The following is a 226659-nucleotide window of genomic DNA, read 5'->3' on the forward strand; positions in this document are numbered from 1 at the left end:
CCCGCCGAAACTCGCGTCCCGACCAATCAGCATCCGCCAATCAAGGAAACCTTAAAACGAAGGACATCGTCGCCAGCAGCGCCGCCGCCCTCGTTCAGTGATCGGGCTTATAGACCCCACACATCGAACACGTCAACACTCAATCGCAAAAAATCGACAAGATCGAACAACACATTGAAAATACAAACGAATTGGAAGCGAGAGTTATCAACAGCCCGCTCCGCATCACCAGACCAGCAAAACCAAAACCAGAATCATTGGCCAATCGGTCAAAAAGCGTTGCCAAGAGCCAGGGAACCGCGGAAGGGATCTGGCCGGCAGCCGATTATGGCCGCAGCGCCAGACCACCTGGCACCACCGCCAACACTCGCTCGCGGCTGAAACACCCCCGGTTCTCCCGCACGATCTGCGTCAGAAACTCGCGCACCGCCCTCACCCGCGGCACGGCAATCAAGTCGCGGTGGCAGATCATCCAATAGGTCCGCTTCAACTCGATCTCGTCGGGCAGCACGATCTCAATGTCCTTTTCGTCGCGCGCCATAAAATGCGGCAGCACACAGAGGCCAAGCCCTTGGCGTACGGCCTTCAGCTGCGTGAGGATGCTGGAACTCTGAAAATGCGCCCTGAGGCCCGGCTGGATCTCGCCGAGATAATCGAGCCCGGGCGCGAAGATCATGTCTTCGATGTAACCCACGAAACGATGGGCAGCGAGATCGTTGCGGCTCCTGATCGGCGGATGACTGGCGAGATAGCTGCGGGAACCATAGACATGCAGCGTATAGGGTGTCAGCACCTCTGAATGGTAAGGGCCGGCCTTTGGCGCCGTCAGCGCCACCGACAGATCCGCCTCCTTGCGCGACAGCGACATGATCTGCTGGATCGCCACCAGCTCCAGCGAAATGTTGGGGTAGGTCGCGGCGAAGCTCGAAAGCCTGTCCGACAGGAAGAAGTTACCGAAACCTTCGAGTGTGCTCAGCCTGACGACGCCGCGCTGCGCCGTCAGGCCGTCGCTGATATCGAGCTGCAGCTGCTCGGTCTCGCGCTCGATGCGCTCGGCGGTCTCGACGAACCGCTGGCCGATCGCCGTCAGCACGTAGCCGCGCGGATTGCGCTCGAACAGCTTGACCTTGAGCGCAAATTCCAGCCGGTCGATCCGACGGGAAACCGTCGCGTGGCTGGTGCGCAACCGCCTTGCCGCGGTCGACAATTGCCCGGTGCGGGCGACCGCCAGAAAGAACTGCAGGTCGTCCCAGGTGAAGTTCGGATTCATCTCGCTGCCCCCATCTGTTCGAAAATGAACAGACCCTGTTTGCAATTTACGGGCAGCAGCGCTTGCGTCCAAGCGAATTTTTCCGGATTGTATCGTCGGAGCCGACATCTGAGGAGCATGTCTGGCCAAATTTGAACAGAACGGGACCGATGGTCCGGCAACGCCATGCGCTTGCCGGAGCCGAGCGGGATTTCGCATGGTTTGTGCCGGACTGATGACCCTTGGAGGAGGACACGATGACGAAGAAACTGCTTACCGCATTTGCCATGATGCTTGCCAGCAGCACCGCGGCGCTCGCCGATGCATCCGACGGCAAGGTCAAGATCGGCATCTTGAACGACCAGTCCGGCGTCTATGCCGATTTCGGCGGCAAATCCTCCTACGAGGCAGCGCTGATGGCGGTCGAGGATTTCGGCGGCAAGGTTCTGGGTGTGCCGGTGGAAGTGATTACCGCCGACCACCAGAACAAGGCCGACATCGCCTCCAACATCGCCCGGCAATGGTACGACACCGAGCAGGTCGACAGCATCATGGAGCTGACGAGTTCTTCGGTCGGCCTCGCCGTCCAGGCACTGTCGAAGGAAAAGAAGAAGATCACCATCAATACCGGCGCTGCCACCACAGAGCTTACCGGCAAGCAATGCTCGCCCTATGGTTTCCACTGGGCCTATGACACCCATGCGCTTGCGGTCGGCACCGGTGGCGCGCTGGTCAAGCAGGGCGGCGACAGCTGGTTCTTCCTGACCGCCGACTACGCCTTCGGTTACTCGCTCGAGGAAAACACCGGCAACTACGTCAAGGAAAACGGCGGCACCGTCGTCGGCTCGGTTCGCCATCCGCTGGCGACCACCGACTTCTCATCCTTCCTGTTGCAGGCGCAGTCTTCCGGCGCCAAGGTCATCGGCCTCGCCAATGCCGGCCTCGATACCTCCAACGCCATCAAGCAGGCCGCCGAATTCGGCATCGTCCAGGGCGGCCAGCGCCTGGCGGCCTTGCTCTTCACGCTCGCGGAAGTCCATGGCCTCGGCCTTGAAGCGGCACAGGGGTTGACGCTGACCGAAGGCTTCTACTGGAACCGCAACGAGGAAACGGCAAAATTCGGCAAGCGCTTCATGGAGCGCACCGGCAAGATGCCGAACATGGTCCATGCCGGCACCTATTCCGCCGTGCTTTCCTATCTGAAGGCGATCGAAAAGGCCGGCAGCGATGACGGCGATGCCGTTTCGAAGGAACTGCGTGCGCTGCCCGTCAACGACGTCTTTGCCGAAAACGGCAAGGTCGCCGAGAACGGCCGCATGATCCACGACATGTATCTCTTGGAAGTGAAAAAGCCGGACGAAAGCAAGGAGCCCTGGGACTATTTCAAAGTGCTCGCCACCATCCCCGGTTCCGACGCCTTCATCGATCCGGCCAAGAGCGGCTGCGACCTCGTGAAGTCGTGAGCGGTCGGATCGCGATGACCGCTGTCTTGCCAGAACAGAATGGAGCGCCGCGGGTGGTTTTGTCCGCCCGCGGTCTCCGTCGCGATTTCGGCGGTTTCACCGCCGTCAACAACGTCAACCTCGACGTCCACGATGCACGGGTCCACGCACTGATCGGTCCGAACGGCGCCGGCAAGACGACCGTCTTCAACCTTCTGACCAAGTTCCTGCAGCCGACCGACGGCACGATCACGCTGCTCGGCGAAGACATCACCCGCATGGCGCCGGACAAGGTGGCGCGCATGGGGCTGGTGCGCTCGTTCCAGATCTCGGCGGTGTTTCCGCATATGAGCGTGCTCGAAAATGTGCGGGTGGCGCTGCAGCGGCCGAACGGACTTGCCACCCAGTTCTGGAAGCCGATGTCGGCGCTCGACGGGCTGACGGCAAAGGCCGATCAGCTCATCCGCTCCGTTGGTCTCGATAAGGAAAGAAACGCGGTTGCCGCCGATCTTTCCTATGGCCGCAAGCGGGTGCTGGAGATCGCCACCACGCTGGCGCTCGACCCGAAGGTTCTCTTGCTCGACGAGCCGATGGCCGGCATGGGCCACGAGGATGTCGGCATGGTGGCCGAGATCATCCGCGAGGTGGCGCGCGAACGCGCCGTGCTGATGGTCGAGCACAATCTTTCCGTCGTCTCGACCCTTTGCCACCACGTCACCGTGCTGCAGCGGGGAGAAATCCTCGCCGAGGGCGACTATGCAGAAGTGTCGGCCGACCCGCGGGTGCGCACCGCCTACATGGGCACCGAGGAGGCTTGAGATGAAACCGCTGCTGAAAGTCTCCGGCCTCAACGCCTGGTACGGCGAAAGCCACATCCTGCACGGCGTCGACATGACGGTCGGCGAAGGCGAGATGGTCACCCTGCTCGGGCGCAACGGCGTCGGCAAGACCACCACCCTGCGCTCGATCATGGGAATCGTGCGCAATCGCAAGGGCGCGATCGATTTTTCTGGCGAGGACCTGATCAAGGTTCCGCTGCACCGGGTCGCCCATCGCGGCCTCGGCTTCATCCCCGAGGAGCGCGGCATCTTCTCGACGCTCTCGGTCTATGAAAACCTGCTGCTGCCGCCGGCCGTGGCCAAGGGCGGCATGACGGTCGACGAAATCTTCGAGCTTTTTCCCAATCTGCACGAGCGCCGCAACAGCCCGGGCACCAAGCTTTCCGGCGGCGAACAGCAGATGCTGGCGATTGCCCGGATCTTGAGAACCGGCGTGCGCATGATGCTGCTCGACGAACCGACCGAGGGACTCGCCCCGGTCATCGTCCAGCGCATCGGCGACGTGCTCAAGACATTGAAGGAGCGCGGCATGACCGTTCTTCTGGTCGAACAGAACTTCCGCTTCGCCAGCAAGGTTGCCGACCGTTTCTACCTGATGGATCATGGCCGCATGGTCGGCGAGTTTCCGGTCTCGGAGCTCTCCGATCGCATGGGCATGCTGCATGACGTGCTGGGGGTCTGAGCCATGACCATGATCTTTGGAATTCCACTGCAAGCCTTCCTCGGCCAACTGCTGATCGGCCTGATCAACGGCTCGTTCTATGCACTCCTGAGCCTCGGCCTTGCGATCATCTTCGGCCTCTTGCGCGTCATCAACTTCGCTCACGGCGCGCAATACATGCTCGGCGCCTTCTTCGCCTGGATGCTGCTTTCCTATTTCGGCATCGGCTACTGGCCGGCGCTGATCGTGGCACCGCTTGCCGTCGGGCTTGTCGGCGCCGTCATCGAGCGCACGATGCTGAGAAGGCTCTACACGCTCGATCCGCTTTATGGCCTGCTCTTCACCTTCGGCCTGGCGCTGACGATCGAAGGCACCTTTCGCTATCTCTATGGCGCTTCGGGCCAGCCCTATGCCACGCCGGCAGCCCTTGCCGGCGGCACCAATCTCGGCTTCATGTTCCTGCCCGTCTATCGCGGCTGGGTGATCGCCTTCTCGCTCGTCGTCTGCATCGGCACCTGGCTGGTGATCGAAAAGACCAAGCTCGGCTCCTATCTGCGGGCGGCGACAGAAAACCCTATTCTCGTCCAGTCCTTCGGCATCAACGTGCCGTTCCTGTTGACGCTCACCTACGCGCTGGGGGCTGCACTTGCCGCCCTTGCCGGGGTGCTTGCGGCGCCGATCTACCAGGTCTCGCCGTTGATGGGATCGAACATCATTATCGTCGTCTTCGCCGTGGTGGTGGTCGGCGGTATGGGCTCGATCATGGGAGCAATCATCACCGGCTATCTGCTTGGCGTTGCCGAGGGGTTGACCAAGGTGTTCTACCCCGAAGCCTCCAACATCGTGATCTTCGTGATCATGGCCATCGTTCTCCTGATACGGCCGGCAGGCCTCTTCGGCCGGGATGTTTGATATGACACTGACACTCGATATCGATAAGCCCAGGGAAAAGAAGCCGGTCGTCGCACAAACGATCTTCCTGGCGGCGGGTCTTGCGCTGCTGGTGCTCGCCCCTCTGTTCTTCTATCCCGTATTCCTGATGAAGCTGCTGTGCTTCGCGCTCTTTGCCTGCGCCTTCAACCTGCTGCTCGGTTACACCGGCCTCTTGTCCTTCGGACACGCGGCCTTCTTCGGCGGCGCCGCCTATTTCACCGCCCATGCGGTGAAGGAATGGGGGCTGCCGCCGGAACTCGGCATTCTCGTCGGTGTCGCAGGAGCCGCGTTTCTTGGCGCGATCATCGGTTTCCTCGCTATCCGCAGGCAGGGCATCTACTTCGCCATGATCACGCTGGCGCTGGCGCAGATGTTCTATTTCTTCTGCCTGCAGGCCGAGTTTACCAAGGGCGAGGACGGCATCCAGTCCGTGCCGCGCGGCCATCTCTTCGGCTTCATCGATCTCAGCCAGTCGGCGAACATGTATTACTTCGTGCTCGGAGTCTTCATCATCGGCGTGGCGATCATCTGGCGGATCATTCACTCGCCCTTCGGCATGATCCTGAAATCGATCAGGGAGAACGAGACGCGCGCCGTGTCGCTCGGCTACTCCGTGCGCAACTACAAGCTTGCGGCCTTCGTCATGTCGGCGGCACTCACCGGCCTTGCCGGCGGCGTGAAGGCGCTGGTCTTCCAGTTCGCGACGCTGACCGACGTCAGCTGGCAGATGTCCGGTGAGGTCATCCTCATGACGCTGCTCGGCGGTATCGGCACGCTGATCGGACCGCTGTTCGGCGCCGGCCTGGTCGTGACCTTGCAGAACTATCTCGCGACCTCCGAATTCCCGGTCACCATCATTACCGGCCTGGTCTTCATGGTCTGCGTGCTGCTCTTCCGGCGCGGTATCGTCGGCGAGTTCTATAATTCGAGGCTCGGCCGCAAGCTCGGCTTTGAACATCGACACTGAGCATTTCCAGGAAAAGTGCGAAGCGGTTTTCCGTCAGGAAATGCGTAAAAACAGAGAGCTAGAGCGTTTCCGCGACGCCGTTTAACCGGAAACGCTCTCTAGACAGGTCGGAGACATTGGCTCACGGCCGGACCGGGCATCGACAAGAGAGTGATGAGCCCATGGACACGTTCGACTATATCGTCGTCGGAGCGGGTAGCGCCGGTTGCGTTCTGGCCAACCGCCTTTCCGAAAACCCGGATCGCCGCGTCCTGCTGCTCGAGGCCGGCGGCAGCGACAACTATCACTGGATCCACATTCCGGTCGGCTATCTCTATTGCATCAACAACCCCCGCACCGACTGGTGTTTCACCACAGCTGCAGAGGAAGGGTTGAACGGTCGTGCTCTCGGCTACCCGCGTGGCAAGGTGCTCGGCGGCTGCTCGTCGATCAACGGCATGATCTACATGCGTGGCCAGGCGCGCGACTACGATCACTGGCGCCAGCTCCGGTGCACCGGTTGGGGCTGGGATGACGTCCTTCCGCACTTCCGCAAATCGGAAGACCACTATCGCGGCGCCGACGAAATGCATGGCGCCGGCGGCGAGTGGCGGGTAGAGAAGGCGCGCGTTCGCTGGGCCGTGCTTGACGCTTTCCAGAAGGCAGCGACCGAGGCCGGCATCCCGGAAACGCCCGATTTCAACCGCGGCAATAATGAAGGCTCCGGCTATTTCGACGTCAACCAGCGTTCCGGCATCCGCTGGAACACGGCAAAGGCGTTTCTGCGGCCCGCACGCGGCCGGAGCAATCTCACCATTCTGACCAAGGCGCATGTCCGGCGGCTGGTGATCGAGGAAGGTCGCATCGCCGGCGTCGAATTCCAGCACGATGGTTTGGTCAAGCGTGTTCGTTGTCGCCGCGAAACCGTTCTTTCGGCGGGCGCCATCGGCTCGCCGCAGATCTTGGAGCTTTCCGGTGTTGGCCGGGGCAATGTCCTGAGGGATAATGGGATCGAGGTCCGGCACGAGTTGGCCGGCGTCGGCGAAAACCTGCAGGATCATCTGCAACTGCGCCTCGCCTACAAGGTGACCGGGGTGCCGACCCTGAACGAGAAGGCAAGCACGTTTCTCGGCAAGGCGGCGATCGGCCTCGAATATCTCGCCAGGCGCTCAGGCCCGATGGCCATGGCACCGAGCCAGCTCGGCATCTTCACCCGTTCCGGCCCCGAGAAGGAAACGCCGGACCTGCAATATCACGTCCAGCCGGTGACGCTCGAAAAGTTCGGCGAGCCGGTTCATCCCTTTCCGGCGATTACCGCCAGCGTCTGCAATCTTCGCCCCGAAAGCCGGGGGTCGGTGCATCTCAAAGGGCCCGATTTCGCCGCAGCACCCGACATTCGCCCGCGCTATCTGACGGCAGAGGCCGACCGCGATGTCGCGGTCCGTTCCATTCGCCTGACGCGTCGCATCGTCAGCCAGCCATCCTTCGCCCGTTTCAACCCGACCGAGTTCAAGCCGGGACCTTCCTATGAGAGCGACGAGGATCTGCGGCGTGCTGCCGGCGATATCGGCACGACGATCTTCCACCCGGTCGGCACCTGCCGGATGGGCGCGGATCCGGAAAGCGTCGTCGACCCGGAATTGCGGCTGCGTGGCCTGCAAGGCCTGCGGATTGCCGATGCCTCGATCATGCCGACAATCACCTCGGGCAACACCAATTCGCCGACGATCATGATCGCCGAAAAAGCGGCGACGATGATCCTGGAAGCCAACCGCTGAGGGCTTTTCCGGGCCGATTTCACCGTCGGGATTACGGTAAACCAGGCCAAAAGCGACTCGAAAACCTTAAATTCCGGGACCGGAACCTCTATATGAGCCCGTGAAGGCCTCATGGGCCCAAGCACAATACAAGGGGTTTGAATGGCAATGCAGCGTTTTGGACGAGCTCTGGCGATGATGGCGATCGGTCTCACTGTCGCGCTCACGGTTGTGGATGTCGCCGAGGCCCGGCGCTCGGGCGGCGGCTTCGGCAGCCGTGGCACGCGCACCTTTTCGCAGCCGCCAGCCACCCGCACCGCGCCGACAAACGCGGCACCGATCGACCGCACGATGACGCCGCGCCAGGACGCCGGCCCAACGACGACCAATCCCGGGGCAGCTCAGACGCGCCCCGCCGGCGCCAACACGCCCAACGCACGGCCCGGCTTCTTCAGCGGCTTCGGTGGTTCGCTCCTCGGTGGCCTCATGGTCGGCGGCCTGATCGGCATGCTGATGGGCGGCGGCTTCGGCGGTGCTGCCGGCTTCCTCGGCCTGATCGTGCAGATGCTGTTGATCGGTGGCGTGATCATGCTCGCTATGCGCTTCTTCGGCCGCAACCGCCAGCCGGCCTATGCCGGTCCGTCCGAGCGTTCGTCGGCCCACTCGCCTTCGACTGGCGTACCGTCGTTCAAGATCCCGAGCATCGGCGGTGGCCAGGCAGGCGGCCAATCGAATGCACGCCCGACCGTCGTACCGACACCAGCCCCCGTCACCGACGGCCCGGCCGATGAAATCGGTGTCGGCCAGTCCGATCTCGAACAGTTCGAGAAGATGCTGAAGGACGTTCAATCAGCCTATGCGGCAGAGGACTACGGCACCCTGCGTCGTTTGACGACGCCGGAAGCCATGTCCTACCTGGCCGAAGAACTCAGCGACAACGCCACCAGCGGCGTCAAGAACGACGTCACCGAAGTCCATCTCGTCCAGGGCGATGTCGCCGAGGCCTGGTCGGAAAACGGCACCGACTTCGCGACCGTCGCCATGCGCTACGAGAGCATCGACGTCATGCGCGACCGTACGACCGGCAAGGTGATCAGCGGCGATCCGGACAACCTGACCGAAGCCGTCGAGCTTTGGACCTTCGTACGCAAGCCCGAAGGCGAATGGCAGGTGTCGGCGATCCAGGGCGTCGGGCACGCCTGATAGCGCCAACAATCCAAAACCTTTGAGACCCGGCCGGCCCATCCGACCGGGTCTTTTTTTGCGCTTGCGACACCGCCCGACTCTAGCGCGCGACGGGGTGAAGCGCAGGCCCACCTGGTTCGTGCAAGGACGCAGACGAGTGATAACTCCGCATCAGCCCGCAACCGGCTCCTCATCGCCGAGAAGGCGCTCGATCAGCGTCCGCAACCAGCGATGCCCCAGATCGCCGTCGCGACGACGATGCCAGATCTGCTCGAAGTCGAACAGCGGAATGGCAAAGGGCGGCTCGAAGACGACCAGCCCGTGACCGTCCCCCTGTGGAAGGATGCGGCGCGCCACGGTCAGGACAAGATCCGTGCCGCGCACCAAGCCCGGTGCGACGCTCCAATGCGGAACCGCAAGACAGATGCGGCGCGTCTTGCCGGTCGCCGCGAGCGCAAGATCGATCTCGTTGCCGGCGTCGCCACGCAATGACACCAGCACATGCGGTCGGGCGAGATAGTCACCAAGATCGATGGCCAGCGATCCGCCAAGCTGTGACGCGTCGGCAAGGCAGGCAAAGCTTTCCCGAAAGAGCAACGATGATCGGATGCCTCCGCCGTGCGTCGGGAACACGCCCAGCGCCAGATCGATCTCGCCGTCCACCACCTGCGACGCCATGACCTCGCGGCTCGCCTGGCTGACGATCAGATCGATATATGGTGCCTCGGCCCGCAGGGTCGCCATCAGCTTCGGCAGCAGAACGGCAGCCCCGTAATCCGACATTGCCAATCGGAACACATGCCGCTCCGTTGCGGGATCAAAACCTGCGGGCGCAAGCAACGACCGCACGCGACCCATGGCCTCCACGAGCCGTGGCGCGAGCTCAAGCGCCCGTATGGTCGGCTCCAGCCGCCCGCCGTGGCGCACCAGCAGGGGATCATCGAAGAGTTCGCGCAAGCGCGCCAGCGCATGGCTGACCGCAGGCTGGCTCTTGTTCAGACGGACTGCCGCACGCGAGACATGGCGCTCAGTCAGCAACGCATCGAGCACGACCAGCAGGTTCAGATCGATTCCAGTCAGATTATTCATTCAACGAATATAGATCGTGCGAACTGCGAATTTCCATTCTTCATTTGGATGATGAACCATCGGGCGGTCAAACAGATCGGAATATTGTCATGCCAAATGCCGGATCACTCCTCCTCATCCTCGCCGCTGTCTTCGCCGGAGCCGTCGTGCCGTTCCAGCCCGGCGCCAACGCCATGCTTGGCCGGTTAATCGGTCATCCCCTCTGGGCGACGGTCGTTTCGCTCGGCGCCAGCCTCGCCCTCATCATTCCCATCATGATCGCCGTTCGCGTACCGATGCCAACGCTCGGTGAGACACTGAAGGGTCCCTGGTGGATCTGGATCGGCGGCCGTCATCTACATCACTGCCGCACTGCTGCTCGCCCCAAAACTCGGCGCCGCCAGTTTCATTGTCGCGGTGATCGCCGGACAGATGGCGGTCTCTGTCGTCATCGATCATTTCGGCCTGATGGGCTTTCCGGAAAAGCCGGTCAGCCTCGCCCGCCTCGTCGGCGTTGCGCTGATCATCGGCGGTATGGTCATCACGCAAATTGCAAGCACCATGCCCGCGCTGGCAAGCCAGGCCCGGTGAGCATGCACGCCTCCAACCACAATTCTTGTCGCTGACCCCGCAAGCATGTTAACACACGGTCATGTCGACCGAACCACACCTGATGGCGTGACGAGCCCCGCAAGGCGGGGCTTGCAGCAGCGAGCCCAAAGTCGCCCGTGTCTCACGGGCTGGTCTTCGTTGATTCGATTGATCTCCTTCTCCTAGATCGACGGCACGGCCCAACGACAGGTCGCCACGATGATCGGGAGCGCGAGGCAATCGACTGCCATTCGGGCTCGTTATGACATCGCCATCCCCCTGGAAATCGGCCGACTTCCGGCGCGTCGGGTTCGCTCTCGCCTTTTATTCCTTCTGCTCGTGGATGCTGGTCGCAGCACTGCCACTTCTCGTCGCCCAACGGTTCGGCACCGGCACAGGCCTTGTCGGCAGCCTTGCGCTGCGGCTCGCACCGCGCATCCTGTTTGCCCCGGCTGCCGCCAGCCTGATCCGCCGCGCGGGCTCTCGGCTGCCCGTTGGTGCGGGGCTGATCGTCACTGCATTGTGCCTCTTCGCCCTTGCCGGCGTCGAACACGCAGGCACGCTTCAGATGGTGGTTCTGACAATCGGCCTTGCAGACACGATTGTCGTTCCAGGCCTGCTGGCGTCGCGCGCCGCCGCCGTGCCTTCCGGCCGCAATATGGAAGCCAACACGACGTTTCAGACGATCGATCGTCTCGCCAAAATCTTTGGCCCGCCGACGGCAGGTCTCATGCTGACGGTTATATCCCCTGCCCTCACCTTCCTTGCGCTTGCAGCCGGCCACCTCGTGGCCGCGTTCGCCCTTTGCCGGGGCGTTGCAACACCGGAGCAGATGCGGGTCAAACGGGAGCCAGCCGCTCGATCCGGTCTTTTCCGAGAGGCCGCGGCGACCATGCGCGAGAACCCGGTTCTTTGGGTACTCGTCCTGCCTGCTCTCGGCTACATGATTTCTCTCGGCGCGCTGCAGCCCTTCCTGTTCTGGCTCAATCACGACCAGTTCGGGCTTGGCGCCGCCACGTGGACCGTGCTGCTTGCAGCGCAAGGGACGGGTGCCGTCATCGGCGCGCTGGTCTCAAACCGCCTGGCGCGAACGCTGATCGATACACACTCGCTGCTGATGGCCTATCTCGTCGCAAGCCTTCTCGAAGGCGTGACGACGCTTGCGCTGGTCTTCGCCCCGACCCATGCGTTGGCGACGGTGGTGCTGATCATCGGCGGCATACCGGAGATGGTGGCTTTTGCCGCCTATTTCACGCTGCTCCAGCAGCGGCTGAACCTTGAGCGCCAGGCCGTCTTCTATGCGCTGAGCCTGCCGTTGATGGATCTGTTCATGGTGGCGGGCGTCCTCGCCGGCACCTTGCACAGCGGCGGCTGGATGACGCTTCGGCAGTTCTGGTTCGTCGCCAGTGCCGGCGCTATCCTTCCCGTTCTTCCGTTTCTTGCCTTCAGACCTTGCCGAAGATCGTAAGGGCCTGAACCGAAAGCGACATGGCCCAGAAAAAGTATGGCCGGCGGCTGGCGCGATCGCCACCGTGCGGGTCATACTCTCCCGGGCTGAAATGAGGGCACGGGCATGCGAGACAAACTATTCATTGACGGAAAATGGGAGAAACCCCGCCGCGGCGGTATGCTCGACGTGATCGATCCGGCAACGGAGGAGGTCATCCACCGCGTGCCGGCCGCCACCTACGACGATATCGACCGCGCCGTCAAAGCTGCCCGCATCGCCTTCGACAGCGGCCCATGGCCGAAGCTTACCGGCACGGAGCGGGCCGTCTATCTCCGCGCGATTGCCGAGAAGATCGAGGAAAGACGCCATGCGCTGGCGCATCTCGAAGTCACCGATAACGGCAAGCCGCTGCCGGAAGCACTGTGGGATATCGACGATGCCGCCGGGTGCTTCCGCTACTATGCCGGGCTTGCCGAGGAACTCGACGCCAACCCGGAGGAAACGATCGCCGTCGGCGACACCAGGTTCAGAGCCCGTGCCATCCGCGAACCCCTCGGCATCGTCGGCGCGATCACGCCCTGGAACTATCCGTTGCTGATGGTTTCCTGGAAGGTGGCGCCGGCGCTTGCCGCCGGCTGCACCATGGTGCTGAAACCGTCCGAGCTGACGCCGCTGACGGCTCTGGAACTGGGCGCAATCGCCGAGGAGGTCGAGCTTCCGCCCGGCGTGCTCAACATCGTCACCGGCACCGGCCAGGATGCCGGCCAGCCGCTGACCGAGCACCCGCTGGTCGACAAACTCGCCTTTACCGGCTCGGTACCGACAGGGCGAAAGGTGATGATGGCCGGCGCCCAGGACATCAAGAACATCAGCCTCGAGCTTGGCGGCAAGTCGCCCTTCGTGGTCTTTGCCGACAGCGATATCGAAAAGGCCGTCGAATGGATCATGTTCGGCATCTTTTGGAACCAGGGGCAGGTCTGCTCGGCAACCTCGCGCGTGCTCATCGAGGAACCGATCTACGATACCGTCGTCAAAAGGCTCTGCGAAGAGGCGGGCAAGATCACCATCGGCAACGGCCTCGACGAGGGCACATTGCTCGGGCCAATCGTTTCCAAGGGACAATATGACAAGATCCTGACCGCGATCGACCGCGCCCGCCAGGACGGCGCCACCATCGCGGCGGGCGGCGGCAGGCCCGCCGGTTTCAACAGCGGTTACTTCATCGAGCCGACCGTTTTGACCGACATGAGCGAAGACAGCTATGTCTGGCGCGAGGAGATCTTCGGGCCTGTCGTCTGCGTCAAGCCGTTCGCGGACGAGGCCGATGCGGTGCGCATGGCCAACGACAGCCGCTTCGGCCTTGCCGCGGCGGTCATGTCCGAGGACAAGGAGCGCTGCGAACGCGTCGCCCGGGCGCTACGCGCTGGCATCATCTGGATCAACTGCTCGCAACCGACCTTCCCCGAGGCGCCCTGGGGCGGCTACAAGCAATCGGGTATCGGTCGCGAACTCGGTCGCTGGGGCCTTTCCAACTATCTGGAGACCAAGCAGATCACCAGCTTCGATACCGACGAGCCGTGGGGCTGGTACATCAAGGCGTAGAGCGCCCCGCAGCACGGCGTCGGCCGCCAAGGACAGCGTCAAATTCCCTTCATGCGGCTATGGAATAAGCCAGATGACGGCAGCATCATGCCGCGGGGCTGCCGCATTGCGCGATTTGCGCGCTGGAGGGATGCGATGAACAGATCAACTGGCGACTTCGAAGGACAGGATTGGCTCGAGGCGGAACTCGCCGATACGCTCGATGAAGACTATGAACTCGAGCTTTCCGAGCCGGCGCTTTCGGAAGAGATCCGCAAGATCTACCGCAAGAGCCACCCGCCGTCGCTGCCACGCATCGACTATTTCCGCGCTCTGATCGCGCTGCAGTCCGAGCTGATCAAGCTGCAGGACTGGGTCGTGCACCACAAGGAAAAGGTCGTGGTGATCTTCGAGGGGCGCGATTCCGCCGGCAAGGGCGGCGTGATCAAGCGCATCACCCAGCGGCTCAATCCGCGTGTCGTCAGGGTCGCGGCCTTGCCCGCCCCATCGGACCGCGAAAAGACCCAGTGGTATTTCCAGCGCTACGTGCCGCATCTACCGGCCGGCGGCGAGATCGTGCTGTTCGACCGCTCCTGGTACAATCGCTCCGGCGTCGAGCGCGTCATGGGCTTTGCCAGCGAAGACCAGGTCGAGCAGTTCTTCAACGACGTGCCGGAGTTCGAGCGCATGCTGGTGCGCTCCGGCATCCGGCTGGTCAAATACTGGTTCTCGATCACCGACGAGGAGCAGCAGATGCGCTTCCTGGTGCGCATCCACGACCCGCTGAAGCAGTGGAAGCTGTCACCGATGGATCTGCAATCGCGCGTGCGCTGGGAGGCCTATACCAAGGCCAAGGAAGAGACCTTCGCCAGAACGAACATCCCCGAGGCGCCGTGGCACATCGTCGAAGGCAACGACAAGAAGCGGGCGCGGCTGAACTGTATGGACCACCTGCTGCAGCAGATCCCCTATGAGGATGTGCCGCACGAGGAGATCACCCTGCCGGAGCGGGTGTTCAACCCGGACTACGAACGCAAGGTGCTGCCGCCTGAACTCTACGTGCCGTCAAAATACTAAGGCGACGTCAACGCGAAATGGCGCAGGCCTGGCTTTCCGGGCCTGCGCACTTGCAAACACCCCGTGGAAATCGGACAGTCCGTGAAACGACAGTTTCATGGAATTGGCAATGAGTCCCAAAGAGCGATCCTTCCTCACTCGCGTTCGTCAGGTCCTGCCGGAACTCCATCCGGCAGAGCGACGCCTTGGAGACTTTCTCTGCGACTTTCCCGGCGAGGTCGCCAGCTATTCCGCCCAGGAGCTGGCGGCACTGGCGCATGTGTCGAAGGCCACCGTATCGCGTTTCATCCAGCGGCTCGGCTATGAAAACTACGAAGAGGCGCGCCGCCATGCGCGCGCCGACAAGCAGACGGGATCACGGCTCTTCCTGGCGACAAGCGCCGATACGGCCGGCGAGCAATCCGTTACCGCCCATGTGGCCCAAGGGGTCGCCAATATCGAGGCGACCTTCCTTGCGATATCGGAAACACAGATCAACGCTGCGTCGGCAGCGCTGTTGAAGGCACGCAAGGTCTGGGTCATCGGCTTTCGTGCCAGCCACTCCTTCGCCACCTATCTGCAATGGCAGCTGACGCAGGTGATCGAGAACATCTCGGCCATTCCCGGAGGCGGCCAGACGCTGGGCGAACATCTCGTCAGCTTCACGCCCGACGACGTCGTCATCGTCTTCGGCCTGCGCCGCCGCATCGCCCTGATGGATGCGCTCATCAACCAGGTGGAAAAATCCGGTGCCCGCCTGCTTTATATCACCGACGAGGGCGTGCCCTTCCTCAGCCAGGCCGAGTGGCATTTCCGCTGCCAGACGCTGGCACCCGGGCCGCTCTTCAACCACGTCTCGGTCATGGCGCTCTGCCATCTGCTGACGACGCGTTGCATCGAAACGGCAGGCATCAGCGGCCGCAACCGTCTGCGCGGCATCGAAGCGTTAAACGACGCGCTCGAAGAGCTGTGATCGTTGTTTGGGCATCTGCCTGAAACAGCAGTGCATTATTCGATCACAAGAAACCACAGTTTCAAGTCGTAGATACCGACCAACGGCGCTCCATATCTTTGATTGAAAAGGAGAAACTGTAGTTTCTAACCTTTTGGCATGAAACCTGCATTCCTCAATGGCGTTGTTTCGAAGGTGAATTGTGCTGTCCGGCAAGAGCGCCCGTCAGGCGCGAAACGTCCGGCTCATCCGTTTCGGAGCAAGATTCTTGTATGAAACTGTGATTTCTTGATATAGCATCATGAAACTAAGTTTTCACGCCAGTTAAGCCATAAAGGGGAACAAACCATGGCAGCGGAAAATATGGTGCCGTCCGGCAAGTCTTCGCCGGTCATTCGACAATTGGAATCAGCCTTCACCAAGATCGGCGTCACCGGCGCCCACAAACAGATCATCGCCCTGGTTCTGATCGGCTGCCTGTTCGACAGTTTCGAGCAGAACACCATCGGCGTCGCCGGCCCGATCCTCAAGGAACATTGGGGCCTGACCGGCACGGATATCGGCTTCCTCAACACCATCACCTTCGGCAGCGCCGCTCTCGGCCGGTTGCTGTCGGGCATTCTCGGCGATCGCTACGGCCGCCGCGTGATGCTGACGATCAACCTTCTGCTCTTCACCATCGGCTCGGCCGCCTGCGCACTCGCGCCGAATTTCGCAGCGCTGTGCTTTGCCCGCGCCATTGTCGGCTTCGGCGTCGGCGGCGAAATCTCGACCGCGGTGACGATGCTGTCGGAATTCTGCTCGCCGAAATTCCGCGGGACGGCGGCCGGCCTCGTCAATGTTGGCGCCGGCGGCTTCGGCAACTTCCTTGCCCCCGCCTTCGGCCTGTTGATCTTCACGCTCTTTCCCGGTGAAAACAGCTGGCGCTGGCTTTTCGCCTCGCTGGCATTGCCCGCGCTGCTCGTGGTCTTCTATCGCCGGTTTGTGCCGGAGACACCGCGCTTCCTTGCTTCGCAGGGAAAGATCGACGAGGCCAACAAGGTGCTGTCGATTCTGGCCTCCGGATCACTGCGGCCCCGCAATCTGAAGGTTCAGGAATACCTGACCAAGGATCATCTCCAGGACGAAGCACCTGCCAAGAGCGACTGGAAGGAGCTTTTCCGGGCACCGTTCATCGGCAGAACCATTCCCGTCGCAATCGCCATCCTGATGAGCTACGGCGCCCAGCTATCGGTGCTCACATTGATGCCGATCATCTTCGTGTCGATGGGCTACACCCTGCAGGGCAGCCTGCTCTACAGCATGATCATCCAGAGCGGCAGCGTGCTCGGCGCCATCGCCGCCTCGATGTTCGGCTATTATTTCCCGCGCAAGAAAGTGCTGACGTTCGGTGCGGTCTTCGCGTGCCTGGCGGCCATTTCGATCGCCTATCTCGGAACCAACATCTACCTCGTCCTGATGTTTGGAGCGATCTTCCAGTTCTTCGTGCTTTTGCTCAACACCTCGATCTGGATCTACGCGCCGGAGCTCTTCCCGACACGCATTCGCGCCTTCGGCGTAGCACTTATCCTGGCGACAGGGTCGGCCGCGGGCTCCTTCGTGCCAACGATCTCCGGCATGCTGTTCGACACCTATGGCATGGTCGGGGTGTTCGGGCTGGCAGCCGGCATGTACGCAGTCTTCGCATTCTGCATCCAGCTCGGTCCCGAGACCTATGGCATGTCGATGGAAGATCTGGACCAGCCGGCGGACGCCGACCTCGCCAAGGCTGAGCCCAAACAGGTCAATGTCGGCATGGAAGTCAGAACGTGACCGCACATATCCTGTTGATCAACCCGAACAGCTCGCAGGCAACAAGCAGCATGATGCTCGCCATCGCTGAGCGGGCTGTAACCGGACGCACGGCCGTGGCAGTCGCCACGGCCGTGCGGAACCCGCAGATGATCGTCACGCCGCAGCAGCTGACCGCTGCGGCCGGCGAGGTCATCGAGATCGGCGCGGCCCATGGCGCCGGTTGCCTCGGCATCATCGTCAGTGCCTTCGGCGATCCCGGCCTTGCTACCCTCAGGGACCGTGTCGACATCCCCGTCGTCGGCATCTGCGAGGCATCGATGATCGAAGCCGCGCTGAGCGGCCGCAAGTTCGGCGTCGCAACCACGACGCCGGACCTGATCGAGGCCATCGACGACCGCGCCCGCGACCTCGGCCTTGCCGGCCAATATACCGGCATCCGCTGTACGCCCGGCGATCCGCTCGCGCTTGCCGGCGACGAAAAGCTGCTGCGGGAAGCACTCGACGAGGCGGTGCGGCAATGCATCGAGCTTGATGGCGCCGAGGCCGTCATCATCGGCGGCGGCCCGCTCGGCCAGGCGGCCGAACAGTTGCAGCCGCATTTCACCACGCCGATCATCGCCCCCATCCCTTGTGCGGTGGAGCGCGTGCTCGATCTGATGCGGGTCAACGCCTGACCCGCATCAGATCGATATATCGACCGTCAGAACTGGAAAACCGCTTCGCGCTTTTCCTGGTAGTGCTCTAAGCAAACGCCTCGCCCCCCGCTCCTTGCCGGGCGATTGACCTTGTTGACGGCAAGGACTCTGTGATATTTTCGAACATTCTTACATGCAAAACCGAAGCTGGGGCGGAGGTGGCGCTATGAACTATGTTTGTGCTTCGGTCGCCGGGCTAGCGTTTTTCACCTCGGCGGCTTTTGCGGGTCCCTTGCATGACGCGGCAAGAGACGGCGACGTCAAGCGCGTCACGCTGTTGCTGGATCAGGGTACCGACATCACCGAGCCGGATACGGCCGGCGAGCCGGCATTGCTGGTCGCGTCCCTTGCCGGACGGCCGGATGTCGTCGCCCTGCTGCTCGATCGCGGCTGCGACATCGAGATCCGCAACAAGGGCGGGCTGACCGCCCTGCACGCCGCGGCCTATGGCGGCAATCTCGACACCGTCAAGCTGCTGCTCGCCAAGGGCGCCGACGTCAACGACACCAAGAACTTCTACAAGATGTCGCCGCTTCATGCCGCAGCCGAGGAGGGTCACGCCGATGTCGTGGCTGTGCTGCTTACCCAAAAGGCCGAGGTCGAGGCGAAGGAACGCAACGGCTACACGCCACTGACACAGGCCGGCTGGCGCTCGCACTGGGACGCCGCCGAGCTTCTGCTGAAAGCGGGCGCCACCTGCCAGAAGGCCGACCTCGTCGGCGACTGGCTTTATACCGAATGCACGAAGCGGAAGTGACGCCAGAGCGTGCGCCAGCCGCATCCGGAATCGGAGAAGAGGAATGTTTTACAATCGATACGCATGCGCCGTCGGCCTCGCTGCGACGGCGTTTCTGGCACTGTCCGGGCCGATAATGGCGGAAGACCTCGTCAACACCGGCTACTTCGGCGATGTCGCCATCAAGGGCTACGACCCGGTCGCCTATTTCACCGAGAGCAAGGCGCTCGAAGGCTCGCCGCAATTTTCCTACCGCTGGCTCGGAGCGAACTGGCAGTTTGCCAGCGCCGAGAACCGTGAGCTTTTCATCCGCGAACCCACCCGCTACGCCCCGCAATATGGCGGCTACTGCGCCGACGGTGTGTCGTTTGGCACGGTGACCACCAATATCGATCCGAAGGCCTGGCGCATCATCGAGGGCAAGCTGTTCCTGAGCTACGATCCGGGTGCGGCAGAAGGCTTCGAGAAGAACCCGAACAAGCTGGTCGATTCGAAGAAGCACTGGTCTGAAGTGGAGAACACGCTCATTTCGGAAAAGCTCGGCACGACCTGGCAGGCGGCGCGCTGACCGGATAGCGATCACTGCTCGATCGAGAAGAATTTTAGCGCCTGCGGCGTCACGTGGATGAAGTCTGCGCCGCGCTCGCCCTTGGCCGTGTTGCGATAGACATAGCCGCAGACCATGCGGTCGAGGAAATATCCGTCGAATTTCTCGCAGAGCTGGTTGCCCTTCACCTCGGCGCGCCCGGTGATGTTTGTGTTGGCGCTGCGATAGGCGGTGTTGCCGGCCTTATCGAAGAATTGCACGAAGCTCGTGCCATTCTTGTGCTGCCCGGCCCAGGTCTTGTCTTGGGTCAGCGTGCCAAGTTCCGCCGGCCCGAGCCTGTCCGCCGCCGCCCCGACGAAGCCGAAGGGCCACTCCGGAATGCCGGCAGTGCGCAGTCCGTAGAGGTGGCGATTGAGGTCCTCTTCGCGCCAGTAATCATAGAGGTAGCTGTAATAGGTGAGGTTGGTGTCGGGAAAGAGCTGAAGCAGCTTTGCGCCCTCTGCCACCGCGCGCGCCCGATCGCCGCGCTGGGCATAGGCCGAGGCCAGATACTCCCGTGCAGCCTCCGCATTCGGTAGGGCCTCGCCGGCTGCTTCGATCAGCGGGATCGCCCGGTCGGTGTCGCGTGCGGTGTAGTAGACGATGCCCGCCAGCAGCCGGAAACTCGGAGACGGTGACGGATCGAGCCTCAATGCCCGTTCCAGATCGGCGATTGCCTGTTCGTGTTCGCCGGTTTGCGCCAGGATCAGCGCCAGGTTGGCAAAGGCCTCTGGATCGCTCGGCTGCGCCGTGACCGCCCTGGCGGCAGATTCCCGCGCCTCCGTTTCGCGACCGTCGACGAGCTGCAGCAATGCCAGCACTGTGTGCGCGCGCGCATTGTTGGCGTCGAGCTTCAGGGCCTGGCCGGCAGCGTCATAAGCGATCTTGCGGGCAACGGCCGCCGACCAGAGATAATTGTAGTCATTGCGCCAGACGTCGACGGCGACCCGCGCGATCCCCGCATGGGCATCGGCGAAAAGCGGATCGAGATCGATCGCCTTCTGATAGAAGGCCAGCGTCTGGCGATAGGTATCGACATCGCTATAGATGAGCCCCTGCTGCTCGGCCCGCATGTAGTAGTCGTAGGCTTCGAGATTGTCGGTCGGGATGCGCGCCAGCTGGTCGCGTTCGCCTTCGCTGAGTTTGACCTCCAGCGCCGCGATGATCTTGCCGATGACGTCGTCCTGGACCGCGAAGAGATCGGCATATTGCCGGTCATAGCGCTCCGCCCAGAGCGATAGACCGCTCATCGCATCGATCAGCTTGACGTTGATGCGCAGCCGCTGGTCGGCCCGTTGCAACGTGCCCTCCAGAATGTAGTGAACGCCAAGCTCCGCTGCCACGTCCTGGATCTTCGAAGCGTTGTCCTTCATCGCGAACACCGAATGGCGAGCGATTACGAACAGGCCGGACACCTTCGAAAGCTCGGTGATCAGGTCGTCGGTCAACCCTTCGGCCAGATGGTCATGATCCCGGTCGCCGCTGACATTGATGAACGGCAGGACTGCGACGGATGGCTGGTCCGGCAGGGGATAGGCAAAGCGCTCGGTCGGCGTCTCCGGCAGGATGAGCGTCCACGGCTGCCACCAGGCGGCGACAAATGCGAGGAGCAACATGAGGGCGCCGGCAATGAGCATGCTCCTTCGCGCAAAATGCTGCTGCGTATCCTTGACGATGGTCTTGCCAGCGTCATCAGGGTCGAGAAGCACGTGATAGACGCGGATCGGTTCGGCCATCCCCCGGACCGTCTGCTCGCCGAGCGAGGCGTAGCCGACACTAAGCTTCAATCGAACCTGGTCGTAGGCCGTACCCGATATCGCGATGCCACCGGGCTCGGCCAGCCCCTGCACCCGATCGGCGGTGTTGACGCCATCGCCGTGAATGTCGTCGCCTTCAACGATGATGTCGCCGAGATTGATGCCGATGCGGAAATCGAGCCGCCGGTCAGTTGTGACCTTGTCGGCCTGTTCGGCCTTGCGCTGTTGGATCTCCACCGCGCAGCGGAGTGCATCGACGACGCTGCGGAATTCCACCAGCAGCCCGTCACCCATGGTCTTGACCAGCCGGCCGTGATGTTCGGCAAACTGCGGCTCCAGAATGTCATGCAGGTCGCTCTGGAAATTGGCGCGCGTTCCCTCCTCGTCGAGCCGGCTCAGGCGACTGTATCCGGCGACGTCGGCGATCAGGACGGCTGCGAGGCGGCGCTCCATCGACGGTCTCTTCACGTGCGATGTATTCCAGCGACGATGTTACCGCAGGTCGTCAGGCGCCGCCATCGCGTCGGCAGCGAACGGCACCAGCACCGTAGTAACTGTTACGTACTTGCGGTTTTCCGCCCATCGCGCACCATCGAAGCATTGCTGGCCCCGCACGGCTTTGCGCATGCCGTCGGATTGTCCTTCGGTTATCTGCTTTGCGCGCTCATCCGGAGGATTTTGCCATGATTAAACGACGGACCATTCTGATGTACGGCGCGCTTGCTACCGCGCTTCCCCATGTGACAGCCTTGCCGTCCTTCGCCGCAGATGCGGCCCTCACGCCTGATGACGCGCGGGCGATCGCCAAGGAGGCAACGATCTACGGATTTCCGCTGGTCGACAATTACCGCGTGCAACATTCCTATTTCGTCGACGCCGGCGGGCCGGAGTTCAAGGCGCCGTGGAACACGCTGTTCAACAATGCCCGGGTCTATACGCCGGACGACAAGGCGATCCAGACGCCGAATTCAGACACGCCCTACTCCTATGTCGGCGCGGATCTCAGGGCCGAACCGTTGGTGTTCACCGTGCCGGCAATCGAGAAGGAACGGTACTACTCGCTTCAGTTCATCGAACAGTACACCTTCAACTTCGCCTATGTCGGCAGCCGCGCGACAGGCAACGATGCCGGCAGCTACCTGCTTGCCGGGCCGAACTGGAAGGGCGAAACCCCTCCCGGCATCAAGGACGTCATCCGCTCGGAAACGGAGTTTGCCTTCGTGCTCTACCGCACGCAGCTCTTCAATCCTGGCGATATCGAGAACGTCAAGAAGATCCAGGCCGGCTACAAGGTCGAGCCCTTGTCGGCATTTCTCGGAAAGCCGGCGCCTGCGCCCGCCCCCGCCGTCGACTTCTTCACGCCGCTCAGTGCGGAGGAGGAAAAGACGTCGCCCGAGGTCTTCAGCGAACTCAACTTCATTCTGCAGTTCTGCCCGACCGATCCTTCGGAAAAGGAGCTGATGGCACGCTTTTCCGAGCTCAACATCGGTGCTGGCAAGACATTCGACTTCACGGCCTTCCCGCCGGATATCCAGAAGGCGATCACCGACGGCATGGCCGACGGCTGGGCGGCCTTTAAGGAACACAAGGAAACCATGATCGATACCGGCAAGCTCTCGAGCGCCGACTGCTTCGGAACCCGAGCCTTCCTGAAGAACGACTACATGCAGCGCATGTCCGGTGCTGTGCTCGGCATCTACGGCAACTCCAAGGAAGAGGCGATCTATCCTGCCTATTTCATCGACGATCAGAAGCAACCGCTCTCCGGCGCGAGCAAATATGCGTTGCGCTTCGAACACGGCCAACTGCCCCCCGTCAATGCCTTCTGGTCGCTGACGCTCTACGAACTGCCGGCAAGCCTGCTCTACGCCAATCCGCTCAACCGTTATCTCATCAATTCGCCGATGCTCCCGAGCCTGAAGCAGGATGCCGACGGCGGCCTGACGCTTCATGTCCAGAACGAGAGCCCAGGCGCAGATCGGGAGAGCAATTGGCTACCGGCTCCCAAGGGCCCGTTCTTCGTGGTGATGCGCCTCTACTGGCCAAAACCCGATGCCCTCGACGGCAAATGGAAAGCCCCGCCACTGAAATCTGCGACATGAGCAGAGAGGATGACCAGCATGAATACATTTCGAACCACTGTTGCTCTCGCGGCGACCCTTGCCTTGATCGGCATCCTGCCGGCCACCGCCGCAGATCCTGTAATCGTCGGAGTCGACAATTTCATCCGCGCCGAGAGCGACATGTATGCCGCGGCCATGGTCAAGGACGGGGCGCTGGGCAAGTTCCTGCACCGCCGCGAGCCCGCCTCGATCGACAACCAGACGGTCATACGCCTCAACCGCGACACGCTCTATTCCTCGGCGGTGTTCGACCTTGATGCCGGTCCTGTCACCATCACGCTGCCCGATGCAGGAAAGCGCTTCATGTCGATGCAGGTGATCAACGAGGATCACTACGTGCCCGAGGTCGTCTACGATGCCGGAGAGCACACGCTGACGAAGGAGGGTGTCGGCACGCGCTATGTCGTCGTGGCAATTCGCACGCTCGTCGACCCGGCCGACGCCAAGGATATCGAAGCGGTCCATGCCTTGCAGGACGCGATCAAGGCCAGTCAGGCGAAGAGCGGCAGCTTCGAGGTCCCCGCCTGGGATCCGGCGAGCCAGAAGACGGTGCGCGAGGCATTGCTCGTGCTCGGCGCGACGATGCCCGACTTCAAGAAAGCCTTCGGGACCAAGGAGCAAGTCGATCCCGTTCGCCATCTGATCGGCACGGCGTCGGGCTGGGGCGGGAATCCGGATAAGGATGCGGTTTATCTCAACATCACGCCGACCAAAAATGACGGCGCGACTGTGTACAAGCTCGATGTGAAAGACGTGCCCGTCGACGCATTCTGGTCGGTGAGCGTCTACAATGCTGCCGGGTATTTCGAGAAGAACAAGTATGATGCCTACACGGTCAACGATATCACCGCGAAGAAGGGCGATGATGGCACGGTGGCGATCCAGTTCGGCGGTTGCGACGGCAAGATCGCCAACTGCCTGCCGACAACCAAGGGCTGGAACTACGCGGTGCGTCTCTATCGGCCGCGGCAGGAAATACTGGATGGAAAGTGGCAGTTTCCTGAGCCGAGCGCGGTCAACTAGCCCGGCGTTGGAACCAACTGCACAAACATTGCCTAGCCGCGCGTCGAGTGGGATGCGCGGCGGGCGGACGATCTATCAAGGAGGTTATGTCGGGCTTGGTTGGCAGAACATTGCCGGGCAATGGCTGCGCCCGGCCGATGAGCGCAATCAGGCGCTCGTGCGCTTGCGTGCCGGCTGGCGCTTGGGCGCCGGGGCCACGGGTTCGGCGTCAGCCTCCTGCAACAACCGCTGAGCCTTGAGCTTTTCGGTCTTCTTCTCGCGCGCCAGCTTTTCCGCCGCAACGATACCGCGGGCCGTATGGTCGGTCGCCGCAGCCTTGTCGGCTGCCGACAAACGCTCAGGCTTGAAAAGATCTTTCTTCGTCGACGTCATGCGTACCTCCTCGCTCGGGCGTGGACCGATGCCGAAATCGGCATCGGTACCTCAGATTTAGCGGGTGCGGACAGCCTTCTTCGGTGCCGGCAGCAGGCCTTCGCGCTGAAGCTTCTTGCGCGCGAGCTTGCGCTGGCGACGAACGGCTTCGGCCTTTTCGCGAACGCGCTTTTCCGACGGCTTTTCATAGGCGCTGCGCGCCTTGAATTCGCGGAACAGTCCCTCGCGCTGCATTTTCTTCTTCAGAATGCGGAGTGCCTGGTCGACGTTGTTGTCTCTGACGAGTACCTGCAAGATGTATCCTTCCCTTTGGTTGGGGCCGCACATCGGCGGACCGAGATTGCTGTAGCTATCTTCCGATCCGGATGCGCGACGGTTTCAGCCAGGGTTCACCCTTGGCAATGATGCGCGACGGTCCCTCTTCGATGGGAGAGGCCGCCTCAGTGGTCTCGACGTCGCTTGCAACGATGCGACGTTCGAAGTTCTCGCCGTCGAAACGGACGCGATATTGGGTCTCGCCGTGGTCGGCGGGCAGAACACCGATGATCCGGCACGTCCTGACGGCGGGTGCCAGCTTGGTGAAATCGGCCCTTACGGTCACCGTGTCGCCAACGGCACAAATTCTGCGGGTCATGATAGTTTCCTTCCCCGGAATGTGCAGGGTCCGGACGCAAAAAGGCCGGGCTTCACCCGACCTCTTCCCGTCAATCAAACGTCCCCAGCCAGTACATCCGTGGTCGGGGGAGGCAGATGACGATTCATTCCGCCCGGAGATTGTCGGCAGAGTTCTTGCCGGTCTTGCGGTCGCGGACGATGTCGTAGGTGACCTTCTGGCCTTCCGCCAGCGAGCCCATGCCTGCACGCTCTACAGCGGAAACATGAACAAACACGTCGGTCGTACCGTCATCCGGCTGGATGAAGCCAAAACCCTTGGTGCCATTGAACCACTTTACAGTGCCTGAATTCATAACGATCTCCTTTCAATCGTTGATTTCGCTCGACGGGTATTCGCCGAGCCGTGTCGATGTTGAGAGGAAATCTGACAACGCTTTTCAGCGCTTTGACAAAGGTCGCAAGCAATATTCGATTGCACCCATATAATTCTTTTTTCGGGATTTTCAATGTTTCATTTGGAATACGGCCCGAAATGCAGCGGCACTGCCGAAAAACAACGTTGAATCACGTTCGTTTCGATTGGAATCCTTTCGGAATTTCCATCCCATTATTTTTGGGCGCCTCAAGAAATATATTGGCGCTACCGACCATAAACGACGAATACAGAGCAATAGCCCAGTTCAGGAAAGCATAGAGGCTTCAAGAAATCGGCAAGTGCCGGCATCGCCAAGCGCTCGGCGCAGTTTCATCTTGGATTGAGGCAAGTGGGAAAGACGGTTTCGCCGCATGGCCGGCCTTGCAGACCGCCTCGCTTCAAGCGCGAGACTGACGGGCATGATTGCCCGCCAGCACTATTGTTGGATTCCCGAGATTACTCGGCTGCCTCTGCTTCGGGCATCGGCACGTAGTTGAGGATCGGGGACAGCCAGCGTTCGACCTCGCGCACCGGCATACGCTTGCGCCCCGCATAATCCTCCACCTGATCCCGCTCGACCTTGGCGACACCGAAATAATAGGCCTCGGGATGGCCGACATAGAGACCGGAGACGGACGAACCGGGCCACATCGCAAAGCTCTCGGTCAAGGTCACGCCGATCGCCTTTTCGGCGTCGAGCAACCGGAACAGCGTTTCCTTTTCCGTATGGTCGGGCTGAGCCGGATAGCCAGGTGCCGGGCGAATACCGGCATAGGGCTCACCGACCAGGTCCTGCGGCGAGAATGTCTCGTCCGCAGCATAACCCCAGAGTTCCTTGCGCACGTATTCATGCATGCGCTCGGCAAAGGCTTCGGCGAACCGGTCGGCCAGTGCTTTGACCATGATCGACGAATAGTCGTCGTTGGCGCGCTCGAAGCGCTCGGCGATCGCCACTTCCTCGATACCGGCCGTGACGACGAAGCCGCCGAGATAATCTCTGCTGCCGCTGTCGACAGGTGCGACGAAATCCGACAGCGCCACGTTCGGTCGCCCGTCGCGCTTGCTCAGCTGCTGACGCAGCGTGAAGAAGGTGCCGAGCGTCTCGCCGCGCGTTTCCTCGGTAAACAGCCGGATGTCGTCGCCGACGGTTCCGGCCGGCCAGAAGCCGACGACCGCCTTCGGGGCAAACCATTTCTCGGCGATGATCTTGGCAAGCATGGCCTGCGCATCCTCGAACAGCTGACGTGCGGCCTGCCCTTGCTTCTCGTCATCGAGGATTTTGGGATAGACGCCCTTCAGTTCCCAGGTCTGGAAGAACGGCGTCCAGTCGATGTAGCGCGCCAGCTCGTCCAGCTCCCACCCCTGAAACACCCGCGTACCGAGAAACGAGGGAGCCTTGGCCTGATAGCCGCTCCAGTCGATCTTGTGAGCATTGGCGCGCGCCTGCGATAGCGGCAGGCGGCGCTTTTCCGCCTCGTTGCGAGCATGGGCGTCGGCAACCTTGCGATATTCAGCGCGGATCGTCTCGACGTAAGAGCCCTTGGCTTCCGACGACAACAGGCTGGAGACGACCCCGACCGCACGGCTCGCATCGGTGACGTAGACCGTCTGGCCGCGGTCGTAGCGCGGATTGATCTTGACCGCCGTATGCACCCGGCTCGTCGTCGCGCCGCCGATCAACAGCGGGATATCAAAACCTTCGCGCTCGAGCTCCGAGGCAACATGCACCATCTCGTCGAGCGATGGCGTGATCAGGCCGGAAAGGCCGATGATGTCGACCTTCTGCGCCTTGGCCACCTCGAGGATCTTGGCGGATGGCACCATGACGCCGAGATCGATGATCTCGTAATTGTTGCAGGCAAGCACGACGCCGACGATGTTCTTGCCGATGTCGTGCACGTCGCCCTTGACCGTCGCCATCAGGATCTTGCCGGCGCTCTGGCGCTCGCCTTCGCCACCGGCGGCCAGCCGCTCGGCTTCCATGTGCGGAAGCAGAACGGCAACCGCCTGCTTCATCACGCGCGCCGATTTCACCACCTGCGGCAGGAACATCTTGCCCGAGCCGAAAAGATCGCCGACGACATTCATGCCGGCCATCAACGGACCTTCGATGACATGCAGCGGCCGGGCGCTCGAAAGCCGCGCCTCGTCGGTATCGGCCTCGATATATTCGGTGATGCCGTTGACCAGCGCGTGCTCGAGTCGCTTTTCGACCGGCCATTCACGCCAGGAAAGATCTTTCTCCTTGGCCTGGGCGCCGCCCTGTCCGCGATAGCGCTCGGCAATCTCCAGCATGCGTTCGGTCGAATCGGCGCGGCGGTTCAGGACCACGTCTTCGCAGGCCTCGCGCAGCTCGGCATCGATGCCGTCATAGACGGCAAGCTGGCCGGCATTGACGATGCCCATGTCCATGCCCGCCTGGATGGCATGGTAGAGGAACACGGCGTGCATCGCCTCGCGCACCGGTTCGTTGCCGCGGAAGGAGAACGACAGGTTGGAGACCCCGCCGGAGATGTGCACATGCGGCAGCGTCGCAATGATTTCGCGCGTTGCTTCGATGAAGTCGACGCCGTAGTTGTTGTGTTCCTCGATGCCGGTCGCGACGGCAAAGATGTTCGGGTCGAAGATGATGTCTTCGGGCGGGAAGCCGGCTTCTTCGGTCAGCAGTTTGTAGGCGCGGGTGCAGATCTCGACCTTGCGCGCCTTGGTATCTGCCTGCCCAACCTCGTCGAAGGCCATGATGACGACGGCAGCGCCATAGGCGCGGCAAAGCCTGGCGTGATGCAGAAACGCCTCTTCGCCTTCCTTCATCGAGATCGAGTTGACCAGCGGCTTGCCCTGGACACATTTCAATCCGGCCTCGATCACCTCCCACTTCGACGAATCGATCATGACGGGCACGCGGGCGATATCAGGTTCGGAAGCGATAAGGTTGAGGAACTCGACCATCGCCTGCTTCGAATCGATCAGGCCCTCGTCCATGTTGATGTCGATGATCTGCGCGCCGTTGGCGACCTGATCGCGGGCGACATCGAGCGCTGCGGAATAGTCGCCGGCGGTGATCAGCTTGCGGAACTTGGCCGAGCCGGTGACGTTGGTGCGCTCGCCGACATTGACGAAGGGAATGTCTGAGGTGAGCGTGAAGGGCTCGAGGCCCGAGAGCCGCATCAGCGGCGCGACATCGGGGATCAGGCGTGGCGGGTGTTTGGCAACCGCCTTGGCGATCGCGCTGATATGGGCGGGCGTCGAGCCGCAGCAGCCGCCGACGATGTTGAGGAGACCGTCGCGGGCAAAGGCTTCGACCTGGGCTGCCATCTGGTCCGGGGTCTCGTCATATCGCCCGAATTCGTTTGGCAGGCCGGCGTTCGGATAGGCGCAGACGAAGGTGTCGGCGACACTCGAAAGTTCGTCGATGTGCGCGCGCATGGCATTGGCGCCGAGCGCACAGTTGAGCCCGATGGTGAAAGGCTCGGCATGGCGCACGGAATGCCAGAACGCCGTCGGCGTCTGGCCCGACAGCGTACGGCCGGAAAGATCGGTGATCGTGCCGGAGATCATCACCGGCAGTTCGATACCCTTCTCTGCGAACACTTCCTTTGTGGCGAAGATCGCCGCCTTGGCGTTGAGCGTATCGAAGATCGTCTCGATCAGGATGATATCGGCGCCGCCGTCGATCAGGCCGCGGATCTGTTCGGCATAGGCGATCCTGAGATCGTCGAAGGTCACCGCCCGGTAGCCCGGATTGTTGACGTCAGGCGAAATCGACGCGGTCCTATTCGTCGGGCCGAGCGCTCCGGCGACGAACCGGCGACGGCCGTCATGCGCTTCGGCGCGCCTTGCCGCCCGGCGCGCCAGGCGGGCGCCGTCACGATTGAGGTCGTAGACCATGTCTTCCATGCCGTAGTCGGCCTGGGCAATGCGGGTCGAGGAGAACGTGTTCGTTTCCAGGATGTCGGCGCCGGCGATGGCGTAGGAATAGTGGATGTCCTCGATCGCCTTCGGCTGCGTCAGGGTCAACAGGTCGTTGTTGCCCTGCTGATGGCAGGCACAACCGCCGAAGCGATCGCCACGGAAGTGATCCTCGACGAATCCCAGCTGCTGGATTTCCGTGCCCATTGCACCATCCATGATCAGGATGCGCTCGCTGGCCGCCTGCTTCAGCGCCCGCATGACTTCGGAGCCATCCGGCTTGGAGGAAAGGTCGCCGAAAAGGGCGTCGATGGCGGACATGGGAAATCTCCCGTTCTGAAAACGACAAGCAATAGTCAAGTCAATCACATAAAGACATCTTTATGTCAACATATGAACGGATTTTATTTGCCGCAATGACGTTGGCTTGGTAGCCTTGGCGCATGCGGTTTCAGTCTGCGCACAGGAGCGACAGAAAGGCGATTCCGCCTTTTGGGTGAACGCCACGGCAAAGAAAATGGCCCGCCGCGACCGCAGCGAGCCATGCGAATGCCATCAGAAGACAAACTCAGAGCGTTTCTGGCTTAAATTGAGCCGCGGAAACGCTCTGTCGCTTCGTTTTTCCGCATTTCCTGACGGAAAACCGCTTCGCACTTTTCCTGGAAATGCTCTAAAGACGGCCGAGGCAATCCTGCGTTTCATAGATGGCGCAGAGAATATGGTAGAAACTGCTCGCCGGCACCGGTTCGTCGACGAAACTGCCATCTGGTTTCTGCTTGTCGCGCCACAGCCCGGCCACCGGTGTCTCCAGGAACAGGTTGAGTGCCGAAGCCGCCCGCGCCGCCGAGGCGAGATAGCGCTCACGCTCCGCGCCTTCTGTGAGGGCTGCAAAACGAACCGAAGCCTTCAGCCATTCCGTCTGCGGCCAAAGCCGTGCGATCGGGTCGGCGACCGAGAAATCGTCGAAGAGCGTCATGACCGCGACATTGCGGGTCGGGCAGATGCCGTGCGCCTCGCCGATCGCAAACAGCCGCCGCGCCTTCACGATCGCCTCGGCATTGCCGCGCCGCTCGGCCCAGCGCAGCAACAGCCACGCCCATTCGAACAGATGGCCGGGCTCGACGATACGCCCCTTGTCACCCGGGAACGGCGCCCAGTCGTGGTCGAAGAACTCCCGCAACGCGCCGGTACCGCCGTCGATGAAATGATCCATCGCCAGATGCGCGATCTCGTCTGCAAGGTTGAACCAGGCGACGCGATCAAAGCCGACGACCTCCTCGCTCGCCAGGCACGCTTCGAACAGATGCATGTGCGGATTGGAGCAGAGCGGCAGCCGCGACGGATCGTCCTCTTCAAAGCCGATGAGCGGGTGCTTGCAGTGGGCCTCGATGCGTTGGCGCAAACCGTTGCTGCGCTCGATCATTTCCGGCCTGCGCTCGGGGAAGACCTCGGCCAGATAGGCAAAGGCCAGCAACGCGAAAGCCTGATTGTAGAGGTCGAAGGCGGCATCGATGAGGTTGCCGTCGGCATCCGCAAGCGCGCCGTAAAAGCCCGTCGGCTGCAGATAGACCCGATCGAAATAGGCAAGCCCGCCCTCGGCGGCACTCTTCCAGTCGCCCGCCCAGCCGCGCCTGCCGGCCTCGGCGAAACAGTAGACCTGACGCGGCTGCACCCGCGCCCGGCGATTGGCCCGCGTTGGCTCGCCGGCCATGTCGATGGTTTCGGCGAAACCGCCGCCCGTGGCATCGACGCCCTTTTCGCGCCAGAGCGGCAGGGCCCTTTCGGCCAGCCACGCCGACAAGATAGCGGATTGCGAGAAAATATCCTGCGGCAACGGTTCAGCCCTCGAGCTTCAGTTCATCATGGTTCTTGCCGAGCAGCTCGGCCAGCGCCTCGACCACCATGTTGTGGTCCTCGCGCTGCGGCAGGCCGGACACGGTCACCGCACCGATGCAGCCCGTGCCCTTGACGACGATCGGGAAACTGCCGCCATGGGCCGCATATTCGGCATCCGGAAGCCCGAGCTTCGCCTGCAGATTGGTCTGCTGCTTCAACAGCCCGAGGCCGGTCGAGTAGCTGCTCTTGAACAGGCGAAAAACGGTGTTGCGCTTGCGGCGCACCCAGTTCGGATTGTCAGGCGTCGCGCCCTCAAGCGCGGTATAAAACACCTGCATCGAAAACAGCGTGACATCGATGACGACGCCGAGCTTGCGTTCGGCGGCCATGCGGCGCAACGTCGTGCCCAGTTGCCATGCCATTTCCAGGTCGAAACTGTCGAATTGCAGCTCGCGCTCCTGTTGGCCGATGCGCTTGAGATCATTGTCGATATTCATGAAGCCTCCGCTCAATCCTTCCAGAGCCAAGCCGCGCCGCGCACGCCGGAACTGTCCCCGTGCATCGCCTTGCGAACAGGCGTTTCGAAACTGTCGCCAAAGAGGTAGTTGACCACCCGCGGCGGCACATCCTCATAGATCTCGTCGACATTCGACATGCCCCCGCCGAGCACGAAGACATCCGGGTCGACGATGTTGGTCAAAAGCGCAAGGCTGCGCGCCAGCCGGTCGACGAAACGATTGTAGACGCCTGTTGACGCCGGATCGCCGGCCCGCTTCGCCTCGATGATATCGCGACCACGCTTTTCGACGCCGGTGGTCAGGCGATAGTCGAGCTCGACCCCGGTGCCGCAGGCGTACATGTCGAGGCAGCCGTGTTTGCCGCACCAGCATTTGTGGCCGGGATACTCGTCCTTGGTCATCCATGGCAGCGGATAGTGGCCGATTTCGGCGGCGACGCCCTGGTAGCCGGCATGCACCTTCTTGCCGATCGCCAGCCCGCCGCCATGGCCGGTGCCGACAATCACGCCGAACACTGTCTGCGCGTCCTTGCCGGCACCGTCGACTGCCTCCGACACCGCCAGGCAATTGGCGTCGTTGGCGAGCCGCACCTTGCGGCCGAGCGCCTGTTCGAGGTCGCGCCCGAGCGGCTTGCCGTTGATCAGCACAGCGTTGGAGTTGCGCACGATACCGGTGCGCGGATTGGGACTGCCGGGAATGCCGATGCCGATCGATCCTTGTTCGCCCGCCGTCTTTTCGGCGGCGGCAACAAGGCCGTGAACGGCCAGAATGCAGTCGTCATAGCCGCTGGTCGGGGTCGCGACGCGGTGGCGGGCGCGCGTTTCACCATCGCGATCAAGCGCGATGACTTCCATTTTCGTGCCGCCCCAATCAATTCCGATGAACATGTCTGGATCAGGTCTCTGGGTGAAGGTCGCATGAAGGAGCGCCAGCCTCCTCAAGCCGGCGCTGATCACTGCTTAGCATCCGAAAGACGGGAAACACCAGCCCCCGATTTCGGCACGCCTCGGTAGAGGAGGAAACCGGATTGGACAGGCGCCTTCCGCAATCCCCTGCATTCCCGGCACCGCACGCCATGCCCTATTTCGCGAAGGCACCGCGCAAAAACACTTGGCGAAGAGGCCTTGCTTTTGTATGGGTGCTATCCGAGTGGTCCCGTAGCTCAGCAGGATAGAGCACCAGATTCCTAATCTGGGGGTCGCGCGTTCGAATCGCGCCGGGATCACCATCCTTCTCGTCAGCAGGACAAATCACAGGCGCGACGCTCCGCCGAGCCGGCTCTTGCGATGCCGATGCACCCGATGCCGATGTAAGCGATCATGGTTCAGCTGCTTGTGACCTACATGGAAATGCGCACTCGGCCGACTGGCGAGCCTTTGCTGCCGCCTGTCGAGGGCACGGCGTTTGCGCCTGAGCGCTTGGCAGCAGAGGAATTCCTCTCGCTCTACCGCGCAGTCGCCGAACCTTTGCGCTGGGATCAGCGACTGCGCATGCCTGCCGATGAGCTCGATGCCTTTTTGCGCAGCCCGTCGACCGCGCTCTATATCCTGCGGGTGGAAGGCAGTGCCGTCGGGCTCTGCGAATTCGAGCGCGCTGACACTTGCGATGTCGAACTCACCCATTTCGGCCTGATCCCGCAAGCGCAGGGAAGAAGGCTGGGGCCGTTTCTTCTCGATGGCTCACTGCGTGCCATCTGGGATCGGGCACCGGATCGCGTCTGGCTGCACACGGATACCTGGGATCACGCCAAGGCACAGGACACCTATCGCCGCGCCGGCTTCGGCATTTTCATGCAGAGGCTCGAAGAGTTCAGCGTCTAGCCAACCGATTGCCGCGCATTCACGAAGCCGTGAGTTTCTGCCCGTTCTCCGGCACAAAACATGCCCTCATCCATTTCCCCAATGAAAGGAAATGGTGAAGCCAATGAAAAAGCTGGCAATTGTTGCGCTTTCGCTGGCAACGGCCTTCTCCAGCGCAGCCCCGGTACAGGCATTCCCGTCGGTAACACCCATGAAGGCAGGCATCTCCGACGTCGAGACCGTGCAGTACTATCACCGCCGCTGGTATCGCGGATACGATGGCTACCGATGGCGGGGCGATCGGCGCTATTACCGTCACCGCCACTGGGATGACGACGACGACGATGACAATGTAGGCGCGATCATCGGCGGCCTTGCCGCCGGCGCCATCATCGGCGGGCTGATGGCCCAGCCGAGACGGTACTATGGCGGCAACGCCCATACGAGCTGGTGCTACAGTCGATACAGCTCCTACCGGGCATGGGACAATACCTTCCAGCCCTATTATGGCGCCCGCCGCGCCTGCTACTCGCCTTATCGGTAAACCTGCGATGAAGGCCCTGCCGCCCGTCTGGGCGGCGGGTGAAAGCATAACCTGATGTAAGGCAAGCACTTTCCTGAGCGCAGGACAGCCGATTTCGTCGTGTTCAAGCGTCGCGCAGCGCGCTCCGCTTGATCAATGCGTGCCCGCCCAAAGCGAAAAGTGCTCCCTCATCGATCCCTCCCCTGACTGATCAGCGTCGCCGGCCCCGCTGCCATGATGACCGTCGGTTTTGGCTGCGGCTTGACATTTCCGTAAGGCTGACCTTATCATTCCAATATAAAGTATCTTAGTACATAACTATGATATAACTATAAGAGAGGAACATAAGATGAAATCAGCAAGGATTGCACTGCTTCTGGGAACGGCACTCATCGCCTCCTCGTCCTTCGCCTTCGCGCAGGAAAAGGGCGGCGTCATCAACGTCGCCACGGTCGGCGAGCCGCCGACGCTCGACCCTATGGCTTCGACGGCCGACCTGGTCGGCATCGTCTCGCAGCATATGTTCGAGACGCTCTACACCTTCGACAAGGATTGGAAGCCGACGCCGCTTCTGGCTGTGGCCATGCCGGAAATCAGCGCCGACGGCAAAACCTACACGATCAAGCTGCGCTCCGGCGTCAAGTTCCATGACGGCACCGACATGGATGCGACCGACGTCGTCGCCTCGCTCGAGCGCTGGACGAAGACCGCCTCGCGCGGCAAGCAGACGGCAACGACGATCGCCGGCATCGAGGCCGTCGACCCGACCACGGTCAAGATCTCGCTCAACACCCCCTATGCGCCGCTGGTCTCGCTGCTCGCCTTCAACAATTCCGCGGCAATCGTACTGCCTTCGGAAAAGCAGGCTGAGCCGATGGTCGATTTCGTCGGCACCGGCCCCTACAAGCTCAAGGAGCGCAAGGCCGACCAGTACATCCAGCTTGAGCGTTACGACGGCTATGTCTCGCCCGAGGGCGAAAGCAACGGTTATGGCGGCGCGCGTCACCAGTATGCCGACGAGATCCGCTTCGTGCCGGTTCCCGACCCGAACACCCGTGTCGAGGCCGCCGTCTCCGGTCAGTACGACTACGTCGATTCGCTGCCGGTCGAATCCTTCGAACGGGTGAAAGGCTCGAGCGCTTCCGAACCTGTGATGCTGCAGCCTTTCGGCTGGCCTGTCTTTGTCCTCAACTCAGGCAACGGCATGACCAAGAATCTGGAACTGCGCAAGGCGATCCGCGCCGCACTCAGCATGGAAGACATGATGGCGGCCGCCTTCGGCAGCACCGACTTCTACGCGCTCGATGCCGCCCTCTACCCGGCGCAGTATGTCTGGCGCACCGAAGCCGGCACGGAAGGCGGCTACAATGTCGCCGATCCGGAAAAGGCAGGCGAACTCTTGAAGGCTACCGGCTACAAGGGTGAGCCGCTGCGCATCCTGACCAGCCGCCAGTACGAGTTCCACTACAAAATGGCACAGGTCGCCGCCGAGTATCTGAAGCTCGCGGGCTTCACCGTCGATCTGCAGGTGGTCGACTGGGCAACGCTCACCCAGCGCCGCGCCGACCCGACACTCTGGGATATCTATATCACCCACAGCCCGTTCCTGCCGGAACCGGCGCTGATCGGCATGATGTCGACCAAGGCGCCCGGAAACTGGGATACGCCGGCCCGCGCCAAGGCCGTCGATGCCTTCAACGCCGAATCGGATGCTGGCAAGCGCGTCACACTCTGGGCCGACGTCCAGAAGGTGATCTACGAGGAAGTGCCGTTCATCAAGATCGGCGACTTCAACGCCCTGTCGGTAAAGACCAAGACGCTTGACGGCGTCTCCCCCGCGCCGTGGCCCTACTTCTGGAACGCTTCGATCAAGAAGTAAGCTTTCATCCACTTGAAGCCTTCGGCGGGCGGTCTTTCCCTTCACGGATTGCTGCCCGCCGGATAGCCCGGCGCTGCCTTGCCAGTGCCCGTGCGGAAGAAGTTCGAGGCACCCATGATACGCTATATTCTCCAGCGCCTGTTCGGCATGATCGTGGTCATGGCGCTCGTCGTCACCATTGTCTTCGTCATCGTCCGCGTGACACCCGGCGATCCCGCCGCCGTCATGCTCGGACCGGAAGCGACGCAGCAAGACATCGCCGAATTGCGCACCAAGCTTGGTCTCGACCAGTCGCTCGGCCTGCAATATGTCTACTATATCGGGCAGCTGCTGCAGGGCGATCTCGGCCAGTCGATCTTCCTCAACCAGCCGGTCACTTCGGCGCTTGCCGAGCGTGCCGAGCCGACCTTCTTCCTGACCCTGTTCTCGATTCTGATCGCCAGCGGCATTGCGCTGCCGATCGGCATCTACGCCGCCTACCGCCGCGGCTCCTTCGTCGACCAGGCGGCCACCACGCTGGCGATGCTTGCCGCCAGCATTCCGAGCTTCTGGCTCGGCCTGATCCTCATCCAGTTCCTCGCGGTCCGCCTCGGCTGGTTCCCGGTTTCGGGTTACGGCGGGCCGGGTTCATCCTTCGCAGAGCGCATGTACCATCTGACCTTGCCGGCCATTGCGCTCGGGGTCGTCTCCTCGGCGCTGATCCTGCGCTTTACCCGCGCCTCGATGCTCGATGTGCTCGGCGACGACTTCATCCGCACCGCCCGCGCCAAGGGTCTCGGCGAACGCAAGGTGGTAATGAAACACGCGCTGAAGAATGCCCTCATCCCGATCCTGACCATCATCGGTCTCACCGCCGCGGTTCTGATCTCCGGCGCCGTCGTCACAGAAACCGTCTTCGGCCTTCCGGGCGTCGGCAATCTCGTCGTCTCCGCCGTGCTCAGGCGCGACTACCCTGTGATCCAGGGCGCGCTGCTCGTCATCGCCGCTCTTTACGTGCTGATCAATTTCGCGATCGACATGCTCTATCTCCTCGTTGATCCAAGGGTTCGCTACTGATGACCGCCACCGTATCAACCCCTGTCGCAAGCGAGCGTGCCAAGTTCCTGCGCCGCCTGCTCAAGCGCAAGACCGTTGCCTTCGGTCTCTTCGTTCTCGTCGTCTTCGTGCTCCTGGCCGTCTTCGCGCCGCTGATCGCGCCCTATGCGCCCGGCAAGCTGTCGATCGTCAACCGCCTGTCGCCGCCGAGCCTGCAATGGTTCTTCGGCACTGACGAATTCGGGCGCGACGTGTTTTCGCGCACGCTCTATGCCGGCCGGCTTTCGCTGCTCGTCGGCGCCGCCGTCGTCACGCTCGCAACGATCGTCGGTGTCGTCATGGGCCTCGTCGCCGGCTTCTTTCCGAAGCTCGACGCGCCGATCGCCCGCCTGATCGACGCGATGATGGCCTTTCCCGATATCCTGCTGGCGATCGCGCTCGTCGCCGCCCTCGGCCCGTCGCTGACGACGGTGATCGTCGCGCTCAGCGTCGTCTACGCGCCGCGGCTGGCGCGGGTGGTGCGCGCCTCGACGCTGGTGATCCGCGAGCTGCCCTATGTCGAGGCGGCTCGCGCGCTCGGCATCTCGACGCCGCACATCATGACGCGGCATGTGCTGCGCAACCTGCTCTCGCCGATCCTGGTGCAGGGCACGTTCCTGTTTGCCCATGCCATGCTGGCCGAAGCCGGGCTTTCCTTCCTCGGCGTCGGCGTCAGTCCTGAGATCCCGACCTGGGGCACGATGATCGCCTCGGGCCGGCAATATATCGGACAGGCCGATTGGGTGACGCTGTTTCCCGGCATCGCCATCGTGCTTTCGGTTCTGTCCCTGCAGATGGTTGGCGATGGTTTGCGCGACATGCTCGACCCCCGCCTCAGAAAGGACCTGTGATCCATGCCCACCGCAACCCGTAGCACCAGCCCCGTGCTGATCAGCAACGTGAAGCCCGTCGCCTTCGGCATGGCGGCACCGAGCGAAACCGTCGACATCCTGATCGGTGGCGACGGCACCATTGCCCGCATCGGCAGCCAGTTGTCGGCGCCTGAAGGCACCCAGCGCATCGACGGCAAGGGTGCCTGGATTTCGCCCGGCTGGATCGATCTGCACGCCCATGTCTGGCATGGCGGCACCGACATTTCGGTCCGGCCGCAACTCTGCGGCATGGAGCGCGGCGTCACCACCATCGTCGACGCCGGTTCGGCCGGCGAAGCCAACTTCCATGGTTTTCGCGAATACATCATCGAGCCGGCGCGCGAGCGCATCAAGGCCTTCCTCAATCTCGGCTCGATCGGCCTCGTCGCCTGCAACCGCGTCAGCGAGCTCAGCGACATCCGCTCGATTGACATCGACCGCATCATCGCCTGCTACCAGGAAAACCGCGAGCATATCGTCGGCCTGAAAGTGCGCGCCAGCCACGTGATCACCGGCTCCTGGGGCGTAACCCCGGTCAAGCTCGGCAAGAAGATCGCCAAGATCCTCAAGATCCCGATGATGGTGCATGTTGGCGAACCGCCGGCGCTCTATGACGAAGTGCTTGAAATCCTCGGCCCCGGCGACATCGTCACCCATTGCTTCAACGGCAAGGCCGGCAGTAGCATCATCGAGGACGAAGACCTGTTCGAGCTTGCCGAGCGCTGCGCCGGCGAAGGCATCCGGCTCGACATCGGCCATGGCGGCGCGTCGTTTTCGTTCCGCGTCGCGGAAGTCGCCATTGCCCGCGGCCTGCTGCCCTTCTCGATCTCCACCGATGTGCACCTGCGCAGCATGAACCAGTCAGTCTGGGACCTCGGCACCACCATGTCGAAGCTCTTGAGCGTCGGCATGCAGTTCGAAAAGGTCGTCGAGGCCGTGACGCAGGCTCCGGCCTCGGTCATTCGCCTGCCGATGGACGGGCTTCTGACCGTCGGCGCGCGCGCCGAGTTCACCCTCTTCGATCTCGTCGATTCCGAACTGCGCGTCTTCGATTCACTTGGAGCCGAAGCGCATCTCAACCGCCTCTTCGAGCCGCGATATGCGCTCATGGGCACGGACGTCGTGGCGGCAAACAGATACCAGCCGCAGCATGTCGAATGCCCCGACCACAGCCACGGCTTCAGCTACCGTTGAACCATCACAGAACACAGAAACTGGCAGGATATCGCGTGAACAGTTTGGACCATAAGACCAAGGGCCGTGTGCCGGCTTCGCCCTACCAGAGGCTTGCAGCCCTCGGCATCGACCTGCCCCCGGCACCGCCGCCGATCGCCAACTTCGTCACCCATGTTCAGGAGGGCAACATTCTCTACCTCTCCGGACAGGGCCCGCGCGAGGTCGACGGCCACCTGCATGCCGGCAAGGTCGGCGCCGACGTCGACGTTGAAAGCGCCTATGAGCACGCGCGGCTGACGGGCATCAATCTGCTGGCGGTGATGCATGATGCGCTCGGCGATCTCGGCCGCGTCAAGCGCATCGTCAAGCTCCTCGGCATGGTCAACGCCGTACCGGACTTCGCCGATCATCCGCAGGTGATCAATGGTTGCTCCGACCTGCTGATCGACATCTTCGGCGAAGCGGGGCAGCATGCCCGCTCGGCCGTCGGTTTCGGATCGCTTCCCGGCAACATCACCGTCGAGATCGAAGCGATCGTCTCGCTTCACGAGTGACGGTTTAAGGGAGGTCGGATCAATGGCTGCGCCAGCCCATCATCTTCTCGATCCGCTCGGCGGAAACCCTGACGTGATCGGCGTAGAAGTTGCGATCGTCGACGATCTTCTGTTCGGGCAGAACGATGGAGATGGTCGCGACGCAGCTGCCCTTGTCGTCGAGGATCGGGGCGGCGACGCAGGCGACCGCATAGTCGGATTCACCGGCCTGGATCGAAAGCTTGGCGGCAAGCGCCGTCTCGGCCTGGCTCGACAGTGCGGCCGGATCTACATCGGCCCGGCCCGTCGGCGATGTGCGGGCGCAACGGCGGAACAGCTCCAACCTCTCGTCGGAGGGCAGATGGCCGACCAGCAATCGTCCGGAGGCCGTCCAGTTAAGCGGCACCCGGGTGCCGACCCTGGATGTCACCTGGAAATGGCCGGGGCCGTCCGCCATGGCGAGCACCTGCATGTAGTCGCCGTCGCGACCGCAGAGCTGGATGGTTTCGGCAACCTCGCGACCGAGATCATGCATCTCCCGCGTCGCCACGCCGAGGAAATCGAGCGAGCGCGCATAGGCGAGACCGTAATGGTAGAGCCTGTCACCGAGCCAGACCTGGCCGTCGGCATCGCGGCTGAGCAGGTTCTTTTCCACCATGTCGTCGACGATGACATAGGCCGTCGACAGCGGCGCGCCGACCGCTTTGGCAATCGCGTAGACGCCGCTCGGAGAACCGGTCTCGTAGAGGAAGTCGAGCACCTGCAATGCCCGATCCATGCCGCTTACGCGCGAACGGCGGGTCTTGCCGGTCGGCTCCATGTCGTCGCCGGCTTCGGCGGCAATCGTCGTCTTGTCCAAGGGTCTACTCCCATGCAATTCGAAATTCGCATCAGATGGGCGGTCAGCAACGGCTTTCCGTCTCACCCGCGACAACGGCCGGTTCGGCGATCCGAAACGGCCCGTTCATATCTCATTACTATGGTAGATATTCCGCGAAAACGGAATAGCTTAACCTGTTCCGACTGCCAGAAAATCATATGGAGACCACCATGCCTGACCGCGACATCCGCGAAGCTCTCGGACTTCGGCCCGTTATCAACGTATCCGGCACGATGACCAGCCTCGGCGCATCGATCGTGGTTCCGGAAGCGATCGCCGCGATGACAGGCATACTGCCGCAATTCGTCGAGATCAACGACCTGCAGCGCAAGATCAGCCCGGTGATTGCCCGGCTGACGGGCGCCGAGGCCGGCTTCATCACCGCCTCCTGCTCCGCCGGCATCAGCCTTGCAGTCGCCGGCACCATGACCGGCAACGACCTCGCCGCGATCGAGCGCCTGCCCGATGCCACGGGCTTGAAGAACGAAGTCATCATCCAGATGGGCCATGTCGTCAGCTATGGTGCGCCGGTCGACCAGGCGATCCGCATTGCCGGCGGCAAGCCGGTGCTCGTCGGCCAGGCGACGTCGGCCTATCGCTATCACATCGAAGGCGCCATCAACGAGCGCACGGCGGCTGCCATCTATGTCGTCTCCCACCATGTGGTTCAGTACGGCCTTATCGGGCTCAAGGAATTCGCCGAGGCCTGCCATGCCAAGGGCGTGCCGGTCATCGTCGATGCCGCATCCGAATATGATCTGAAGATCTTCCTCGAACAGGGCGCGGACATCGTCCTCTATTCCGGTCACAAATTCCTGGGCGGCCCGACCTCCGGCATCGTCGCCGGCGAAAAGACGCTGGTGCGCAACGCCTTCCTGCAGAACCTCGGCATCGGCCGCGGCATGAAGGTCGGCAAGGAAAGCATGCTCGGCGTGATGGCAGCCCTCATCGCCTGGGAAACGCGCGACCACCAGGGGATCCGCGACCGCGAGGCCGGCTATCTCCATCTCTGGCGCGACACGCTCGACGGCCGCCCGGGCGTCAAGCACGTGATCGAAGCTGACCCGACCGGCAATCCGCTCGACCGCCTGCGCGTCACCATCGATCCGCAGGAAGCCCACATCACCGCCTGGGATCTCGCCGATGCGCTGGCGCGCGGTCAGCCGCCGATCATCGTGCGCGACCACGAGGTCGAGCACAATTACTTCTATCTCGACCCCTGCAACCTGCACCCCGGCCAGGAAACCATCGTGGCAGACCGCCTTTCCGAGGAGCTGACAAAGGCGCGCAGCTCCAACGAGATCATCGCCACGCCGCTTCATGAGCGCAATGCCCGCCGCTTCGCCGGCCTGTTGCGCTGGCCCGACTGAGACCGATCCGCCCACCCCGTGCAGAACGACAAGGAATGTGAGACATGACCCGCACCGACGCTGCCACCGATCCGTCGAAAGCTGTGCTTTCGGTCGAGAACCTGACAACCTCGTTTCTGGTCGACGGCGCCTGGAAGCCTGTGGTGCGGGACATCTCGTTCTCGGTCATGCCGGGAGAGACGGTGGCGATCGTCGGTGAATCCGGCTCGGGCAAGAGCGTGACGTCCCTTTCGATCATGCGCCTGCTGCAGAAGGACATGAGCCGAACCGAAGGGCGAGTCATGCTCGGCGGCTGCAACATCCTCGATCTGCCGGAAAGCGACATGCGCCGCGTGCGCGGCAACGAAGTGGCGATGATCTTCCAGGAGCCGATGACCAGCCTGAACCCGCTGTTCACCATCGGCGACCAGATTTCCGAAGCGCTGCTCTGCCATCGACCGATGAGCAAGGCGGAAGCGAAGGCCGAGACCATTCGCCTGCTCGACAAGGTCAGGATCCCGTCGGCCGCTTCCCGTTTCGACGAATACCCGCACCGCTTCTCCGGCGGCATGCGCCAGCGCGTCATGATCGCCATGGCGCTTGCCAGCCGTCCGAAGCTCCTGATCGCCGACGAGCCGACGACCGCCCTCGACGTGACGATCCAGGGACAGATCCTCGACCTCATCAAGGTGCTGCAGGAGGAGGAAGGAACGTCCGTCCTGTTCATCACCCACGACATGGGCGTGGTTGCGGAGATCGCCGACCGCACCGTGGTGATGTTCCGCGGCGAAGCGGTGGAAACCGGCCGGACGGACGACATCTTCCTGCGCGCCAAACATCCCTATACCCGCGCACTTCTCTCGGCCGTACCGATGCTCGGCTCGATGAAGGGCAAGCCGCAGCCGCTGCGTTTTCCTGTTATCGACAGCGTCACTGGCCTGCCGGATACGCCGGCCGAGGGAACGAGCACGGTCGCTCAGACCCGCCCGATCCTTGAGGTGAAAAACCTCGTCAAGCGCTTCGACATTCATGCCGGGCTGCTCGGCAAGCTGCAGGGCCGCGTGCACGCCATCGAAAACGTCTCCTTCAGCCTGCAGCCGGGCGAAACGCTGTCGCTCGTCGGCGAATCCGGCTGCGGCAAGTCGACCACCGGTCGCGCCATCATGCGGCTGATCGAACCGCAGAGCGGGTCGGTCGTTCTCAACGGCCAGGACGTGCTGGCCATGGATCGCAAACGCTTGCGCGAAATGCGCCGGACCATGCAGATGATCTTCCAGGATCCCTTCGCCAGCCTCAATCCTCGCATGACCGTGGGGGCTGCGATCGCCGAACCCTATCTCGAGCACAAGCTCGGCACCGCGAGCCAGGCCCGCGACAAGGTCGCCGACCTGCTGGAGCGCGTCGGCCTGCAGGCCGACATGGCCGCGCGCTACCCGCATGAATTCTCCGGCGGACAGCGCCAGCGTGTCTGCATTGCGCGGGCGCTGGCGCTCGATCCGAAGGTCATCGTTGCCGACGAATCGGTCTCGGCCCTCGACGTCTCGATCAAGGCGCAGGTCATCAACCTTCTGCTCGACCTGCAGGCGAGCCTCGGCCTTGCCTATCTCTTCATCTCGCACGACATGGCCGTCGTCGAACGCGTCAGCCACCGTGTCGCGGTAATGTATCTCGGCGAGATCGTCGAGATCGGCCCGCGCACCGATATCTTCGAAAACCCGCAGCACCCCTACACCCGCAAGCTGATGGCAGCCGTGCCGATCGCCGATCCGACCCGGCGGCACACCAGGCGCAATGTCGCCAGCGACGAGATCAAGAGCCCGATGCGCGCGCCCGACTATGTCGTGGGCGAGCGGCAGTACCGCCAGATTTCGGCGGAGCACTTCGTGCAAGTGTAGAAAGCGGGCGCTTAAAACCGCGCCGTCACTTGTCTGGCGTGCAGACGCGCAGGCGATGGCCATCGGGATCGAGCGCGACAAAGGTGCGGCCGAAGACGGCGGTCATCAGGTCCTGCTCGATCGGGATCCCAGCCTTGCGCCATTCCGCGTAAAGCCGCTCGACCTCGGCGTCGTCCTTGACCATGAAGGCGATCTCCATCCGGTGGCCCGAACCGGAGGAGACGAAGTTCGCGGCCTTGGTGGACCAGAGGCTGAAGTTCAGGCCGTTATCGAGGGCATAGGCGACGTAGGCCGGAAAGGCCGCAACCGGCCCACGGCCAAGCAGCCGTGTGTAGAAGGCGGCGCTCTGTTCAGGATCTTCCACGTAAAGCAGGATGAGGTTCGGGGTCAGCATCGTCGATCATCTCCGTTGTTCGATGGTCGCAAGCTAGCGCGTGCCACTGTCAGCTTTTGTCAGCATCGAAATCATGCCCGGCGCAAAAAAGCCGCCGCTCCGAGGATGGAGCCGGCGGCCTTGTCGGACCATGCTAACCACTGAGGTCGGCGTCTGCGTCAGAAGACGGCCAGATATTTCAACAGCGAGATGATACCGATAACGAGCACGATAGCCTGCACGATCTGTTTCGCCCGGCCGTCCAGCGGCAGGCGCTGAACCAGATAAAGCACGAGCACGATGACGAGGAACGTGATCAGAATGCTGATAAGAAGCCCCATAGACAAACTCCCTTTTCAAGGCGACGCGAAGTCGTCTGAGTTGTAACTATGAGGCGAGCCGAAAAGTTCCAATACTGGCAAATACTTATTTAGATAAGGCTGGGTTCCGGCCTCCGTCCCTGCCGACTGGCAGCAGTTCCGCGCACACGAAATCAGAGCTCGCGGCGATCATGCCGCGCACGACTGGCTCATCAGCGTTGATTGCATGGAAGATCGGGAGAAGGGTGTCAGCCGGCCGCCTTGCAGGCGATCCCGGCATCATTCTCGCCCTTCGTCGCATCGTAGAGCGTTGCCTCGTCACCTTTCGTCCACCAGATATACTGGCCGCCGGCATACTTGGCACCCGATGCGGAAATCACGTTAGAGGCGACGGTGAAGTTGCCGTCGAGGGTGAAGGTCACCAATGAGGCCGGGCCGGCATTGATGTATTCGGCTTCGACCGTCTTGCCGCCGCAGTCATAGCGCGCCGACTGGCGATCGACGGTCTCTGCCCCCGGAACCGAAATCGTGACATCGACACTGCCCGATCCGCCCGCTGCCATCGACGCCAGCGTCAGCGCCGGCGCGCCGGCCGACTTGCCGAGGATCAGTTTCGACCCTTCGACATCCCAGGAAAGCTCGGTGCGCAGTGCCGCCAGGAATTTCTGTTCCTGATCCATCACCGCCGGCACGCACATCTTGCGGGTCGAGGCCGCCGGGCCGAAGGTGATCTTCGCACCGGAAAGGCTGAAAGTACCGGTAAAGTGGTTGCAGCCGGCCATGCCGCCATAGGTTCCATCGTCGCGGATCTCCAGCGTCGACTGAAGATTGTCGATCACCCCGCGGCCGGCGATATCTTCGGCAAGCCAGATGCCGACAAGCTGTTGCGGCACGTTTTCGGCAGCGACCGTCTGCATTGAGGCCATTTCGATCAGCACGCAGGCGCAGGAAAGGGCGGTGGCGACTTTCAGCATCGGGAACTCCTTCGCGCTTCGACTCGTCGTCCGATTCTTAGCCCGATCACACGCCGGATTGAAGACCGCGCCCTTGTTGCACGTCGATTTCGCCTGTAGAGCCTAGCGCATACAATGAAGATCGGCATCGGTTTTCGGCAAAACCAAAACGCGGCTTCCCTCTGTCGGAGCGAGCGTTAGGCGCTCGGCCGGGCGCTTGCGCCCCCGCCCCGCTGTAAGGCTGGAAGAACGAACAAGAACATGGGAATTGGCATGGCATCCCGCGAAAACGCGAAGCGCCGACTGACGATCCTGGGCTCGACCGGCTCCATCGGCACCAATACGCTCGATGTCGTCGAGCGGCTGGGCGGTCGCGACAGTTTCGAGATCGTCGCTCTGACCGGAAACGGCAACATTCCGCTGCTGGCGCAGCAGGCGATTGTCCACGGCGCAGAGCTTGCCGTTACCGCCGACGACAGCCATTACGCCAGCCTGAAGACAGCGCTCTCCGGCACCGGCATTGAGGTTGCGTCAGGCAGGAGCGGCCTGATCGAGGCGGCGGAGCGCGACGCCGGCTGGGTGATGGCGGCAATCGTCGGCAATGCCGGACTTGCCCCGACGCTGGCCGCCGCAAGCCGCGGCGCCGACATCGCGCTTGCCAACAAGGAATGCCTGGTTTCCGCCGGCAGCCTGTTCATCGAAGCGGTCAGGAAGGGCGGCGGCCGCCTCTTGCCGGTCGATAGCGAACACAACGCCATCTTCCAGGTGCTGGAAGAGCACCAGCGCCATGCCGTCGAGCGCATCATCCTCACAGCCTCCGGCGGCCCCTTCCGCACCAAGACACTCGAAGAGATGCGCCACGTGACGGCCGACGTCGCCCGCGCCCATCCGAACTGGTCGATGGGTCTGAAGATCTCGATCGACAGCGCCTCGATGTTCAACAAGGCGCTGGAGATGATCGAAGCCAAGCACCTGTTCGGCCTCAGGCCGGAGCAGATCGAGGTGATCGTGCATCCGCAGTCGGTCATCCACTCGATGGTCGGCTACACCGATGGCTCGGTGCTGGCGCAGCTCGGCTGCCCCGACATGCGCACCGCCATCGGCTATGCGCTCTCCTATCCCAGCCGCTGCGACCTGCCGATCGAACGGCTCGACTTCGCCAAGCTGTCGCGCCTCGATTTCGAAGCGCCCGATGAAATCAGGTTTCCGGCAATCCGCCTGGCGCGCCGCGCCATGGAACAGGGCGGCGTGCAGGGGGCCGTGCTGAACGGCGCCAAGGAGACGGCGCTGGAAGCCTTCATCGCCGGTCGGGCCGGGTTCCTGGACATGGCCGAAATTGTCGAGCAGGTAATGGACAAGCTCTCGGACCTGCCTGCGGCCGTCACCATGGACGATGTCTTTGCCGCCGACGAAAAAGCCCGACAACTGGCTGCCGGGCTGATCCGATAGTTTGCTGATCGGGCGTTCCCGCCCCTCATCCGGCTGCCGCCACTTTCTCCCCGCACGCGGAGAGAAGGTTAGGGGCAGATTTCTCGAAAGATAAGTGAAGCCTTACGCGACGGCCCGTGCCAGCGCGCAGCGCGACCACAGCGAATGCAGCGCGCCGACCAGATGGTCGATATCGGCATCCGAATGCAGCGGCGTCGGAGTGATGCGCAGGCGCTCGGTCTTCGTCGGCACCGTCGGGTAGTTGATCGGCTGCACATAGACGCCAAAATGGTCGAGCAGCAGGTCGGAGATCCACTTGCACTTGGCGGCGTCGCCGACTATGACCGGCACGATATGGCTCGGGTTCGGCATATGCGGAATGCCGCGCTGGTCGAGCAGCGAGCGCAGCCGGCGCACGCGCTCCTGATGGGCGAAGCGTTCGATCTGGCTTTCCTTCAGATGACGGATGGAGGCAAGCGCACCGGCCGCAAGCGTCGGTGGCAGCGCCGTCGTGAAGATGAAGCCCGAAGCAAAGGAGCGGATGAAATCGCAAAGCGCCGTCGAGCCGGTGATGTAGCCGCCCATGACGCCGAAGGCCTTGCCGAGCGTGCCTTCGATGACGGTGAGGCGATGCATCAGGCCTTCGCGCTCGGCGATACCGCCGCCACGCGGGCCGTATATGCCGACGGCGTGCACTTCGTCGAGATAGGTCATCGCGCCGTATTTGTCGGCGAGATCGCAGAGCTCCTTGATCGGGGCAATGTCGCCATCCATCGAATAGACGGATTCAAAGGCAATGATCTTCGGCGCGCGCGGATCGGCTGCGGCAAGCTTGGCTTCGAGGTCGGCCACCGAGTTGTGCTTGAAGATGACGCGTTCGCACTTGGAATGACGAATCCCCTCGATCATCGAAGCGTGGTTCCCGGCGTCTGAGAAGACGATGACACCGGGAATCTTCGAACAGAGCGTTCCAAGGGCGGCCCAGTTGGACACGTAACCCGAGGTGAACAGAAGCGCCGATTCCTTGCCATGCAGATCTGCGAGCTCGCGCTCGAGCAGCACATGGTAGTGGTTGGTTCCGGAAATGTTGCGGGTGCCGCCGGCACCGGCGCCGCATTCGTCGATGGCGCGTTTCATCGCCTCGGTGACGATGGTGTGCTGGCCCATGCCGAGATAGTCGTTGGAACACCAGACGGTGACTTCCTGAATGCCTTCAGCCGTGTGGCGCGCGGCCTTCGGAAAGTTGCCGCGATGGCGAGCGATATCGGCGAAAACCCGGTAGCGACCTTCCTGATGCAGCCCGTCCAGCTCGGTTTTAAAGAAATTCTCGAAATCCATCATCTTCTCCAGTGCCCTGCCGCTTTTTTTGATTCAAAGCGACCGGGGGTCAACCCCGCAATGCGACGCGGCCGCCGCCTGCGGCAAAAGGCCTCTAGTTTTGAACCGTTCCAAAGAAAGCCTTAGCGCATGTAAATCCCTCCAAGCTTGATCGAAGTCAAGCTTGGACGAAAAAAGGGCGGCCGAAACCGCCCTTTTTGACGCATCAAGACAGGCCCGCATTGCTCATGCTGCAGCCACCGCGCGTTTTGCCATCACCTTGACCAGATTGGCGCGATAGGCGGCATCCGCGTGGATGTCGGAGAGCAGGTCGGAAGCGTCGACCGGCACATTGGCAAGCGCATCCGGCGACCACTGCGACGAAAGCGCCGCCTCCATGTCCTTGTGCCGGAAGACGCCACTCGATCCGGCCCCCGTCACCGCGACGCGAACATCGCCATTGTCCCGGCGCACGACGAAGACGCCGGTCATGGCGTAGCGCGAGGCCGGGTTGGCGAACTTCTGGTAGGCTGCCTTTGCCGGAGCCTCGAAGGCGATCGCGGTCACCAGTTCGCCGTCTTCGAGCGCGGTCTCGAAAAGACCGGTGAAGAAATCGCCGGCGGCAATTTCCCGCCTATCGGTGACAATGGTCGCATCGAGCGCCAGCATCGCCGAAGGGTAGTCGGCAGCCGGATCGTTGTTGGCGATGGAGCCGCCGATCGTGCCCATGTGGCGCACATGCGGGTCGCCGATATGGCTGGCAAGCCCTGAGATCGCCGGGCACACGGCCGCCAGCTCGGCGGAGGACGCCACGTCGAAATGGGTGGCCGCAGCACCGATCCTCACGGTTCGCCCCGTCACCTTGATGCCCTTCATTTCCGCGACATGCCTGAGATCGATGAGGTCGGTCGGTGCGGCAAGCCGCTGCTTCATCGTCGGGATCAGCGTCATCCCGCCGGAGAGATATTTGCCCTCGCCTGCGGCCTGCTTGAGTTTGACGGCATCCTGGATAGAGGACGCCCGGTGATAATGGGTCTCGTACATGACACGTCCTCCCGCTCAGTTTGCGGCATGGGCGGCAGCCCACACCTTTTGCGGCGTCGCCGGCATCGTCAGCCGGTTGTTGCCGATGGCGTCGGTGATGGCGTTGATCAGCGCCGGCGGCGAGCCGATGGCGCCGGCCTCGCCGCAGCCCTTGATCCCGAGCGGATTGTTCGGGCAGGGCGTGTTCGAGGTCGAGACCGTGAATGACGGCAGGTCGTCGGCCCGCGGCATGGCATAATCCATGTAGCTTGCCGTCAAGAGCTGGCCGTTTGCCGGATCGTAGTGAACGCCCTCGAGCAGCGCCTGGCCGATGCCCTGCGCCAGGCCGCCATGCACCTGCCCCTCGACGATCATCGGGTTGATGATGTTGCCGAAATCGTCGGCGGCGACGAACTGGATGATCTTGGTCTGCCCCGTATCGGGATCGACCTCCACTTCGCAGATGTAGCAGCCGGCGGGGAAGGTGAAGTTGGCCGGATCGTAGAACGCGCCCTCTTTCAGCCCCGGCTCCATGCCCGGCGGCAGGTTGTGGGCGGTATAGGCGGCAAGCGCCATCTGGAACCACGGTACCGTCTTGTCGGTGCCGGCGACCTTGAGTTCGCCGTTCTCGATGACGATGTCGCTTTCATCCGCCTCCATCAGGTGGGCGGCGATCTTCTTCGCCTTGGCTTCAACCTTGTCGAGCGCCTTGACGACGGCCGACATGCCGACCGCCCCCGAGCGCGAGCCGTAGGTGCCCATGCCCATCTGCACCTTGTCGGTGTCGCCGTGGACGATGTTGACGCTGTCGATCGGCACGCCGAAGCGATCGGCGACCAGTTGGGCGAAGGTGGTTTCATGCCCCTGCCCGTGGCTGTGCGACCCGGTCAGAACCTCGATGGTGCCGACGGCATTGACTCGGACCTCGGCCGATTCCCAGAGACCGACGCCGGCACCGAGCGAGCCGACCGCCGCCGACGGCGCGATGCCGCAGGCCTCGATATAGCAGCTCATGCCAATGCCGCGCTTCATCCCGCGTTTAGCGGCTTCCGCCTTGCGGGCAGCAAACCCGTTCCAGTCGGAGGCCTGCATCGCGGCATTGAGCGAGGTTTCGTAATCGCCGGCATCGTAATTCATGATGACGGGCGTCTGGTGCGGGAAGGTGCGGATGAAGTTGATCCGCCGGAGTTCCGCCGGCGAAACTCCAAGCTCTCGCGCCGCCGTCTCCATGGTGCGCTCCAGGAGATAGGTCGCTTCCGGGCGGCCAGCGCCGCGATAGGCATCGACCGGGGCAGTGTTGGTGTAGACGGTGCGCACATTGGCGTGGATCGCCGGTATGTCGTACTGGCCCGACAGGAGCGTCGCATAGAGATAGGTCGGCACCGACGAGGAGAACAACGACATGTAGGCGCCGAGATTGGCAACCGTATCGACCTTCAGCCCGATGATCCGGTTGTTGGCATCGAACGCCATCTTCACCTTCGAGTGGTGGTCGCGGCCATGCGCATCGGTCAGGAAGGCTTCCGTGCGGTCGGAGGTCCATTTCACCGGCACGCCGGTACGCTTGGAGGCCCAGAGACAGACGACCTCTTCCGGATAGATAAAGATCTTCGAGCCGAAGCCGCCGCCGACATCCGGCGCGATGACACGCAGCTTGTTTTCGGGCGCGACATTATAGAACGCGCTCATCACCAGCCGCGCCACATGCGGGTTCTGGCTGGTGGTGTAGCAGGTGTAGTGATCGTCGCCGCCATCATAGATCCCGAGCGTGGCGCGCGGCTCCATCGCGTTCGGCGACAGGCGGTTGTTGTGGATAGTGATCTCGGTCACATGCGCAGCCGAGGCGATCGCCTTGTCGGTGGCGGCGGCATCGCCGATCTGCCAGTCGAAGATCAAGTTGTTGGGTGCTTCCGGGTGAAGCTGCGGCTGCCCCTGCTCCAGCGCCTTGGTCGCATCGGTGACGACGGGCAGTTCCTGGTAATCGACGACGACGGCTTCGGCGGCATCCTTCGCTTCCGCAATGCTGTCGGCAACGACGATGGCGACGGCGTCACCGACGTAACGCACCGTCTCGTGCGCGAGCGGCCGCCAGGCGCCCATCTTCATCGGCGATCCGTCCTTGGAATGGATCATCCAGCCGCAGATGAGATTGCCGATACCGTCGGCGAGCAGTTGCTCGCCGTCGAGCACGCCGATCACGCCGGGCATGGCCTTGGCCGCCGCCGCGTCGATCGACTTGATCTTCGCATGCGCATAGGGACTGCGCACGAAGATCGCATATTTCATGCCCGGCACCGACATGTCGTCCGTATAGCGCCCCTTGCCGGTCAGGAACCGTTTGTCTTCCTTGCGCGCCACCCGCGCGCCAATACCTTCAACGCCCATTGCCGATCTCCTCCCGAGATATCCAGCGAAAGTCCTGCGGTGAAATGTGATCGCGGCGAAACGTCATCGCCGCGGGCCGGACTTCATTCGGCAGCGACGCGGGCGCCGCCCATCTCGGCTGCCGCCGCAAGGATCGCCTTGACGATGTTGTGGTAGCCGGTGCAACGACAGATATTGCCGTCGAGTTCGGCGCGCACGGTCGCCTCATCGAGCTGCCCGCCATGCCGGCGGATCATGTCGACCGCTGTCATCACCATGCCGGGTGTGCAGAAACCGCATTGCAGGCCATGATTGGCCTTGAAGGCGGCCTGCACCGGGTGCAGCTCGCCATTGGCGGCCAGTCCTTCGATGGTGGTGACCTGTGAGCCCGCCGCCTGCGCAGCGAGGGTGGAACAGCTCTTGACCGACATTCCGTCCATATGAACGACGCACGCGCCGCATTGCGACGTGTCGCAGCCGACATGGGTGCCGGTCAGCCCAAGGTTCTCACGAATGAAATGCACCAGCAACGTCCGGTCATCACATTGACCGCTCACCTGACGGCCGTTGACCGTCATTGTAATTTTCGCCATTTCGCTCCTCCGGGTGGGTCAATGCCAACACGAGCGCGAACGGTAAGCCGGGTGATGATCTGTTCACGCGACCAGGTACGCGCCAACTGCTATCGATGCCCTTCGCCTCGATATCCCTCCTCCGGGTTCCCGCGGCTTGTTTGTATCATTGTCTTTTTTTGGAATGTCGCAACCGCCCAAGGGTCAGGCGCGATAAAAATTTTGCGTGATGGTTGTGTTAGCTGAAATCGGGCCTTCATGTCCCGTTCAGGAACGATATCATTATGTTGGCGGCGAAGAGAATCCGCCGGACCTCCTGTAGACTTTCACAGCGGCCGGTTTATTTTCTGAATTTGCAAGTTCAAGTGGAGAAAGACATCTCGTCTTTGCGCCAATCACTCAGGGACGGACGAGGCGACAGGCTGAGATCCGTAGAGATCGGAGAGAACAATAATGAAGAAAGCCATCGCACTTGTGCTGGTTGCGTTGTCGGTTGCGAGCTGCACCCAGACTGAAAAGGGTGCCGGCATCGGCGCCGTCTCGGGCGCGATCATCGGCGGCGCGATCACCGGTGACGTTCGTGGCGCAGCTGTGGGCGCTGCGATCGGCGGCGTTTCGGGCGCGGTCATCGGCCATGTCACCGAACAGCCGGGCCAGTGCTACTACCGCGACCGCTACGGCCGCCGCTACATCGACTCCTGCCCGCGCTAAGCCGCAAGGACGGTCGACAACATCGACACGACGTCCACCTGTCAAATGACGGACCGGACGAAACATCGCCCCTCATGGCCACCTGCCGTGAGGGGTTTTCGTTTTCCTGACTGTCTCGGCAATCTGCCGATCAGCCATCAGATCCCGGCAGCCGTATCGAGCGCGCAGGAATCGGGTGGCCCGCGACAACACAATCCTGTCAGCTGCCTCGAAATAGCTTGATCGAGGCCCACTCCATGCTGAAACCGCCTGCAACTACCTTGCCGCCAGCTTTCAAACACATCGCCTGGTCCAACCTGTTTGCGCAATTCTCCGAGCAAATCGCCTTGGCCGCAGCACCGCTTGCGGCAGTCCTTCTGCTTTCGGCTGGCCCCGCGGAATCGGGCTGGCTGCAGATGGCCCAGACGCTGCCGTTTCTGCTGCTCTCCATTCCGGCCGGCCTGCTCGTCGACCGCGCCTCGCGGCGAATGCTAATGGTCTTCTCGGAAATGCTGCGTGCCCTCTCCCTGGTCGCCACTCTGCTTTTGATTGCGAGCGGTATGCTCACCCTGCCGCTTCTGGCGATCATGGGTTTTGTCGGCGCAATCGGAACGGTCTGCTACAGTGTCGCCGCCCCGGCATTGATCCCGGCCATCGTTCCGCGCACGCAGCTCGCCGACGCCAATCGCTGGCTGGAGCTTGCCCGCAGCCTCGCCTATTCCGGTGGTCCGGCAATCGGCGGAGCAATCATCGCCTGGACCGGTGCCTCGCTCGCCTATGTTGCGGCCACCACGCTCTCCCTTCTCGCCGTCGTGCTGCTCGCCGGCCTTCGCGAACAGGAGCAAGCGGCCGGGCCGCAACGCAATCTGCTTGATGACCTGATCGAAGGCGCACGCTTCCTTGCCGGCCATGCACTCCTGCGGCCGATACTTGTCACCGCGGTCGTGTTCAACACATCCTGGTTCGTGCTGCAGGCGGTCTATGTCGCCTATGCTGTCCGCACACTCGGACTGACGGCAACGGGCGTCGGTGTCACGCTCGGCATCTATGGAGCCGGAATGATGATCGGAGCCTATGCCGCCCCGACACTTGCGCGCCGTATCCCCTTCGGCGTCATGATCGCGCTCGGTCCGCTCGGTGGTCTGCTCGCCGCCGTCGTCATGCTGCTGACGGTCTGGTTCCCCCTCGGCGCGCTTGCGGGAGTGAGCTTCTTTCTCTTCGGTGCGGGGCCGATTCTCTGGTCGATCGCCACCCTCACGCTCAGGCAGGCCATCACCCCAAACGCGATGCTGGGGCGGGTTTCAGCCTTCATTACCACGGCGACATTCGGCGCAAGGCCGATCGGCGCGGCGCTCGGCGCTCTCGTCGCCACCCACTTCGGCGTCAAGGCTTGCCTCGTGGTCGCGGCGACCGGGTTCCTCATCCAGTTCCTGGTGATCATCGCCTCCCAGGTTCCCCGTTTGCAGGGCCTGCCCGAACCGGCTTGACCCCATTCAACCGCATCAGCGCGACCATCTGACACCCCGCAAACGGCAATCCCGAGCACGGAGCCACCGCCGACGTTGTGGCGGCGGCGCCCGGTTTTTGTGCTGCGTTGACAACATTCCGGCTCTTTTTCAGGGAAATCGACCCGGAATCTGGGCCTCAGGGGTGGATGCGGCCGGCCGTCATCGTTAACAGATGGAAAACCTTAGGCATGCAATAGTGACCCCGCCGCATGAAGGCAGTTTGTATTGGGTCGCCTTAAGACGGGATGCGGAAGCGAATGTCCCCACCACGGTCGAGTATTGCGTACTGGAAGGCAGCGACTGCGCTCGCCGTTGCCGCCTCGTGCGCGCTCGGCCCGATGTCCGTCACCAAGGCCTATGCGTTCAAGATCTTCGGCATGAAGTTTTTCGAGGGTGACGAGGACGCGGCCCAGGTCATCGACCCCGTCAACTACACCCTCACCTTCGACGCCGGTACCGACGACAAGGAATTGAAAGAGGCGCTTGAGAACAGCTCGCAGCTGGTCCAGGGCCAGGAAAAACCGGTTTCAGGCAACCTTGGCCTTGCGATCCGCGCCCGCGACGACCGCGACCGCCTGCTGGCGGCACTCTATGAGAAGGCCCGATACGGCGGCACCGTCGCAATCCAGATCAATGGTCAGGACATCGACAGCCTGCCACCCGATCCATCTTTCCCTGACGGCAAGGCCATACCCGTCACCGTCAGGGTGACGCCGGGCCCGGTGTTTTCGCTAGGCTCGGTCAAGTTCGAAGGCGACGCCGCCGGCCTCAATCCCGCCGACTACGATCTCGCGCTCGGAACCCGGGCGGATTCGACGCGGATCATCAAGGCCGGCGAAAAGGTCGTCAACGATCTGCGCGAGCAGGGACGGCCGCTTGCCAAGCTGACCGAGCGCAGCGTCGTTGCCGATCATGCAGATTCGACCGTCGACGTGGTGATATCAGCCGAAAGCGGGCCGGTGGCGCCCGTTGGCGAAGTCAGCGTTTCCGGAACCAAGACCGTCGATCCGGGGTTTGTTCGCGATTATTCGCGGCTCAACGAGGGCCGCCCCTATTCGCCCGAGGACATCCGCAAGGCGTCCGAGCGGCTGCGTCAACTCGGCGTGTTCTCGAGCGTGACCATCAAGGAAGCCAACACGCTTTCGCCCGACGGCTCGATCCCGATGAAGATCGAGGTGTCCGAGGGCAAGCACAAGTATTTCGGCTTCGGCGCCCAGGTCTCGACCACGGACGGTCTCGGGCTTTCCGGCTACTGGGGACACCGCAATCTGTTCGGCCGTGCGGAATCGCTGCGTGTCGAGGGCTCGATCGACCGTATCGGCGAGACCCAGGAACTCGATAAGCTCGACTATTCCGCGGGCATCCTCTTTGCCAAGCCCGGCGCCTTCGGTCCGGCCTCGACCTTCACCGCAAGCCTCAAGGCCAACATCCAGGATCCCGATGCCTATCGCGCCAAGATCCTGACCGGTGCGGCCGGCGCCACATTCGAACTGTCGCCGACCGACACCTTTTCCGGTGGCGGCGAGCTGAGCTGGGCGAATATCGACGACGCCTTCGGCTCCAATTCCTACCTGACAGCTGCCATTCCGCTCGAATATGTGCGCGACACCCGCGATGACAAGCTGAACGCGACCGAGGGCTACCGGGCGTTGGTCAACGCCAAACCAAGCTACGAGATCAAGGGCCAGACCTTCTTCTCGTCCTTCGAAGCAGCGGCATCGGGTTACCAAGCGCTCGGCGACGAGAAGCGTTTCGTTCTTGCCGGCAGGATCGGTGCGGGCGTTCTGGTCGGCGGCGACGGCCTTGCCGACATACCGGCAAACCGCCGCTTCTATCTTGGCGGAGGCGGCTCGGTGCGCGGTTATTCCTACCAGGAGATCAGCCCGCGCAACAGCAACAACGACGAGACCGGCGGACGCTCCTATGTCAACACTTCGGTCGAGGCGCGCATCGCCATCACCGACACGATCGGCATCGTGCCCTTCATCGACGCCGGCACCGTGTCTGCCAGCACCACGCCCGATTTCTCCGACATTCGCGCCGGCGCCGGCATCGGCCTTCGCTATCAGACGCCGTTCGGACCGATCCGTCTCGATGTGGCGATGCCGCTCAACAAATATCCCGGCGGCACCAGCTACGGCATCTATGCCGGTATCGGCCAATCCTTCTGATCCGCGCCGGTTCCAGCCGATTTCTGCGCCGCAGCCGGCAAATTTCGCACGAGCGCCCGGAGTTTCTGCCTGCAAAGATTCCGCAGCGACACAAGTTGCGTTATGGGTAGATCATGAATCACGTCGTCCGCTTCCTTCGCGCGACGCTGCGCTATTGCCTTTATGTGCTTGGCGCGCTTGCGGTCGCAGCTCTTCTCCTCGTCGCCTTCGTCGGCTTCACGACTCCCGGCGCCCGCCTTGTCGCCTGGGCGATCGAGAAATATGCGGCGACCCCGGACCAGATCGTGCGGATTGCCGACCCGAGCCCGCTTCTGACCGGCCAGTTCACCGCCGGCAGCGTGACGCTGTTCGATGGCGAGGGCATCTATGCGGAGGTTCGCGATCTCTCGCTCAACTGGTCGCCCGCGGCCCTCTTGTCCTTCCGCTTCGACGCCGCGGCGATTTCGGCAGGCTCCATCCGCGTCGAGCGCCTGCCGGTGCCTTCGACCGAAACCAAGGAAGTGCGCTCGACCTTCGCGCTTCCGGTCGACGTCAAGATCGATGCGATCGACCTCAAGGAAATCGTCATCGGCAAGGCAATCGCCGGCGAGGACCAGTTCCTGACGGCGAGCGGCAAGGTAAACGCCACCAACGAGAGCATCGCGCTCGCCATAACGGCGGCCCAGCGCGACCGGCCCGAGGCCCGTGCCGTTGCCGACATCGTCTTCAATCCGGCCGGCAACGAACTGAAACTTGAAGCGACCGTCAATGAGCCCGCCAACGGCGTTCTGGCGAAGCTCCTGCGCCTGCCGAACGAACCCGCCGTCAACATCAAGGTAACCGGCGAAGGACCGCTTTCGGACTGGGCCGGCGCCGGGACGGCTGCGCTTGACGGCACCGAGATCCTCAAGCTAGACGGCCGTCACGTCCAGTCTACCGATGGCATGCATCGGCTGACGCTTTCCGGCGGCGGCGGCTTCGGCTCGCTGATGCCGCCGGCCTTGCGCCCGATGTTCGAGGGCCAGACCAGCATCGATCTTGCTGCTGCCTTCGACGGCAAGGGCATGGTGCGCGTCGACAAGGGGCACGTGGCGACCGGCGCGCTTGCCTTCGCCGCCTTCGGCACCTTCGACAGCAAGGGCGAGAACAATCTGCAGGCAAGGCTCGCCGGTACCAATGGCGCCATCGATTTCCGCTGGCCACTGGAAAAGGGCGAGGCCCGCGTCCTGATCAATACCGTTAATCTGTCGCTGATCGGCGATGCCCAATCGGCAATCCTTGACGCGGCCGCCGACGTCGCCTCTGTCGCACTGCCGGACGTGGCCCTCGGCGCCATCAAGCTGTCGGCTGCGAGCGATGGCTTCAACCTGGCGACACAGTCGGGTCCGATCAAGACGACGGTCGAGGTCGGCCAGGTCGGCTTCGACAATGCCGATCTCGTCCGGCTGGTCCAGGCGCCGATGAAGATCGTCGGCGACATCACTGTTGCCAAGGACAGCATCACCTTTGCGCCGGTGACGCTGGAAAGCCCCGGCGTTGGCGGCACCGTCGAAGGCGCCTTCTCGCGCGAAACCAATACGGTTGCCGCGACCTTCAAGCTCTTCACGGTCCCAGGCGCCCTGCCGCCCGCTGCCGCTGCAAAATTCGACGGCACGATTGCGCTTGCCGGGAGCATCAAGACCGGCGCCAACGGCAGCGTCACCGTCGAAAACATCGATCTCAAATCCGGGACGATCGAGGCTGCCGGCTCCGTGGCGCTCGCTGAAGGCAATCTGACGGCGGATCTTAAAGGTGTCCTGCCGGATCTCGGCAAGCTGCTCGCCGACGCCAAGGGCAAGGCCGACTTCACCGCCGCTGTGACCGGACCGCTCGCCGAACTCGGCATCAAGGCGGAACTGTCCTCGAGCGGCGCGACGCTCGCCGGTCGCACGCTCAGCGACCTGACCATCAAGGCCGACGCCACCGCAAACCAGAGCAGCCCGCAGGCCAAGCTGACGGCAACCGGTGCGCTCGACGGTCAACCGATCGACGTGCGTGCCGACGTCGTCTCGAAGGACGGTCGCACATCGATCCCGGTGCTCGAAGCCAAGATCGGCGAGAACACGCTCAACGGCGCCATCAACTTCACCCCCGACTTCAAACCCGACGGCACTGTCGATTTCAATCTTCCGGACCTTGGGCTGCTTGCCGCCATGGCCGGCCAGAAGGCGTCCGGAGATCTCTCTGGATCGGCGGCGATCCGGACGGCCAACGGCATCACCTCCATCGTGCTCAAGGCCGGCGGCAGCGGCATCAAGCGCGATGACCTGACGATCGCCAAGCCGACGGCCGACATCACCATTGCCGACCTTTCGGCACTGGCGATCAAGGGCAGCGTCCGGGCAGAGACAATTGCCCAGGGGGCCAACCGGGTTTCCGGATTGAGCCTCGACTTCACCCAGCAGGCCGGCAAGACAGGCTTTGCCATCGACGGCAAGTATGACGGCGGGCCTTTGACGGCGAGGGGCGACCTGACGAGTTCGAACGGGCGCACGGAAATCCGTCTTTCCTCCTTCGGCGCGACGCCGAAACAGATTGCACTAAAGCTCGCGGCGCCGACCGTGATCGCGATCGAGAAGGGCACCGTGCGCCTGAATGCGCTCACGATCCAGGCATCGAAAGGCACGATCGCGGTCAGCGGCACCGCCGGCCAAAAGCTCGATATTACCGCAAAGCTGAACGCCCTGCCGGCAGCCCTGGTCAATGCCTTCGCACCGGGCCTCGGCGCGGAAGGGGCAATCGGCGGCACCGTCGATGTCGGCGGAACGGCGGCAGCGCCGGTCGTCGCCTATAACCTCAAATGGTCCGGCGCCTCGCTGGCAGCCGCGCGCACCGCCGGCGTCGGTGCCTTCGACATCTCGGCCAATGGCAAGTTTGCCAACAACCGCGTGACGCTCGACACCACGCTCTCCGGCGCCGGCGGCCTCGCATTCAAGGGCGGCGGCAATGTCGATATCGGCGGCAACATGCCGATCGCCATGAAGTTCAACGGCAATGTGCCCTTCGCGCTCGTTGCCAACCTGATGGCCCAGCAGGGCTTCACGCTCACGGGCCAGGCCTCCGTCGACCTTTCGATTTCCGGCTCGGCCAAGGCACCGCAGATTGCCGGCACGATCACCACCTCAGGCGGACGCCTTGTCGACGTCCGGCGCAACCTCGCGCTCAACAACCTGACGGCCAACGTGGCGCTCGACGGCAAGCAGGCGACGATCTCCAAGCTTTCCGCCAACCTCGCGACCGGCGGCTCGGTCGAGGTCACCGGCACGGTCGGCACCGTACCCAGCTCCGGCTTTCCGGCCAACCTGATCATCAGGCTCAACAACGCCACCTATGTCGACGGCACGCTGTTCACTGCGCAGCTTGCCGGCGAGATGACCTTGACAGGTCCGCTGGTCGCCACCCCGACACTCGGCGGCAAGGTGACGATCCGCAAGGCAGCAATTACCATTCCCGAGAAACTGCCGACCTCGCTCTCGGCTATCGACATCAAGCACAAGAATGCGCCGGCCAAGGTCAAGCGGATGGCCAGGGACATCCGCAAGGACGAGAAGCCGGCAGGCGCCAATGCCAGCGGCGTCATCGCCTTCAACCTTGGCGTCACGGCCAATCAGGTCTTCGTGCGCGGCCGCGGCATCGATGCCGAACTCGGCGGCGACCTGACGATCCGCGGCACGGCCGTGCAGCCGACCATTTCGGGCGGTTTCGAGATGCGCCGCGGCCGTTTGGAAATCCTCGGCAAACGCCTGACCTTTACCGATGGCACCATCGGCTTCGGTGGCGACCTGATCCCGACACTCAATCTCAAGGCGACATCGACCGCCGGCGCGACGACCATCACCGTCAGCGTCACAGGCCTTGCCAACAATCCGCAGATCACCTTCTCGTCGTCGCCAGCCCTGCCCCAGGACGAAATTTTGGCGCAGCTGATCTTCAACCGCTCGCTGTCCAACCTCTCGGCCTTCCAGATTGCTCAGCTTGCCTCTGCCGTCAGCCAGCTGGCGGGCGGTGGCTCGACCTCGCTGCTCGACGGTCTGCGCAACAAGCTCGGCGTCGACGATCTCGACGTCACCACCGACGAGAACGGCGGCGCCTCGGTGCGCGCCGGCAAGTATCTTAACGACCGCACCTATATCGAGCTGCAGCAAGGCTCGGATTCAGGCTCCAGCAAGGCCGTGATCAATCTCGATGTCGGCAAGGGCGTCAAGCTGAAGGGTGCGGCCGGCGGTGACGGCTCCGCATCGGGCGGCATCTTCTTCGAAAAGGAATATTGAGGCGGCGCGTCATCAATACCGTTTTGACTGACGGCGTGCCTACCTTCGCCACAAAGAATACGCCCGCGGGTCGCTAACGATCCGCGGGCGTATTCTTTGTCGTCTTCCGTCTTCGGACGGCCGGGACGGATCAGTCGTCCGTCACAGCCCCGGGCGAAAATAGATGCCACTGAGCTTGCCGCCGGGGGCAAGCATCAGCCCGCATTCCAGCGTTCCCTTTTCGAAGCGCACGTCATAGACATCCCAACCTTCTTGCAGCACGCCCTTGAACGCCACGCTCTGCAGTGACCCCAGGCGGTCGAGTTCGGCTTTGGCGAGGGGCGCCTGCTCGCGCGCCACCGCTGCGAGCGGCGGCGTCATGCCTTCGTAGTCGGGCTCGCCGCGCTGGTGCTCGGCGATGACGCGGCGAAGCAATGCCTCACTGTCGGGAAACGGGATCTTATCCTTCACGCGCTTCTCCAGGTCGTCGGCAACGGCACGCGCCTTCGTCTCGTCGATGCGTTTCGCCGCCTGTTCGTAGCCGCCCTGATGCAGCACTACGCCTTCCACCTCACCTTGCTCGTTGCGGGTGAAAGAGAGTTGCGCCTGGACGATGCGATAGAAGAACAGGTCATCCGCTTCGGGATAGATTTCGAGCGCATTCTGCCCGGTCAACTGCGCCATCAGTCCGCCCTCGCGGCGGGTGACGCTGAGCACATCGCCGGCCTCGAACTGGAAGTCGCCCACAACAGAGCCGTGTTTTTCGGGATCGAAACGAACCTCGGTTCGAGGCCGTGCCTGCTCATAACGTCGCCACGCGACGGTATCCGGCGATAGGTCGGTCATCCTGGTCTCCTTGGCAAGAGTGATGAGTTCGCTGATAGAGACGGCCCGACCGCTCGATATTTTCTGCAGCGCCGCGCCGATCAGCGACAGGCTGTGCTCGACCCGATCACGCAGATCGACGAGCGCGGATTGCTGGATCGTCAGTGTCTGGCCGAGATCCGGCGCGGCGCCCGCCAGCAACACGGTGATCCGGGTCAGGCTCAGGCCGAGACGCTTCAATGCGAGGATCTCGGTCAGCCGGGCGATTTCCGCAGCGCCATAGAGCCGCCAGTTCTTTTCCGTCCGGCGCGGTGCGATCAGCCCACGATCCTCGTAGACACGCAGCGCCCGCACGGTTAGGCCGAGACGATCGGCACATTCGGCGGCGGACAAAAGGGGATCATGGTTTCGCTTGTCGCTCATGGGAGCCTCCTGGAACTATCTTCTAAGGTATGACCTTAGGTTCGGCTCAAGCGATATTTGGTGTGGGTAGAATCAAGATTTCGCGGAGGATGCTCGCGCTTGGGTCGGGTCGCCATGGATTTTGCACAATTCCGTCCCTACCTGCCCTCTCGCGCAAATTGCATGTTTCCCTAAATCGTATCCGATTTAAGGCTAAAAACATGCAACGGTTCATAGTGCCACAGCGACCTTTGTACGTCGAAAAAGACGCGCGGCGCTGTAGGCCGCAATTTCGGAACAACCCGTATTTTCAGGTGGTTTTTTGTCTCTCCAGCTTCTCGATATCGATCTTCCGCCCACCCTGGCACCGCTGCTCGCAGGTTATGACTGCCGAAAGGATAGCCTCGGCCAGTCAGACTCCAGCGTCTTCCTGTTCGACGCAAAAGACCGCCCGCCCCTCGTTCTCAAGGTCGAAGAGGCCGGTCCCTTTGACGAGCTTGTCGATGAGGCCGAGCGGCTCGAATGGCTGGGCAAGCAGGGAATGCCCTGTCCGCGCGTCGTCGCCCGCGACGTGTACGCGCAAAAGAACTGGCTGCTGATGGAGGCGGTCGAAGGCATCGACCTCGCCTCAAGCACCCTTGCCGCCTCGGAGCAGGTTGTTCTGCTCGCCGAAGCGCTACGCCGCATGCATGCGCTCGATGTCGATGCCTGCCCGTTCGATCACCGGATTGGTGCGCGTGTCGCGATCGCCAGGCTGCGTGCAGAAGCGGACCTGGTCGATGAGACCGACTTCGACGACGAGCGCCTCGGCAAGACCGCCGACGAACTCTTCGTCGAGCTTCAGGCGCGCATCCCTCAGGAGGGAGAGCCGGTCGTCACCCATGGCGACGCCTGCCTTCCAAACATCATCGTCAGGGATGGCCGCTTCGCCGGTTTCATCGATTGCAGCCGTCTGGGCGTCGCCGACCCCTATCAGGATCTGGCGCTGACCTGCCGCAGCATTGCCTACAATCTCGGGGAGGAATGGGTTCAGCCGTTTCTCGATCTCTACGGCATCCGTCGTGCCGATCCCGAAAAACTCGGCTTCTATTGCCTTCTCGACGAGTTCTTCTGACCTCGGGGAAAGCAAGCGCAGGATGGCCCGCGCCGCCTTATGCGGCGTCGCGGGCCTCGATATTGAGATCGACGATATCGGCATCGCCGAGGTCGATGTCTTCCAGGGCGTTGAACAACGCCCAGATATGGCCGAACGGGTCGATGAAGGCACCGACGCGGTCTCCGGTCGACAGCGTCTCCGCCGGGTTTCTGAGGGCGGCACCCGCCCCGATCGCCCGGCCGATGACCCGGTCGACATCCTTCACATGCAGTTCGAGAATGACCGCCGTCGTGCCGAGCGCATGCGGCGATCTCGGCCCGCCTAGTTTCGGCTCCGCGTCCCGCCGCGGATTGGCACCGGCGATCCGGAAGACGGATTCGCCGATCCTGAGATCGGCGCTGGTTAAAATCCCGCTCGGCCATTCATGCCGTTGCACCAGTTCGGCACCCAGCACATCACGATAAAAGGCAATGGCGCGATCCTCGTCGCCATGCCGGACAAATAGCTTCACACAGATCTGCCGATCGGCCAGCCTGCCGCCATTGATGACCATGACATCCTCCAATCTCGGGTGAGGCGCACATCATATACAAAAACGAGAACAAATCAAGAACGACTGGCGCAAAAACGCAACTTTCGACCCTCGCCCTCCACGCGGAAAGAAGGCACTAAAATGCGCCCGTCAGCTTGCTGGTCTTCAACAGGATGTTCGTCTCCGTCACGGTAATGCCGTCGATCAGCCGGATCCGCCTCAGCGTCTCGTCGAACGACACCAGGTCCCTGTCCTCAAGCTCGGCGATGAAGTCCCAGCGGCCGTTGGTGCTGTGCAGCGCCCTCACCTGTGGCAGACCGCGCAACTGCCCGGCGACCCGGTCGGCCATCTTGCCGTGGACCTCGATCATCACCACGGCCCGCACGCCGGAGGCCGGGATTTCCTGTCCCGTGCGAATGGTAAAGGCGGCGATCGTCCCGTTGGCGACCAGCCGGTCGATGCGTGCTGCAACGGTTGCGCGCGATACGCCGGTCCGCGCCGAAAGGGTCGAAACAGGCAGACGGGCATTTTGGCGCAGGGCACTGATCAGCGCCTGATCAAGGTCGTCCATATCTCTCACTTTGCAAAATCGGACTTAGCAATCTGTCGATCTTACCTTTCCAATCGACAGTTTTCCATCTTTTTGCTGTCACGCGTTTTGAGGATAATCCGCGCCATCCACGGGAATCATGACAGAAGGAACAGGGCGGATATGACGACCATCACGCTGATCGGCGCACCCATCGAGGAAGGTTCTGGACGACGCGGCGCGGCCATGGGCCCCACGGCACTTCGTATCGCCGGTATCGACACCGTTCTGCGCGAACTCGGCCACACGGTTTACGATGAAGGCGACGTCAAGCCGCTGCCGGCACGCGACCTCGCCAACCACCCCGGCGCCAACAACCTGCAGATCGTCGCCGCCTTCGCCCGCGCGCTGCACGATTCGGTCCATGACACCGTTCGCAAGGGCCATTTCCCGATCATTCTGGGCGGCGACCACGCGCTTTCGATGGGCAGCGTTTCCGGCATGGCGCGTTACGCCGCCGAAGTCGGCCGACCGCTGTTCGTGCTCTGGCTCGACGCCCATGCCGACTTCAACTCCCCGGCAACCTCGCCGTCGGGCAACATGCATGGCATGCCGGTCGCCTTCTACTGCGGCAAGGCCGAGTTTGCCCCGATCCTGCCTGCGGACCGGCCTATGGTCGATCCGACCAAGGTCTTCCAGGTCGGCATCCGCTCGGTCGACGACCGCGAACGCGAAGAGATCGCCGAACATGGCGTGCGTGTCTACGACATGCGTGCGGTCGACGAGCTCGGCATGGCGCACATCATGCGTCATATCCTCGATGAAGTGCGCTCGGCCAACGGCCTCCTGCATGTCAGCCTCGACGTCGACTTCATGGATCCCGAGCTGGCACCGGGCGTCGGCACCACCGTTCCGGGCGGCGCCACCTTCCGCGAAGCCCACCTGATCATGGAAATGCTCTGGGAGAGCGATCTCGTGTCCTCGCTCGACGTCGTAGAACTTAATCCGTTCCTCGACGATCGCGGCAAGAGCGCGCGTGTCCTGGTCGAGCTGACCGCGAGCCTTTTCGGCCGCCGTGTCCTTGACCGCCCGACCCGCAGCGCCTGAAATAGAAACAACGGAGGACGACGGATGAACACCACGGCAGACCTGATCGAAACCGAATACCGGCTCGGCGCACACAACTATAAACCGCTCGACGTTGTGCTTTCACGCGGCGAAGGCGTCTATGTCTGGGACATGGAAGGCAACCGCTACCTCGACTGCCTGTCGGCCTATTCCGCCGTCAACCAGGGCCACTGCCACCCGAAGATCTTCCAGGCGATGATGGAGCAGGCGCAGAAGCTGACGCTCACCTCCCGCGCCTTCCGCAACGACCAGCTGGCGCATTTCTATGAAGAGATCGCAGCACTCACCGGTTCGCACAAGGTGCTGCCGATGAACTCGGGCGCAGAAGCCGTCGAGACCGCCGTCAAGGCGGTGCGCAAGTGGGGCTACGAGGTCAAGGGTGTCGCGGAAAACAAAGCGGAGATCATCGTCTGCTCCAACAATTTCCATGGCCGCACGATGGGCATCGTCGGCTTCTCGACCGATCCGGACGCCCGCACCGGCTTCGGCCCGTTTGCGCCGGGCTTCAAGGTCGTCCCCTTCGGCGACATCGACGCCTTCCGCGCCGCGATCAACGAGAACACCGTCGCCTTCCTGGTCGAACCGATCCAGGGCGAAGCAGGTGTTCTGGTTCCCACCTCCGGCTATTTCCCGGCAGTGCGCGAGCTTTGCACCAAACACGGCATCACGCTGATCCTGGACGAGATTCAGACCGGCCTCGGCCGCACCGGCAAGCTGCTGGCTGAAGAACACGAGGGCATCGAAGCCGATGTGACGCTGATCGGCAAGGCGCTTTCGGGTGGTTTCTACCCGGTCTCGGCCGTGCTTTCGAACTCGGAAGTGCTCGGCGTGCTTAAGCCCGGCCAGCACGGCTCGACCTTCGGCGGCAATCCGCTTGCCTGTGCCATCGCCCGCGCGGCGCTGAGGGCCCTGACCGAGGAAGGCATGATCGAGAACTCGGCGCGCATGGGCGACCGCTTCCAGAAGGGCCTGACCGACATCCGTTCGAACATCATCAAGGAAGTTCGCGGCCGCGGACTGATGCTGGCGGTCGAGCTGGTGCCGGAAGCCGGTGGCGCCCGCAAATATTGCGAAGCGCTGAAGCAGCTCGGGATCCTTGCCAAGGACACCCATGGCGACACGATCCGCATCGCGCCGCCGCTGGTGATCACCGCCGAACAGGTCGATTGGGCGGTGGAACAGTTCGCCAAGGTTCTCGCTTCCGCTTGATCCCCTGACATTCTTTGTGTTCCATTGCGCCCCGGCTTCGACCGGGGCGCAATGTCTTACTACCAACCTGCGCCGATACTGGCCTATTGCGCCGGAGCGATTTTGGTTTCCGGCAAGGAGAAAACCGGAACCGGACCCAGCGTCCGGTGAGGATCGACGCAGGCTGGAGGCCAATATCGGCACAGGTTGGTATTAGCACTTGCAAAAGCAAGTCTTAACGAATCCCGGCCTATAGTCCCTTCCCAAAGCGCAAAGCGGTTCCTCCGCGCATGATGCAGCTGCGCCCCGCCGGATGTCGTCGGCGGACTTTTGAAAACTCTCCCCATCGGCTCAATGGCCGCGCCAGCCGCGACCGCACCGCACGGAGATGTAACGAGTTTGGCGGTGTCGCGCGCCTTAAGGCGTCGACCGGAAAGCTGGAAGGACCTTCGATGACAAGCACACTCAGGACGGCTGGTTTCGACGGCGAGACGCTGGAAATCATCGCGTTCCGCCTCCACGATCAGGAATTCTGCGTCAAGACCACCACGATCCGCGAGATCCGCGGCTGGGCCCCCTCGACCCCCATTCCGCATTCGCCACCCGAGGTCATCGGCGTGATGAACCTGCGCGGCACCGTGATCCCGATCATCGACCTTGCCCACAAGCTCGGCATGAAATCGACCACGGCCAATGAGCGCAGCGCCATCGTCGTCGCCGAAGTGCACAACATGGTGATCGGTCTCGTCGTCGACCGTGTCTCCGACATCCTCACGGTCCAGGGCAACCAGGTGCAACCGGTTCCCGAAGTCACCGCATCCTTCGACAAGAGCTTTGCCGAAGGCATCATCGCCAACGAGAACGGCATGATCTGCTTCCTCAACCTCGCTCGCATGTTCAAGGAACGCGAAGTCGAGGAAATGGCCGCCTAAACAACAGATTCTGCGTCGCATCAAGGCCCGCTTTGCCCTGGGCAAGGCGGCCTTTTTGCGTTCGGGCGGCGTGGCCCCGTGGCGCCACCCATGATTCGTAAACGATGAGTTGCTAATTCAACCTAGAAACAGCATACGAGTTTTCACAACTAAAATTTGATGTTTGCTATTTTAACAGCTGCTTAATAAGCCTGCCACTAATCTAGATTGTATAAGCAAGACGTCATGGGCATGAACGCCCACGAGTTCGAACTCCCCCCTCGAAGCACGAAAACGCTGACCCCGTTTGGGCCGGCGACGACGGACCAGACAATTTTCGGCAAGCCGGCATTTGTCCTTGTCCCCGGAGTCTGCGCCGCTCTTGGCCCCGCACGCCCTGTCGACAGCACAAGCAACAATGATCCGGCTTTCCGGTTTGAAACAACAAGAACCAAACCAGAGGGTAATCATGTTCTCTTTCGGGCAGAGTCTGGATTCACGCCAGATCGTCGCCGCGCTTTCAAAGTCGCAGGCCATGATCCAGTTCGATCTCACGGGAAAAATTTTGACGGCCAACGAAAACTTCTGCCAGGCACTTGGCTACAACCTGCAGGAGATCGTCGGCCAGCACCACCGCATGTTCTGCGCGCCGGATTATGTCCAGACCCAGGAATATCGCGACTTCTGGGCGCGGCTCGGACGCGGCGAGTTTGACGCCAATGCCTACAAGCGCGTTGCCAAGGGCGGCCGCGAAATCTGGATCCAGGCGACCTACAATCCGGTGTTTCACAACGGCAAGCCCTACAAGGTCGTAAAATTCGCAAGCGACATCACAGCGGCCAAGATCAAGGCCAACGAGGATGGCGGCAAACTCGATGCCATATCGAGATCGCAGGCGGTGATCGAATTCACCCCCGGGGGCGAAATCCTCATGGCCAACGAGAACTTCTGCAACGCACTCGGTTACAGCCTTCAGGAAATTCAGGGCAGGCATCACAGCATGTTCTGCGAACCCAGCTATGTGCGCGGCACTGAGTATGCCGAATTCTGGAAGAAGCTGGCCGCCGGCGAGTTCATCTCCAACGAGTTTGTCCGTTACGGCAAGGCCGGCAAGGAGATCTGGATCCAGGCGGCCTATAATCCGATCCGCGATCCGAGCGGCAAGGTCTACAAGGTCGTCAAGTTCGCGACCGACGTCAGCGAGCGCATGGGCGCAATCAAGGCGCTCGGCCTCGGCCTGCAGGCGCTTGCCGAGGGCGACCTCACTCACAGCCTGCCGACACCCTTCGTTCCCAGCATGGAAACGGTGCGTACCGATTTCAATGGCGCGATCGATCGGCTTTGTCGGGCGATGCAGACTGTTGGCGACAATGCCAACGCCATCGCTTCCGGCGCCCGCGAGATCCGCTCGGCCGCCGACGATCTTTCCAAACGCACGGAGCAGCAGGCGGCCTCTGTGGAGGAAACCGCAGCCGCCCTCGACGAGATCACCACGACAGTCGTCGATTCCAGCCGTCGCGCCGAAGAAGCGGGCGGACTGGTCGCCAAGACCAAGGCGGGCGCCGAACGCTCCGGCAACGTCGTCAAGAACGCGATCGGAGCGATGGATCAGATCGAGCAATCGTCACGCGAGATCTCCAACATCATCGGCGTCATCGACGACATCGCCTTCCAGACCAACCTCCTGGCGCTCAATGCCGGCGTCGAGGCGGCACGTGCCGGTGAAGCCGGCAAGGGCTTTGCTGTCGTCGCCCAGGAAGTGCGCGAACTCGCCCAGCGCTCGGCCCAGGCCGCCAAGGAGATCAAGGCGCTGATCACCGCCTCCAGCGACCACGTCAAGAACGGCGTATCGCTTGTCGGACAGACGGGGGCGGCGCTCGAGGAAATTCTGGTCCAGGTCCAGGAGATCAATCTCAACGTTTCGGCCATTGTCGAGGCCGCACGCGAGCAGTCGACGGGGTTGAAGGAGATCAACCAGGCGGTCAATTCGATGGATCAGGCAACCCAGCAGAATGCAGCGATGGTCGAGGAAAGCACGGCCGCAAGCCACAACATGTCGCGGGAAGCCGAAGCCCTCCACGCCCTGCTACGCCAGTTCCGCATCGGCCAGGACACGGCGCCGTTCGAGATGCAGCGTCACGCCGAGGAACGACAGCAGGCAACACGACTGAACGCCACCGCCCGCGCCATGCGCGGCGGACAAAGACAAGCGCTCGCCGGCGCACCATTGAACGACGGATGGCAGAATTTCTGAGCGCAATCCCTGCACCCCGCGCTCAGGAATGAGGGAAGGTGGCGACCGGTCGCCGCCTTCCCTAAAAACTCTATGGGATCGCGCCATCGCCGCATGGCGAGTACCGATCGACAGCCGCTCTCCAGTGTTCGACATCGTCAGGCGGTTCCGCAAACAAGCTGACAATCAAGATCCTCAGGCCGCTTCCGGGCGCTTGATCTTCGACGCCGCTTCAAGCACCAACGGGCTCAGACCCTCGCCGCCGCCATCGATATGCCGGAACAGCTGTCGCCGCATGCGCGGCTCCCAGAACTTGTTGATATGCGTCGCAACGCCCTCAGCGGCTTCGTCCTGCGGCTGGCTCTTGAAGAAGGTGGCGATCTGGTTCGCCATGTAGATCAGCTTGGCATTGGTGTCATGCGACATCGGCGACGGCTCCGGACTTGATGCGTTCGGCATGGGTGAAGATTTCGAATTCGTCGCCGCGCACCAGCGCGATCAACGTCATGCCCGCCGCTTGCGCCGTGCGGATCGCCAGCGCCGTCGGCGCCGAGATCGCGATGATGACTGGGCTGCCGACGACAGCGGTCTTCTGCACCATCTCGACAGAAACGCGGCTGGTAACGATGACGGCGCCGTCGCAGCCGCGGAAGCCGGCACGCGCTGCCGCGCCGACGAGCTTGTCCAGCGCATTGTGACGGCCGACGTCCTCGCGCACCGCGATCAATCCCTTGCCCGGCACATAGAATGCGGCGCCGTGCACGGCGCGCGTTTCGAAATGCAGCGGCTGCTGACCGTTGAGCAGCGCGACCGCCTTGACCACGTCTTCCTGCGACAGACGAAGCGTCGATGCCGAAACGTCGGGCGTCGGCCGCACCGCCTGCTCGATCGATTCGATGCCGCAGAGACCGCAGCCGACAGGGCCGGCCATATGGCGGCGGCGCAGGCGCAGCATGTCGTTCTGCTTGTCCTTGAGCGTGATCTGCAGGTCGATGCCGAGGTTGCCGGCAACCTCGTCGGCCATCGCCTCGACCGCTTCGATCTGGCCGGGCTCGGTGATGATACCCTCGGTCAGGCTGAAGCCGACGGCGAAGTCCTCGAGGTTCCCGGGGGTGGCCATCATCACCGCATGGGTCGAACCGCCAAAGGTGAAGGCCACCGGCGTCTCCTCCGGGACCACACGGGACCCGTCCCGCAAGGCCCCATTGCGACGGGCGGCTTCCGGCACGGTCTTCGACATCTGGAATTTCGGCATTGATGGCCCGGACATGGAGGCTACTCCGCAGCCTCCAGCTTGCCGGCGATCCGGCGTGACTGCCGCGCCTGCTCGTCATAATCCTGCTGCCAGTCCGACGGCCCGTTGGACGGCATCACCTGAACCGCCGTCACCTTGTATTCCGGGCAATTGGTCGCCCAGTCGGAGAAGTCGGTGGTGATGACGTTTGCCTGCGTCGTCGGGTGGTGGAAGGTGGTGTAGACGACACCGGGTGCCACCCGATCGGTGATCTGCGAGCGCAAGGTCGTCTCGCCGGCGCGGCTGGCAAGCCTGATCCAGTCGCCATCGCGGATGCCCCGTTGCTCGGCGTCGTGCGGGTGGATTTCCAGCCGGTCCTCCGCATGCCAGACGACATTGTCGGTGCGCCGCGTCTGGGCGCCGACATTATACTGGCTGAGAATGCGGCCGGTGGTCAGAAGCAGCGGGAAGCGCGGACCGGTGCGCTCGTCCGTCGCGACATATTCGGTGCGGATGAATTTGCCCTTGCCGCGTACGAAGCCGTCGACATGCATGATCGGCGAGCCCTCCGGGTGTTTCTCATTGCAGGGCCACTGCACGGAACCCATCTTGTCCAGATAGTCGTAGGAGACGAGCGCAAAGCTCGGCGTCGTCGCGGCGATCTCGTCCATGATTTCGGAGGGGTGGCGATAGCTCCAGTTGAGACCCATGGCCTGCGCCAGCTTCTGCGTCACTTCCCAGTCGGCATAGCCGTTCTTCGGCGTCATCACCTTGCGCACGCGGTTGATGCGGCGCTCGGCATTGGTGAAGGTGCCGTCCTTCTCGAGGAAGGTCGAGCCCGGCAGGAACACATGAGCGTAGTTGGCCGTCTCGTTGAGGAAGAGGTCGTGCACGACGACGCACTCCATCGCCGCAAGGCCGGCGGCCACATGCTTGGTATCCGGGTCGGACTGCAGGATGTCCTCGCCCTGGATGTAGATGCCCTTGAAGGTGCCGTCGACCGCGGCGTCGAGCATGTTCGGGATGCGCAGACCCGGCTCGTTGGAAATCTCGACACCCCAGAGCTTCTCGAAGGTCTCGCGCGTTGCATCGTCGGAGACGTGGCGGTAACCCGGCAGCTCGTGCGGGAACGAGCCCATGTCGCAGGAGCCCTGTACATTGTTCTGGCCGCGCAGCGGGTTAACGCCGACGCCCGGCCGGCCGATATTGCCGGTGACCATCGCGAGGTTGGCGATCGCCATGACGGTGGTCGAGCCCTGGCTGTGTTCGGTGACGCCGAGGCCGTAATAGATCGCGCCGTTGCCGCCGGTGGCATAGAGCCGTGCCGCCCCACGCACCAGTTCGGCAGGGACGCCGGTATAGGCCTCGGTCGCTTCCGGGCTGTGATAGGGCTCAGCGACGAAGGCTGCCCAGTCCTCATATTCCGACCAGTCGCAGCGTTCGCGGATGAAGGCCTCGTTGGCGAGGCCCTCCGTAACGATGACATGCGCCAGCGACGTCAGAATGGCAACGTTGGTGCCGGGCTGCAGAGGCAGGTGATAGGATGCTTCGATATGCGGCGAGCGCACGATATCGGTGCGGCGCGGATCGATGACGATCAGCTTTGCGCCCTCACGCAAACGCTTCTTCAGCCGCGAAGCAAAGACTGGATGGCCGTCCGTCGGGTTGGCGCCGATGATCACCGCAACGTCGGTGAACTCGACCGAATCGAAGTTCTGCGTGCCGGCCGAGGTGCCGAAGGCCTGGCCGAGGCCGTAGCCGGTCGGCGAGTGGCAGACGCGGGCGCAGGTGTCGACATTGTTGTTGCCGAAACCGGCGCGCACCAGCTTCTGCACCAGATAGGTCTCTTCGTTGGTGCAGCGCGACGAGGTGATGCCGCCGACCGAATCGCGGCCATACTGATACTGGATGCGCCGGAACTCCGCGGCCACATGCGCATAGGCCTGCTCCCAGGTCACTTCGCGCCAGGGATCGGAGATCTTTTCGCGGATCATCGGGTTGAGGATGCGATCCCCATGGTTCGAGTAGCCATAGGCAAACCGGCCCTTGACGCAGGAATGGCCGCGGTTCGCCTGGCCGTCCTTCCACGGCACCATGCGCACCAGTTCCTCGCCGCGCATCTCCGCCTTGAACGAGCAGCCGACGCCGCAATAGGCGCAGGTGGTGACGACGGAATGCTCCGGCTGGCCGATCTCAATCACCGACTTTTCCGTCAGCGTCGCCGTCGGGCAGGCCTGGACGCAGGCGCCGCAGGAGACGCATTCCGACGACATGAAGTCTTCGGCCATGCCTGCGGAAACGCGGCTGTCGAAACCACGGCCGCCGATCGTCAGCGCGAACGTGCCCTGCACTTCCTCGCAGGCGCGCACGCAGCGCGAGCAGACGATGCATTTCGCCGGATCAAAGGTGAAGTAGGGGTTGGATTCGTCCTTCGGCTGCCATTTGGCGTTGATGCCGCCGTTGTTGCGCGCCTTGACGTGATTGTCACCCTCATAGCCGTAGCGAACATCGCGAAGGCCGACTGCGCCGGCCATGTCCTGCAGCTCGCAGTCGCCATTGGCGGCACAGGTCAGACAGTCGAGCGGATGGTCGGAAATATAGAGTTCCATCACCCCGCGGCGAACGTCCTTCAGCCGCGGCGTCTGGGTCGACACTTCGAGCCCCGGCGCCACTGGCGTGGTGCAGGAGGCGGGCATGCCGGCCCGGCCCTTGATCTCGACGAGACAGAGCCGGCACGACCCGAAGGCGTCCATCATGTCGGAGGCGCAGAGCTTCGGCACCTCGATGCCGGCATCCATCGCCGCCCGCATGATCGACGTGCCCTCGGGCACCGTCACCTCACGGCCGTCGATAGTCAGCGTCACCATGGTTTCGGAGCGGGAGGCCGGCGTTCCATAGTCGATTTCATGAATGAGAGACATGGTCTTCCTCCTCACTCCGCCGCTTCGACAAGCGGAGCCGGTTTAAAATCATCCGGAAAATGCGTCATGGCGCTGACGACGGGATAGGGCGTGAACCCGCCGAGCGCGCAGAGCGAGCCGAACTTCATGGTGTTGCAGAGATCGGAGAGCAATTCGCGGTTCTTCTCCGGCTCGATGCCGGCGGCGATCTTGTCGGCCACCTCGACGCCGCGGGTCGAGCCGATGCGACAGGGCGTGCACTTCCCGCAGCTCTCGATGGCGCAGAATTCCATGGCGAAACGCGCCTGTTTCAGCATGTCGGCGGTATCGTCGAAGACGACGATGCCGGCATGGCCGATCAAACCGTCCCTTGCGGCAAAGGCTTCATAGTCGAACGGCGTGTCGAACAGCGCGCGCGGGAAATAGGCGCCGAGCGGGCCGCCCACCTGCACCGCCTTGACCCGACGGCCGCTCGCCGTGCCGCCGCCGATATGATCGATGATCTCGCCGAGCGCCAGGCCGAAGGCGGTTTCGAATAGGCCGGGATGCTTGACGTTGCCAGCGATCTGGATCGGGATCGTGCCGCGCGAACGGCCCATGCCGAAGTCGCGGTAGAAGACAGCACCCTTGTCCATGATGACAGGAACGGAGGCGAGCGAGATGACGTTGTTGATGACGGTCGGACAGTCGAACAGGCCCTTGTGTGCCGGCAACGGCGGCTTGGCGCGCACGATGCCGCGCTTGCCCTCGAGGCTGTTCAGGAGCGCCGTTTCCTCGCCGCAGACATAGGCGCCGGCGCCGGTGCGCACCTCCATGTCGAACGCCCGGCCGGAGCCGAGCACCGATGGCCCGAGCACGCCAGCGGCACGCGCGATCTCGATCGCCTTAGCCATCGTCGCGATCGCATGCGGATATTCGGACCTCGTGTAGATGAAGCCCTTGGTCGCACCGGCCGCGAGCCCTGATATCGCCATGCCTTCGATCAGCACGAAGGGATCGCCCTCCATGATCATCCGGTCGGCAAAGGTGCCGCTGTCGCCCTCGTCGGCGTTGCAGACGATGTATTTGCGTGCGCCAGCGGCTTCGAGCACGGTCTTCCACTTGATCCCGGTCGGAAAGCCGGCGCCGCCGCGACCGCGAAGACCACTGTCGGTCACCTGGGCAACGATTGCCATCGGCTCCATGGCGATGGCGTTCTCAAGTCCGCGAAGACCGCCATGCGAGCGGTAATCGTCGAGCGACAGCGGATCGATGACGCCACAGCGCGCAAACGTCAGCCGTGTCTGCTGCTTCAGGAACGGAATATCCTCGGTCTTCCCGAGACAGAGCGCGTGATCGCCGCCGGCAACAAGCCCGGCATCAAGCAGAGAGACAACATCACGGGCCTTCACCGGCCCATAGGCGACGCGCCCCTCCGAGGTTTCCACCTCGACCAGCGGCTCCAGCCAGTGCAGTCCGCGCGAACCGTTGCGCACAATGGCAACGTCGAGGCCGCGCGCGGCGACCGCGTCCTCCATCGCCTTTGCAACCTTGTCGGCGCCCAGCGCCAATGCTGCGGCATCACGGGGAATGTAGATCTTTGTTGTCATCGGCGCGCCTCCGCGACGAGAGCTTCGAGATCGTCGGCATCGACCCGGGCATGCACCTCTCCGTCGAGCATCGCGGAGGGTGCGCAGGAACAGAGCCCGAGACAGTAGACCGGCTCGAGCGTCACCGCGCCGTCGGGTGTCGTCTCGTGGAAGTCGATGCCGAGCAGGTGCTTGGCGCGTTCCGCAAGCGCATCGCCGCCCATCGACTGGCAGGCTTCGGCGCGACAGAGCTTCAACACATGACGACCGGCCGGGTGCTCGCGAAAATCGTGATAGAAGGAAAAGACGCCGTAGACTTCGGCGCGCGACAGGTTGAGCTCCCGCGCGATGACAGGCAGACAGTCCTGCGGCACATATCCGAACTCGTGCTGGATCTCATGCAGGATCGGCAGCAGCGGCCCTTCGAGCCCCTTCAGTTCCTCGACGATCGCAAGCGTGCGTCCGGGCACATCGCCACGCGGCTGGTGAATATTCACTCAGGAGCCCTCCCGGCTCGCGGCTGCAGCGCCCCTTGTACGGACCTCGCCCAGCTCGAATTGGCATCTTCTGGGAAGGCCGTTTCCTCCACGCCCTTGCCCAAGAGTGAAAAGCTTCGCCCTTCTGGCCGGAAGGGTCAATAAGGCTGTTTCGTTGATTGATAGAAAAAATCTATTGAACCTGATTTCGTTCGCCGAGAATGCGCGCTTCGTGCAAAAGCGCCGATACCAGCGGCGTGAATGGTTCACGATGGGTCGCAACCAGGCCAACGGTGTGGCGGGCATCCGGTTCGACGATCGGAATCATCTTGATATCATCGTGAAAGCCGAATGATTTCGCGACGTTAAACGGCATGATGCTCGCCCAGCGACCGGTGCGCACATGGGAGAAAAGCACGATCATCGAGTTTGATTCGAGCGTCGGCTCAGCGACGACGCCGGCCTCGGAAAGATGCTGGTTGACGATGCGGCGGTTCTGCATATCGGCGGTCAATAGACAAAGCCGAACGTTGCTAACCTCCTTCCACGTCACGGTTTCGCGATCGGAAAGCGGCGTTCCGGTGGCCGTCACGAGGTGATATCGCTCGATCTGCAGCGGAACGCTGGTCACGCGCCCGAGCGGCTCGTTCTCCAGATAGGTCAGTCCGGCATCGATCTCGAGGTTTTCGAGCAGCGCCAGGATCTGCAACGAGGTGGTCGACAGCACCGAGAACGTCACATCCGGATGCTTCTCCTGAAACGGCGCGGTGATCATCGGCACCATGGCAAGCGTCGTCGGGATCGCCGCCAGCCTGATATGCCCGGAGAGCCCCTTGCGCGCCGCGCGCATTTCCTCGCGCATCGTGCGGGCATCGCCGACGATGCGCCGCGCCCATTCCAGCACCCGCTGCCCCTCCGGGGTCAGCCCCTGAAAACGCGAACCGCGGCTGACGAGCATGACGCCGAGCTGTTCTTCCAGCTGGCGGATTGCCGCCGACAACGTCGGTTGCGTCACGCCGCATTCAAGCGCCGCCCGGCCGAAGTGCCTTTCGCGAGCGAGCACCAGGAACATTTCCAGCTTGTCGATCATCACACGTGTCTCAAGCGATCAACTGGCCGCCGTTGACCTCCAGCACTTGGCCCGTGATGTAGCCGGCAAGCGCATGGGAGGCGAGGAAGAGATAGGCCGGCGCGCAGTCTTCGGCGGTTCCGAGCCTGCCGATCGGGATTGTCTTGCGCGTTGCCTCCAGTTTCTCCGGCGACGAGTAACGCTCGTGAAACTCTGTCGTGATGGTGCCGGGCGAAACGCAATTGACCCTTATGCCTTCCGGGGCCAGTTCGCGCGCCAGCGCCTTGGAATAGGTGGAGACGAACGCCTTGGTTGCCGAATAGATCGAGGAGCCGGCGCTGCCGCCGGTCAGCGCCGAAATCGACACGGTGTTGACGATCGCCGGATGCGTGCCTTTGCGAAGAAGCGGCAACATGGCGCGTGTCATCTCGACCACCGAGGTCTGGTTGAGCTGAACGACGGTGCGATACTGTTCGTCCGTCAGTTCCGCCGCCGGAAAGCGGCCAACCATCGTGCCGGCATTGTTGACAAGGATATCGACGCTGTCGAATCGGCTGCGGATCGCCTCCGCCAAAGCCTCGACGCCGCCATCCGCCAGGAAGTCGGCTGCAGCCACATGCGCCCGGCCCTCGGTCGCTGCCGTCTCCAGAAAATCCGGCAGTTCCCCGACCGATCGCCCGGCATGCACGAAGACACGCGCGCCGCAATCGAGGAACTGGCGCGCCACCTCAAGGCCGATGCCGCGTCCGCCACCGGTCACCACCACATTCATGCCCTTGAACAAGGCCGGATGAAACATGTCTTTTCCCTCTTCCCGTCATTGCCAAAGTCGCCTATCGCCGAGGCGATTGCAACGCGCGCAATCGACATAGCCGACGACGAAAGCAGATTCGCGACAAACGCCGATTTCTGAAATTGCACAGCTTTCGTTTTTGCATATTATGAAAAAAAACGAAAACGGGAGGTTTCGGAATGTATCTGACGGGGCGGCAGGCGGAAATCCTGGAACTGGCGAAGAACGAAGGACGCGTGCTCGTCGAGGAGCTGGCGCAGCGCTTTTCGGTGACGCCGCAAACCATCCGCAAGGACCTGAACGACCTCTGCGACGCCAAGATCCTGAACCGGATTCACGGCGGCGCGATCTTCCCGAGCGGCAAGGAAAACGTCAAATACGATGCCCGCCGCCAGATCGCCGCACCGGAGAAGCAGGCGATCGGCAGGGCGGCCGCCGCCCTCATCCCCGACAACGCCTCGCTGTTCATCAACATCGGCACGACGACGGAAGCGGTCGGCGAAGCACTTCTCGACCACAAGGAATTGATGGTCATCACCAACAATATCAACGTCGCCAACCACTTGCGCGTCTTTCCCTCGATCGAGGTGGTTATCACCGGCGGCGTCGTTCGCGGCTCCGACGGCGGTATCGTCGGCGAGGCTGCGGTCGATTTCATCAAGCAGTTCAAGGTCGACTTCGCCGTCATCGGCGCCTCGGCCATCGACCATGACGGCGCGCTGCTCGATTTCGATTTTCGCGAAGTGAAAGTCGCCCAGGCGATCATCGCCAATGCCCGCCATGTCATCCTCGTTTCCGACTCGACAAAATTCGAAAGAACGGCCCCGGTCCGCATCGGCCATATCTCCCAGGTTCAGACCTTCATCACCGATCGCTGTCTCATTGATAACGTGCGGAAAATCTGCGCAGAGCAGGACGTTCGCCTGATCGAAACCGAGGCTTGAAGATCGTTTTTTAGACTGTCCTGAGATTCGAACAACATTCGTTTGACATTCGATATCTTTTCGCTTTAACTGATTTCGCTTTCGCGACTGCATCAATTTGTGCATTGCGAAACGTGGGAGGGGAAAAGCAGTGGCAGAGCAGGCAATCTTCGACGTCTTCATTATCGGCGGCGGCATCAACGGATGCGGCATTGCGCGTGATGCGGTCGGTCGGGGATACTCCGTCGCGCTCGCTGAAATGAACGACTTTGCCTCCGGCACGTCGTCCGGCTCGACCAAGCTCATCCACGGCGGCCTGCGCTATCTCGAACATTATGAGTTCCGCCTGGTGCGCGAGGCGCTGATGGAGCGCGAAGTGCTCTGGGCAATGGCACCGCACGTCATCTGGCCGATGCGCTTCGTCCTTCCCTATCATAAGGGCGGCCCGCGCCCGGCCTGGCTCATCCGCCTCGGCCTGTTTCTTTACGACCATATTGGCGGCCGCAAGCTGCTGCCGGCAACGGCCACGCTCGACATGACGCGCGATCCGGCCGGAAAGCCGCTGAAGCGGCTCTTTACCAAGGCTTTCGAATATTCCGACGGTTGGGTCAACGATGCCCGACTGGTCGTGCTCAATGCCCGCGATGCCGCCGACCGCGGCGCCCGGATCATGGCGCGCACCCGGGTGATCTCGGCAAAGCGCGACAACGGCAACTGGGTGGTCGACACGGAAAATGCCGCGACCGGCGAACGTCGGCAGATCCGAGCGCGCATGCTGGTCAATGCCGCAGGCCCTTGGGTCGATGCGGTACTATCAGGCGCGCTCGGCAAGAACGACGTTCACAATGTGCGCCTGGTCCAGGGCAGCCACATCGTCGTCCGCAAGAAGTTCAACGACCCCCGCGCCTATTTCTTCCAGAATCCGGATGGCCGGATCATGTTCGCCATCCCCTATGAGGACGATTTCACGCTGATCGGCACCACCGATCGCGACTATACCGGCAACCCGGCCGACGTCCGCATCAGCGACGCCGAGGTCGACTACCTCTGCAAGGCCGCGAGCGAGTATTTCCTCGAGCCGATAGAAAAGGACGACATCGTCTGGACCTATTCCGCCGTTCGCCCGCTGTTCGACGACGGCGCCAGCAAGGCGCAGGAAGCAACCCGCGACTACGTTCTTCGCGTCGAAGGCGACAGGGCCGCGGCCCCGCTCCTCAACGTTTTCGGCGGCAAGCTGACGACCTATCGCCGCCTGAGCGAATCCGCGCTCGAGAAGATCGGCGATGCCATCGGCGTCAAGGGTGCCAAGTGGACCGCCGGCTCAAGCCTGCCGGGCGGGGACTTCCCGGCCAAGGGCTACGCCGACGAAGTCGCAAAACTTCACAAGAAGTATCCCTTCCTTGCCGCCGGCCATGTGCGTCGGCTGGTACGCCTCTACGGCACGCGCGCGTCCGCGCTCATTGGAGCGGCAGCGAATGAAGCAGCCCTTGGCCATCATTTCGGCGCCGACCTCTATGAGGCGGAAGTGAAGTGGCTGATCGAGCAGGAATGGGCCCGGCACGCCGAGGACGTGCTGTGGCGGCGCACCAAACTGGGATTGAAGCTGACGTCCGGCGAGGCGACGGCGCTGGAGGAATACATGCGGGGCGCGGCGCACGCCGCCGCCTGAGGGCCCCGCATTCAAGACTGCCGATGGCTGGGTGGAACACCGGAGAATTCAATGCTTGAAATGAAGAAGATATCCAAGGTCGTGGGTGGGGAGACGCATATCCTCCCGACCGATCTTGTGCTGGAAAGGGGGTCGCTCAATGTGCTGCTCGGCCCGACCCTTTCCGGCAAGACGTCGCTGATGCGGCTGATGGCCGGCCTCGACAAGCCTGCCTCCGGCTCGCTGATCTTCGACGGCACCGACGTCACCGGCCTGCCGGTGCAGAAGCGCTCCGTAGCGATGGTCTACCAGCAGTTCATCAACTACCCGTCGATGACCGTCTATGACAACATCGCCTCGCCGATGCGCATCAAGGGTTCGGACGCAGCCACGATCGACCGCGAAGTGCGCAAGGCCGCCGAACTGCTCAAGCTCACGCCCTATCTCGACCGGACGCCGCTCAGCCTTTCCGGCGGCCAGCAGCAGCGGACGGCGCTGGCGCGCGCCATCGTCAAGAATGCCGATCTCGTGCTGCTCGACGAACCGCTCGCCAACCTCGACTACAAGCTGCGCGAAGAACTGCGCGAGGAACTGCCGAAGCTCTTCGCAGCCTCCGGCGCGATCTTCGTCTATGCGACCACCGAACCTTCCGAAGCTCTGCTTCTCGGCGGCAACACCGCTACGCTTAGCCAGGGCCGGATCACCCAGTTCGGCAAGACCATCAACGTCTTCCGTCGCCCGGTGGACCTGGTGACGGCACGCACCTTCGCCGATCCGCCGCTGAACACGATCGAGCTCATCAAATCAGGCTCGATCTTCACCTTTGACGGCAAACACGTGCTGTCGGTTCCCGCCCATCTGTCGGCGTTGCCGGACGGCCCCTGCACGGTCGCCTTCCAGCCGCACCATCTGTCGTTCGACCGTCCCTTCGACGGCGCGACGCCGCTGACGGTAAAGACGGCAATCTCGGAAATCGCAGGTTCCGAAAGCTTCATCCACGTCGGATTTTCCGGCGCGCGCTGGGTCATGCTGGCGCCGGGCATTCACGACATCGAACCGGACGCAACCCTCGAGGTTTTCGTCGATATCCGCCACCTGATGGTCTTCGGGCCGGATGGGCGCGCGATCGGCGGAACCGCCTGAGGAGGCGCTGGGAGGAAACGAAAATGGCACGCATCGATCTCGAACATATCCGCCACGCCTATGGCGCCAAGCCGAAGTCGGAAAACGACTACGCGCTCAAGGAAGTGCACCACAAATGGAACGATGGCGGCGCCTACGCGCTGCTCGGTCCGTCCGGTTGCGGCAAGACCACACTGCTCAACATCATCTCGGGCCTGATCAATCCGTCCGAGGGACGCATCCTCTTCGACGGCAAGGACGTGACGCACCTGTCCACGCAGGACCGCAACATCGCCCAGGTGTTCCAGTTCCCGGTCATCTACGACACGATGACCGTCTACGACAATCTCGCCTTTCCCCTGCGCAACCGGCATGTGCCGGAGACCGAGGTCGATCGCCGCGTCAAGGAGATCATCGAGATGATCGGCCTTGGCGGCTGGGCGGGCAAAAAGGCGCAAGGGCTGACGGCCGACCAGAAGCAGAAGATCTCGCTTGGCCGCGGCCTGGTGCGCTCCGACGTCAGCGCCATCCTGTTCGACGAGCCGCTGACCGTCATCGACCCGGAAATGAAATGGGTGCTGCGCTCGCAGATCAAGCGCCTGCACAAGCAGTTCGGCTTCACCATGGTCTATGTCACCCACGACCAGACCGAGGCGCTCACCTTCGCCGACAAGGTCGTCGTCATGTATGACGGCCAGATCGTGCAGATCGGCACGCCGGCCGAGCTTTTCGAGCGGCCGCGCCATACCTTCGTCGGCTACTTCATCGGTTCGCCGGGCATGAACGTGCTGCCGGCCAGGATCGACGGCAGCACCGCGACGATCGGCAGCGAGACCATCGCTCTCAACTTCCGGCCCGAGATCAAGGCCGGCGCCAAGACCGAACTCGGCATTCGCCCGGAATTCGTGTCGATCGGTCGCGAGGGCATGCCGGTTGCGATCACCAAGGTCGAGGATATCGGCCGCCACAAGATCGTGCGCGCCCGCTTCGCCGACCAGCCGATCTCGATCATCCTCGACGAGGACGGCGCCATTCCGGCCGAGCCGCGCATCGCCTTCGACCAGAAGGCCATCAACATCTACGCCGATTCCTGGCGCGTCGGCGGGGAGGCCTGATCATGGAAAAGACCTGGAACAACAAAGCCTGGTTCATGGTTCTGCCGGTGCTGGTGCTCGTCGCCTTCTCGGCGGTGATCCCGCTGATGACCGTGGTCAACTACTCGGTTCAGGACACCTTCGGCAACAACGAGTTCTTCTGGGCCGGCACCGACTGGTATGTCGACGTGCTGACCTCAGACCGGTTCTGGGACGCGCTCACCCGCAACCTGATCTTCTCGGCGATCATCCTCGCCATCGAAATTCCGCTCGGCATCATCATTGCGCTCAACATGCCCAAGAAGGGCCTCGGCGTTCCGGTCTGCCTCGTCCTGATGGCACTGCCGCTTTTGATCCCGTGGAACGTCGTCGGCACCATCTGGCAGGTCTTCGGCCGCGTCGACATCGGCCTGCTCGGCCACACGCTGGAAGCGTTGGGCATCAACTACAACTATGTACAAAACCCCATGGACGCCTGGGTGACGCTGATCGTCATGGACGTCTGGCACTGGACGAGCCTCGTCGTACTTCTGTGCTATGCCGGTCTCGTCTCGATCCCCGACGCCTACTACCAGGCCGCCAAGATCGACGGCGCATCGCGCTGGTCCGTCTTCCGCTACATCCAGTTGCCGAAGATGAAGCGCGTGCTCCTGATCGCCTTCCTGCTGCGTTTCATGGACTCATTCATGATCTATACCGAGCCCTTCGTCGTCACCGGCGGCGGCCCCGGCAACTCGACCACCTTCCTGTCGATCGACCTCGTCAAGATGGCCATCGGCCAGTTCGACCTCGGTCCGGCGGCAGCCCTGTCGATCATCTACTTCCTCATCGTCCTGCTGCTCTCGTGGATCTTCTACACCGTGATGACCACAAGCGACGCGCAGAGCTGAGCCGGAAGGGAGGAAAAACCATGACCGCTACAACACAACCCCTGTCGCAACGCCTCTCCTGGCTGATCCCGACGGTCTATATCCTGTTTCTGCTGCTGCCGATCTACTGGCTCGTCAACATGAGCTTCAAGGAGACGAGCGAGATCCTCAGCACGTTTTCGCTGTGGCCGCAGAACCCGACCCTGCGGAACTATACGGTGATCTTCACCGATCCGTCCTGGTACAAGGGCTATATCAACTCGATCATCTATGTCGTCATGAACACGGTGATCTCGGTGGCAGCCGCCCTGCCTGCAGCCTACGCCTTCTCTCGTTATCGCTTCCTTGGCGACAAGCACCTGTTCTTCTGGCTCTTGACCAACCGCATGGCGCCGCCGGCCGTTTTCGCCCTGCCGTTCTTCCAGCTCTATTCGGCCTTCGGCCTGATCGATACGCACATTGCCGTGGCGCTTGCCCACTGCCTGTTCAACGTGCCGCTGGCGGTCTGGATCCTGGAAGGCTTCATGTCGGGCGTGCCGAAGGAGATCGACGAAACCGCCTATATCGACGGCTATTCGTTCCCGCGCTTCTTCGTGAAGATCTTCACGCCGCTGATTGCCTCCGGCATCGGTGTCGCGGCCTTCTTCTGCTTCATGTTCTCCTGGGTCGAGCTGCTGCTGGCCCGCACGCTGACGACAACCGCGGCAAAGCCGATCGCCGCCATCATGACCCGGACCGTGTCCGCCTCCGGCCTCGACTGGGGCGTTCTGGCCGCGGCCGGCGTGCTGACCATCATCCCCGGCGCGCTCGTCATCTATTTCGTGCGCAACTACATCGCCAAGGGCTTTGCCCTGGGCCGCGTCTAAAGGAGCTTCGTGATGAATTTCTCATGGATGGCATGGACGCTGCCGACGGCGTTGTTCTTCATCACCATCGCGCTGCTGCTCATCGGCATGGGCGTGTGGGAATATGTCTCGCCGGGCGGCAACCCGCGCGTCGGCATCCTGCGCTTCGAAACGACCCGAGGTGACCGGCTCTTCGTCTCGCTGCTCGGCAGCGCCTTCATTCACCTCGCATGGCTCGGCTTCGGCGGCGGACAGGACCTCTGGTGGGCGCTGGCGCTCTCCGTCGTCTATGCCGTCGGCGTCTTTCGCTACGTCTGAGGCGATCGAAATGGCAGGTCCGGGAGGGCCTTCCGACACTGCAATGAACGCAATCGCAAAACCCAAAGGGAGGAAATTATGCGACGGCACCTTTTCACGACGACAGCGGCAGTGCTGCTGGCTCTTACCGGCACGGCATTCGCCGGCATGGACGAGGCAAAACAGTTCCTCGACAAGGAAGTCGGCGATCTCTCCACGCTCGACCGCGCCGGCCAGGAAGCGGAAATGCAATGGTTCATCGATGCCGCCAAGCCGTTTGCCGGCATGGACATCAAGGTCGTTTCCGAAACGCTGACCACGCATGAATACGAATCCAAGGTGCTGGCTTCCGCCTTCACCGCGATCACCGGCATCAAGATCACCCACGACCTGATCGGTGAAGGCGACGTCGTCGAAAAGCTGCAGACGCAGATGCAGTCCGGCGAGAACATCTACGACGCCTATGTCAACGACAGCGACCTGATCGGCACCCATTGGCGCTACCAGCAGGTGCGCAACCTCACCGACTGGATGGCCAACGAAGGCAAGGACGTCACCAATCCCGGCCTCGACATCGCCGACTTCATCGGCACGTCGTTCACCACCGCTCCGGACAAGAAGCTCTACCAGCTTCCCGACCAGCAGTTCGCCAACCTCTACTGGTTCCGCTACGACTGGTTCAACGACGAGAAGAACAAGGCGGACTTCAAGGCGAAGTACGGCTACGACCTCGGCGTTCCCGTCAACTGGTCTGCCTATGAGGACATCGCCGAATTCTTCACCGGCCGTGAGATCGACGGCAAGAAAGTCTATGGCCACATGGACTACGGCAAGAAGGACCCGTCGCTCGGCTGGCGCTTCACCGACGCGTGGCTGTCAATGGCCGGCAACGGCGACAAGGGCATCCCGAACGGCCTGCCGGTCGACGAATGGGGCATCAAAGTCAACGAGAAATCCCAGCCGGTCGGCTCGTGCGTCGCCCGTGGCGGCGACACCAACGGCCCGGCCGCGGTCTACTCGATCGCCAAATACCTCGATTGGCTGAAGGCCTATGCGCCGCCGGAAGCCCAGGGCATGACCTTCTCCGAATCGGGCCCGGTCCCCGCCCAGGGTGCCGTCGCTCAGCAGATCTTCTGGTACACGGCGTTCACCGCCGATGCCGTCAAGAAGGGCCTGCCTGTTGTCAACGAGGATGGCACGCCGAAGTGGCGCATGGCCCCCTCGCCGCATGGCGTCTACTGGAAGGACGGCATGAAGCTCGGCTACCAGGACGTGGGTTCCTGGACGCTGATGAAGTCGACCCCGGAAGACCGCGCCAAGGCCGCATGGCTCTATGCGCAGTTCGTGACGTCGAAGACCGTGGACGTGAAGAAGAGCCATGTCGGCCTGACGCTCACCCGCGAATCCTCGATCCAGCACGAGAGCTTCACCAAACGTGCGCCGGAACTCGGCGGTCTGATCGAGTTCTATCGTTCGCCGGCCCGCGTGCAGTGGTCGCCGACGGGCACCAACGTTCCTGATTATCCGAAGCTGGCTCAGCTCTGGTGGCAGGCCATCGGTGACGCCTCCTCTGGCGCCAAGACACCGCAGGAAGCGATGGACTCGCTGTGCGCCGAGCAGGAGAAGGTGCTTCAGCGCCTCGAACGCGCCGGTATCCAGGGCGAGATCGGTCCGAAGCTCGCCGAGGAACACGACCTCGAATACTGGAACGCTGAAGCCGTCAAGGCCGGCAACCTCGCTCCGCAGCTGAAGATCGAGAACGAAAAAGAAAAGCCGATGACCGTCAATTACGACGAACTGGTCAAAAGCTGGCAGCAGTAACAAGCCCAAGACGACGGCCGCCCGTGCAAACGGGCGGCCGAAGATCAGGAGATGCGGCACCGGGGTCGGCAACGGCCCCGGTTTTTTCATGCCTGTCAGCCGGAGCGGGACGGAAATCCATGCCGGCTAGCCCATGCCACGGCCGGGGCCTGCAGCAGGATCGCCAGCAGGACCGCTGGAAAGATCGCTGCGCCGACACTGTCGAGCAGCACGCCGCCGGCCAAGCCGCCGCCGGCCATCGCCGCGTTCCAGGCCGTGACGATCATCGACTGCGCCGCATCCGCTTCCGTCCCGGCCGCCATTGCGGAGGCGGTCTGAAACAGCGTCGCTGCACCGCCGAAGGCGAGACCCCAGGCGACAACGCCGATATAGATCGCGGCCGACTGCTCGCCCCAGACGGCAAGCAGCAGTGACGCTGCCGCAAAGAGCATCATGCTCGCCAGCACCAGCAAACGCAGATGCCTATCGACAAGGGCGCCGATGATCGGAATGACAACGAGCGAGGCGATGCCAAAGACAAGAAGTACCGTGTCAGCCCGCGCATCAAGCCCTGACGGTTCCAGGAACGGCACGATGTAGGTGTAGAGGATGTTATGGGCGAAAACGACGGCAAACATCACGAACAGAATGGGTCGGATCCCGGGCAGCCGGAACACCGACGAAAGCGCCAGGCGTCGTTCGGCGCGCTGCCCCGGAGAGTTGGGAAGCGACCATAAAACCCAGCCGACGAGCAGGGCCGCCATGATGCTCAGGAGGCCGAAGGTCAGGCGCCAGCCGGCCATAGCGCCAAGCAGGGTGCCGGCGGGAATGCCTATCGAAAGCGCCACCGGAGCACCGAGCATGGCAACGGTGATCGCCCGCCCCTGCTGCTGCGGCGGTACCATGCGGCTGGCGTAGCCGGCGGCCAGTGCCCACAACAGCCCGGCAAAGACGCCGGCAAGGAAACGCGCCGCCATCGTCACGACATAGTCGGTCGAGAGCGCTGTGACCGTGTTGACGACGGCAAATCCCGAGATCGCCGTGATCAGCAGCGGCCGCCGACGCCAGGTCTTCGTCAGCGCCACGAGCGGGATGGCCGCGACCAGCGAGCCGATCGCATAGATCGTCACCATCTGCCCGGCCAGGGACTGAGAGACGTCGAGATCGGCGCTGATCTGCAGCAACAGGCCGGCCGGCGACGCCTCCGTGAGGATGGTGATGAAGCCGGCGGTCGCAAGCGCAAGCAGCGCCGCAAGCGGCAGCCCGGCCCCGGCGACAACGACGGGCGTGGATGCTGCTTCCTGCGGAGCCGGAAGCGCGCAGTCGGTGGATTGCATGGATAGTGTCTTTCAGGATGATCGCCAGTGACGTCTCTCTTGACGGCAATAGCGGAATGGAAGCGCGTGCCAGGTGTTCGCCGCCGGCCGAAGCGGGCGGCGATCTCGTTTGTGCCTAAGCTGCGGTTACGGCGCGCTTGGGCAGCACGATGTCATCGACGCGATAGGTGTGAAACTCGCAGGTTGAGACCGAATTCAGCGCCCTGAACTTTTCCAGGAAGACCGCGTCGGTGAAGAACTCCTCGACGTTTCCTTCGCCGGCTATCGCTTCGATATTGACCACCGTCTGGCCGTCGGTGCTCTTGGAGAGGTTGCTCCAGAGAAAGCCCTCCTTGCGCTCGGCCACATAGTTCACGACGTCCTGGATCAGCCGGAACGCTTCCTCCTGCTTGCCCGGGTGGGCGTGGATGACATTGACGATGAAGACGGTCGGTTCCGGATCCCTATGGAAACCCGCCACAAGTGCCTGCTGCATGTTTTCTCCTTCTGTCGCCGACGATGTTTTCGCACGTCACGAACGCGCGTTTGTCGGACGGGCGGACTATGACGAGCTTCCAATCAGAGAAAAATACGCTACAGCTCCGAAGATATCGGACAAAAATATCCACAATTCCCGAAACGGATGAGGACGGCGGATGGACAGCCTTGGTGCACTCAATGCTTTCGTGCAGGCGGCGGACTTCCGCAGCTTTACGGAGGCCGCAACCCAGCTCGGCGTTTCACCCTCCGCCGTCGGCAAGGCGATTGCCCGGCTGGAGGAGCGGTTGAGCGTTCGCCTCTTTCATCGCAGCACCCGCAGCGTCACGTTGACCCCGGAAGGCACGCTGTTTCTCGAACGCTGCCGGCGGATTTTTTGCGAAATCGAAGCGGCCGAGGCCGAACTGGTTCAGAGCCAGGAGGCTCCGCGCGGCAAGCTGCGCGTCAGCCTGCCCATGGCCGGCATGCTGCTGATGCCGACGCTGACGGCCTTCATGCGCGCCTATCCGGAGGTCGAGATCGATCTCGATTTCTCCGACCGCATGGTCGACGTTATCGAGGAGGGGTTCGACGCGGTCGTGCGCAGCGGGGAAATCGGCGACTCCAGGCTGATGACGCGTCAGCTTGGCACGTTTCACCCCTATCTCGTCGCATCACCCGACTACTTCGAAAGACATGGGAAGCCGGAGGCGCCTGCGGATCTCGAACAACACCACTGCCTGCACCATCGCTTTCCCTCGACGGGCAAGCTCGAGCCCTGGCCGCTGGTGCAGGACGGCGCCGAAGCCAACGTCGATGTGCCGGTAACGGCCGTCTCCAATGCCCTGGAGCCGCTGATCCATATGGCCGAGGAAGGGCTCGGTATCGCCTGCCTTCCCAACTTCACGATCAGACGGCAGATGCGCGAGGGAACACTCGTATCGGTTCTCGATAACCAGCTGCGCCGCTACGGCACCTACCGGATCCTGTGGCCGTCCAGCCGGCATCTCGCGCCGAAACTGCGCGTCTTCGTCGACTTCATGGCTGCCAATCTCTTCCCGACCAGTGGTGCGTCATCGGGCTCGGCTTGACCGATAGCGGCCGCACTACGATTTCGCCATCACGCGGCGCGCGGTTTTGCCCGGCCGATCCTTGTCGAAAATCGCTCTGATTGCCTGTTTCGTGCCATCGTCCATCAGCACGATCATGTCGAGGTAGAGCTGCTTGTCGACGATGACGAAGCGGACATCGAACGGCTTGCCACCATAGTGGCCGCTGACGTTCTCGCTCCATCGGCCGATGCCGGCCGCAGTCGTGGAGCCCGTCTTCAGGTCCGCATGGGCAAAGGCAAACCAGCCGTTGTTGGAAGACACCTTCAGGATAGGCCCGTGCTGCTTGATCGCCAGCCAGCAGGTTCCGCAGGTGCCGGCGTTCGACACCATCTGTCGCCACTGCCCCGGAAAATCTTCGGTTTCGGCGTTGGCGGCAAACGGCCACAGAACAATGGCGACGGCAATCAATGCGCCGACCAAACGGCGAAACGTGCCAGCAGGCGACGAAAATCTCATATGCTGCAATCCCATGGACACCGGCGGAGGCGAGCCTTCGCCTCGACGCCAGTGCACACTGCCTGCGCTGCATTGCGGCAACGTTGCATCCGTTGGCGTCTTTTTCCGCGGTGCCTTCGGTGCAGCATTCCCTTTGCCCACTCCCCCCGGATTCCCGAAAGTGTTTACTCCACGGTTGCACTTGCGGCACTCTGTCTCGGCACCAAAGATACCCTTTACCCTGTTGGAGGATGGGGCCCCCTGTTGGAGGACGGGGGAAGCGGACTGGTCGACGTGATGGGAGGAGTAACCATGAGCGACGCATCCAGCATACACCCGGTGGACGAGAGCCAATCGGCAAGCTCGCGACCCTCGGGATTCAGCATGTCCTTGTCATGTACGGTGGCGCCGTCGCGGTTCCGCTGATTGTTGGCCGGGCCCTGCAGCTCAGCCCTCAGGACGTCGCTTTCCTGATTTCCGCCGATCTTTTCGTCTGTGGCCTCGTCACCATCATCCAGTCTCTCGGCATTACCCGGAGCGTCGGCATCCGTCTTCCCGTGATGATGGGCGTGACCTTCGCTTCCGTCGGCCCGATGGTGTCGATGGCAACGATGACGCCCGGACAGGAGGGCGCCCGACTGATCTTCGGCGCCATTATCGGCGCCGGGTTGGTCGCGCTGCTGCTCGCCCCGATCATGGGGCGGCTGTTGCGTTTCTTCCCGCCGATCGTCACCGGCACCATCATTCTGGTGATCGGCGTGACCTTGATGCGCGTCGGCGTCAACTGGATCTTCGGCAATCCCTTCGGACCGACGGCACCGAAGCTGGTCGATCCGACCCACGCCGAATGGCTGGCCGAGCTGAAGAAGCTCGCCACGACAGGCGGCCCGGCCGTTCCCGACGGCGTCGTGCTTGGCGCAACGGTGCCGAACCCTGCTTATGCCGAACTGAGCCATGTGGTACTTGCCGCCTTCGTGCTCATCTCCATCCTCGTGGTCGCGCGCTACGGCCGCGGGCTGATCAGCAACATTGCGGTTCTGACCGGCATCGTCATCGGCTGCGTCTTTGCAGCGAGCCTTGGCATGATGCATTTCGACCGGGTTGCGGATGCCGGCTGGTTCGCGGTCGTCACGCCGTTGCGTTTCGGCATGCCGATTTTCGATCCGGTGCTGATCGCCACCATGTCGCTGGTGATGATCGTCGTCATGATCGAATCGACAGGCATGTTCCTGGCGCTGGGCGAAATAACCAACAAGGAAGTCTCGCAGCAGCAGCTGACGGCCGGCCTTCGCGTCGACGGCATCGGCACGATGATCGGCGGCCTGTTCAATACCTTCCCCTACACCAGCTTCTCGCAGAATGTCGGTCTCGTCGGCGTCACCGGCGTGAAGAGCCGTTATGTCTGCGTCATGGGCGGCGTGATCATGATCGTGCTCGGCCTGATCCCGAAGATGGGCGCGCTGGTCGAGGCGGTTCCAACCTTCGTGCTCGGCGGCGCCGGCCTGGTGATGTTCGGCATGGTGGCAGCCACCGGCGTGCGCATCCTGTCGACCGTCGACTTCAAGTCATCGCGCAACAACCTGTTCGTCGTTGCCGTCTCGGTCGGTTTCGGCCTGATCCCGCTGATCGCGCCGAACTTCCTGATGTGGATGCCGCATGCGATCCACCCGATCATCGAATCGGGCATCGTGCTCGCCTCGATCTCGGCAGTGGTGCTCAACGCCTTCTTCAACGGATTGAGCGTCGAACGCTCTGCCCGGCCCCCGCGAGGAGGCCGGGGCTTTGTCATCAGGCCGTTCCAAAAAGCCCCGACACTTCGATCGCCAACGAAGCATCGACAGGTGTCGGCACGGTAGAAAGAGGACAACGAAAACGCCCCGAAGGATTCGACGACGATGGCCAAGACCAACCTCACCCTCGAGCTTCTGCTGCTCGCTCTTCTCGCAACGCTTTGGGGCGCATCCTATACCTTCATCAAGATCGGCGTCGAAACCATTCCCCCGGTGACGCTGATTGCCGCCCGCACGCTGATCGCCGGCACCATCCTGCTCGCCGTCCTCCGCTTTCGCGGCATCAAGCTGCCGCGCGACGCAGCCACATGGAAGCGCTTCCTGTTCCAGGCCTGCCTCAACAGCGTCTTCCCGTTTACCCTGATCGCCTGGGCAGAGCAGACGATCGACGCCGGCGTCGCCTCGATCCTCAACGCCGCCACCCCCATCTTCGCCTTCCTGCTGACGGCGCTGATCACCCGCCACGAGCCGGCATCGACAAGAAAGCTGATCGGCGTCGTGGCCGGCATGGCCGGCATCAGCCTGATCATCGGCGTTGAAGCCTTCGGCGGCCTGGGTGACCAGCTGCTGGCCCAGCTTGCCGTGGTCTTCGCAACCGTCTGCTACGCCGGCGCCGCCATCTTCGGAAAGAGCTTCAGGGGCCTCGACCCGATGGTTCCGGCCGCAGGCTCGCTCCTTGCAGGTGCCGTGCTTCTCATCCCCGCAAGCCTTGTCATCGACCAGCCATGGACGCTTGCCCCTTCCGCTCAGTCGGTGATCGCGCTCGTCTGCTTGGCGGTGTTCTCGACGGCGCTGGCCTTCGCCATCTATTTCCGGCTGATCCAGACGCTCGGTTCGGTCGGCGCTACCGCGCAAGCCTACCTGCGCGTTCCCGTCGGGGTCACCATCGGCGTTCTCTTTCTCGGAGAAAGATTGTCGGACACGATCTGGATCGGCCTTGCCTGCGTCGTCATCGGCGTCGCAGCCATGACCATCCCGGCGCGCCGGGCCGGGCCGGCCCTTGCCGATCGCGGCTAGTCTCAAGGCCAAAACGGAAAAGGCGCAGCGATTGCCCCGCTGCGCCTTTCGTCAGTCACGGCGCTATGTCGATCAGTCCTTGCGCTTGCGGCAATAGAGCTCGAGCCGGTGACGAACCAGGTCGTAACCGAGTTCGGCGGCGATCTCCGCCTGCAGCTGCTCGATCTTGTCGGAGCGAAACTCGATCACAGCGCCGGTGTCGATGTCGATCAGGTGGTCATGGTGCGGAGCGTCGGCCGTCTCGAAACGGGCGGTGGCACTTTCAAAGGCGTGGCGATGGACGACGCCCTGGTGCTCCAGCGCCGACAGTGTCCTGTAGACCGTCGACAGCGAAACGGTGGCATCGATTTCCTTGGCGCGGCGGTGCAATTCGCTCGCATCCGGGTGGTCTTCGGCGGTCGCGAGAATCTTCAGGATTGCCGCACGCTGCCGCGTCACGCGCACACCACCATCTCTCAGGACGCCTTCCAGCTCTTCGATGCGATTTTTGTTCTGTTTCATGGTCGTACACTAGCCAAGGCCGATAAGTTTGAAAATAGCTAGTTGCGAATGCTTCTCATGTGCATTGACTTATGCAAATCATTCGCCTAGTCCTGTGAACGACAACATCGGGGAGTATGGAATGATCGATCACACGAGACGCGCGATCCTGGTTGCCGCCACGGCATTGGCAGGTTTCGCGCTCGTTCCGGGTGCCGCTTGCGCGCAGGAAAAGTTCAAGGCCGTCACCACCTTCACGGTGATCGCCGACATGGCCAAGAACGTCGCCGGCGACGCGGCAATCGTCGAATCGATCACCAAGCCCGGCGCCGAGATCCACAACTATCAGCCGACGCCGCGCGACATCCTGAAGGCGCACGATGCAAAGCTGATCCTCTGGAACGGCCTCAATCTCGAACTCTGGTTCGAAAAGTTCTTCCAGAACTTCGACGAGGTGCCCGGCGTCGTGGTTTCTCAAGGGATCGAGCCAATGGGCATCGCGGAAGGCCCCTATAGCGGCAAGCCGAACCCACATGCCTGGATGTCGCCTTCGGCGGCGCTGATCTATGTCGACAACATCCGCGACGCTTTCGTCAAATACGATCCCGGCAACGCCGAGACCTACAAGGCCAATGCCGAAGCCTACAAGCAGAAGATCGAGGCGGCGATCGCCCCTATCCGCGCCGAGATCGGCAAGATCCCGGAAGACAAGCGCTGGCTGGTGTCGAGCGAGGGCGCCTTCAGCTACCTCACCCGCGACTTCGGCATGAAGGAACTCTATCTCTGGCCGATCAATGCCGATCAGCAGGGCACGCCGCAGCAGGTTCGCAAAGTCATCGACGCGGTGCGCGCCAACAATATACCGGTCGTCTTCTCCGAAAGCACGATTTCGCCCGACCCGGCACAGCAGGTGGCGCGGGAAACCGGCGCAAAATACGGCGGCGTGCTCTATGTTGATTCCCTGAGCGAAGCGGACGGTCCGGTACCGACCTATATCGACCTCTTGCGCGTCACGTCCGAAACCATCGCGAAAGGCCTTTCGCAATGAACCTTCAGGTAAAACCTCGCTCCGGCCCGGAAGCCGCCTCCGGGGATGCAGGCGGTGGCATCCGCGTCTCCGGCGCGACCGTGACCTATCGCAACGGCCACCGCGCGCTTCTCGATGCCTCCTTCGAGATCCCGACCGGCACGATCACAGCACTGGTCGGCGTCAACGGCAGCGGCAAGTCGACCCTCTTCAAGGCGATCATGGGCTTTGCCCGGCTGGCGCGCGGAGAAATCTCCATTCTCGGCCTTTCGGTCCAGGAGGCGCTGAAGAAGAACCTTGTCGCCTATGTTCCGCAAGCCGAAGAGGTCGACTGGAATTTTCCGGTTCTGGTCGAGGACGTGGTGATGATGGGCCGCTACGGCCATATGAACATGCTGCGCATCCCGAAGAAGGCCGACCATGAGGCGGTGGGGGCCGCGCTTGCCCGTGTCGGCATGAGCGACTTCCGCAAGCGCCAGATCGGTGAGCTCTCCGGCGGCCAGAAGAAGCGCGTGTTCCTGGCGCGCGCCCTTGCCCAGGACGGCCGCGTGATCCTGCTCGACGAGCCCTTCACCGGGGTCGACGTCAAGACCGAAGATGCCATCATCCGCCTGTTGATCGGCCTGCGCGACGAGGGCCGCGTCATGCTGGTCTCGACCCACAACCTCGGCAGCGTGCCGGAATTCTGCGACCGGACCGTTCTCCTGAAGAACACGGTGCTGGCCTATGGCCCGACGGAAACCACCTTCACCCGCGAAAACCTCGAACTCGCCTTCGGCGGCGTCCTCAGGCATTTCGTGCTCGGTGGCGACAGCCTGCATGACGACGCGGATCCGCGGCAACTGTCCGTCATCACCGACGACGAGCGTCCGCTGGTGATGTATGGCGCCAAGGGGCAGATGGTGTCGCAACCGGCCAAGCCTGAGAGCGACCCGGAGGCAGCAGGCAAATGATCGCCACGCTCTTCGAGCCCTTCACCTACAACTACATGGTCAACGCCATGTGGGTCAGCGCGCTGGTTGGCGCCGTCTGCGCCTTCCTGTCGTCCTATCTGATGCTGAAAGGCTGGTCGCTGATCGGCGACGCGCTCTCGCACTCGATCGTTCCGGGCGTTGCCGGCGCCTATATGCTCGGCCTGCCCTTCTCGCTCGGCGCCTTCTTCTCCGGCGGGCTTGCGGCCGGCGCGATGCTGTTTCTCAACCAGCGCACCCGGTTGAAGGAAGACACCATCATCGGGCTGATCTTCACCTCGTTCTTCGGCCTCGGCCTGTTCATGGTGTCGCTGTCGCCAACCTCAGTAAACATCCAGACGATCGTTCTCGGCAACATCCTCGCCATCACGCCTGCCGACACGTTGCAGCTTGCGCTGATCGGCGTCATCTCGCTGATCATCCTGACGGCCAAGTGGAAGGATCTGATGGTCACCTTCTTCGATGAGAGCCACGCACGCTCGATCGGTATCCCGACGACCTTCCTGAAGGTGCTGTTCTTCACGCTGCTGTCCGCCTGTACGGTCGCCGCGCTGCAGACGGTCGGCGCCTTTCTCGTCATCGCCATGGTGGTGACACCGGGCGCCACCGCCTATCTGCTCACCGACCGCTTTCCGCGGCTGATCGTCATCAGCGTCGCGATCGGCGCGCTCACCAGCTTCTTCGGCGCCTATTTCAGCTACTTCCTCGATGGCGCTACCGGCGGCATCATCATTGTGCTGCAGACGCTGATCTTCCTCTTTGCCTTCGTCTTCGCGCCCAAGCACGGATTGCTGGCTGCCCGCAGGCGCAGCGCCGAAGCCCTGGAGGTCACGCAATGATCTCGCTCGACCTTTTGCTTGCCGTCTTCGAATTCGAGTTCATGCGCAATGCGCTGCTGATCTCGGTCCTGGTGGCGATCCCGACGGCCCTGCTCTCCTGCTTCCTCGTGCTCAAGGGCTGGTCGCTGATGGGCGACGCCATCTCGCATGCGGTCTTTCCCGGCGTCGTCATCTCCTACATCGTCGGCCTGCCGCTCGCCGTCGGCGCCTTTGCCGCCGGCATGTCCTGCGCGCTTTTGACCGGCTACCTCAAGGAAAACAGCCGCATCAAGCAGGACACTGTCATGGGCGTGGTGTTCTCCGGCATGTTCGGCTTCGGCCTGGTGCTCTACACCAAGATCCAGAGCGACGTGCATCTCGACCATATCCTCTTCGGCGACATGCTCGGCATCGGCTGGCCCGACATCATCGAAACCGGTCTGATCGCCCTGGTGGCAACCGGGATCCTGGCGGTAAAATGGCGCGACTTTCTGCTGCACGCCTTCGACCCCGCACAGGCCAAGGCCGTCGGCCTGCGCGTCAACTGGCTGCATTACGGGCTCTTGGCGATCCTGTCGCTCACGATCGTCGGCGCGCTGAAGGCCGTCGGCCTGATCCTTGCCATCGCCATGCTGATCGCGCCCGGCGCCATCGCGTTTCTGATCACCCGCACCATGGGCAGCATGCTCATCGTTGCGGTGCTGGTGGCAACCGTCGCCTCGTTCTCAGGCGTCTATCTCTCGTTCTTCATCGACAGCGCCCCGGCACCGACCATCGTGTTGTTGATGACCGTGATCTTCCTCGCAGCTTTCCTCTGGTCGTCCTGGCGGACGGCCCGCATCGAGGCCCAGCGAACGACGGTCGAATGAGGGCGGGGCTCCCCTCCCCCCGGGAAGGGAGCCTCTCCACTGCAACCTCAATGGCTCGGATGCAGCGCGTCGTTCAGATACATGCAGGTCAGCATGGTGAAGATATAGGCCTGGATGACCGACATCAGCAGTTCCAGACCCGTCAGCGCCACGGTCATCATCAGCGGCATGACCGCGCCGAGCGTACCGAGCGCGCCGAAGCCACTGAGGCTGACGACGAAGCCGGCGAACACCTTGAGCGTGATGTGACCGGCGAGCATGACGGCGAAAAGACGAACCGAATGGCTGACCGGGCGCGACAGGAAACGACCTCGATCGGGATGATGATCGGCGCCAGCACCAAAGGCACGCCCGACGGCATGAACAGCCTGAGAAAGCCGAAACCGTGTTTAATCAAGCCGTAGAGCGTCACGGTCAGGAACACGAGCAGCGCCAGCGCAAAGGTCACCGCAATGTGGCTCGTCACGGTGAAGGCATAGGGAAACATGCCGATTAGGTTGGCGACCAGGATGAACATGAACAGCGAGAACACCAGCGGGAAGAAACGCATGCCGTGCTCTCCGGCATTCTCGCGCAACGTCTTCGATACGAACTCGTAGAGGATCTCGGCCGCCGACTGGGCAAGGTTCGGCACCAGGCCGCGCCTGCGCGTCGAAAGGATCAGGAAAAGGCTGGCGATCGCCACGGTCACGGCCATGTAGACGGCCGAATTGATAAAGCTGATGTCGTGTCCGCCGACCTCGGCGATGTGGAAGAGCGACTTGATCTCGAATTGTTCGATGGGTCCGGCCATCATGAACCTCGTGCGTTGGCAACGGAGCAACCACGGCGCGGCGGCCGCGGGCGCATCAATGTGTGTGGGAAGCGGGTGAAAGCCGATCGCGAGACGGGGCGCGATGGCGCCCGAAGCAAACGTTCAGCTCTGTCAGGAAGGAAAAGCTCACGCGGGCGTGCCGCAGGCCAGGATGCTGCATGATGCGATCGACTCCATTATCTCAAGCGGTCGAGATAGTGGGGCCGTCCCCAGGCGAAGCATCGACGCGGGTCGTCCCGCGTGCGCCTGACCTAGAGACAATTTTTGATGAGGTCAAGCCGAGACGATACCTGCCGATAGGCCTGCGGCATCGGGGCCGGCATCAATCTGCCCGCCGAGGCTCAGCCAAATTGCCGATGGTCGGCAAGCACCTGCTCGATCACCGCCAAGCTCTTTTCCGCTTCGGCGGAGTTGGTACCGGGAAGACCAGCATAGACGATCAGCGCCTTCCACAGGGTCCAGCCGCGACCGCGCGCCCAGGTGCCGGCGTCGAGCGCCACGCCGGTGCGAAACGCCTCCCGGCTTTGCCCGTGGAACAGCGTCCAGGCAATGGCAAGGTCGCAGGCGGGATCACCGATACCCGAGGTGCCGAAATCGATGACTGCGCTCAGGCGACCGTCTTCGACCAGCAGATTGCCCCAACTGATATCGCCGTGGAACCAGACCGGCGCGCTCTGCCAGCTTGCCGCCAATGCGGCCTCCCAGACATCGCGCGCCGCTTCCGTGTCGATGCGTCCCTCGAGCGCGACGAGCGCGCGGCGGGTTTCCTCGTCATAATGGGCAGGTGGCCCGCCGCGAAGGAAATTGTGCGGGCCAGGCAACGGCCCGCCGCGCGCATCGACCTGCCGCAAGGCGACAAGAAAGCGCGCCAGATCCTGCGCAAAGACCTTGAGGTCGCCGATCCGATCATCCGTCGCCGTCTCACCCGGCCGCCAGCGATAGACCGACCACGGCCATGGATAGCCCTCGCCTGGCACGCCCCTTGCCAAGGGCACCGGGATAGGCAGCGGCAGGTGCGGCGCCAGCTTCGGCAGCCAGAACTGCTCCTTTTCCACCTGCAGCGCATAGGACTCAGCACTCGGCAGACGCACGGTCATGTCTCGCCCGAGATGGAAGGTCCTGTTGTCCCACCCGCCGGGCAGCACCGGCCTGATGTCGAGTGCGGCCCACTGCGGAAACTGTGCAGCGATCAGGCGCCGGACGAGCAGCGCGTCGATGGTGGGAGTGATCGTCGATTGATCGGACATAACGGGACAAATGCCTCACGCCAGAAACTCGGACGCCTGTTTTAGCCGATCGTCGCCTGTTCGCAACTTTTCCGCTCGGGGATGGCGAACGGACAACCCGATCCAGCCGAAACGCGTCGCCTTCAACCTGCCTTCGTCGAGCACCACACCGGGCCGGACGCGTCACCGTCCCGATGGTCGCATGGATATTGTCTGCCAGGCGGATTCCGGGAATGATGGAAGTGGAAAAGGACAGGCCGTCTTCCGGTCGCCGTGGGATGATCGCTTTACCCCGCATCACAATCTGATATTTTCAACTCCACCGAATTTTCGGCCTTTTTGATAACCTGAGATCATGGAACACCGGCTGCTCGACCGCATATCGCTGGAGGCTTTTCGCGTTTTCGACGCGGCCAGCCGGCATATGAATTTTTCCGGCGCCGGTCGCGAGATCAACATCACTCATGCCGCCGTCAGCTGCCGCGGCAAGGACCTGGAATTGACGCTGCTGGGCGAGCGGCTGTTTCAGCACGTACGGGCGATCATCCCCGCTGGCACCTGTCGCCGCTGATGGCAGAGGAGCTCTCGTCGGTCACATCATCAGACTATCTCGCTTCGCGCGCCCTCGACGCGGAAAGGCTGGCCTCTCTCGGCCTGCCCCGCAACCGGCCATCGAGGGACGAGGCGCTGCGCCTGCACGCCGCACTCGGAAGATCGACATGAGCGGCGGACGCGGAAAGGCGACGACACCGCCAAAACAGCCGAGCCGCACCGGCATCGCCTTCTTTCTCGTTGCCTTTGCATTGATCGCAACAGTGATCCTGGCGACCGCTCTGCTCGCCAACGGACAGAGGAACCTGAGACAGTTGCTGAAGGCACTCGATCTTCCGACGACGTTTCTCGATCCGGAGAAGCCGGTGGCGCAGGCCCCGGAGGTCCACGTCAAGCGACAGCCGCCGCGCATCGCCCTGCCGGTCTGGACGTTTCAGGATCTGCAGACGCCGGAACAGCAGTTCCTGCGGGTGCTCCGCAGCGATCCCCGCGCTCTCTGCGATGAGCTGCGCGAGGCCGGATTCCGCGAACTCGAATGGAAATCGAGCGCCGGCGAGCGTGGCCAGTGGGAATGCTCCTCACTCGTATCCTTTCCGCGCCCTGGGGTCGACAAGATCTCGTCGATCTTCATTTTCATCAAGGGCAACGGCGAAGAAGAGATCACCTCGTTTCGCGTCAAGCTCAACATCGAGCGCCCGGAGGACGCGCAGGTGGTGACAACAAGCGCCGCGCGCGCCGCGTCGGTCTTCCTCGACCATGTCCGCTGGGCCGATGGCGGCAGCATTGCGCTGCAGATCCAGGCGTTGAAGGAATTTGACGTAAAGCGCTTCGGCAGCCGCGTGCAGTTCAAGCGCGAAACGGACGAGACCACGGCACGCTACAATTTCCTCGCCAACCAACCGGCCCGCGCCCGCCCGAAGAGCATTGCCGAACTCTATTTCGACCGTGAAAAATGGCTCGCCTATGGCAACGCCGATGCGCGTAGCTTCGTTCTCGGCCCGACGGCGTGGAATGGCCCGGCGAAGATACCCGAAGGCGGCGACGCCGTAGCAGACCCGGCATCACCAGAGGGTGCCGGCACTGCGAAGGCAAACACTGACGCAAGACCCTGACTTGAAGCGCGTCGCGGTCTCTACAGCGGCGCGCGTCTTATTGGACGCTGCGCTTTAAGCTCGTGTTTCGCGCATGTCGTTATCGCAAAGCCGCTACGCACTTTTGCGCGACATGCTTGAGGTCAGCGATCGATCCGGGTCGAAAGGATGATCGACGACAGCGTGCGGTCGACACCGTCGATTTCACCGATACGATCGATCAGCAGGTCGAGTTCGCTGATCGATGCTGCCGCAACGACGGCGATAAGGTCGAAGCTACCGCTGACGGAATGAAGGGTGCGGATCTCGCGGATGGCAGCAAGTTCCGGGGTGACGCGGCTGAGTGCCCTTGGCGCGATGGTGATCAGCACATGCGCCTTGACCAGACCCTTCTCATAGCTCTCCGACAAGCGGACGCCATAACCGGCGATCACGCCCTCGCGCTCCAGCCGCTCGATCCGGGCCTGCACGGTCGTCCGCGACAGGCCGAGCCTGCGGGCAATCGTTGCTGTCGGCATGCGGGCGTTTTCGCTGAGCACGGCGAGGAGCTCGCGATCCTTGTCGGTAATCTGCATTTCGTCGGTCCATATAGGCATTCTGCCGAATATCTATAGGCGATTTAGTCATATTACAGCTTCAAATCAACAGCTCTCGGTCGGACAATAGGGTCTGAAACGCATTTCATACCCTGGGGGAAAGTCATGAAGGACATCGTCGTCATCGGAGCAGGCAAGATCGGCTCCACCATTGCTCGCATGCTCGCGCACACCGGCGATTACAGCGTCTGCGTTGCCGACCGTAGCGCCGAGCAGCTGGGCCAGATCGAGAAGCATGCCGCCATCACGACGGCAGCCGTCGATATCGGCGACAAGAAGGCGCTCGTTGCCCTTCTCTCCGGCAAGTTCGCCGTTCTCAGCGCCGCCCCGTTCCACCTGACGGTTGCCATTGCGGAAGCCGCTGCCGAAGCCGGCATCCACTACCTCGACCTGACCGAAGACGTCGAATCCACCCGCCAGGTCAAGGCGATCGCCGCCAAGGCCAGCACCGCCTTCATTCCGCAGTGCGGCCTCGCACCGGGCTTCATCTCCATCGTCGCCAATGACCTTGCCAGCCGCTTCGAGACGCTCGAAAGCGTGCGCATGCGCGTCGGCGCGCTGCCGCAGTACCCGTCGAATGCGCTCAACTACAACCTGACCTGGAGCACCGACGGCGTCATCAACGAGTATATCGAGCCCTGCGAAGCGATCGTCGAAGGCAGCCTGATCGAAGTTCCCGCCATGGAAGAGCGCGAAGAATTCTCGCTCGACGGCGTGACCTACGAAGCCTTCAACACCTCGGGCGGCCTCGGCACGCTCTGCGAATCGCTGAAGGGCAAGGTCCGCACCCTGAACTACAAGACGATCCGCTATCCCGGCCATGCCGCCATCATGAAGGCGCTGCTGAACGACCTTGGTCTGCGTCATCGCCGCGAAGTCCTCAAGGACATCTTCGAAAACGCGCTGCCGACCACCACCCAGGACGTCGTCGTGATCTTCGTGACGGTTTCGGGCTTCCGCGAAGGTCGCCTGATCCAGGAAACCTACGCCAACAAGGTCTATAGCGGCGTCGTCGCCGGCCGCATGCAGAGCGGCATCCAGATCACCACCGCCGGCAGCATCTGCGCCGTGCTCGATCTGCTCGCCAACGGCAAGATCGCATCCAAGGGCTTCGTTCGCCAGGAAGACATCGCTCTCGATACCTTCCTCGCAAACCGCTTCGGTCACTACTACGCCCAGAAGGGCGAGACAGAACGCGTCGCCGGCTGAGGCCACTCGGCTCGTCTGCGCTGACTATAATGCCCGGGTCCTGCCCGGGCATTTTTTATGTGTCGAACTGAACGTCGCCGCTTCGATTACCGCGGTTTCGACCCGAAACGTGTTGGATGGCCGTATTATGTCCGGCCGAACTCATCCTCGATGCGGATGATGTCGTCCTCGCCGAGATAGGACCCGGTCTGAACCTCGATCAGCTCCAGCGGGATCTTGCCTGGATTGTGCAGTCGGTGGACGGTCCCCTGCGGGATATAGACGGACTCGTTTTCATGCAGCAGACGGGTTTCGCCGGCCATGGTGATCTCCGCCGTGCCACGCACGACAATCCAGTGCTCGGCCCGATGATGATGCTTCTGCAGCGAGATCTTCTTGCCGGGGCTGACCTTCAGTCGCTTGACCTCGTAGCGCTCGCCGCTGGAGACCGAAGAGACCGCGCCCCAGGGCCTGTAGGACGTCGGGTGCTCCTGTGTAAGCCCTAAGGTTGCCTGCGACCGTGCGAGCACCTTGACGATGTTTCCAACGCTCTGGCTGTCTTCCAGGCGCCCGACATAGACGGCGTCTTCGCTGGCGATCACGGCGATATCGTCAAGCCCCTGCACAGCAAGGTGGATGTCGCGGGAGAGCACCAATGAGTTGCGCGTGTTCGCTACCGTCGCCTTGTCGGTAACGACATTGCCGTCACCGTCCTTGCGACCGATCTTCCACACGGCATCCCAGCTGCCCAGATCCGACCAGGCGAATGAGGATGGAACGACGGCAGCGCGAACGGTCTTTTCGAAGACCGCGTAGTCGACGGAAATATCCGGCGCCTTGGAGAAGGCCTTCGCTTCCAGCCGGCTGAAATCGAGATCCTTGCTGGCGCCCTCGACGGCCGCCTTTGTCGAGGCATAGACGTCAGGCGCATAGAGCTGCATCTCGTCGAGGAACACCTTAACCGGCAGCATGAACATGCCGGAGTTCCAGAGATAGCGCTCGGTCGCCAGCATCGCCTCTGCCTTGGCGCGATCCGGCTTCTCGACGAAACGGGCAACCCTGTTGGCGCCGGCCGGCAACGCTTCCCCAAGTTCGATATAGCCGTAGCCGGTCGCGGGCTCCGTCGGAGTGATGCCGAACGTCACCAGTTCACCGGCCTCGGCTGCCAGCTGCGCCCGCAGCATGCAATCGATGTAGACCGCTCCGGCATCGATCTCGTGATCGGAGGCGAGCACCTGCATGATCGCCGCCTCCCCGAACTTGGCGAGCACGACGAAGGCGGCCGCCGCCAGTGCCGGCGCCGTGTTGCGTGCCACCGGCTCGAGCAGAATATCGCTGAGCGGCGCATCGACGGCGCGCGCCTGTTCGGCGACGATGAAGCGGAAATCGCTGTTGGTGACGATGATCGCCGGCTCATACAGCCTGCTATCGCTCACCCGTTCCAGCGTCTGCTGGAACAGCGATCGATCGGACAGGATCTGCAGAAACTGTTTCGGCGCGCCCGAGCGCGACAGCGGCCACAGGCGCGTACCTTTTCCACCCGCCATGATCACGGGAACGATCTTAGACGTCATGCCAAGCCTCTGCGCGCATCGAACGAGAGTCCATCCATACAGGACCGATGCTAAAGAATGCCTGAAGCCGGCCGTGCAAACAAACCGCACCAAAGGTGAGGCATGCCCCTCACTTCGGATAGGACGCCAGCTTGCCCATCGTCTTACGCCGTACCAATTCGCATCGGCACAACGATGAGGCGGCTCTGTCGCGGCCATCGCGGGCAACAAAAAACCCCGCTCGAAGGCGGGGCTTTTTCATTGGTTTATCCCGTCGGGATGTCCCTTTCAGGCCGGGATCACGATTTCCCCGAGCTTCGTCAGTTCGGCGATGAACTGCTCGGCGCGCGTCTTCTTCTCGTCGCCGGCACCGTCCAGCTCGGCACGGACCGCCTCGATGCGCTTTTCAAGCGCGGTGCGGTCGAGTTCGTCGACGTGCACGGCGGATTCGGCAAGCAGAGTGCAGCCGGTCGGCAGGATATCGGCAAAGCCGCCGAAGACGGCGAACCGCTCGGTCTTGCCGTCAGCCGTTTTCACGGTAACGACGCCGGGCTTCACCGTCGTCATTGTCGGGGCATGATTGGCCATCACGGTCATCTCGCCCTCGGTCGCCGGAATGACGACTTCCGTCACCTTCTCGGAGAGGAGCAGGCGCTCGGGGGAAACAAGCTCAAAATTGAAACTGTCGGCCATGACCATTCACTTCTCGTGGGCGCGCCACCTGAGGTGGCAGGCTGTGCATGTCTTCCCTGCTCCGCAATATGGCGGAACGCAGGATGAAAGCCTCGGCGCATCGCTGCGCCGAGGCTCACGATGCTATCAAGCGGCTTCTGCAGCCAGCTTCTTGGCCTTTTCGACCGCTTCTTCGATCGAGCCGACCATGTAGAACGCGGCTTCCGGAAGATGGTCGTAGTCGCCGTTGACGAGGCCCTTGAAGCCCTTGATCGTGTCTTCGAGAGCGACGAGCTTGCCCGGAGAACCGGTGAAGACTTCGGCCACGAAGAACGGCTGCGACAGGAAGCGTTCGATCTTACGAGCGCGGGCGACGGCCAGCTTGTCCTCTTCCGACAGTTCGTCCATGCCCAGGATGGCGATGATGTCCTGGAGAGACTTGTAACGCTGCAGGGTCGTCTGGACCTTACGCGAAATCTCGTAGTGCTCTTCGCCGACGATCATCGGGTCCAGCATGCGCGACGTGGAGTCGAGCGGGTCAACGGCCGGGTAGATGCCCTTTTCAGCGATCGAGCGCGACAGAACCGTCGTTGCGTCCAGGTGGGCGAACGAGGTTGCCGGCGCCGGGTCGGTCAAGTCGTCGGCCGGAACGTAAATGGCCTGAACCGAGGTGATCGAACCCTTGGTCGTCGTGGTGATGCGTTCCTGCATCTGACCCATGTCGGTCGCCAGCGTCGGCTGGTAACCCACGGCCGATGGAATACGGCCGAGCAGAGCCGAAACTTCGGAGCCTGCCTGGGTGAAGCGGAAGATGTTGTCGACGAAGAACAGAACGTCCTGGCCCTTGTCGCGGAAGTCTTCAGCGATCGTCAGACCGGTCAGAGCGACGCGAGCGCGGGCGCCCGGCGGTTCGTTCATCTGGCCGTAAACGAGGGCTGCCTTCGAGCCTTCGCCGCCGCCGAGCTTGTTAACGCCGGACTCGATCATTTCGTGGTAGAGGTCGTTGCCTTCGCGGGTACGTTCACCCACGCCAGCAAATACCGAGTAACCACCGTGCGCCTTGGCGACGTTGTTGATCAGTTCCATGATGAGAACGGTCTTGCCGACGCCTGCGCCACCGAAGAGGCCGATCTTGCCGCCCTTTGCGTAAGGAGCGAGAAGGTCGACGACCTTGATGCCGGTGACGAGGATCTGCGCTTCCGTCGACTGCTCGACGTAGGACGGCGCGTCCTGGTGGATGGCGCGCTTGCCCGACGTGATCAGCGGACCAGCTTCGTCGACCGGCTCGCCGATGACGTTCATGATGCGGCCGAGCGTTTCATCGCCAACCGGAACCGTGATCGGTGCCCCGGTGTCGGTGACCGGCTGACCGCGGACGAGACCTTCGGTCGAGTCCATGGCGATCGTGCGGACGGCGTTTTCGCCGAGGTGCTGCGCGACTTCGAGAACGAGGCGGTTACCGTGGTTCTCGGTTTCCAGTGCGTTCAGGATCTGCGGAAGCTGGCCTTCGTCGAACACAACGTCGACGACGGCGCCGATGACCTGCGTTACGCGACCGACAGCGCCGGCTGCCGCAACTGCGGTCTTGGCGGAAGCTGCCTTCCTCGGTGCAGCCGGCTTCTTCGCCGCTGCGGTTTCTTTCGGGGTAGCTGCCTTAGCCATAATCCTTACCCTCTTCTCGTAACCTTAGAGCGCTTCCGCGCCCGAGATGATTTCAATGAGTTCCTTGGTGATCTGAGCCTGGCGCTGACGGTTGTAGTTCAGCGTCAGCTTATTGATCATGTCACCAGCATTGCGCGTCGCATTGTCCATCGCGCTCATCTTTGCGCCCATTTCGCCGGCGACGTTCTCGAGCAGGGCCCGGAAGATCTGCACCGAAATGTTGCGCGGAATGAGGTCGCTCAGGATCGCGCCCGCGTCCGGCTCATATTCGTAGACGGCCGAAGCATCCGATGCTTCCACTGCGACCGGGCCGGCCGAAGCGGGGATCAGTTGCTGTGCCGTCGGAATCTGGGCGATAACGGACTTGAACTCAGAATAGAACAGCGTGCAGACATCGAACTCGCCCTTTTCAAAGAGCGCGATGACCTTGTGGCCGATCTGGTCGGCATTCTGGAAGCCGATCTTCTTGACCTCACGCAGGTCGATACGATCGATGATCAGCGACGCGTATTCGCGACGCAGAATATCGAAGCCCTTCTTGCCGACGCAGATGATCTTCACCGTCTTGCCGGCGGCAAGCAGCTTGCGAAGGTGGTCGCGAGCGTGGCGGGCGATCTGCGAGTTGAAGCCGCCGCAAAGACCGCGTTCCGCCGTGCAGACGACCAGAAGATGCGTATCGTCCTTGCCGGTGCCGGTCATCAGCTGCGGCGCATCGTCGTCCGCGCCAACCGCCTGGGCGATGTTGGCGAGAACGGCAGCCATGCGCTGCGAGTAAGGCCGGGCGGCCTCGGCCGCCTCCTGCGCACGCCGAAGCTTCGCCGCGGCGACCATTTTCATCGCCTTGGTGATCTTCTGCGTCGCCTTGACGGAGGCGATCCGGTTCTTCAGATCCTTAAGTGAAGGCATCCGTTATCCGTCCTAAATGAAATCCGCTCAGGCGAAAGACTTGGCGAAGCTGTCGATTGCAGCCTTCAGCTTGCCCTTGACGTCGTCGGAGATCGCCTTGTCCTTGCGGATGGTTTCCAGGATGTCCTTACCTTCCGAACGCATGTACGAAAGCAGGCCCTGCTCGAACTTGCCGACCTGATTGACCGGCAGCTTGTCGAGGTAACCGTTGACGCCTGCGAAGATGACAGCAACCTGCTCTTCCGTCTTCAGCGGCGAGAACTGCGGCTGCTTCAGGAGTTCGGTCAGGCGTGCACCGCGGTTCAACAGACGCTGCGTAGCAGCATCGAGGTCCGAACCGAACTGCGCAAAGGCCGCCATTTCGCGGTACTGAGCGAGTTCGCCCTTGATCGAGCCGGCAACCTGCTTCATCGCCTTGATCTGCGCGGCGGAACCGACGCGCGAAACCGACAGACCGACGTTAACGGCCGGACGGATGCCCTGGTAGAACAGGTCGGTTTCAAGGAAGATCTGGCCGTCGGTGATCGAGATCACGTTGGTCGGAATGAACGCGGAAACGTCGTTGCCCTGCGTTTCAATGACCGGCAGAGCCGTCAGCGAACCGCCACCATTGTCGTCCGAGAGCTTTGCAGCGCGCTCGAGCAGGCGGGAGTGCAGGTAGAAAACGTCGCCCGGGTAAGCTTCGCGGCCCGGCGGGCGGCGCAGCAGGAGCGACATCTGACGGTAGGAAACGGCCTGCTTCGACAGGTCGTCGTAGCCGATCAGGGCATGCTTGCCGTTGTCGCGGAAGTATTCGCCCATCGCGCAACCTGCAAACGGTGCGAGGTACTGCATCGGAGCCGGGTCGGATGCGGTCGCAGCAACGATGATCGAGTACTGAAGAGCGCCACGCTCTTCCAGAACCTTCACGAACTGGGCAACCGTCGAACGCTTCTGGCCGATTGCGACGTAGACGCAATACAGCTTGTCGCCTTCCGGACCATTGTCGTGAATGGCCTTCTGGTTGAGGATCGTGTCGAGGATGATCGCGGTCTTGCCGGTCTGGCGGTCGCCGATGACGAGCTCGCGCTGGCCACGGCCAACCGGGATGAGGGCGTCAATGGCCTTGAGGCCGGTCGACATCGGCTCATGCACCGACTTGCGCGGAATGATACCAGGAGCCTTGACGTCAACGCGCGAGCGCTGCTTGGCGTTGATCGGGCCCTTGCCGTCGATCGGGTTGCCGAGCGCGTCGACGACGCGGCCGAGCAGTTCCGGACCAACCGGAACGTCCACGATGGCGCCGGTCCGCTTAACGGTGTCGCCTTCCTTGATGTCACGGTCCGAACCGAAAATAACGACGCCGACGTTGTCGGCTTCGAGGTTCAGCGCCATGCCGCGAATTCCACCCGGGAATTCGACCATCTCGCCTGCCTGAACATTGTCGAGGCCGTAGACGCGGGCGATACCGTCACCGACGGAAAGCACCTGGCCGACTTCGGAGACTTCTGCTTCCTGGCCGAAATTTTTGATCTGATCTTTAAGAATTGCGGAAATTTCCGCGGCGCGGATATCCATCAGCCGACCTCTTTCAGTGCAAGCTTAAGGGTAGAGAGTTTGGTGCGAAGGGAGGTGTCAATCTGGCGGGACCCGACCTTGACGATCAGACCTCCAAGAATAGACGGGTCGACGGTGACGTTAACAGTCACGTCTTTGCCGGTGACGCTCTTGAGCGTCGCCTTCAATTCAGTTTCCTGCGCTGCAGTGAGCGCATGGGCCGACATTACGTCGGCGGAGATTTCACCCCGGTGGCGCGCGGCGATCAGGCGAAACGCCTTGATCATGCCCGGCAGCGTGAAGAGGCGGCGATTGCGTGCAACAACCTTGAGGAAGTTACCGACGAGACCAGAAATACCGGCCTTGGCGGAGATCGCCGAAATGGCCTTGAACTGGTCGTCGGCAGAAAAGACGGGGCTTACGATCAGCCGCTTCAGGTCATCGCTGCCGTCGATCAGGGCCTGGACGCGGGTAAGATCCGCACCGACCGCCTCGACGGAACCCGCTTCGAGAGCGAGGTCAAAAAGCGAGGACGCATACCTTTCTGCAACACCGGAAATAAGCTGGGATGTGTCTGCCACGGGCACAAGCTTCTCTCAATTTCATCCAAGAACGGTGGTGGCGGCGAGCCGTCAACTTAACGTTTTGAATTTGCTGCAATAATTTGCAGGATATCGAGGCCTGGCGACCCACTTCCCCCGCAATTCGCGGTTCGTCTAGCATAGGATGTTTGGACTCGCAACACGCGAACGGCAGGAATGCGGCATAAGTCGACCCGGATTGGCCGAATTTTGCCGTAAATTGGTTTCTGAGGATGTGAATCGCGAAAACGCGAGGGCGGCGGTCAGATCATTCCGAAGACATAAGCGAGCGGAAGTATGGCAAGTGCGGCCTGCACCAGGAGCGCCACCCAGTTGTAGAGCGTGCCGCCGTTGTCGCTCATCATGGAGAGAATGCGGCCGAAGGCGGCGAGCGCAAAAGCGGCGCCGACAGCGAGGTAGACCATCGGCTGCGCCAGCAGGATGGCGGCAAGGCCAAGGCCGGCATGCATGCCGCCCATGGTCGAGCGCGCCTCGGCCAGACCGCCGCGACGGCCTTCGGCAATGCCGATGCCGGCGGCGCGAAAGGTAAGCCGCGGCGCAAACAGCATGACGACACCGATCAGCGCCGCCACCGCCGCCGCACAGAAGGCGAGGAACTCGCCGGTTTCCGTCGGAATATAGAACTCCATGCCCCGTTCCCGCAGATGAGCGCCGATCTTGATCACGTCGCCACGGGACCAGTCCCCGTGAGCGAAGCGTCCCAGACCTCTAGCGCATGTTGCAGCCATTGTGAATCGCCCACGGGCCATTCACGGCCGCGATCACAGGAAACTCTGGGGATCGATGTCGAGCTGAACGCTGATCGAGCCGCGCTCCTTCGGGCCGGCGGCAATCATTGCCTTGACGAAGGCCTGCATGTCGCTGTTGCGGCGCCCGTGCACCAAAAGCCGGAACCGATGGCGGCCGCGGATCAGCGCCAGCGGCGCCTCGGCCGGACCGAGGATCGAAATGCCATCGGTGCGCGGCGCTGCACTTCGAAGTCCGCGGGCGTGGGTCTCGGCATCCTGGCGCGTATCGGCCGATACGATCAGCGACGCCAGCCGGCCGAACGGCGGCAGCAGCGCCTTTTCGCGCTCGGCGATCTCGCGGTCGTAAAAGGCATCCGCATCGCCCGAGACGATCGCCTGCATCACCGGGTGCTGCGGCTGGTAGGTCTGCAGCAGGCCGAGGCTCTTCAAACCCGTTCGGCCGGCGCGCCCGGTCACCTGCGACAAGAGCTGGAACGTGCGCTCCGCCGCTCGCGGATCGCCATTGGCAAGCCCGAGATCGGCATCGATGATGCCGACCAGCGTCATCAGCGGAAAATTGTGGCCCTTAGCGACAAGCTGCGTGCCGATGACGATATCCGCTTCGCCACGCGCAATCGCCTCCAGCTCCAGCCGTAGGCGCTTCACGCCCATCAGATCGGAGGAGAGCACGATCGTGCGCGCCTCTGGAAAATGGCGCTCGACCTCTTCGGCGATGCGCTCCACACCCGGACCGCAGGCAACCAAGTGATCGAAGGTGCCGCATTCCGGGCAGGCCTCGGGTGTCTTTTCCGCATAGCCGCAATGGTGGCACTGGATCTGGCCGCGGAAGCGATGCTCGACCAGCCAGCTCGAACAATCAGGGCACTGGAAGCGATGGCCGCAGACGCGGCAAAGGGTCAGCGGCGCATAACCGCGCCGATTGAGAAACAGCAGCGCCTGCTCGCCACGCTCGACGGCCTTGCCGATCTGGTTGATGAGAACCGGCGACAGGAACCCGCCGCGCGCTGGCGGATGCTGGCGCATGTCGACGACGCCGAGCCGCGGCAGCGCCGCATCGCCGAAGCGGGTCGGCAGATGGATCGGTTTATAGCGACCAACCTCGCCATTGACCCGGCTTTCGACCGATGGCGTTGCCGAAACAAGCACCACCGGAAAACCGGTGATGCGCCCGCGCACCACGGCCATGTCGCGGGCATTGTAGAACACCCGGTCCTCCTGCTTGTAGGCGGGGTCGTGTTCTTCATCGACGATGATCAGGCCCAGTTCCTCGAACGGCAGGAACAGCGCCGAGCGGGCACCCGCGACCACGCGCACCGTGCCGGTCGTCACCTGCCGCCAGACTTTTTCGCGCGTCCGCGGCGCGAGATCCGAGTGCCACTCGGCCGGCTTGCTGCCGAAGCGATCCTGGAAGCGTTCGAGGAAGCTTGCGGTCAGGGCGATTTCGGGCAGCAGGATCAGCACCTGCTTGCCGGCCCTGAGCGTCGCGGCAATCGCTTCGAAATAAACTTCGGTCTTGCCCGAGCCGGTGATGCCGTCGATCAGCGACACCGAAAACCCGCCCTGCTCGACAGCGGCCAAAAGGTCGGCAGCCGCATCCTTCTGCGGTCCTTCGAGCCGGTGGGCGGCGAATTCCGGGTCGGAAGCCGCTACTACAGGCGGCGGCGCCATGAAGACGGTCTCGAAGACGCCCTGCTGGGCAAGGCCGTCGATGACGCTCGATGACGCACCGGCCGCATGGGCAAGGCCCGAACGGGTCCAGGCAAAGCCGTCGCCGGCCGCTGCGATGACACGCTCGCGGGCCGTCGTCATGCGCTCCGGGCGCATGTCGGTCAGCCGCAGCGCCTCTACCATCGGTTCCGGATCGAAGGCCGCCGGCGCGCGCAGCGCCATGCGCGCCACCAGACCTGGCGGCGTCACGGTATAGGTCGCCACCCAGTCGAGAAAGCTGCGCATGTCGGGCGTCAACGGTGGGCAGTCGAAGACCTTTTCGATCGACTTCAGCTTCTTCGGATCGACGCTGCCATCATCATCGCCATCCCAGACGACGCCCACGACCAGACGGGGGCCGAGCGGCACCTGGACGATCGAGCCTGGCTCGACCGCCATGCCATCAGGCACCGCGTAGGAATAGGCCTTCGAGGCCGGCATCGGCACCAGAACTGGCACGACGCGACGGCCGGAAACAGGCCCGAATAAATCGGTTGAATCGCGAGTCATTTTGCCGTGACCTTGCCACGTGTTTCGGTTAAAGAAAACTGCGCTGCGAACCGCAGCCTTGCCGGCGCAGGGTTTCTCACGGTTCCACCAGAGTTTCAACGCGCGCGTTCTCTGCCAAAGGAATTCCTCCCGGTAGATATGCGCCCGAACGGCAATCGTGCCCCAAGGGAGTGACCCCATGAAATTTTTCGTTGATACCGCCGACGTCAAGGAAATCCGTGAGCTGAACGATCTCGGCCTCCTTGATGGCGTGACCACCAACCCTTCGCTGATCCTCAAGTCGGGCCGTGACATCACCGAAGTCACCAAGGAAATCTGCGGCATCGTCGAGGGCCCGGTTTCGGCCGAAGTGACCGCCACCGAATACGCCGAGATGATGAAGGAAGCGGCCGTTCTTTCGAAGATCGCCGACAACATCTGCATCAAGCTGCCGCTGACGCTTGACGGCCTCAAGGCCTGCAAGGCCCTGACGTCTGACGGTCATCAGACCAACGTGACGCTGTGCTTCTCGGCCAACCAGGCGCTGCTTGCCGCCAAGGCCGGCGCGACCTTCGTTTCGCCCTTCGTCGGCCGCCTCGACGACATCGCGTTCGACGGCATGGACCTGATCCGCGAAATCCGCCACATCTTCGACAACTACGGCTACGAGACCGAAATTCTCGCCGCCTCGATCCGCACCGTGAACCACGTCAAGGAAGCTGCCCTCATCGGCGCCGATGTCGTCACCGCACCGCCGGCAACACTGAAGGCACTGGTCAAGCACCCGCTGACCGACAAGGGTCTCGAAACCTTCCTCGCCGATTGGGCGAAGACCGGCCAGAAGATCGCCTGATCTTTTCGCGATAAAGATTCGAAGGCTCCGCAGCGATGCGGGGCCTTTTTTATGCGTCATCGTCGTCCATCAGGCCGGTGAGCCGCATGCCGTCGATCCAGGTGGCGCTGTCCTTGCGGATCACCCGGCGGGCGCGAACGCCGCAACGCTCGCGGATGGCATCGGCCAGACGCTCCGAATGGGTGACGATCCAGATCTGGCTGTCGCGCGAAGCACTGGCGATCATGTCGGCGAGCGCCGGCAGCATATCCGGATGCAGGCTGGTTTCCGGCTCGTTGAGCGCGATGAAGGGCGGACGGCGATAGGAAAGCAACGCTGCCGCAAGCGCCAGAAACCGCATCTGCCCGTCAGACAGCTCACGCGTCGAAAACGGCCGCTGCGGGAAATCGGGAAAGACCAGCGAGAATTCAGCAAACTGACCCGGATGCGGCACGTCCAGATAGGCGCCGCCGAAGGCATCGGCGATGGCGCGGTCGAGATCGACGGTGTCCTCGCGGGTATGGCGCAGTGTCGCAAAGACCGCCGCCATGTTGGTACCGTCCTCGTCCAGCATCGGCGCGGTGACCGCAAGGCACGGCAGGCGCAGGGGTGAATCGCGATCGGTGCGGAAGCCGTGGAAGAACCGCCACTGATCGACGGCCCGGCGGAAGGTGCCGATCTCGGGATAGTGCCCGGCATCGCCCAACAGCGCGATGGCCGTCTCCGATTGCAGCGCCTGCTCGGGATAGTCCTCCATCCGCCCGCGGTCGCCGCGCACGAAGATGCCGGGACCGGCGCGCTTCATCATCGTCACCGGACGTCGTCCGGTCTCGACGCTCAGCTCTTCTTCCTTGACCTGCGGTTCATAGGCAAATCCTGCCGCCGCCTTTGGCGGACGCAAGCCGGCTTCGATCCTGTAGCGGAAGGTGATGGCCCGCTCCTCGTCCATCAACTCCGTCTCGAGCCGGATGCGCGCCGGTTTGTCGGCCCGTCGCCGACCGCTCCAAAGTGCGGACGACATGCCGCCCTCCTTGGCGATCTCATGGGCAAGGTTGCCGCGCACAGCCGCCTGCACCAGTTGCAGCGCGCGATAGAGATTGGATTTGCCGACGCCGTTCTCGCCGATAAACAAATTGACACCGGTCAGATCCATGCGGATCGACTTCAGGGAACGGTAATTTTCGGCGAACATCGAACGAAGCAGCATAGCTCTGCTTTAGCGCATTCCCGCCATCACATGAAGGGATCAGCAGGCAACGGAAGCGCGCACCATCGGCCGAAACACCGCATCGGCGTCGCGCGCCAGTTCGGACACCGTGTGACGTTCCAGTGCCTTCGTCACGTCGACAGCGTCCCCGTCCAGCGCCTCTGGCGCAATGAGGTTGCCGATGCGGAAATCGAAGAGGTCACCCTTCTTGTTGAGCAACTCGTGGAACACCGTCATGTCGCGCAGTTCGGTCGACCACTTGGCAAACCAGTAGAACAGGCCGGAGTTGCGCGCGCTCATATGAACCGGCAGGATCGGCAGGCCGTATTTGCGCGCAAAGCCGACCGCCGACGTCTTCCACGGCCGCTCGTTGAGACGGCCATCGGCCCAGTAGGCGATGCGGCCGGAGGGAAACAGCACCGTCGCCTTGCCCTCGCCGATCGCTCGGTTGGTCACCTGCAGCGTTTCACGGGCCTTGAGCTTGCTCTTGTGCTCTTCGCGCCATTCGACCGGAATGACCATCTCAACGAAACGCGGGTTGACGCGGATCGCGTCGCGGTTGGCGAAGAACATCATGTCCGGCCGCCGCGTCTTCAGGAGATCGAAGACGGCGATGCCGTCGGCAATCCCGGTCGGATGATTGCTGACCAGCAGGAACCCACCCTTGGCAGGAATGCGCTCGGCCCTATCGACACGCACGTCGAGTGAGAGAAGCGAACTCAGATGCTCGAAGGCATGGAAGCCCGGCACGTTGGCCACGGCGTCGGCGAATTCCAGCGCCTTTCGGTAGTTCAGAAGCGTGTAGAGAAAGGGCCGGATAACGGGCCACATCGGGCTCCTGACGATCCTCTGGCCGCGTTCGGCAATGAGTGTATCGACGATGTGGCCGGGCTGCCCTTGCGAGACCAGGGCGATCACTTCAGCAAAATGCGCGAATCCGTTCACCGAATCCCGTCCCGCCATGGTTTCATCCGATTCTTTGCGGCTGAACATCGCAACTCAATATGATCGAAGGATGACAAAATCCAAGGCTACGTTAGCAAAAACATAAGAGGCTTCAGGGCATTGTCGATGACCGACCACCTTGGAAAGCGACAATGAACGAGCTGCTCGTCATCGGCCATCCAGACCTGCTTGCAGAGCGCCAGAGATGGCTGCAAGGGCTCTTGCAGGAGCGCCGCCTGTCCGACAATACCGTCGACGCCTATGAGCGCGACACGCGACAATTCCTCACATTCCTCACCGGCCATCTCGCCGGCCCGCCCCGTCTTTCAGACATCAGCACATTGCGGCCGGCCGACCTTCGCGGCTTTCTCGCCCAGCGTCGCAAGGGCGGTGCGGGCGCGCGCACGCTCGGCCGGGGCCTAGCCGGCCTGCGCTCCTTTCTGCGCTATCTCGAACGCATCGGACTTGCCAATGCCGCCGGTGCCGCGGCCGTCCGTTCGCCGAAGCAGCCGAAATCGCTGCCTAAGCCGCTGACGGACCGCGAGGCACTCAATGTCGTCACGACGGACGCGCAGCTTGCCGAAGAGCCGTGGGTGGCCGCGCGCAACGCCGCCGTGCTGACGCTGCTCTACGGCTGCGGCTTGCGCATTTCCGAGGCGCTCGATCTGACGCCGGGCGATTTCGCCGGCACGCCATCCTCGCTGCGCGTCACCGGCAAGGGCGGCAAGACCCGCATCGTGCCGCTCATGGCTGTGGCGCGCGACGCGGTCGCGACCTATCTCAAGCTCTGCCCCTACCATGCCGGCGCCGGCGAGCCGATGTTCCGCGGCACGCGCGGGGCGAAACTTCAGCCGGCCATCATCCAGCGCGAGATGCAGAAGCTGCGCGGCGCCCTCGGCCTGCCCGACACGGCCACGCCGCATGCGCTGCGCCACTCCTTCGCCACGCATCTGCTGGCCGGCGGCGGCGATCTCAGAACCATCCAGGAACTGCTGGGCCACGCCAGCCTGTCAACGACACAGGTCTATACCGGCGTCGACTCGACGCGGCTGCTGGAGATCTACGACCGGGCTCATCCGCGCGCCTGAATTTGGGCGGAGGGGCAGGTTAACCATACCTATTAAGGAAGCCGTGACCAACGAAGCGTAGGGTCCGCTAGACTCGGCAGAACATTAGGAAGTGATCATGTATTCGATCGCCAAGCCCGCCCGTAACCTCGCGGCCAGGGCCGCCGATATGGCCCTCTGGCTGATCGCGCTTATCCATCTGCTGCTCGCGGCCAGCCTCATTGCGATGGTCGCCTCGATCTCGCAGGCGCACGCCGCGACCGAAGCCATCTGCGGCGGTACGAACATCATCACCGGTCTCGAAAAAACCGACCCCGCAAAACTCGCCAGGCTGAAAGCCGAAGCCGACGCCATCCCGAACGGCAAGGGCATATTCTGGAAGATCGAGAAGGATGGCATCGCCCCCTCCTGGCTGCTCGGCACCATGCATGTCACCGATCCGCGCGTACTGGCGATGCCAACGGGTGCCGCCGATGCCTTCGCCACGGCATCGACCGTCATCATCGAATCGGACGAGATCATCGACGAGAAAAAGTCGGCCGCCGCCATCCTGATGCGGCCCGACCTCACCATGTTTGCCGATAACAAGACCATCAACGATTTTCTCAACCCTGAAGACCGCGAGCGGCTCGAACGCGGCCTCAAGGAGCGCGGCATACCGCTGACGCTGGTTGCCAAGATGAAGCCCTGGATGATTGCGAGCTTCGTCGCGCTGCCCGCCTGCGAGATGACCCGCAAGGCCGCCGGCGCATCCTTCCTCGACAAGAAGCTTGCCGAAGACGCCGTCAGCCACGGCAAGACGCTGAAGGGGCTTGAAACCCTCATCGAGCAGTTGGCCGCAATGGATTCGCTGCCGACCGAACTGCACCTGCGCGCCCTCATCGAGACGCTCGCCCTTGGCAAGACGATCGACGACGTGCTCGCCACCACCACCGACCTCTACCTCTCCGGCGACACCGGCATGATCATGCCGATGATGAAGGCCGTTTCTGAAGATGTGGCAAGCGAAGACGCCAGCTACGCCGACTTCGAACAGCGCATCATTATCGATCGCAACAAGACGATGGCGACGCGCGCCGAACCGATCCTCGGCAACGGCAACGCCTTCATGGCGGTCGGTGCCCTGCATCTTGCCGGCGACGAGGGCCTGGTCGAACTGCTTAAGCGCCAGGGCTTCTCCGTCACCCGCGCCAACTGACGGACCGGCCGGCAGGGATGCCGGCCACGGGCGCGTTCCGTCTTCAAGCTCCTGAATGTTTCCTTAAATCCTATTCGATTTAAGGAAACATGCAGAAATTCAAAGTGCTACAGCGACCTTTGCGCGTCTAATAAGACGCGCGGCGCTGTGGTGTTGACACAAGAGCCGGTCCCCAAGTCTGCCGCCGCGGCATGATCGGTCTCTATCCTCGACAGGCGCGGCGGTGTTGCCGCTCAGCCAGGCGGGCTCGCTGCGCCTGCCAGCAGCGTCGGCACGATGACCTTGTGAAACGGCATGACGGCCGCCAGGTAGACGCGCCCGAGCGTGTTGTGACGCCGGATCAGTGTCGTCATGCCGATGATCTGGTTGACGGCCGATCCCGCCCTGACGTCAACGACGATGCGAAAATCGAGATGGGCATCGTTGAAGCCGAGCACGACCTCATCGTCGCTTCGAGACAGAACCGGAAACGGGCCGATAAGGCCAAACTTGCCCGGTGAAGGCGCCTCCGACTTGAGGCCGGCCACCGATACCACCCGGTTGCGAAGCTTAAGCAGGGTGCGGACCCAGGCGGGCGAATTGCCGAGCGAGCGCTCGGCCACCTCGATCGCCGTCAGCCCCTTTCCGTTCAGGGCAAGCTCGAAACGATCAGCCCAATCGGCATCCGGCAGATGCGGGCTCGGCAAAAGAACGGTGGCGGGTCTAGGTTTCATGATCCCTCGTGGCGGCAGCCAGAGCAATTCCAGGAAACGTGTGAAACGGTTTTCCCGGGAATTGCGCAATTGCCAAGAGCGACGGCTTTCCGTCGCAAGCGCATGGGGTCGATGATCGCGCCTAATGTCGGCGCAAGACAGGGGGCCGCTTGTCGCAGCCCCCTGCCAAATCGTCACATATGGATCGGCTTGAAGAAGGTCGACAGCGCCGCTTCCTTGACCGCTTCCGACATGGTCGGATGCGCATGGCAGGTGCGGCCGAGATCTTCCGACGAGCCACCGAATTCCATCAGAACGGCAATCTCGTGGATCATCTCGCCGGCGCCGAAGCCGACGATGTGGCCGCCGAGAACCCGGTCGGTTTCCTTGTCGGCGAGGATCTTGACGAAACCATCGGTCGCCTGCATCGCCCGCGCACGGCCATTTGCCGTGAACGGGAACTTGCCGACCTTGTAGGCGACGCCCGCTGCCTTCAGTTCTTCCTCGGTCTTGCCCACGGAAGCGACTTCCGGCTGGGTGTAGACGACGCTGGGGATGACGTCGTAGTTCACGTGGCCGGCCTGACCTGCGAGGATCTCGGCAACCGCAACGCCTTCGTCTTCGGCCTTGTGCGCCAGCATCGGGCCGCGCACGACGTCGCCGATGGCGTAGACGCCGACAACGCTCGTCTGGAAATGGTTGTCGATCTCGACGCGGCCGTGCTTGTCCATGACGACACCGGCTTTGGCAAGGCCAAGACCGTCGGTGTAGGGCTTGCGGCCGGTGGCAATCAGAACGACATCGGCATCGAGCGTCACGGCGTCACCGCCCTTGACAGGCTCGTACGTCACCTTGGCGCCCTTGCCGTCCTTGACGACGCCGGTCACCTTGGCACCGAGCTTGAACTCCATGCCCTGCTTCGCGAGCATGCGCTGGAACTGCTTGGAGACTTCGCCGTCCATGCCGCCGAGGATCGCGTCGAGATATTCGACCACGGTCACCTTGGAGCCGAGACGGGCCCAGACCGAGCCGAGCTCGAGGCCGATGACACCGCCGCCGACGACGATCATGTTCGCCGGCACCTTTTCGAGCGCGATGCCGCCGGTCGACGAGATGATCACCTTCTCGTCGATCTCGACCGACACGCCCGGGATGCCAGCAACGTCGGAGCCGGTGGCGATGACGATGTTCTTCGTCTCCAGGACCTGCTCTTCGCCCTTGTCGTTGGTCACCGAGACCTTACCCTGGCCGAGCACCTTGCCGGTGCCCTGGATGCCGTCGATCTTGTTCTTCTTGAACAGGAAGGAAACGCCCTCGACGTTGGACTTAACCGTCGCGTCCTTGTGCGCCATCATCTTTTCGAGGTTGAGCTTCGGCGCGCCGACTTCGACGCCGAGCGTATCCAGGCCGTGGCCGGCCTGGTGGAACATTTCCGAAGCGTGCAGCAGGGCCTTCGACGGAATGCAGCCGATGTTGAGGCAGGTGCCGCCATAGGTGGCGCGCTTTTCAACGACGCCAACCTTCAGGCCGAGCTGTGCCGCCTTGATAGCGCAGACATAGCCGCCCGGGCCGCTGCCGATAACGATGAGATCATAAGCCATTGGATTATCCTTCCTTCAGGGACGGTTACCGTCCGCCGCTGACATTGAGAATGGCTCCCGTCACGTAAGTCGCCTTATCGGACAGGAGGTAAAGAACCGCATCCGCCACTTCCTCGGCCGTGCCGGGTCGCTGGACGGGGATGGTTGACGCGAGATCGCGTGCCCGGTCCGGCAGGCCGCCGGACGCGTGGATTTCGGTGTCGATGATGCCGGGGCGAACCGCGTTGACGCGCACGTTCTCGGTGGCGACTTCGCGCGCAAGACCGATCGTGAACGTGTCGATCGCGCCCTTCGAGGCGGCATAGTCGACATATTGCGCCGGGGAGCCGAGTTCGGCCGCAACCGACGAGATATTGACGATCACGCCGCCCTTGCCGCCGTGACGCGTCGACATGCGGCGAACGGCTTCTGCGGCGCACAGGATCGAACCGGTCACGTTGATGCGGAACATCCGCTCGAGCCGCTCAACCGACATTTCGTCGATGCGCTGGGTCGGGCCGACGATTCCGGCATTGTTGACCAGCCCGTCGAGCCGGCCGAAAGCCTTGTCGACGGCGGCGAACATCGATTTGATGTCCGCATCGGACCCGACGTCGCCCCTGACCGCGACCGCCGAGCCGCCGCCCTTCCGGATCGTGGCCACGACCGCATCTGCCGCCTCGGCGTTCGATGCGTAGTTCACGACGACGGACCAGCCGGCTCTGGCGGCGCCGAGGCAGACAGCTGCCCCGATGCCACGGCTGCCGCCGGTGACGAGAACAACGGGCGCAGCACTCATGCGGCGCACCCCTTGAGAGTGAAGGCGTCCCAGCTGTCTGTTTCGGCCTTGCCCTTGCCCCAGGCGCTCGACGCGCGAAGGGCGGGGCCGAAATCCGGCAGCAGGATCTGGTGTGCAGCCGGCGCGGTTTCGGCCGGAATCGCGTCGATCGCACCCGTCTTGCCGACGGAATAGACAGGCCCCTGCCAGACGGTGCATTTGCGAAGCTCTTCGCCGGTGACGTCACCGGTGGGGCACTTGTGCATGACGATGCCGGTCGCGCGTTCCGGCTCGCCGGAAGGCATGACGACACCGTCGAGCAACAGGCCCGGTTTCAGAACCGCGATCTTGAAAAGATTGCTCGTCACCGCACTTTCCGATCCCACCGGCTCGAAGCGCAGTTCATAGGCGCCGTCGCGGTCGCCATAGATGGCGCGCGCCTGGCTGCATTCCTGGCCAAGCGCCGGCGTGGCGACCACGGCGCCGAGTGCAGCGACGAGCAGAGAGCGGACAATGACCATGATCAGACGGCCTTCTCGGTCGCGAGCTTCAGGCCGAGCGCGATGAACACCAGGCCGCTGGTGCGGTCGATCCACTTGCTGGCGCGGGTGAAGGCGGTGCGCATGCGCGGCGTGGTCATGAACAGGCTGACGCCGACGAACCACAGGATGAGGCAGGTTGCCATCACCAGCCCGTAGCCAAACTTGATCATGATCGGCGTGTGGGCGCCAACGACCGTCGAGAAGATCGACAGGAAGAAGAACACCGCTTTCGGATTGAGCGCATTGGCCGCAAAGCCGAGGCCGAACGCCTTGATCGCGGACTGGCTCCTTGCCGGTTCGCCTGATGGTGCTGCGTCGACCGAAATCTCCGTCTGGCCGGCCCGCAGCGCCTTGATCCCGATATAGATCAGGTAAGCCACACCGCACCATTTGACGATGTTGAACAGATAGATCGACTGCGAAATGATCAGCCCGAGACCGAGGATCGTATAGGTCACGTGGAACATCAGCGAGCTGCCGATACCGAAGGATGTGATGATCGCCTGACGGCGGCCATGGACGATCGACTGGCGCATGACCATCGCCAGATCGGCGCCGGGCGAGACGATGGCGAAGGTGAAGATCGCCATCAGCGATGCGAGTTCGAAAAGATATTGGCTCATGATTGTGCGACCGGTGCGTTGAAGGCCCAGACGTGGCCGAAGGGATCCCTGATGCGCGCATAACGCGCCTGCCAGAACGTATCCTGCGGCTCCAGAACTGTCGATGCCCCGGCCGCCATGGCCCGGACATAGGCCGCATCGACATCGCCCGCTTGAGGCAGGTTGATGCTGATCGCCACGCCGGTGCCGCCGACGGTCAGCGGCGACAGCACGCTGCCGCCGAATTCGGGAAACTCGTCATGCATCATGACCTCGCCGCCGAACAGCGCCAGGTTGGCGTGCATCACGCGCTTGCCGTCTTCGGCCATCTGATGGAACGTGTTCACCGCACCGAATGCCTTCTCGTAGAAGGCGATTGCCGCCAACCCGTCCCTGACGCAGATGTGTGCCTGGATAGGCGGTACGTCGGATCCGAATGCCATGTCGTGCTCCTCCGTCTAGAGCATTTCCAGGAAAAGTACGAAGCGATTCCGTCAGGAAATGCGTAAAAACAAATAGATAGAGCGTTTCCAAGACTCCGTTGAAAAACGGAAACGCTCTAGACGAGAATACCTGCCAGCATCAGTATGAGCCCGGCGGCAGACACCGTCCACACAGCCGAGCGGACAAGCCCGAGACCGCCGATATAGATCGGCAGATAGGCGACCCTTGCCCAGAACCAGATCATCGCGCCCCATTGGCTGAGCGCGTCGCTTCGACCCGAAAACTCGATCACGACGGCAAGCGCAATGAAGACCGGATAGGTTTCATGGAAGTTGCGCAGCGCCCGGGTGGCCCTTCCCGTGAGGACGTTCGGCTCGGGCGCCATATCCCGATTGGTGTCGGCTTCGATGATGCCGTTCTGCAGCCTATAGGTTCCCGCCTGCGCCATTACATAGACGAAGGCGAGGACGGCACTCCAGAGCAGGTAGGTCAGTTCCAGCGACATCAGGGGATCCGGAAAGAACGGGCCGGAGAAGGAAACGGGGGCTGCGATTGCGCCCCCGTCATTGCCTTAGAGATCGAGAACCAGACGTTCCGGATCCTCGAGGCTGTCCTTGACGCGGACGAGGAAGGTAACCGCTTCCTTGCCGTCGACCATGCGGTGGTCATAGGACAGCGCCAGGTACATCATCGGACGGATGACGATCTGACCGCCGACCACGACCGGACGGTCCTGGATCTTGTGCATGCCGAGAATGCCCGACTGCGGCGCATTCAGGATCGGCGAAGACATCAGCGAACCGTAGACGCCGCCATTGGAGATGGTGAAGGTGCCGCCCTGCATGTCGGCCATGGAGAGCTGGCCATCGCGAGCAAGCTTGCCCAGGCGGCCGATGTCCTTCTCGATCTCGGCGATCGACATCTGGTCGGCATCGCGAACGACCGGTACGACAAGACCCTTGTCCGTGCCGACGGCGACGCCGATGTGGCAGAAGTTCTTGTAGATGACGTCGGTGCCGTCGATCTCGGCGTTGACGGCAGGGATTTCCTTCAGCGCATGGGTGACGGCCTTGGTGAAGAAGCCCATGAAGCCGAGCTTCACACCATGCTTCTTCTCGAAGATGTCCTTGTACTTGTTGCGCAGGCTCATGACCGCGCTCATGTCCACCTCGTTATAGGTAGTGAGCATGGCGGCGGTGTTCTGCGCATCCTTGAGGCGACGGGCGATCGTCTGGCGCAGGCGGGTCATCTTGACACGCTCTTCACGAACGACGTCCTCGGTAGTCGACGGCGCGCGGGCCTGGACCTTGACCGGCTCGGAAGCGGCCGGTGCCGAAATGCCCTTGGCGACCGCGGCGAGCACATCACCCTTCAGGACCTGGCCGCGCTTGCCCGAACCATCGACCTGGTCGGCCGAGAGGTTGTTTTCGGCAAGCAGCTTGCCGGCGGACGGAGCCGGCGGCATCGACGATGCAGCCGGTGCGGCAGCGGCAACGGCGGGCTGGGCAGCCGGAGCGGCAGCAGCCGGCTCGGCCTTCTTCTCGGCAGCAGCGACTGGCGCGGCCGCAGCACCGGAACCAGCAGCGATCTGGCCAAGCAGCGCACCGAGACCGACGGTTTCGCCGGCCAGGGCAACGATTTCGGAGAGAACGCCGGCCGAGGGAGCCGGAACTTCGATCGTCACCTTGTCGGTTTCGAGTTCGAGCAGCGGCTCGTCTGCCTTGATGGCATCGCCGACCTTCTTGAACCAGGTGCCGACGGTCGCTTCACTGACGGATTCGCCAAGGGTGGGAACGCGGATTTCTGTTGCCATGATTTTTGTTCCGTTGATCAGATATCTGTTTCTATCGATTGGCTCGGCGCCAAGGGGGCAGGATCAGCCCCCCAGCGCGTCCTCGAGGAAGGCGGCCAGCTGCGCCATGTGCTTCGACATCAGGCCCGTTGCCGGCGATGCCGCAGCCGGACGGCCGGTGTAGCGCACGCGCTGATACTTGGCGTCGATATGAGCCAGCACCCATTCCAGGTACGGGTCGATGAACGACCAGGCGCCCATGTTCTTCGGCTCTTCCTGGCACCAGACCATCTCCGCGTTGCGGAAACGGCTGAGCTCGTTGATCAGCGCCTTGGCCGGGAACGGATAGAGCTGTTCGACGCGCAGCAGGTAGACATCGTCGATGCCGCGCTTCTCGCGCTCTTCGAGCAGATCGTAGTAGACCTTGCCGGAGCAGAGCACGACGCGGCGGATCTTCGAATCCTTCTGCAGCTTGATCGGGCCGTCCTTGATGACCTCGGCGTCATCCCACAGCAGACGGTGGAACGAGCTTTCGCCGGCCATTTCCGACAGGCTCGAAACCGCACGCTTGTGGCGCAGCAGCGACTTCGGCGTCATCAGGATCAGCGGCTTGCGGAAGTCGCGCTTCACCTGGCGGCGCAGGATGTGGAAGTAGTTCGCCGGCGTCGTGACGTTGGCGACCTGCATGTTGTCTTCCGCGCAGAGCTGCAGGAAGCGTTCGAGGCGGGCGGAGGAGTGCTCCGGACCCTGACCTTCATAGCCGTGCGGCAGCAGGCAGACGAGGCCCGACATACGCAGCCACTTGCGTTCGCCCGACGAGACGAACTGGTCGAACACGACCTGTGCGCCGTTGGCGAAGTCGCCGAACTGGGCTTCCCAGAGTGTCAGCGCGTTCGGACGGGCCAGCGAGTAGCCGTATTCGAAACCGAGCACGGCCTCTTCCGAAAGCATCGAGTTGATGACTTCGTAGCGGGCCTGGGTCGGCGTGAGGTTGGCAAGCGGGATGTAACGGTCTTCGGTCTGCTGATCGTAGAGAACCGAGTGACGCTGCGAGAAGGTGCCGCGTTCGCAGTCCTGGCCCGAAAGGCGGATCTTCGTGCCTTCCGTGACGAGCGTACCGAACGCAAGCGCTTCTGCCATCGCCCAGTCGATCCCCTCGCCGGTCGAAACCATGTTGGCGCGGTTTTCCATGAAGCGCTGGATCGTGCGGTGCGCATTGAAGCCGGCCGGGATCTCGGCGATCTTGCGGCCGATTTCCTTGAGCTGCTTCATCGGCACGGAGGTCTTGCCGCGACGCTGTTCGTCCTGGTTGTCGGCCGAACGCAGGCCCGACCAGACACCATCCAGCCAGTCGGCCTTGTTGGGCTTGTAGGACTGGCCAGCCTCGAACTCCTGCTCGAGATGGGCGCGCCAATCGGCCTTCATCTTCTCGACTTCGCCTTCGCTCATCAGGCCTTCGGCGACCAGGCGGTCGGAGTAGAGCTGGACGACGGTCTTGTGGGCGCGGATGACCTTGTACATCTTCGGCTGCGTGAACGCAGGCTCGTCGCCTTCGTTGTGACCGAAGCGGCGGTAGCAGAACATGTCGATGACGACAGGCTTGTGGAACTTCATCCGGAATTCGGTGGCGATCTTGGCAGCGTAGACGACCGCTTCCGGATCGTCGCCGTTGACGTGGAAGATCGGCGCCTCGATCATCTTGGCCACATCCGACGGATAGGGCGACGAACGCGAGAAGGCCGGGTTCGTGGTGAAGCCGATCTGGTTGTTGATGATGAAGTGGACCGTGCCGGCAACGCGGTGACCGCGCAGGCCGGACAGGCCGAGGATTTCGGCAATGACGCCTTGGCCGGCAAACGCCGCATCGCCGTGCAGCAAGAGCGGCATGACCTTTGAGCGTTCGCGCAACGGGATGATGTCGCCTTCGAACACTGTCGCCATCTGGTCCTGCTTGGCGCGGGCCTTGCCCATGACGACAGGGTTGACGATTTCCAGGTGCGACGGGTTCGCCGTCAGCGACAGGTGAACCTTGTTGCCGTCGAATTCGCGGTCGGAGGAAGCGCCGAGGTGGTACTTCACGTCGCCCGAACCTTCGACGTCATCAGGAGCGTAGGAGCCGCCCTTGAATTCGTGGAAAATGGCGCGGTGCGGCTTTGCCATCACCTGGGAAAGCACGTTCAGGCGGCCGCGGTGGGCCATGCCGAGAACGATTTCCTTCAGGCCTTCCTGGCCGCCGCGCTTGATGATCTGCTCGAGCGCCGGAATGAGCGATTCGCCGCCGTCGAGACCGAAGCGCTTGGTGCCCTTGTACTTGACGTCGATGAACTGCTCGAAGCCTTCCGACTCGATCAGCTTCTGCAGGATCGCCTTCTTGCCCTCGGGCGTGAACTCGACGCCCTTGTCCGGACCTTCGATGCGTTCCTGGATCCAGGCTTTCTCTTCCGGGTTTGACATGTGCATGAATTCGACGCCGATCGTCGAGCAATAAGTGCGCTCGAGGATTTCGACCATTTCGCGAATGCTCGCGTATTCGAGGCCGAGCACGTTGTCGATGAAGATCTTGCGGTCGAGATCCTTCTCCTCAAACCCGTAGTTCGAGGGCGAAAGCTCGTTGTAGTCATCGACCGGGGCAGCAAGGCCGAGCGGATCGAGCTTGGCATGCAGGTGGCCACGCGCACGATAGGCGCGGATCATCATGATGGCGCGAACGGAATCGCGCGTCGCCTGATGGATATCTGCCGCGCTCACGGCGGTGCCGGTGACGGCAGCGGCTTCTTCCGCCTTCGCCTTGACCTTCTTCTCGATGACCTTTTCGACCCTACCCCAGTCGCCATCGAGCGCCGAGACGAGTTCGCCATTAGCGACGATCGGCCAGTTGGGCTTCTTCCAGGAGGCGCCCTTGGCGGCCTTCACCACGTCTTCCGGCTTGTCGGCCAGCGCCTTGAAGAAGGCCTGCCATTCAGCCGAGACGGACGACGGATCCGTTTCGTAGCGTGCATAGAGCTGCTCGATATAGGCGGCGTTCGCGCCGTCCAGAAACGATGTGAGCTGGAATTGCTCGTTGGCCTCTTGCCTTGCCATGGGTTCTCGCGGACGTTTTGGTCCGCCTCCTGACTTAAGTTGGGATGCCGGGTTTTCCCGGTCGTTCATCATTGTCAGACGCATCCAGTGCGCCCTGCTTTTGGGTCCTTGCAGCGCCGTGCGTCGATCAGGACGCGCGAAGGGCGCTGTAACACTTTCAACCTGCTGCATGATCTTGTCCTTAAATCGATGCCGACCGAAGGACTTGTGCAGGCAGTGCGGTCATCGGGGCCGGCTTTGATGGCCGGCCCCGATGACGCAATTCTGAGGTCAGCCCTTGAGGACTTCGACCAGCGTCTTGCCGAGGCGAGCCGGCGATGGCGACACGCGGATGCCTGCCGATTCCATCGCAGCGATCTTGGATTCCGCATCGCCCTTGCCGCCGGAAACGACGGCACCGGCGTGACCCATGGTGCGGCCCTTCGGCGCGGTACGGCCCGCGATGAAGCCGGCCATCGGCTTCTTGCGACCCTTCTTGGCCTCGTCGATGAGGAACTGCGCCGCATCCTCTTCGGCCGAGCCGCCGATTTCGCCGATCATGATGATCGAGGTCGTGGCCTCGTCGGCGAGGAACATCTCGAGCACGTCGATGAACTCGGTGCCCTTGACCGGGTCGCCGCCGATGCCGACGGCCGTCGTCTGGCCGAGGCCTTCGTTGGAGGTCTGGAACACGGCTTCATAGGTCAGCGTACCGGAGCGCGAGACGATGCCAACCGAACCCTTGCGGAAGATCGAGCCCGGCATGATGCCGATCTTGCATTCTTCCGGCGTCAGGATACCGGGGCAGTTCGGGCCGAGCAGGCGCGACTTGGAGCGGTCGAGACGAGCCTTGACGCGCACCATGTCGGCAACCGGGATGCCTTCGGTAATGCAGGTGATGAACGGGATTTCCGCATCGATCGCCTCGATGATCGCGTCCGCGGCGCCTGCCGGCGGAACATAGATCACGGATGCGTCCGCACCGGTCTTCTCACGGCCTTCGGCAACCGACGCGAAGATCGGCAGGGTTTCGCCCTTGGAACCGGTCCAGGTTTCGCCACCCTTCTTCGGGTGAATGCCGCCGACCATCTGCGTGCCATAGTAGGCAAGCGCCTGTTCGGTATGGAAGGTGCCGGTCTTGCCGGTCAGGCCCTGAACGAGGACCTTGGTGTTCTTGTTAACGAGAATCGACATGAGGTCTGGTCCTTCAGTTAGCCGTTGATCGCGGCAACGATCTTCTTGGCAGCGTCGTCCAGATCGTCGGCGGCGGTGATCGCCAGGCCGGATTCGTTCAGGATCTTCTTGCCAAGCTCGACATTGGTGCCTTCGAGACGCACGACCAGCGGAACCTTGAGGCCGACTTCCTGCACGGCCGCAACGACACCTTCAGCGATGACATCGCACTTCATGATGCCGCCGAAGATGTTGACGAGGATACCCTCGACCTTCGGGTCGGCCGTGATGATCTTGAAGGCTGCCGCGACCTTCTCCTTGCCGGCGCCGCCGCCGACGTCGCAGAAGTTCGCCGGCTCCTTGCCGTAGAGCTTGATGATGTCCATCGTCGCCATGGCAAGACCCGCGCCGTTGACCATGCAGCCGATGTTGCCGTCGAGCGCCACATAGGCGAGGTCCCACTTGGAGGCCTCGATTTCCTTGGCGTCTTCTTCGGTTTCGTCGCGCAGCGCCTTGATGTCGTCGTGGCGGAACAGGGCGTTGCCGTCGAACGAGACCTTGGCATCGAGAACGCGCACGCGGCCGTTCTTCATGACGATCAGCGGGTTGATCTCAAGCAGGCTCATGTCCTTCTCGACAAAGGCCTTGTAGAGGATCGGGAAGAGCTTTTCGGCGTCGGCCTTGGCTTCGCCTTCGAGCTTCAGGGCCGAGGTGAGCTTGGCGAGATCAGCGGCGGTGACGCCAGCTTCCGGATTGATCGCGACGTTGACGATCTTTTCCGGCGTGTCGTGCGCAACAGCCTCGATGTCCATGCCGCCTTCCGTCGAAACGACGAAGGCAACCTGGCCGACCGAGCGGTCAACGAGCAGCGAAAGATAGAGTTCGCGATCGATGTCGGCGCCGTCCTCGATGTAGAGGCGGTTCACCTGCTTGCCGGCAGGGCCGGTCTGCGCCGTGACGAGCGTATTGCCGAGCATGTCCTTGGCATGAGCCTTGGCTTCATCGATCGAGAAAGCAAGACGAACGCCGCCCTTGGCGTCGGCGGAGAGTTCCTTGAACTTGCCTTTGCCGCGACCGCCGGCATGGATCTGGCTCTTGACGACGTAGAGCGGGCCCGGGAGCTTCTTGGCAGCCGCTTCTGCTTCGTCGGCGGAGAAGATCGCGACACCTTCCGCGACCGGCGCGCCGTAGCTCTTCAGGAGAGCCTTGGCCTGATATTCATGAATGTTCATGGTGTTTTTCCTGTCTGGAGCATTTTGCAGGCGGGGGAAATACCCGCCCGCGAAAATGCGGCAAAAACAAAAGGTCGAGCGAATGCAGGCATCCGCTCAACGGGACGCGATTACTGCTTCAGGCTCGGCGCAATGCCGATGCAGGCTTCGCAAAGGCCGGCGACCGAAGCGACCGACTTGTCGAAAGCTTCCTTCTCGGCCTTGTTGAGGTCGATCTCGATGATGCGCTCGACGCCGCCGGCACCGATGACGGTGGGAACGCCGACATACATGTCCTTGACGCCGTACTGACCGGTCAGGTGTGCCGCGCAAGGCAGAACGCGCTTCTTGTCCTTGAGGTAGGCTTCAGCCATTTCGATCGCGGAGGCGGCCGGTGCGTAGTAGGCAGAGCCGGTCTTGAGCAGGCCGACGATTTCGGCGCCGCCGTCACGGGTGCGCTGGATGATTTCTTCGAGGCGTTCCTTGGTGACCCAGCCCATCTGGATGAGGTCGGTCAAAGGAATGCCGGCAACGGTCGAATAGCGGGCGAGCGGCACCATGGTGTCGCCGTGGCCGCCGAGAACGAAGGCGGTGACGTCCTGAACCGAAACGTTGAATTCCTGGGCGAGGAACAGGCGGAAGCGGGCGCTATCGAGAACGCCGGCCATGCCGACGACCTTGTTCTTCGGCAGGCCGGAGAACTTCTGCAGCGCCCAGACCATGGCGTCGAGCGGGTTGGTGATGCAGATCACGAAGGCGTTCGGGGCGTACTTCTTGATGCCCGCGCCAACCTGTTCCATGACCTTGAGGTTGATGCCGATCAGATCGTCGCGGCTCATGCCCGGCTTGCGGGCGACACCGGCGGTGACGATGCAGACATCGGCGCCTTCGATGGCGGAATAGTCGCTGGCACCCGTCAGGTTCACGTCGAAGCCTTCGACCGGGGAGGACTGGCCGATGTCGAGGCCCTTGCCCTGGGGGATGCCGTCGGCAATGTCGAAGAGGACGATGTCGCCCAGTTCCTTCAGGCCGGCGAGATGCGCCAGCGTGCCACCAATCATCCCTGAACCGATAAGTGCGATCTTGTTGCGCGCCATGAAAGTGCTTCCTTTGTGATCCCAAACTGATCGAGGCCTGAAACGCCGCAAACGCCAAACCTTCGCCGGAAGCCATTAAACGGCAATCGTTAAAATATCAATCGATACTTTTGGATGGAACAATTTCAATCGGTTAGATCATAAAATTCTTACGTAAACGTAAAAATTATCGTCATTCGCGCGTCACGAAACCGCAATATTTTCAGGATGTTCTGCCGCATATTCCGCGCTCTGCATCTCGATCAGCCGCGAAACGGTCCGGTCGAACTCGAAGCCTTCCGTGCCCTTCTTCAGCGTCAAAAGGTTCTGCGGTTCGGCAGCGGCCGAGGCAAAGAGGCGGGCGCCGTTGTCGTAGAGCGTGTCGACCAGCAGGATGAAGCGCTTGGTTTCGTTGCGCACATGCGGCCCGAGATGCGGCACGTGATCGACGAAGAGGGTGGAATAGCGCTCGAGGATCGCAAGATAGTCGGCAGCACCGAGCGGCTGCTGGCAAAGGTCGGTGAAGCTGAAACGGGCCGCCTTTCCGGCTGCTGCCGGCACCGGAATCTTGCGGCCCTTGCGCGGCACCTCGGCGGGCGCGACGGCGGCCCCTGCCGTTTGCCTGTTCCAGGCCTGCGCCATCGCCGCGTCGGCCTCGGGTCCGAGCGGTGAGATCCACACCGGGCTGCCGTCCGTCTTCATCAGGCGGTAGTCGGTATCGGTGTCGAGCGAGATGATCTCGGCATTCGCCTTCAGGAGATCGATGAACGGCAGGAAGAGCCCGCGATTGAGACCGTCGCGGTAGAGATTGTCAGGCGCCACATTGGAGGTTGCGATCAACACGCAGCCCTTGGCGAAGAGTTCGCTGAAAAGCCGGGCGAGGATCATCGCATCGGCAATGTCTGTCACCGTGAATTCGTCGAAGCAGAGGAGCCGCGCCTCGCCGAAGAGGTCGGAGGCAACCGGCGGAATGGGATCGGCCTGCTTCGTCTCGCCGTTCTTCAGCTTCTGGCGGTGCCTGTAGATCCGCTCATGCACGTCGGCCATGAACTCGTGAAAATGCGCCCGGCGCTTGCGCTGGATCGGCACCGCCTCGAAGAACATGTCCATCAGCATGGTCTTGCCGCGACCGACACCGCCATGGATGTAGAGCCCCTTGACCGGGGGATGATCCTTCTTGCGCGAGGCAAAGAGCCAGCCGAGCGCATTGGTCTTGCGCGATGGCCTGCTTGCCAGGAGCTCGGCCGAAAGATGATCGAATCGCCGGGCGATCGCGAACTGGGCCGGATCGCGTTTTCGCTCGCCGCTCTGAACGAGTGTTTCGAGCTTGCGGTAGATGCTGTCGTCAGGATTGAGCACGTCTCACCCGAGGTGGACCGGAAAACAAGAAGCCCGGCGATTAGCCGGGCTGGACCAGGTCATTAGCGGCTGAGGCTGACCGGCTGGCCGCCATTGGTGGAGCCGTCGAAGCGCGCATCGGCCGTCTTGTAAAGGCGAGCGATGGCGTTGCCGGTGCGGTCCTTGAGGACGACCTGCTTGCCGGCCACTTCCCAGGAACCCATAGCCGTCAGCTCGCCGGCGCAACCACGCGTGCCGCCGCGCGAACCGCTGCCGAGGTTGGTCAGCGTCAGGAACATGTCGCAGGAGCTGCCGGCGCTCGAAACGCGCCAGTTGCCGACCATCGATTCCTTGGTCACATCGAGCGCGTTGGTGGCTGCTGCTACCTGGGTACCAGGTTGAGCGGCACCGGCCATTGCCGTTCCCGCCGTCGGTGCAGCCGGGAATTGTGACGTGTTGCCGGTGGGATCAGGGAGTTGGTTCGACGAGACCGACGGTACGGGCTGGGCCTGGAGGGGAGCAGGTGAAGAATCCTGGGAGCTGAAGCCACCCATGGATGTCCGCTGGCATCCGGTCAGCGCAAGCACAACCGCCAGCCCCGCCGCCGCATGAATAACCCGCATATCTTTACTCCCGATGTGTTCCGCGAACCATGATGCAACGCGATAATATAGGCCGAAATACAGCAAATCCACCTGTCAAATCAAGGGACGACGATTCATGTCTACCTGTTGCAGGATTGAAACGTCTGCGCGAACGGGACAATGACGACTTCTGGCCCGGCAGCATGTTGCTTCAGGTGACCGAAATGACTGTCTTGCGCCGGCACAATCAACGATTGCCGGACGGACAAACAAGGCCGTTCGAGGAAGCTCCTTCACCCGGCGAAGAAAAAACGCAAACGGCGGGCACAGGGCCCGCCGCAACATGCGATAGCGCGTCGATTACCTCGGATCAGACCCGACGCTCGACCAGCATCTTCTTGATCTCGCCGATCGCCTTGGCCGGGTTGAGACCCTTCGGACAGGCCTGCGCGCAGTTCATGATCGTGTGGCAGCGATAGAGGCGGAACGGATCCTCGAGATTGTCGAGGCGCTCGCCGGTCGCTTCATCGCGGCTGTCGATCAGCCAGCGATAGGCCTGCAGCAGAACAGCCGGACCGAGGTAACGGTCGCCGTTCCACCAATAGCTCGGACAGGAGGTCGAGCAGCAGGCGCACAGGATACATTCGTAGAGGCCGTCGAGCTTCAGACGGTCCTCATGGCTCTGCTTCCATTCCTTGGCCGGCGTCGGCGTGACCGTCTTCAGCCAGGGCTCGATCGAGCGGTGCTGGGCATAGAAGTGGGTGAGATCCGGCACCAGGTCCTTGACCACGGGCATATGCGGCAGCGGATAGACCTTCACCGTGCCGTTGACCTCATCCATGCCCTTGGTGCAGGCAAGCGTGTTGGTGCCGTCGATGTTCATCGCGCAGGAGCCGCAGATGCCTTCGCGGCAGGAGCGGCGCAGCGTCAGTGTCGGATCGATCTTGTTCTTGATGTAGAGCAGACCGTCGAGCACCATCGGGCCGCAATCGTCGATATCGATATAGAAGGTATCGATGCGCGGATTGGCGCCGTCATCCGGGTTCCAGCGGTAGATGCGGTATTCACGAACATTGGTCGCGCCTTCCGGCTTCGGCCAGACCTTGCCTTCGGTCATCTGCGAGTTCTTGGGGAGAGCGAGTTCAACCATGTGCCTAATTCCTCAAGATCAGTAGACGCGAGCCTTGGGCTCGATCTTTTTCGGATCGATGCCTTCGGCGATCAGGTCGGTATGAACAGGGCGATAGTCGAGCTTGACGTCGCCGGCCTCGTTGACCCAAGCGAGCGTGTGCTTGCGCCAGTTGACGTCGTCACGGCCGCCAAGCGCCCCGCCGGTATAGTCTTCGCGGGCGTGCGAGCCACGGCTCTCCTTGCGCGCTTCGGCGCCATAGATCGTGGTGATGGCGTTGGCCATCAGGTTCTGCAGTTCCAGCGTCTCGACGAGATCGGAGTTCCAGATCATCGACCGGTCCGTGACCTTGACGTCGGGCAGTTCCTTCCAGATCGCCGAGATGCGCTTGCAGCCCGATTCCAGCGATTCCTGCGTGCGGAACACGGCCGCATCTTCCTGCATGGCGCGCTGCATCTTTTCGCGCAGCACCGCCGTCGGCGTCGAGCCGTTGGCGAAACGCTGGGCGTCGAAGCGGGCCATGATCTTGTCGCAGGCGGCAACGTTGATCGCCGGGATCGCTTCGTTGCGGTCGATGACCTGGCCGGCGCGGATGGCGGCGGCGCGGCCGAAGACCACCAGGTCGATCAGCGAGTTGGAGCCGAGACGGTTGGCACCGTGCACCGAGGCGCAGCCGGCCTCGCCCACGGCCATCAGGCCGGGCGCGGTGCGCTCCGGGTTCTGGCTGTCGGCGTTCAAGACTTCGCCCCAGTAGTTGGTCGGCACGCCGCCCATGTTGTAATGCACGGTCGGCAGGACCGGGATCGGCTCGCGGGTCACATCGACGCCGGCGAAGATCTTTGCCGATTCCGAGATACCGGGCAGGCGTTCGTGCAGCACGGCCGGATCGAGATGGTCGAGATGCAGGAAGATGTGATCCTTGTTCTTGCCGACGCCGCGGCCTTCACGGATTTCCATCGTCATGCAGCGCGAAACGACGTCGCGCGAAGCAAGGTCCTTGGCCGACGGCGCATAGCGCTCCATGAAGCGCTCGCCTTCGGAGTTGACGAGATAGCCGCCTTCGCCGCGCGCACCCTCGGTGATCAGGCAGCCTGCGCCGTAGATGCCGGTCGGGTGGAACTGGACGAATTCCATGTCCTGCAGCGGCAGGCCGGCGCGTGCGATCATGCCGCCGCCGTCACCGGTGCAGGTATGAGCGGAGGTTGCCGAGAAGTAGGCGCGGCCGTAACCACCGGTCGCAAGCACCACCATCTTGGCGGAGAAGCGGTGGATGGTGCCGTCGTCGAGGTTCCAGGCGACGACGCCGGTGCAGCGGCCGTCGTCCGACATGATCAGGTCGAGCGCAAAATACTCGATGAAGAACTCGGCGTTGTTGCGCAGCGCCTGGCCATAGAGCGTGTGCAGGATGGCGTGACCGGTGCGGTCGGCGGCAGCGCAGGTGCGCTGCACCGGCGGGCCTTCGCCATAGTTCTGCATGTGGCCGCCGAACGGCCGCTGGTAGATCTTGCCTTCCTCGTTGCGCGAGAAGGGCACACCGTAGTGCTCGAGCTCATAGACCGCCTTCGGCGCTTCCATGGCGAGATACTGCATGGCGTCGACGTCGCCGAGCCAGTCGGAGCCCTTGACGGTGTCGTAGAGGTGCCACTGCCAGCTGTCCGGCGTCATGTTCTGCAGCGAGGCGGCGATGCCGCCCTGGGCGGCAACCGTGTGCGAGCGTGTCGGGAAGACCTTGGTGATGCAGGCCGTCTTCAGGCCCTGCTCCGCCATGCCCAGCGTGGCGCGCAGGCCGGCGCCGCCGGCGCCAACGACGACGACGTCGAAGGCGTGGTCGACATACTGGTAGGCCTTGCCGTTTGCAGCGGGTGAACTGTTCGATGCCATGACGAAATTACCCTGCAAAAGCGATCTTCAGGATGGCGAAAAGACAGAGCCCGCCAACCACGATCGCGAAAAATGTGTTGAGCATGAGAAGGGCGATCTTCGCGCCTTCACCGTGCACGTAATCCTCGATGATCACCTGCATGCCGAGCTTCATGTGGATCAGTCCCGAAAGCAGGACCAGGCCCATGACCACGGCGACGAAGGGGTTCGAAAGGGCCGAAACGACCTCCGCATGGGGAGCGCCGGCATAACGAACGAGGAAGATGACGAAGAAGATCAAGAGCGGAACGTTGGCGACTGCCGTGACGCGCTGGCGCCAGAAGTGGTCAGTGCCTTCCTTGGCGGAGCCGTAGCCGCGGACCTTGCTGAGAGGTGTGCGCATGTTCATGGTCCTGTCCCCTCAGTACCGCACGAGATAGCCGACCACCCAGATCAGCACGGTAAGCGCTACCGACCCGACGATCGTTGCCTTGGCCAGCTTGGTGGCGAAGTGCTTCTCGTAGCCGTAGCCGAGGTCCCACATGAAGTGGCGCAGGCCGCCGAGCATATGGTGCACCAGCGCCCAAGTGTAGCCGAAGAGCACCAGCTTGCCGAGAAGCGTGCCGAACAGCCAGCTGACCCAGTCGTAGTACGCTTCGCCGGACGCGGCGGCGATCAGCCACCAGGCAACGAGGATGGTGCCGAAGTAGAGCGCGCCGCCGGTAATGCGGTGCACAATGGACATCACCATTGTCGGGATAGGCTTATAGATTTGAAGATGCGGCGACAGCGGCCGGCTTCTTGTGACATCCGTCATCGGAACCTCACGGAAATGCCCGGATTCACGCCCAAAAAGTGGACGATTTTAGTCCGGTATCGCACCTGATTGTGCGCAATTCAGTCCTTCGGACCTTTAATCACCATATTGCTTAACGACAAGTGTGTTTGCAGTGCAAAATCAATTTAATCGATTAGACGAAAAGCGGCATTTTCAGGTCCGACCGAGACGTGGCGCCCAGTTAACGATACGGGCGAAAACCATAACCAAATCCGTGACTTTCCAGCGGAATTGCCCCAGAGTGCGGTTAACGATTTGTTAAGCGTTTTGCGGAGGACGGACAGAATGACTCTGTTGCGGGCATTCCATGCGACCAAAGTTCTAGCACTTGCGGGCCTGCTTGTCGCGACTGCCTGCCTGCCGGTGCGGGCGGGAGACTGGGGCGGGCCACGGGAAGTGCAGACGCGCACCCGACACATCAGGCTGTATTCGCATCGTTCCTTCAGTCGCCACGAGTTCGACCGCATGGGCTACGGCACAACGTACAGCCGCAATCGCCTGCCACGCAACCAGTGGGCCGCCGAGAACGGACCGCCAGAAGTCGAGACCCGGACCCGGCATATCCGCTTTCCCCGGTATCGTCCTTACGACAGGCAATATAGCGAACGCCTGCGCTATCGCGACGGCTGGGGGCGGGACCAGGCAGTGCGTAACATCTGGACATCAGGCGACCGCTATGATCATCGCCCGGATAGCTACGGCGGTGAACGGCTTGATATCTACGGCGGCGATGGCTTCCCGGACACGATCGGTAGCATCGGCACCTATGCCGGCGGCATTTCGGCCTATAGGGATCCCGGCAACGGCATCTACTTCAGCCAGGAGGGCAACTACAGCTACTATGACGACGGCCAGTTTACGCCGCCGCCGCAGGTGAAGCGCGCAAAGATCATCGTGATGTCGCCGAAAACGTTCAATCGCGCCTGCGCCTGGGAGCACGGCGTCTGCGTGATCCGGCGATAGCGGTGACGGCTCCCACCGAGGAGCCACCGGGCCTGCGCGCGGTCACACGCCCATGGCGCCGATGATGGCGCCCATCGCCGACAGCACCAGCAGCCAGTGCACGCCGTCGATCAGCGACAGGCTCCAGCCGAATCCCTGGTAGCGGTGATTGACGACCATGCTGGTTGCGACGAAACCGAGCCACAGGAAGAACGCGGAGACAATGCCGTTAAAAGCGGTGACCTGGGCCGGGCCGAGATGGCCGACGACACCGGCGACCATCGTCGCCATCACTAGTTCTGAGACAAAGGAAATCGCGAAAAGAACCGGCGACATCTGCGCCGTCGCGGGGTCGATGCGCGCCGCCTTCATCCAGGGTTTGCCGAGAACGCCGTAATAGCCGGCGCCAATGACGAAGGCCGCAATGGCGGCAATCAGCACCGCCAGATAGTTCATGCCCGCAAAAGCCATCTTCGTTCCCCTCATCCCCTTATCGTTTTTAGGAAGTTGGAAGCGAATGCGTTGCCGCTGTCAATCGGGCACGGAAGGAGCCGTTGATGCGCCGAACTGCCAGACCGTCGTGCGCTTGACCTCGCTGTCTTCAAGCGCCCTTGTGACCGGCACTTCGTAGGTCGCCAGCGCCGTCATCCTGTCGCGCGGACAATAGGAGCGGCCGGGATCGCCGACGATGACGGTCGCGCCGCCGGAGCTGAGCGCCGTAAACCAGGGCAGCAGGCGCTCGGCAAAGGACTTGTCGTAGAAGACGTCGCCGGCAAGGCAGAGGTCGGCGGCCAGATCGCGGCCGGTAATATCCTCTGCGGTGTAGGCAATATCGACGCCGTTCAGTTCGGCATTGAGCCGCACCGCCGTCTCGGCCCAGGGATCGATATCGGCCGCAAGAACAGAAGCCGCCCCCGCCTTCATCGCGGCGATGGCGACCAGCCCGGAGCCCGAGGCAAAGTCGACGACGCGTCGGCCGCGAACGACCTCCGGATGATCGATGATATAACGCGCGAGCCCCTGCCCGCCGGCCCAGGCAAAGGCCCAGAACGGCGGCGGCAGACCGATTTCCTCCAGCTCCTCCTCGGTTTTCAGCCAGAGCTCATGCGCTTCCGTCGCCAGATGCAGCCGGATTTCTGGCACATGCGGCGGCGACAGAACGTCGGTGTTGGCGCGGATGAAGCTTTCGGGATCGGTCTTCAAGAAACACTCCGAGCGTGATCCGAAATGCGGGAGCCGGTTTTCGGATAAATCACGCGGAAAAACAAAGCTACCGTGGCGGACTGTCGAACCCGGCCATGCGGCAGACCTCGATCCATTCGTCCTCGGTGACCGGCTGGACTGAAAGGCGCATGCTGGTGACCAGCGCCATGTTGGCGAGCTTGGGGTTATCCTTGATCTCCTTCAGCGTCACCGGGCGCGGCACGTCGCGAACAGCGCGAATGTCGACGCAGTCCCAGCGGGCATCGCCCTCGGCGGTCGAATCCGGATGCGAAAGCGCGCAGACCTCGGTGATGCCGACGATTTCAAGCCCTTCGTTCGAGTGGTAGAAGAAGCCCTTGTCGCCGATCTGCATCGCCCGCATGTTGTTGCGTGCGAGGTAGTTGCGCACGCCGGTCCATTCGGTGCCCTTCGCGCCGGCATCCTTCTGCATCTGCCAGGACCACTTGAAGGGCTCGGATTTGTAAAGCCAGAATGCCATCGCGCCTCAAGCCTCCGGGTTGTTGAAGACCCAGTTGAAGGCCTTGATTTCGACGTTGGAGAACAGGCCGGCCTTGGCGTAGGGATCGGCTTCGGCGATGGCGCGCGCATCGTCGATCGTCTCGGTCTTGACGATCACCAGGCTTCCGGTCGGCTTGCCGTCGTCGCCGAGGAAGGGGCCGGCCATCTTCAGAATGCCCTTGGCATTGAGGTCGTTGAGATAGGCGACGTGATCCGGACGCGTGTCCAGCCGAAGCTGCAGCGCGCCTGATTTGTCGGTGCATTGAAGTGCGAAGAGCATGCTTCCTCCTGACGAAGTCATTCCTGGGTGATCGGACGGGACATCAATTGTTCAAGGGCGGTGCGCACATCGAGCTTGCCGTCGATGATGGCGGCGACCGCCTCGGTGATCGGCATCTCGACGCCAAGATCGCGGGCGACGCGGGCGGCGACCGAGGCTGCAAAGGCCCCCTCGACGAGTTCGCCCTGGCGTCCGCTGCCGCGGCCATCCTTGCCGAGCGCAATGCCGAAGCGCAGGTTGCGCGACTGGTGGCTGGTTGCCGTCAGCACGAGATCGCCGAGCCCCGAGAGGCCGCGAACGGTATCGGCATCCCCGCCTTCGGCGACGACGAAGCGGGACATCTCCGCAAGGCCGCGCGAGATCAACGCCGCCCGGGCGCTGTCGCCCAAACCTGCGCCTTCGACGATGCCGCAAGCGATGGCAAGCACATTCTTCAGCGCGCCGCCAAGTTGCACGCCGATGCGGTCTTCTGAAGGGTAGAGACGGAAGGTCGGGCCTGACAGAGCCTCCGCAAGCAGCGTCGCCGTGTCGTTGTCGGCGGCAGCAACCACCATCGCCGTCGGCAGCCCCTTGGCGATGTCAGCTGCAAAGCCGGGGCCGGAGAGCACGCCGATGCCGTGGCCCGGCAATTCTTCCGCCAGCACGTCGGTCAAAAGCCGCCCCGTTGCCTGCTCCATGCCCTTAGCGCAGGTGACGATCGTCGCCGCGGCATTGATCGACGGACCGTATTGCCGCGCCGCATCGCGGTGTGCCTGCGATGGCATGACGAACAGCACGATCTCAGCGTCGCCAAGCACCGCAGCATCCGCGCTGTGCTTGAGCCCTGCCGGCAGGTCGATGCCCGGGAGCGACGGCTCGTTGCGGCCGGTCAGCCGGCATTCATCCGCGGTTTCCTCGCGCCGGGCGAGAAGGGTCACATCGCTGCCGTTAGCGGATGCGGCGACGGCCGCAAGCGCCGTGCCGAAGGCACCCGCTCCGACCACCACGATCTTCGGGTTGGTGTTCATATCCTGTCCATCATGCCCTGGCTGCTTTCCGTCATGCCTTGGCGCCGCGCTTGCCCGAACCAAGCAAGGTCTGCGCCTTTTGGTCGAGCGGCCAGCGCGAGCGCGGCGCGACATCGAGACCATCCGCCGGCAAACCGGCGGCAAACCGTTCGGCACCCGCCCAGGCGATCATCGCGGCATTGTCGGTACAAAGCGCAAGCGGCGGCGCGATGAAATCGAAGCCGTTCTTGTTGCAGAGTTCCTGGAGCGTTGTCCTGAGCACCTGGTTGGCGGCAACGCCGCCGGCAACGACCAGCGCCGGCCTTTCCACGGACGCGTGATCCGTCTTGAACCGCTTCAACCCGCGCCCGATCCGATCCTTGAGCGTGCGCGAGATCGCGCGCTGGAAGGAGGCGCAGATGTCGGCAATATCCTGGTCCGTCACCGGCTCCAGCGACTGCGCCGCCTGGCGCACCGCCGTCTTCAGCCCGGAGAATGAGAAATCGAGCCGGGCATCGCCGACCAACGGGCGCGGAAAATCGAAACGCTCGCCATTGCCATTGCGGGCGGCACGCTCGACGGCCGGCCCCCCGGGATAGGGAAGACCGAGCAGCTTGGCCGTCTTGTCGAAGGCCTCGCCGAGCGCATCGTCGATCGTAGTGCCCCAGCGCTCGTAGGCGCCGACGCCCTTGACCAGGATCAGCTGCGTGTGGCCGCCGGAAACGAGCAGCATCAGATAGGGAAAACTCAGACCATCGGTGAGCCGCGCGGTCAGCGCGTGACCTTCCAGGTGATTGACGGCATAGAGCGGCTTGCCGGTTGCCCGCGCGATCGCCTTGCCCGTCATCAGTCCGACGATGAGGCCGCCAATCAGACCGGGACCACTTGTCGCAGCAATCGCATCGATGTCGTTGAGCGTCACGCCGGCCCGCAGCAGCGCCTCCTCGATCAGGGTGTCGAGCGCTTCGACATGGGCGCGCGCGGCAATCTCCGGAACCACGCCGCCATAGGCGCTATGCTCTTCCAGCTGGCTCAGGACGACGTCGCCGAGGATGCTTCCCCTGCCGTTTTCGTCGCGCAGCACGACGGAAGCCGCGGTTTCGTCGCAGCTTGTTTCTATGCCGAGGATGCGCATGGGCGGAGACATCAGGAACTACTCAAAGATTGCGGTCGCACCGAAAGGTGGGTACACGGAACTCCGGTAACAATGGATAGCCTTTGATGCAAACAAAACCTTTCCGGATCGGCACGCGTGGCAGCCCACTGGCGCTCGCTCAAGCCCATGAAACGCGCGATCGCCTCGCGGCCGTGCATGGTCTGTCGCCGGAAATGTTCGAGGTTGTCATCCTTTCCACCAAGGGCGACCGCATCACCGATCGGTCGCTGGCCGAGATCGGCGGCAAGGGCCTGTTCACCGAGGAAATCGAGCAGCAGCTCCTGTCGGGCGAACTCGATTTCGCCGTGCATTCCTCGAAGGACATGCCGACCAAGCTTCCAGATGGCCTGTTTCTTTCCGCCTTCCTGCCGCGCGAGGACATTCGCGACGCCTTCATCGGCCGCACCGCACCCAGGCTCCTGGAATTGCCCGAAGGCGCGACTGTCGGCTCGTCGTCGCTGCGCCGGCAGGCGCTGATCCGGAGGCTCAGGCCCGACATCAACGTCATCACCTATCGCGGCCAGGTCGAGACGCGGCTGCGCAAGCTCGCCGAAGGCCAGGTCGATGCGACGCTGCTTGCCTATGCCGGCCTGAAGCGGCTCGGCATGGCCGACGTGCCGACAGAACTGCTCGACCCGGAAGAGTTTCCGCCGGCACCGGCGCAGGGCGCGATTTGTATCGAGAGCAGGATCGGCGACAAACGCGTCAACGACCTGCTCGCCGCCATCGACGATAGCAGAACCCATGAGGCGGTCGCCTGCGAACGCGGCTTCCTTGCGACGCTCGACGGCTCCTGTCGAACGCCTATCGCCGGCCTGGCGGTCTCGGACGGCACGCATCTGCGTTTTTCCGGCATGATCCTGACGCCGGATGGCAGCACCCATCACCGCATCACGGTCGAAGGCAAGGCTGCCGATGCCGAAGCCCTCGGGCAAAAGGCCGGCGAAGATATCCGCGCGCAGGCGGGACCGGGCTTCTTCTCGAGCTGGACTTGAGCCATGCGGCTGCTCGTGACCCGGCCGCAGCCCGCCGCCGAGGCTACGGCCCGCCGTCTGGAAGTCATGGGTCATCAGCCGCTGCTGTTGCCGCTGGCGCGGGCGGAACATTTGCCAGAGGCGGCACGGAAAGCACTCGAAAGACCACATGCCGCAGTCGCGCTGACCAGTGCCGAAGCCGTACGGGCGTTGGGCGAACTTGGCGCCGATCTGGAGCCCTATAAAGCGGAACCCTGCTTCTGCGTCGGCGAAGCGACGGCCCGGGCGGCGCGCGATCTCGGCTTTACCTCGCTCCACACGGGAGAGGGAACCGGCAGGAGCCTTGCCGAAACGATCGCCGCCACGCTTTCTGCATCGCGGGCGCCCCTCCTCTATCTCGCAGGCTCCCCCCGCTCCGACGGACTTGAAGCCACGCTACGGCAGCTTCGCATCGAGCATGTCACGGTCGAATGCTACCGGATGCAGCCGATCGCCCATCCGCCCGACATATTGGCGCGCCTGATATCGGCCGGCCGGCCGGACGCGGTGCTGCTCTATTCCCACGACACCGCGCGACGCTTCGCCGCGCTGCTTGTCGAAGCCGGCCTCAAGACCGCCGCTTTCTCTCCGCGCTATCTCTGCCTCAGCGCCGCCGTTGCCGGAGCGCTCCCGGATGGAGCCTCAGTCGAGGTCGCAGCAAGACCAGACGAAGAAAGCCTTTTCAGCCTTCTCTAATGCTATTTCGATCAAAAACGGAAGCAAGGGGGCTTTCCCTCACCGGCCAGCCTGACTAGGTTTGTTGCAAGAACCGACAGGCAACAACGGTAAGAGGTCACCATGGTATCGGAAAACCCGCCGCGCCGCTCGAAAGCCGAGAAAGAGCCGCTGACGATCGACCTTGAAGCGGAAAAGACCGTGACGGAAAATGCCGAAACGACGGCAAACCCCGCGGCAACCGCCGATGAACCGACCGAAATCCCCGAAGCCGATGGCGCAGCGGAAGCCCGCGTCGAAGAGGAAATCGAGGAGCAGCGCGCCGATGCGGCAGCCGCCGCCTTCAACGAGGAGCCGCCGCATTTAAGCCGTGAGCCTGAAGCAAGCCCCGTACAAAAGCCGCCGTCCAATTCCGGTTCACTGGCAGCCGGGATCCTCGGCGGCCTGGTGACGCTGCTCGGCTTCGGCGTGCTGCAATATGCCGGCTATGTGCCGGGGCTCGGCCCCGACCGCGGCACGTCTTCCACAGAGCTGACGCTTTCGAGCGAGATCCAGGCCCTGCGCGATCAGGTGGCCGGCATACAGGCGCCAACCACAACCGTCGACATTGCACCGCTCGAGAACCGCCTCGCCGCATTGGAACAGACGGCAGCACAACCGGGCGCCGGCGGAGTGGCGACCGGCGAGATGACGGCACTCAAGGCCGAAGTGACGAACCTCACCAAGGAGATCGCCGCGCTGAAATCAGGCCTTGCCGAAGCGCAGCAATCGGCAACGACGGCCAGAGCCGAACTGGCAAGCCGCATCGATTCCGCCGAACAGAAACTCAACGAACCCGCCAACGATATCCAGGTTGCCAAGGCCGTCGCCGTCACCGCGCTTAAGACCGCGATCGATCGTGGCGGGCCGTTCCTGGCTGAACTCGATGCGCTTCGCAGCATCGCCCCTGATGAAACGGCCGTCACCGCCCTCGCTCAGGATGCGACGACGGGCGTGGCAACGCGCGCCGACCTTCGCCGGGATTTTGCAACCACATCCAATACCATGCTCGACGCGCTTAATCAGCCGGACCCGAACGAGGGCATCTTCGATCGCCTCGTCTCCAGCGCCATGTCGGGCATTCGCGTGCGTCCCGTCGGCAGCGTCGAAGGCGACACGCCGGAGGCCGTCGTCGCCCGCATCGAGGACAAGCTCAACAACGGCGATCTTAAGGGCGCGGCATTGGAATGGGACGGTCTTCCGGCTGCGGCCAAGACCGCCGGTGAACCGTTCAAGGTCAAGCTTGACCAGCGTCTCCGGGTCGAAGGCATCATCGATGCGGCGGTCGCGGCAACGATGAACAAGTCCACCACCCAGGGCTGAGGAAGACAGACATGATCCGCATTTTGATCTTCATCCTGATCGTTCTGGGTCTCGGCCTCGGCTTCGCGTGGCTCGCGGATCGGCCGGGCGAACTGTCGCTCGTCTGGCAGGGCCAGCTCATCGAAATGAGCCTGATGCGCGCGGCATCGCTGCTGATCTCGCTGGTCGCCGCCGTGCTGATCGCCATCTGGCTGGTGCGCACCATCTGGCTGTCGCCACACACCGTCACCCGCTATTTCCGCGCCCGAAAGCGCGACAGGGGCTACCAGGCACTGTCGACTGGCCTGATCGCCGCCGGCGCCGGCGACGCCAACCAGGCGCGCAAGATGACCGCCCGCACCCGCGGCCTGATCAGCGCCGATCAGGAACCGCTGATCCACCTGCTCGAAGCCCAGACGTTCCTGATCGAAGGCAAATACGACGATGCGCGCAAGAAGTTCGAACTGATGGCCGACGATCCGGAAACGCGCGAACTCGGCCTGCGCGGTCTCTATCTCGAAGCCAAACGCCTCGGCGCACACGAGGCGGCGCGTCAATATGCCGAGCGGGCAGCCGAAAAAGCGCCGCACCTGCCCTGGGCGACACTGGCAACGCTCGACAGCCAGAGCCAGGCCGGACAATGGGATGACGCACTGCGCTTGCTCGACCAGAGCAGGACAGCCCATGTGCTTGAGCGCAAGGAGGCCGACCGCAAGAAGGCCGTGCTTCTGACCGCCCGCGCCATGACGCGCCTCGACGGCGATGCCAAGGCGGCCCGCGACGACGCGCTTGCAGCACTCAAGCTCGACGAAAATCTGGTGCCCGCCGCACAGGTGGCGGCAAAGGCGCTGTTTCGCGAGGACAACCTGCGCAAGGGAGCATCGATCCTCGAAAAGGCCTGGAAACATGAGCCGCATCCCGATGTCGCCCGCCTCTACGTGCGGGCACGCGGCGGCGACACGGCGGTCGACCGGCTGAAGCGGGCGAGAAAACTCGAATCGCTGCGCCCGAACAACGCGGTGGCCATGGCAGCCGTCGCCGAAGCAGCACTCGAGGCGCGCGAGCTTCTGCTTGCCCGCACCAAGGCGGAGGCCGCAGCCCGGCTGGAGCCGACCGAAAGCATCTTTCTGCTGCTTGCAGATATCGAGGAGGCCGACACCGGGGACGAGGGTCGCATCCGCCACTGGATGGCCCAGGCCCTGAAGAGCCCGCGCGATCCGGCCTGGACGGCCGACGGCGTGACTTCCCCGACCTGGCTACCGGTCTCGCCGGTCAGCGGACGGCTCGACGCCTTCGAATGGAAGGCACCGGCCCTGCAACTGGCCGCACAGGTCGAGGATGGCCACCTGAGCGCCGATGAAGCGATCCGCAGCCTGCCCCCTGTCATGGCTGAGCACCATCCCGTAGGCCACGGCACGGCTCCGGCCAAACCGGTCGTCGATACGCCCGTGATCATCGAAGCCGCAGCCGAGACGCCGCGCGAGCGCGCCGAGCCGATCAAGGTGGTGGAAACGAAAAGACCTGCCCCGATCGTCGAGAGGACACGCGAGAAGGACGGCGCCTCCAATGGCGAGCCGGTCGCCGACCCGTTCTTCGGCCGTCCTCCGGATGATCCCGGCGTGCGGGAACCGGCTGTCGGCAAAAAAGTGTCGGAAAAGACCACTTTCCGATTGTTCTGAGTTTTGAGGGGCTGTGGGCGAAAACATGTTTGAACGCTTCCGGACGTTTCTTGAGGGCCTGACCGGCCCGACGACGCGGATCGAGAGGGGTGATCCGCGCGTGGCGGTCATCGCGCTCTGCATTCAGGTGATGGAGGCGGACGGCAAGATCCTCGCCTCCGAGCAGCGCAAGATGCGCGCCATCATCAAGCAGCACTATGAACTCGACGATGCAGCACTCGACGCGCTTGTCGAAGCCGGCAAGTCCGCCGAAAGCGAGGCCATCGACTTCTATCAGTTCACCGCCGAAGTGAAGCGCCACCTCTCCGAAGAGCAGCGCATCGAATTGATCGGCATGCTCTGGGAGGTCGTCTACGCCGATGGCGAGCGCAGCGAGATGGAAGATCACGTGATCTGGCGGATCGCCGATCTACTCGGCGTCTCCGGGCGGGACCGGGTTTTGAAGCGACGGGAGGTCGCGGCCAGGATCGATGCGGCGGAAGAAGGCGAACCGCAACAGGAAAGCTGAAATGCCGATAGCCGCCGAGACCGACAGGAAGCCCATCCTCATCGTCCTGCACCAGGAGCGATCGAGCGCCGGCCGTGTTGGCCAGATCCTCGCGCAGAAGGGTTTTTCCCTCGACATCCGTCGTCCGGCGCTTGGCGACGAGCTGCCACCGACGCTCGAGCACCACGGCGGCACGATCATCTTCGGCGGGCCGATGAGCGCCAATGACGAGGAGGATTTCGTCCGCCGCGAGATCGACTGGCTATCGGTGCCGCTCAAGGAAAACAAGCCCTATCTCGGCATCTGCCTGGGCGCGCAGATGCTGGCGCGCAACCTTGGCGGCAAGGTCGCGCCGCATCATGAAGGCATGACGGAAATCGGCTGGTACCCGCTGGTCGCCACCGACGCCGGGCGGGCACTGATGGACTGGCCTGACATGGTCTATCACTTCCATCGCGAGGGGTTCGATCTGCCTGCAGGTGCCGAGTTGCTGGCAACCGGCGAAACCTATCCGAACCAGGCCTTCCGCTATGGCGAAAACGCCTGGGGCATCCAGTTCCATGGCGAGCTGACGCGCGCGATGATGCATCGATGGGTGGTGCACGGCGCGCACCGCTTCGAACTGCCCGGCGCCCAGATGGGCAAGGCCCATCTCGACGGGCGCATGCAGCACGATGCGCCGTTGCGCACCTGGATGGAAAATTTCCTCGATCTCATTTTCGTGCAGGCGGGCTCCAGGCAGGCGGCCTGACGCCAAGCTTTGCAGCTCGAACCCGCGCATTTCCTGGAAAGGCTCTAACGATGATGCTCCGGCACGTCGAGCGTGTCGATCTTGCGCAACTGCGGGAAGCCGAGCGCCCAGAGCGCTGACACCAGCAACGTGCCTGCGCCGCCGAAAGCGACGGCAAAGATTGCGCCAAAGCCGGATGCCATCATGCCGGCCCGGAACTCGCCGAGCTCGTTGGAGGCGCCGACGAACACCATGTTGACGGCATTGACGCGGCCGCGCAGCTCGTCCGGCGTCCACAGCGTGATCAGGATCTCGCGTACATAGACCGAAATCATGTCGGCAGCGCCCATGACCACCAGTGCAGCGATCGATATCCATGGCGTTGCCGACAGGCCGAAGACGACGGTGCCGAGGCCGAAGAGCGCGACGCCGGTGAACATGTAAAAGCCGGCGCGGTGGCGAATGGGGTGGGCGGCAAGCCACACCGCCATGCCGACGGCGCCAACGCCGGGGGCGGCGCGCAGCAAGCCTAGGCCCCATGGGCCAAGATCAAGGATATCGCGGGCAAAGACCGGCATCAGCGCGACAGCGCCGCCGAGCAGCACCGCGAACAGATCGAGCGAGATCGCACCGAGCACCACCTTCTCCGCCTTGATATAGCGGAAACCGGCTGTGATCGTTTCCCAGCTCTGCACCGGTGCCTTGGAGCGCGCCGCCGGCTTGGGGATGGCAAACACCATCAGCGCCGCGGCGGCGAAGAAGCAGACGCCGACGGCATAGGGCGCAACGGAGCCGAAGCCATAGATCAGGCCGCCTGCAACCGGACCGACGATCATCGCCGTCTGCCACGAGGTCGAATTCCAGGCGATCGCATTGGGTAGATCTTCGGGCGGGACGAGATTGGGTGCCAGCGACTGCGAGGCGGGGGCGAGAAACGCCCGCTCGATGCCGAAGACGACCAGGATCGCATAAACAGGCCAGGGCGAGAAAAGCCCCGTGACCGTCAACGTGAGCAGCGCCACGGCACACAGCGTGCTGACGGCCATGCAGATGCCCATGATCATGCGCCGGTTATAGCGATCGGCAACTGACCCCGTGACCAGAATCAGCACCAGCGACGGCAGGAACTGGAAGAGCCCGATAAGCCCGAGGTCGAACGGATCGCGCGTCAGGTCGTAGATCTGCCAACCGACCGCGACTGAAATGATCTGAATGGCAAAGTAGGCAAGGAAGCGCGAGAAGAAATAGCGGCGATAACCGACATGCCCGAAGGCGGCAAAACGGTGGGTGGTATGAACGGCAGACATAGGGGAAACGCTCCTCGATGGTACCGATCTTTGTCCGATCCGCATTAAACATGATCGCGCACGGTAAATCGGCGTACTTGCTCGTTTAGGTCTCAATGTCTACATGTCTGTCAATAACGATTTGGAGACCGGCATGATTGCTGTCATCGGCACCTTGAACTTTATTATCAACATCGCGTGGTTTCTGATCATCGCGTCAGCCATCTTTTCGTGGCTCTATGCGTTCAACGTCATCAACGTGAACAACCAGGCGATCAACATGATCGGCCGCTCGCTCTACCAGCTGACCGAGCCGCTCTATCGTCCGATCCGCCGGGTCCTGCCCAATATGGGCGGCGTCGACCTTTCGCCGCTGGTCGTGCTGGTGATCCTCTATTTCATCCAGCTTTTCCTGAACACGACGATCGCGCCGGCGCTCCTGCGCTGATCCATTGACGCAGCAAGCGTTCACCGCCCACGGAGATCACGTGCGCGTCACCGTTCGACTGACACCGAACGGCGGACGCGACGGGATCGATGGGGTGGAGAGCGGCGCCGACGGGCAGGACCATCTCAAGGTCCGCGTGCGCGCCATTCCGGAAAAGGGCAAGGCCAACCAGGCCCTGATCGCCGTCCTCGCCAAAGAGATCGGCGTCGCCAAGAACCGCATTTCCTTCATCTCAGGCGAAACGCAGCGCAAAAAAATCCTCCGGATCGACGCCGACCCGGAGGATGTTTTGAAACGGCTTGCCGAACTGGTCGGCAAATAGCCAGATGCTTACTTCTTTTCGCCCTTGGCGCGCTCGACCGCTTCCTTGATCAGCTGCTTGGCGACGGAGGCATCCTTCCAGCCGAAAATCTTGACCCACTTGCCGGGCTCCAGATCTTTGTAGTGCTCGAAGAAGTGCTCGATCTGCTTGAGCGTGATTTCCGGCAGGTCGGTGTATTCATGCACCTTGTCGTAGCGCTGCGTCAGGTGACCCGACGGAACCGCGATGATCTTTTCGTCCTGGCCGGAATTGTCTTCCATCATCATCACGCCGATCGGGCGGACGTTGATGACGCAGCCCGGAACGAGCGGACGGGTGTTGCAGATCAGAACGTCGATCGGATCGCCATCATCGGAAAGCGTGTGCGGCACGAAGCCGTAGTTCCCCGGATAGGTCATCGGCGTGTAGAGGAAACGGTCGACGACGAGCGTGCCGGCTTCCTTGTCCATCTCGTACTTGATCGGATGGCCGCCAACAGGAACTTCAACGATGACGTTGACATCTTCCGGTGGATTCTTTCCGATGGAAATCGCATCGATACGCATGGAATACTCCCAGGGTCGGTTGAGAAATTTGCCCGTCGGATAAAGGGAAACATGCCGCGATGCAACATAACTTTCGTCCGGAGTGCAGATTCACCTTGCCAACCCGCCGTGACCTGAAGTTGATTGCATCAGAGGATTTCTCGTAAGGAGGGATTTTGGATGACCGCAAAGGCCGCATGTTTCCTTGCTGCAGCACTTGCCGCCACGCCGGTTCTGGCCAACGACAGCGTCTATTCGGATGTCAGCCGCGACAAGTGCACTATTGTGGAGGAAGTCGAAGGCATCTTCATGTCGATGACCTGTCCTGGCCCTGACGGCTACCCCGCCCACTTCAAGGAATCCGATATCCGGCAAAGCTTCTTCTTCGGGCATCTGAATGCGCGATACCTGAAGGAAGGTTTCGAAACCTTCGGCCCCTTCAACCACGCCGGCACGATGGTGGAGTGGCGCCTGAACAAGGACAAGGTGCCGGTATCGGCCATCCTGCGCTGGGTGATCGAGAACGGCGATCCGAAAACCGGCGAAGGCAACTCGGCCTATGACGGCCAGGTCCTGGTGATCTCAAAGGTTGCGCAGAAGGAAGACGGGATCGGCTGCGTCGCCGGCTATGTCGATGCACTCGCCAATCCGGATCCGAACACGCTCGCCCGCAAGATCGCCGACGACATTGCCCCGGGGTTCCGGTGCGGTATCGACGAAGCAGCCTACCATGGCAAGCGCGGTGAGAAGGCGAGCGGGTCGCGTCACCAATTGCCTACCGCGCCGCGCGTCAAATAGGAGGCGCAAAGGACGCTGTAGCGCTTTAAATTTGCTGCATAATTTTGTCCTTAAATCGGATCCGATTTAAGGAATTATGCAGGAGGTGACATCGAGGTCAGACGCAAGCAGGCGTCAGTTCCAGGCAAAGCCGATCTTCTTGAGGTGCTTGTCGCCGAAATCTTCCATGCCCTCGGCGATATCGCTGCCGCCAGCCCCCTGGAAGAACTGATAGGCGTTATCGCTGTCTTCGAGGCACCAGACGACCAGTCCCCTGCAGCCGAGCGACCGCAGCAGGCTCTTGGCTTCGCCGAAGAGAACCCGTCCAAGGCCGATGCCCTGATATTCCGGCCGCAGGTAGATCTCGTAGATTTCGCCTTCCTGCGGCAGCGCCTTGGCGCGGCTGAGGCCGAGGGTCGCATAGCCGGCAATCGTTCCGGCCACGTCGACGACCAGCAAGGTCGCCGGACCCCGCGTCGCCTTGCGCCACCAGACCTCGTCTCGACGATTGACCATCTGGACCAGGGGGCGGTGCGGAATGATGCCGCCATAGGCTTGTAGCCACGAAACGCGATGCACGTCGGCAATCGCCGACGCCTCTTGCGGTTCTCCAGGCCTGACCTCGATCGAAACAGTCTTCATGACTCACGACTCTAAACGCACACAGGGCGAACAGGAATCCCACCCGGGGGCCGCGTCGCGTTAACCCACAGGCAACTTTAACGGCATCCCATGGAAGGTTAACGCCTTTTTAACTTTATCCGCAAGCCGCCCCCCGCTGGCACACACAGCAAAAAACCCCGGATTGCTCCGGGGTTTCGCTAATCGCTCGCTTTTGTCGGTGGGCGCTTAAGCGGCGCCAGCCGTACGCGACTTCTCGAAGCGCTTACGGTCGTTCGAGTCGAGGTACATCTTGCGCAGACGGATCGACTTCGGCGTGACTTCGACCAGCTCGTCGTCCTGGATCCAGGACAGCGCGCGCTCGAGCGTCATGCGGATCGGCGGCGTCAGCTTGACGGCTTCGTCCTTGCCGGATGCACGCATGTTGGTGAGCTTCTTGCCCTTCAACACGTTGACTTCCAGGTCGTTGTCGCGCGTGTGGATGCCGATGATCATGCCGGCATAGACCTTCTCGCCGGCTTCGATGATCATCGGGCCGCGGTCTTCCAGGTTGAACATGGCGTAGGCGACCGATTCGCCGGCGTCGTTGGAGAGCAGCACGCCGTTGACGCGGCCGCCGATCTCACCCTTGTACTGCTGGTAGGCGTGGAACAGACGGTTCATGACCGCTGTGCCGCGCGTATCCGTCAGCAGTTCCGACTGGTAGCCGATCAGGCCACGGGTCGGTGCGAAGAACACCAGCCGGACGCGATTGCCGCCGGACGGACGAAGCTCGACCATCTCGGCCTTGCGTTCGGACATCTTCTGAACGACGACGCCGGAATGCTCTTCGTCGACGTCGATGACCACTTCTTCGATCGGCTCGAGCAGCTGGCCGTTCTCATCCTTGTGCATGACGACGCGCGGACGCGAGACGGCGAGTTCGAAACCTTCGCGGCGCATGGTTTCGATCAGAACCGCGAGCTGCAATTCGCCACGACCGGAGACGAAGAACGAATCCTTCTCGGAGGATTCCTCGATCTTCAGCGCGACGTTGCCTTCGGCTTCCTTGAACAGACGGTCGCGGATGACGCGGCTCGTCACCTTGTCGCCTTCGGTGCCGGCAAGCGGGCTGTCGTTGACGATGAAGGACATGGTGACGGTTGGCGGGTCGATCGGCTGTGCGGTCAGCGCTTCGGAGACCGACGGGTCGCAGAAGGTGTCGGCGACGGTGCCCTTGGTCAGGCCGGCGATCGCGACGATGTCGCCTGCATGGGCTTCTTCGATCGGCTGACGCTCGATGCCGCGGAATGCGAGGATCTTCGAGATACGGCCGTTTTCAAGCAGCTTGCCGTCCTGGCCGAGAACCTTGACCGGCTGGTTCGGCTTCAGCGAACCCGAATGGATGCGGCCGGTGATGATACGGCCGAGGAAGGGGTTTGCTTCCAGGATCGTGCCGATCATGCGGAACGGGCCCTCGCCGACCGTCGGCTCGGGAACGTGCTTGAGCACGAGGTCGAGAAGCGGTGCCATGCCCTGGTCCTTCGGGCCTTCAGGCGCGACGTTCATCCAGCCTTCACGACCCGAACCGTAGAGGATCGGGAAGTCGAGCTGCTCGTCGGTGGCGTCGAGGTTCGCAAAGAGGTCGAAGACTTCGTTGATGACTTCTTCGTGGCGTCCATCAGGACGGTCGATCTTGTTGATCGCGACGATCGGCTTCAGGCCGACCTTCAGCGCCTTGCCGACGACGAACTTCGTCTGCGGCATCGGGCCTTCGGAGGCGTCGACGAGAACGATGGCGCCGTCCACCATCGACAGGATGCGTTCGACTTCACCGCCGAAGTCGGCGTGGCCGGGGGTGTCGACGATGTTGATGCGCACACCCTTCCACTCGACCGACGTCGCCTTGGCAAGAATGGTGATGCCGCGCTCTTTTTCGATGTCGTTGGAGTCCATGACGCGTTCGGCAACGCGCTGGTTTTCGCGGAACGAGCCCGACTGCTTCAGAAGCTCGTCGACAAGGGTCGTTTTCCCATGGTCGACGTGCGCGATAATCGCGATGTTACGAATGCTCATTTTTCGTCTCGGAAGGTTTAGGGCACGCCCCAATGGGCCACGCCGCTTTTTCAATGGTCGGGCTCATACAGGTTTTTTTGCGATTGCGAAAGGGGGGCGCGCGCAAGAGCCCGGCTCCGAAGTCCCGACAGGCCATGGGTTTGCAACCGGAAAGGGTCGCGCCAACCGGGTTTGGAAAGGGTTCAACCAAAGCCAAAACGCTCATGCGACGGCGGCCGGGTCGAGCGTCACGCGCCACAATTCCTGGTCCTGCCGATCCATCAGCCGCACGGTCATCTGCTTGGTCTGGCCGTTGATATCGACGATGCCGAAGAACTGCAGCCCGGCTGATGGAGGGAGGTTGCTGTCCACACCTCCACCGGACGCCTTGATGAAGCGCACGTCCGGGCCGAACGTCATGTCCAGCTCCTTCGGACCATAGGTACCGGAATGCAAGGGACCGGAAACGAACTCCCAGAATGGCAGGAAATCCTTGAAGGCCGCCCGCGACGGATCGTAGTGATGCGCGGCCGTATAATGCACATCCGCCGTCAGCCACACGAGGTTGTCGATGGCATTGTCCCTGATGAAGCGGAGCAGCTCGGCAAACTCGGTTTCGCGACCCGTCGGTGGACCATTGTCGCCATTGGCGATTGCATCGGAACCACGCCGGTTGGCATAATCGTCCCAGACGACGAGACCAACAGGCATATCGCAGGCGATCACCTTCCAGACGGCGCGCGACGCGGCAAGCTCCCGCTTCAGCCAGTCCGCCTGGCGCCAGCCGAACAGGCCACCATCACCCTCCCCCTGGTTGGGGCCGCGATAGGACCGAAGGTCGACGAAGAAGACATCGAGCAGCGGACCGTAGGCAATCTTGCGGAAGATGCGGCCGGGCTGCGTCGGCGGCGTGCGGACCGGCGTCATCTCGTTAAAAGCGCGCCCCGCGCGCGCGGCGTAGACCGCAACGTCCTTTTCCGGATAGCGCGGATCGTCGCTGAGGTCTGTCGAGGCCGACCAGTTGTTCAGGACCTCGTGATCGTCCCACTGATAGAAGGTCGGGCAGACGGCGTTGAGTTCACGCACATGGTTGTCGAGCAGATTATACTTCCACTGGCCGCGATATTCCTCGAGCGTGCGCGCCACATCGCGCTTCTCATGCGTCACCACCCGGTTCTTCCAGATGCCGCCGTCGCGCAAGGCTATCTCGTCGGGAATGGGATTGTCGGCGTAGATCGTGTCGCCGGAATGGATGAAGAAGTCCGGCTCGTGCAGGCGCATGGTCGAATAGGTCTTCATGCCGACATCGTCGATGCCCCAACCCTGGCCGGCCGTGTCGCCGGACCAGACGAAGCGGACCGAGCGCTTGCGCAACGGCGCGGTGCGAAACCGCCCGACGACCGGCTCGGACACCCGGTTGATGTCGTAAAGATCGGTCGCGGTGAACCGATAGAAGATGTCCTGGTCCGGAAGCAGATCCTCCAGCGCGCATTTGACCGCACAATCCGTCTGCGGTGTTGCGGTGAGTTCGGCGAGACGAACCGGATTGGAAAAGCTTTCGGTCGTCGAATAGTCGAGCGTCACCCGCGACGGCCTGTCGACCCGCGTCCACACCATGCCGGAACTCGTGTCGACATCGCCCGACTGCACCCCGTGGATGAATTCCGGACGGCCGTAGCCGCGGGCATAGAACGGTGTTGCAAGACCGGAGGACGCAACGAGGCCGGCAGCACCGGCAGACAGAAGGAAGGAACGGCGGGACAGCGTGGTGCCTTCGAAGGTGGCTCGTCTTCGACGGCGACTGGGCCGGGCCGAAGGCAGTCGGACGTTTCTCGACCTGGGCGATCCGCCAGGGATCGAAGGCTGCCGGCTTCGAGACCATCGAACGCGCCTCGCACCAATCGATCGCCGCCGCACAGCGCAAATCTGCAAACCTGCGAAACTGCCTGCGCACTTTCGTCTATCGTCGGTTCATTCTCTGCGCGCATAAACCCTGCTGAATATCCACTTGCATGGAGGCGGTGCGGCGGGTGCAACCTCATGGCATTTGCCGCAAGCCCTGCTATGAAGAATCTCGTCCGCGGCCGCGGCCCCCCTTGCTGCGCTACGGACGAAACGCTTCAGCTCGCCGCCCGGCGACGTCAGATATCGGCAGGTTCCTTATCGTGTCCCATTCGAACACTCCCGTGCGTGATCACCTCGAACAGATCCTGAGCCGGCTCGATGCCCGTCGGGAGAACGAGAAGACCTATGTCAAGCTCTATGCCGACAGCGCCCGCATCGAGGCCGATGCCGCCGACCGCCGCCTTCAGGCCGGCGCCACGCTCGGACCGCTCGACGGCAAGATCGTTTCGATCAAGGATCTTTTCGACGTTGCCGGAGAACCGACGCTCGCCGGCTCGATCATCAAGCGCACGGCAGCCGTGCCGCAACAGGACGCCGTCGTGGTCAGGAGATTGCGCGCCGCCGGCGCCGTGATCGTCGGCAAGACCCATATGACCGAATTCGCCTTCACCGCGGTCGGCCTCAATCCCCATTATCCGGTTCCCGGCAACGCGACCGATGAAAGCCTGATCCCCGGCGGCTCGTCCTCGGGCGCGGCCGTGTCGGCGGCGGAAGGCACCTGCGATATCGCCATCGGCTCCGACACCGGCGGTTCCGTGCGCATCCCGGCGGCGCTGAACGGCCTCGTCGGTTTCAAACCGACCGCCAGCCGCGTGTCCCTCGACGGCGCCTTCCCGCTTGCCCCGAGTCTCGATTCTATCGGGCCGCTCGCCCACACGGTCAGCGACTGCGCAGCTGTCGATGCCGTCATGGCCGGCGAGCCGGTAACAGCGCTTGTTCCCCAGCCGATTGCCGGCCTGCGGATCGGCGTGCCACGCGGCCAGCTCCTGGCCGCGCTCTCAACCGAAATAGCCACACACTTTACGGCATGTCTCGACCGCCTCACTGCTGCGGGCGCCGACCTTGTCGATTGCGGTATCGACGACCTTATCGACCGGTTGAAGAAGGCGACCGCGATCGGCTCGATCGCCGGCCTCGAGGCGAGCCGTCTGCATGCCGACTGGCTTTCGGATCACGACGCACCGGTCGACATCAGGGTTTCATCGACGCTTCGACGTCGTTTGCTGACGCCGCAGGCAGCACTAGATGCGCTGTTGGAAACGAGAGCAGGCCTAGCAAGTGCCATGGACGATCGGCTCTCCGCCTACGATCTCATCGTCTTGCCGACGACGCCGATCGCCGCAGTGCCGATCGCCTCCGTGGAGGCGAATGAGGCAGAATATGATCGCGTCGAGGGCTTGCTCTTGCGCAACTGCCAGGTCGCAAACCAGTTCGATCTCACGGCCATAACCTTGCCGATGCCGGGGCCGACCCGCCCGGCTGGCCTGATGTTGGTGGGCAGGAACGGAACGGACGGGACGCTGCTGGCGGTAGCGGCCTCGGTCGAGGCGCTGTTACGGGAAAGGTGATGCGTCCGGTTCGACCCGAACCAAACCCCGGCACATAATCAGTTGAGGGCGCTCACGCGAGGGCGCCCGTATCGTATATATGAAGCCTGGCCAGCGAACCGAACGGCTTTGCAGTTGGCGGCCAGTTGCAAAGCCCACGCCTGTGCTTGCATAGCGAACTGGGCCTCGCCGTCTCGCCTCAGTGCATCGTTTCGCCGGAAACCTCGTCGCGAAGGATGCGGAACGCATCCTCGAGTGCTGCGACCAGCACATTGGTTAGCTCTTCGCCGTCATTGTTCGTGAGGTAGAGGGCAACGGCCGAATCCTGCGGATCGGTATAATGCTCGATATCGCTTGACATATCATCGTCCTTTGTTCGCCGTGTCACATCCCGGCTCTTGGCGCGATGGTATAAAGCCCGACTTGTGCAAAGCTTGACGGGCAGAGCTTTGCATGACGCTCTGGTCGCGGCTTGGCATCGGGCTCGGCCTCTCGAAACAAGTGGCCCGATATACGCGGCTTGGCGGCATCGCCTTTTTACTCGCCCTCGCCCGCGCGGCGCGCTAGAGGACGCAGGAGATGAACGTCGGAACTGAAAATGTCGAAAAAGCCGAAGCGCGATAACGCCCATTATGAGCAGCGGTTGAAGGCCGAGTTCCCGGACATCCACAGTGATGTGCTCACCGGCAGGATCTCCTCGCTTCGCAAGGCTCTCGTCATCGCCGGCCTGAAGCCGCAGCGGACCCGCCTTGAGAAACTCAAGAATTCGTGGGCAAAGGCCACCCCTGGCGAGCGCGACGGCTTCCTGACCTGGCTGGCGATATCAGGCGTGTTGCCTGTTGCCACTCCAGTTCCGCCCACGGCCGCCGTGCCTTCTCCCATACCCGCAGGTGCCCCCATCGCCAGCGGACGTTACCTGCTTCCCTCCACGATCACCCGGATCAAGGCGATCATGGCAAAGCAACGCCTGAAGCCCGACGACGTCATGCACGAGATGGGTTTTTTGTCCGATGGACAGTCCCTTGCCCGAGCGCTTGCCAAGAACGCAAGCCTGAGGCTCGCGGTGATTGCCGGGCTGGAGGCGTGGCTGCGCACGCATGAAGAGTGACATCGTCATCGCAGCGGTATCCCTGGACTACAGCGCCGCGCGTCTTTATTACACGCGCAAATGTCGCTGTAGCACTCTGAATTACTGCATGTTTCCTTAAATCGAATTCGATTTAAGGAAACATGCAGTAGACACGAGATCACTCCCGGCCGTCGAGGCTCGCTTGAGCAGCGCGTTTCAGTTCCCGGAACGTTCGCACATGCCGTCCATAGGCGGCGGTCATCACGCCTGAATCCGGCACAGAAATGTTCCGGCGCATCGTCCGGGCCGCCCTCTAAGAGAAGGAGAAGACGGACAAACGGGAGAGGCGAGGCAAGGCCCGGGTGGGCGACAAGCGACACAACACGCTTATTTCCGAAGGTTGTTGCGAACTGGCGCAATACACCTACAGGTGCTAGTATTTCTGCGCCTACTGCATGTTTCCTTAAATCGAATTCGATTTAAGGTTAAAAACATGCAGCAATTCAAAGTGTTGCAGCGACCTTTGCGCATCTAACAAGACGCGCGGCGCTGTAGAGTTCCTGGCGAACAAATCTCGCAGTCGATAATCAGTTAAACGCGAATTGCTTGCAGCCAATTGCCGCGCCGTCGAGCCCCGCTCGATGACCAGAGTCGTTGTTCGACGACATCAACGTGGAGGAAAAGCCAATGGCCAGCAATCTTGTTTCCTACATCGCGCAGATGCTTACCCCTGACATGATCGCGCGCATCGCTTCAGTGCTTGGCCTGGATAGCAGCAAGGTGCAGAGCGCCGTCGCCGCTGCCGTACCGGCAATTCTGGCGGGCCTGACCGGCGTCGCCGCGCAGCCGGGCGGCGCGCAAAAGATCGCCGACAGCGCCAAACAACAGAGCGGCTCGCTCGACAATCTCATGGGAATGCTGGCGGGTGGCGACCAGGTTTCGCTTGCCCAAAACGGCTCACAGATCATCTCATCGCTGTTTGGCGCCAAGGACGGCAGTGCGCTGGCAACGGCCATAGGCGGGGTTTCCGGCATGGATCAAAGGGCGAGCGGCTCGCTGCTGGCAACGCTTGCTCCGCTGGTCATGGGCGGCCTCGCCCAGCAGAGCGGAGGCGACCTGAGCGCCAACGGCATCGCCGGTCTGCTCGCCAGCCAGAAGGACAATATCGCCGCCGCATTGCCATCCGGCGTCAGAGACCTGCTCGGCGGCACCGGCCTGCTCGGCTCGCTCGGCGCTCCGGCACAAACCGCTGCAGCCTCTGCCAGCCAAGCGACCCGCAGCGCTGCCGCTTCGGCCTCCGCAGTCGGTGGTGCCGGCCAACGCGCAGCGGCAGCAGCGGCCGCCGCGCCAGCCTCGTCGCGCAACTGGCTTTATTGGGTGATTGCCGCCCTGGTGATTGCCGGCGTGCTTTTCTACCTGTTCGGCAGGCCAAAGGAACCGGTCGCACCCCAGGCCGGCACGCCTGAGCAGAGCTTGACGGTCGGCGGGGTCGATGTCGGCCAGCAGGTCAAGGACGGCATGGCCAGCCTGCAGACAGCGCTGACGGGCGTTACCGATGCGGCCTCCGCCACGGCGGCCTTGCCGAAGCTGGAGGATGTCTCGAGCCAGCTCGACAAGGTCAGCGGTGTGGCCGGGCAACTCTCAGCCGGGCAGAAGGCAGCCCTCACGGCCCTGATCACGCCGATGATGCCCACGCTCAATGGGCTGTTCGACAAGGTTTTGGCCATCCCCGGCGTTTCGGACATTCTGAAACCCACTATCGATGCATTGAAGACGAAGCTGACGGCCCTGTCGACCTGATGTTTCGAGAAACCGTCGGCACTCGGCGCGCCGCGTGGATCGGCAACGACTGTCATGAACACGAAATCGAACGAAGGAGGGTCAGCCATGGCTGACAAATCGGCATTCACCCCGGAGGAATGGACGTTGCTTCTGGAGAGCGTGATGATGGCGGGCATAGCCGTGACCGCGGCGGAGCCGAGCGGCCTGTGGGGCATGCTCAAGGAGGGCCTCGCCAACAGCCGCGCCCTGCTGCAGGCAAAAACGATGCCGCGGCCAATCCGCTCGTCAAAGCGCTCGTCGCCGACTTCGAAACCTCGGTAGGACGAACGACGGCACGCGACGGCCTGCAGGCGAAACTGAAAGGCTCCAAGCCTGAGGACATGAAGGCCAGATGCATCGAAACGTTGCAGCAGGCGCGAACGGTCGTCGAAACCAAGGCTCCGGATGATGCCAGCGCCTTCGCCGCATGGCTGTATCAGATCAGCCAGCGCGTAGCGGAAGCCGCCAAGGAAGGTGGATTCCTGCGTTTCGGCGGTGTCGCCGTCAGCGAAGCGGAGAAAGCGACCCTATCGGAAATATCGGCCGCGCTGAAAATCGCCTGACGCTGCGCCGGCAATGCCCGCTTCGTCGCCTGAAGCTACTCTGGCGAGCTGGGAGGAATTCGGGCTAAAGCAGGATTGAAGTCCCGATGGCGGAGAGGGTGGGATTTGAACCCACGATACCCTTGCAGGTATGCCGCATTTCGAGTGCGGTGCATTCGACCACTCTGCCACCTCTCCGCATAGTCGGTCGGCGCTTGTTCGGCGCGGTCGGGTTCATAGCGGCAGATTCGGGTGCTGGCAAGGGCCTCGGTGAAGATTATCCAATGCGGCGAGTGCCTTCTTCTTGACAGAGGAGCGCGTTTCCCGTAATTCGCGCAATGAAGTGGTGTGGCTTGCCCTCACCGCAGCGGGTGTGATTTGCGCCCATTCACCGGCAGGGCTACGGGAATGATCCCGGAGTTCTGCTAAAAATGTCGACTGACAAAAAGACGGCCTTGCCCCTGGGGTAAAGAGCCGGCCCGAACATGAAAGGATAAAGAATGTTCGCAGTCATCAAGACCGGCGGTAAGCAGTACCGCGTGGCAGCCAACGACGTCGTAACCATCGAAAAGCTGGAAGGCGTAGCAGGCGACAAGATTGAATTCACCGAGATCCTGATGGTCGGCGTCGGCGCCGATGCAACCATCGGCGCTCCGTTTGTCGAAGGTGCCGTTGTCAGCGCCGAAGTCGTTGAACAGGGCCGCGCCAAGAAGGTCATCGCCTTCAAGAAGCGTCGCCGCCAGAACTCCAAGCGCTCGCGCGGTCACCGCCAGCACCAGACGACCGTCCGCATCCTGGACATCGCTGCTGCCGGTGGCAAGGCAAAGAAGGCTTCCAAGAAGTCTGAAGCCGCCGCTGAAGCTGCAAACTGAGTTTTGGGATCGAAGGTTTAAAGGAGAACACCAATGGCACACAAAAAAGCTGGCGGTTCGTCGCGCAACGGTCGCGATTCCGAGTCCAAGCGCCTTGGCGTGAAGAAGTTCGGCGGCGAGAAGGTCATCGCCGGCAACATTATTCTGCGTCAGCGCGGCACCAAGTGGCATCCGGGCGCCAATGTCGGCCTCGGCAAGGACCATACGATTTTTGCGCTTACGGCAGGTAACGTGGACTTCCGTACGAAGGCCAATGGCCGCGTGTACGTGTCTGTAATGCCGAAAGCGGAAGCAGCGGAATAAGCCGGTAGCGCTCTAAAACAGCCGGCGTCTCATCGACCCGGCTGACGCACCTAACGGTTCCAAGCCAGACCTAAAAAGGGGAGATGGGGCAATACCCAACTCCCCTTTTTTTCGTTTCTGGAGGACGAACCATGCAAACCGAGCTACTGAGGGAAGACCAATCACGGTCTCCCGAACAAAGGCTGAGGCCCCAACGGTCAAGGACCGATTGCCCGATATTGTTGTCACCCCGGCTCGTTCTGCGCGCGCCCCATGAAGACGATATCGACGCCCTTGCCCATCTTGCCAACAATGCCAATGTCGCCACCATGGTCTCGCGCATGCCGCACCCGTATACGACGGCCGATGCCGCCGATTTCGTGCGACGCGCCAAAGCCGGCACGATTGGCAAGTGCGTCTACGCGATTACCAAAGCGGATAATGGCGCATTCCTCGGTTGTTGCGGTATCGAGCCGCACCCCGATGGCAAGACGGCGGAACTCGGCTACTGGCTGGGCGAACCCTATTGGAACCAAGGCTATGCCACAGAGGCTGCCCAGGCGCTCACCGACATGGCCTTTCGCACCCGTGACATCGACCAGATCGATGCGCGCTGCCGGGTCATGAACCTCGCCTCGCGCCGGGTCATCCAGAAGTGCGGCTTCCAGTTCCAGGGCAGCGGCATGGTCGGCAGCCTGGCGCTCGGCGGCTCGATCTCTGTCGAATGGTATCGGCTCGACCGCAAGACCTGGGTTTCGCTCAGAAGCTGGGGAGGCATGCGATGAACGCGCTCACCTCCGAACGCTCGCGCACCGCGATCCGTCCCGGCCCCGGGCCCTGCCCGGTCATCGAAACCAGGCGGCTGGTGCTGAGGCCCCACAGCCGAAGCGATGCCGAGGCGATCGCTCAGTCGCTGGGCGATTTCCAGGTGGCGCGCATGCTCTCGCGTGTGCCTGCACCTTACGACCAGCAGGATGCGCTCGATTGGCTGGCAAGCCAGACCTCGGGACTCACCCCCGACTGGACGCTGGCGATCACCACCGGCGACGACGTGCATATCGGTTGCATCGGCATCGAGCTCAGGCACGGCCAATGGCATGTCGGCTACTGGCTGAACCGGTTCTACTGGGGCAAGGGCCTGGCGAGCGAAGCAGCCTATGCGGCGATCGAGCGCTTCTTCCGGCGCATGCCGGAAACGACCCTGCATTCCGGCGTCTTCGCCGACAATCCGGGGTCGCTCAAGGTCCAGGAAAAGCTCGGCTTCCAGATCACCGGCTGCAGCCAGATCTATGCGCTCGCCCGCAATGCCATGGTCGCCCATATCGAGACCCGGCTGAGCGCGGCAGATCTGCGCCGGCCACACTGAAGAAACAATCCCCGCGAAGCCATGCCTTTGCGGGGATATTCGTCAAGCGAGTTCAAAACCAACAGGAAGATGATCGGACCCCTTGGCGTCGTAATCGGTCCAGGCGTCCTTCAGCTGCGGCACCAGGCCGGTGCTGATGAAGCCATAGTCGAGATGCATGCGCTTTTGAGGATTGTCGGGATGAACCCAGCTATAGCTTTCCGGCGTCAGCCGGTTGAGATGGGCGAGCACGTCGACCGGATTTTCGAGCCGAAGCGAGCGTCCGTAATAAGCGTCGCGCGAGCCGGCCATCGCGCAATATTCCGGCGTCTCCGGCTCCATGTTGAAGTCGCCCATGACGACGAAATCCTCCGGATGCGGCGGCTCAGCAAGACCGAAATCGGCAGCCCCGGTAATGCCGCCGCCCTCAAGCGGATAGCCGAGCAGCCGCTCCTTGAGGAAGCGGATCTGGGCGATGCGCTCGGCGGGAAGCACATGGTCGAGATGCACGGAATAGACGCGCAGCGGCCCGCCCGGCGTGGCGACCAGCGCTTCGGTGGCGCCGCGCTGCAGGTTCATCGGGCTGATGGTCCGGGTGCGCGGCAGCGATATCAACCGGGTCGACAGGATCGGCCAGCGCGACAGGATCATGTTGCCGAACTGGAAGCGCCGGTTGACGGCGCGGCCGCCCTCGATCGAAGAGCCGATATCGATGTCGCAAGGGGCATGAAAGGCTGAGAAATGACCGGGGAAGAGCGCTTCGAAACGGGCAACCAGATCGACGTGGCCGTTGCGGTGAAAACCGCGTGTCACTTCCTGCAGCGCGATGATGTCGGCGCCGCCAAGCGACGCAGCAATGCGCTCGGGTTCAAACTGGCCGTCAAGACCGATGCCGTATTGGATGTTGTAGCTGGCAAAACGCACGATATTCTTTGACCTCCGGATGAACCGCCTATATCGATGGCGGCAAAATACGACCGCGCAAATACACCGAACAGATGGCAGTCCAATGAAATTTCTAGACGAAACGAAAGTCTACATACGCTCCGGCGACGGCGGCGCAGGCGCCGTGTCGTTCCGTCGTGAAAAATTCATCGAATTCGGTGGACCTGATGGCGGCGACGGCGGCCGCGGCGGCGACGTCTGGGTCGAGGCGGTCAACGGCCTCAATACCCTGATCGACTTCCGCTACCAGCAGCACTTCAAGGCCAAGACCGGCACGCACGGCATGGGCCGCAACCGCACGGGCGCCGGCGGCGCCGACGTGACGCTGAAGGTTCCGGTCGGCACCCAGATCTTCGAGGAAGACAGCGAGACGCTGATCGTCGACATGGTCGCCGAAGGCCAGCGCTACCGGCTTGCCGCCGGCGGCAATGGCGGCTTCGGCAATGCCCATTTCAAGTCCGCCACCAACCAGGCGCCAAGCTGGGCCAACCCCGGCCTCGAAGGCGAAGAAAAAACCATCTGGCTGCGGCTGAAGCTGATCGCCGATGCCGGCCTCGTCGGCCTGCCCAATGCCGGCAAATCGACCTTCCTTGCCGCCTGCACCCGGGCGCGGCCGAAGATCGCCAATTACCCCTTCACCACGCTGCACCCGAACCTCGGCGTCGCCACCATCGACGGCAACGAGTTCATCATCGCCGACATTCCCGGCCTGATCGAAGGCGCGCATGAAGGCGTTGGTATCGGGGACCGTTTCCTCGGCCATGTCGAGCGCACGCGCGTGCTGCTTCACCTCGTCTCGGCCCAGGAAGAAGACGTCGCCAAGGCCTACAAGACCGTGAAACACGAACTCGTAGCCTATGGCGGCGGGCTCGAAGACAAACCCGAGATCGTCGCGCTGTCGCAGATCGACGTGCTCGACGAGGACGAATTGAAGGTGAAGGCCAAGGCGCTGGCAAAGGCCTGCGGCGAGCAGCCTCTCCTGCTTTCGGCCGCCACCAGCAAGGGCATGACCGAGGCATTGCGGGCGCTACGCACCGTCATTGTCGCGGCAAAGTCCGGAGAAGAGACCGCCTGACATGACGAAGACCCGCAAGCCGCTTCAGAAGTATCGCCGGGTCGTCATCAAGATCGGGTCGGCCCTGTTGGTCGATCGCGCGACCGGGCTGAAAAAGGCCTGGCTCGACGCCATGTGTGCCGACATCGCCGCCCTCAGGGCCAAGGGCGTCGACGTGCTCGTCGTCTCCTCCGGCGCCATCGCGCTCGGCCGCACCGTACTGAAACTCCCTTCTGGCGCGCTAAAACTCGAGGAAAGCCAGGCGGCCGCGGCCGTCGGCCAGATCGCGCTTGCCCGCGCCTGGTCGGAAAGTCTTTCGACAGACGCGATCGTCGCCGGCCAGGTGCTACTGACGCTCGGCGACACCGAGGAGCGTCGACGCTATTTGAATGCCCGCGCCACGATCAACCAGCTGCTGAAGCTCGGCGCCGTGCCGATCATCAACGAGAACGATACGGTGGCGACCACCGAAATCCGCTATGGCGACAACGACCGCCTGGCCGCCCGCGTCGCCACCATGGTCGGCGCTGACCTCCTGGTGCTGCTTTCCGACATCGACGGCCTCTATACGGCGCCGCCGCATCTCGACCCCGATGCCCGTTTCCTCGACACGATCGCGGAGATCACGCCCGAGATCGAGGCGATGGCAGGGGGGGCTGCCTCCGAGCTGTCGCGCGGCGGCATGCGCACCAAGATTGATGCCGGCAAGATCGCAACCACCGCCGGCTGCTCCATGATCATCGCCTCGGGCAAACCCAACCATCCGCTGGCGGCCATCGAGGAAGGCGCTCGCTCGTCCTGGTTTGCACCATCGGGCTCACCGGTGACCGCACGCAAGACCTGGATTGCCGGGCAGCTGCTGCCGGCCGGCACGCTCGCCATCGATGCCGGCGCCGAGGAGGCGCTGCGCTCCGGCAAGAGCCTGCTGCCTGCCGGCGTGCGCGAAGTGAAGGGCACCTTCAGCCGCGGCGACACCATTGCCATTCTCGGCGCAGCGGGCCGCGAAATCGCCCGTGGTCTTGCCGGCTATGACGCCGACGAGGCTCGCCAGATCGCCGGCAAGAAATCCGCAGAGATCGCGGCGATCCTCGGCTATGCCGGCCGCGCCGCCATGGTGCATCGCGACGATCTGGTGATGACCGGCAAGCGCGCCGACGAGAAGGACGGCCGGAGGGATGAAGTCCATGCTTGATGAAGTCAGGAATAAGGATGACGTCGAAGGCGTCATGCTGGAGATCGGCCGCCAGGCGAAGGCGGCAAGCCGGCCGCTTGCCGTCGCCACCGCCGAACGCAAGCATGCGGCCCTCGTTGCCATGGCCGAGATCATCGTCAATCGCCGCGACGAGATTCTTGCCGCCAACGCGATCGATCTTGAAAACGCCCGCCAGTCCGGCATCGCCGCGTCCTTCATCGACCGCCTGACGCTGACGGAGAGCCGGATCCGCGACATGGCCAACGGCATTCGCGCGATTGCCGACCTCAAGGATCCGGTTGGCGACGTCATTGCCGAGTGGGATCGCCCCAATGGCCTGCACATCGAGCGCGTGCGTACGCCGCTCGGCGTCATCGGCGTGATCTACGAAAGCCGCCCGAACGTGACGGCAGATGCCGGTGCACTGTGCCTGAAGGCGGGCAATGCCGTCATCCTGCGGGGCGGCTCCGACAGCTTCCATTCCTCGCGCGCCATCCATGCCTGCCTCGTCGAAGGCCTGAAGGCTGCTGGCCTGCCCGAGCATGCGATCCAGATGGTGCCGGTTGCCGATCGCGCTGCCGTCGGCGCCATGCTCTCGGGCCTCGGTGGCACGATCGACGTCATCGTTCCGCGCGGCGGAAAAAGCCTCGTCGCACGGGTCCAGAACGAGGCGCGCGTGCCGGTGTTCGCCCACCTCGAAGGCCTCTGCCACATCTATGTCGACGCATCCGCTGATCTCGCCATGGCCGAAAAGATCGTCGTCAATGCCAAGATGCGCCGCACTGGTATCTGCGGTGCCGCCGAGACACTGCTGATCGACAGCAATGCTGCGGACAAGCTGGCAAGGCCGCTACTTCAGGCGCTGCTCGCAGCCGGCTGCGAAGTGCGGGTGTCCGAAGAGCTTGCCGGAACCATCGATGGCTTGCGGCCGGCGACGGACGCGGATTGGTCGACGGAATATCTCGACGCGATCATCTCTGTCCGACTGGTGGACGGGATTTCCGGCGCGATCGAACATATCAACACCTGGTCCTCGGCGCATACCGAGGCGGTAATCGCCGAGGATGCCGATGTCGTCGAGCGCTTCTTCGCCGAAATCGATTCCGCCATCCTGCTGCACAATGCCTCCACCCAGTTTGCCGATGGCGGCGAATTCGGCATGGGCGGCGAGATCGGCATTGCCACCGGCAAGATGCACGCCCGCGGCCCCGTTGGCGTCGAGCAGCTGACATCGTTCAAGTATCGCGTGCGCGGCGCCGGACAGGTCAGGCCCTGACGTGACGTCCAGCGAAGTGAACGGCCGCTATCTGCGCATGCCCCATGTCGAAAGCGGCATGGTGGTCGGCCTGTTCGGCGGCTCGTTCAATCCGCCGCATCAGGGGCATGTGCTGGTCGCCGAAACGGCGATCCAGCGCCTCGGCCTCAACCAGCTCTGGTGGATGGTCACCCCCGGAAACCCGCTGAAGAACCACAATAATCTGGCGCCGCTTGCCGATCGCATCGCGCTCAGCGAGAAGATCGCCCCGAATCCGCGCATCAAGGTGACCGCCTTCGAAAAGGCGCTGGGGCAGAGCTATACCGCTCGCACGCTCGAGATGGTAAAGGCCCGCAACCGCGATATCCGCTTCGTCTGGATCATGGGGGCCGACAACCTGCGCAGCTTTCACCGCTGGCAGAATTGGCAGAAAATCGCCCGCACGTTTCCGATCGCCGTCATCGATCGGCCGGGCTCGACGCTTGCCTATCTCTCCTCGCGCATGGCCAAGACTTTCGACTATGCCCGCATCGACGAAGACGATGCCCGGCGCCTTGCTTTTCACCCGGCACCCGCCTGGACCTTCATACACGGGCCGCGCTCCTCGATGAGTTCGACGGCACTTCGATCCGCCAGAACGGCGTGAAATCGAATGATTCATTTCTCGTGTCTTGAAACCGTTCTGGTTTGATGCCTACATTTACTGACGGTTCGAGCGAAACAGTCGAATCGGAAGTGCCTGTTCTGTTCACCTGGAAAGGAAAAACCCTGACAACAGCACACGCCAAGGGATATGCGGCCTCCGCGTTCCCACGCAGCACGGGATCTAGCGACGAAGCCGCTGTCCGTGCGCTTCAACTGGTCCTCGAAAGCCTAGAGGACTCGAAGGCAGAAGATATCGTTACCATCAACATTGCCGGCAAGTCGGCGCTGGGGGACTTCATGGTCGTTGTCTCCGGGCGATCGAGCAGGCATGTGGCGGCGATTGCCGACCATCTGACCACGGACCTGAAGGACGAGGGCTTCGGCAACGCCCGCGTCGAAGGTCTGGAAACGGGTGACTGGGTGCTGATCGATACCGGCGATGTGATCATTCACATCTTCAGGCCGGAAATCCGGGAGTTCTACAACATCGAGAAGATGTGGGCGACACCGGAGATCGAGGACGGCACGCTGCATTGAGATCGCACGGTTCGTCGGGCGTCTGAGCCGCCGCACGCACCGTATTGCGATCATACATATTGGGAATGTGGCTGTCATCGCCGAAGCGGCGTTCGCAGCCAGGATAATTGTTGCGACTGATCGTAGCTTGCAGCGCCGCGTCTGGCATGACGTGCAAATGTCGCTGTAACGCTTTAGTGCGCTGCATGACCTTCTCCTTGAATCGACCCCGGTTTCAGGAGGTGTGCAGCAGTGCGGTCCAGCGCAGGCGGAGACGGATTGGGTCATGCGTATCGGACTTTTCGCAGTCGGCCGCCTCAAGGCGGGGCCGGAAAAGGATCTTGCGGCCCGCTATCTCGATCGTTTTGCCAAGGCCGGTCCGGCGATCGGTCTCGAGCTTTCCCGCGTGGTCGAAGTCAACGAAAGCCGCGCCTCCAACTCCGATACGCGCAAGCGGGAGGAGGCAGCCCAGCTTGAAAAAGCGCTCACTGACGGCAGTCTGCTGGTGCTGCTTGACGAACGCGGCAAGGCGCTCGATTCCGAAGGCTTCGCATCGCTGCTCGGCAGTTTTCGCGATAGCGGCAAACGCGACCTGATGATCGCGATCGGCGGCGCCGACGGGCTCGACCCTGGCCTTCATTCGCGCGCCGACGCCGTGCTCAATCTCGGCAAGATGACCTGGCCGCATCAGCTGGTGCGCATTCTGATCGCCGAACAGCTCTATCGCGCCGTGACCATCCTTTCCGGACATCCCTATCACCGTGTCTGAGACGCGCCATGCACCGGCGATAACGAGAATATGTGTTGGTCGCATCCGCCAAATCAGATTAGGCTTTTTGAGGAGAGCGTCACGCACCGGGGAAAGATGCCCGGCGAGCGCTCAGAAACGTTGAAACTGCGCATGACGCTTTCCGAAAATCGGTTCCGGTTGGCGGAAGTAAGCGCGAAGCATTTCCAGTTGGATGCATAGGGACGAATGACGCGCCGAAGCATGATGAGCGCTTTCAGCAAGATCGGTGGCGAAGCATGGCGGCCCGGCCGCAGTGCGGCGCTGCTGGCGCTTGTGCTTGTTGCTGCGCTTCCGGCAGCCGCCCAGGATGCACCGGCGACGCCAGCGGCATCAGCGGCGGACCAGCAGCAGGGGCCGCCCGATCCGGCGGCAAACCTGACGCTTCGTCGAGACAGCACCCGCAGCGAGCTCGATGCGCTGTCGAAAACCATCACGCTGTCGCAGGAGCGCGCCGACGAGCTGGCGGCGACCATCGCCGAGATCGACAAAAACAATGAGGCATTGCGCGCCGCCATCGTCGATTCTGCCAGGAAGCGGCAGGGTCTGGAGCAGCAGATCGTCGATGGAGAGAAGAAGCTGAGCGAGTTGCGCTCCAAGGAAGATACCGTGCGCCGATCGCTGCGCGCCCGGCGTGGGGTGCTTGCCGAAGTGCTCGCCGCACTTCAGCGCATGGGCCGCAACCCGCCGCCGGCGATCCTGGTGACGCCTGAGGATGCGCTCGGCTCCGTTCGCAGCGCCATTCTGCTCGGCGCTGTCGTACCCGGAATTCGCGAGGAAACGGACAACCTCGTCGCCGACCTGAAGGCGCTCGCCGATATCAGAACCGGCATCGGCAAGCAGCGCGAAGAGCTGACGGCAGCGATGACGGCCAATGCCGAGGAAGAGCGTCGCATGTCGATGCTCGTGGCCGAAAAGGAAAAACTGCGCCAGAAAAGTGCGGCCGAACTCGCCGCCGAACAGCGCAAGGCGCAGGAACTCGCCTCGCAGGCGACCAATCTCGAAGGCCTCATCGGTTCGCTCGAAAATGACATCGCTTCGGTGCGCGACGCGGCTGCCGCCGCACGCGCGCAGGAAGAGGAACGCCTGCGCATGAGCGAGGCCGAGCGCGAAGCGGCGCGGGAGCTCGCCCGGAGCGCCGTGCCCGACAAAAACCGCATTGCGCCAGCATACGTGTTCTCGGAGCTGAGGAATAAGCTTGCCTATCCGGCCGCGGGATCGCTTTTGCGAAAGTTCGGTGATGCCGATGGTACAGGGCACTCCCTGCAAGGGATCATGTTGGAAACCAACCCCGGCGCGCTGGTGACTGCGCCGTCAGATGGCTGGATCGTCTATGCAGGCAATTTCCGCAGTTATGGGCAGATGATCATTCTCAATCCGGGCGACGGCTACCATGTTGTGCTGTCGGGCATGGAGAAGGTGAGCGTACAGACCGGACAATTTGTCGTGGCGGGTGAACCGCTTGCGACGATGGGTGCGAAAAGAGTCGCAAGTGCTGCGGCCTTGGCGCTGGAAACCGACCGGCCGACGCTTTACATTGAATTCCGAAAAGACGGAAAACCGGTTGATTCCCGACCATGGTGGACCGCAGCAGAGGTTGGAAAGGCGCGAAATGATACGTAGGGCTTCACTTGTTCTGGTCGGGGCGCTGATGGGTGCGACCGCTATGGGCGTCATTTATTCGGCTGTCGTTCCGGCCGTCGCGGCCAATACCTCGACTTATCGCGAGCTGGCGATTTTTGGTGACGTGTTTGAGCGCGTGCGCGCGCAGTACGTCACCCCTCCGCAGGATGACAAGCTGATCGAGAATGCCATCAATGGCATGCTCTCTTCGCTTGATCCGCACTCGAGCTACATGAACTCGACCGACGCCGAGGACATGCGCACCCAGACCCGCGGCGAATTCGGCGGCCTCGGCATCGAAGTGACGATGGAAGACGACCTCGTCAAGGTCACGAGCCCGATCGACGACACGCCCGCGGCCCGCGCCGGCGTTCTCGCCGGTGACTTCATTTCCAAGATCGACGGCCAGGACGTTCGTGGCCTGAAGCTTGAAGATGCGGTCGAGAAGATGCGTGGCGCCGTCGGCACCCCGATCAAGTTGACGATCCTGCGCAAGGGCGCCGACAAGCCGATCGAACTGTCGATCGTGCGTGACGTGATCGCCGTTCGCGCCGTCAAGTTCCGCACCGAAGGCGACGTCGGCTATCTTCGCGTGATCTCGTTCACCGAGAAGACCTACGACGACCTGAAGAAGGGCATCGAGAAGATCAAGTCCGAAGTACCGGCCGACAAGCTGAAGGGCTATGTCCTTGACCTGCGCCTCAACCCGGGCGGTCTGCTCGACCAGGCGATCAACGTTTCCGACGCCTTCCTGGAGCGTGGCGAGGTCGTTTCGACCCGCGGCCGCAATCCGGACGAGACCCGCCGCTTCAACGCGACGCCTGGCGATCTGACCGACGGCAAGCCGGTGGTCGTTCTCGTCAATGGCGGCTCGGCTTCCGCATCGGAAATCGTTGCCGGCGCCCTGCAGGACCTGAAGCGCGCGACCGTGCTCGGCACGCGCTCCTTCGGCAAGGGCTCGGTACAGACGATCATTCCGCTCGGCGAAGCAGGCGCTCTGCGCCTGACGACGGCGCTCTACTACACGCCGTCGGGCAAATCGATCCAGGGAACGGGCATCACGCCCGACATCAAGGTCGAACAGCCACTGCCGCCGGAACTGCTTGGCAGGGTCGAAGCCCAGGGCGAATCCGATCTGCGTGGCCACATCCAGGGACAGAGCGAAACCGACGAAGGTTCCGGCTCGGTCGCCTATGTACCGCCGGAAACCAAGGACGACCTGCAGCTCAACTACGCGCTTGACCTCTTGCGCGGCAAGAAGACCGATCCGGCCTTCCCGGCAAGCCCGGAGCAGGCAGAGCTCAAGAAGTAAGCCATTGAAGGCGCCGGGCTGGTCAACCCGGCGCCTTTATACTATGTGGGCTGCAGGTGCTGCCGGAAACCGCCGATTCTCTTAAAAACGGCGCATCCCTCACCGGCAACTCTCCTTCAGGTCGACCGAGGCTCCGTTTGGGAACAGATCTCAATGCCCCCCTTGGCCAGAACCGCCGGGAAAAGACCGCGCCAAGACGCGACCGTCGTCGCCTTCTCAGCTATTCCCTTGTCGGCATCTTTGCCCTTTCCATAATCGGCCTTTCCGTCTGGAACGCCGTCGCTCCGGATGGGTTGCGCAGGCAGGCGTCCGAACCGGGTATGGTTGGGCCGGAACCGGCCGAAACGGCACAAAAGACACCCAATTCCACAAGCGGGCAAGCATCGAACACCAGCGGCGGCACGCTGAAGCCGGGCACCGCCTTCTCCGGCGCTCATGTCGAGGAAACCCTGACAAACGACGGCGCGACCGTCACCAAGTTCACGCCGCGCCAACGCGACGGCAGCGGGCCTGCGCTGATCAATGTCGGCCCGATCCGCGGCCAGGACCCGCGCATGGCCGCCCTTCCGAATGACGACCTGCTGGAAGACAGCGCTGAGGGCCGGCTACCGATCACCGCCGCCGACGGGCTGCGGCCGATGGATCAATATGCCCGACCCTGGTCGGGTGCACGCGGCACCCGTATCGCGCTTGTGATCGGCGGCCTTGGCCTCAGCCAGACCGGCACGCAGAAGGCCATCCGCGACCTGCCGCCCGACGTCACCCTCGCCTTTGCCGCCGCCGGCAACAGCCTGCAGCGCTGGATGCAGGAGGCAAGACGCAGCGGCCATGAGATCCTGCTGCAGATCCCGATGGAGCCTTTCGATTACCCCGACAACGATCCGGGACCGCGCGCGCTCCGCCTCTCGCTTGGTTCGACGAAGAACCTGGCCGAACTGCACAAGAACATGGCGCAGATCACCAACTACACCGGCATCATGAACTATCTCGGTGGGCGCTTTCTCTCCGATGCCGATGCTCTCGAACCGGTGATGCGCGATCTCGGCAAACGCGGCGTGCTTTTCCTCGACGACGGCACGTCGGCGCAATCGCTGTCCGGCAAGCTTGCCGATGCCTTTGACGTTCCGCATGGCTTCGCCGACATGACCGTCGACAGCGAGCTCAGCCGCAGCGCCATCCTGAAAAAACTCGACGAGCTGGAACGCATCGCCCGGCGCAACGGTACAGCCATCGGTGTCGCCTCCGCATTCGACGAGAGCGTGGCCGCCATCGCCCAGTGGGCCGGCGAGGCGGAAGGGCGCGGCATCGAGATCGTCGGCGTTTCAGCACTCGTCAAGGACCCGCAGCAGAGATAGGTCAAGCGTGCCTTGAGCGCCGCGCGTCTTATTGGACGCGCAAAGGTCGCTGTAGCACTTTGAATTGCTGCATGTAGGGCGCCATGTCAGAAGCCCAGCGCCTCAGGCGAGGCGCACGAAATCATTGCGAACCCGAAAGATGGGTGCGATGAGACTTCACAAAGGTTCGAACACTTCAGGGCCATACGCTGCCGTGCGCGAGCAGTGGGTCACGCCTTGAGCCAGGAGAGGACAGCGGATGAGCAAGCATAACGACAAGAACCTACGGGCCGAAGACCTGCCCTATCGCCCCTGTGTCGGCGTCATGGTGCTGAACCGCGCCGGCCTCGTCTGGGCCGGCCACCGGATCGCCGTCGGCAATTCCGAATATGACGGCTCGCCGCAGCAATGGCAGATGCCGCAGGGCGGCATCGACAAGGGCGAGGATCCGCTGAAGGCCGCCTATCGCGAGCTCTATGAAGAGACCGGCATGCGCACGGTTTCGCTGCTCGCCGAGGCACCGGGCTGGATCAACTATGACCTGCCTTCACACCTGATCGGCATCGGCCTCAAGGGCAAATTTCGTGGCCAGACGCAGCGCTGGTATGCCTTCCGCTTCGAGGGCGACGAGAACGAGATCGCCATCAACCCACCGCCGGGCGGCCACGAACCGGAATTCGACGCCTGGGATTGGAAGCCGATGCGCGACCTGCCGGAGATGATCGTACCGTTCAAGCGCAAGGTCTATGAGGAGGTCGTTGCCGCCTTCGCCCACCTGGCGCCGTAACTACGCCTTTCGCAACAGGGGCCGGGTCTGCGCTGACATCGACCTTTCGCGGGGGACCCAGCCGACAACACGCACACCGCAAAGCGATGCCCTGGCATCCGTCGCAGATTGCGAGCTGCCAGCGGACGATAGGCGGCCGCTCGCAGCGCGCGCTTTTGGTCTTGCGATTGCCGCGGCAACCCTCACCGACCGCCTGGTTCCGGTTGAGGTTTTGCCCTGCCCGGCAGCAATGCCACTCTGGGGCCGATCGCCAATATCCGGCAGGTTGGTATCGAGCAGGCGCCGGCCGGCCCGATACCAATTCGGTGCAGGGCGCATCGCCGTTTGAAGACGCATGGAGAAATGCGCTCGAGCCTGAGGGTTCACAGACCCCCACCGGGCTCTTTGAGGGTCTGCATGCGGGCGAACCGTCAGCCCGCGCGCCCATTCTTTAGAGCGTTTCCGATTTAGACGGAACCGCACAAACGCTCTATCTCTTTGTTTTTACGCATTTCCTGACGGAAAACCGCTTCGCACTTTTCCTGGAAATGCTCTAAGCGCGTCAGGCAACGGGGCGCCATAGATCGTCTTGGCCCGAAAACCAGAAAGCCGCCGAGGTGATCGGCGGCTTTCTCGTGTGAATGGTGCGAGACGCTCAGTCGATCTCGGCTTCGTTGGCCGGTGCTGCGTTGAGCTGGCCGTATTTCGCTTCGCCGATGGCTTCGAGCAGTTCGAGTTGGGTCTCGAGGAAGTCGATATGACCTTCCTCATCAGCAAGCAGCTCTTCGAACAGCTTCATGGAGACGTAGTCTCCGGCGTCATGACAGATGTCGCGTGATTTCTTGTAGGCCGTGCGGGCATCGTATTCGCCGGCGAGATCCGCCTTCAGCACTTCCTTGACGTTCTGGCCGATGCGCAGCGGTCCGACCGTCTGCAGGTTCGGATGACCTTCGAGGAAGATGATGCGCGCGACGAGCTTGTCGGCATGATGCATTTCTTCAATCGACTCGGCACGTTCCTTCTTGGCAAGGAGCGTGTAGCCCCAATCTTCGAGAAGGCGGAAATGCAGCCAGTATTGGTTGACGGCGCCGAGTTCGAGATAGAGCGCTTCGTTAAGCTGCTCGATGACCTTTTTGTCGCCTTTCAAAATCCGCCCTCCGGTTGTCTTCATGGAATTGTTTGAGGCGGGCCATGAAATCAAATATCTCGACATCCGTCGAGTCGCGACGGCCGTGATATTGCTCGGTGGTGCGGATGATGATGTCGACGACGTTGGGGAAACAGCCGCAGCAGCGACCGCGTTTTTCCATCGCGTGATAGACTTTCGCCGGCACGATCAGCTGCCAACAGTCTTCATCGAGAAGGCTGACAATCATGTCCTCGATCTCTTTTTCCGTGATGAAATTGCAGCTGCAAACCAGCATGTCGTCTTGCCTGTGAAACGCAACGTCCTGAATTCGCTCATAAAGCAAAAGAGGACATTTATTGTCAACAAAAAACTCCACAAGCGGAACTTGCACGCAGATTAGAACGAATCTAAACATGACAAAAAACATCGTATTTTCAGAATATTAGCGTAGCATTGATGACCTTTCTTTCTGTGGATTTCCGGCGATTGCCGCAGGATACTGCGACATTTTTACGCAGGAAGACCAACGTGAGTGGCCGAAATCCGGTACGGCAAGCCCAGCTCCGGAAGGACGGGTCATGAAACGGCTGTGAGGGACCGAGCCTTCGAAGCCAAGCCGAGCCCATCGTGTCTGTTCATCAATGGAAGTTGCGGCCTTTCGGCATGACGTCGGCAATTTCGGTCGCGACGGCCTGATGATCGGCGCCGGCGGCACGGCGGGCAGCCGCAAGGCGCAGTTCCTTCAGCACCTTCTTATCGCGCGCGTCGGCCGTCGGTCGCAGCACCTCGTCGGCACGATCGTTGGCGCCGAAGCGGCGCTCCTCCTTGCGCAACAGCCCGAGCATCGGGGTCATATCCTCGATATACTCCGCCACCACGTGGATGACCTCGCTTTCACGCTGGAGCCGGCCGCGGATCTTGACGAGACGCGCACCCATGATCACCGGCCGGTATTTTTCAAAAACCTTCGGCCAGACGATGGCATTGGCGACGCCGGTCTCGTCCTCGATCGTCATGAAGATCACGCCCTTGGCCGAGCCTGGACGCTGGCGAACGAGCACCAGCCCGGCAACCGTCACTCTTCGGCCGACGGGTGCCGTGGCAAGCGCGCGGTTTTCGACCAGCCCCTGCCCCGAAAACTCCGCCCGGAGGAAAGAAACCGGATGCGCCTTCAGCGAGAAGGAGAGATAGCGGTAATCGTTGATGACCTGCTCGCCCTCCAGCATCACCGGCAGCGAAACTGCCGGCTCCAGCTGGAATTCGTCCTGCGTCGCCTGCTCGAAGAGCGGCAACCGCTCGGCAGCACTTTTCTCATCCAGCGCCTTTACCGCCCAAAGCGCGTTGCGGCGATCGAGCCCGATCGAACGGAACGCATCCGCATCGGCAAGCTTCTCCAGCACGGAGCGCGGCAATCCCGAGCGCAGCCAGAGATCGCGAACCGAGGTATAGCCCCGGCCGCGATGGGCGATAAGCTTGTCCACGATCTCCATCTCTCTCAGCCCCTTGACCTGGTTGAAGCCGAGGCGGATGGCCTTTTCCGTCTTGATCACACCCAGCATGTCCCGATGGCGCGGCTCCACCGCACCACGATCATGCCCGCCCCTCTCGAGGTCCGCATCCCAATTCGAATGGTTGATATCGACAGGCAGCACCCGCACGCCATGTTCGCGCGCGTCCCGCACCAATTGGGCGGGAGCGTAAAAGCCCATCGGCTGTGAGTTCAGAAGTGCTGCGCAGAAGACATCGGGATAATAGGTCTTCAGCCATGAAGAGACATAGACGAGCAGCGCGAAGGACGCAGCATGGCTTTCGGGAAAGCCGTATTCGCCAAAGCCTTCGATCTGCTTGAAGCAACGTACGGCGAAATCTCTGTCGTAGCCATTGTTGACCATGCCCTCGACCATCCTTTGCTCGAAGGTGTGGATGGTGCCGGTTCGCTTGAAGGTCGCCATTGCCCGCCTGAGCTGATCGGCCTGGCCCGGCGTGAAATTTGCCGCGGTAATAGCGATCTGCATCGCCTGTTCCTGGAACAAAGGCACACCAAGGGTCCGCTCCAGAACCACTTCCAGCTCCTTGCTCGGATATTCGATGGGTATGTTGCGATTGCGCTGCTCCCGCCGCTTCAGATAGGGATGCACCATGTTGCCCTGGATCGGTCCGGGCCGCACGATCGCCACCTCGATGACGAGATCATAGAAGACACGAGGCCTGAGCCGCGGCAGCATGCTCATCTGAGCCCGGCTCTCGATCTGGAAGACGCCGATCGTATCGGCCCGGCAGATCATGTCGTAGACGTCATCCTGCTCATCCTTGAACAGCGTGTGCAGGTCTTTCCTCACGCCGTAATGCCGCTCCATCAGCTTGAACGCCCGGGCGATGCAGGTCAGCATGCCGAGCGCCAGCACGTCGATCTTCAGGATCTTCAGCGTATCGAGGTCGTCCTTGTCCCACTCGATCATGTAGCGGTCGGGCATCGCCGTGTTCATGATCGGCACCACCTCGTCGAGCCGATCGCGGGTGATGACGAAACCGCCGACATGCTGAGAGAGATGGCGGGGAAAGCTCATCAGCGCGGTGGCATAGTCGAGCACTCGCACCGTCGTTGGATCCTTGACATCGAGACCGGCGGCCTTGGCCTCCCGTTCCGACAGGTCGGCGGCCGACCAACCCCAGACCGAACCGGCAAGCGCCGATTGCACGTCCTCGGAAAAGCCGAAGGCTTTGGCCGTTTCGCGACCGGCCGACCGCGCCCGGTAGCTGATGACGGCGGCCGTAAGCCCCGCATGCTCCTTGCCGTACGTCCTATAGATATGCTGGATCACCTCTTCCCGCTTCTCGTGCTCGAAATCGACATCGATATCCGGCGGCTCGTCACGCTCCGTCGACAGGAACCGGTCGAAAAGCAGCGTCGTCGAAAGCGGATCGACCTCGGTGATGGCAAGGCAGTAGCAGACCGTCGAATTTGCCGCCGAGCCGCGGCCCTGGCAGAGAATGTCGACGCTTCGCGCATATTCCATGATGTTGCGCACGGTGAGGAAGTAGGGCTCATAGCGCTTGCTGGCGATCAGCTCGAGCTCGTATTCGATCTGGGTCGAGACCTTCGCGGGAATGCCTTCGGGATAACGCACATGGGCGCCTTCCATCGTCAGCCGCCTGAGGGTCTGTGTCGTCGTCTCGCCTGCAAAACTCTCATCGGGATATTGGTATTCGAGTTCCGCCAAAGTGAAATTCAGCCGGCGGAAAAAATGCCCGGTATTGGCGATCGCCTCGGGGTAGTCGCGAAAGATGCGCGCCATTTCCGCCGGTGGTTTCAGATGGCGTTCGGCATTCGCCTGAAGCCGGAACCCCGCCTGCGCCACCGTCACATGCTCGCGTATGGCGGTGACGATATCGGCCAGCGGCCGGCGCGCCGGCGCGTGAAACAGCGGACTGTTGGTGGCGATCAGCCTCGTGCCCACGTTGCGGGCGATGGTCGCCAGCCCGGCAAAGACAAGCTGATCGAAACCGTCATAGCGCGGCACCAGCGCCAGATAGAGCCGGTCGGCAAAATGCGGCTTCAGCCGCTTGAGAAATTCCGCAAGGTTTTTAGCCTCCGACGCCCCGATCACCGGGTCGGGCAGGACGGCAATCAGGATATCCTCGCCCCATTCGACAAGGTCGGTCTCGTAGAGCGTACAGGTGCCTTTCTTCGCCCGCAGGTTTCCAGCACTCAGCATGCGGCAGAGATTGCCCCAGCCCCGACGGTTGCGCGGATAGGCGAGCACATCCGGGATGTCTTCGGCAAAGGAAAGCCGGGCGCCGGGCTGGAAGGAAAACGCCTCCACCTTGGCCTGCGCATGAGCGCGCACCACGCCCGCCACCGTATTGCGATCGGCAACGCCAAGGCCGGAAATACCAAGGCGGCTGGCGGCAACGATCATTTCGCCCGGATGGGAGGCTCCTTCGAGGAAGGAGAAATTCGACCAGGCGCCGATCTCGAAATAGGGCGTGCTCATGCGAAGACCCCATGCATGAACCAGCGCGGCTGTGCGGGCCCGCCATAATGCCCTTCTCGAAACAGCCAGAAGCGCCGGCCTTTTTCATCCTCCACCCGGAAATAATCCCGCTCGGCCGCCTTTTCGCCATCGACCCACCATTCGGCCGCGATCCGTTCAGGACCCTCGGCGCGCGCTATGCGATGAAGGCTCCGCCGCCAGCGAAAGCTTCTGGGCGGGCCCTCCGGCACCTCGGCCACCGCCTCCACCGGCTCCGGACTTTGGAACAGCCGCTGCGGTCGAACGGAAGCCATCCTAAGGCAGGCCGGAACAGTGGAAGCGGCTTCCTCGACCGTCTTCAGCATTTCCACATCCGCAAGCGGCTGAAAGGCGGCGGCACGCTCCGGCACGTGGCTCTGCGACAGGACGGGCAGAAACAGGCTTTCTGCGCCCAGCCGCGCCATGACCCTGTCGGCAAAGGCCGCAAGCGGCTGCTGCCGATCCGGCGTGCCGGAAAAATCCTCCTGCATCACCTCGTATTTTTCGCTTTTGGGAACCGACAGCCGCAGGATCTCGAAACCGAAACCGGCATCGAGATCCTCGTGCACCGCCTGCAGCCGCTCGCGGAAAAGGCCGGCAATGCGGCTCGGTTCAATCAGCGGCGAAGACGTTCCGGCAGCGATGCGAAAGACCCGGCCGTCGACGCGAAACAGCAGCAGTTCGAACAGCCGTCCGCCTTCGCCGCGCTTTTCCAGCTCCGGCTTCAGCCTTGCTGCCAGCTCCTGCGTCAGGCCGAGAATATCGTCCTCACCCTGGACCGGCTCGGAAAGCCGCCGCTCGGCCGAGAGGCTGGCAACGGGGAGCCGCGGCGAGAGCGGCTCGTCCTCCAGCCCCATGGCCTGATCGAGGCGCAGGAGCAGAATGGATCCGAAGCGGCGGGCAAGCGGCGCCCGCGGCGCCTCGATGATATCGCCGACCTGCTTGAGCCCGACCCGGCCGAGCGTTTCGATCATGTCGACTGGAAGCCTGAGGGCAGCCATCGGCAGTGGCGCAAGCACGCGTACGGCCTCCTCCGGAGCGATCACGCTTTGCGAGCCGAAGCGCGCCACCGCCCAGGAAAGCCCTGCCGAAGACGAGATCGCCGCACGCGCCTCGATGCCGAGATGAAAGAGCCGGGCGAGCAGGTCGTCGAGAAGCGATTTCTCGCCGCCGAGAAGATGGGCGCAGCCGGTAATGTCGAGATAAAGGCCGCTTTCGCCGTCGAGCGCCACCAGCGGCGTGTAGCGGCTGCACCAGTCCGCAAGCCCTTCCAGAAGGGCGCGATCCGCCGCCCGGTCGGCGGGCAGCACATCGACCTCGGGACACATGGCCCGCGCCTCGGCAACGCCCTGGCCCAACTGGAATCCTGATTTCTCGGCAAGGCCATCGAGCGCGACGAGGCGCATCGCATTCCTGACCCGGTCGGCAAAGACGACAGGCGGATGATCAGGACGCCCGCGGGAAAGCCAGGAGGTTCCCCAGCGGCTCCGCGCCACCCGGTCGGCCGGAAGATGCGGAAAGTCGAGCGACAGAATGCGCTGGTTGTGGGTCTGCCGCAGCAGCGGCTGGTAGGGGCTCGACGGGGTAAAAGCGGCGGTCATGGGGGTTCCACTCCAGGAAGAGGCCGACGGGAGCAGGAGACCTGCTTTTTTCGGCAATGACGTGAAAGACGGGATGGCCGATGCTGCCGCAAAGCATCGAACCGTCAGGGAGGGCGCGCTCGCGGGCGGGCGCCGGTTCGATATGAAGCCGGAAGAAGGCGCTGCTCGCCTCCTCGTGACCGGACTGACGCAGAAGAAGAAGAGGAATGCGTCCGGCGCGCGCGCGAACATGCAGGCGCCGGCTTTCGCTCAAGGCCAGCGATGCCGGATTGCCGCGAATTTCGAGAATGACGGCACAGAAGGCCGGGACGGAAAGCGCCGTCTCGGCGATCCACAGCGCGTCCTTCACCGTGCGCGGCAGGCTGAGGATCAGGCTTCGAATGTCGAGCCCGTAAGCCTTGAGACCAAGACCGTAGGGCAGGCCGGCCTCGGTCGAGGCCAGCGACTGGCTGACCCACAGAACCGGTGCCCCGGCATCGCCCTTTTGCTGGCGCGCCTGCTGACAAAGGGCGCTGAGCGCGGTTGCAAAACCGGCCGCAGCGCCGGCATCGCGCGTCTCGGAATTGCGGATCTCGGTCATACCCTCGAGCGGCAGGCCGCCCTCGAGGATATCGTCGAGTTCGGGAATGCCGAGCGGCAGGACCTTGCGGCCGGAGGACTGGTGACCTTCTTCCTTGCGCCGAAAGCCTGCGGGATCGGCCGCCTTGACCGCCTTCACGACGCCCGCAAGCCTGCGATTTTCGATCCTGGCTATGGTTTCGCGAAGCGAAAGAACGGTCTCCCGCTGCACGGCGTTCTCGGCCATGACGGTCAACTCCCATTTAAGATGTTCCTGTTATGTTCTTATAGATTCCAGAGCTGACCACATGAGTCAACAGCCAAGTTTAAGAATTTATTCCTCGCCCACCCCAGCCGGAATTCAACACTCGAAAAACAAAGGCAAAATCGCTATATGGAGGGCAACAAGGAGTGCCTATGGCCCGCATTGACCAGACCGATGATTGGCGGGAACGCCACGCACCGACGCTCACGACATTCGAACAACTCGCAGTGGAAGCCTACAGCCACCTGCCGCAGGAGTTCCGCCAACTGACGACCGACCTCATCATCGAGGTTGCCGATTTTCCAAGCGACGACGTCTTCGAGGACATGGCGCTGGAGACGCCGTTCGACCTGCTCGGCCTGTTCGAAGGCCGTGGCATCAGCGAACGTTTCACCATGGAGACAGGTGAGTTTCCGAACCGGATCATCCTTTATCGCCGCCCGATCATCGACTATTGGGCGGAAAACGAGGAAACGCTGGGCGACATCATCACCCATGTGCTGATCCACGAGATCGGCCACCATTTCGGCCTCTCCGACGACGATATGGAACGGATCGAGGCGAGCGTGGAGCACGTGGGCAACTAAGCCCCCATCCGCTCCGAGGCAGAGCCCCCGAAAAACAATCGGAAAACAAAAAAACGCTCCGGCCGGAAAGTCGAAGCGTTCCTGCTTTTTACTGTTCCGACAGCTTGATGTCGGGGTGGTAGTCCTTGCCTTCGACTTCCTTGAATACGGCCTGTCCGCATTGCATGTGCTGCGTATCCGCATTGAAGGCGTAGGTCGGTGAGCCGTGCAGGGACCAACCCTGGTTCAGTGCCGCCGTCACCTTATGGCAGAAGGACGCATCGTCGGGGCCGGTGAGGAAGCGGTAAAGTTTCAAAATCTTGCCTTTCGTTTTTCAATCATCTCCGCCTTGGCGGCGAGCTTCAGGGCCTGATCGAGATGCAGCCGCTCGATCATTCGGCCATGAAGATTGATGACACCTTTTTCCGCGTTCTCCGGCAGCGCGAAGGCGGCGATGATGGCGCGCGCCTCGTCGACGGCCGCCTGCTCGACGCCGAAGCGTTCGTTGGCCGGGCCGATCTGCAGCGGGTGGATCAGCATCTTGCCGTCATAGCCCATGTCGCGCCCCTGCCGGCACTCCTCGTCGAAACCGTCGGCGTCACGGAAATCGTTGAACACCGCATCGATGACGTCGAGACCGCTCCCGCGTGCGGCCAAAAGGATCTGCATCAGCCAGGGGATGAGGTACGGACGGCCGGGCCGGTCGGGAACACCGGTTTCCTTGCGCAGGTCGTTGAGGCCGACGACGAAACAATCGAGCCTGCCGCCGAAGGTGCGGCCGGTCTCGGCGATAACAGGCGCATTGACGACACCGCGCGGCGTTTCGATCATCGCCCAGAGACGCAACGCCTCCGGCGCATCGTTATCGGCCAGCCAGTCGGCGACGATCTGGATATCGGCCGGACTTTCGACCTTGGGCAGCAGGATTGCGTCAGGCTTTGCCGAAACGGCCGCCGCCAGATCCTGCTGGCCGAAGCCCGATCCGAGCGCATTGATGCGGATGATGACCTCACAATCCGGCCTGTTTTCGACGAGGTGGCGAACGAGGCCGTCCCGCGCCTCGGCCTTGCGCTCCGGCGCCACCGCATCCTCAAGGTCGAAGATCGCGGCATCGGCCGCAAGTTCCGCAACCTTGGCCAGTGCGCGGGCATTGTCGGCCGGCACTGAAAGCACCGAACGGCGCAGGCGAACGGGGTGATGTTCGATCGATTTTGTCATGCGGCCAGTTGTGCCCGCCTTTCCTTTTTTCCGCAAGACGAGGCGAACGGCCGCACCCCTCTTGCAAGCGGCGGCGGCAACACCCACATCCCGAGCAGAAAGGTGACGATCATGCAAAGCATACGTTCTGTTCTTTTTACGGCTCTCGCCATCACCATTACGCTGGCAGCCTTCGTCTTCACCGCATCGCTTGCGCTTGCGCTCGCCGGCATCGCCGCCGTTGTCGCGATCGGCAGCGCCATTGCCGCCCGGCTGAACCTGAAGCAGGCTCGAGCAACGGCCCGCCCGACCTCCGGCGCCGCCCCGCGCGAAATGCGCATCTGGAACGACGGTCGCGGCACGATCATCGATCTCTAGGCATCGATCTCCAGAGCGTTTCCGGTTTAGACGACGTCGCGGAAGCGCTCTATCTCCTTGTTTCTACGCACTTCCTGACGGGAACCGCTTCGCATTTTTCCCGAAATGCTTGAGTCTGCCCGACGCGGCAGCCCAATCTCGCTCGATTTTTTTGCGACACCCGTGTCGGCAAGACCCGCTTGCGTTCGTCCTTGGGTCAGGCCAGCAAAGGTCATGGCCACTGCATCATTCCCTCAACAGGAGCATGACATGGACAGCACGACGCAGAAAACAGACGCAAACCAGCTGCCGAAGGCCCTCAACGGCCTGGTGCCTTATCTCCAGGTCGACGGCGCGGCCAAGGCGGCGGAATTCTACAAGCACGCCTTCGGCGCAAAGGAAGCCTATCGGCAACCGGTCGACGACCAGGGCCGGACGATGCATATCCATCTCCACATCAACGGCAGCTCGCTGATGCTCAGTGACGCCTATCCGGAATACGGCCATGCCCTGGAAAAGCCGCAGGCCTTCAGCCTGATGCTGCCGGTCGACGACATCGACGCGTGGTGGAGCCAGGCGGTCGCCGCCGGCGCCGAAGTCGTGATGCCGATCGAATTGATGTTCTGGGGCGATCGCTACGGGCAGCTGCGCGACCCCTTCGGCGTGCTCTGGGCGCTGAACGCCCCAGTAAAAGCAGGCTAGAGTCAAGACAGGCTGAGACCGAAGCCAGACACCGGCCGATTTCGGCAAAACCCTCGGGCAAGGCGCCCAACGGATAAAACAACCGCGACAACACTTGCCGGGCAGGCGATTTCACCCGCCCGGCAAGCATCTTCGGGATAGATTTTCCTTCATTTCGGCGCAAAACTGATCTAAACGCTTACGCAACATTTCGCTGAAATCGAAGGCCTGAAGTTATGGAAAAGTTCGTCAAGCTCACCGGCGTCGCCGCTCCCCTCCCCGTCGTCAACGTCGACACGGACATGATCATTCCGAAGGATTACCTGAAGACGATCAAGCGCACCGGCCTCGGCACCGGACTTTTCGCCGAAGCGCGCTACAACGAGGACGGCTCGGTCAACCCGGATTTCGTGCTCAACAAGCCCGCCTACCAGAACGCCAAGATCCTGGTCGCCGGCGACAACTTCGGCTGCGGCTCCTCGCGCGAGCACGCACCGTGGGCGCTTCTCGACTTCGGCATCCGCTGCGTGATCTCGACCTCGTTCGCCGACATCTTCTACAACAACTGTTTCAAGAACGGCATCCTGCCGATCGTCGTCAGCCCGGAGAACCTGGACAAGCTGATGGACGACGCCTCGCGCGGCTCCAACGCCATCCTCTCGGTCGACCTGGAATCCCAGGAAATTACTGGTCCGGACGGCGGCACGGTCAAGTTCGAGGTCGATGCCTTCAAGCGCCACTGCCTGCTGAACGGCCTCGACGACATCGGCCTGACGCTGGAGAAGGCAACGGCCATCGACAGCTTCGAAAAGTCGACCACCGCCTCGCGCCCCTGGGCGTGAGCGACGGGATGACGCGCAAGCTCATCTCTTCCGGTTCGCCCTTCGAGAAGACGGCAGGCTATTCGCGTGCCGTCGCCAAGGGCGACTGGTGTTTCGTCTCCGGCACCACCGGCTACGACTACGCCACCATGACCATGCCGGAAACGGTGGAAGAGCAGGCGCACAATTGCCTGAAGACGATCGAGGGCGCGCTGAAAGAGGCGGGCTTCTCGCTCTTAGACGTGGTGCGCAATCACTACTACGTCACCGATGCCAGTTTCGCCGACCGGGTTTTTCCGATCTTCGGCGAGATGTTCGGCGAAATCCGCCCTGCCGCCACCATGATCGTCTGCGATCTCATCCGCCCGGAAATGCTGATCGAGATCGAGGTTACCGCCTTCCGCGGCTGACGTCTGACGGGTCGCAGCCAGCGGCAGTGACACCTGCACCGCTTATGCGCTACTGCAGAAGCATGACGACGGCCCTCGCCCGCAGGACCGTTTTCCGCATCACTATGACCGGAAGAAGCCCATGCAATTCGAAGGCACCGCCGACTATATCGCCGACAAGGACCTGATGATCGCCGTCAACGCCGCGATCCGGCTGGAACGGCCACTGCTCGTCAAGGGCGAGCCCGGCACCGGCAAGACCGAGCTTGCGCGGCAGGTTGCAGCTGCTCTGGGACTCGACCTGATCGAATGGAACGTCAAGTCGACGACCAAGGCGCAGCAGGGACTTTACGAATATGACGCCGTCTCGCGCCTGCGCGACAGCCAGCTCGGCGACGAGCGCGTCAACGACGTCAAGAACTACATCCGCAAGGGCAAGCTTTGGCAGGCCTTCGAGGCCGGGAAGCGTGTGGTGCTCTTGATCGACGAAATCGACAAGGCCGACATCGAGTTTCCGAACGACCTGCTGCAGGAACTCGACCGGATGGAGTTCCACGTCTACGAGACCAACGAGACGATCCACGCCCGCCAGCGGCCGATCGTCGTCATCACCTCCAACAACGAGAAGGAACTGCCGGACGCTTTTCTGCGCCGCTGCTTCTTCCACTATATCCGCTTTCCCGACGCAGACACGCTCGCCCGCATCGTCGAGGTGCACTATCCCGGCATCCGCAAGACGCTGCTTTCGGCAGCCCTTGCCGCCTTCTACGATATCCGCCAGGTGCCGGGGCTGAAGAAGAAGCCCTCGACCTCCGAAGCGCTCGACTGGATCCGCCTGCTCGTCGCCGACGAGATCGACCCGGCCGACCTGCGCGCCGATCCAAAGACCATGCTGCCGAAGCTGCACGGCGCGCTTCTCAAGAATGAGCAGGACGTCCACCTTTTCGAGCGCCTGGCCTTCATGGCACGCCGCGACGGATGAGACCGGCCAACAAGGTCCTGATCTACGCCACCTGGCGAGGGCATCTGCTCGTCTTCGACGAGCCGGACTTTCCCGATGTAGATCTGCAGGTCCCGGGCGGCACGATAGAACCGGGAGAAAGCCCTGAAGCGGCGGCCTTCCGCGAATTTGTCGAGGAGACCGGGCTGACGCCGCCGCCGGCATTATTGCCATTTAAAACGCAGGACTATCACTTCACGCAGAACGGCCGGAAAATCTGCCATCGCCGGCACTATTTCCATGGGCCGTTAGCCGGCGAACAAAAGGAACCCTGGCTGCACCGCGAAATGACGCCGGAGAGCGGTGGCCCGCCGATCCGCTTTCGCTTCTTCTGGCTCAGTCAGAGCGAGGCCGGCAAGCGGCTGGGATATGGCATGCAGAACGGTCTGGACTTGCTGCACCTAGCAACAGATTGCCCCTCACCCTAACCCTCTCCCCGCAAGCGGGGCGGGGGAACGCGGCGACCGCAACCTCATCACCTGCTGTAAGCCTGAAAGGGAGCCGAACGGCCGCGGCAATGTCCCTTCTCCCCGCCTGCGGGGAGAAGGTGGCGGCAGCCGGATGAGGGGCCAACCCACACGAATCGTTTTTCATTGACCCCCGCGGCCTTGCCGCGCTATCAAACAATCCGTGGTGATTTGGCCGGCCGGCTTGCAGCCACGTTAAACAAATCGCTAAAGGGCCGAGGAAACGTGGATTTTCCGAGGACCGGTCGCGATCAATCGCCGCCGGTTTTTTTGTATTGATCGAGTGGAAGCCCCATGCCCATCAAGATACCCGATACGCTGCCCGCATTCGAGACCCTCGCGACCGAGGGCGTGCGGGTGATGACCGAGACCGTGGCGATCCGTCAGGATATCCGCCCGCTCCAGATCGGGCTGCTGAACCTCATGCCGAACAAGGTCAAGACCGAGATCCAGATGGCGCGCCTCATCGGCGCCTCGCCGCTGCAGGTCGAGCTGTCGCTGATCCGCATCGGCGCGCACCGCGCGAAGAACACCTCCGAGGAACACCTGCTTGCCTTCTACGAGACCTGGGAGGAGGTGAAGGCCCGCAAGTTCGACGGCTTCATCATCACCGGCGCCCCGGTCGAAACGCTGGAATACGAGGACGTCACCTATTGGGACGAACTCAAGCGCATCCTCGACTGGACGACGACCAACGTGCATTCGACGCTGAACGTCTGCTGGGGCGCGATGGCGGCGATCTATCATTTCCATGGCGTGCCGAAATATCCGCTGAAGGAGAAGGCTTTCGGCGTCTACCGCCACCAGAACCTGCAGCCCTCCTCCGTCTATCTCAACGGCTTTTCCGACGATTTCGCCGTGCCGGTGTCGCGCTGGACCGAAGTGCGCCGCGCCGACATCGATGCGGTGCCCGACCTTGAGATCCTGATGGAATCGAAGGAGATGGGTGTGTGCCTCGTGCACGAGAAGAAGGGCAAGCGCCTCTACATGTTCAATCACGTAGAGTATGATTCCACTTCGCTATCGGACGAATATTTCCGGGATGTGGATGCGGGCGTACCGATCAAGATGCCGCATGACTACTTCCCGCACAATGATTCAACCCTGCCGCCGCAGAACCGCTGGCGCAGCCATGCGCATCTTTTCTTCGGCAACTGGATCAACGAGATGTACCAGACGACGCCCTACGAAATGGACCTGATCGGCAGGAACGAAAGCTAGGGCCGGAGCCGCGGATGTTCATCCCCTTCTTCCTCGAATTGAAGGCCGCGAAGATCCCGGTGACGCTCCGGGAATTCCTGTCCTTGATCGAGGGCATGGAGGCGGGCATTGCCACCTTCGATATCGAGGCGTTCTATTTTCTCGCACGCACGGCATTGGTGAAGGATGAGCGCCATATCGACCGCTTCGACGGCGTATTCCGGCATTGTTTTTCCGGCCTTGAGGCCATCAATCCGCCAGACGAGTTCGCGCAGGGTGAAATCCCCGAAGAGTGGTTGCGCAAGCTTGCCGAAAAATATCTGACCGAGGAAGAGAAGCGCCTGGTCGAAAGCCTTGGCGGCTTCGAGACCCTGATGGAGACCTTGCGCCAGCGGCTCAGCGAACAGGAAGGGCGCCACCAGGGCGGCGCCAAATGGATCGGCACCGCCGGCACCTCACCCTTCGGCGCCTATGGCTACAATCCCGAAGGTGTGCGCATCGGCCAGGACGGCTCGCGGCACCGGCGCGCGGTCAAGGTGTGGGACCGGCGCGAATTCAGGGATTACGACGACACGGTCGAACTCGGCACGCGCAACATCAAGGTGGCGCTCAAACGGCTCAGGCGCTGGGTGCGCCAGGGTGCTGCCGACGAACTCGACCTCTCCGGCACGATCCGCGCCACCGCCGAGCACGGCTATCTCGATGTCGTCACCCGGCCGGAACGGCGCAATGCTATCAAGCTCTTGATGTTCTTCGACGTCGGCGGTTCGATGGACGACCATATCCGCATCGTTGAGGAGCTGTTTTCGGCGGCACGCGGCGAATTCCGCCACATGGAGCACTTCTACTTCCACAATTGCGTCTACGAAGGCCTGTGGAAGGACAATCGCCGCCGGCGCGCCGACATCACCCGCACGGCGGAGCTGCTGCGCACCTTCGGCAGCGACTACCGCGCGATCTTCGTCGGCGACGCATCGATGAGCCCCTATGAGATCAGCCACCCCGGCGGTTCGGTCGAGCATTGGAACGACGAGGCCGGCGGGCTCTGGCTCTCGCGTATCGCCGCCCATTTTCCCCGGTCTATCTGGCTCAATCCGGTTGCCGAGCAGCATTGGGGCTACACTCAGTCGATCGGCATGATCAGGAGCCTCGTAGGCGGACGGATGTTTCCCTTGACGCTTGCCGGACTGCAGGACGCGACGAAACAACTATCACGCTGAATCTACCGCAGAAAATCTCGATTTCCGGTTGCCGATCCACCTGAAATGACGCAGGTTGCTTGTCGTGAGGACTGCATGTTTCCGTAAATCGTAGAGCATCCCGCTTTCAAGTGGAATCACTGAAAGCGGATAAGATGCTCTAGAATCAAAGTGCTAGAGCGTCCTTTGTGTGTTCATCTGAACGCACGGCGCTCTAGCCGATTTAAGGATACAACATGCAGCAGTTCTAGAGTGTACAGCGACCTTTGCGCGTCTGCTAAGACGCGCGGCGCTGTGGGGGAGCCAGGCGATGGACAAGCATGCGGATACGGAAATCTTCGGACACCTGCCATCGGGTGAGCCGGTTCATCGTGTCGTGCTCTCCGGTGGTGGCCTTACTGCCTATATCCTCACCTGGGGCAGCGTGATCCAGGATCTGCGGCTGGATGGCCATGAGCCGCCGCTGGTGCTCGGGTTCACCGATCTCGAAAGCTATCTCGACCATTCCCCCTATTTTGGCGCGACGCCCGGCCGCTGCGCCAACCGTATTGGCGACGGTCGCTTCACGCTCGACGGCAAAACCTACCAGCTCGAATGCAATGAAAAAGGTGTGACCCACCTGCATGGCGGCAGCGACAACATCGGCAAGCGCAACTGGACGATCGTCAGCCACACACCGGACAGCGTCACGTTGGCGATCACCGACCCGGACGGCCGCGCCGGCTATCCCGGCAGCTGCCAGATCCGCTGCACCTACCAGCTCAAAGCCGGCGGCGTGCTCAGTGTCGTCTACGAGACGGAGACCGATCGGCCGACACTCGCCAATGTCTGCCAGCACAGCTATTTCAATCTCGATGGCGGCACGGACGCGCTTGGCCACGACATCATGATCGCCGCCGACCATTATCTGCCGACCAACGAGTTCCAGGTCCCGACGGGCGAAATCCGCCCGGTCGAAGGCACCGCCTTCGATCTCAGGGAAATGACCTCGCTCAAGCGCCAGACCGAGGGCGAACGCATCGCCTACGACCACAATTTCTGCCTTTCGCCGGAGCGCATGGCAAAACACTCAGTCGCCTTTGCCCGCAGCCTCAATTCCGGCGTGACGATGGAAGTGCTGACGACCGAGGCTGGCGTCCAGCTCTATACCGGCTTCAAGCTCGACGTGCCGGTGCCCGGCCTCGAAGGACGCCGCTACGGCGCCTTTGCCGGTTTCTGCCTTGAAACCCAGGTGTGGCCGGACGCGGTCAATCACGAGGGCTTTCCGAACGCGGTTCTGCGCCCCGGCGAACTCCGCCGCCAGGAAACCGACTATGTCTTCATGAAGAGCTGACAGGCGAGCGCATCGGCGCTGACAGCAGAGACAAGACGGCTGCTGCGTTTCGCCCGGGGCGAATGCATTGGCCGAAGCCAAAAGCATTTACAAGTAAAATGGTTGGGAAAATTGGAGCGGGTGAGGCGATTCGAACGCCCGACCCCAACCTTGGCAAGGTTGTGCTCTACCCCTGAGCTACACCCGCTCATTACCTCGGTCCGGGGGTAGTCGGTGGACCGTGGGTGCCGCGCTGTCTTGCGGCGACGGGCGCTATATGGCCTAAGCGATTTTGGAATGCAACAGGGAAATGTCGAGAAAGCGAATATTTTTTGGAAGCCTCCCCGGGAAGCCCGCAAATGCCGCGTTTTCGCGCCGCGCCGCCGTCTCTGAGATTGCACGCCGCGGCCGTTCTCCCCTAAAGCAGACTGGAAAAAAACGGAGCGGCAGGAGAATCACCCTCATGAACGAAGCGCAGCCGAAGACCGCGGACGAACTTTTCCGCTTTCTCGACGACCTCGGCATCGAACACAGCACCAAAAAACACGAGCCGGTGTTCACCGTGGCCGAATCGGTGGCATTGCGCGACGAAATCCCCGGCGGTCACACCAAGAACCTGTTCGTGAAGGACAAGAAGGACAACTACTTCCTTTTGACCGTAGAGGAACACGCGACCGTGGATCTGAAGACGGTACACCAGGTCATCGGTGCTGCGAGCAAGGTTTCCTTCGGCAAGCCGGAGAAGCTGATGGAATATCTCGGCGTCATCCCGGGAGCGGTGACCGCACTCGGCGCCATCAACGACACCGGCGGCAACGTCAAGGTGATCATCGACGAGGAATTGATGAAGTTCGATGTGATCAACTGCCACCCGCTTTCCAACGACGCGACGACCTCGATCGGCTCGAACGACCTGTTGCGCTTCATGGAAGCGACGGGACATGAACCGCTTGTCTTGAAAGTGACAGCCTGACATACGATCTTTGGCGCGAATGCAGGAAGCCGGATCACGAGCCGGCGAGGAGAGAAGAATGACGGGCAACGACAATCCCTATGCAGGGTCCTTCGGCAACCAGATGACCGCTTCGGCTTCCTTCGGCGGCCAGCCGGCCGCGGCCGCCGCACCGGGCGGCGACCTGATCAAGGAAACGACGACCGCCAACTTCAGCAAGGACGTGCTGGACGCCTCGCGCCAGCAGCCTGTTCTCGTCGATTTCTGGGCGCCCTGGTGCGGACCGTGCAAGCAGCTGACCCCCGTGATCGAAAAGGTCGTGACGGAAGCCGCCGGCCGCGTGAAGCTCGTCAAGATGAACATCGACGACCATCCGTCGATCGCCGGCCAGCTCGGCATCCAGTCGATCCCCGCCGTCATCGCCTTCGTCGGTGGGCGACCGGTCGACGGTTTCATGGGTGCCGTGCCTGAAAGCCAGATCAAGCAATTCATCGAAAAGATCGCCGGCCCCGCCGTCGACGACAGCAAGGCCGAGATCGAGGCAGCACTTGCCGACGCCAAGGGGTTGCTCGAAGCGGGCGATGCCGAGAACGCCGCCGGGCTCTTCGGCGCCGTGCTGCAGGCAGACCCGGAGAATGTGGTGGCTATTGCCGGCATGGTCGATTGCATGATCACGCTTGGCCAGATCGCCGAAGCGCGCGAAGCGCTTACGAGCCTGCCGGAAGATCTTGCCAAGGATGCCGGCATCAGCGCGATCGCCAAGAAGCTTGACCAGATCGAAGAAGCCCGCAAGCTCGGCGATCCGAACGCCCTGGAACAGCGGTTGGCGGCAAACCCTGACGACCATGAGGCGCGCATGATGCTCGCCAAGATCCGCAACGTGGAAGGCGACCGCAATGGCGCGGCCGACCACCTGCTGACGGTCATGAAGCGCGACCGGGCTTTCGACGACGATGGCGCACGGCGCGAGCTCGTCTCGTTCTTCGAAGTCTGGGGCCCGAAAGACCCGGCGACGATCGCCGCCCGCCGCAAGCTGTCGTCGATCCTCTTTTCCTGAGCAGAGCAGCAAGATCGGTGCGTTTTTCCCTTGAGATTTTCGAAGGGCGCACCATTTCTTGATCTGGTTGGCTATGCCTATGGGCGTGGCGGGGCAGAACCGGACATCTGCAAGGTCAATTGGAATGCATGTCGGAAATGCACGTTATCTTGGTCCGCAGGACTTGCCGGAGATCATTCCGGTGTTTCCGCTGACCGGTGCGCTGCTGCTCCCGGGTGCCCAGCTGCCGCTCAACATCTTCGAGCCACGCTACCTGGCGATGCTCGACGACGCTCTTTCCGGCAATCGGCTGGTCGGGATTGTCCAGCCCTCCTTCTGCGAAGGCCGCAACGACATCGGCGTCGGGCCGGTGCCCGCGCTCTGCGAGGTCGGCTGCATCGGCCGCATCACCTCCTTTGCCGAAACCGGCGACGGCCGCTACATCACCTCGCTGACCGGCGTATGCCGCTACCGACTGTTTAACGAGGTGGCCGGCACACGCGGCTATCGCCGCTTCCGTATCGGGCCCTTCACGGCCGATCTCGAAAATCGCGACGATGAAAGCCTTGTCGATCGCTCGGCGCTGCTGGCAGCCTTCAGGGCCTATCTGGAGGCCAACAAGCTGAAGGCCGACTGGGAGAGTGTCGAGCGCGCCAGCAACCGCACGCTGGTCAACTCCATGGCGATGATGTCGCCCTACGGACCGGCAGAAAAACAGGCGCTGCTGGAGGCCCCCGACCTCAAGACCCGCGCCGAGACGCTGATTGCCATTACCGAGATCGTGCTTGCGCGCAATTTCGGCGATGTCGACAACATTCTGCAGTAAGCGAGGGGTCATGGACGTCAACGCCAGCAAGGTCGATCCGAAACTGCTCGAACTGCTCGTCTGCCCGTTGACCAAGGGCCGGCTCAGCTATCGCGCCGAAGCCAATGAGTTGATCTCGGAAAAGGCACGGCTCGCCTATCCCATCCGCGACGGTGTGCCGATCATGCTGATCTCCGAGGCACGCAAGATCGAGGACTGACGCCAGCGGCCGATCCCACATCCTTTGACGATCAGTCAAGGAATAGCCCGTAAGTTGCCTGGACTATCGGTAGCTCGGCGGGACACGATGAACATCTGGCACTACGTCGTCGCGATCGTGACTCTGACCGCGCTTGGCGCGGCGGTCCATGTCTTCCGCTCGTCGTTCAATTTCATTCCCGATCGCTTCAATGCCGCGCCCGGCCAGTTCTGGCGCAATCACGCCATCGACGACATGCTGAGTGCGAACTACGGTTTCTGGGACATGGTCGCCGGGACCGAATACGACGAGGACGGATTTTACGAGTTCTTCAGCCGCAGAAATCTACGCATCTGCTTCACGTGGACGATCGCGATCGGCATGACATTGCTGTTGTCGTACCAGGATCTGCAAGACAAATTCACTGCCGTCGTCGATGTCGCGCCCGGCTGGCTCTGGGCGCTTTTCGTCTACCGGATCGAGAATCTCACCATCTTCTGACCCCTCAGATCGGCTGGCCGGAAAGCAGCCGCGGGTCCGCGTCGCCGGCAACGCCGGCCGCCTGGCGGATGAAGAAGCTTTTGAGGGACGGCAGCCGATCGACAAGACCGAGACCGAAGTCGCGGGCGATCCTGACGGGTGTAATGTCGTTCGAAAACAGTCGGTTGAGCACATCCGTGGTCACCCCCATGCGGAAGGTGTCGAACCGGCGCCAGCTCTGGTAGCGCTCGAGGATAGCAAGCGAACCGATATCGAGCCCGAGACGATCCGCCTCGACGATCGTCTCGGCCAGCGCCGCCACGTCCTTGAAGCCGAGATTGAGGCCCTGGCCGGAGATCGGGTGGATCCCGTGGGCGGCATCGCCCGCAAGCGCAAACCGCGGTTTTACGAAATCGCGCGCAAGGGTCAGGCCGAGCGGAAAGGCGCGACGGCCGCCGACAACCTTGAGATGGCCAAGCCTGTGGCCGAAGCGGCGCTCCAGCTCTTCTTCGAAGAGGAAATCGTCGCCCTTGACCAGGCGCTCCGCGTCCGCAGTGCGCTCGGTCCACACCAGCGACGAGCGATTGTTCTTGAGCGGCAGGGTGGCAAAGGGGCCGGCCGGCAGGAAATGCTCCTCGGCCGTGCCTTCGTGCGGGCGCTCATGCTCGACGGTGGTAACGATGCCCGACTGGCCATAGTCGAATTCGACCGTCTTGATGCCGGCCGCATCGCGCAGCTTCGAGCGCACGCCATCGCAGGCAACCAGCAGACGGGCCTCCAACTGCTCGCCGCCGGTAAGCGTCACCGCAACCGCATGATCGCCGCTCTCGAAGGTTTCGACCATGGTCGACTGCCGCACGGTTACACCAAACTCCTCGCAGGCGGCGCGCAGCGCGCCGACCATGGCCGTGTTCGGCACCATATGGGCAAAGGGCCGCCCCTCCTCCCCCTCGCCGTCGAAGGTGAGGAAAACCGGGCGCACCGGATCGGATGTCTTCGAATCGGTGATGACCATGCGCCGGATCGGCTCGGCCTCCGGCACAATCGCCTGCCACACGCCGAGAACATCGAGCATGCGCTCAGCTGCCGAGGCGACGGCAGAGGCGCGCTCGTCGCGCTTCCAGGCGCCTTCCGGCGCACCGTCTATGACGGAAACTTCGAGATGCGGTGCCGCCTTCTTCAGCGATACCGCGAGCGAAAGGCCGACATAGCCGCCACCGGCAATCAACACATCGATCATCCGCTTTCTCCCGTCGCACTTGAGCATCGTTTCATGCCTATATAGATCAATGCCATCGCCGTTCCTACCATCGGAGACAGCCGAAATGTCGCGCCCCACTGAGACCGCAACGCCCATGGATGCGCTGCTTGCCACACTCGACCTCGAAAAGCTCGAGGAGAACCTGTTCCGTGGCCGCAGTCCCCAGGTCGGCTGGCAGCGCGTGTTCGGCGGCCAGGTGATCGGGCAGGCGCTGGTCGCAGCCCAGCGCACTGTCGACGAAGGCCGCTACGTGCACTCGCTGCACGCCTATTTCATGCGCCCAGGCGATCCGTCCGTGCCGATCATCTACGAGGTGGACCGCATCCGCGACGGCTCGAGCTTCGCCACGCGGCGTGTCGTCGCCATCCAGCACGGCAAGGCGATCTTCTCAATGTCGGCGTCGTTCCAATATGACGAGGACGGCTTCGAACATCAGATCGACATCCCCAACGTGGCGATGCCGGAAACCCTGCCGGGCGAGCAGGAGCTGAAGGACAAGTTCCTGGCGCACGCCCCCGAAGCGATCCGCCGCTACTGGGAGCGGCCACGGCCGATCGAGATCCGGCCGGTCTCGCTCACCCACTATTTCGCCCGCAACGATGGTAAGCCGACCCAGGACGTCTGGGTCAAGGCCGTCGGCCATGTGCCCGACGAGCGCCACCTGCAGGCGGCCGTGCTTGCCTACCTCTCGGACATGACGCTGCTCGACACGTCGCTCTATGCCCATGGCACGTCGGTGTTCGATCGCAACCTGCAGGTTGCAAGCCTCGATCACGCCATGTGGTTCCATCGCCCCTGCAAGATGGACGACTGGCTGCTCTATACCCAGGACAGCCCCAGTGCCCATGGTGCCCGCGGCATGACCCGCGGCAGCCTTTTTGACCGTTCCGGCGTGCTGATTGCCTCGGTGGCGCAGGAAGGCCTGATCCGGAAAAAGGCAGCTGAACAGGAATAGGGCACTTATTCTTTTCTGCCTATTTTTTAATCTTCTAAAGTGACGATTTTTTAGCGCGTCGCGGCACCGTCGCTGTGCGTGATAATTTTCCCATGCCTTTTCATAGGTTTAGCGTGCCACGACGAATCTGGCACGCCCCTTGAATGTAGCTGTCCGGTTGCACGGCGCTTTCAGCGTTCCGCAGCAAGGAGAGATGGCCTCCGACCGGAGGCGAACAAGGATGGGAAACCGATGAAAATTGTGATGGCCATTATCAAGCCGTTCAAGCTCGATGAGGTTCGCGAAGCCCTCACTGCTGTTGGCATCCAGGGCCTGACCGTAACCGAGGTTAAAGGCTACGGCCGCCAGAAGGGACATACTGAAATCTATCGCGGCACCGAATACGCCGTGAGCTTCCTGCCAAAGCTGAAGATCGAGATCGCGGTCGCCTCGGAGGTCGTCGACAAGGCCGTGGAAGCGATCGCCGTTGCCGCCAAGACCGGCCAGATCGGCGACGGCAAGATCTTTGTCTACTCCATTGACCATGCCGTGCGCATCCGCACCGGCGAAACCGATTCAGAAGCGTTGTAAGCCACGCCGTTCAGGGAGCACTACTCGATGTCGTCAAGCAAACTTTCCACCTCTCTGGTCAGGATCGGCGCAGCCTCTGCCGCCCTTCTTGCACCGGTCGTCGCCTTTGCCCAGGAAGCCGCACCGGCAGCCGCCGCTGCCACCACCGCAGCACCCGTTCCCGACAAGGCCGACACGGCCTTCATGTTCATCTCCACGCTGCTCGTCTTCTTCATGCTGATCCCAGGCCTCGCGCTGTTCTACGGCGGCCTCGTTCGCGCCAAGAACATGCTGTCGGTCCTGATGCAGTGCACCGTCATCGGCGCAACGATGATGATCGTCTGGGTCGTCTATGGCTATTCGTTCGCCTTCGGCGGCTCGACCAACCCCTATTTCGGCGGCTTCGCCAAGATGTTCCTCGCAGGCGTCTCGGTTGACAGCACGTCGGCCACCTTCTCCCAAGGCGTGGTCATTCCGGAATACATCTTCATGCTGTTCCAGATGACGTTTGCAGCGCTGACGCCGGCCCTCATCATCGGCGCCTTTGCCGAGCGCATCAAATTCTCGGCGGCCGTGCTCTTCTCCGTCCTCTGGGCAACCTTCGTCTACTTCCCGATCGCCCACATGGTCTGGGACGGCAACGGCCTGCTCTTCGGCATGGGCGCCCTCGACTTCGCCGGCGGCACCGTCGTGCACATCAATGCCGGTGTTGCGGGCCTCATCGGCGCGATCATGGTCGGCAAGCGCACCGGTTTCGGCAAGGACATGATGGCACCGCATTCGATGACGCTGACGCTCGTCGGCGCAGCGATGCTGTGGTTCGGCTGGTTCGGTTTCAACGCCGGCTCCAACCTCGAGGCATCAGGCGGCGCGATGCTCGCAACCGTCAACACCTTCCTCGCGACCGCAGCAGCCATCCTTTCCTGGTCGGTCGTCGAAACCTTCACCCGCGGCAAGGCCTCGATGCTCGGTGCAGCCTCGGGCATGATCGCCGGCCTCGTCGCCATTACGCCTGCCGCCGGCATCGCCGGCCCGATGGGCGCGATCGTCATGGGCCTGATCGTTTCGCCGCTGTGCTACTTCTTCGTCTCGGTGGTGAAGAACAAGTTCGGCTACGACGACACCGCTGACGTCTTCGGCGTTCACGGCGTCGGCGGCTTCTTCGGTGCGCTGGCGACCGGCATCTTCGCATCGTCATCGCTCGGCGGCATCGGTTATGCCGACGGCGTCACCATGGGCGGCCAGTTCATGACCCAGCTCACCGCCGTCGCCATCACCATCATCTGGTGCGGCGTGGTCTCGGCCATCCTCTACAAGGTGGTCGACGCGATCGTCGGGCTCCGGGTCTCGGTCGAAGCCGAACGCGAAGGTCTCGACCTCTCGTCCCACGGCGAAGCCGCCTACCACAGCTAAGCCAATCGCGGCGCCGTCAACAGGCGCCGCTCAACGTCCCGTCGCGGTCCGTCTGATACGGATCGCCTTTGGCCCGGATCGACTGATCCGGGCTTTTTTTCCCTTTCATGCGGATTGCACGCCTCGCCCACCGGTATTTTAGCGGCATACACGCATGGTTAATGTCGCATTAACCGTGCTTCGCTTAGGTTGATTCCATGGCACGCAATGTGTCTTGAAGATCGAGACGGGCAGCAGGCAACATGAGCAGAAGCAATCCGGCAACGCTTGACAGCCGTTCCAACCGGTTCGTGCTAACCACATTCGTATGGCGACAGATCGCGTCGCTGGCGGGCTTTGCGCTGTTTGGCGCACTGGCGCTGGCAATCGCGGCGCTATCGACATGGAACGTTGCCGACCCGAGCTTCTCCTACGCCACCTCCGACGAGCCGACCAACGTGCTCGGTTATGCCGGCGCGGCCTTTGCCGACATCTTCATGCAGTTTTTCGGGCTTGCAAGCGTCGTCGCCCTGCTTCCGGCCGTTGCCTGGGCGCTGGTGCTGATCGGCGGCAAGCGCTTCGACAAGATCTTCAAGCGCCTCGGCCTCTGGTTCGTCGGATCGGTGCTTGCAGGCGCGGCCTTGAGCTGCGTCCCGGCGCCGATCACCTGGCCGCTGCCCAACGGCCTCGGCGGCGTCTTCGGCGACATGATCCTGCGGTTTCCCGCGCTGTTCACCGGCGCCTTCCCGACCGGCACCTTCGCTACCGTGCTTGCCTGCATCTTCGCCGCTCCTGCCGCCTGGTGCCTGATCTACAGCGCCGGCCTGATCGGTGTCGGCGAGGAGGAGGACGAAGACGAGATCGAGGCGCCGACGCCGAGCAAGGCGCGCACCGTGCGCGACGAACTGGACGAAGACGACAGCGAAGGCCCCTTCACCCTGCTGATGGGCTCTTTCGCCCACTTGCGCTACACCGTGCAGGCACGCGTCCGCCGCATCTTCGGCATGAGCGGTACCCGCACGCCGACGAAGCGCCAGTACGATGAGCCCTACGATTTCAACAATGACGAATTCGGCACGCTGAACGAGCCGGTCCGGCCGAAGCCGATGGCCGGCGACCGCATCGAACCTTCGCTCGACCGTTCCGAGCGCCGCATCGTCACGCCACCGCCGATCATGGCTGATGACGATGACGACATGCCCTTCGACATGGACGAGCGCCGCCCCGCCGGCATTCTGTCCGATGACGAGGACGACGATCTTGACGCAGCAGCCGACTGGGCGCCGAAAGCAGCACCGCCGAAGCAGGGTCTGCCGAAGGCCGGCTCGCGTGTTGCCACCCCGCCGCCTCGCCCGAAGACCAGCCAGCGGCTCGAGCGCGAGGCGCAGCGCTCCTTCGTCGAGGACGATGACGGCGATTTCGCGCTGCCGCCAATGCATTTCCTCGCCGAGCCGAAGAACGTCACCCGCGACGCTTCGCTCTCCGCCGACGCGCTGGAGCAGAACGCCCGCATGCTCGAAGGTGTGCTTGAGGACTTCGGCGTCAAGGGTGAGATCATCCACGTCCGCCCGGGCCCGGTCGTTACCCTTTATGAACTGGAGCCGGCGCCGGGCATCAAATCCTCCCGGGTCATCGGCCTTGCCGACGACATCGCCCGCTCGATGAGCGCCATTGCTGCCCGCGTCGCCGTCGTGCCGGGCCGCAACGCCATCGGCATCGAATTGCCCAACCAGCGCCGCGAAACCGTTTATCTGCGCGAACTGATCGGCTCGCGCGACTTCGAGACCAGCAAGGCGCGCCTGGCCATGGCGCTCGGTAAGACCATCGGCGGCGAACCGGTGGTCGCCGATCTCGCCAAGATGCCGCATCTGCTCGTCGCCGGCACCACCGGCTCGGGCAAGTCAGTGGCGATCAACACCATGATCCTGTCGCTGCTCTACCGCCTGCGTCCCGACCAGTGCCGCCTGATCATGATCGACCCGAAGATGCTCGAACTCTCCGTCTATGACGGCATCCCGCACCTGCTTTCGCCCGTCGTGACCGACCCGAAGAAGGCGGTCGTCGCGCTCAAGTGGACGGTGCGCGAGATGGAAGAGCGCTACAAGAAGATGTCGAAGATCGGCGTGCGCAACATCGACGGCTTCAACACCCGCGTCGAGCAGGCGCTGGCCAAGGGCGATGCGATCACCCGCACGGTGCAGACCGGCTTCGACCGCCAGACCGGCGAGGCGATCTACGAGACCGAGGAATTCGATCTGTCGCCGATGCCCTATATCGTCGTCATCATCGACGAAATGGCCGACCTGATGATGGTCGCCGGCAAGGACATCGAAGGCGCGGTGCAGCGGCTGGCGCAGATGGCGCGCGCTGCCGGCATTCATGTGATCATGGCGACGCAGCGCCCGTCGGTCGACGTCATCACCGGTACGATCAAGGCCAACTTCCCGACCCGCATCTCCTTCCAGGTGACGTCGAAGATCGACAGCCGCACCATCCTTGGCGAACAGGGTGCCGAACAGCTGCTCGGCATGGGCGACATGCTCTACATGGCCGGTGGCGGACGCATCCAGCGCGTCCACGGTCCCTTCGTCTCCGACACCGAAGTCGAGGAAGTCGTCGCCTATCTCAAGACCCAGGGCACACCGCAATATCTCGACGCGATCACCGAAGATGACGACGAGGACAATGACGGCGGCGGCCCCGCCGGCACGTCCAATCTTGCCGATTCCGACGACCCCTACGACCAGGCGGTGGCGATCGTTCTGCGCGACGGCAAGGCCTCCACATCCTATGTGCAACGTCGCCTCGGGATAGGCTATAATAGGGCCGCTTCACTGATCGAGCGCATGGAACAGGAAGGCATCATCGGCCCGGCAAACCATGCCGGCAAACGGGAAATCCTCGTGCCGACCGAAGCGGAAATCACTGGCCGGTAAACCCGGCTTTCGTCCCGGGCGATGATCCATGCCCGGTAACGGTCATGTGAGAGCGCGGCCCGCCGAAGGCCATGAAAAACGCCTTGAAGGTGCCGCACTTGCGCTCCAGATGATTCAGGAAATGAAGGAGACTGTGATGACAGAGACGAAAACCACCCTGGGCAGCAATCCGGCGATGTCGCGCCGTGTATTCGTTTGCGGCCTCGCGGCGCTCGCGGGCATGGGTGGCGCCGGTCTTGACGTCACCAAGGCCTTTGCCCAGGCCCCGGCCTCCGCCCAGAAGATCGCCGATCATTTCTCGTCGGTGAAGACCATGTCCGGCGAATTCGTGCAGTTCGGCCCGCGCGGCGAGCAGACCGGTGGCAAGTTCTACATCCGCCGCCCCGGCCGCATCCGCTTCAACTACGAGGCGCCTTCGCCGATGCGCGTGATTTCCGACGGCAAGTCGGTGGTCATCGGCAATATGAAGCTGAAGACCTGGGATATCTACCCGCTCTCCAAGACGCCGCTGAACCTGTTGCTCAGCGAGCGGATCGACCTGACCGGCAAGATGGTGCGCGACGTCAAGGAAGAATCAGACCTCATCACCATCGTGCTCGGGGATCGCTCGATCTTCGGCGATTCGACCATCACCATGATGTTCGATCCGAAGACCTACGACCTGCGCCAGTGGACGATCACCGATGCGCAGAAGAAGGACACGTCGGTGATGATCTTCAACGTCCGGACCGGCATCGCGCTCGACGACAAGGTGTTCAAGATTCCTTACGACGAGGTTCGCAACAAACGGGGCGGCTAAGACCGCCTCAGCATAGGCATTGTGGACATTGGCCGCCCACTGCATGTGTCCTCGGATCCGATCTAAGGATAAAACATGCAGCGCGTCAAAGTGCGCAGCGACCTTTTCATGCATTCCTTGTCCCGACGCGCCAGACCTGCTTAAACCTCCCCGACATCGAAAACATATCCGTCCTGAGCCGGCTTTCCATTCGTCGAACGCCCGGACCTACCCAATCATGGGGAATGAGCAATGGCCCTTTCCGTCGCCACGTGGAATATCAACTCCGTTCGCCTGCGCATGCCGCTGATCGAACATCTGCTGAAGACCTGGCAGCCCGACATTCTCTGCCTGCAGGAAACCAAGTGCCCGAACGACCAGTTTCCGTCAAAGCCACTCAAGGCACTCGGCTACAACCATATCGAGATGCACGGCCAGAAGGGCTATCACGGCGTCGCGACGATCTCGCGTCTGCCCCTGCACGAGCTTAGCGACCGCCGCGACTATTGCGGCGTCGGCGATGCGCGCCACCTTTCGGTGGTGTTCGAGGCGGGCGGCAAGAAGATCCGCCTGCACAATTTCTACGTTCCCGCCGGCGGCGACGAACCGGACAGGTCGATCAACCCGAAGTTCGGCCACAAGCTCGATTTCGTCGATGAGATGAAGCTGCTGCACGCCGAAGCCGAGGCGGGCATCTCCTCCATCCTCGTCGGCGACCTCAACATCGCGCCGCTCGAGGACGACGTCTGGTCGCACAAGCAACTCCTGAAGATCGTCAGCCATACGCCGATCGAAACCGAGGGCCTCAACACGGTGATGAACGGCGGCGCCTGGGTCGACCTGATGCGCCAGCATGCGCCGGCGCCGACCAAGCTCTATACCTGGTGGAGCTACCGCGCGAAGGATTGGGAAGCGGCCGACCGCGGCCGACGCCTCGACCACATCTGGTCGTCGGCCGACCTCGCGCCGAAGCTGACGCAGGTGGATATCCTGCGGGAAGCGCGCGGCTGGGAGCGGCCGTCGGACCATGTGCCGGTGATCGCGCATTTCGATATTTAGAGCGGCAACGCTCTACTGCGTGTTTCCTTAAATCCTATTCGATTTAAGGATAAAAACATGCAGCAATTCAAAGTGCTACAGCGCCGCGCGTCTAATAAGACGCGCGGCGCTGTAGCACGATCAGCTGCATCAAGAAAAGATGAGTAAAAATCTCATATTTTTCTTGATCCTGTTTTTCGAAGCGATTATCCCTTTTTGCGAGCGGCGGGGACACCGCCTCCGGCGGCTAAGCAGCCGTCGTTTCCATTGATTTTCGGGTGCTTCGCTCCGGGCCAGTCCGGAGGGCTTTCGTGCGCCCGCAAAAGGGGCCAGATCATGCGCAAGATTTTTCCGAACAGACCCGTTCGCACCTCGCTTCGTTCCCTTTCGGCAACAACGGCACTACTCGCGATCACGATCGGACTGCTATCAAATTCCGCCACCGCGCAGACGGCCACGAGTGAGAAGACGACGCGGCTGCAGAAGATCGAGGTTTCGGCCGCACAGGCGGCCACCAGCATCGCCGAGGACAATTATACCATCGCACCGTCGCGCAATATCACGGCGCTGAAGACCGACACGCCACTGGTCGAGACCCCGCGCTCGGTCTCCGTCGTCACCCGCAAGGAACTGGAGGAGCGTGGCGCCCAGGACATGATCCAGGCAACCCGCTATGCCGCCGGTGTTACCACCGGCGCCTTCGGCTTCGACCCGCGCTTCGACCAGATCTACATTCGCGGCTTCGAGACGACCACAACCGGCGACTTCCGCGACGGCCTGCGCCAGCCCTATATGAACTACGGCACCTTCCCGACCGAGATCTACGGTCTCGACCGCATCGAGATCATCAAGGGACCGGTGTCGGTGCTGTACGGCGCCGCCGGTGTCGGCGGCATCGTCAACCGCATTTCCAAGATGCCGCAGGACGACACGCACCGCGAGGTCGAAGTTCAATACGGCACGATCGGCCGCGCCCAGACGGCCTTCGATTTCGGCGGCCCGGCGACCGCCGAAGGCGACTTTCTCTATCGTATCGTCGGTCTGCTGCGGAACGGCGAAACCAGCTACGACGTTGCCGACGACCGCTACCTGCTGCAGCCCTCCTTCACCTGGAAGCCGGACGAGGCAACGTCGCTGACCGTCTACGGCCTCGGACAGAAGGGCGAGAGCGATGCCAGCCCGCGGGTGTTCGAATATGGCGGCAAGCTGCTGCGCTACAGCGATCCGGAATACGATCACCAGAAGGTGCGGCAGTATCAGGCTGGCTTCAAGCTCGAGCACGAATTCGACAATGGCCTGATCTTCCGTCAGCACGCCCGCGTCAGCGACATGGATTTGGACGCCCGCTATCTCGAGTTCGGCACGGCAACTGGCAATGTCTACGAGCGGTCGCCGGTCGCGATTACCGACAATCAGCGCGCCTACCAGATCGACAACCAGTTGCTGGCGACCTTCGATACCGGCGCCATCTCGCACACACTGCTGACCGGCCTCGACTATACCTGGATCACGTCAGACTTCGGGCTCGGCTTTGGCGCCAGCGATCCGGCCTATCGCTTCGACCTCGACAATCCGACCTTCGGCATCACCGGCCCGACGCCCGCGCTCACCAGCTTCAGTGGCCGCGATCTGCGCCAGACCGGCATCTATGCTGAGGACCAGGCGGAATTCGGCAACTGGCGCGCCGTCGCCGGCCTGCGCCACGACTGGGTGGACCAGACGAGCACCAACAAGAACACCGGTGCAGTCGACCGCAAGGACGACGGTGAAGTCACCGGCCAGGTGGGCCTGCTCTACCTCTTCGACAACGATATTGCGCCCTACGCCAGCTACGGCACGTCCTTCGTGCCGAGCACGCAGCTCTCGGCAGATGGTACGGTTCTGGATCCGACGACGGGCGAGCAGATCGAACTGGGCATCAAATACCAGCCGGAAGGCGAGGCCTATTCGCTGAGCGCCGCCGTCTACCGGATCGTCGAAACCGGGGCGCCGCAATATGTCGCGGACGCGTCGCTGCCCGTCTGCTACTACTACAAATCTTCGGGCGAGGTGACCACCAAGGGCTTCGAGGTCGAGGCGCGACGCGAATTCGACAATGGCTTCAGCCTGATCGCCGCCTACACCTACAACGACGCCGAGATCACCGGGAACGTCAATCCCGCACTGATCGGCAACGTGCCCTCGACCAAGCCGCGCAACATCGCATCCCTCTGGGTGAACTACCTCGTGCCAGACGATACGCAGCTCGCCGGTCTCAGCCTTGGCGGCGGTATCCGCGCCACCTCCAAGTCCTTCACCTCCGACGACAATACGGCGGAAAACGGCGGCGCCGTCTACTTCGACGCGTCGATCGCCTATGATTTCGGCGTGAAAAATCCCGATCTGAACGGATTGTCGCTGGCCGTCAGCGCAACCAACATTGGCGACCGGCGCGAAGAAGTCTGCACCGACGGTTACTGCTACTTCGGCCAGGGCCGCACCGTGCTCGGCACGCTCAAGTACAAATGGTAGGTGAAAACGCCTGGCGTGCGACCGTCTATCGGGAGTGCGTCAGGCGAAACGGCCGGCCAGTGCGCCTGCGCGGCGGATCATCGCCTGCAGGTTCTCGCGGATGCGCGCCTCCACGAGGGCGGCAACTTCCGGGTATTCTTCCAGCATGCGCCGGAACAGCGGGCGATTGATGCGGATCACTTCGCTGTCTTCGTCCGCGGTCGCGGTAAACTTGCGTTCCACCATCGAGATCAGCGCCAGTTCCGAGAGAAGCGCGCCGCGGCCGACGGTGGTGACATCCTCCATCGCGCCGTCGGCATTGGCTTTCGAAAGCGAGAGGCTGCCGCTGGCAATGGCAAAGGCGCAATCGGCCGGAGCGCCCTCGCGAAACAGCTCCTGCCCTTTGAACACGCGTCGACGTTCGGCGCCAAAGGCAATCAGCCTCAGCTTGTCCTCGCTGATATCGGCAAAAAGCGGCACATTGGACAGAAGAACGATGTCGTCGTTGAGCGCCAAACGGCTAACCTCCCTGAATCACGATGCTCCGGGGTTCGAAACCCAAGAGCATAGCAATCGATGCAAATAGTCCGAAGCAGCTGACGTGCGGAGAAATCATCGGACGTCGCCGCCTCACGGAACGATCTTGTAGCCGCCGTTCTCTGTCACCAAAATCTCGGCATTGGAAGGGTCTCGCTCGATTTTCTGGCGGAGCCGATAGACATGTGTTTCGAGCGTATGCGTCGTCACGCCGGAATTGTAACCCCAGACTTCTTCGAGCAGCACGTCGCGCGTCACCACCTTCTGGTCGGCGCGATAGAGATAGCGGATGATCGCCGCTTCCTTTTCGGTCAGCCGGATCTTCTGGCCGTTTTCGAGCGTCAGCAGCTTCTGGCTCGGCTTGAACGTGTAGGGACCGACACTGAAGGTCGCATCTTCGCTCTGTTCGTGCTGGCGCAGCTGCGCGCGGATACGGGCGAGGAGGACGGCGAAGCGGAACGGCTTGGTGACATAGTCGTTCGCGCCGGCTTCCAGACCGAGGATCGTATCCGAATCCGTGTCATGACCGGTGAGCATGATGATCGGCGCCTTGAAGCCGCCCTTGCGCAAGAGCTTGACCGCCTCGCGCCCGTCCATGTCGGGCAGACCGACATCCATGATCAGCAGATCGACCTGCTGGGCGCGCGCCGCCTGTATCCCCTTGCCGGCAGTCGCTTCCTGAAGAAGATCGAACTCCTCGTACAGCGAAAGCTGTTCGACCAACGTTTCGCGCAGGTCATTGTCGTCGTCGACAAGAAGAATGGTACGGGTCGCCATGGGACAATTCCTGTTTGCTTCCGGTTTCAAACTAGCTCAAATGCCCGTGTTGGCAAGCGAACCGGTTTTGGAACCTCGTTATATATGCAACCGTGCTTATGGTGCCCGCCAAATCACGGACAATTCAAAAATCTGTGAGAGAGATGCGCAAGAAAACGTCGGGAAGAAGGCCAGTCAAATCCGTCATCACCGTCCGGCCTGCCCCGCTTGATCGCAGGCGTGCGCTGGTTACCTTCGATGGCCGCACGGAGCAAGCGGCCATCGGCCGCAGCGGCATTACCAGCCGCAAGCGCGAGGGCGACGGTGCCACGCCGCGCGCCGCGATGAAACTCATCGGCGGCTATGTCAGGCGCGACCGCATCCTGCTGCCGCCGACGCCGCTGCCGATGCGGGCCACGCGTAACGGCATGCTCTGGTGCGACGCTCCCAGTCATGCCCGCTACAACCGTCCAGCCAATGCGCCCTTCGCGCCGAGCCACGAGGACATGATGCGCACGGACAGGCTCTACGACATCTGCCTGGTGATGGACTGGAACCTGACCAGCCGGCGCCGTTATGCCGGGTCGGCAATATTCTTTCACCTCATCCGCCCCGGATACGAGCCGACCGAGGGCTGCGTCGCCATAAGCCTTGCCGCCATGCGCCGGCTGATCCCGCATCTGCGTCGCGGCACCGTCGTCAAAGTTGTCTAATGTCGACGCTGCAATATGAGGCATGACCGGCGATCGAAAGAAGAATTCGGAAAGCATAGATCACGCGAGAAACCTCACCGGCCACAACCATCAACACTTCCGCAAGCTCTGGTGTCTATGTAGCCTCAAGCGAGATTTGCAGGACGAGTGCTGCCGATGCTGACCAAGACGGCCAAAGCGATACCGGCGACCGACGGACGGTTCTTCGGGATAAAAGAGGTTCGTGATAGCGCGGACGGCGTCTCGCAAGGTTCCGACATTGCGCAGCTGCTCGACTGGGTCGAATCCTATCTGATGGCCGGCCATTCCGATCTCGGACGAACCGGCGCTGTCTGCCCCTTTACCCGCCAGGCCGCCAAGATCGATACCGTCCGGTTGGCGATTTCTGACGCGCGCGCCGAGGACGAAGACACGGTCTTTGCGCTCATCCGTGGCGCATTCGGCGAACTCGAAGCCATCCCCTGCAAACCCGCGATGAAGCATTTCCGCACGGTGATCGTTGGCTTTCCTGACTGCGCCGATGCGGATGGGATCGCGATGTTGAAGCGCATCCAGCGGCGGCATCGGTTCTATTCACTCGCCCGCGCCCGGATGATCGGCATGATGCATGCAGGCTCCGAGGATCGCGGCCTGTGGAACCCGGACTTCCGACCACTGCGCTCGCCGATGCCGGTTCTCGCGATCCGGCATCTGGTCGAGAACGATGCCCCGTTCGCCGCTCTCCACCCCGCCCTCATGGTTGCCTATCTTGCCCGTTTCCCGATCAGAGGAACGCGGCGGCTCGTCAATCACTTCCGAAGCGGCTGAGCCATGCCCGGCCGAGCGACGTCGCCGATCGCCGACGCAGTTGAGATAACTCCGAGCTCTCAGCTTTTGGGCGACAATCTCCAAATCAGTTGCGTCACAAGTCTCGAAGGCTTCGAGGCCCTGCACAAGGAATGGGACGACCTGTTCGAGCGGACGGCGGAGCCTCAGCAGGTGTTCCAGCGTCATATCTTCCTGCGACACTGGGCGCGGCACTATCTCGATCCAAAGACGCAGCTCTGCATCCTCATCGGTCGTATCGACGGGCGTCTCGTCACCCTCTGGCCACTGGTGCGCCGGCGCAAGCTTGGTTTTGATGTGCTTGGTTTCATGGGAGCGCCGGTGACCCAATTCGGCGACGTGCTCGTCGAGGCCGGCGAGAACAGACACGCCTTGCTCGAAGCCGGCTGGAACGCCGTCGCATCGCTCGGCGCCGATCTCTTCGAAGCACGGCGGGTAAGAGCGGATGCTGCCCTATGCGGATCGGTGATCCCAAGCGGCGCCTCCTTGCCTGGCGACGTGCAGGCGCCTTTCGCAAGCCTGTCACGGCGGGTGACAGCCGATGGCCCCGGCATCGCCTATTCCGCACGCGAGCGCTCGAACTATCGGCGCCGGCTGCGAAGGCTGCGAGAGCACGGCGACATCACCTTTACCGAGCCGGAGCCGGGGTCAACAGCCGCAACGGCCGCAGCCGCTGCCATCACCATCAAGAAGAACTGGCTGCTCGAAAACGCGATCCTGTCGCCGACCGTCATGGACAGCCGCTTCCAAGCGTTCTTCGAGGACCTGGCCGGCGATCCCGGCGCCGGCCTCTGCGCCTCGACGATCGCCTGCGATGGGCGGCCGATCGGCGTCGATCTGTCCTTCGATTGCAAGGGCCACACCTTCGGACACGTGCTGGCAACCGACCCTGGCTATGACCGCGAGGGCCTCGGGCGGCTGCTGATCCACCGGACATTCGCGGCCGCCGCCGATCGCGGCAGCCGTGTCTTCGACCTGCTGGCGCCAGCGGATGGCTACAAGATGCAGCACGCCGACGGGCTGGTTGCCGTCAGCGACTATGCTTTCGCGTTCTCCTGGCGCGGCTGGCTGCTGCGCGAGCTTGTCATGGCGCGGCTGCAACCGGCGGCCAAGGTCTTGGCAAAGCGCCTTCCGTCCGCCCTTGTGCGCAGGCTGGCAAAACACAAGATCTGATCCAATCAGGCAAGCCGGCGCGGCCTCAGGCGAGTTGGCGCGGCGTGACGAAATCGATGAGACGGCACCGGCCCGATGCCAGGTCCTCCCAACTGGAGCCGTCGAACGCGAGTACGGCAAGCGCCGCTGTCGGAAACTTCTCCCGCATGCGCGCGAGCGCCTCCTGCCTGCCCGATCCGGCCAGCAGATGCGCAAGTTCCTCCATGCCCGGATTGTGGCCAACGACAAGCAGGTTACGGATATCAGGGTCAACGGCGCGAATGGTCGCCAGAATGGCGGGTGCCCCAACTTCGTACATGTCGCGCGTCTCACGGGTGGGGATTGGCGGCGGCAGGTTATCCCGAACCAGCGCCCAGGTTTCCCGCGCACGTCGCGCAGTGGAAACGATCGCGAGCCCCGGGATCAGCCCTTTGCGCTTCATATCTGCGCCGATCAGTGGCGCCGCCTTGCGGCCGCGCTCGCCGAGCGGCCGGTCGTGATCCGGCACGCCGTCCGGCCATGCGGACTTGGCATGGCGCAACAGCATCAGGCGGTATGTTTTCGCCCCGCGATCCCCGGCCATCACGTCCTCCTTCGCAGCGAAGTACGATCTACTCCGTCAGGTCCATTCTGGCATCGCTTCGACGTTTTGTCCCCGTACTGCATAATTCCTTAAATCGGAATCGATTTAAGGAGGAAATTATGCAGCAGGTTTAATGCGCTACAGCGTCCTTTGCGCCTCATATCTGACGCGCAAAGGACGCTGTAGGAGTGAACCACAAAAAAGGCCGCCCCGAAGGGCGGCCATCAACGCCGGAAAGCTCAGGAACCGGCTTATTTCCACTCGCGCCAGCTTACTTCCACTCACGAATGTCGACGAAATGTCCGGCGACCGCTGCGGCCGCCGCCATTGCCGGCGATACCAGATGTGTGCGTCCCTTGAAGCCCTGGCGGCCTTCGAAGTTACGGTTGGAGGTCGAGGCACAGCGCTCGCCCGGCTTCAGCCGGTCGTCGTTCATCGCCAGGCACATCGAGCAGCCCGGCTCGCGCCAGTCGAAGCCCGCTTCCCGGAAGATCTTGTCGAGGCCTTCGGCTTCCGCCTGCTCCTTGACGAGGCCGGAGCCCGGAACAATCATCGCCGAAACGGTCGGCGCAACCTTGCGGCCTTCGACGACAGCGGCAACGGCGCGCAGATCCTCGATGCGGCCGTTGGTGCACGAGCCGATGAAGACGCGGTCGATGGCGATGTCAGTGATCTTGGTGCCGGGCTTCAGGCCCATGTAGTCAAGCGCGCGCCACTTGGAGGTGCGCTTGTTTTCTTCCGGGATCTCGTCCGGGTTCGGGACGATGCCCTGAACCGAGATGACGTCCTCAGGCGACGAACCCCAGGAGACGATCGGCGGCAGATCGGCAGCGTCGAGCACGACGACGCGATCGTAATGCGCGCCTTCGTCGGTGTGCAGCGTCTTCCAATAGTCGAGCGCCATTTCCCAGGCCTTGCCCTTCGGCGCGCGCGGCTTGTCCTTGATGTATTCGAAGGTCGTTTCGTCGGGCGCGATCAGGCCGGCGCGGGCACCGCCTTCGATCGTCATGTTGCAGATGGTCATGCGGCCTTCCATCGACAGCGAGCGGATCGCTTCGCCGGCAAACTCGATGACGTGTCCGGTGCCACCGGCGGTACCGATCTCACCGATGATGGCAAGGATGATGTCCTTGGCGGTCACACCTGGCGGCAGCTGGCCGTCGACGCGCACCAGCATGTTCTTGGCCTTCTGCTGGATCAGCGTCTGGGTCGCAAGCACGTGCTCGACTTCCGACGTGCCGATGCCATGCGCCAGCGCGCCGAAGGCACCATGCGTCGAGGTGTGGCTGTCGCCGCAAACGATGGTCATGCCCGGCAGCGTGAAGCCCTGCTCCGGGCCGACGATGTGCACGATGCCCTGGCGCTTGTCGTTTTCCGAGTAGTATTCGACACCGAACTCGGCTGCGTTCGTGGCGAGCGCCTCGACCTGGATGCGGCTCTCCTCGTTCTTGATGCCGAGATGGCGATCAGGTGAGGTCGGCACGTTGTGGTCGACGACGGCGAGCGTCTTTTCCGGAGCGCGGACCTTGCGGCCAGCCATGCGCAGGCCCTCGAAAGCCTGCGGGCTCGTCACCTCATGAACGAGATGACGATCGATGTAGAGAAGACAGGTGCCATCGTCCTGGCTGTTGACCAGATGGTCGTCCCAGATCTTGTCATAGAGAGTACGCGGTGCGCTCATGGCGATATATCCATCGAATTTTCAGAAGTAAGGGAAAAGCCGGCAGCAAGGCAGCCGGAAACACTGATCAAGGGATCAGGATAGGAGGCTTGTCAGCGCCCCGGATACGCGCGCAAAAAAGCGTGCCGGCAGACGCTTGTGGTCCTGCAGCACGACGATTTTTTGCTCTCGACATCCGAACTTGGATTCCATGAGGCCGTACATATCAATTTTTTGACACTTCGGCAATCGGTGGAAGCAGCCTCAACGCTGCTCGGCGCGCCGCAACCGCCGCTCGATCCCCCGCAAGCCCAGCGACAGGCCAATGGTCAGGACGAGATAGACATAGGCAACGATCGAATAGGTCTCGAAGAAGCGAAAGGAACCGGAGGCGTAGACCTTGCCCATCTGGGTGATGTCGGCGACGCCGAGCACCGAGACCAGCGAGGAGTCCTTGACCATGGCGACGAAGTCGTTGCCGAGCGGCGGCAGGATCACGCGGATCGCCTGCGGGAAGATCACCAGGCGAAACCGCTGGTAGCGCGTCAGGCCCAGCGCCTTGGCTGCCTCGACCTGACCCTTGTCGACCGAGAGGATGCCGGCCCGAAAGACTTCGGCGATGAAGGCGGAATAGCCGATCATCAGCGCCATGATCGCCCGCCACATCAGCGAGATGTCGCGCACCACCACCGGCTCCATCCAGCCGGCCGATATCAGCGGCGCGGTGATGAAGTTGGCGACCGTGACGAGCGTCGGCGCGCCGACGAAGGCGATGTAGAACAACAGGACGAGGATCGGCACGCCGCGGATGACCTCGGTGTAGAAGCGTGCGATCTGGCGAAGTGCCGCGTGCTCCGACAGCGCCATCAGCGCAATGCCGAGACCGAGCGTCGTCGCCAGCACGAAGCCCATCAGGGTCACGAAAATGGTGACGCCAATGCCCTTGAGGACGACGTTGAAGACTTCGGTGTAGATGTCATTGGTGACGATAACAGCGGCGAGCGCCACGGCAATCACCAGAAGGGCGACCAGCCACCAGGGATAGTCGCCCTTTCCGGACTTATCAGTCGATTGTGGGGAGGCCATGGCCTGCGATCAGCCGCCCATCTTGTAGTCGAGGAACCACTTCTTATCCAAGGCGTCGAAGGTTCCATCTTCCTTCAGCGCCTTGATCGCGGCGTTCACCGGGCCGACCAGGTCCGAACCCTTGGGATAGATGAAGCCGAAATCCTCGGTGCCGAGCGGGCCGCCGACGACCTTCAGCTTGCCTTCGGACGAATCGACATACCCCTTGGCGGCAACGCTGTCGGTCAGGACGACGTCGACGTCGCCGGCCTTGAGCGCCTGCACGGTGGCACCGAAGGTTTCGAACAGCTTGATGCGCGGGTTCTGCTCGTTGCCATCGAGCATTTCGTAGACGGCGGTGTAGAACGGCGAGGTGCCCGGCTGTGCGCCGACCAGACCGTCGGCGAAGGCGCCGAAGCTCTTGCCGTCGTTGAAGCGGTTCTCGTCGCCGCGCACCAGCATGAACTGCTGCGAGCGCATGTACGGATCGGAGAAGTCGACCTTCTCCTTGCGGTCGTCCTTGATGGTAATGCCGGTCATGCCGATCTGGTACTGGCCGTCGTGAACAGCCTGGATCATCGCGTCCCAGCTGGTGTTCTGGTACTCGACCTTGAAGTTCAGACGCTTGGCGATCTCGTTCATCGCATCATATTCCCAGCCGATCGCCTCACCGGTCTTCGGATCGACGAACTGCAGCGGCGGGTAGGCATTTTCCGTGACGACGACAACCGTCTTGCCACCGAGATCCGGCAGGTCGCTGGCGAAAGCCGGTGCAGAAAAAGCAAATGGAACGGCAAGTGCGGCTGCGATGCCCGCAAGCACATGGCGACGGATTGTCATTGGAAGAGCTCCCGAAAAGTGTGGCAGCGAAAAATGTCACGGATTGCTAAGAAAAGACAAGCGCATAGTACCAAAAAAGAAAGGCGGCCCGAGGCCGCCTTCCCTACAATCCCAAAGGATTGAAATCTTATTCCGCTGCGGCTTCAGCTGCCTTGGCTTCGGCGGCTTCTGCTGCTGCCTTGGCTTCTGCGGCTTCGGCTGCTGCCTTTTCGGCTGCAAGAGCCTGAGCTGCTGCGATCTTTTCAGCTTCGATCCGTGCCTTTTCCTCGACAACGGCCTGGCGCTCGGCGTCGTTCAGCTTGCGGGCGCGCGTACCGGTGTTTTCAACGATACGAGCCGACTTGCCGCGACGATCGCGCAGGTAGTAGAGCTTGGCGCGACGGACCTTACCGCGGCGAACCACTTCAACGCTCTCGACGAGCGGCGAGTAAACCGGGAATACGCGCTCAACGCCTTCGCCGTAGGAGATCTTGCGAACGGTGAAGCTTTCGTTGATGCCGCCGCCCGAACGAGCGATGCAAACGCCTTCATAGGCCTGAACGCGGGTACGCGTGCCTTCGACAACGCGGACGTTGACGCGCAGCGTGTCGCCTGCGGAGAAATCGGGGAGCGTGCGCTTGGCGGCAATCTTGGCGGCCTGTTCGGCTTCCAGCTGCTGGATGATGTTCATCGGGTTAACCTTTCAAGTTCTTCTGAAACAGCCAGAGCGCTCTCGATCGACCTGTCGGACGTACCTTCAGATGTTGCCGGACCCCGGCAGGAGCGGATTCACCATTCTTTGTTGGTGGTCGACGGGCAAACAACCCGAACCGGGGCGGCACTTACACGAAGAAAACCCGCTTGTCATCCCCGCAAGCCATATTTTCCGGGCCATGGAGGCGTTCGGCGCGAATTCTATCAGAGATTTCGAAATAACGCGCATTGAAATGCATTCAATCGCGGGCTTGCGGCTGCAAAGCCCGCGGGCTATGCCGAGCTGGGGGCGATGGGGGAGACCATGCATTTCTTCGAAGTACTTCTGCTTTTCGTCGCCGGTTTCCTGTCGGGCGTGGTCAATGCGATTGCCGGTGGCGGAACCTTCCTCACCTTCGGCGCCATGACCCTTGGCGGGTTGCCGCCGATTGTCGCCAATGCCACGTCGTCGATCATCCAGCTTCCCGGCTATATCACCTCGACCCTTGCCTATGCCAAGGAGATCCGCGCGGACCGCCGCCAGGCGATCCTGCTTGGCGTCATTTCGGCGGTCGGCGGACTTGCCGGCGCGGTGTTGCTGATCTCCCTGTCGAACGCCTCGTTTCGTGCGCTCGTCCCCTGGCTGCTGATCGCCGCGACGGCGATCTTCGCCGCCGGGCCGCTCCTGAAGCCCAAGGCCCGCATCGACGAGCATGCGATCAGCCCGGCCGGTGTCGTCAGCCAGTTCGCAACCTCGATCTATGGCGGCTTCTTCGGCGCCGGCATGGGCATCATGATGCTGGCGGTGTTGGGACTTGCCACCGGTGGCGGCTATCACCGCCTGAATGCGCTGAAGAACTTCATCTCGATCGTCATCGCCACCATCGCCATCGTGGTCTTCGCCGCCGGCGGGGTCGTGTCGTGGCTGCATGCGGCGATCATGGTTCCCGGTGCCGCCCTCGGCGGTTATCTCGGCGTCTGGGCGGCACGGCGCGTGCCGCAGGCGGTGATCCGCGCCTTGGTCGTCGCGGTCGGCTTGCTGCTCGCCGCCTATTACTTCTTCACGGGTTGAGGAAGCAGGTCCGGCCGACGCGCCTCGGTCAGCCGACGGGCTTCCGCCTCGCGCCACTTGGCGATGGCGCCGTGATTGCCCGAGGTCAGCACGGCCGGGATCTCCCTGCCCTCGAAGACCTGCGGACGGGTATAGTGCGGATGCTCCAGCAACCCGCCTTCGAAGCTTTCGTGAACGCCCGACAGCTCGTTGCCCATCACCCCGGGCAGGATGCGCACGACGGCATCGAGCAGCGTCAGCGCTGCCGGCTCGCCGCCCGAGAGGATATAGTCGCCGATCGACACTTCCTCGAGCGCGCGCCCGTCGATGACGCGCTGGTCGACACCTTCGAACCGCCCGCAGACGATGACCACGCCGGGACCGTCGGCAAGTTCGCGCACGCGCTTCTGCGTCAAGGGCCTACCGCGCGGGCTCATCAGCAGCCGCGGGCGATGATCGTCCTGCGACACCGCGTCGATCGCACGGGCGAGGACGTCGGGCCTCAGCACCATGCCGGCGCCGCCGCCGGCCGGCGTATCGTCGACGGTCCGGTGCTTGTCCTCCGCAAAGTCACGGATCTGCACGGCATCGATCGACCATTGGCCGCGCTCCAGCGCCCGGCCGGAGAGCGAGGCGCCGAGATGGCCGGGAAACATTTCGGGATAGAGCGTGAGAACCGTTGCGCGGAAGGACATTGCCTTGGCGCTCACTTGCGCTTGGCCGAAAACGGGCTGCCGGGCTCGTCCTTGTCGTCGATGAGGCCGGCGGCCAGCGGATCGACCAGCAGCTTGCCGCCTTCCAAATCGATCTCCAGAACGGACCATTCAGTAAAGGGAATGAGCACGGGGCGCTTGCCCGGCCCCTTGAGCTCCAGCAGGTCGCCCGCGCCGAAATCGAACACGCCCGTCACGGTGCCGTAGCTCTTGCCGCTGCCGTCGATGGCCTCGAGGCCCTCGAGGTCGGCATAGAAGAATTCGTCTTCGTCGAGATCGTCGTCGGGCAGATTGTCGCGATCGACGAACAGTTCGAGGCCATTCAGCGCCTCGGCGGCCGTGCGGTCGTTGACGCCGCGAAAGCGGACGACGACCACGTTCTTGGCCTCGCGGATTTCCAGCACCTCGAACACGCGCCCATCGGCGCTATGGAGATGGCCATAATCGCCGAGTGCCGTCGGGTCGTCGGTGAAAGACTTGACCCTGACCTCGCCGCGCAAACCTTGCGCCGCGCCGACAGTCGCCATCAGAACCGGGTTTTCGAGTTTGCTCATCATCCGTATCCGTTTGGGGATTTCAGGGTGCACATAACGGAAAACGGGCGGCATGGAAATGCCGCCCGTCTCCTTCATCCGTTTGCCGGATATTATTCCGCGGCACCTTCGGCAGCGGCAGCAGCGGCGTCTTCGGCCTTCTGCTTGGCTTCAGCAGCGCGCTCCTGAGCCTTCTTGCCCGGCAGACCCTTGTTCGGGTTGCTGCGAGCCGGACGCTGAGCGATACCGGCCTGGTCGAGGAAGCGCATGACGCGGTCGGTCGGCTGGGCGCCCTGGGCGATCCAGTGGCTGATGCGCTCGGCGTTCAGCTCGACGCGCTTTTCGTCGTCCTTGCCGAGCATCGGGTTCCAGGAACCGATCTTCTCGAGGAAGCGGCCGTCACGCGGGCTGCGGGCGTCGGCAACGACGATCTGGTAGTAAGGACGCTTCTTGGAACCGCCACGGGCGAGACGAATTTTCAGTGCCATTTGAGTAACTCCTTGCAGGCTTTCTTGACCGCTTCGTTCAAGCGGAATGGGTGGTGCCGACGGTGCCCGCGGAATGCGTGCGATCGGCGGCGATGGCTTCATGATGCCGGATGACTTCCTTGATGATGAAGTTCAGGAACTTCTCGGCGAAATCCGGATCCAGATTGGCATCCTTCGCCAGGTGGCGAAGACGTTCGATCTGGTATTCTTCGCGCGCCGCATCGGCCGGCGGCAGATTGTGCTTGGCCTTGAGAACGCCGACCGCCTGGGTGCAGCGGAACCGTTCGGCCAGCATGTGGACGAGCGCGGCATCGATGTTGTCGATCGACTGCCGGTAACCCGCCAATTCCTTTTTGATTTCGGGATCAATCATCTCTCACCGATCCTCACTTCTTCTTGGGTAGGCCCGGAAGGCCGGGGAAACCGCCAAGGCCCGGAAGCTTGGCGCCGCCGAGACCGGGCAGGCCGCCGCCGCCAAGGCCCGGCATGCCGCCGGGCTTGAGGCCGGCTGCTTCCGCCTGCTTCTGCAACGCTTCGAGCTGCTTGGGGTCGAGGCTCGACAGATCGGGCATGCCGCCGCCACCAAGGCCGCCGAGGCCCATCTTGCTGGCAAGGCCGCCCATCATCTGCTTCATCATGCCGCCTTTGCCCTTGCCGCCCATCATCTTCATCATGTCCGCCATCTGGCGGTGCATCTTCAGAAGCTTGTTGATGTCGGCAGCATCGGTGCCGGAACCGGCGGCGATGCGCTTCTTGCGGGAATGCTTCAGCATGTCCGGGTTGGCGCGCTCGGCCCTGGTCATCGAGGAGATGATGGCGATCTGGCGTCCGAACAGCTTGTCGTCGAGACCGGCCGAGGCCATCTTGTCCTTCATGCCGGCCATGCCGGGCATCAGGCCCATGATACCGCCCATGCCGCCCATCTTCTGCATCTGACGCAATTGGTCGGCGAGGTCGTTCAGGTCGAACTTGCCCTTGGCCATCTTGGCGGCCATTGCGGCCGCCTTTTCGGCGTCGATGTTCTCGGCAGCCTTTTCGACCAGCGAGATGATGTCGCCCATGCCGAGGATACGGTCGGCAACGCGGCGCGGATGGAACTCTTCGAGTTCGCCCATCTTTTCGCCGACGCCGATGAGCTTGATCGGCTTGCCGGTAACGGCGCGCATCGAAAGTGCTGCACCGCCGCGGCCGTCGCCGTCCATACGGGTGAGCACGAGGCCGGTGATGCCGACGCGTTCGTCGAAGTTGCGGGCGAGGTTGACGGCATCCTGACCGGTCAGCGCATCGGCGACCAGCAGGATCTCATGCGGATTGGACTTCCGCTTGATTTCCGCCATCTCGATCATCAGCGGCTCGTCGATATGCGTACGGCCGGCGGTGTCGAGGATGACGATGTCGTGGCCGCCGAGCTTGGCGGCCTGCACGGCGCGCGCGGCGATATCGGTCGGCGACTGGCCGGCGATGATTGGCAGCGTATCGACGCCGGCCTGAACGCCGAGCTGGCGAAGCTGCTCCTGGGCGGCCGGACGACGGGTGTCGAGCGAAGCCATCAGGACCTTCTTTTTGTCCCGCGTCTTCATCCGGCTGGCGATCTTGCCGGTGGTCGTCGTCTTGCCCGAGCCCTGCAGACCGACCATCATGATGACGACCGGTGCCGGCGCATTGAGGTCGATAGTGACGCCCTCGGAGCCCAGCATCTCGACCAGCTCGTCATGGACGAGCTTGACGACCATCTGCCCGGGCTTGATCGATTTCAGGATCTCGGCGCCAACGGCCTTCTCGCGAACCTTTTCAGTAAAGGAGCGCACGACGTCGAGGGCGACATCGGCTTCGAGCAACGCACGGCGAACCTCGCGAAGCGCCGCGGAAACATCTGCTTCCGACAATGCGCCGCGGCCGGTCAGTCCATTCAATATGGAACCAAGGCGGTCCTGGAGGCTCTCGAACATTCTCACTTCCTTCTGGTTTCCGGTGGCATGGAGACTAGCCGGAAACGTGGGTTCCTTCGCCTGAAAAACAAGGCGCAAAGCCAAAAACCACCCGAGGGCGCAACGCGCTGTCGGATGTTGACCTCCGGGCTCTCTTTATACCTTTACGGGGCCTGGTCGGTGGCTTCGAAGTCATCAACTTGCGAAGGAATTTGCCGCGATAAACAGGAAAGCGGCCGAAAAGTCAAGAACGGCCGGCAAATCCGGCAGCAGGGATTTCAGGCACGGACTGCGCCGCGACGCTCACAGCACCAATCCCGGCGGTCAAGAGCCTTCCTTGTCATCCGCTGCGCCAAGTTCACGTGCCAGCTCATCGAACGCCGTCGCGACGCGGGTCATGACCCTGAGTGCCGCAACCACTTCGGTCTGGTTGATATCGCCCAGAACCGCGTGCAGCAATTCGAGTTCGCGCCGGTGGATGGCCTCGAACAGGTCGCGACCGACAACGCTCGGCGCACAGAAATAGGCGCGTCGATGTTCCGGGTTGGGTTGCTTTTCCAGAAGTCCCTTTTCCAGCAGTCCGACGACGACGCGCAGCACGAACTGCCGTTTCATCGACAACCGCCGCGCCGCCTCCGGCACTGTCAATGGCTCCACGCAGAGAAGCTCGAGCACCGCCCTTTCGGCGACGGATATGCCCGAACCTTCCAGCATGTGCTCGATCGAACGATGCACATTGAGATGGATCGGCCGGACCAGTTTGATGGCCTTGTACAGACGTTCCTGTTTGTCGAAGCGAACCAGCATGAGGCACGATAGCAATCAAGTTGCTATTTTCAAGAATTTCTTAAACCTTGTCCCCTCACCCTGTCACGACGCATCGCAAGCGCCTATCTTTTTCAGACACCGCCACCAAACAATCGCCGGAAAGCGACGATGCCGAAGGTCAATCCTTATTATCGGGGGCCCGCCTCCGACCACTTCGACGGAACGCGGTTCTTCAACCCCAATGGCCGGCAGCCGCGGGGCATGGGCGACCTTCTGCGCTGGCAGCTCGGTCGAGGCAAGGTGAGGTGGCCGACGCATTATCCAAGCCCGTTTCAGCAGGCAAAGCCGGAGCTGAGCATCGAGGCCGACCGCCTGCGGGTGACGATGATCGGCCACGCGAGCCTTTTGATCCAGGTGCATGGCTTCAACATACTGACCGACCCGGTCTGGGCACACAGGGTGAGCCCGTTTTCCTTCGTCGGCCCAGCACGGCGCAATGCGCCAGGCATCGAGATGGACGATCTGCCGCCGATCGACCTCGTGCTCGTCACCCACAACCACTACGACCATCTCGATCTCGATACGCTGGCAGCCCTCAACGAAGAGCACAGTCCGCTGATCGTCACGCCGCTCGGCAACGACACAATCATCCGCCGCGCCGTGCCGGACGCGACCATATCCGTTCTCGACTGGGGCGACCGGCTGGACCTTGAAGACGAACTGGTGATCCATGCCGAGCCCTGCCATCACTGGTCGGCGCGCGGCTCCGGCGATCGCCGCATGGCGCTCTGGGCGGCCTTCGTCATCGAAACCCCTGTTGGCAAGATTTACCACGTCGGCGACACCGGCTTTCACGGCGGCATCAACTATCGCGCCGCCCGCGAAAAACATGGCGGCTTCCGCCTCGCCAACCTGCCCTTCGGCGCCTACGAGCCGCGCTGGTTCATGCAGGATCATCACCAGAACCCGGAAGAGGCGGTGCAGGGCATGATCGACTGCGCCGCCGACCACGTGGCTGGGCACCACTGGGGAACCTTCCGCTTGACCGATGAAGGCGTCGATGCACCGGTCAAGGCGCTCGAACAGGCGCTTGACGAGGCCGAGATTGCCCGCACGCGCTTCAGGGCCATGCGCCCGGGCGAAATCTTCGATGTGCCGCCTTCGTCGTCGACGCGCCAATGAAGCCGGCACTGGGAAGCCGGCACTGGTAATTTCCGGGCTTTTCCGCCATATACAGCCCAAATGAAGGGTGCCTCCGCTTGGCGAGGCTGGTTTGGACAATCGCGACATGGTCGACAACGTGCAATTTGCCAGAATGAACGGGCTTGGAAACAAGATCCTGGTCGTCGACATGCGCGGCCGCCGCGACCGCGTGACGCCGCAGGCTGCCATATCGCTCAACGCCGATCCGGCCACCGCCTTCGACCAGATCATGGCGATCCACGATCCGAAGGCCGCCGGCACCGACGCGTGGATCGATATCGTCAATTCCGACGGCTCGATGGCCCAGGCCTGCGGTAACGGCACGCGCTGCGTCGTCCAGGCGCTTGCCGCCGAAACCGGTAAGAAGGCCTTTCTCTTCCATACGGTTGCTGGCCTGCTCGAAGCCAAGGAGCACGACGACGGCACGATCTCCGTCGACATGGGAAGCCCGCGCTTCGGCTGGGACGAAATCCCGCTGTCGGAAGAGTTTCACGACACGCGCCGGATCGAGCTGCAGATCGGCCCGATCGACAATCCCGTGCTGCATTCGCCGTCGGTTGCCTCGATGGGCAATCCGCACGCGATCTTCTGGGTCGACAACGACGTCTGGTCCTATGACCTCGAACGCTTCGGGCCGCTGCTCGAAAACCACCCGATGTTCCCGGAGCGGGCCAACATCTCGATTGCGCGCGTGCTTTCGCGAAATGAACTGGACCTCAGAACCTGGGAACGCGGGGCCGGCCTGACGCTTGCCTGCGGTTCTGCTGCCTGTGCTGCGGCCGTCAGCGCCGCCCGGACCGACCGCACCGACCGCAGGGTGATCGTCAACGTGCCCGGTGGCCCACTGTCGATCGAGTGGCGTGAAGCGGACGACCATGTCGTCATGACCGGCCCGGCCGAATGGGAATGGTCGGGAACCGTCGACCCTGCGACCGGCGCCTGGCAGCGCGATGAAACCGAACCGGGAACCGCCGAGGCCCGGGCGCTTTGAGCGGCGTCGAGGTCATAACCTTCGGCTGCCGTCTCAATACCTACGAATCCGAAGTGATGCGGGCGGAAGCCGAAAAGGCGGGGTTGAACAACGCCATCCTCGTCAACACCTGTGCGGTGACCGGCGAGGCCGTGCGCCAGGCGCGCCAGGCGATCCGCCGCGCCCGCCGCGACAACCCGCATGCCCGCATCATTGTCACCGGCTGCGCCGCCCAGACGGAGAAGGAAACCTTCGCCGGTATGGCCGAGGTCGACGCCGTGCTCGGCAACGAGGAGAAGCTGAAAAGCGCCTCCTACCGATCGCTGCCCGATTTCGGCGTCTCGGCGGAAGAAAAGCTGCGCGTCAACGACATCATGAGCGTGCGGGCCACAGCACCACAGATGGTCAAGCATATCGACGGTCACGTACGCGCCTTCATCCAGGTGCAGAACGGCTGCGATCACCGCTGTACCTTCTGCATCATCCCTTATGGACGCGGCAATTCCCGCTCGGTACCGATGGGTGCGGTGGTCGACCAGGCACGCAGGCTCGTCGAGGGCGGCTACAGCGAGATCGTGCTCACCGGCGTCGATGCGACGAGCTACGGCGCCGATCTGCCGGGAACCCCGACGCTGGGACTGTTGGCAAAGACGCTTCTCAAACAGGTGCCGGATATCCGCCGCCTGCGCCTTTCCTCGATCGACGGCATCGAGGCCGACGGCCATCTGTTCGATTTGATTGCCGACGAAGCGCGCTTCATGCCGCATCTGCATCTGTCGCTGCAGCATGGCGACGACATGATCCTGAAGCGCATGAAACGTCGCCATTCGAGCGCCGACGCCCTCGCCTTCACGGACAAGGTCCGGCGCTTGCGCCCCGATATCAGTCTCGGCGCCGACATGATCGCCGGCTTCCCGACGGAAACCGAAGAGATGTTTGAAAATGCCGTGCGGCTTGCCAAGGATTGCGGCATCGCCCATCTGCACGTCTTTCCCTATAGCCCCCGTCCCGGCACGCCGGCAGCGCGTATGCCGCAGCTTGACCGGGCGCTGGTCAAGGATCGCGCCGCCCGCCTTCGCGCGACGGGCGCGGCCCTTTATGCCCGCCATCTCGAAGGCATGGTCGGCAGCGCGCAGACGCTGCTGGTCGAAAACAACGGCCTCGCTCACACCGAAAACTTCACGCTCGTCGACGCCGCCGGCCTCAAACCCCGTGCGCTTGTGCCGGTCACGATCACCGGCCACAATGGCAAGCATCTGACGATGCAGGTAAAACAGATGGCTGCGGCCTGACTCATGCGGAATCCCTGAATGGCAATCGGTTTCATCAAGAAGATCTTCTCCTTCGGCAAGGGCACTGTCGAGGAAACCAAGCCGCAGGATGCCGCGCCGGAAGCGGACGTCGCAGCAGCGGTACCGGCCGAAGTGCCGCCGGCGCCGGAGCCCGTTATCCCCGAGGCGATCGCCCCGGTCGACGTAGAAATCGACGAGCCCGTTGCCGAGCAGTCCGCGGCCGAAGAAGCCTCTGAAGAACTGCTTGAGCCGCTGTCTGATATCGAAGCCCTGCCGCTTGCCGTCGAGGACCCGATCCTGCCGGCCGAGATCGAGACCGCGGGCGGACCGGCATCGGACGAGGCGCGCAACGACGAGAATACCTCTGTCAGCGAAGACGCGGTCGTGCCCGTGGATGCAGCGGCAGAACAGGGAGAACTGTCGCCCACAACGCAAGAGGCGCTTGAGGCCTACGCCGCGCTTCAGGAAACAGCACCGGAAGAGCCGCCTGTCGAGCCAGAGGATCTGGCCGAGCAGGAGGAAATCGCAGCCGTCGAAGATCAGCCGATCGGCGACGATGCGAGCGATGAACTGGCTGCAGATGCGGCACCTGTCGAGGATGTCGTCGAACAAGACGACAGTGTTTTCGAGGCGCCAGTTTCAGAGGCAGCGGTCCCCGAGGAGCCGGTCCTCGGAACGCCGCTGCCCGAAGCACCTGCCCCCGAAGCTGTTATTGCCGCCAGCCTGCCGAAGGGTTTTGCCAGCGCTGCCGAGCGCGCGCAGGAAGAGCCCGTTGCCGCGCCACAGCCCAAGCTTACCTGGTATCAGCGCCTGCGCCGCGGGCTTGCCCGCACCTCGTCGCAACTGACCGGCCAGATCGCCAGCCTCTTTACCAAGCGCAAGCTCGACGAGGCGACGCTGCAGGACCTGGAGGATCTGCTGATCCAGGCCGATCTCGGCGTCGAGACTGCCATGCGCATCACCGATACGCTCGCCTCCGAGCGCTACGGCAAGGACGTGTCCGGCGAGGACGTGTCGCGGATCATGGCCGGCGAAATCACCAAGGTGCTTTCGCCCGTCGCCAAGCCGCTGGAACTCGACCTCAGCCACAAGCCGCATGTCATCCTGGTCGTCGGCGTCAACGGCACGGGCAAGACCACGACGATCGGCAAGCTCGCGGCCAAGTTGTCGGGCGCCGGCCTCAAGGTGATGCTCGCCGCCGGCGACACCTTCCGCGCCGCCGCCATCGAGCAGCTGAAGATCTGGGCCGATCGCACCAAGTCCGACATCGTTTCATCGAAGCTCGGCGCCGATGCCGCCGGCCTTGCTTATGAGGCCTTCCAGCAGGCGCGCGAAAAGAAGGCCGACGTGCTGATCATCGACACCGCGGGTCGGCTGCAGAACAAGGCCGAGCTGATGGCCGAACTGGAAAAGATCGTGCGCGTGCTCGGCAAGCTCGACCCGGACGCACCGCACACGGTGCTGCAGACGCTTGACGCCACCACCGGCCAGAACGCGCTGCAGCAGGTGGAGATCTTCCGCAACGTCGCCGGCGTCAGCGGGCTGATCATGACCAAGCTCGACGGCACGGCCCGCGGCGGCATTCTCGTCGCCATCTCCGCCAAGCACAAGCTGCCGGTCTATTTCATCGGCGTCGGCGAAGGCATCGACGATCTCGAACCATTCGAGGCCAAGGATTTCGCCGAGGCGATCGCGGGCGTCGCCGCGTGACGGCGGATGTCCGCCACGTCTTGTTCGAGGCAATGCGCCATAAGAGGCAATCTTTGATCGGCAGCATGATTTGCCCGTAAATCGGTTCCGATTTACGGAAATGTCCGGTGGCGTTTGCGCAAGCCGGCTGCCTTGATATGGTTTTGCCGCAAAGCTGGTGTTATGAGCGGCAGGCACATGCAAAAACAGGATCCCGAAATGTCGACGATCGAGGCTACCAAGCCGCAGAAGGAAGTCAGCCCGCTGTTGAAGCTGGTGCTGGAGCTCGGACCCCTGATGGTCTTCTTCTTCGCCAATTCCCGCGGCGAGTGGCTGGCCGGACATTTCCCGACGCTCTCCGAACTCGGCGGCCCGATCTTCATCGCGACCGGCCTGTTCATGGCCGCCACCGCGATTGCGCTCGTGGTCTCCTGGATGCTGACGCGCACGCTGCCTATGATGCCACTGATCTCCGGCATCGTCGTCTTCGTCTTCGGCGCGCTGACCCTCTGGCTGCAGAACGATACCTTCATCAAGATGAAACCGACGATCGTCAACACGCTGTTCGGCACGATCCTGCTCGGCGGGCTTCTCTTCGGCAAGTCGTTGCTCGGCTACGTCTTCCACTCCGCCTTCAAGCTCGATGAAGACGGCTGGCGCAAGCTGACGGTGCGGTGGGGCATTTTCTTCCTGGTGCTGGCCGTACTCAACGAGGTCATCTGGCGTTCGTTCTCCACCGATTTCTGGGTGGCGTTCAAGGTCTGGGGCACGATGCCCATCACCATCCTGTTTACACTGGCGCAAATGCCGTTGATCATGAAGCATTCGCTGGATCAGGATAGCGCCAAGTGAGCACAGCCATCGACGGCAATGACAGTCAGAACCGGCGGGCGCTGCTCTGGTTCGTGGCCTGTGTCGGCGTTCTCGCGATCCAGGTCATCACCCAGCATCTGATGGGTCGCATCTGGATCTGCGACTGCGGCTACGTCAAAATCTTCGAACCCGTCGTCAAATCGAGCGGCAATTCCCAGCACATTGCTGACTGGTACACGCCGTCGCACATCATCCACGGCTTCCTGTTCTATGGCCTCGGCCACCTGCTTCTGCGCGGCAAGGCACTGACCGCCAAGCTGTTCCTGGCGATGGTCATCGAATCCGCCTGGGAGATCGCCGAAAACACCCCAATGGTGATCGACCGCTACCGCTCGGCGACGATCTCGCTCGACTATTTCGGCGACAGCATCCTCAATTCGACGATGGACACGCTGGCCATGGTCGCCGGCTTCCTGTTTGCCGCCCGCATGCCCGTCTGGCTGACCGTTTTGATCGCCATCGGCTTCGAACTCTTCACCGGCTGGCTGATCCGCGACAACCTCACCCTCAATGTGCTGATGCTGGTCTGGCCGCTGGATGCAATTCGCGAGTGGCAGGCGGCGATTTAAGGCGGCGGTTCGCTCATCCCCGCCCCCGGAAAGTTGGCTGGAGGCGAACAATCAACCTCCTTCATCCCTGTGCTTGTCACAGGGATCCAGCAGCGCCGCGTCGGCGGCGCGCGAGACTCCGCCCTGACTGCAAGGCGAACTTTCTTGGAAAATTAAGCAGCCCATGGTCATTCACGG

The 226659-nt window shown here is 62.5% G+C and carries 216 protein-coding genes, 3 tRNA genes, 3 pseudogenes and 1 riboswitch; of the genes and pseudogenes, 120 read left to right on the top strand and 102 right to left on the bottom strand.

Going from position 1 to position 226659, the window contains the following annotated elements:
- Positions 1 to 325 precede the first annotated feature (325 nt).
- Entirely contained in the window at positions 326 to 1270 is a 945-nt protein-coding gene (locus ASD00_RS29115; protein WP_025424977.1) for a LysR family transcriptional regulator, read from the bottom strand.
- Positions 1271 to 1506: 236 nt separating this feature from the next.
- On the opposite strand from ASD00_RS29115, the gene ASD00_RS29120 reads away from it, so the two are divergent.
- From ASD00_RS29120 to ASD00_RS29150, 7 genes are all read left to right on the top strand, one after another.
- A complete protein-coding gene (locus ASD00_RS29120) occupies positions 1507 to 2712 on the top strand; it encodes an ABC transporter substrate-binding protein (protein ID WP_025424978.1) in 1206 nt (401 codons plus the stop codon).
- Between the two features lie 14 nt (positions 2713 to 2726).
- Complete coding sequence (locus ASD00_RS29125) at positions 2727 to 3509, top strand: ABC transporter ATP-binding protein (RefSeq protein WP_057210885.1); 783 nt, start codon at positions 2727 to 2729, stop codon at positions 3507 to 3509.
- A gap of 1 nt (position 3510) precedes the next feature.
- A complete protein-coding gene (locus ASD00_RS29130) occupies positions 3511 to 4212 on the top strand; it encodes an ABC transporter ATP-binding protein (protein ID WP_025424980.1) in 702 nt (233 codons plus the stop codon).
- Between the two features lie 3 nt (positions 4213 to 4215).
- Positions 4216 to 5103 (top strand): branched-chain amino acid ABC transporter permease, encoded by an 888-nt coding sequence (locus ASD00_RS29135; protein ID WP_025424981.1) that lies wholly within the window; start codon positions 4216 to 4218, stop codon positions 5101 to 5103.
- Positions 5096 to 6091 (top strand): branched-chain amino acid ABC transporter permease, encoded by a 996-nt coding sequence (locus tag ASD00_RS29140; RefSeq protein WP_025424982.1) that lies wholly within the window; start codon positions 5096 to 5098, stop codon positions 6089 to 6091. Before ASD00_RS29135 ends, ASD00_RS29140 begins: the two co-directional genes overlap by 8 nt.
- Positions 6092 to 6252: 161 nt before the next feature.
- A complete protein-coding gene (locus ASD00_RS29145; protein ID WP_025424983.1) occupies positions 6253 to 7848 on the top strand; it encodes a GMC family oxidoreductase N-terminal domain-containing protein in 1596 nt (531 codons plus the stop codon).
- Positions 7849 to 7995: 147 nt separating this feature from the next.
- On the top strand, positions 7996 to 9030 hold the full coding sequence (locus tag ASD00_RS29150; RefSeq protein WP_156585886.1) for a Tim44 domain-containing protein: 1035 nt from the start codon (positions 7996 to 7998) through the stop codon (positions 9028 to 9030).
- Positions 9031 to 9183: 153 nt separating this feature from the next.
- Here the strand turns inward: ASD00_RS29150 and ASD00_RS29155 are convergent, their stop codons facing one another.
- On the bottom strand, positions 9184 to 10101 hold the full coding sequence (locus tag ASD00_RS29155; protein ID WP_025424985.1) for a LysR family transcriptional regulator: 918 nt from the start codon (positions 10099 to 10101) through the stop codon (positions 9184 to 9186).
- A gap of 89 nt (positions 10102 to 10190) precedes the next feature.
- On the opposite strand from ASD00_RS29155, the pseudogene ASD00_RS29160 reads away from it, so the two are divergent.
- The 9 genes and pseudogenes from ASD00_RS29160 (at position 10191) to ASD00_RS29200 (ending at position 19503) form a co-directional block, all read left to right on the top strand.
- Positions 10191 to 10671, top strand: a pseudogene (locus ASD00_RS29160) (DMT family transporter).
- Between the two features lie 262 nt (positions 10672 to 10933).
- Positions 10934 to 12139, top strand: a complete 1206-nt coding sequence (locus ASD00_RS29165; protein ID WP_057210802.1) for an MFS transporter — start codon at positions 10934 to 10936, stop codon at positions 12137 to 12139.
- Between the two features lie 105 nt (positions 12140 to 12244).
- The gene (locus ASD00_RS29170; RefSeq protein ID WP_025424987.1) at positions 12245 to 13723 is read left to right on the top strand and encodes an aldehyde dehydrogenase family protein; all 1479 of its coding nucleotides are present in this window, start codon (positions 12245 to 12247) and stop codon (positions 13721 to 13723) included.
- Positions 13724 to 13858: 135 nt separating this feature from the next.
- Positions 13859 to 14779 (top strand): polyphosphate kinase 2, encoded by a 921-nt coding sequence (gene ppk2 / locus ASD00_RS29175; protein ID WP_025424988.1) that lies wholly within the window; start codon positions 13859 to 13861, stop codon positions 14777 to 14779.
- A gap of 109 nt (positions 14780 to 14888) precedes the next feature.
- Positions 14889 to 15731, top strand: coding sequence for a MurR/RpiR family transcriptional regulator (locus ASD00_RS29180; protein ID WP_025424989.1), 843 nt, complete (start codon positions 14889 to 14891; stop codon positions 15729 to 15731).
- Positions 15732 to 16058: 327 nt separating this feature from the next.
- Positions 16059 to 17522: an MFS transporter gene (locus ASD00_RS29185; RefSeq protein WP_057210807.1), complete on the top strand. Its 1464-nt coding sequence runs from the start codon at positions 16059 to 16061 to the stop codon at positions 17520 to 17522.
- Positions 17519 to 18178, top strand: coding sequence for an aspartate/glutamate racemase family protein (locus ASD00_RS29190; RefSeq protein WP_057210809.1), 660 nt, complete (start codon positions 17519 to 17521; stop codon positions 18176 to 18178). Before ASD00_RS29185 ends, ASD00_RS29190 begins: the two co-directional genes overlap by 4 nt.
- Before the next feature lie 187 nt (positions 18179 to 18365).
- Positions 18366 to 18956 carry an ankyrin repeat domain-containing protein gene (locus ASD00_RS29195; protein ID WP_025424990.1) on the top strand — a complete coding sequence of 197 codons (591 nt, stop codon included), beginning with the start codon at positions 18366 to 18368 and terminating at the stop codon, positions 18954 to 18956.
- 115 nt (positions 18957 to 19071) lie between these two features.
- On the top strand, positions 19072 to 19503 hold the full coding sequence (locus ASD00_RS29200; RefSeq protein ID WP_107027573.1) for a YHS domain-containing (seleno)protein: 432 nt from the start codon (positions 19072 to 19074) through the stop codon (positions 19501 to 19503).
- 11 nt (positions 19504 to 19514) lie between these two features.
- Here the strand turns inward: ASD00_RS29200 and ASD00_RS29205 are convergent, their stop codons facing one another.
- Positions 19515 to 21731, bottom strand: a complete 2217-nt coding sequence (locus tag ASD00_RS29205; RefSeq protein ID WP_057210811.1) for an adenylate/guanylate cyclase domain-containing protein — start codon at positions 21729 to 21731, stop codon at positions 19515 to 19517.
- Positions 21732 to 21770: 39 nt separating this feature from the next.
- Positions 21771 to 21905 carry a hypothetical protein gene (locus tag ASD00_RS42390; protein ID WP_255569867.1) on the bottom strand — a complete coding sequence of 45 codons (135 nt, stop codon included), beginning with the start codon at positions 21903 to 21905 and terminating at the stop codon, positions 21771 to 21773.
- A gap of 80 nt (positions 21906 to 21985) precedes the next feature.
- On the opposite strand from ASD00_RS42390, the gene ASD00_RS29210 reads away from it, so the two are divergent.
- Positions 21986 to 23380 carry a DUF1254 domain-containing protein gene (locus ASD00_RS29210; RefSeq protein ID WP_057210812.1) on the top strand — a complete coding sequence of 465 codons (1395 nt, stop codon included), beginning with the start codon at positions 21986 to 21988 and terminating at the stop codon, positions 23378 to 23380.
- 18 nt (positions 23381 to 23398) lie between these two features.
- Positions 23399 to 24424: a DUF1254 domain-containing protein gene (locus ASD00_RS29215; RefSeq protein WP_025424994.1), complete on the top strand. Its 1026-nt coding sequence runs from the start codon at positions 23399 to 23401 to the stop codon at positions 24422 to 24424.
- Positions 24425 to 24571: 147 nt separating this feature from the next.
- Here ASD00_RS29215 and ASD00_RS29220 read toward each other — a convergent pair whose 3' ends face one another.
- The 8 genes from ASD00_RS29220 to ASD00_RS29255 form a co-directional block, all read right to left on the bottom strand.
- The gene (locus ASD00_RS29220) at positions 24572 to 24796 is read right to left on the bottom strand and encodes a hypothetical protein (protein ID WP_025424995.1); all 225 of its coding nucleotides are present in this window, start codon (positions 24794 to 24796) and stop codon (positions 24572 to 24574) included.
- Between the two features lie 57 nt (positions 24797 to 24853).
- Positions 24854 to 25090 carry a 30S ribosomal protein S21 gene (gene rpsU / locus ASD00_RS29225; RefSeq protein WP_025424996.1) on the bottom strand — a complete coding sequence of 79 codons (237 nt, stop codon included), beginning with the start codon at positions 25088 to 25090 and terminating at the stop codon, positions 24854 to 24856.
- Between the two features lie 55 nt (positions 25091 to 25145).
- Positions 25146 to 25430, bottom strand: coding sequence for a hypothetical protein (locus tag ASD00_RS29230; protein ID WP_025424997.1), 285 nt, complete (start codon positions 25428 to 25430; stop codon positions 25146 to 25148).
- Positions 25431 to 25554: 124 nt separating this feature from the next.
- Positions 25555 to 25764: a cold-shock protein gene (locus ASD00_RS29235; RefSeq protein ID WP_025424998.1), complete on the bottom strand. Its 210-nt coding sequence runs from the start codon at positions 25762 to 25764 to the stop codon at positions 25555 to 25557.
- 518 nt (positions 25765 to 26282) lie between these two features.
- The gene (gene metH, locus ASD00_RS29240) at positions 26283 to 30056 is read right to left on the bottom strand and encodes a methionine synthase (RefSeq protein WP_025424999.1); all 3774 of its coding nucleotides are present in this window, start codon (positions 30054 to 30056) and stop codon (positions 26283 to 26285) included.
- A gap of 349 nt (positions 30057 to 30405) precedes the next feature.
- Positions 30406 to 31569 carry an AGE family epimerase/isomerase gene (locus ASD00_RS29245; RefSeq protein WP_025425000.1) on the bottom strand — a complete coding sequence of 388 codons (1164 nt, stop codon included), beginning with the start codon at positions 31567 to 31569 and terminating at the stop codon, positions 30406 to 30408.
- 4 nt (positions 31570 to 31573) lie between these two features.
- On the bottom strand, positions 31574 to 32068 hold the full coding sequence (locus ASD00_RS29250) for a heme-degrading domain-containing protein (RefSeq protein WP_025425001.1): 495 nt from the start codon (positions 32066 to 32068) through the stop codon (positions 31574 to 31576).
- 11 nt (positions 32069 to 32079) lie between these two features.
- Complete coding sequence (locus ASD00_RS29255; protein WP_025425002.1) at positions 32080 to 32976, bottom strand: ROK family protein; 897 nt, start codon at positions 32974 to 32976, stop codon at positions 32080 to 32082.
- 264 nt (positions 32977 to 33240) lie between these two features.
- Here ASD00_RS29255 and ASD00_RS29260 point away from each other — a divergent pair.
- The 8 genes from ASD00_RS29260 (at position 33241) to ASD00_RS29295 (ending at position 39966) form a co-directional block, all read left to right on the top strand.
- Positions 33241 to 33317 (top strand) — tRNA-Arg (locus ASD00_RS29260).
- 91 nt (positions 33318 to 33408) lie between these two features.
- A complete protein-coding gene (locus ASD00_RS29265) occupies positions 33409 to 33909 on the top strand; it encodes a GNAT family N-acetyltransferase (protein ID WP_057210814.1) in 501 nt (166 codons plus the stop codon).
- Between the two features lie 103 nt (positions 33910 to 34012).
- Positions 34013 to 34432 (top strand): BA14K family protein, encoded by a 420-nt coding sequence (locus tag ASD00_RS29270; protein ID WP_038576546.1) that lies wholly within the window; start codon positions 34013 to 34015, stop codon positions 34430 to 34432.
- Between the two features lie 328 nt (positions 34433 to 34760).
- On the top strand, positions 34761 to 36290 hold the full coding sequence (locus ASD00_RS29275) for an ABC transporter substrate-binding protein (protein ID WP_057210816.1): 1530 nt from the start codon (positions 34761 to 34763) through the stop codon (positions 36288 to 36290).
- Positions 36291 to 36404: 114 nt separating this feature from the next.
- Positions 36405 to 37346: an ABC transporter permease gene (locus ASD00_RS29280; RefSeq protein WP_025425006.1), complete on the top strand. Its 942-nt coding sequence runs from the start codon at positions 36405 to 36407 to the stop codon at positions 37344 to 37346.
- A complete protein-coding gene (locus tag ASD00_RS29285) occupies positions 37346 to 38215 on the top strand; it encodes an ABC transporter permease (RefSeq protein ID WP_025425007.1) in 870 nt (289 codons plus the stop codon). The genes ASD00_RS29280 and ASD00_RS29285 overlap by 1 nt, the downstream gene beginning before the upstream one ends.
- A gap of 3 nt (positions 38216 to 38218) precedes the next feature.
- Positions 38219 to 39430 carry an amidohydrolase/deacetylase family metallohydrolase gene (locus ASD00_RS29290; RefSeq protein WP_025425008.1) on the top strand — a complete coding sequence of 404 codons (1212 nt, stop codon included), beginning with the start codon at positions 38219 to 38221 and terminating at the stop codon, positions 39428 to 39430.
- A gap of 44 nt (positions 39431 to 39474) precedes the next feature.
- Positions 39475 to 39966, top strand: coding sequence for a RidA family protein (locus ASD00_RS29295; protein WP_057210818.1), 492 nt, complete (start codon positions 39475 to 39477; stop codon positions 39964 to 39966).
- Between the two features lie 19 nt (positions 39967 to 39985).
- Here ASD00_RS29295 and ASD00_RS29300 read toward each other — a convergent pair whose 3' ends face one another.
- Positions 39986 to 40765 (bottom strand): IclR family transcriptional regulator, encoded by a 780-nt coding sequence (locus ASD00_RS29300; protein WP_051509186.1) that lies wholly within the window; start codon positions 40763 to 40765, stop codon positions 39986 to 39988.
- 230 nt (positions 40766 to 40995) lie between these two features.
- Here ASD00_RS29300 and ASD00_RS29305 point away from each other — a divergent pair, with 230 nt between their 5' ends.
- Entirely contained in the window at positions 40996 to 42195 is a 1200-nt protein-coding gene (locus ASD00_RS29305; RefSeq protein WP_025425011.1) for an aminotransferase class V-fold PLP-dependent enzyme, read from the top strand.
- Between the two features lie 44 nt (positions 42196 to 42239).
- A complete protein-coding gene (locus ASD00_RS29310) occupies positions 42240 to 44069 on the top strand; it encodes an ABC transporter ATP-binding protein (protein ID WP_025425012.1) in 1830 nt (609 codons plus the stop codon).
- Positions 44070 to 44094: 25 nt separating this feature from the next.
- Here ASD00_RS29310 and ASD00_RS29315 read toward each other — a convergent pair whose 3' ends face one another.
- From ASD00_RS29315 to ASD00_RS29320, 3 genes are all read right to left on the bottom strand, one after another.
- Positions 44095 to 44463, bottom strand: a complete 369-nt coding sequence (locus ASD00_RS29315) for a VOC family protein (RefSeq protein WP_025425013.1) — start codon at positions 44461 to 44463, stop codon at positions 44095 to 44097.
- 158 nt (positions 44464 to 44621) lie between these two features.
- Positions 44622 to 44783 carry a Thivi_2564 family membrane protein gene (locus ASD00_RS41055; RefSeq protein WP_107027568.1) on the bottom strand — a complete coding sequence of 54 codons (162 nt, stop codon included), beginning with the start codon at positions 44781 to 44783 and terminating at the stop codon, positions 44622 to 44624.
- Positions 44784 to 45010: 227 nt separating this feature from the next.
- A complete protein-coding gene (locus tag ASD00_RS29320) occupies positions 45011 to 45736 on the bottom strand; it encodes an META domain-containing protein (RefSeq protein WP_025425014.1) in 726 nt (241 codons plus the stop codon).
- 252 nt (positions 45737 to 45988) lie between these two features.
- Between ASD00_RS29320 and dxr the strand changes: the two genes are divergently transcribed.
- Entirely contained in the window at positions 45989 to 47164 is a 1176-nt protein-coding gene (dxr, locus tag ASD00_RS29325) for a 1-deoxy-D-xylulose-5-phosphate reductoisomerase (protein ID WP_025425015.1), read from the top strand.
- A gap of 102 nt (positions 47165 to 47266) precedes the next feature.
- On the opposite strand, the gene hemA is transcribed toward dxr, so the two are convergent.
- The 4 genes from hemA to ASD00_RS29345 form a co-directional block, all read right to left on the bottom strand.
- The gene (gene hemA / locus ASD00_RS29330; protein ID WP_057210820.1) at positions 47267 to 48481 is read right to left on the bottom strand and encodes a 5-aminolevulinate synthase; all 1215 of its coding nucleotides are present in this window, start codon (positions 48479 to 48481) and stop codon (positions 47267 to 47269) included.
- 225 nt (positions 48482 to 48706) lie between these two features.
- Positions 48707 to 49504 carry a xanthine dehydrogenase family protein subunit M gene (locus ASD00_RS29335; protein WP_025425017.1) on the bottom strand — a complete coding sequence of 266 codons (798 nt, stop codon included), beginning with the start codon at positions 49502 to 49504 and terminating at the stop codon, positions 48707 to 48709.
- 15 nt (positions 49505 to 49519) lie between these two features.
- A complete protein-coding gene (locus ASD00_RS29340; protein WP_057210822.1) occupies positions 49520 to 51868 on the bottom strand; it encodes a xanthine dehydrogenase family protein molybdopterin-binding subunit in 2349 nt (782 codons plus the stop codon).
- An 83-nt stretch (positions 51869 to 51951) separates the two neighbouring features.
- Positions 51952 to 52440 carry a (2Fe-2S)-binding protein gene (locus tag ASD00_RS29345; RefSeq protein WP_057210823.1) on the bottom strand — a complete coding sequence of 163 codons (489 nt, stop codon included), beginning with the start codon at positions 52438 to 52440 and terminating at the stop codon, positions 51952 to 51954.
- Positions 52441 to 52872: 432 nt separating this feature from the next.
- Here ASD00_RS29345 and ASD00_RS29350 point away from each other — a divergent pair, with 432 nt between their 5' ends.
- From ASD00_RS29350 to ASD00_RS29365, 4 genes are all read left to right on the top strand, one after another.
- Positions 52873 to 53130: a glycine zipper domain-containing protein gene (locus ASD00_RS29350; protein ID WP_025425020.1), complete on the top strand. Its 258-nt coding sequence runs from the start codon at positions 52873 to 52875 to the stop codon at positions 53128 to 53130.
- A 236-nt stretch (positions 53131 to 53366) separates the two neighbouring features.
- Positions 53367 to 54596 carry an MFS transporter gene (locus tag ASD00_RS29355; RefSeq protein WP_025425021.1) on the top strand — a complete coding sequence of 410 codons (1230 nt, stop codon included), beginning with the start codon at positions 53367 to 53369 and terminating at the stop codon, positions 54594 to 54596.
- A 278-nt stretch (positions 54597 to 54874) separates the two neighbouring features.
- Positions 54875 to 56788, top strand: coding sequence for an autotransporter assembly complex family protein (locus tag ASD00_RS29360; protein WP_025425022.1), 1914 nt, complete (start codon positions 54875 to 54877; stop codon positions 56786 to 56788).
- A 113-nt stretch (positions 56789 to 56901) separates the two neighbouring features.
- Positions 56902 to 61077, top strand: coding sequence for a translocation/assembly module TamB domain-containing protein (locus ASD00_RS29365; protein ID WP_057210825.1), 4176 nt, complete (start codon positions 56902 to 56904; stop codon positions 61075 to 61077).
- Positions 61078 to 61218: 141 nt separating this feature from the next.
- Here ASD00_RS29365 and ASD00_RS29370 read toward each other — a convergent pair whose 3' ends face one another.
- The gene (locus ASD00_RS29370; RefSeq protein ID WP_025425024.1) at positions 61219 to 62304 is read right to left on the bottom strand and encodes a MerR family transcriptional regulator; all 1086 of its coding nucleotides are present in this window, start codon (positions 62302 to 62304) and stop codon (positions 61219 to 61221) included.
- A gap of 301 nt (positions 62305 to 62605) precedes the next feature.
- On the opposite strand from ASD00_RS29370, the gene ASD00_RS29375 reads away from it, so the two are divergent.
- On the top strand, positions 62606 to 63397 hold the full coding sequence (locus ASD00_RS29375) for an APH(3') family aminoglycoside O-phosphotransferase (RefSeq protein WP_025425025.1): 792 nt from the start codon (positions 62606 to 62608) through the stop codon (positions 63395 to 63397).
- Between the two features lie 37 nt (positions 63398 to 63434).
- Here ASD00_RS29375 and ASD00_RS29380 read toward each other — a convergent pair whose 3' ends face one another.
- Both ASD00_RS29380 and ASD00_RS29385 read right to left on the bottom strand, forming a co-directional pair.
- Positions 63435 to 63932, bottom strand: coding sequence for a VOC family protein (locus ASD00_RS29380; RefSeq protein WP_025425026.1), 498 nt, complete (start codon positions 63930 to 63932; stop codon positions 63435 to 63437).
- 115 nt (positions 63933 to 64047) lie between these two features.
- Positions 64048 to 64482, bottom strand: coding sequence for an Lrp/AsnC family transcriptional regulator (locus ASD00_RS29385; RefSeq protein WP_025425027.1), 435 nt, complete (start codon positions 64480 to 64482; stop codon positions 64048 to 64050).
- A gap of 141 nt (positions 64483 to 64623) precedes the next feature.
- On the opposite strand from ASD00_RS29385, the gene rocF reads away from it, so the two are divergent.
- From rocF to ASD00_RS29405, 4 genes are all read left to right on the top strand, one after another.
- A complete protein-coding gene (gene rocF / locus ASD00_RS29390; protein WP_025425028.1) occupies positions 64624 to 65547 on the top strand; it encodes an arginase in 924 nt (307 codons plus the stop codon).
- Positions 65548 to 65571: 24 nt separating this feature from the next.
- On the top strand, positions 65572 to 66777 hold the full coding sequence (gene rocD, locus ASD00_RS29395; protein WP_025425029.1) for an ornithine--oxo-acid transaminase: 1206 nt from the start codon (positions 65572 to 65574) through the stop codon (positions 66775 to 66777).
- 431 nt (positions 66778 to 67208) lie between these two features.
- Positions 67209 to 67688: a chemotaxis protein CheW gene (locus ASD00_RS29400; RefSeq protein ID WP_025425030.1), complete on the top strand. Its 480-nt coding sequence runs from the start codon at positions 67209 to 67211 to the stop codon at positions 67686 to 67688.
- 448 nt (positions 67689 to 68136) lie between these two features.
- Positions 68137 to 69921, top strand: a complete 1785-nt coding sequence (locus tag ASD00_RS29405) for a PAS domain-containing methyl-accepting chemotaxis protein (RefSeq protein ID WP_025425031.1) — start codon at positions 68137 to 68139, stop codon at positions 69919 to 69921.
- A 174-nt stretch (positions 69922 to 70095) separates the two neighbouring features.
- Here the strand turns inward: ASD00_RS29405 and ASD00_RS29410 are convergent, their stop codons facing one another.
- From ASD00_RS29410 to ASD00_RS29440, 7 genes are all read right to left on the bottom strand, one after another.
- Positions 70096 to 70326 (bottom strand): formate dehydrogenase subunit delta, encoded by a 231-nt coding sequence (locus ASD00_RS29410; protein ID WP_025425032.1) that lies wholly within the window; start codon positions 70324 to 70326, stop codon positions 70096 to 70098.
- Positions 70316 to 71140 (bottom strand): formate dehydrogenase accessory sulfurtransferase FdhD, encoded by an 825-nt coding sequence (fdhD, locus tag ASD00_RS29415; RefSeq protein WP_225906371.1) that lies wholly within the window; start codon positions 71138 to 71140, stop codon positions 70316 to 70318. The genes ASD00_RS29410 and fdhD overlap by 11 nt, the downstream gene beginning before the upstream one ends.
- Positions 71141 to 71175: 35 nt before the next feature.
- Positions 71176 to 74055 (bottom strand): formate dehydrogenase subunit alpha, encoded by a 2880-nt coding sequence (gene fdhF, locus ASD00_RS29420; RefSeq protein WP_057210827.1) that lies wholly within the window; start codon positions 74053 to 74055, stop codon positions 71176 to 71178.
- A gap of 11 nt (positions 74056 to 74066) precedes the next feature.
- Positions 74067 to 75623, bottom strand: a complete 1557-nt coding sequence (locus ASD00_RS29425) for an NADH-quinone oxidoreductase subunit NuoF (protein WP_057210830.1) — start codon at positions 75621 to 75623, stop codon at positions 74067 to 74069.
- Positions 75620 to 76099, bottom strand: coding sequence for a formate dehydrogenase subunit gamma (locus ASD00_RS29430; RefSeq protein ID WP_025425036.1), 480 nt, complete (start codon positions 76097 to 76099; stop codon positions 75620 to 75622). The genes ASD00_RS29425 and ASD00_RS29430 overlap by 4 nt, the downstream gene beginning before the upstream one ends.
- A gap of 172 nt (positions 76100 to 76271) precedes the next feature.
- Positions 76272 to 77168, bottom strand: a complete 897-nt coding sequence (locus ASD00_RS29435) for a LysR family transcriptional regulator (RefSeq protein WP_025425037.1) — start codon at positions 77166 to 77168, stop codon at positions 76272 to 76274.
- Positions 77169 to 77178: 10 nt separating this feature from the next.
- On the bottom strand, positions 77179 to 77946 hold the full coding sequence (locus ASD00_RS29440; protein ID WP_025425038.1) for an SDR family oxidoreductase: 768 nt from the start codon (positions 77944 to 77946) through the stop codon (positions 77179 to 77181).
- 173 nt (positions 77947 to 78119) lie between these two features.
- On the opposite strand from ASD00_RS29440, the gene ASD00_RS29445 reads away from it, so the two are divergent.
- The 8 genes from ASD00_RS29445 (at position 78120) to ASD00_RS29480 (ending at position 86559) form a co-directional block, all read left to right on the top strand.
- Positions 78120 to 78884: a DeoR/GlpR family DNA-binding transcription regulator gene (locus tag ASD00_RS29445; protein ID WP_025425039.1), complete on the top strand. Its 765-nt coding sequence runs from the start codon at positions 78120 to 78122 to the stop codon at positions 78882 to 78884.
- 130 nt (positions 78885 to 79014) lie between these two features.
- Positions 79015 to 80532 carry a glycerol-3-phosphate dehydrogenase gene (gene glpD, locus ASD00_RS29450; protein ID WP_025425040.1) on the top strand — a complete coding sequence of 506 codons (1518 nt, stop codon included), beginning with the start codon at positions 79015 to 79017 and terminating at the stop codon, positions 80530 to 80532.
- Positions 80533 to 80583: 51 nt separating this feature from the next.
- A complete protein-coding gene (locus ASD00_RS29455) occupies positions 80584 to 81654 on the top strand; it encodes an ABC transporter ATP-binding protein (RefSeq protein WP_025425041.1) in 1071 nt (356 codons plus the stop codon).
- Positions 81655 to 81677: 23 nt separating this feature from the next.
- Positions 81678 to 82748 (top strand): ABC transporter ATP-binding protein, encoded by a 1071-nt coding sequence (locus ASD00_RS29460; protein WP_025425042.1) that lies wholly within the window; start codon positions 81678 to 81680, stop codon positions 82746 to 82748.
- A gap of 2 nt (positions 82749 to 82750) precedes the next feature.
- The gene (locus ASD00_RS29465) at positions 82751 to 83617 is read left to right on the top strand and encodes a sugar ABC transporter permease (protein WP_025425043.1); all 867 of its coding nucleotides are present in this window, start codon (positions 82751 to 82753) and stop codon (positions 83615 to 83617) included.
- 20 nt (positions 83618 to 83637) lie between these two features.
- A complete protein-coding gene (locus ASD00_RS29470) occupies positions 83638 to 84462 on the top strand; it encodes a carbohydrate ABC transporter permease (protein WP_057210833.1) in 825 nt (274 codons plus the stop codon).
- A gap of 12 nt (positions 84463 to 84474) precedes the next feature.
- A complete protein-coding gene (locus ASD00_RS29475; protein WP_025425045.1) occupies positions 84475 to 84759 on the top strand; it encodes a DUF2160 domain-containing protein in 285 nt (94 codons plus the stop codon).
- Positions 84760 to 84837: 78 nt separating this feature from the next.
- Positions 84838 to 86559 carry an ABC transporter substrate-binding protein gene (locus tag ASD00_RS29480; protein ID WP_025425046.1) on the top strand — a complete coding sequence of 574 codons (1722 nt, stop codon included), beginning with the start codon at positions 84838 to 84840 and terminating at the stop codon, positions 86557 to 86559.
- 95 nt (positions 86560 to 86654) lie between these two features.
- Here the strand turns inward: ASD00_RS29480 and ASD00_RS29485 are convergent, their stop codons facing one another.
- Both ASD00_RS29485 and ASD00_RS29490 read right to left on the bottom strand, forming a co-directional pair.
- The gene (locus tag ASD00_RS29485) at positions 86655 to 87875 is read right to left on the bottom strand and encodes an MFS transporter (protein ID WP_082523781.1); all 1221 of its coding nucleotides are present in this window, start codon (positions 87873 to 87875) and stop codon (positions 86655 to 86657) included.
- Positions 87876 to 87990: 115 nt separating this feature from the next.
- Positions 87991 to 88350: an antibiotic biosynthesis monooxygenase gene (locus tag ASD00_RS29490; protein WP_025425048.1), complete on the bottom strand. Its 360-nt coding sequence runs from the start codon at positions 88348 to 88350 to the stop codon at positions 87991 to 87993.
- 160 nt (positions 88351 to 88510) lie between these two features.
- On the opposite strand from ASD00_RS29490, the gene ASD00_RS29495 reads away from it, so the two are divergent.
- On the top strand, positions 88511 to 89422 hold the full coding sequence (locus ASD00_RS29495; RefSeq protein WP_025425049.1) for a LysR family transcriptional regulator: 912 nt from the start codon (positions 88511 to 88513) through the stop codon (positions 89420 to 89422).
- A 15-nt stretch (positions 89423 to 89437) separates the two neighbouring features.
- On the opposite strand, the gene ASD00_RS29500 is transcribed toward ASD00_RS29495, so the two are convergent.
- Positions 89438 to 89899, bottom strand: a complete 462-nt coding sequence (locus ASD00_RS29500; RefSeq protein WP_128090430.1) for a hypothetical protein — start codon at positions 89897 to 89899, stop codon at positions 89438 to 89440.
- A 291-nt stretch (positions 89900 to 90190) separates the two neighbouring features.
- Here ASD00_RS29500 and ASD00_RS29505 point away from each other — a divergent pair.
- Positions 90191 to 91734 (top strand): annotated as a pseudogene (locus ASD00_RS29505) (nucleobase:cation symporter-2 family protein).
- A 39-nt stretch (positions 91735 to 91773) separates the two neighbouring features.
- Positions 91774 to 92685, top strand: a complete 912-nt coding sequence (locus tag ASD00_RS29510; protein ID WP_025425051.1) for an EamA family transporter — start codon at positions 91774 to 91776, stop codon at positions 92683 to 92685.
- A gap of 72 nt (positions 92686 to 92757) precedes the next feature.
- On the opposite strand, the gene ASD00_RS29515 is transcribed toward ASD00_RS29510, so the two are convergent.
- On the bottom strand, positions 92758 to 93186 hold the full coding sequence (locus tag ASD00_RS29515) for a Fur family transcriptional regulator (protein ID WP_025425052.1): 429 nt from the start codon (positions 93184 to 93186) through the stop codon (positions 92758 to 92760).
- Between the two features lie 121 nt (positions 93187 to 93307).
- Here ASD00_RS29515 and ASD00_RS29520 point away from each other — a divergent pair, with 121 nt between their 5' ends.
- From ASD00_RS29520 to ASD00_RS29535, 4 genes are read left to right on the top strand one after another with little or no spacing between them, the layout of a single operon-like run.
- Entirely contained in the window at positions 93308 to 94213 is a 906-nt protein-coding gene (locus ASD00_RS29520; RefSeq protein ID WP_057210835.1) for a metal ABC transporter substrate-binding protein, read from the top strand.
- Positions 94210 to 95145 (top strand): manganese/iron ABC transporter ATP-binding protein, encoded by a 936-nt coding sequence (locus ASD00_RS29525; RefSeq protein ID WP_025425054.1) that lies wholly within the window; start codon positions 94210 to 94212, stop codon positions 95143 to 95145. Before ASD00_RS29520 ends, ASD00_RS29525 begins: the two co-directional genes overlap by 4 nt.
- Positions 95142 to 96002, top strand: a complete 861-nt coding sequence (locus tag ASD00_RS29530) for a metal ABC transporter permease (RefSeq protein WP_025425055.1) — start codon at positions 95142 to 95144, stop codon at positions 96000 to 96002. Before ASD00_RS29525 ends, ASD00_RS29530 begins: the two co-directional genes overlap by 4 nt.
- Entirely contained in the window at positions 95999 to 96850 is an 852-nt protein-coding gene (locus ASD00_RS29535; protein WP_025425056.1) for a metal ABC transporter permease, read from the top strand. The genes ASD00_RS29530 and ASD00_RS29535 overlap by 4 nt, the downstream gene beginning before the upstream one ends.
- A 47-nt stretch (positions 96851 to 96897) precedes the next feature.
- Here ASD00_RS29535 and ASD00_RS42570 read toward each other — a convergent pair whose 3' ends face one another.
- From ASD00_RS42570 to ASD00_RS29545, 3 genes and pseudogenes are all read right to left on the bottom strand, one after another.
- Positions 96898 to 97020, bottom strand: a complete 123-nt coding sequence (locus ASD00_RS42570) for a F0F1 ATP synthase subunit A (RefSeq protein ID WP_348272080.1) — start codon at positions 97018 to 97020, stop codon at positions 96898 to 96900.
- A pseudogene (atpB, locus tag ASD00_RS29540) lies at positions 96975 to 97646 on the bottom strand (F0F1 ATP synthase subunit A). The gene ASD00_RS42570 and the pseudogene atpB overlap by 46 nt, the downstream one beginning before the upstream one ends.
- A 359-nt stretch (positions 97647 to 98005) precedes the next feature.
- On the bottom strand, positions 98006 to 98911 hold the full coding sequence (locus ASD00_RS29545; protein WP_057210838.1) for an aminoglycoside phosphotransferase family protein: 906 nt from the start codon (positions 98909 to 98911) through the stop codon (positions 98006 to 98008).
- 334 nt (positions 98912 to 99245) lie between these two features.
- Here ASD00_RS29545 and ASD00_RS42135 point away from each other — a divergent pair, with 334 nt between their 5' ends.
- Together ASD00_RS42135 and ASD00_RS29555 are read left to right on the top strand one after the other, a co-directional pair.
- Positions 99246 to 99461, top strand: coding sequence for a LysR family transcriptional regulator (locus ASD00_RS42135; protein ID WP_025425058.1), 216 nt, complete (start codon positions 99246 to 99248; stop codon positions 99459 to 99461).
- Positions 99462 to 99609: 148 nt separating this feature from the next.
- Positions 99610 to 100554 carry a DUF6030 family protein gene (locus ASD00_RS29555; RefSeq protein WP_025425059.1) on the top strand — a complete coding sequence of 315 codons (945 nt, stop codon included), beginning with the start codon at positions 99610 to 99612 and terminating at the stop codon, positions 100552 to 100554.
- Positions 100555 to 100676: 122 nt separating this feature from the next.
- On the opposite strand, the gene ASD00_RS29560 is transcribed toward ASD00_RS29555, so the two are convergent.
- Complete coding sequence (locus ASD00_RS29560) at positions 100677 to 101108, bottom strand: Lrp/AsnC family transcriptional regulator (protein WP_038575742.1); 432 nt, start codon at positions 101106 to 101108, stop codon at positions 100677 to 100679.
- A 126-nt stretch (positions 101109 to 101234) separates the two neighbouring features.
- Here ASD00_RS29560 and ASD00_RS29565 point away from each other — a divergent pair, with 126 nt between their 5' ends.
- Positions 101235 to 102338: a saccharopine dehydrogenase family protein gene (locus ASD00_RS29565; RefSeq protein WP_025425061.1), complete on the top strand. Its 1104-nt coding sequence runs from the start codon at positions 101235 to 101237 to the stop codon at positions 102336 to 102338.
- A 125-nt stretch (positions 102339 to 102463) separates the two neighbouring features.
- Here ASD00_RS29565 and ASD00_RS29570 read toward each other — a convergent pair whose 3' ends face one another.
- The 8 genes from ASD00_RS29570 to ASD00_RS29605 form a co-directional block, all read right to left on the bottom strand.
- Positions 102464 to 103891 (bottom strand): mannose-1-phosphate guanylyltransferase/mannose-6-phosphate isomerase, encoded by a 1428-nt coding sequence (locus ASD00_RS29570; protein ID WP_025425062.1) that lies wholly within the window; start codon positions 103889 to 103891, stop codon positions 102464 to 102466.
- Positions 103892 to 104158: 267 nt separating this feature from the next.
- Entirely contained in the window at positions 104159 to 104563 is a 405-nt protein-coding gene (locus tag ASD00_RS29575) for a F0F1 ATP synthase subunit epsilon (protein ID WP_025425063.1), read from the bottom strand.
- A 126-nt stretch (positions 104564 to 104689) separates the two neighbouring features.
- Positions 104690 to 106204 (bottom strand): F0F1 ATP synthase subunit beta, encoded by a 1515-nt coding sequence (gene atpD, locus ASD00_RS29580; RefSeq protein ID WP_025425064.1) that lies wholly within the window; start codon positions 106202 to 106204, stop codon positions 104690 to 104692.
- Between the two features lie 24 nt (positions 106205 to 106228).
- Positions 106229 to 107110, bottom strand: a complete 882-nt coding sequence (locus tag ASD00_RS29585; RefSeq protein WP_025425065.1) for a F0F1 ATP synthase subunit gamma — start codon at positions 107108 to 107110, stop codon at positions 106229 to 106231.
- A 27-nt stretch (positions 107111 to 107137) separates the two neighbouring features.
- Positions 107138 to 108667 (bottom strand): F0F1 ATP synthase subunit alpha, encoded by a 1530-nt coding sequence (gene atpA / locus ASD00_RS29590; protein WP_025425066.1) that lies wholly within the window; start codon positions 108665 to 108667, stop codon positions 107138 to 107140.
- The gene (locus ASD00_RS29595) at positions 108667 to 109233 is read right to left on the bottom strand and encodes a F0F1 ATP synthase subunit delta (RefSeq protein ID WP_025425067.1); all 567 of its coding nucleotides are present in this window, start codon (positions 109231 to 109233) and stop codon (positions 108667 to 108669) included. The genes atpA and ASD00_RS29595 overlap by 1 nt, the downstream gene beginning before the upstream one ends.
- A gap of 257 nt (positions 109234 to 109490) precedes the next feature.
- Positions 109491 to 109877, bottom strand: a complete 387-nt coding sequence (locus ASD00_RS29600; protein ID WP_025425068.1) for a hypothetical protein — start codon at positions 109875 to 109877, stop codon at positions 109491 to 109493.
- 132 nt (positions 109878 to 110009) lie between these two features.
- Positions 110010 to 112214 (bottom strand): primosomal protein N', encoded by a 2205-nt coding sequence (locus ASD00_RS29605; RefSeq protein ID WP_057210889.1) that lies wholly within the window; start codon positions 112212 to 112214, stop codon positions 110010 to 110012.
- Positions 112215 to 112392: 178 nt separating this feature from the next.
- Here ASD00_RS29605 and fsa point away from each other — a divergent pair, with 178 nt between their 5' ends.
- Entirely contained in the window at positions 112393 to 113046 is a 654-nt protein-coding gene (fsa, locus tag ASD00_RS29610) for a fructose-6-phosphate aldolase (protein WP_025425070.1), read from the top strand.
- Positions 113047 to 113095: 49 nt separating this feature from the next.
- Here the strand turns inward: fsa and ASD00_RS29615 are convergent, their stop codons facing one another.
- Complete coding sequence (locus tag ASD00_RS29615; RefSeq protein ID WP_025425071.1) at positions 113096 to 114232, bottom strand: AAA family ATPase; 1137 nt, start codon at positions 114230 to 114232, stop codon at positions 113096 to 113098.
- Between the two features lie 39 nt (positions 114233 to 114271).
- Positions 114272 to 115195: a GNAT family N-acetyltransferase gene (locus ASD00_RS29620; protein ID WP_025425072.1), complete on the bottom strand. Its 924-nt coding sequence runs from the start codon at positions 115193 to 115195 to the stop codon at positions 114272 to 114274.
- A 134-nt stretch (positions 115196 to 115329) separates the two neighbouring features.
- On the opposite strand from ASD00_RS29620, the gene ASD00_RS29625 reads away from it, so the two are divergent.
- The gene (locus ASD00_RS29625) at positions 115330 to 116265 is read left to right on the top strand and encodes a tyrosine recombinase XerC (protein WP_025425073.1); all 936 of its coding nucleotides are present in this window, start codon (positions 115330 to 115332) and stop codon (positions 116263 to 116265) included.
- A gap of 97 nt (positions 116266 to 116362) precedes the next feature.
- Positions 116363 to 117442, top strand: a complete 1080-nt coding sequence (locus ASD00_RS29630) for a TraB/GumN family protein (RefSeq protein WP_025425074.1) — start codon at positions 116363 to 116365, stop codon at positions 117440 to 117442.
- 233 nt (positions 117443 to 117675) lie between these two features.
- Here ASD00_RS29630 and ASD00_RS29635 read toward each other — a convergent pair whose 3' ends face one another.
- The 18 genes from ASD00_RS29635 to sdhC all read right to left on the bottom strand — a co-directional run bounded on the left by ASD00_RS29635 (position 117676) and on the right by sdhC (position 136120).
- Complete coding sequence (locus ASD00_RS29635) at positions 117676 to 118155, bottom strand: DUF2867 domain-containing protein (RefSeq protein ID WP_057210891.1); 480 nt, start codon at positions 118153 to 118155, stop codon at positions 117676 to 117678.
- Between the two features lie 173 nt (positions 118156 to 118328).
- Positions 118329 to 119735, bottom strand: a complete 1407-nt coding sequence (lpdA, locus tag ASD00_RS29640; protein ID WP_025425076.1) for a dihydrolipoyl dehydrogenase — start codon at positions 119733 to 119735, stop codon at positions 118329 to 118331.
- Between the two features lie 25 nt (positions 119736 to 119760).
- Positions 119761 to 120513 (bottom strand): SDR family oxidoreductase, encoded by a 753-nt coding sequence (locus ASD00_RS29645; protein ID WP_025425077.1) that lies wholly within the window; start codon positions 120511 to 120513, stop codon positions 119761 to 119763.
- Positions 120510 to 121013 (bottom strand): hypothetical protein, encoded by a 504-nt coding sequence (locus ASD00_RS29650; RefSeq protein WP_025425078.1) that lies wholly within the window; start codon positions 121011 to 121013, stop codon positions 120510 to 120512. The genes ASD00_RS29645 and ASD00_RS29650 overlap by 4 nt, the downstream gene beginning before the upstream one ends.
- A 2-nt stretch (positions 121014 to 121015) precedes the next feature.
- The gene (locus ASD00_RS29655) at positions 121016 to 121657 is read right to left on the bottom strand and encodes a LysE family translocator (protein WP_025425079.1); all 642 of its coding nucleotides are present in this window, start codon (positions 121655 to 121657) and stop codon (positions 121016 to 121018) included.
- Positions 121654 to 122079 (bottom strand): VOC family protein, encoded by a 426-nt coding sequence (locus ASD00_RS29660; RefSeq protein ID WP_025425080.1) that lies wholly within the window; start codon positions 122077 to 122079, stop codon positions 121654 to 121656. The genes ASD00_RS29655 and ASD00_RS29660 overlap by 4 nt, the downstream gene beginning before the upstream one ends.
- Before the next feature lie 116 nt (positions 122080 to 122195).
- Positions 122196 to 122585: an MAPEG family protein gene (locus ASD00_RS29665; protein WP_025425081.1), complete on the bottom strand. Its 390-nt coding sequence runs from the start codon at positions 122583 to 122585 to the stop codon at positions 122196 to 122198.
- A gap of 66 nt (positions 122586 to 122651) precedes the next feature.
- Positions 122652 to 123893: a 2-oxoglutarate dehydrogenase complex dihydrolipoyllysine-residue succinyltransferase gene (gene odhB, locus ASD00_RS29670; RefSeq protein WP_025425082.1), complete on the bottom strand. Its 1242-nt coding sequence runs from the start codon at positions 123891 to 123893 to the stop codon at positions 122652 to 122654.
- Positions 123894 to 123956: 63 nt separating this feature from the next.
- Positions 123957 to 126953, bottom strand: coding sequence for a 2-oxoglutarate dehydrogenase E1 component (locus tag ASD00_RS29675; protein WP_025425083.1), 2997 nt, complete (start codon positions 126951 to 126953; stop codon positions 123957 to 123959).
- Between the two features lie 270 nt (positions 126954 to 127223).
- Entirely contained in the window at positions 127224 to 128126 is a 903-nt protein-coding gene (gene sucD / locus ASD00_RS29680) for a succinate--CoA ligase subunit alpha (protein ID WP_057210840.1), read from the bottom strand.
- A gap of 17 nt (positions 128127 to 128143) precedes the next feature.
- Positions 128144 to 129337: an ADP-forming succinate--CoA ligase subunit beta gene (gene sucC / locus ASD00_RS29685; RefSeq protein WP_025425085.1), complete on the bottom strand. Its 1194-nt coding sequence runs from the start codon at positions 129335 to 129337 to the stop codon at positions 128144 to 128146.
- Between the two features lie 110 nt (positions 129338 to 129447).
- Positions 129448 to 130413: a malate dehydrogenase gene (mdh, locus tag ASD00_RS29690; protein ID WP_025425086.1), complete on the bottom strand. Its 966-nt coding sequence runs from the start codon at positions 130411 to 130413 to the stop codon at positions 129448 to 129450.
- A 183-nt stretch (positions 130414 to 130596) separates the two neighbouring features.
- Entirely contained in the window at positions 130597 to 131751 is a 1155-nt protein-coding gene (gene zapE, locus ASD00_RS29695) for a cell division protein ZapE (RefSeq protein WP_025425087.1), read from the bottom strand.
- A gap of 62 nt (positions 131752 to 131813) precedes the next feature.
- Entirely contained in the window at positions 131814 to 132353 is a 540-nt protein-coding gene (locus tag ASD00_RS29700; RefSeq protein WP_025425088.1) for a protease inhibitor Inh/omp19 family protein, read from the bottom strand.
- 331 nt (positions 132354 to 132684) lie between these two features.
- Positions 132685 to 133464 carry a succinate dehydrogenase iron-sulfur subunit gene (locus ASD00_RS29705; protein WP_025425089.1) on the bottom strand — a complete coding sequence of 260 codons (780 nt, stop codon included), beginning with the start codon at positions 133462 to 133464 and terminating at the stop codon, positions 132685 to 132687.
- Positions 133465 to 133482: 18 nt separating this feature from the next.
- A complete protein-coding gene (gene sdhA / locus ASD00_RS29710; RefSeq protein WP_025425090.1) occupies positions 133483 to 135324 on the bottom strand; it encodes a succinate dehydrogenase flavoprotein subunit in 1842 nt (613 codons plus the stop codon).
- A gap of 7 nt (positions 135325 to 135331) precedes the next feature.
- A complete protein-coding gene (gene sdhD / locus ASD00_RS29715) occupies positions 135332 to 135712 on the bottom strand; it encodes a succinate dehydrogenase, hydrophobic membrane anchor protein (protein ID WP_025425091.1) in 381 nt (126 codons plus the stop codon).
- A gap of 12 nt (positions 135713 to 135724) precedes the next feature.
- On the bottom strand, positions 135725 to 136120 hold the full coding sequence (sdhC, locus tag ASD00_RS29720; protein ID WP_025425092.1) for a succinate dehydrogenase, cytochrome b556 subunit: 396 nt from the start codon (positions 136118 to 136120) through the stop codon (positions 135725 to 135727).
- A gap of 306 nt (positions 136121 to 136426) precedes the next feature.
- Between sdhC and ASD00_RS29725 the strand changes: the two genes are divergently transcribed.
- On the top strand, positions 136427 to 137104 hold the full coding sequence (locus ASD00_RS29725; protein ID WP_025425093.1) for a hypothetical protein: 678 nt from the start codon (positions 136427 to 136429) through the stop codon (positions 137102 to 137104).
- 42 nt (positions 137105 to 137146) lie between these two features.
- Here the strand turns inward: ASD00_RS29725 and ASD00_RS29730 are convergent, their stop codons facing one another.
- The 6 genes from ASD00_RS29730 to tsaD form a co-directional block, all read right to left on the bottom strand.
- Entirely contained in the window at positions 137147 to 137554 is a 408-nt protein-coding gene (locus tag ASD00_RS29730) for a DUF1761 domain-containing protein (protein ID WP_025425094.1), read from the bottom strand.
- 60 nt (positions 137555 to 137614) lie between these two features.
- Complete coding sequence (locus tag ASD00_RS29735; RefSeq protein WP_025425095.1) at positions 137615 to 138286, bottom strand: methyltransferase; 672 nt, start codon at positions 138284 to 138286, stop codon at positions 137615 to 137617.
- Between the two features lie 67 nt (positions 138287 to 138353).
- On the bottom strand, positions 138354 to 138785 hold the full coding sequence (locus ASD00_RS29740) for an EVE domain-containing protein (RefSeq protein ID WP_025425096.1): 432 nt from the start codon (positions 138783 to 138785) through the stop codon (positions 138354 to 138356).
- 6 nt (positions 138786 to 138791) lie between these two features.
- Complete coding sequence (locus ASD00_RS29745; RefSeq protein WP_025425097.1) at positions 138792 to 139085, bottom strand: YciI-like protein; 294 nt, start codon at positions 139083 to 139085, stop codon at positions 138792 to 138794.
- Between the two features lie 17 nt (positions 139086 to 139102).
- Entirely contained in the window at positions 139103 to 140092 is a 990-nt protein-coding gene (locus tag ASD00_RS29750) for an NAD(P)H-dependent glycerol-3-phosphate dehydrogenase (protein WP_025425098.1), read from the bottom strand.
- A gap of 31 nt (positions 140093 to 140123) precedes the next feature.
- Positions 140124 to 141218 (bottom strand): tRNA (adenosine(37)-N6)-threonylcarbamoyltransferase complex transferase subunit TsaD, encoded by a 1095-nt coding sequence (gene tsaD, locus ASD00_RS29755; protein ID WP_057210846.1) that lies wholly within the window; start codon positions 141216 to 141218, stop codon positions 140124 to 140126.
- A 74-nt stretch (positions 141219 to 141292) separates the two neighbouring features.
- Between tsaD and hemC the strand changes: the two genes are divergently transcribed.
- The 6 genes from hemC (at position 141293) to ASD00_RS29785 (ending at position 147173) form a co-directional block, all read left to right on the top strand.
- A complete protein-coding gene (gene hemC / locus ASD00_RS29760; protein ID WP_025425100.1) occupies positions 141293 to 142222 on the top strand; it encodes a hydroxymethylbilane synthase in 930 nt (309 codons plus the stop codon).
- Positions 142223 to 142225: 3 nt separating this feature from the next.
- A complete protein-coding gene (locus tag ASD00_RS29765; protein ID WP_025425101.1) occupies positions 142226 to 142936 on the top strand; it encodes a uroporphyrinogen-III synthase in 711 nt (236 codons plus the stop codon).
- A 102-nt stretch (positions 142937 to 143038) separates the two neighbouring features.
- On the top strand, positions 143039 to 144277 hold the full coding sequence (locus ASD00_RS29770) for a COG4223 family protein (RefSeq protein WP_025425102.1): 1239 nt from the start codon (positions 143039 to 143041) through the stop codon (positions 144275 to 144277).
- A gap of 11 nt (positions 144278 to 144288) precedes the next feature.
- Positions 144289 to 145935, top strand: coding sequence for a heme biosynthesis protein HemY (locus ASD00_RS29775; RefSeq protein WP_025425103.1), 1647 nt, complete (start codon positions 144289 to 144291; stop codon positions 145933 to 145935).
- A 25-nt stretch (positions 145936 to 145960) separates the two neighbouring features.
- On the top strand, positions 145961 to 146443 hold the full coding sequence (locus ASD00_RS29780) for a TerB family tellurite resistance protein (protein ID WP_025425104.1): 483 nt from the start codon (positions 145961 to 145963) through the stop codon (positions 146441 to 146443).
- A gap of 1 nt (position 146444) precedes the next feature.
- Positions 146445 to 147173, top strand: a complete 729-nt coding sequence (locus ASD00_RS29785; RefSeq protein WP_025425105.1) for a glutamine amidotransferase — start codon at positions 146445 to 146447, stop codon at positions 147171 to 147173.
- A 44-nt stretch (positions 147174 to 147217) separates the two neighbouring features.
- Here ASD00_RS29785 and ASD00_RS29790 read toward each other — a convergent pair whose 3' ends face one another.
- Positions 147218 to 148459: an MFS transporter gene (locus ASD00_RS29790; protein ID WP_025425106.1), complete on the bottom strand. Its 1242-nt coding sequence runs from the start codon at positions 148457 to 148459 to the stop codon at positions 147218 to 147220.
- Positions 148460 to 148592: 133 nt separating this feature from the next.
- Between ASD00_RS29790 and ASD00_RS29795 the strand changes: the two genes are divergently transcribed.
- Together ASD00_RS29795 and ASD00_RS29800 are read left to right on the top strand one after the other, a co-directional pair.
- Positions 148593 to 148886 carry a YggT family protein gene (locus ASD00_RS29795; RefSeq protein ID WP_025425107.1) on the top strand — a complete coding sequence of 98 codons (294 nt, stop codon included), beginning with the start codon at positions 148593 to 148595 and terminating at the stop codon, positions 148884 to 148886.
- Positions 148887 to 148890: 4 nt separating this feature from the next.
- Positions 148891 to 149208: a DUF167 domain-containing protein gene (locus tag ASD00_RS29800; RefSeq protein WP_025425108.1), complete on the top strand. Its 318-nt coding sequence runs from the start codon at positions 148891 to 148893 to the stop codon at positions 149206 to 149208.
- Positions 149209 to 149216: 8 nt separating this feature from the next.
- Here ASD00_RS29800 and ppa read toward each other — a convergent pair whose 3' ends face one another.
- Complete coding sequence (gene ppa / locus ASD00_RS29805; protein ID WP_025425109.1) at positions 149217 to 149753, bottom strand: inorganic diphosphatase; 537 nt, start codon at positions 149751 to 149753, stop codon at positions 149217 to 149219.
- A gap of 159 nt (positions 149754 to 149912) precedes the next feature.
- On the opposite strand from ppa, the gene ASD00_RS29810 reads away from it, so the two are divergent.
- Entirely contained in the window at positions 149913 to 150530 is a 618-nt protein-coding gene (locus ASD00_RS29810) for a hypothetical protein (RefSeq protein ID WP_025425110.1), read from the top strand.
- A 114-nt stretch (positions 150531 to 150644) separates the two neighbouring features.
- On the opposite strand, the gene ASD00_RS29815 is transcribed toward ASD00_RS29810, so the two are convergent.
- The 3 genes from ASD00_RS29815 to ASD00_RS29825 form a co-directional block, all read right to left on the bottom strand.
- Complete coding sequence (locus ASD00_RS29815; protein WP_025425111.1) at positions 150645 to 151151, bottom strand: GNAT family N-acetyltransferase; 507 nt, start codon at positions 151149 to 151151, stop codon at positions 150645 to 150647.
- A gap of 207 nt (positions 151152 to 151358) precedes the next feature.
- Positions 151359 to 153185 (bottom strand): translational GTPase TypA, encoded by a 1827-nt coding sequence (gene typA / locus ASD00_RS29820; protein ID WP_025425112.1) that lies wholly within the window; start codon positions 153183 to 153185, stop codon positions 151359 to 151361.
- 201 nt (positions 153186 to 153386) lie between these two features.
- Positions 153387 to 154985 (bottom strand): alkaline phosphatase, encoded by a 1599-nt coding sequence (locus tag ASD00_RS29825; protein WP_057210892.1) that lies wholly within the window; start codon positions 154983 to 154985, stop codon positions 153387 to 153389.
- A gap of 344 nt (positions 154986 to 155329) precedes the next feature.
- Here ASD00_RS29825 and ASD00_RS29830 point away from each other — a divergent pair, with 344 nt between their 5' ends.
- Positions 155330 to 156637 carry an amidase gene (locus ASD00_RS29830; RefSeq protein ID WP_025425115.1) on the top strand — a complete coding sequence of 436 codons (1308 nt, stop codon included), beginning with the start codon at positions 155330 to 155332 and terminating at the stop codon, positions 156635 to 156637.
- A gap of 178 nt (positions 156638 to 156815) precedes the next feature.
- Here the strand turns inward: ASD00_RS29830 and ASD00_RS41060 are convergent, their stop codons facing one another.
- Positions 156816 to 156977 carry a hypothetical protein gene (locus ASD00_RS41060; protein WP_164474930.1) on the bottom strand — a complete coding sequence of 54 codons (162 nt, stop codon included), beginning with the start codon at positions 156975 to 156977 and terminating at the stop codon, positions 156816 to 156818.
- A gap of 237 nt (positions 156978 to 157214) precedes the next feature.
- On the opposite strand from ASD00_RS41060, the gene ASD00_RS29835 reads away from it, so the two are divergent.
- The 4 genes from ASD00_RS29835 (at position 157215) to ASD00_RS42145 (ending at position 160069) form a co-directional block, all read left to right on the top strand.
- Positions 157215 to 157724, top strand: coding sequence for a hypothetical protein (locus tag ASD00_RS29835; RefSeq protein WP_025425116.1), 510 nt, complete (start codon positions 157215 to 157217; stop codon positions 157722 to 157724).
- A gap of 648 nt (positions 157725 to 158372) precedes the next feature.
- Positions 158373 to 159485, top strand: coding sequence for a DUF937 domain-containing protein (locus tag ASD00_RS29840; protein WP_025425117.1), 1113 nt, complete (start codon positions 158373 to 158375; stop codon positions 159483 to 159485).
- Positions 159486 to 159572: 87 nt separating this feature from the next.
- Positions 159573 to 159788 carry a hypothetical protein gene (locus tag ASD00_RS42140; protein ID WP_225906506.1) on the top strand — a complete coding sequence of 72 codons (216 nt, stop codon included), beginning with the start codon at positions 159573 to 159575 and terminating at the stop codon, positions 159786 to 159788.
- Positions 159789 to 159847: 59 nt separating this feature from the next.
- Positions 159848 to 160069: a hypothetical protein gene (locus ASD00_RS42145; protein ID WP_244496171.1), complete on the top strand. Its 222-nt coding sequence runs from the start codon at positions 159848 to 159850 to the stop codon at positions 160067 to 160069.
- Between the two features lie 87 nt (positions 160070 to 160156).
- Here the strand turns inward: ASD00_RS42145 and ASD00_RS29850 are convergent.
- Positions 160157 to 160246: transfer RNA gene (locus ASD00_RS29850), tRNA-Ser, on the bottom strand.
- A 302-nt stretch (positions 160247 to 160548) separates the two neighbouring features.
- On the opposite strand from ASD00_RS29850, the gene rplU reads away from it, so the two are divergent.
- The 4 genes from rplU (at position 160549) to ASD00_RS29870 (ending at position 162568) form a co-directional block, all read left to right on the top strand.
- Positions 160549 to 160920 carry a 50S ribosomal protein L21 gene (gene rplU, locus ASD00_RS29855; RefSeq protein ID WP_025425118.1) on the top strand — a complete coding sequence of 124 codons (372 nt, stop codon included), beginning with the start codon at positions 160549 to 160551 and terminating at the stop codon, positions 160918 to 160920.
- A gap of 33 nt (positions 160921 to 160953) precedes the next feature.
- Complete coding sequence (rpmA, locus tag ASD00_RS29860; RefSeq protein ID WP_025425119.1) at positions 160954 to 161223, top strand: 50S ribosomal protein L27; 270 nt, start codon at positions 160954 to 160956, stop codon at positions 161221 to 161223.
- Positions 161224 to 161354: 131 nt separating this feature from the next.
- On the top strand, positions 161355 to 161987 hold the full coding sequence (locus ASD00_RS29865; protein WP_025425120.1) for a GNAT family protein: 633 nt from the start codon (positions 161355 to 161357) through the stop codon (positions 161985 to 161987).
- Positions 161984 to 162568 carry a GNAT family N-acetyltransferase gene (locus ASD00_RS29870; protein WP_025425121.1) on the top strand — a complete coding sequence of 195 codons (585 nt, stop codon included), beginning with the start codon at positions 161984 to 161986 and terminating at the stop codon, positions 162566 to 162568. The genes ASD00_RS29865 and ASD00_RS29870 overlap by 4 nt, the downstream gene beginning before the upstream one ends.
- Positions 162569 to 162610: 42 nt before the next feature.
- On the opposite strand, the gene ASD00_RS29875 is transcribed toward ASD00_RS29870, so the two are convergent.
- Complete coding sequence (locus ASD00_RS29875) at positions 162611 to 163471, bottom strand: endonuclease/exonuclease/phosphatase family protein (protein WP_025425122.1); 861 nt, start codon at positions 163469 to 163471, stop codon at positions 162611 to 162613.
- Between the two features lie 85 nt (positions 163472 to 163556).
- Between ASD00_RS29875 and obgE the strand changes: the two genes are divergently transcribed.
- From obgE to ASD00_RS29925, 10 genes are all read left to right on the top strand, one after another.
- A complete protein-coding gene (obgE, locus tag ASD00_RS29880) occupies positions 163557 to 164567 on the top strand; it encodes a GTPase ObgE (RefSeq protein WP_057210849.1) in 1011 nt (336 codons plus the stop codon).
- Position 164568: 1 nt separating this feature from the next.
- Entirely contained in the window at positions 164569 to 165738 is a 1170-nt protein-coding gene (gene proB / locus ASD00_RS29885; RefSeq protein ID WP_025425124.1) for a glutamate 5-kinase, read from the top strand.
- The gene (locus tag ASD00_RS29890) at positions 165731 to 167014 is read left to right on the top strand and encodes a glutamate-5-semialdehyde dehydrogenase (RefSeq protein ID WP_025425125.1); all 1284 of its coding nucleotides are present in this window, start codon (positions 165731 to 165733) and stop codon (positions 167012 to 167014) included. Before proB ends, ASD00_RS29890 begins: the two co-directional genes overlap by 8 nt.
- 16 nt (positions 167015 to 167030) lie before the next feature.
- Positions 167031 to 167639, top strand: coding sequence for a nicotinate-nucleotide adenylyltransferase (locus tag ASD00_RS29895; protein ID WP_113567003.1), 609 nt, complete (start codon positions 167031 to 167033; stop codon positions 167637 to 167639).
- Between the two features lie 44 nt (positions 167640 to 167683).
- A complete protein-coding gene (gene rsfS / locus ASD00_RS29900) occupies positions 167684 to 168175 on the top strand; it encodes a ribosome silencing factor (RefSeq protein WP_025425127.1) in 492 nt (163 codons plus the stop codon).
- 265 nt (positions 168176 to 168440) lie between these two features.
- The gene (rlmH, locus tag ASD00_RS29905; protein WP_025425128.1) at positions 168441 to 168923 is read left to right on the top strand and encodes a 23S rRNA (pseudouridine(1915)-N(3))-methyltransferase RlmH; all 483 of its coding nucleotides are present in this window, start codon (positions 168441 to 168443) and stop codon (positions 168921 to 168923) included.
- A 222-nt stretch (positions 168924 to 169145) separates the two neighbouring features.
- Complete coding sequence (locus ASD00_RS29910) at positions 169146 to 170564, top strand: murein hydrolase activator EnvC (protein ID WP_025425129.1); 1419 nt, start codon at positions 169146 to 169148, stop codon at positions 170562 to 170564.
- Positions 170554 to 171876: a S41 family peptidase gene (locus ASD00_RS29915; RefSeq protein WP_025425130.1), complete on the top strand. Its 1323-nt coding sequence runs from the start codon at positions 170554 to 170556 to the stop codon at positions 171874 to 171876. The genes ASD00_RS29910 and ASD00_RS29915 overlap by 11 nt, the downstream gene beginning before the upstream one ends.
- Positions 171877 to 172013: 137 nt before the next feature.
- Positions 172014 to 173231, top strand: a complete 1218-nt coding sequence (locus ASD00_RS29920) for a divergent polysaccharide deacetylase family protein (RefSeq protein ID WP_057210852.1) — start codon at positions 172014 to 172016, stop codon at positions 173229 to 173231.
- Positions 173232 to 173469: 238 nt separating this feature from the next.
- On the top strand, positions 173470 to 173997 hold the full coding sequence (locus ASD00_RS29925; protein ID WP_025425132.1) for an RNA pyrophosphohydrolase: 528 nt from the start codon (positions 173470 to 173472) through the stop codon (positions 173995 to 173997).
- Positions 173998 to 174631: 634 nt separating this feature from the next.
- On the opposite strand, the gene bfr is transcribed toward ASD00_RS29925, so the two are convergent.
- The 5 genes from bfr to ASD00_RS42150 form a co-directional block, all read right to left on the bottom strand.
- Positions 174632 to 175123 carry a bacterioferritin gene (gene bfr, locus ASD00_RS29930; RefSeq protein ID WP_057210896.1) on the bottom strand — a complete coding sequence of 164 codons (492 nt, stop codon included), beginning with the start codon at positions 175121 to 175123 and terminating at the stop codon, positions 174632 to 174634.
- Positions 175089 to 175502 carry a (2Fe-2S)-binding protein gene (locus ASD00_RS39455; protein WP_239637581.1) on the bottom strand — a complete coding sequence of 138 codons (414 nt, stop codon included), beginning with the start codon at positions 175500 to 175502 and terminating at the stop codon, positions 175089 to 175091. Before ASD00_RS39455 ends, bfr begins: the two co-directional genes overlap by 35 nt.
- A gap of 241 nt (positions 175503 to 175743) precedes the next feature.
- Positions 175744 to 179100, bottom strand: coding sequence for an error-prone DNA polymerase (locus ASD00_RS29940; protein WP_038575756.1), 3357 nt, complete (start codon positions 179098 to 179100; stop codon positions 175744 to 175746).
- Positions 179097 to 180614: a DNA polymerase Y family protein gene (locus ASD00_RS29945; RefSeq protein ID WP_239637582.1), complete on the bottom strand. Its 1518-nt coding sequence runs from the start codon at positions 180612 to 180614 to the stop codon at positions 179097 to 179099. Before ASD00_RS29945 ends, ASD00_RS29940 begins: the two co-directional genes overlap by 4 nt.
- Positions 180565 to 181524, bottom strand: a complete 960-nt coding sequence (locus tag ASD00_RS42150) for a hypothetical protein (RefSeq protein ID WP_025425136.1) — start codon at positions 181522 to 181524, stop codon at positions 180565 to 180567. Before ASD00_RS42150 ends, ASD00_RS29945 begins: the two co-directional genes overlap by 50 nt.
- Before the next feature lie 170 nt (positions 181525 to 181694).
- On the opposite strand from ASD00_RS42150, the gene ASD00_RS29955 reads away from it, so the two are divergent.
- Positions 181695 to 182129: a metallopeptidase family protein gene (locus ASD00_RS29955; protein WP_025425137.1), complete on the top strand. Its 435-nt coding sequence runs from the start codon at positions 181695 to 181697 to the stop codon at positions 182127 to 182129.
- Positions 182130 to 182217: 88 nt separating this feature from the next.
- On the opposite strand, the gene ASD00_RS29960 is transcribed toward ASD00_RS29955, so the two are convergent.
- Both ASD00_RS29960 and ASD00_RS29965 read right to left on the bottom strand, forming a co-directional pair.
- The gene (locus ASD00_RS29960) at positions 182218 to 182424 is read right to left on the bottom strand and encodes a DUF1737 domain-containing protein (RefSeq protein ID WP_025425138.1); all 207 of its coding nucleotides are present in this window, start codon (positions 182422 to 182424) and stop codon (positions 182218 to 182220) included.
- Entirely contained in the window at positions 182421 to 183326 is a 906-nt protein-coding gene (locus ASD00_RS29965; protein WP_025425139.1) for a CoA ester lyase, read from the bottom strand. The genes ASD00_RS29960 and ASD00_RS29965 overlap by 4 nt, the downstream gene beginning before the upstream one ends.
- A gap of 111 nt (positions 183327 to 183437) precedes the next feature.
- Between ASD00_RS29965 and ASD00_RS29970 the strand changes: the two genes are divergently transcribed.
- The 9 genes from ASD00_RS29970 (at position 183438) to ASD00_RS30010 (ending at position 190752) form a co-directional block, all read left to right on the top strand.
- Positions 183438 to 183683 (top strand): hypothetical protein, encoded by a 246-nt coding sequence (locus ASD00_RS29970; RefSeq protein WP_025425140.1) that lies wholly within the window; start codon positions 183438 to 183440, stop codon positions 183681 to 183683.
- A gap of 249 nt (positions 183684 to 183932) precedes the next feature.
- Positions 183933 to 184364 (top strand): glyoxalase/bleomycin resistance/extradiol dioxygenase family protein, encoded by a 432-nt coding sequence (locus tag ASD00_RS29975; RefSeq protein WP_025425141.1) that lies wholly within the window; start codon positions 183933 to 183935, stop codon positions 184362 to 184364.
- Positions 184365 to 184579: 215 nt separating this feature from the next.
- On the top strand, positions 184580 to 185185 hold the full coding sequence (leuD, locus tag ASD00_RS29980) for a 3-isopropylmalate dehydratase small subunit (RefSeq protein WP_025425142.1): 606 nt from the start codon (positions 184580 to 184582) through the stop codon (positions 185183 to 185185).
- A gap of 8 nt (positions 185186 to 185193) precedes the next feature.
- On the top strand, positions 185194 to 185574 hold the full coding sequence (locus ASD00_RS29985; RefSeq protein WP_025425143.1) for a RidA family protein: 381 nt from the start codon (positions 185194 to 185196) through the stop codon (positions 185572 to 185574).
- Between the two features lie 121 nt (positions 185575 to 185695).
- On the top strand, positions 185696 to 186535 hold the full coding sequence (locus tag ASD00_RS29990) for a MoxR family ATPase (protein WP_025425144.1): 840 nt from the start codon (positions 185696 to 185698) through the stop codon (positions 186533 to 186535).
- Positions 186532 to 186981 (top strand): NUDIX domain-containing protein, encoded by a 450-nt coding sequence (locus tag ASD00_RS29995; protein ID WP_057210853.1) that lies wholly within the window; start codon positions 186532 to 186534, stop codon positions 186979 to 186981. The genes ASD00_RS29990 and ASD00_RS29995 overlap by 4 nt, the downstream gene beginning before the upstream one ends.
- Before the next feature lie 192 nt (positions 186982 to 187173).
- Positions 187174 to 187251, top strand: a riboswitch (SAM riboswitch).
- Positions 187252 to 187314: 63 nt separating this feature from the next.
- Positions 187315 to 188241 (top strand): homoserine O-succinyltransferase, encoded by a 927-nt coding sequence (gene metA / locus ASD00_RS30000; protein ID WP_025425146.1) that lies wholly within the window; start codon positions 187315 to 187317, stop codon positions 188239 to 188241.
- A 14-nt stretch (positions 188242 to 188255) separates the two neighbouring features.
- Positions 188256 to 189440: a VWA domain-containing protein gene (locus ASD00_RS30005; RefSeq protein ID WP_025425147.1), complete on the top strand. Its 1185-nt coding sequence runs from the start codon at positions 188256 to 188258 to the stop codon at positions 189438 to 189440.
- A 289-nt stretch (positions 189441 to 189729) separates the two neighbouring features.
- Positions 189730 to 190752 carry an aldose epimerase family protein gene (locus ASD00_RS30010; RefSeq protein WP_025425148.1) on the top strand — a complete coding sequence of 341 codons (1023 nt, stop codon included), beginning with the start codon at positions 189730 to 189732 and terminating at the stop codon, positions 190750 to 190752.
- Between the two features lie 112 nt (positions 190753 to 190864).
- Here the strand turns inward: ASD00_RS30010 and ASD00_RS30015 are convergent.
- A tRNA-Gly gene (locus tag ASD00_RS30015) sits at positions 190865 to 190939 on the bottom strand.
- 255 nt (positions 190940 to 191194) lie between these two features.
- Here ASD00_RS30015 and ASD00_RS30020 point away from each other — a divergent pair.
- The 5 genes from ASD00_RS30020 to ASD00_RS30040 all read left to right on the top strand — a co-directional run bounded on the left by ASD00_RS30020 (position 191195) and on the right by ASD00_RS30040 (position 194224).
- A complete protein-coding gene (locus tag ASD00_RS30020; protein ID WP_025425149.1) occupies positions 191195 to 191704 on the top strand; it encodes a prolyl-tRNA synthetase associated domain-containing protein in 510 nt (169 codons plus the stop codon).
- Positions 191705 to 191762: 58 nt separating this feature from the next.
- Positions 191763 to 192740: a thioredoxin gene (gene trxA, locus ASD00_RS30025; RefSeq protein WP_025425150.1), complete on the top strand. Its 978-nt coding sequence runs from the start codon at positions 191763 to 191765 to the stop codon at positions 192738 to 192740.
- Between the two features lie 124 nt (positions 192741 to 192864).
- Entirely contained in the window at positions 192865 to 193545 is a 681-nt protein-coding gene (locus tag ASD00_RS30030) for an LON peptidase substrate-binding domain-containing protein (RefSeq protein WP_025425151.1), read from the top strand.
- 10 nt (positions 193546 to 193555) lie between these two features.
- Positions 193556 to 193744, top strand: coding sequence for a Trm112 family protein (locus ASD00_RS30035; protein ID WP_025425152.1), 189 nt, complete (start codon positions 193556 to 193558; stop codon positions 193742 to 193744).
- Positions 193745 to 193831: 87 nt separating this feature from the next.
- Positions 193832 to 194224: a hypothetical protein gene (locus tag ASD00_RS30040; RefSeq protein ID WP_025425153.1), complete on the top strand. Its 393-nt coding sequence runs from the start codon at positions 193832 to 193834 to the stop codon at positions 194222 to 194224.
- Between the two features lie 4 nt (positions 194225 to 194228).
- Here the strand turns inward: ASD00_RS30040 and ASD00_RS30045 are convergent, their stop codons facing one another.
- Positions 194229 to 195443, bottom strand: a complete 1215-nt coding sequence (locus ASD00_RS30045; RefSeq protein ID WP_057210855.1) for a ubiquinone biosynthesis hydroxylase — start codon at positions 195441 to 195443, stop codon at positions 194229 to 194231.
- Between the two features lie 85 nt (positions 195444 to 195528).
- On the opposite strand from ASD00_RS30045, the gene tesB reads away from it, so the two are divergent.
- The 7 genes from tesB to ASD00_RS30080 all read left to right on the top strand — a co-directional run bounded on the left by tesB (position 195529) and on the right by ASD00_RS30080 (position 205623).
- Positions 195529 to 196419: an acyl-CoA thioesterase II gene (gene tesB, locus ASD00_RS30050; RefSeq protein WP_025425155.1), complete on the top strand. Its 891-nt coding sequence runs from the start codon at positions 195529 to 195531 to the stop codon at positions 196417 to 196419.
- Positions 196420 to 196650: 231 nt separating this feature from the next.
- Positions 196651 to 196989, top strand: coding sequence for a P-II family nitrogen regulator (locus tag ASD00_RS30055; protein ID WP_025425156.1), 339 nt, complete (start codon positions 196651 to 196653; stop codon positions 196987 to 196989).
- A 27-nt stretch (positions 196990 to 197016) separates the two neighbouring features.
- Positions 197017 to 198381 (top strand): ammonium transporter, encoded by a 1365-nt coding sequence (locus ASD00_RS30060; RefSeq protein ID WP_057210857.1) that lies wholly within the window; start codon positions 197017 to 197019, stop codon positions 198379 to 198381.
- Between the two features lie 242 nt (positions 198382 to 198623).
- Positions 198624 to 201296 (top strand): DNA translocase FtsK, encoded by a 2673-nt coding sequence (locus ASD00_RS30065; protein WP_025425157.1) that lies wholly within the window; start codon positions 198624 to 198626, stop codon positions 201294 to 201296.
- Positions 201297 to 201432: 136 nt separating this feature from the next.
- Positions 201433 to 202095, top strand: a complete 663-nt coding sequence (locus ASD00_RS30070; protein ID WP_025425158.1) for an outer membrane lipoprotein carrier protein LolA — start codon at positions 201433 to 201435, stop codon at positions 202093 to 202095.
- A gap of 231 nt (positions 202096 to 202326) precedes the next feature.
- Complete coding sequence (locus ASD00_RS30075) at positions 202327 to 203133, top strand: exodeoxyribonuclease III (protein ID WP_025425159.1); 807 nt, start codon at positions 202327 to 202329, stop codon at positions 203131 to 203133.
- Between the two features lie 315 nt (positions 203134 to 203448).
- Complete coding sequence (locus ASD00_RS30080) at positions 203449 to 205623, top strand: TonB-dependent siderophore receptor (RefSeq protein WP_057210860.1); 2175 nt, start codon at positions 203449 to 203451, stop codon at positions 205621 to 205623.
- Between the two features lie 39 nt (positions 205624 to 205662).
- Here the strand turns inward: ASD00_RS30080 and ASD00_RS30085 are convergent, their stop codons facing one another.
- A complete protein-coding gene (locus ASD00_RS30085; protein ID WP_025425161.1) occupies positions 205663 to 206118 on the bottom strand; it encodes a cyclic nucleotide-binding domain-containing protein in 456 nt (151 codons plus the stop codon).
- Between the two features lie 114 nt (positions 206119 to 206232).
- Entirely contained in the window at positions 206233 to 206916 is a 684-nt protein-coding gene (locus tag ASD00_RS30090) for a response regulator transcription factor (protein WP_025425162.1), read from the bottom strand.
- Positions 206917 to 207059: 143 nt separating this feature from the next.
- Here ASD00_RS30090 and ASD00_RS30095 point away from each other — a divergent pair, with 143 nt between their 5' ends.
- From ASD00_RS30095 to ASD00_RS30105, 3 genes are all read left to right on the top strand, one after another.
- The gene (locus ASD00_RS30095; protein ID WP_025425163.1) at positions 207060 to 207608 is read left to right on the top strand and encodes a L,D-transpeptidase family protein; all 549 of its coding nucleotides are present in this window, start codon (positions 207060 to 207062) and stop codon (positions 207606 to 207608) included.
- A gap of 156 nt (positions 207609 to 207764) precedes the next feature.
- The gene (locus ASD00_RS30100; RefSeq protein ID WP_128090482.1) at positions 207765 to 208415 is read left to right on the top strand and encodes a DUF6875 domain-containing protein; all 651 of its coding nucleotides are present in this window, start codon (positions 207765 to 207767) and stop codon (positions 208413 to 208415) included.
- 3 nt (positions 208416 to 208418) lie between these two features.
- Positions 208419 to 209606 (top strand): GNAT family N-acetyltransferase, encoded by a 1188-nt coding sequence (locus ASD00_RS30105; RefSeq protein WP_081788825.1) that lies wholly within the window; start codon positions 208419 to 208421, stop codon positions 209604 to 209606.
- Positions 209607 to 209631: 25 nt separating this feature from the next.
- Here ASD00_RS30105 and ASD00_RS30110 read toward each other — a convergent pair whose 3' ends face one another.
- From ASD00_RS30110 to rplS, 5 genes are all read right to left on the bottom strand, one after another.
- On the bottom strand, positions 209632 to 210168 hold the full coding sequence (locus tag ASD00_RS30110) for a histidine phosphatase family protein (RefSeq protein WP_057210861.1): 537 nt from the start codon (positions 210166 to 210168) through the stop codon (positions 209632 to 209634).
- A gap of 271 nt (positions 210169 to 210439) precedes the next feature.
- Complete coding sequence (leuC, locus tag ASD00_RS30115; RefSeq protein WP_025425167.1) at positions 210440 to 211849, bottom strand: 3-isopropylmalate dehydratase large subunit; 1410 nt, start codon at positions 211847 to 211849, stop codon at positions 210440 to 210442.
- Between the two features lie 243 nt (positions 211850 to 212092).
- Positions 212093 to 212914, bottom strand: a complete 822-nt coding sequence (locus ASD00_RS30120; protein WP_025425168.1) for an amino acid ABC transporter permease — start codon at positions 212912 to 212914, stop codon at positions 212093 to 212095.
- Between the two features lie 9 nt (positions 212915 to 212923).
- Positions 212924 to 213733 (bottom strand): transporter substrate-binding domain-containing protein, encoded by an 810-nt coding sequence (locus ASD00_RS30125; protein WP_025425169.1) that lies wholly within the window; start codon positions 213731 to 213733, stop codon positions 212924 to 212926.
- Positions 213734 to 213860: 127 nt separating this feature from the next.
- Positions 213861 to 214403 (bottom strand): 50S ribosomal protein L19, encoded by a 543-nt coding sequence (gene rplS / locus ASD00_RS30130; RefSeq protein ID WP_025425170.1) that lies wholly within the window; start codon positions 214401 to 214403, stop codon positions 213861 to 213863.
- Positions 214404 to 214730: 327 nt separating this feature from the next.
- Between rplS and ASD00_RS30135 the strand changes: the two genes are divergently transcribed.
- Entirely contained in the window at positions 214731 to 215477 is a 747-nt protein-coding gene (locus ASD00_RS30135; protein ID WP_025425171.1) for a sulfite exporter TauE/SafE family protein, read from the top strand.
- Here the strand turns inward: ASD00_RS30135 and trmD are convergent.
- From trmD to ASD00_RS30165, 6 genes are all read right to left on the bottom strand, one after another.
- The gene (trmD, locus tag ASD00_RS30140; protein WP_025425172.1) at positions 215459 to 216151 is read right to left on the bottom strand and encodes a tRNA (guanosine(37)-N1)-methyltransferase TrmD; all 693 of its coding nucleotides are present in this window, start codon (positions 216149 to 216151) and stop codon (positions 215459 to 215461) included. The two genes, ASD00_RS30135 and trmD, sit on opposite strands and share 19 nt — an antisense overlap.
- Before the next feature lie 11 nt (positions 216152 to 216162).
- The gene (gene rimM / locus ASD00_RS30145) at positions 216163 to 216723 is read right to left on the bottom strand and encodes a ribosome maturation factor RimM (RefSeq protein ID WP_025425173.1); all 561 of its coding nucleotides are present in this window, start codon (positions 216721 to 216723) and stop codon (positions 216163 to 216165) included.
- Between the two features lie 92 nt (positions 216724 to 216815).
- The gene (gene rpsP / locus ASD00_RS30150; RefSeq protein WP_025425174.1) at positions 216816 to 217190 is read right to left on the bottom strand and encodes a 30S ribosomal protein S16; all 375 of its coding nucleotides are present in this window, start codon (positions 217188 to 217190) and stop codon (positions 216816 to 216818) included.
- A gap of 37 nt (positions 217191 to 217227) precedes the next feature.
- On the bottom strand, positions 217228 to 217563 hold the full coding sequence (locus ASD00_RS30155) for a chorismate mutase (RefSeq protein WP_025425175.1): 336 nt from the start codon (positions 217561 to 217563) through the stop codon (positions 217228 to 217230).
- Between the two features lie 13 nt (positions 217564 to 217576).
- Complete coding sequence (gene ffh, locus ASD00_RS30160; protein ID WP_025425176.1) at positions 217577 to 219139, bottom strand: signal recognition particle protein; 1563 nt, start codon at positions 219137 to 219139, stop codon at positions 217577 to 217579.
- Between the two features lie 303 nt (positions 219140 to 219442).
- Positions 219443 to 219925, bottom strand: coding sequence for a MarR family transcriptional regulator (locus ASD00_RS30165; protein WP_025425177.1), 483 nt, complete (start codon positions 219923 to 219925; stop codon positions 219443 to 219445).
- A gap of 129 nt (positions 219926 to 220054) precedes the next feature.
- On the opposite strand from ASD00_RS30165, the gene ASD00_RS30170 reads away from it, so the two are divergent.
- The 6 genes from ASD00_RS30170 (at position 220055) to ASD00_RS30195 (ending at position 226482) form a co-directional block, all read left to right on the top strand.
- Positions 220055 to 221068 (top strand): MBL fold metallo-hydrolase, encoded by a 1014-nt coding sequence (locus ASD00_RS30170; RefSeq protein WP_057210863.1) that lies wholly within the window; start codon positions 220055 to 220057, stop codon positions 221066 to 221068.
- A gap of 106 nt (positions 221069 to 221174) precedes the next feature.
- The gene (dapF, locus tag ASD00_RS30175) at positions 221175 to 222080 is read left to right on the top strand and encodes a diaminopimelate epimerase (RefSeq protein ID WP_200951510.1); all 906 of its coding nucleotides are present in this window, start codon (positions 221175 to 221177) and stop codon (positions 222078 to 222080) included.
- Positions 222077 to 223351 carry a tRNA (N(6)-L-threonylcarbamoyladenosine(37)-C(2))-methylthiotransferase MtaB gene (gene mtaB / locus ASD00_RS30180; protein WP_025425180.1) on the top strand — a complete coding sequence of 425 codons (1275 nt, stop codon included), beginning with the start codon at positions 222077 to 222079 and terminating at the stop codon, positions 223349 to 223351. The genes dapF and mtaB overlap by 4 nt, the downstream gene beginning before the upstream one ends.
- Before the next feature lie 18 nt (positions 223352 to 223369).
- Complete coding sequence (ftsY, locus tag ASD00_RS30185) at positions 223370 to 225061, top strand: signal recognition particle-docking protein FtsY (RefSeq protein ID WP_025425181.1); 1692 nt, start codon at positions 223370 to 223372, stop codon at positions 225059 to 225061.
- Between the two features lie 198 nt (positions 225062 to 225259).
- Entirely contained in the window at positions 225260 to 225892 is a 633-nt protein-coding gene (locus ASD00_RS30190) for a septation protein A (RefSeq protein ID WP_025425182.1), read from the top strand.
- On the top strand, positions 225889 to 226482 hold the full coding sequence (locus ASD00_RS30195; RefSeq protein ID WP_057210867.1) for a DUF2585 domain-containing protein: 594 nt from the start codon (positions 225889 to 225891) through the stop codon (positions 226480 to 226482). Before ASD00_RS30190 ends, ASD00_RS30195 begins: the two co-directional genes overlap by 4 nt.
- The last annotated feature ends 177 nt before the right edge of the window (positions 226483 to 226659 follow it).

The sequence above is a fragment of the Ensifer sp. Root31 genome, assembly GCF_001424825.1.
GTDB lineage: Bacteria > Pseudomonadota > Alphaproteobacteria > Rhizobiales > Rhizobiaceae > Ensifer > Ensifer canadensis.

What these genes read in the sequence shown, in the direction of transcription:
- sdhD (WP_025425091.1), bottom strand. Translation starts at nt 135,712, where the DNA reads ATGAACATGCGCACACCTCTCAGCAAGGTCCGCGGCTACGGCTCCGCC.
- ASD00_RS29215 (WP_025424994.1), top strand. Translation starts at nt 23,399, where the DNA reads ATGAATACATTTCGAACCACTGTTGCTCTCGCGGCGACCCTTGCCTTG.
- ASD00_RS30030 (WP_025425151.1), top strand. Translation starts at nt 192,865, where the DNA reads ATGCATGTCGGAAATGCACGTTATCTTGGTCCGCAGGACTTGCCGGAG.
- atpA (WP_025425066.1), bottom strand. Translation starts at nt 108,667, where the DNA reads ATGGATATCCGCGCCGCGGAAATTTCCGCAATTCTTAAAGATCAGATC.
- ASD00_RS29205 (WP_057210811.1), bottom strand. Translation starts at nt 21,731, where the DNA reads ATGGAGCGCCGCCTCGCAGCCGTCCTGATCGCCGACGTCGCCGGATAC.
- ASD00_RS29350 (WP_025425020.1), top strand. Translation starts at nt 52,873, where the DNA reads ATGAAGAAAGCCATCGCACTTGTGCTGGTTGCGTTGTCGGTTGCGAGC.
- ASD00_RS29780 (WP_025425104.1), top strand. Translation starts at nt 145,961, where the DNA reads ATGTTTGAACGCTTCCGGACGTTTCTTGAGGGCCTGACCGGCCCGACG.
- ASD00_RS29865 (WP_025425120.1), top strand. Translation starts at nt 161,355, where the DNA reads ATGCAAACCGAGCTACTGAGGGAAGACCAATCACGGTCTCCCGAACAA.
- ASD00_RS29565 (WP_025425061.1), top strand. Translation starts at nt 101,235, where the DNA reads ATGAAGGACATCGTCGTCATCGGAGCAGGCAAGATCGGCTCCACCATT.
- hemC (WP_025425100.1), top strand. Translation starts at nt 141,293, where the DNA reads ATGCAAACAAAACCTTTCCGGATCGGCACGCGTGGCAGCCCACTGGCG.
- ASD00_RS30070 (WP_025425158.1), top strand. Translation starts at nt 201,433, where the DNA reads ATGACAGAGACGAAAACCACCCTGGGCAGCAATCCGGCGATGTCGCGC.
- ASD00_RS29385 (WP_025425027.1), bottom strand. Translation starts at nt 64,482, where the DNA reads ATGGACGACCTTGATCAGGCGCTGATCAGTGCCCTGCGCCAAAATGCC.
- ASD00_RS29265 (WP_057210814.1), top strand. Translation starts at nt 33,409, where the DNA reads ATGGTTCAGCTGCTTGTGACCTACATGGAAATGCGCACTCGGCCGACT.
- ASD00_RS30105 (WP_081788825.1), top strand. Translation starts at nt 208,419, where the DNA reads ATGCCCGGCCGAGCGACGTCGCCGATCGCCGACGCAGTTGAGATAACT.
- ASD00_RS29770 (WP_025425102.1), top strand. Translation starts at nt 143,039, where the DNA reads ATGGTATCGGAAAACCCGCCGCGCCGCTCGAAAGCCGAGAAAGAGCCG.
- rpsP (WP_025425174.1), bottom strand. Translation starts at nt 217,190, where the DNA reads ATGGCACTGAAAATTCGTCTCGCCCGTGGCGGTTCCAAGAAGCGTCCT.
- ASD00_RS29645 (WP_025425077.1), bottom strand. Translation starts at nt 120,513, where the DNA reads ATGAGTGCTGCGCCCGTTGTTCTCGTCACCGGCGGCAGCCGTGGCATC.
- ASD00_RS29150 (WP_156585886.1), top strand. Translation starts at nt 7,996, where the DNA reads ATGCAGCGTTTTGGACGAGCTCTGGCGATGATGGCGATCGGTCTCACT.
- ASD00_RS30100 (WP_128090482.1), top strand. Translation starts at nt 207,765, where the DNA reads ATGCTGACCAAGACGGCCAAAGCGATACCGGCGACCGACGGACGGTTC.
- ASD00_RS29990 (WP_025425144.1), top strand. Translation starts at nt 185,696, where the DNA reads ATGCAATTCGAAGGCACCGCCGACTATATCGCCGACAAGGACCTGATG.
- sucD (WP_057210840.1), bottom strand. Translation starts at nt 128,126, where the DNA reads ATGTCGATTCTCGTTAACAAGAACACCAAGGTCCTCGTTCAGGGCCTG.
- ASD00_RS29725 (WP_025425093.1), top strand. Translation starts at nt 136,427, where the DNA reads ATGACTCTGTTGCGGGCATTCCATGCGACCAAAGTTCTAGCACTTGCG.
- ppk2 (WP_025424988.1), top strand. Translation starts at nt 13,859, where the DNA reads ATGAACAGATCAACTGGCGACTTCGAAGGACAGGATTGGCTCGAGGCG.
- ASD00_RS29255 (WP_025425002.1), bottom strand. Translation starts at nt 32,976, where the DNA reads ATGTTCATCGGAATTGATTGGGGCGGCACGAAAATGGAAGTCATCGCG.
- ASD00_RS30125 (WP_025425169.1), bottom strand. Translation starts at nt 213,733, where the DNA reads ATGACAATCCGTCGCCATGTGCTTGCGGGCATCGCAGCCGCACTTGCC.
- ASD00_RS42570 (WP_348272080.1), bottom strand. Translation starts at nt 97,020, where the DNA reads ATGCCGCTGATGATGACCGTGGCGCTGACGGGTCTGGAACTGCTGATG.
- ASD00_RS29480 (WP_025425046.1), top strand. Translation starts at nt 84,838, where the DNA reads ATGCGACGGCACCTTTTCACGACGACAGCGGCAGTGCTGCTGGCTCTT.
- ASD00_RS29425 (WP_057210830.1), bottom strand. Translation starts at nt 75,623, where the DNA reads ATGACAACAAAGATCTACATTCCCCGTGATGCCGCAGCATTGGCGCTG.
- ASD00_RS29270 (WP_038576546.1), top strand. Translation starts at nt 34,013, where the DNA reads ATGAAAAAGCTGGCAATTGTTGCGCTTTCGCTGGCAACGGCCTTCTCC.
- lpdA (WP_025425076.1), bottom strand. Translation starts at nt 119,735, where the DNA reads ATGGCTTATGATCTCATCGTTATCGGCAGCGGCCCGGGCGGCTATGTC.
- ASD00_RS29180 (WP_025424989.1), top strand. Translation starts at nt 14,889, where the DNA reads ATGAGTCCCAAAGAGCGATCCTTCCTCACTCGCGTTCGTCAGGTCCTG.
- ASD00_RS29545 (WP_057210838.1), bottom strand. Translation starts at nt 98,911, where the DNA reads ATGTCCGATCAATCGACGATCACTCCCACCATCGACGCGCTGCTCGTC.
- ASD00_RS29290 (WP_025425008.1), top strand. Translation starts at nt 38,219, where the DNA reads ATGCCCACCGCAACCCGTAGCACCAGCCCCGTGCTGATCAGCAACGTG.
- ASD00_RS29890 (WP_025425125.1), top strand. Translation starts at nt 165,731, where the DNA reads ATGCTTGATGAAGTCAGGAATAAGGATGACGTCGAAGGCGTCATGCTG.
- ASD00_RS29985 (WP_025425143.1), top strand. Translation starts at nt 185,194, where the DNA reads ATGACGCGCAAGCTCATCTCTTCCGGTTCGCCCTTCGAGAAGACGGCA.
- ASD00_RS29300 (WP_051509186.1), bottom strand. Translation starts at nt 40,765, where the DNA reads ATGGAGCCGACCGGCAAGACCCGCCGTTCGCGCGTAAGCGGCATGGAT.
- proB (WP_025425124.1), top strand. Translation starts at nt 164,569, where the DNA reads ATGACGAAGACCCGCAAGCCGCTTCAGAAGTATCGCCGGGTCGTCATC.
- ASD00_RS29535 (WP_025425056.1), top strand. Translation starts at nt 95,999, where the DNA reads ATGATCTCGCTCGACCTTTTGCTTGCCGTCTTCGAATTCGAGTTCATG.
- ASD00_RS30120 (WP_025425168.1), bottom strand. Translation starts at nt 212,914, where the DNA reads ATGGCCTCCCCACAATCGACTGATAAGTCCGGAAAGGGCGACTATCCC.
- ASD00_RS29915 (WP_025425130.1), top strand. Translation starts at nt 170,554, where the DNA reads ATGATACGTAGGGCTTCACTTGTTCTGGTCGGGGCGCTGATGGGTGCG.
- ASD00_RS30080 (WP_057210860.1), top strand. Translation starts at nt 203,449, where the DNA reads ATGCGCAAGATTTTTCCGAACAGACCCGTTCGCACCTCGCTTCGTTCC.
- ASD00_RS30165 (WP_025425177.1), bottom strand. Translation starts at nt 219,925, where the DNA reads ATGCTGGTTCGCTTCGACAAACAGGAACGTCTGTACAAGGCCATCAAA.
- ASD00_RS29605 (WP_057210889.1), bottom strand. Translation starts at nt 112,214, where the DNA reads ATGACTCGCGATTCAACCGATTTATTCGGGCCTGTTTCCGGCCGTCGC.
- ASD00_RS29140 (WP_025424982.1), top strand. Translation starts at nt 5,096, where the DNA reads ATGTTTGATATGACACTGACACTCGATATCGATAAGCCCAGGGAAAAG.
- ASD00_RS29435 (WP_025425037.1), bottom strand. Translation starts at nt 77,168, where the DNA reads ATGATCGACAAGCTGGAAATGTTCCTGGTGCTCGCTCGCGAAAGGCAC.
- ASD00_RS29370 (WP_025425024.1), bottom strand. Translation starts at nt 62,304, where the DNA reads ATGAGCGACAAGCGAAACCATGATCCCCTTTTGTCCGCCGCCGAATGT.
- ASD00_RS29810 (WP_025425110.1), top strand. Translation starts at nt 149,913, where the DNA reads ATGACCGCAAAGGCCGCATGTTTCCTTGCTGCAGCACTTGCCGCCACG.
- ASD00_RS29910 (WP_025425129.1), top strand. Translation starts at nt 169,146, where the DNA reads ATGATGAGCGCTTTCAGCAAGATCGGTGGCGAAGCATGGCGGCCCGGC.
- ASD00_RS42140 (WP_225906506.1), top strand. Translation starts at nt 159,573, where the DNA reads ATGGCTGACAAATCGGCATTCACCCCGGAGGAATGGACGTTGCTTCTG.
- ASD00_RS29515 (WP_025425052.1), bottom strand. Translation starts at nt 93,186, where the DNA reads ATGAAACAGAACAAAAATCGCATCGAAGAGCTGGAAGGCGTCCTGAGA.
- ASD00_RS29975 (WP_025425141.1), top strand. Translation starts at nt 183,933, where the DNA reads ATGGACAGCACGACGCAGAAAACAGACGCAAACCAGCTGCCGAAGGCC.
- ftsY (WP_025425181.1), top strand. Translation starts at nt 223,370, where the DNA reads ATGGCAATCGGTTTCATCAAGAAGATCTTCTCCTTCGGCAAGGGCACT.
- ASD00_RS29440 (WP_025425038.1), bottom strand. Translation starts at nt 77,946, where the DNA reads ATGTTTCATCCGGCCTTGTTCAAGGGCATGAATGTGGTGGTGACCGGT.
- ASD00_RS29305 (WP_025425011.1), top strand. Translation starts at nt 40,996, where the DNA reads ATGCCTGACCGCGACATCCGCGAAGCTCTCGGACTTCGGCCCGTTATC.
- ASD00_RS29345 (WP_057210823.1), bottom strand. Translation starts at nt 52,440, where the DNA reads ATGGCGAAAATTACAATGACGGTCAACGGCCGTCAGGTGAGCGGTCAA.
- ASD00_RS30055 (WP_025425156.1), top strand. Translation starts at nt 196,651, where the DNA reads ATGAAAATTGTGATGGCCATTATCAAGCCGTTCAAGCTCGATGAGGTT.
- ASD00_RS30190 (WP_025425182.1), top strand. Translation starts at nt 225,260, where the DNA reads ATGTCGACGATCGAGGCTACCAAGCCGCAGAAGGAAGTCAGCCCGCTG.
- ASD00_RS41055 (WP_107027568.1), bottom strand. Translation starts at nt 44,783, where the DNA reads ATGGGGCTTCTTATCAGCATTCTGATCACGTTCCTCGTCATCGTGCTC.
- ppa (WP_025425109.1), bottom strand. Translation starts at nt 149,753, where the DNA reads ATGCGTATCGATGCGATTTCCATCGGAAAGAATCCACCGGAAGATGTC.
- dapF (WP_200951510.1), top strand. Translation starts at nt 221,175, where the DNA reads ATGGTCGACAACGTGCAATTTGCCAGAATGAACGGGCTTGGAAACAAG.
- ASD00_RS29740 (WP_025425096.1), bottom strand. Translation starts at nt 138,785, where the DNA reads ATGGCATTCTGGCTTTACAAATCCGAGCCCTTCAAGTGGTCCTGGCAG.
- ASD00_RS29230 (WP_025424997.1), bottom strand. Translation starts at nt 25,430, where the DNA reads ATGACCCGCAGAATTTGTGCCGTTGGCGACACGGTGACCGTAAGGGCC.
- mdh (WP_025425086.1), bottom strand. Translation starts at nt 130,413, where the DNA reads ATGGCGCGCAACAAGATCGCACTTATCGGTTCAGGGATGATTGGTGGC.
- ASD00_RS29955 (WP_025425137.1), top strand. Translation starts at nt 181,695, where the DNA reads ATGGCCCGCATTGACCAGACCGATGATTGGCGGGAACGCCACGCACCG.
- ASD00_RS29750 (WP_025425098.1), bottom strand. Translation starts at nt 140,092, where the DNA reads ATGAACACCAACCCGAAGATCGTGGTGGTCGGAGCGGGTGCCTTCGGC.
- ASD00_RS29115 (WP_025424977.1), bottom strand. Translation starts at nt 1,270, where the DNA reads ATGAATCCGAACTTCACCTGGGACGACCTGCAGTTCTTTCTGGCGGTC.
- obgE (WP_057210849.1), top strand. Translation starts at nt 163,557, where the DNA reads ATGAAATTTCTAGACGAAACGAAAGTCTACATACGCTCCGGCGACGGC.
- atpD (WP_025425064.1), bottom strand. Translation starts at nt 106,204, where the DNA reads ATGGCTAAGGCAGCTACCCCGAAAGAAACCGCAGCGGCGAAGAAGCCG.
- ASD00_RS30035 (WP_025425152.1), top strand. Translation starts at nt 193,556, where the DNA reads ATGGACGTCAACGCCAGCAAGGTCGATCCGAAACTGCTCGAACTGCTC.
- ASD00_RS29445 (WP_025425039.1), top strand. Translation starts at nt 78,120, where the DNA reads ATGTATCTGACGGGGCGGCAGGCGGAAATCCTGGAACTGGCGAAGAAC.
- ASD00_RS29200 (WP_107027573.1), top strand. Translation starts at nt 19,072, where the DNA reads ATGGCGGAAGACCTCGTCAACACCGGCTACTTCGGCGATGTCGCCATC.
- ASD00_RS29220 (WP_025424995.1), bottom strand. Translation starts at nt 24,796, where the DNA reads ATGACGTCGACGAAGAAAGATCTTTTCAAGCCTGAGCGTTTGTCGGCA.
- tesB (WP_025425155.1), top strand. Translation starts at nt 195,529, where the DNA reads ATGTCGCGCCCCACTGAGACCGCAACGCCCATGGATGCGCTGCTTGCC.
- ASD00_RS29335 (WP_025425017.1), bottom strand. Translation starts at nt 49,504, where the DNA reads ATGTACGAGACCCATTATCACCGGGCGTCCTCTATCCAGGATGCCGTC.
- ASD00_RS29500 (WP_128090430.1), bottom strand. Translation starts at nt 89,899, where the DNA reads ATGAGATTTTCGTCGCCTGCTGGCACGTTTCGCCGTTTGGTCGGCGCA.
- ASD00_RS29185 (WP_057210807.1), top strand. Translation starts at nt 16,059, where the DNA reads ATGGCAGCGGAAAATATGGTGCCGTCCGGCAAGTCTTCGCCGGTCATT.
- ASD00_RS42390 (WP_255569867.1), bottom strand. Translation starts at nt 21,905, where the DNA reads ATGCGCAAAGCCGTGCGGGGCCAGCAATGCTTCGATGGTGCGCGATGG.
- rocF (WP_025425028.1), top strand. Translation starts at nt 64,624, where the DNA reads ATGACGACCATCACGCTGATCGGCGCACCCATCGAGGAAGGTTCTGGA.
- odhB (WP_025425082.1), bottom strand. Translation starts at nt 123,893, where the DNA reads ATGGCAACAGAAATCCGCGTTCCCACCCTTGGCGAATCCGTCAGTGAA.
- ASD00_RS29285 (WP_025425007.1), top strand. Translation starts at nt 37,346, where the DNA reads ATGACCGCCACCGTATCAACCCCTGTCGCAAGCGAGCGTGCCAAGTTC.
- ASD00_RS29650 (WP_025425078.1), bottom strand. Translation starts at nt 121,013, where the DNA reads ATGGTCATTGTCCGCTCTCTGCTCGTCGCTGCACTCGGCGCCGTGGTC.
- leuD (WP_025425142.1), top strand. Translation starts at nt 184,580, where the DNA reads ATGGAAAAGTTCGTCAAGCTCACCGGCGTCGCCGCTCCCCTCCCCGTC.
- ASD00_RS29560 (WP_038575742.1), bottom strand. Translation starts at nt 101,108, where the DNA reads ATGCAGATTACCGACAAGGATCGCGAGCTCCTCGCCGTGCTCAGCGAA.
- ASD00_RS29410 (WP_025425032.1), bottom strand. Translation starts at nt 70,326, where the DNA reads ATGTCGCATGACACCAATGCCAAGCTGATCTACATGGCGAACCAGATC.
- ASD00_RS42150 (WP_025425136.1), bottom strand. Translation starts at nt 181,524, where the DNA reads ATGGCCGAGAACGCCGTGCAGCGGGAGACCGTTCTTTCGCTTCGCGAA.
- ASD00_RS29520 (WP_057210835.1), top strand. Translation starts at nt 93,308, where the DNA reads ATGATCGATCACACGAGACGCGCGATCCTGGTTGCCGCCACGGCATTG.
- ASD00_RS29570 (WP_025425062.1), bottom strand. Translation starts at nt 103,891, where the DNA reads ATGACGTCTAAGATCGTTCCCGTGATCATGGCGGGTGGAAAAGGTACG.
- ASD00_RS29455 (WP_025425041.1), top strand. Translation starts at nt 80,584, where the DNA reads ATGCTTGAAATGAAGAAGATATCCAAGGTCGTGGGTGGGGAGACGCAT.
- trmD (WP_025425172.1), bottom strand. Translation starts at nt 216,151, where the DNA reads ATGTCCTTCCGCGCAACGGTTCTCACGCTCTATCCCGAAATGTTTCCC.
- ASD00_RS29460 (WP_025425042.1), top strand. Translation starts at nt 81,678, where the DNA reads ATGGCACGCATCGATCTCGAACATATCCGCCACGCCTATGGCGCCAAG.
- fdhF (WP_057210827.1), bottom strand. Translation starts at nt 74,055, where the DNA reads ATGTCTCTCATTCATGAAATCGACTATGGAACGCCGGCCTCCCGCTCC.
- ASD00_RS30045 (WP_057210855.1), bottom strand. Translation starts at nt 195,443, where the DNA reads ATGATCGATGTGTTGATTGCCGGTGGCGGCTATGTCGGCCTTTCGCTC.
- ASD00_RS29250 (WP_025425001.1), bottom strand. Translation starts at nt 32,068, where the DNA reads ATGAATATCGACAATGATCTCAAGCGCATCGGCCAACAGGAGCGCGAG.
- ASD00_RS30060 (WP_057210857.1), top strand. Translation starts at nt 197,017, where the DNA reads ATGTCGTCAAGCAAACTTTCCACCTCTCTGGTCAGGATCGGCGCAGCC.
- ASD00_RS29360 (WP_025425022.1), top strand. Translation starts at nt 54,875, where the DNA reads ATGTCCCCACCACGGTCGAGTATTGCGTACTGGAAGGCAGCGACTGCG.
- sdhC (WP_025425092.1), bottom strand. Translation starts at nt 136,120, where the DNA reads ATGACGGATGTCACAAGAAGCCGGCCGCTGTCGCCGCATCTTCAAATC.
- ASD00_RS29380 (WP_025425026.1), bottom strand. Translation starts at nt 63,932, where the DNA reads ATGGTCATCAATGGCGGCAGGCTGGCCGATCGGCAGATCTGTGTGAAG.
- ASD00_RS29170 (WP_025424987.1), top strand. Translation starts at nt 12,245, where the DNA reads ATGCGAGACAAACTATTCATTGACGGAAAATGGGAGAAACCCCGCCGC.
- ASD00_RS29625 (WP_025425073.1), top strand. Translation starts at nt 115,330, where the DNA reads ATGAACGAGCTGCTCGTCATCGGCCATCCAGACCTGCTTGCAGAGCGC.
- ASD00_RS29145 (WP_025424983.1), top strand. Translation starts at nt 6,253, where the DNA reads ATGGACACGTTCGACTATATCGTCGTCGGAGCGGGTAGCGCCGGTTGC.
- dxr (WP_025425015.1), top strand. Translation starts at nt 45,989, where the DNA reads ATGGCATCCCGCGAAAACGCGAAGCGCCGACTGACGATCCTGGGCTCG.
- ASD00_RS41060 (WP_164474930.1), bottom strand. Translation starts at nt 156,977, where the DNA reads ATGTCAAGCGATATCGAGCATTATACCGATCCGCAGGATTCGGCCGTT.
- ASD00_RS29275 (WP_057210816.1), top strand. Translation starts at nt 34,761, where the DNA reads ATGAAATCAGCAAGGATTGCACTGCTTCTGGGAACGGCACTCATCGCC.
- ASD00_RS29765 (WP_025425101.1), top strand. Translation starts at nt 142,226, where the DNA reads ATGCGGCTGCTCGTGACCCGGCCGCAGCCCGCCGCCGAGGCTACGGCC.
- ASD00_RS29665 (WP_025425081.1), bottom strand. Translation starts at nt 122,585, where the DNA reads ATGTCGCTGGAACTGACCTACCTGCTCTGGAGTGCCGTCCTCGCCTTC.
- ASD00_RS29775 (WP_025425103.1), top strand. Translation starts at nt 144,289, where the DNA reads ATGATCCGCATTTTGATCTTCATCCTGATCGTTCTGGGTCTCGGCCTC.
- rimM (WP_025425173.1), bottom strand. Translation starts at nt 216,723, where the DNA reads ATGAGCAAACTCGAAAACCCGGTTCTGATGGCGACTGTCGGCGCGGCG.
- ASD00_RS29120 (WP_025424978.1), top strand. Translation starts at nt 1,507, where the DNA reads ATGACGAAGAAACTGCTTACCGCATTTGCCATGATGCTTGCCAGCAGC.
- ASD00_RS29210 (WP_057210812.1), top strand. Translation starts at nt 21,986, where the DNA reads ATGTACGGCGCGCTTGCTACCGCGCTTCCCCATGTGACAGCCTTGCCG.
- ASD00_RS29490 (WP_025425048.1), bottom strand. Translation starts at nt 88,350, where the DNA reads ATGCAGCAGGCACTTGTGGCGGGTTTCCATAGGGATCCGGAACCGACC.
- ASD00_RS30135 (WP_025425171.1), top strand. Translation starts at nt 214,731, where the DNA reads ATGCATTTCTTCGAAGTACTTCTGCTTTTCGTCGCCGGTTTCCTGTCG.
- ASD00_RS29195 (WP_025424990.1), top strand. Translation starts at nt 18,366, where the DNA reads ATGAACTATGTTTGTGCTTCGGTCGCCGGGCTAGCGTTTTTCACCTCG.
- ASD00_RS29995 (WP_057210853.1), top strand. Translation starts at nt 186,532, where the DNA reads ATGAGACCGGCCAACAAGGTCCTGATCTACGCCACCTGGCGAGGGCAT.
- ASD00_RS29130 (WP_025424980.1), top strand. Translation starts at nt 3,511, where the DNA reads ATGAAACCGCTGCTGAAAGTCTCCGGCCTCAACGCCTGGTACGGCGAA.
- ASD00_RS29585 (WP_025425065.1), bottom strand. Translation starts at nt 107,110, where the DNA reads ATGCCTTCACTTAAGGATCTGAAGAACCGGATCGCCTCCGTCAAGGCG.
- trxA (WP_025425150.1), top strand. Translation starts at nt 191,763, where the DNA reads ATGACGGGCAACGACAATCCCTATGCAGGGTCCTTCGGCAACCAGATG.
- ASD00_RS29475 (WP_025425045.1), top strand. Translation starts at nt 84,475, where the DNA reads ATGAATTTCTCATGGATGGCATGGACGCTGCCGACGGCGTTGTTCTTC.
- ASD00_RS29655 (WP_025425079.1), bottom strand. Translation starts at nt 121,657, where the DNA reads ATGAGCCAATATCTTTTCGAACTCGCATCGCTGATGGCGATCTTCACC.
- ffh (WP_025425176.1), bottom strand. Translation starts at nt 219,139, where the DNA reads ATGTTCGAGAGCCTCCAGGACCGCCTTGGTTCCATATTGAATGGACTG.
- ASD00_RS29280 (WP_025425006.1), top strand. Translation starts at nt 36,405, where the DNA reads ATGATACGCTATATTCTCCAGCGCCTGTTCGGCATGATCGTGGTCATG.
- ASD00_RS30170 (WP_057210863.1), top strand. Translation starts at nt 220,055, where the DNA reads ATGCCGAAGGTCAATCCTTATTATCGGGGGCCCGCCTCCGACCACTTC.
- ASD00_RS30040 (WP_025425153.1), top strand. Translation starts at nt 193,832, where the DNA reads ATGAACATCTGGCACTACGTCGTCGCGATCGTGACTCTGACCGCGCTT.
- ASD00_RS29315 (WP_025425013.1), bottom strand. Translation starts at nt 44,463, where the DNA reads ATGCTGACCCCGAACCTCATCCTGCTTTACGTGGAAGATCCTGAACAG.
- ASD00_RS29575 (WP_025425063.1), bottom strand. Translation starts at nt 104,563, where the DNA reads ATGGCCGACAGTTTCAATTTTGAGCTTGTTTCCCCCGAGCGCCTGCTC.
- ASD00_RS29705 (WP_025425089.1), bottom strand. Translation starts at nt 133,464, where the DNA reads ATGGTTGAACTCGCTCTCCCCAAGAACTCGCAGATGACCGAAGGCAAG.
- ASD00_RS30075 (WP_025425159.1), top strand. Translation starts at nt 202,327, where the DNA reads ATGGCCCTTTCCGTCGCCACGTGGAATATCAACTCCGTTCGCCTGCGC.
- ASD00_RS29470 (WP_057210833.1), top strand. Translation starts at nt 83,638, where the DNA reads ATGACCGCTACAACACAACCCCTGTCGCAACGCCTCTCCTGGCTGATC.
- rsfS (WP_025425127.1), top strand. Translation starts at nt 167,684, where the DNA reads ATGCCTACATTTACTGACGGTTCGAGCGAAACAGTCGAATCGGAAGTG.
- ASD00_RS29620 (WP_025425072.1), bottom strand. Translation starts at nt 115,195, where the DNA reads ATGGCGGGACGGGATTCGGTGAACGGATTCGCGCATTTTGCTGAAGTG.
- ASD00_RS29310 (WP_025425012.1), top strand. Translation starts at nt 42,240, where the DNA reads ATGACCCGCACCGACGCTGCCACCGATCCGTCGAAAGCTGTGCTTTCG.
- ASD00_RS29970 (WP_025425140.1), top strand. Translation starts at nt 183,438, where the DNA reads ATGCAAAGCATACGTTCTGTTCTTTTTACGGCTCTCGCCATCACCATT.
- ASD00_RS29465 (WP_025425043.1), top strand. Translation starts at nt 82,751, where the DNA reads ATGGAAAAGACCTGGAACAACAAAGCCTGGTTCATGGTTCTGCCGGTG.
- ASD00_RS30110 (WP_057210861.1), bottom strand. Translation starts at nt 210,168, where the DNA reads ATGGCCGGGGATCGCGGGGCGAAAACATACCGCCTGATGCTGTTGCGC.
- ASD00_RS29615 (WP_025425071.1), bottom strand. Translation starts at nt 114,232, where the DNA reads ATGCTGCTTCGTTCGATGTTCGCCGAAAATTACCGTTCCCTGAAGTCG.
- ASD00_RS29135 (WP_025424981.1), top strand. Translation starts at nt 4,216, where the DNA reads ATGACCATGATCTTTGGAATTCCACTGCAAGCCTTCCTCGGCCAACTG.
- ASD00_RS30005 (WP_025425147.1), top strand. Translation starts at nt 188,256, where the DNA reads ATGTTCATCCCCTTCTTCCTCGAATTGAAGGCCGCGAAGATCCCGGTG.
- ASD00_RS29495 (WP_025425049.1), top strand. Translation starts at nt 88,511, where the DNA reads ATGGACAGCCTTGGTGCACTCAATGCTTTCGTGCAGGCGGCGGACTTC.
- ASD00_RS29525 (WP_025425054.1), top strand. Translation starts at nt 94,210, where the DNA reads ATGAACCTTCAGGTAAAACCTCGCTCCGGCCCGGAAGCCGCCTCCGGG.
- tsaD (WP_057210846.1), bottom strand. Translation starts at nt 141,218, where the DNA reads ATGTCTCCGCCCATGCGCATCCTCGGCATAGAAACAAGCTGCGACGAA.
- ASD00_RS29320 (WP_025425014.1), bottom strand. Translation starts at nt 45,736, where the DNA reads ATGCTGAAAGTCGCCACCGCCCTTTCCTGCGCCTGCGTGCTGATCGAA.
- ASD00_RS29785 (WP_025425105.1), top strand. Translation starts at nt 146,445, where the DNA reads ATGCCGATAGCCGCCGAGACCGACAGGAAGCCCATCCTCATCGTCCTG.
- ASD00_RS42145 (WP_244496171.1), top strand. Translation starts at nt 159,848, where the DNA reads ATGAAGGCCAGATGCATCGAAACGTTGCAGCAGGCGCGAACGGTCGTC.
- ASD00_RS29165 (WP_057210802.1), top strand. Translation starts at nt 10,934, where the DNA reads ATGACATCGCCATCCCCCTGGAAATCGGCCGACTTCCGGCGCGTCGGG.
- ASD00_RS30095 (WP_025425163.1), top strand. Translation starts at nt 207,060, where the DNA reads ATGCGCAAGAAAACGTCGGGAAGAAGGCCAGTCAAATCCGTCATCACC.
- ASD00_RS30065 (WP_025425157.1), top strand. Translation starts at nt 198,624, where the DNA reads ATGAGCAGAAGCAATCCGGCAACGCTTGACAGCCGTTCCAACCGGTTC.
- sucC (WP_025425085.1), bottom strand. Translation starts at nt 129,337, where the DNA reads ATGAACATTCATGAATATCAGGCCAAGGCTCTCCTGAAGAGCTACGGC.
- ASD00_RS29870 (WP_025425121.1), top strand. Translation starts at nt 161,984, where the DNA reads ATGAACGCGCTCACCTCCGAACGCTCGCGCACCGCGATCCGTCCCGGC.
- ASD00_RS29125 (WP_057210885.1), top strand. Translation starts at nt 2,727, where the DNA reads ATGACCGCTGTCTTGCCAGAACAGAATGGAGCGCCGCGGGTGGTTTTG.
- ASD00_RS29405 (WP_025425031.1), top strand. Translation starts at nt 68,137, where the DNA reads ATGTTCTCTTTCGGGCAGAGTCTGGATTCACGCCAGATCGTCGCCGCG.
- ASD00_RS29795 (WP_025425107.1), top strand. Translation starts at nt 148,593, where the DNA reads ATGATTGCTGTCATCGGCACCTTGAACTTTATTATCAACATCGCGTGG.
- ASD00_RS29965 (WP_025425139.1), bottom strand. Translation starts at nt 183,326, where the DNA reads ATGACAAAATCGATCGAACATCACCCCGTTCGCCTGCGCCGTTCGGTG.
- fdhD (WP_225906371.1), bottom strand. Translation starts at nt 71,140, where the DNA reads ATGTCGAAGACCGTGCCGGAAGCCGCCCGTCGCAATGGGGCCTTGCGG.
- rlmH (WP_025425128.1), top strand. Translation starts at nt 168,441, where the DNA reads ATGCGTATCGGACTTTTCGCAGTCGGCCGCCTCAAGGCGGGGCCGGAA.
- metH (WP_025424999.1), bottom strand. Translation starts at nt 30,056, where the DNA reads ATGTCCGCCATCGACGCCCTTTTCGGCGACCTTTCCTCCAAGCCGGAT.
- ASD00_RS29675 (WP_025425083.1), bottom strand. Translation starts at nt 126,953, where the DNA reads ATGGCAAGGCAAGAGGCCAACGAGCAATTCCAGCTCACATCGTTTCTG.
- ASD00_RS29815 (WP_025425111.1), bottom strand. Translation starts at nt 151,151, where the DNA reads ATGAAGACTGTTTCGATCGAGGTCAGGCCTGGAGAACCGCAAGAGGCG.
- leuC (WP_025425167.1), bottom strand. Translation starts at nt 211,849, where the DNA reads ATGAGCGCACCGCGTACTCTCTATGACAAGATCTGGGACGACCATCTG.
- ASD00_RS29730 (WP_025425094.1), bottom strand. Translation starts at nt 137,554, where the DNA reads ATGGCTTTTGCGGGCATGAACTATCTGGCGGTGCTGATTGCCGCCATT.
- ASD00_RS42135 (WP_025425058.1), top strand. Translation starts at nt 99,246, where the DNA reads ATGGAACACCGGCTGCTCGACCGCATATCGCTGGAGGCTTTTCGCGTT.
- hemA (WP_057210820.1), bottom strand. Translation starts at nt 48,481, where the DNA reads ATGGATTTCGAGAATTTCTTTAAAACCGAGCTGGACGGGCTGCATCAG.
- rocD (WP_025425029.1), top strand. Translation starts at nt 65,572, where the DNA reads ATGAACACCACGGCAGACCTGATCGAAACCGAATACCGGCTCGGCGCA.
- ASD00_RS29530 (WP_025425055.1), top strand. Translation starts at nt 95,142, where the DNA reads ATGATCGCCACGCTCTTCGAGCCCTTCACCTACAACTACATGGTCAAC.
- ASD00_RS30010 (WP_025425148.1), top strand. Translation starts at nt 189,730, where the DNA reads ATGGACAAGCATGCGGATACGGAAATCTTCGGACACCTGCCATCGGGT.
- ASD00_RS29745 (WP_025425097.1), bottom strand. Translation starts at nt 139,085, where the DNA reads ATGCTCTTCGCACTTCAATGCACCGACAAATCAGGCGCGCTGCAGCTT.
- rplU (WP_025425118.1), top strand. Translation starts at nt 160,549, where the DNA reads ATGTTCGCAGTCATCAAGACCGGCGGTAAGCAGTACCGCGTGGCAGCC.
- ASD00_RS29840 (WP_025425117.1), top strand. Translation starts at nt 158,373, where the DNA reads ATGGCCAGCAATCTTGTTTCCTACATCGCGCAGATGCTTACCCCTGAC.
- ASD00_RS29510 (WP_025425051.1), top strand. Translation starts at nt 91,774, where the DNA reads ATGGCCAAGACCAACCTCACCCTCGAGCTTCTGCTGCTCGCTCTTCTC.
- ASD00_RS29835 (WP_025425116.1), top strand. Translation starts at nt 157,215, where the DNA reads ATGTCGAAAAAGCCGAAGCGCGATAACGCCCATTATGAGCAGCGGTTG.
- ASD00_RS29555 (WP_025425059.1), top strand. Translation starts at nt 99,610, where the DNA reads ATGAGCGGCGGACGCGGAAAGGCGACGACACCGCCAAAACAGCCGAGC.
- ASD00_RS29355 (WP_025425021.1), top strand. Translation starts at nt 53,367, where the DNA reads ATGCTGAAACCGCCTGCAACTACCTTGCCGCCAGCTTTCAAACACATC.
- ASD00_RS29485 (WP_082523781.1), bottom strand. Translation starts at nt 87,875, where the DNA reads ATGCAATCCACCGACTGCGCGCTTCCGGCTCCGCAGGAAGCAGCATCC.
- ASD00_RS30155 (WP_025425175.1), bottom strand. Translation starts at nt 217,563, where the DNA reads ATGATTGATCCCGAAATCAAAAAGGAATTGGCGGGTTACCGGCAGTCG.
- sdhA (WP_025425090.1), bottom strand. Translation starts at nt 135,324, where the DNA reads ATGGCATCGAACAGTTCACCCGCTGCAAACGGCAAGGCCTACCAGTAT.
- typA (WP_025425112.1), bottom strand. Translation starts at nt 153,185, where the DNA reads ATGAGCATTCGTAACATCGCGATTATCGCGCACGTCGACCATGGGAAA.
- ASD00_RS29630 (WP_025425074.1), top strand. Translation starts at nt 116,363, where the DNA reads ATGTATTCGATCGCCAAGCCCGCCCGTAACCTCGCGGCCAGGGCCGCC.
- ASD00_RS29155 (WP_025424985.1), bottom strand. Translation starts at nt 10,101, where the DNA reads ATGAATAATCTGACTGGAATCGATCTGAACCTGCTGGTCGTGCTCGAT.
- metA (WP_025425146.1), top strand. Translation starts at nt 187,315, where the DNA reads ATGCCCATCAAGATACCCGATACGCTGCCCGCATTCGAGACCCTCGCG.
- ASD00_RS29940 (WP_038575756.1), bottom strand. Translation starts at nt 179,100, where the DNA reads ATGAGCACGCCCTATTTCGAGATCGGCGCCTGGTCGAATTTCTCCTTC.
- rplS (WP_025425170.1), bottom strand. Translation starts at nt 214,403, where the DNA reads ATGAACATCATCCAGCAGCTGGAAGCCGAACAGGCCGCCAAGATTGCC.
- fsa (WP_025425070.1), top strand. Translation starts at nt 112,393, where the DNA reads ATGAAATTTTTCGTTGATACCGCCGACGTCAAGGAAATCCGTGAGCTG.
- ASD00_RS29365 (WP_057210825.1), top strand. Translation starts at nt 56,902, where the DNA reads ATGAATCACGTCGTCCGCTTCCTTCGCGCGACGCTGCGCTATTGCCTT.
- rpmA (WP_025425119.1), top strand. Translation starts at nt 160,954, where the DNA reads ATGGCACACAAAAAAGCTGGCGGTTCGTCGCGCAACGGTCGCGATTCC.
- ASD00_RS29700 (WP_025425088.1), bottom strand. Translation starts at nt 132,353, where the DNA reads ATGCGGGTTATTCATGCGGCGGCGGGGCTGGCGGTTGTGCTTGCGCTG.
- ASD00_RS29635 (WP_057210891.1), bottom strand. Translation starts at nt 118,155, where the DNA reads ATGAAACCTAGACCCGCCACCGTTCTTTTGCCGAGCCCGCATCTGCCG.
- ASD00_RS29235 (WP_025424998.1), bottom strand. Translation starts at nt 25,764, where the DNA reads ATGAATTCAGGCACTGTAAAGTGGTTCAATGGCACCAAGGGTTTTGGC.
- ASD00_RS29340 (WP_057210822.1), bottom strand. Translation starts at nt 51,868, where the DNA reads ATGGGCGTTGAAGGTATTGGCGCGCGGGTGGCGCGCAAGGAAGACAAA.
- ASD00_RS30090 (WP_025425162.1), bottom strand. Translation starts at nt 206,916, where the DNA reads ATGGCGACCCGTACCATTCTTCTTGTCGACGACGACAATGACCTGCGC.
- ASD00_RS30020 (WP_025425149.1), top strand. Translation starts at nt 191,195, where the DNA reads ATGAACGAAGCGCAGCCGAAGACCGCGGACGAACTTTTCCGCTTTCTC.
- ASD00_RS29790 (WP_025425106.1), bottom strand. Translation starts at nt 148,459, where the DNA reads ATGTCTGCCGTTCATACCACCCACCGTTTTGCCGCCTTCGGGCATGTC.
- ASD00_RS29660 (WP_025425080.1), bottom strand. Translation starts at nt 122,079, where the DNA reads ATGGCATTCGGATCCGACGTACCGCCTATCCAGGCACACATCTGCGTC.
- ASD00_RS29600 (WP_025425068.1), bottom strand. Translation starts at nt 109,877, where the DNA reads ATGGAGTTCTATATTCCGACGGAAACCGGCGAGTTCCTCGCCTTCTGT.
- ASD00_RS29400 (WP_025425030.1), top strand. Translation starts at nt 67,209, where the DNA reads ATGACAAGCACACTCAGGACGGCTGGTTTCGACGGCGAGACGCTGGAA.
- ASD00_RS29925 (WP_025425132.1), top strand. Translation starts at nt 173,470, where the DNA reads ATGAGCAAGCATAACGACAAGAACCTACGGGCCGAAGACCTGCCCTAT.